This is a genomic window from Myxococcales bacterium (genome assembly GCA_016712525.1).
Classification (GTDB): domain Bacteria; phylum Myxococcota_A; class Polyangia; order Polyangiales; family Polyangiaceae; genus JAAFHV01.
Genome location: JADJQX010000001.1, coordinates 2,489,132 through 2,719,817 on the forward strand (window position 1 = coordinate 2,489,132; position 230,686 = coordinate 2,719,817).

At 69.9% G+C, this 230,686-nt stretch carries 192 protein-coding genes (2 of these 192 cut by a window edge); 102 read left to right on the forward strand and 90 right to left on the reverse strand.

The window, feature by feature from the left end; genetic code table 11:
- Window positions 1-926, reverse strand: partial view of an alpha/beta hydrolase gene (locus IPK71_10625; protein ID MBK8214189.1) — the 5' portion only. It extends 55 nt beyond the left edge of the window; the window shows 926 of its 981 coding nt (coding positions 1-926); its start codon is at window positions 924-926; its stop codon lies beyond the left edge, outside the window.
- Between IPK71_10625 and IPK71_10630 the strand changes: the two genes are divergently transcribed.
- The 3 genes from IPK71_10630 (at window position 925) to IPK71_10640 (ending at window position 3,908) form a co-directional block, all read left to right on the forward strand.
- The gene (locus tag IPK71_10630) at window positions 925-1,641 is read left to right on the forward strand and encodes a histidine phosphatase family protein (GenBank protein ID MBK8214190.1); all 717 of its coding nucleotides are present in this window, start codon (window positions 925-927) and stop codon (window positions 1,639-1,641) included. The two genes, IPK71_10625 and IPK71_10630, sit on opposite strands and share 2 nt — an antisense overlap.
- A 74-nt stretch (window positions 1,642-1,715) precedes the next feature.
- Complete coding sequence (locus tag IPK71_10635) at window positions 1,716-2,978, forward strand: MATE family efflux transporter (protein ID MBK8214191.1); 1,263 nt, start codon at window positions 1,716-1,718, stop codon at window positions 2,976-2,978.
- A gap of 48 nt (window positions 2,979-3,026) precedes the next feature.
- Window positions 3,027-3,908 carry a metallophosphoesterase family protein gene (locus IPK71_10640; protein ID MBK8214192.1) on the forward strand — a complete coding sequence of 294 codons (882 nt, stop codon included), beginning with the start codon at window positions 3,027-3,029 and terminating at the stop codon, window positions 3,906-3,908.
- 361 nt (window positions 3,909-4,269) lie between these two features.
- Here IPK71_10640 and IPK71_10645 read toward each other — a convergent pair whose 3' ends face one another.
- Window positions 4,270-5,040 carry a hypothetical protein gene (locus IPK71_10645; GenBank protein ID MBK8214193.1) on the reverse strand — a complete coding sequence of 257 codons (771 nt, stop codon included), beginning with the start codon at window positions 5,038-5,040 and terminating at the stop codon, window positions 4,270-4,272.
- Window positions 5,041-5,051: 11 nt separating this feature from the next.
- On the reverse strand, window positions 5,052-5,378 hold the full coding sequence (locus IPK71_10650) for a hypothetical protein (protein ID MBK8214194.1): 327 nt from the start codon (window positions 5,376-5,378) through the stop codon (window positions 5,052-5,054).
- Between the two features lie 62 nt (window positions 5,379-5,440).
- Between IPK71_10650 and IPK71_10655 the strand changes: the two genes are divergently transcribed.
- Window positions 5,441-5,722 carry a DUF2277 domain-containing protein gene (locus IPK71_10655; protein ID MBK8214195.1) on the forward strand — a complete coding sequence of 94 codons (282 nt, stop codon included), beginning with the start codon at window positions 5,441-5,443 and terminating at the stop codon, window positions 5,720-5,722.
- Window positions 5,723-5,736: 14 nt separating this feature from the next.
- Here the strand turns inward: IPK71_10655 and IPK71_10660 are convergent, their stop codons facing one another.
- The 8 genes from IPK71_10660 to IPK71_10695 all read right to left on the reverse strand — a co-directional run bounded on the left by IPK71_10660 (window position 5,737) and on the right by IPK71_10695 (window position 13,331).
- Window positions 5,737-7,608 (reverse strand): beta-lactamase family protein, encoded by a 1,872-nt coding sequence (locus IPK71_10660; GenBank protein MBK8214196.1) that lies wholly within the window; start codon window positions 7,606-7,608, stop codon window positions 5,737-5,739.
- The gene (locus IPK71_10665) at window positions 7,589-8,377 is read right to left on the reverse strand and encodes a 1-acyl-sn-glycerol-3-phosphate acyltransferase (protein ID MBK8214197.1); all 789 of its coding nucleotides are present in this window, start codon (window positions 8,375-8,377) and stop codon (window positions 7,589-7,591) included. Before IPK71_10665 ends, IPK71_10660 begins: the two co-directional genes overlap by 20 nt.
- A 40-nt stretch (window positions 8,378-8,417) precedes the next feature.
- Window positions 8,418-9,443, reverse strand: a complete 1,026-nt coding sequence (locus IPK71_10670; GenBank protein MBK8214198.1) for a zinc-binding dehydrogenase — start codon at window positions 9,441-9,443, stop codon at window positions 8,418-8,420.
- A gap of 91 nt (window positions 9,444-9,534) precedes the next feature.
- Window positions 9,535-10,323 (reverse strand): ferritin-like domain-containing protein, encoded by a 789-nt coding sequence (locus IPK71_10675; protein MBK8214199.1) that lies wholly within the window; start codon window positions 10,321-10,323, stop codon window positions 9,535-9,537.
- 70 nt (window positions 10,324-10,393) lie between these two features.
- Window positions 10,394-10,969: a TetR/AcrR family transcriptional regulator gene (locus tag IPK71_10680; GenBank protein ID MBK8214200.1), complete on the reverse strand. Its 576-nt coding sequence runs from the start codon at window positions 10,967-10,969 to the stop codon at window positions 10,394-10,396.
- Between the two features lie 246 nt (window positions 10,970-11,215).
- Window positions 11,216-12,583 carry a GTPase HflX gene (hflX, locus tag IPK71_10685; protein MBK8214201.1) on the reverse strand — a complete coding sequence of 456 codons (1,368 nt, stop codon included), beginning with the start codon at window positions 12,581-12,583 and terminating at the stop codon, window positions 11,216-11,218.
- Between the two features lie 61 nt (window positions 12,584-12,644).
- Window positions 12,645-12,983, reverse strand: coding sequence for a cytochrome c (locus tag IPK71_10690; protein ID MBK8214202.1), 339 nt, complete (start codon window positions 12,981-12,983; stop codon window positions 12,645-12,647).
- Between the two features lie 33 nt (window positions 12,984-13,016).
- Window positions 13,017-13,331: a hypothetical protein gene (locus IPK71_10695; protein ID MBK8214203.1), complete on the reverse strand. Its 315-nt coding sequence runs from the start codon at window positions 13,329-13,331 to the stop codon at window positions 13,017-13,019.
- Window positions 13,332-13,609: 278 nt separating this feature from the next.
- On the opposite strand from IPK71_10695, the gene IPK71_10700 reads away from it, so the two are divergent.
- Together IPK71_10700 and IPK71_10705 are read left to right on the forward strand one after the other, a co-directional pair.
- On the forward strand, window positions 13,610-15,997 hold the full coding sequence (locus IPK71_10700) for a DUF1588 domain-containing protein (GenBank protein ID MBK8214204.1): 2,388 nt from the start codon (window positions 13,610-13,612) through the stop codon (window positions 15,995-15,997).
- A gap of 14 nt (window positions 15,998-16,011) precedes the next feature.
- Window positions 16,012-17,403 (forward strand): DUF1501 domain-containing protein, encoded by a 1,392-nt coding sequence (locus IPK71_10705; protein ID MBK8214205.1) that lies wholly within the window; start codon window positions 16,012-16,014, stop codon window positions 17,401-17,403.
- A gap of 66 nt (window positions 17,404-17,469) precedes the next feature.
- Here the strand turns inward: IPK71_10705 and IPK71_10710 are convergent, their stop codons facing one another.
- Both IPK71_10710 and IPK71_10715 read right to left on the reverse strand, forming a co-directional pair.
- Entirely contained in the window at window positions 17,470-18,837 is a 1,368-nt protein-coding gene (locus IPK71_10710) for a 3-deoxy-7-phosphoheptulonate synthase (GenBank protein MBK8214206.1), read from the reverse strand.
- Between the two features lie 58 nt (window positions 18,838-18,895).
- Window positions 18,896-19,570, reverse strand: a complete 675-nt coding sequence (locus IPK71_10715) for a hypothetical protein (protein MBK8214207.1) — start codon at window positions 19,568-19,570, stop codon at window positions 18,896-18,898.
- Window positions 19,571-19,762: 192 nt separating this feature from the next.
- Here IPK71_10715 and IPK71_10720 point away from each other — a divergent pair, with 192 nt between their 5' ends.
- Both IPK71_10720 and cdd read left to right on the forward strand, forming a co-directional pair.
- Window positions 19,763-20,614, forward strand: a complete 852-nt coding sequence (locus IPK71_10720) for a purine-nucleoside phosphorylase (GenBank protein ID MBK8214208.1) — start codon at window positions 19,763-19,765, stop codon at window positions 20,612-20,614.
- Window positions 20,615-20,658: 44 nt separating this feature from the next.
- Window positions 20,659-21,123: a cytidine deaminase gene (cdd, locus tag IPK71_10725; protein MBK8214209.1), complete on the forward strand. Its 465-nt coding sequence runs from the start codon at window positions 20,659-20,661 to the stop codon at window positions 21,121-21,123.
- Here the strand turns inward: cdd and IPK71_10730 are convergent.
- Window positions 21,087-22,193: a PEGA domain-containing protein gene (locus IPK71_10730; GenBank protein MBK8214210.1), complete on the reverse strand. Its 1,107-nt coding sequence runs from the start codon at window positions 22,191-22,193 to the stop codon at window positions 21,087-21,089. The genes cdd and IPK71_10730 overlap by 37 nt on opposite strands.
- Before the next feature lie 104 nt (window positions 22,194-22,297).
- Window positions 22,298-23,725, reverse strand: coding sequence for a serine/threonine protein kinase (locus IPK71_10735; protein MBK8214211.1), 1,428 nt, complete (start codon window positions 23,723-23,725; stop codon window positions 22,298-22,300).
- Window positions 23,726-23,820: 95 nt separating this feature from the next.
- Between IPK71_10735 and IPK71_10740 the strand changes: the two genes are divergently transcribed.
- Window positions 23,821-24,831, forward strand: coding sequence for an alpha/beta hydrolase family protein (locus IPK71_10740; protein MBK8214212.1), 1,011 nt, complete (start codon window positions 23,821-23,823; stop codon window positions 24,829-24,831).
- Between the two features lie 15 nt (window positions 24,832-24,846).
- Here the strand turns inward: IPK71_10740 and IPK71_10745 are convergent, their stop codons facing one another.
- The gene (locus tag IPK71_10745; protein ID MBK8214213.1) at window positions 24,847-25,704 is read right to left on the reverse strand and encodes an OmpA family protein; all 858 of its coding nucleotides are present in this window, start codon (window positions 25,702-25,704) and stop codon (window positions 24,847-24,849) included.
- Window positions 25,701-26,063, reverse strand: coding sequence for a DUF4398 domain-containing protein (locus IPK71_10750; GenBank protein MBK8214214.1), 363 nt, complete (start codon window positions 26,061-26,063; stop codon window positions 25,701-25,703). Before IPK71_10750 ends, IPK71_10745 begins: the two co-directional genes overlap by 4 nt.
- A gap of 145 nt (window positions 26,064-26,208) precedes the next feature.
- Between IPK71_10750 and IPK71_10755 the strand changes: the two genes are divergently transcribed.
- From IPK71_10755 to IPK71_10785, 7 genes are all read left to right on the forward strand, one after another.
- Entirely contained in the window at window positions 26,209-28,659 is a 2,451-nt protein-coding gene (locus IPK71_10755) for a DEAD/DEAH box helicase (GenBank protein MBK8214215.1), read from the forward strand.
- A 321-nt stretch (window positions 28,660-28,980) separates the two neighbouring features.
- Complete coding sequence (locus tag IPK71_10760) at window positions 28,981-29,790, forward strand: sigma-70 family RNA polymerase sigma factor (protein ID MBK8214216.1); 810 nt, start codon at window positions 28,981-28,983, stop codon at window positions 29,788-29,790.
- Between the two features lie 86 nt (window positions 29,791-29,876).
- On the forward strand, window positions 29,877-30,719 hold the full coding sequence (locus IPK71_10765) for a hypothetical protein (GenBank protein MBK8214217.1): 843 nt from the start codon (window positions 29,877-29,879) through the stop codon (window positions 30,717-30,719).
- 125 nt (window positions 30,720-30,844) lie between these two features.
- Window positions 30,845-32,770, forward strand: a complete 1,926-nt coding sequence (locus tag IPK71_10770) for a hypothetical protein (protein ID MBK8214218.1) — start codon at window positions 30,845-30,847, stop codon at window positions 32,768-32,770.
- Window positions 32,771-32,926: 156 nt separating this feature from the next.
- Window positions 32,927-34,804: a radical SAM protein gene (locus tag IPK71_10775; GenBank protein ID MBK8214219.1), complete on the forward strand. Its 1,878-nt coding sequence runs from the start codon at window positions 32,927-32,929 to the stop codon at window positions 34,802-34,804.
- 116 nt (window positions 34,805-34,920) lie between these two features.
- Window positions 34,921-35,430 (forward strand): hypothetical protein, encoded by a 510-nt coding sequence (locus IPK71_10780; GenBank protein MBK8214220.1) that lies wholly within the window; start codon window positions 34,921-34,923, stop codon window positions 35,428-35,430.
- A gap of 283 nt (window positions 35,431-35,713) precedes the next feature.
- Window positions 35,714-36,379, forward strand: coding sequence for a hypothetical protein (locus IPK71_10785; GenBank protein MBK8214221.1), 666 nt, complete (start codon window positions 35,714-35,716; stop codon window positions 36,377-36,379).
- Window position 36,380: 1 nt separating this feature from the next.
- Here the strand turns inward: IPK71_10785 and IPK71_10790 are convergent, their stop codons facing one another.
- A complete protein-coding gene (locus tag IPK71_10790; protein ID MBK8214222.1) occupies window positions 36,381-36,599 on the reverse strand; it encodes a hypothetical protein in 219 nt (72 codons plus the stop codon).
- A 64-nt stretch (window positions 36,600-36,663) separates the two neighbouring features.
- Between IPK71_10790 and IPK71_10795 the strand changes: the two genes are divergently transcribed.
- Window positions 36,664-38,343: a neutral/alkaline non-lysosomal ceramidase N-terminal domain-containing protein gene (locus IPK71_10795; protein MBK8214223.1), complete on the forward strand. Its 1,680-nt coding sequence runs from the start codon at window positions 36,664-36,666 to the stop codon at window positions 38,341-38,343.
- Here IPK71_10795 and IPK71_10800 read toward each other — a convergent pair.
- Window positions 38,333-39,856 (reverse strand): serine/threonine protein kinase, encoded by a 1,524-nt coding sequence (locus IPK71_10800; protein MBK8214224.1) that lies wholly within the window; start codon window positions 39,854-39,856, stop codon window positions 38,333-38,335. The genes IPK71_10795 and IPK71_10800 overlap by 11 nt on opposite strands.
- 76 nt (window positions 39,857-39,932) lie before the next feature.
- The gene (locus IPK71_10805) at window positions 39,933-41,192 is read right to left on the reverse strand and encodes a DUF1298 domain-containing protein (protein MBK8214225.1); all 1,260 of its coding nucleotides are present in this window, start codon (window positions 41,190-41,192) and stop codon (window positions 39,933-39,935) included.
- A 418-nt stretch (window positions 41,193-41,610) separates the two neighbouring features.
- On the opposite strand from IPK71_10805, the gene IPK71_10810 reads away from it, so the two are divergent.
- From IPK71_10810 to IPK71_10825, 4 genes are read left to right on the forward strand one after another with little or no spacing between them, the layout of a single operon-like run.
- The gene (locus tag IPK71_10810) at window positions 41,611-42,621 is read left to right on the forward strand and encodes a DUF4388 domain-containing protein (protein ID MBK8214226.1); all 1,011 of its coding nucleotides are present in this window, start codon (window positions 41,611-41,613) and stop codon (window positions 42,619-42,621) included.
- A 25-nt stretch (window positions 42,622-42,646) separates the two neighbouring features.
- Window positions 42,647-43,027, forward strand: a complete 381-nt coding sequence (locus IPK71_10815) for a roadblock/LC7 domain-containing protein (GenBank protein MBK8214227.1) — start codon at window positions 42,647-42,649, stop codon at window positions 43,025-43,027.
- Window positions 43,024-43,476, forward strand: a complete 453-nt coding sequence (locus IPK71_10820) for a roadblock/LC7 domain-containing protein (protein MBK8214228.1) — start codon at window positions 43,024-43,026, stop codon at window positions 43,474-43,476. The genes IPK71_10815 and IPK71_10820 overlap by 4 nt, the downstream gene beginning before the upstream one ends.
- Window positions 43,473-44,180, forward strand: coding sequence for a PhnD/SsuA/transferrin family substrate-binding protein (locus IPK71_10825; GenBank protein MBK8214229.1), 708 nt, complete (start codon window positions 43,473-43,475; stop codon window positions 44,178-44,180). The genes IPK71_10820 and IPK71_10825 overlap by 4 nt, the downstream gene beginning before the upstream one ends.
- A 35-nt stretch (window positions 44,181-44,215) precedes the next feature.
- On the opposite strand, the gene hypB is transcribed toward IPK71_10825, so the two are convergent.
- The 10 genes from hypB to IPK71_10875 are packed head-to-tail and all read right to left on the reverse strand — an operon-like array spanning window position 44,216 to window position 54,986.
- Complete coding sequence (gene hypB, locus IPK71_10830) at window positions 44,216-44,950, reverse strand: hydrogenase nickel incorporation protein HypB (protein MBK8214230.1); 735 nt, start codon at window positions 44,948-44,950, stop codon at window positions 44,216-44,218.
- The gene (locus IPK71_10835) at window positions 44,950-45,291 is read right to left on the reverse strand and encodes a hydrogenase maturation nickel metallochaperone HypA (protein MBK8214231.1); all 342 of its coding nucleotides are present in this window, start codon (window positions 45,289-45,291) and stop codon (window positions 44,950-44,952) included. Before IPK71_10835 ends, hypB begins: the two co-directional genes overlap by 1 nt.
- 1 nt (window position 45,292) lies before the next feature.
- Window positions 45,293-46,309 carry a hydrogenase expression/formation protein HypE gene (gene hypE, locus IPK71_10840; GenBank protein ID MBK8214232.1) on the reverse strand — a complete coding sequence of 339 codons (1,017 nt, stop codon included), beginning with the start codon at window positions 46,307-46,309 and terminating at the stop codon, window positions 45,293-45,295.
- On the reverse strand, window positions 46,306-47,415 hold the full coding sequence (gene hypD, locus IPK71_10845; GenBank protein MBK8214233.1) for a hydrogenase formation protein HypD: 1,110 nt from the start codon (window positions 47,413-47,415) through the stop codon (window positions 46,306-46,308). The genes hypE and hypD overlap by 4 nt, the downstream gene beginning before the upstream one ends.
- Window positions 47,412-47,657, reverse strand: coding sequence for a HypC/HybG/HupF family hydrogenase formation chaperone (locus IPK71_10850; protein MBK8214234.1), 246 nt, complete (start codon window positions 47,655-47,657; stop codon window positions 47,412-47,414). Before IPK71_10850 ends, hypD begins: the two co-directional genes overlap by 4 nt.
- A 2-nt stretch (window positions 47,658-47,659) precedes the next feature.
- Window positions 47,660-50,452, reverse strand: coding sequence for a carbamoyltransferase HypF (gene hypF, locus IPK71_10855; protein ID MBK8214235.1), 2,793 nt, complete (start codon window positions 50,450-50,452; stop codon window positions 47,660-47,662).
- Between the two features lies 1 nt (window position 50,453).
- On the reverse strand, window positions 50,454-51,929 hold the full coding sequence (locus IPK71_10860; protein MBK8214236.1) for a Ni/Fe hydrogenase subunit alpha: 1,476 nt from the start codon (window positions 51,927-51,929) through the stop codon (window positions 50,454-50,456).
- Between the two features lie 11 nt (window positions 51,930-51,940).
- Window positions 51,941-52,483, reverse strand: a complete 543-nt coding sequence (locus IPK71_10865; GenBank protein MBK8214237.1) for an NADP oxidoreductase — start codon at window positions 52,481-52,483, stop codon at window positions 51,941-51,943.
- Window positions 52,484-52,485: 2 nt separating this feature from the next.
- Entirely contained in the window at window positions 52,486-53,205 is a 720-nt protein-coding gene (locus IPK71_10870) for a (2Fe-2S)-binding protein (protein ID MBK8214238.1), read from the reverse strand.
- On the reverse strand, window positions 53,202-54,986 hold the full coding sequence (locus IPK71_10875; GenBank protein ID MBK8214239.1) for an NAD(P)H-dependent oxidoreductase subunit E: 1,785 nt from the start codon (window positions 54,984-54,986) through the stop codon (window positions 53,202-53,204). Before IPK71_10875 ends, IPK71_10870 begins: the two co-directional genes overlap by 4 nt.
- Window positions 54,987-55,157: 171 nt before the next feature.
- Here IPK71_10875 and IPK71_10880 point away from each other — a divergent pair, with 171 nt between their 5' ends.
- The 8 genes from IPK71_10880 to IPK71_10915 all read left to right on the forward strand — a co-directional run bounded on the left by IPK71_10880 (window position 55,158) and on the right by IPK71_10915 (window position 60,280).
- Complete coding sequence (locus IPK71_10880; GenBank protein MBK8214240.1) at window positions 55,158-55,745, forward strand: hypothetical protein; 588 nt, start codon at window positions 55,158-55,160, stop codon at window positions 55,743-55,745.
- Window positions 55,745-56,467: an MBL fold metallo-hydrolase gene (locus tag IPK71_10885; protein MBK8214241.1), complete on the forward strand. Its 723-nt coding sequence runs from the start codon at window positions 55,745-55,747 to the stop codon at window positions 56,465-56,467. Before IPK71_10880 ends, IPK71_10885 begins: the two co-directional genes overlap by 1 nt.
- Window positions 56,468-56,519: 52 nt before the next feature.
- Window positions 56,520-57,098 (forward strand): GTP cyclohydrolase I, encoded by a 579-nt coding sequence (locus IPK71_10890; protein ID MBK8214242.1) that lies wholly within the window; start codon window positions 56,520-56,522, stop codon window positions 57,096-57,098.
- A 14-nt stretch (window positions 57,099-57,112) separates the two neighbouring features.
- Window positions 57,113-57,793 carry an SDR family oxidoreductase gene (locus tag IPK71_10895; GenBank protein ID MBK8214243.1) on the forward strand — a complete coding sequence of 227 codons (681 nt, stop codon included), beginning with the start codon at window positions 57,113-57,115 and terminating at the stop codon, window positions 57,791-57,793.
- 68 nt (window positions 57,794-57,861) lie between these two features.
- Window positions 57,862-58,494, forward strand: coding sequence for a hypothetical protein (locus IPK71_10900; protein ID MBK8214244.1), 633 nt, complete (start codon window positions 57,862-57,864; stop codon window positions 58,492-58,494).
- Between the two features lie 30 nt (window positions 58,495-58,524).
- Window positions 58,525-59,184 (forward strand): LON peptidase substrate-binding domain-containing protein, encoded by a 660-nt coding sequence (locus IPK71_10905; GenBank protein ID MBK8214245.1) that lies wholly within the window; start codon window positions 58,525-58,527, stop codon window positions 59,182-59,184.
- Between the two features lie 4 nt (window positions 59,185-59,188).
- Entirely contained in the window at window positions 59,189-59,530 is a 342-nt protein-coding gene (locus IPK71_10910; protein ID MBK8214246.1) for a Rieske (2Fe-2S) protein, read from the forward strand.
- A gap of 33 nt (window positions 59,531-59,563) precedes the next feature.
- Entirely contained in the window at window positions 59,564-60,280 is a 717-nt protein-coding gene (locus IPK71_10915; GenBank protein ID MBK8214247.1) for a DUF2071 domain-containing protein, read from the forward strand.
- A 25-nt stretch (window positions 60,281-60,305) separates the two neighbouring features.
- Here the strand turns inward: IPK71_10915 and IPK71_10920 are convergent, their stop codons facing one another.
- Entirely contained in the window at window positions 60,306-61,223 is a 918-nt protein-coding gene (locus tag IPK71_10920) for an acyl-CoA dehydrogenase family protein (GenBank protein MBK8214248.1), read from the reverse strand.
- 176 nt (window positions 61,224-61,399) lie between these two features.
- Between IPK71_10920 and IPK71_10925 the strand changes: the two genes are divergently transcribed.
- The 11 genes from IPK71_10925 to IPK71_10975 all read left to right on the forward strand — a co-directional run bounded on the left by IPK71_10925 (window position 61,400) and on the right by IPK71_10975 (window position 75,686).
- Complete coding sequence (locus tag IPK71_10925) at window positions 61,400-62,125, forward strand: outer membrane beta-barrel domain-containing protein (GenBank protein MBK8214249.1); 726 nt, start codon at window positions 61,400-61,402, stop codon at window positions 62,123-62,125.
- Between the two features lie 114 nt (window positions 62,126-62,239).
- Window positions 62,240-62,926 carry a hypothetical protein gene (locus IPK71_10930; protein MBK8214250.1) on the forward strand — a complete coding sequence of 229 codons (687 nt, stop codon included), beginning with the start codon at window positions 62,240-62,242 and terminating at the stop codon, window positions 62,924-62,926.
- A 69-nt stretch (window positions 62,927-62,995) separates the two neighbouring features.
- Window positions 62,996-63,769 carry a hypothetical protein gene (locus IPK71_10935; protein ID MBK8214251.1) on the forward strand — a complete coding sequence of 258 codons (774 nt, stop codon included), beginning with the start codon at window positions 62,996-62,998 and terminating at the stop codon, window positions 63,767-63,769.
- Window positions 63,766-65,814 carry a hypothetical protein gene (locus IPK71_10940; GenBank protein MBK8214252.1) on the forward strand — a complete coding sequence of 683 codons (2,049 nt, stop codon included), beginning with the start codon at window positions 63,766-63,768 and terminating at the stop codon, window positions 65,812-65,814. Before IPK71_10935 ends, IPK71_10940 begins: the two co-directional genes overlap by 4 nt.
- Entirely contained in the window at window positions 65,814-69,170 is a 3,357-nt protein-coding gene (locus tag IPK71_10945) for a tetratricopeptide repeat protein (GenBank protein ID MBK8214253.1), read from the forward strand. Before IPK71_10940 ends, IPK71_10945 begins: the two co-directional genes overlap by 1 nt.
- Window positions 69,170-70,339: a tetratricopeptide repeat protein gene (locus tag IPK71_10950; protein ID MBK8214254.1), complete on the forward strand. Its 1,170-nt coding sequence runs from the start codon at window positions 69,170-69,172 to the stop codon at window positions 70,337-70,339. The genes IPK71_10945 and IPK71_10950 overlap by 1 nt, the downstream gene beginning before the upstream one ends.
- A complete protein-coding gene (locus IPK71_10955) occupies window positions 70,336-70,767 on the forward strand; it encodes a hypothetical protein (protein MBK8214255.1) in 432 nt (143 codons plus the stop codon). The genes IPK71_10950 and IPK71_10955 overlap by 4 nt, the downstream gene beginning before the upstream one ends.
- Before the next feature lie 72 nt (window positions 70,768-70,839).
- A complete protein-coding gene (locus IPK71_10960; GenBank protein MBK8214256.1) occupies window positions 70,840-72,291 on the forward strand; it encodes a serine/threonine protein kinase in 1,452 nt (483 codons plus the stop codon).
- A gap of 22 nt (window positions 72,292-72,313) precedes the next feature.
- Window positions 72,314-73,585 carry a sigma 54-interacting transcriptional regulator gene (locus IPK71_10965; protein MBK8214257.1) on the forward strand — a complete coding sequence of 424 codons (1,272 nt, stop codon included), beginning with the start codon at window positions 72,314-72,316 and terminating at the stop codon, window positions 73,583-73,585.
- 95 nt (window positions 73,586-73,680) lie between these two features.
- Window positions 73,681-74,520 carry a hypothetical protein gene (locus tag IPK71_10970; GenBank protein MBK8214258.1) on the forward strand — a complete coding sequence of 280 codons (840 nt, stop codon included), beginning with the start codon at window positions 73,681-73,683 and terminating at the stop codon, window positions 74,518-74,520.
- Complete coding sequence (locus tag IPK71_10975; protein ID MBK8214259.1) at window positions 74,457-75,686, forward strand: hypothetical protein; 1,230 nt, start codon at window positions 74,457-74,459, stop codon at window positions 75,684-75,686. The genes IPK71_10970 and IPK71_10975 overlap by 64 nt, the downstream gene beginning before the upstream one ends.
- A gap of 10 nt (window positions 75,687-75,696) precedes the next feature.
- On the opposite strand, the gene IPK71_10980 is transcribed toward IPK71_10975, so the two are convergent.
- The 4 genes from IPK71_10980 to IPK71_10995 form a co-directional block, all read right to left on the reverse strand.
- Window positions 75,697-76,698: an HlyD family efflux transporter periplasmic adaptor subunit gene (locus tag IPK71_10980; GenBank protein ID MBK8214260.1), complete on the reverse strand. Its 1,002-nt coding sequence runs from the start codon at window positions 76,696-76,698 to the stop codon at window positions 75,697-75,699.
- Window positions 76,695-79,154, reverse strand: coding sequence for a peptidase domain-containing ABC transporter (locus tag IPK71_10985; protein ID MBK8214261.1), 2,460 nt, complete (start codon window positions 79,152-79,154; stop codon window positions 76,695-76,697). The genes IPK71_10980 and IPK71_10985 overlap by 4 nt, the downstream gene beginning before the upstream one ends.
- 147 nt (window positions 79,155-79,301) lie before the next feature.
- Complete coding sequence (locus IPK71_10990) at window positions 79,302-80,234, reverse strand: HlyD family efflux transporter periplasmic adaptor subunit (protein MBK8214262.1); 933 nt, start codon at window positions 80,232-80,234, stop codon at window positions 79,302-79,304.
- The gene (locus IPK71_10995; protein MBK8214263.1) at window positions 80,231-81,562 is read right to left on the reverse strand and encodes a TolC family protein; all 1,332 of its coding nucleotides are present in this window, start codon (window positions 81,560-81,562) and stop codon (window positions 80,231-80,233) included. The genes IPK71_10990 and IPK71_10995 overlap by 4 nt, the downstream gene beginning before the upstream one ends.
- A 223-nt stretch (window positions 81,563-81,785) precedes the next feature.
- Between IPK71_10995 and IPK71_11000 the strand changes: the two genes are divergently transcribed.
- The gene (locus tag IPK71_11000) at window positions 81,786-82,211 is read left to right on the forward strand and encodes a hypothetical protein (GenBank protein MBK8214264.1); all 426 of its coding nucleotides are present in this window, start codon (window positions 81,786-81,788) and stop codon (window positions 82,209-82,211) included.
- Window positions 82,212-82,394: 183 nt separating this feature from the next.
- Here the strand turns inward: IPK71_11000 and IPK71_11005 are convergent, their stop codons facing one another.
- Complete coding sequence (locus tag IPK71_11005) at window positions 82,395-83,078, reverse strand: hypothetical protein (GenBank protein ID MBK8214265.1); 684 nt, start codon at window positions 83,076-83,078, stop codon at window positions 82,395-82,397.
- Window positions 83,079-83,455: 377 nt separating this feature from the next.
- On the opposite strand from IPK71_11005, the gene IPK71_11010 reads away from it, so the two are divergent.
- The 3 genes from IPK71_11010 (at window position 83,456) to IPK71_11020 (ending at window position 89,405) form a co-directional block, all read left to right on the forward strand.
- Window positions 83,456-84,904, forward strand: coding sequence for an AgmX/PglI C-terminal domain-containing protein (locus IPK71_11010; GenBank protein MBK8214266.1), 1,449 nt, complete (start codon window positions 83,456-83,458; stop codon window positions 84,902-84,904).
- A gap of 147 nt (window positions 84,905-85,051) precedes the next feature.
- Entirely contained in the window at window positions 85,052-86,218 is a 1,167-nt protein-coding gene (locus tag IPK71_11015; protein ID MBK8214267.1) for an efflux RND transporter periplasmic adaptor subunit, read from the forward strand.
- Window positions 86,219-86,261: 43 nt separating this feature from the next.
- The gene (locus IPK71_11020) at window positions 86,262-89,405 is read left to right on the forward strand and encodes an efflux RND transporter permease subunit (GenBank protein MBK8214268.1); all 3,144 of its coding nucleotides are present in this window, start codon (window positions 86,262-86,264) and stop codon (window positions 89,403-89,405) included.
- A gap of 228 nt (window positions 89,406-89,633) precedes the next feature.
- Here the strand turns inward: IPK71_11020 and IPK71_11025 are convergent, their stop codons facing one another.
- Window positions 89,634-91,055, reverse strand: a complete 1,422-nt coding sequence (locus tag IPK71_11025; protein ID MBK8214269.1) for a C1 family peptidase — start codon at window positions 91,053-91,055, stop codon at window positions 89,634-89,636.
- Window positions 91,056-91,363: 308 nt separating this feature from the next.
- Here IPK71_11025 and ftsE point away from each other — a divergent pair, with 308 nt between their 5' ends.
- The 4 genes from ftsE to rsgA all read left to right on the forward strand — a co-directional run bounded on the left by ftsE (window position 91,364) and on the right by rsgA (window position 95,360).
- Window positions 91,364-92,068, forward strand: coding sequence for a cell division ATP-binding protein FtsE (ftsE, locus tag IPK71_11030; protein ID MBK8214270.1), 705 nt, complete (start codon window positions 91,364-91,366; stop codon window positions 92,066-92,068).
- 108 nt (window positions 92,069-92,176) lie between these two features.
- Window positions 92,177-93,052 carry an ABC transporter permease gene (locus tag IPK71_11035; GenBank protein MBK8214271.1) on the forward strand — a complete coding sequence of 292 codons (876 nt, stop codon included), beginning with the start codon at window positions 92,177-92,179 and terminating at the stop codon, window positions 93,050-93,052.
- Window positions 93,053-93,054: 2 nt separating this feature from the next.
- Complete coding sequence (locus tag IPK71_11040; protein ID MBK8214272.1) at window positions 93,055-94,092, forward strand: peptidoglycan DD-metalloendopeptidase family protein; 1,038 nt, start codon at window positions 93,055-93,057, stop codon at window positions 94,090-94,092.
- A 206-nt stretch (window positions 94,093-94,298) separates the two neighbouring features.
- A complete protein-coding gene (rsgA, locus tag IPK71_11045) occupies window positions 94,299-95,360 on the forward strand; it encodes a ribosome small subunit-dependent GTPase A (protein ID MBK8214273.1) in 1,062 nt (353 codons plus the stop codon).
- On the opposite strand, the gene IPK71_11050 is transcribed toward rsgA, so the two are convergent.
- The 3 genes from IPK71_11050 to grxC all read right to left on the reverse strand — a co-directional run bounded on the left by IPK71_11050 (window position 95,338) and on the right by grxC (window position 97,766).
- Window positions 95,338-96,312 (reverse strand): alpha/beta fold hydrolase, encoded by a 975-nt coding sequence (locus IPK71_11050; GenBank protein ID MBK8214274.1) that lies wholly within the window; start codon window positions 96,310-96,312, stop codon window positions 95,338-95,340. The two genes, rsgA and IPK71_11050, sit on opposite strands and share 23 nt — an antisense overlap.
- A complete protein-coding gene (locus IPK71_11055) occupies window positions 96,309-97,256 on the reverse strand; it encodes a hypothetical protein (protein ID MBK8214275.1) in 948 nt (315 codons plus the stop codon). Before IPK71_11055 ends, IPK71_11050 begins: the two co-directional genes overlap by 4 nt.
- A 246-nt stretch (window positions 97,257-97,502) precedes the next feature.
- Complete coding sequence (grxC, locus tag IPK71_11060) at window positions 97,503-97,766, reverse strand: glutaredoxin 3 (protein MBK8214276.1); 264 nt, start codon at window positions 97,764-97,766, stop codon at window positions 97,503-97,505.
- A gap of 124 nt (window positions 97,767-97,890) precedes the next feature.
- Between grxC and IPK71_11065 the strand changes: the two genes are divergently transcribed.
- From IPK71_11065 to IPK71_11075, 3 genes are read left to right on the forward strand one after another with little or no spacing between them, the layout of a single operon-like run.
- Complete coding sequence (locus IPK71_11065) at window positions 97,891-100,494, forward strand: AAA family ATPase (GenBank protein MBK8214277.1); 2,604 nt, start codon at window positions 97,891-97,893, stop codon at window positions 100,492-100,494.
- Window position 100,495: 1 nt separating this feature from the next.
- Entirely contained in the window at window positions 100,496-101,965 is a 1,470-nt protein-coding gene (locus IPK71_11070) for a UDP-N-acetylmuramate:L-alanyl-gamma-D-glutamyl-meso-diaminopimelate ligase (protein MBK8214278.1), read from the forward strand.
- 27 nt (window positions 101,966-101,992) lie between these two features.
- Window positions 101,993-102,820, forward strand: coding sequence for an inositol monophosphatase (locus IPK71_11075; protein MBK8214279.1), 828 nt, complete (start codon window positions 101,993-101,995; stop codon window positions 102,818-102,820).
- A gap of 7 nt (window positions 102,821-102,827) precedes the next feature.
- On the opposite strand, the gene IPK71_11080 is transcribed toward IPK71_11075, so the two are convergent.
- From IPK71_11080 to IPK71_11115, 8 genes are all read right to left on the reverse strand, one after another.
- Entirely contained in the window at window positions 102,828-104,018 is a 1,191-nt protein-coding gene (locus IPK71_11080) for a hypothetical protein (protein MBK8214280.1), read from the reverse strand.
- 58 nt (window positions 104,019-104,076) lie between these two features.
- The gene (locus tag IPK71_11085; protein MBK8214281.1) at window positions 104,077-105,492 is read right to left on the reverse strand and encodes a VWA domain-containing protein; all 1,416 of its coding nucleotides are present in this window, start codon (window positions 105,490-105,492) and stop codon (window positions 104,077-104,079) included.
- A 120-nt stretch (window positions 105,493-105,612) separates the two neighbouring features.
- The gene (locus IPK71_11090; GenBank protein ID MBK8214282.1) at window positions 105,613-109,575 is read right to left on the reverse strand and encodes a protein kinase; all 3,963 of its coding nucleotides are present in this window, start codon (window positions 109,573-109,575) and stop codon (window positions 105,613-105,615) included.
- Window positions 109,576-109,647: 72 nt separating this feature from the next.
- A complete protein-coding gene (locus tag IPK71_11095) occupies window positions 109,648-111,807 on the reverse strand; it encodes a PHP domain-containing protein (protein ID MBK8214283.1) in 2,160 nt (719 codons plus the stop codon).
- Window positions 111,804-112,376, reverse strand: coding sequence for a hypothetical protein (locus tag IPK71_11100; protein ID MBK8214284.1), 573 nt, complete (start codon window positions 112,374-112,376; stop codon window positions 111,804-111,806). The genes IPK71_11095 and IPK71_11100 overlap by 4 nt, the downstream gene beginning before the upstream one ends.
- Window positions 112,373-112,867 (reverse strand): tRNA (adenosine(37)-N6)-threonylcarbamoyltransferase complex ATPase subunit type 1 TsaE, encoded by a 495-nt coding sequence (gene tsaE, locus IPK71_11105; GenBank protein ID MBK8214285.1) that lies wholly within the window; start codon window positions 112,865-112,867, stop codon window positions 112,373-112,375. Before tsaE ends, IPK71_11100 begins: the two co-directional genes overlap by 4 nt.
- Before the next feature lie 291 nt (window positions 112,868-113,158).
- Window positions 113,159-114,394 carry a hypothetical protein gene (locus IPK71_11110; GenBank protein MBK8214286.1) on the reverse strand — a complete coding sequence of 412 codons (1,236 nt, stop codon included), beginning with the start codon at window positions 114,392-114,394 and terminating at the stop codon, window positions 113,159-113,161.
- 228 nt (window positions 114,395-114,622) lie between these two features.
- Window positions 114,623-115,513 carry a LysR family transcriptional regulator gene (locus IPK71_11115; GenBank protein ID MBK8214287.1) on the reverse strand — a complete coding sequence of 297 codons (891 nt, stop codon included), beginning with the start codon at window positions 115,511-115,513 and terminating at the stop codon, window positions 114,623-114,625.
- A gap of 140 nt (window positions 115,514-115,653) precedes the next feature.
- Between IPK71_11115 and IPK71_11120 the strand changes: the two genes are divergently transcribed.
- Genes IPK71_11120 through IPK71_11135 form a run of 4 tightly spaced genes read left to right on the forward strand, consistent with a single transcriptional unit; the run spans window position 115,654 to window position 118,184 of the window.
- The gene (locus tag IPK71_11120) at window positions 115,654-116,148 is read left to right on the forward strand and encodes a hypothetical protein (protein ID MBK8214288.1); all 495 of its coding nucleotides are present in this window, start codon (window positions 115,654-115,656) and stop codon (window positions 116,146-116,148) included.
- Window position 116,149: 1 nt separating this feature from the next.
- A complete protein-coding gene (locus IPK71_11125) occupies window positions 116,150-116,935 on the forward strand; it encodes a DUF692 domain-containing protein (protein ID MBK8214289.1) in 786 nt (261 codons plus the stop codon).
- Window positions 116,932-117,705: a putative DNA-binding domain-containing protein gene (locus IPK71_11130; GenBank protein MBK8214290.1), complete on the forward strand. Its 774-nt coding sequence runs from the start codon at window positions 116,932-116,934 to the stop codon at window positions 117,703-117,705. Before IPK71_11125 ends, IPK71_11130 begins: the two co-directional genes overlap by 4 nt.
- Entirely contained in the window at window positions 117,702-118,184 is a 483-nt protein-coding gene (locus IPK71_11135) for a hypothetical protein (protein ID MBK8214291.1), read from the forward strand. Before IPK71_11130 ends, IPK71_11135 begins: the two co-directional genes overlap by 4 nt.
- Before the next feature lie 173 nt (window positions 118,185-118,357).
- On the opposite strand, the gene IPK71_11140 is transcribed toward IPK71_11135, so the two are convergent.
- The 5 genes from IPK71_11140 to IPK71_11160 form a co-directional block, all read right to left on the reverse strand.
- Complete coding sequence (locus IPK71_11140; protein ID MBK8214292.1) at window positions 118,358-119,137, reverse strand: hypothetical protein; 780 nt, start codon at window positions 119,135-119,137, stop codon at window positions 118,358-118,360.
- Between the two features lie 975 nt (window positions 119,138-120,112).
- On the reverse strand, window positions 120,113-120,751 hold the full coding sequence (locus IPK71_11145) for a hypothetical protein (GenBank protein MBK8214293.1): 639 nt from the start codon (window positions 120,749-120,751) through the stop codon (window positions 120,113-120,115).
- A gap of 241 nt (window positions 120,752-120,992) precedes the next feature.
- On the reverse strand, window positions 120,993-123,515 hold the full coding sequence (locus IPK71_11150) for a S8 family peptidase (protein MBK8214294.1): 2,523 nt from the start codon (window positions 123,513-123,515) through the stop codon (window positions 120,993-120,995).
- Window positions 123,516-123,518: 3 nt separating this feature from the next.
- On the reverse strand, window positions 123,519-124,505 hold the full coding sequence (locus IPK71_11155; protein ID MBK8214295.1) for an ATP-binding protein: 987 nt from the start codon (window positions 124,503-124,505) through the stop codon (window positions 123,519-123,521).
- A 347-nt stretch (window positions 124,506-124,852) separates the two neighbouring features.
- Window positions 124,853-125,317, reverse strand: coding sequence for a hypothetical protein (locus IPK71_11160; protein ID MBK8214296.1), 465 nt, complete (start codon window positions 125,315-125,317; stop codon window positions 124,853-124,855).
- 18 nt (window positions 125,318-125,335) lie between these two features.
- On the opposite strand from IPK71_11160, the gene IPK71_11165 reads away from it, so the two are divergent.
- The 11 genes from IPK71_11165 to IPK71_11215 all read left to right on the forward strand — a co-directional run bounded on the left by IPK71_11165 (window position 125,336) and on the right by IPK71_11215 (window position 137,070).
- Window positions 125,336-131,251 (forward strand): carboxypeptidase regulatory-like domain-containing protein, encoded by a 5,916-nt coding sequence (locus IPK71_11165; protein MBK8214297.1) that lies wholly within the window; start codon window positions 125,336-125,338, stop codon window positions 131,249-131,251.
- Window positions 131,224-131,724, forward strand: a complete 501-nt coding sequence (locus tag IPK71_11170; protein ID MBK8214298.1) for a DUF4265 domain-containing protein — start codon at window positions 131,224-131,226, stop codon at window positions 131,722-131,724. The genes IPK71_11165 and IPK71_11170 overlap by 28 nt, the downstream gene beginning before the upstream one ends.
- A 685-nt stretch (window positions 131,725-132,409) precedes the next feature.
- A complete protein-coding gene (locus tag IPK71_11175; GenBank protein ID MBK8214299.1) occupies window positions 132,410-133,135 on the forward strand; it encodes a DUF4262 domain-containing protein in 726 nt (241 codons plus the stop codon).
- Window positions 133,136-133,341: 206 nt separating this feature from the next.
- Window positions 133,342-133,818 (forward strand): hypothetical protein, encoded by a 477-nt coding sequence (locus IPK71_11180; GenBank protein MBK8214300.1) that lies wholly within the window; start codon window positions 133,342-133,344, stop codon window positions 133,816-133,818.
- The gene (locus IPK71_11185; GenBank protein MBK8214301.1) at window positions 133,794-134,390 is read left to right on the forward strand and encodes a suppressor of fused domain protein; all 597 of its coding nucleotides are present in this window, start codon (window positions 133,794-133,796) and stop codon (window positions 134,388-134,390) included. Before IPK71_11180 ends, IPK71_11185 begins: the two co-directional genes overlap by 25 nt.
- Window positions 134,391-134,533: 143 nt before the next feature.
- A complete protein-coding gene (locus tag IPK71_11190) occupies window positions 134,534-134,830 on the forward strand; it encodes a hypothetical protein (protein MBK8214302.1) in 297 nt (98 codons plus the stop codon).
- Window positions 134,827-135,132 carry an immunity 53 family protein gene (locus IPK71_11195; protein MBK8214303.1) on the forward strand — a complete coding sequence of 102 codons (306 nt, stop codon included), beginning with the start codon at window positions 134,827-134,829 and terminating at the stop codon, window positions 135,130-135,132. The genes IPK71_11190 and IPK71_11195 overlap by 4 nt, the downstream gene beginning before the upstream one ends.
- 75 nt (window positions 135,133-135,207) lie before the next feature.
- Entirely contained in the window at window positions 135,208-135,324 is a 117-nt protein-coding gene (locus IPK71_11200; protein ID MBK8214304.1) for an HNH endonuclease, read from the forward strand.
- 6 nt (window positions 135,325-135,330) lie between these two features.
- The gene (locus IPK71_11205; protein ID MBK8214305.1) at window positions 135,331-136,053 is read left to right on the forward strand and encodes a DUF4262 domain-containing protein; all 723 of its coding nucleotides are present in this window, start codon (window positions 135,331-135,333) and stop codon (window positions 136,051-136,053) included.
- Between the two features lie 139 nt (window positions 136,054-136,192).
- Window positions 136,193-136,588: a hypothetical protein gene (locus IPK71_11210; protein MBK8214306.1), complete on the forward strand. Its 396-nt coding sequence runs from the start codon at window positions 136,193-136,195 to the stop codon at window positions 136,586-136,588.
- 44 nt (window positions 136,589-136,632) lie between these two features.
- Window positions 136,633-137,070 carry a DUF4265 domain-containing protein gene (locus IPK71_11215; GenBank protein ID MBK8214307.1) on the forward strand — a complete coding sequence of 146 codons (438 nt, stop codon included), beginning with the start codon at window positions 136,633-136,635 and terminating at the stop codon, window positions 137,068-137,070.
- Between the two features lie 259 nt (window positions 137,071-137,329).
- On the opposite strand, the gene IPK71_11220 is transcribed toward IPK71_11215, so the two are convergent.
- The 6 genes from IPK71_11220 to IPK71_11245 form a co-directional block, all read right to left on the reverse strand.
- The gene (locus IPK71_11220; protein MBK8214308.1) at window positions 137,330-138,316 is read right to left on the reverse strand and encodes an alpha/beta hydrolase; all 987 of its coding nucleotides are present in this window, start codon (window positions 138,314-138,316) and stop codon (window positions 137,330-137,332) included.
- A 153-nt stretch (window positions 138,317-138,469) separates the two neighbouring features.
- Entirely contained in the window at window positions 138,470-139,270 is an 801-nt protein-coding gene (locus tag IPK71_11225; protein ID MBK8214309.1) for a hypothetical protein, read from the reverse strand.
- An 865-nt stretch (window positions 139,271-140,135) separates the two neighbouring features.
- Complete coding sequence (locus IPK71_11230) at window positions 140,136-140,561, reverse strand: GNAT family N-acetyltransferase (protein ID MBK8214310.1); 426 nt, start codon at window positions 140,559-140,561, stop codon at window positions 140,136-140,138.
- Between the two features lie 236 nt (window positions 140,562-140,797).
- Window positions 140,798-142,714 (reverse strand): acyl-CoA dehydrogenase family protein, encoded by a 1,917-nt coding sequence (locus tag IPK71_11235; GenBank protein ID MBK8214311.1) that lies wholly within the window; start codon window positions 142,712-142,714, stop codon window positions 140,798-140,800.
- A 3-nt stretch (window positions 142,715-142,717) separates the two neighbouring features.
- Window positions 142,718-143,437 carry a TetR/AcrR family transcriptional regulator gene (locus IPK71_11240; GenBank protein ID MBK8214312.1) on the reverse strand — a complete coding sequence of 240 codons (720 nt, stop codon included), beginning with the start codon at window positions 143,435-143,437 and terminating at the stop codon, window positions 142,718-142,720.
- A 111-nt stretch (window positions 143,438-143,548) separates the two neighbouring features.
- The gene (locus tag IPK71_11245) at window positions 143,549-144,670 is read right to left on the reverse strand and encodes a hypothetical protein (GenBank protein ID MBK8214313.1); all 1,122 of its coding nucleotides are present in this window, start codon (window positions 144,668-144,670) and stop codon (window positions 143,549-143,551) included.
- On the opposite strand from IPK71_11245, the gene IPK71_11250 reads away from it, so the two are divergent.
- A complete protein-coding gene (locus IPK71_11250; protein MBK8214314.1) occupies window positions 144,669-146,837 on the forward strand; it encodes a S9 family peptidase in 2,169 nt (722 codons plus the stop codon). The two genes, IPK71_11245 and IPK71_11250, sit on opposite strands and share 2 nt — an antisense overlap.
- A 48-nt stretch (window positions 146,838-146,885) precedes the next feature.
- A complete protein-coding gene (locus tag IPK71_11255; GenBank protein ID MBK8214315.1) occupies window positions 146,886-148,316 on the forward strand; it encodes a hypothetical protein in 1,431 nt (476 codons plus the stop codon).
- A 50-nt stretch (window positions 148,317-148,366) separates the two neighbouring features.
- Here IPK71_11255 and IPK71_11260 read toward each other — a convergent pair whose 3' ends face one another.
- Window positions 148,367-149,371, reverse strand: a complete 1,005-nt coding sequence (locus IPK71_11260) for a hypothetical protein (GenBank protein MBK8214316.1) — start codon at window positions 149,369-149,371, stop codon at window positions 148,367-148,369.
- Between the two features lie 83 nt (window positions 149,372-149,454).
- On the opposite strand from IPK71_11260, the gene IPK71_11265 reads away from it, so the two are divergent.
- Window positions 149,455-150,357: a LysR family transcriptional regulator gene (locus IPK71_11265; protein MBK8214317.1), complete on the forward strand. Its 903-nt coding sequence runs from the start codon at window positions 149,455-149,457 to the stop codon at window positions 150,355-150,357.
- Window positions 150,358-150,442: 85 nt separating this feature from the next.
- On the opposite strand, the gene IPK71_11270 is transcribed toward IPK71_11265, so the two are convergent.
- Both IPK71_11270 and IPK71_11275 read right to left on the reverse strand, forming a co-directional pair.
- Window positions 150,443-151,636 carry a VWA domain-containing protein gene (locus tag IPK71_11270; GenBank protein MBK8214318.1) on the reverse strand — a complete coding sequence of 398 codons (1,194 nt, stop codon included), beginning with the start codon at window positions 151,634-151,636 and terminating at the stop codon, window positions 150,443-150,445.
- 5 nt (window positions 151,637-151,641) lie between these two features.
- Window positions 151,642-153,342, reverse strand: a complete 1,701-nt coding sequence (locus IPK71_11275; protein MBK8214319.1) for a transglutaminase family protein — start codon at window positions 153,340-153,342, stop codon at window positions 151,642-151,644.
- 227 nt (window positions 153,343-153,569) lie between these two features.
- Between IPK71_11275 and IPK71_11280 the strand changes: the two genes are divergently transcribed.
- Window positions 153,570-154,022 (forward strand): hemerythrin domain-containing protein, encoded by a 453-nt coding sequence (locus IPK71_11280; protein MBK8214320.1) that lies wholly within the window; start codon window positions 153,570-153,572, stop codon window positions 154,020-154,022.
- Between the two features lie 4 nt (window positions 154,023-154,026).
- On the opposite strand, the gene IPK71_11285 is transcribed toward IPK71_11280, so the two are convergent.
- From IPK71_11285 to IPK71_11300, 4 genes are all read right to left on the reverse strand, one after another.
- Window positions 154,027-154,392 (reverse strand): YXWGXW repeat-containing protein, encoded by a 366-nt coding sequence (locus IPK71_11285; protein ID MBK8214321.1) that lies wholly within the window; start codon window positions 154,390-154,392, stop codon window positions 154,027-154,029.
- 168 nt (window positions 154,393-154,560) lie between these two features.
- Window positions 154,561-155,094, reverse strand: a complete 534-nt coding sequence (locus IPK71_11290) for a hypothetical protein (GenBank protein MBK8214322.1) — start codon at window positions 155,092-155,094, stop codon at window positions 154,561-154,563.
- Between the two features lie 56 nt (window positions 155,095-155,150).
- Entirely contained in the window at window positions 155,151-156,449 is a 1,299-nt protein-coding gene (locus tag IPK71_11295; GenBank protein ID MBK8214323.1) for a patatin-like phospholipase family protein, read from the reverse strand.
- 29 nt (window positions 156,450-156,478) lie between these two features.
- Window positions 156,479-160,858: a protein kinase gene (locus tag IPK71_11300; GenBank protein MBK8214324.1), complete on the reverse strand. Its 4,380-nt coding sequence runs from the start codon at window positions 160,856-160,858 to the stop codon at window positions 156,479-156,481.
- A gap of 224 nt (window positions 160,859-161,082) precedes the next feature.
- Between IPK71_11300 and IPK71_11305 the strand changes: the two genes are divergently transcribed.
- The 5 genes from IPK71_11305 to IPK71_11325 all read left to right on the forward strand — a co-directional run bounded on the left by IPK71_11305 (window position 161,083) and on the right by IPK71_11325 (window position 166,378).
- Window positions 161,083-162,975, forward strand: a complete 1,893-nt coding sequence (locus tag IPK71_11305) for a DnaJ domain-containing protein (protein ID MBK8214325.1) — start codon at window positions 161,083-161,085, stop codon at window positions 162,973-162,975.
- Between the two features lie 16 nt (window positions 162,976-162,991).
- Entirely contained in the window at window positions 162,992-164,194 is a 1,203-nt protein-coding gene (locus IPK71_11310) for a hypothetical protein (protein ID MBK8214326.1), read from the forward strand.
- Between the two features lie 74 nt (window positions 164,195-164,268).
- Entirely contained in the window at window positions 164,269-165,186 is a 918-nt protein-coding gene (locus IPK71_11315) for a hypothetical protein (GenBank protein MBK8214327.1), read from the forward strand.
- Window positions 165,183-165,755, forward strand: a complete 573-nt coding sequence (locus IPK71_11320; protein ID MBK8214328.1) for a SurA N-terminal domain-containing protein — start codon at window positions 165,183-165,185, stop codon at window positions 165,753-165,755. Before IPK71_11315 ends, IPK71_11320 begins: the two co-directional genes overlap by 4 nt.
- Window positions 165,752-166,378, forward strand: coding sequence for a hypothetical protein (locus tag IPK71_11325; protein MBK8214329.1), 627 nt, complete (start codon window positions 165,752-165,754; stop codon window positions 166,376-166,378). Before IPK71_11320 ends, IPK71_11325 begins: the two co-directional genes overlap by 4 nt.
- Before the next feature lie 22 nt (window positions 166,379-166,400).
- On the opposite strand, the gene asnB is transcribed toward IPK71_11325, so the two are convergent.
- Genes asnB through IPK71_11340 form a run of 3 tightly spaced genes read right to left on the reverse strand, consistent with a single transcriptional unit; the run spans window position 166,401 to window position 171,162 of the window.
- Complete coding sequence (gene asnB / locus IPK71_11330; protein MBK8214330.1) at window positions 166,401-168,302, reverse strand: asparagine synthase (glutamine-hydrolyzing); 1,902 nt, start codon at window positions 168,300-168,302, stop codon at window positions 166,401-166,403.
- Window positions 168,302-169,810, reverse strand: a complete 1,509-nt coding sequence (locus tag IPK71_11335; protein ID MBK8214331.1) for a hypothetical protein — start codon at window positions 169,808-169,810, stop codon at window positions 168,302-168,304. The genes asnB and IPK71_11335 overlap by 1 nt, the downstream gene beginning before the upstream one ends.
- Before the next feature lie 44 nt (window positions 169,811-169,854).
- Window positions 169,855-171,162, reverse strand: a complete 1,308-nt coding sequence (locus IPK71_11340) for a 6-phosphofructokinase (GenBank protein ID MBK8214332.1) — start codon at window positions 171,160-171,162, stop codon at window positions 169,855-169,857.
- A 161-nt stretch (window positions 171,163-171,323) separates the two neighbouring features.
- Here IPK71_11340 and IPK71_11345 point away from each other — a divergent pair, with 161 nt between their 5' ends.
- The 3 genes from IPK71_11345 to IPK71_11355 all read left to right on the forward strand — a co-directional run bounded on the left by IPK71_11345 (window position 171,324) and on the right by IPK71_11355 (window position 175,935).
- Window positions 171,324-172,253 (forward strand): LysR family transcriptional regulator, encoded by a 930-nt coding sequence (locus IPK71_11345; GenBank protein MBK8214333.1) that lies wholly within the window; start codon window positions 171,324-171,326, stop codon window positions 172,251-172,253.
- 203 nt (window positions 172,254-172,456) lie between these two features.
- Window positions 172,457-173,611, forward strand: coding sequence for a tryptophan 2,3-dioxygenase (locus IPK71_11350; GenBank protein MBK8214334.1), 1,155 nt, complete (start codon window positions 172,457-172,459; stop codon window positions 173,609-173,611).
- 35 nt (window positions 173,612-173,646) lie between these two features.
- A complete protein-coding gene (locus IPK71_11355; GenBank protein ID MBK8214335.1) occupies window positions 173,647-175,935 on the forward strand; it encodes a bifunctional salicylyl-CoA 5-hydroxylase/oxidoreductase in 2,289 nt (762 codons plus the stop codon).
- A gap of 36 nt (window positions 175,936-175,971) precedes the next feature.
- Here the strand turns inward: IPK71_11355 and IPK71_11360 are convergent, their stop codons facing one another.
- Window positions 175,972-176,853 carry an alpha/beta hydrolase gene (locus tag IPK71_11360; GenBank protein ID MBK8214336.1) on the reverse strand — a complete coding sequence of 294 codons (882 nt, stop codon included), beginning with the start codon at window positions 176,851-176,853 and terminating at the stop codon, window positions 175,972-175,974.
- Window positions 176,854-176,930: 77 nt separating this feature from the next.
- Here IPK71_11360 and IPK71_11365 point away from each other — a divergent pair, with 77 nt between their 5' ends.
- Entirely contained in the window at window positions 176,931-177,227 is a 297-nt protein-coding gene (locus IPK71_11365; GenBank protein ID MBK8214337.1) for a hypothetical protein, read from the forward strand.
- 99 nt (window positions 177,228-177,326) lie between these two features.
- Window positions 177,327-177,911: a malonic semialdehyde reductase gene (locus IPK71_11370; GenBank protein ID MBK8214338.1), complete on the forward strand. Its 585-nt coding sequence runs from the start codon at window positions 177,327-177,329 to the stop codon at window positions 177,909-177,911.
- A 50-nt stretch (window positions 177,912-177,961) separates the two neighbouring features.
- On the opposite strand, the gene IPK71_11375 is transcribed toward IPK71_11370, so the two are convergent.
- Window positions 177,962-178,819, reverse strand: a complete 858-nt coding sequence (locus IPK71_11375; GenBank protein ID MBK8214339.1) for a phosphate ABC transporter substrate-binding protein — start codon at window positions 178,817-178,819, stop codon at window positions 177,962-177,964.
- 174 nt (window positions 178,820-178,993) lie between these two features.
- On the opposite strand from IPK71_11375, the gene IPK71_11380 reads away from it, so the two are divergent.
- A complete protein-coding gene (locus tag IPK71_11380; protein MBK8214340.1) occupies window positions 178,994-179,566 on the forward strand; it encodes a hypothetical protein in 573 nt (190 codons plus the stop codon).
- Window positions 179,567-179,578: 12 nt separating this feature from the next.
- Here the strand turns inward: IPK71_11380 and IPK71_11385 are convergent, their stop codons facing one another.
- Window positions 179,579-180,334 carry a hypothetical protein gene (locus IPK71_11385; protein MBK8214341.1) on the reverse strand — a complete coding sequence of 252 codons (756 nt, stop codon included), beginning with the start codon at window positions 180,332-180,334 and terminating at the stop codon, window positions 179,579-179,581.
- 98 nt (window positions 180,335-180,432) lie between these two features.
- On the opposite strand from IPK71_11385, the gene IPK71_11390 reads away from it, so the two are divergent.
- The 3 genes from IPK71_11390 (at window position 180,433) to IPK71_11400 (ending at window position 181,758) form a co-directional block, all read left to right on the forward strand.
- Entirely contained in the window at window positions 180,433-180,912 is a 480-nt protein-coding gene (locus tag IPK71_11390; protein MBK8214342.1) for a DUF1801 domain-containing protein, read from the forward strand.
- Window positions 180,913-180,982: 70 nt separating this feature from the next.
- Entirely contained in the window at window positions 180,983-181,537 is a 555-nt protein-coding gene (locus IPK71_11395; protein MBK8214343.1) for a heavy metal-responsive transcriptional regulator, read from the forward strand.
- Window positions 181,453-181,758 (forward strand): four-helix bundle copper-binding protein, encoded by a 306-nt coding sequence (locus IPK71_11400; GenBank protein ID MBK8214344.1) that lies wholly within the window; start codon window positions 181,453-181,455, stop codon window positions 181,756-181,758. Before IPK71_11395 ends, IPK71_11400 begins: the two co-directional genes overlap by 85 nt.
- 13 nt (window positions 181,759-181,771) lie before the next feature.
- On the opposite strand, the gene IPK71_11405 is transcribed toward IPK71_11400, so the two are convergent.
- The 6 genes from IPK71_11405 to IPK71_11430 all read right to left on the reverse strand — a co-directional run bounded on the left by IPK71_11405 (window position 181,772) and on the right by IPK71_11430 (window position 187,103).
- Window positions 181,772-182,362, reverse strand: a complete 591-nt coding sequence (locus IPK71_11405) for a hypothetical protein (GenBank protein ID MBK8214345.1) — start codon at window positions 182,360-182,362, stop codon at window positions 181,772-181,774.
- Between the two features lie 52 nt (window positions 182,363-182,414).
- Window positions 182,415-183,506 (reverse strand): hypothetical protein, encoded by a 1,092-nt coding sequence (locus IPK71_11410; protein ID MBK8214346.1) that lies wholly within the window; start codon window positions 183,504-183,506, stop codon window positions 182,415-182,417.
- A 210-nt stretch (window positions 183,507-183,716) separates the two neighbouring features.
- Window positions 183,717-184,256, reverse strand: a complete 540-nt coding sequence (locus tag IPK71_11415; GenBank protein MBK8214347.1) for a sigma-70 family RNA polymerase sigma factor — start codon at window positions 184,254-184,256, stop codon at window positions 183,717-183,719.
- Complete coding sequence (locus IPK71_11420; protein ID MBK8214348.1) at window positions 184,246-184,770, reverse strand: hypothetical protein; 525 nt, start codon at window positions 184,768-184,770, stop codon at window positions 184,246-184,248. The genes IPK71_11415 and IPK71_11420 overlap by 11 nt, the downstream gene beginning before the upstream one ends.
- A complete protein-coding gene (locus IPK71_11425) occupies window positions 184,767-185,003 on the reverse strand; it encodes a hypothetical protein (protein ID MBK8214349.1) in 237 nt (78 codons plus the stop codon). The genes IPK71_11420 and IPK71_11425 overlap by 4 nt, the downstream gene beginning before the upstream one ends.
- Before the next feature lie 69 nt (window positions 185,004-185,072).
- Window positions 185,073-187,103 carry a S9 family peptidase gene (locus IPK71_11430; GenBank protein ID MBK8214350.1) on the reverse strand — a complete coding sequence of 677 codons (2,031 nt, stop codon included), beginning with the start codon at window positions 187,101-187,103 and terminating at the stop codon, window positions 185,073-185,075.
- 269 nt (window positions 187,104-187,372) lie between these two features.
- On the opposite strand from IPK71_11430, the gene IPK71_11435 reads away from it, so the two are divergent.
- Entirely contained in the window at window positions 187,373-188,242 is an 870-nt protein-coding gene (locus IPK71_11435) for a hypothetical protein (GenBank protein MBK8214351.1), read from the forward strand.
- A 231-nt stretch (window positions 188,243-188,473) separates the two neighbouring features.
- On the forward strand, window positions 188,474-190,171 hold the full coding sequence (locus IPK71_11440; protein MBK8214352.1) for a hypothetical protein: 1,698 nt from the start codon (window positions 188,474-188,476) through the stop codon (window positions 190,169-190,171).
- A gap of 49 nt (window positions 190,172-190,220) precedes the next feature.
- Here the strand turns inward: IPK71_11440 and IPK71_11445 are convergent, their stop codons facing one another.
- From IPK71_11445 to IPK71_11455, 3 genes are all read right to left on the reverse strand, one after another.
- Window positions 190,221-190,952 (reverse strand): FHA domain-containing protein, encoded by a 732-nt coding sequence (locus IPK71_11445; protein ID MBK8214353.1) that lies wholly within the window; start codon window positions 190,950-190,952, stop codon window positions 190,221-190,223.
- Between the two features lie 294 nt (window positions 190,953-191,246).
- On the reverse strand, window positions 191,247-192,626 hold the full coding sequence (locus IPK71_11450; protein ID MBK8214354.1) for a chloride channel protein: 1,380 nt from the start codon (window positions 192,624-192,626) through the stop codon (window positions 191,247-191,249).
- Window positions 192,627-192,765: 139 nt separating this feature from the next.
- Window positions 192,766-194,007, reverse strand: a complete 1,242-nt coding sequence (locus tag IPK71_11455; GenBank protein MBK8214355.1) for a thrombospondin type 3 repeat-containing protein — start codon at window positions 194,005-194,007, stop codon at window positions 192,766-192,768.
- Between the two features lie 1,446 nt (window positions 194,008-195,453).
- Here IPK71_11455 and IPK71_11460 point away from each other — a divergent pair.
- The 7 genes from IPK71_11460 to IPK71_11490 all read left to right on the forward strand — a co-directional run bounded on the left by IPK71_11460 (window position 195,454) and on the right by IPK71_11490 (window position 209,256).
- Window positions 195,454-196,953, forward strand: a complete 1,500-nt coding sequence (locus tag IPK71_11460; GenBank protein ID MBK8214356.1) for a radical SAM protein — start codon at window positions 195,454-195,456, stop codon at window positions 196,951-196,953.
- 90 nt (window positions 196,954-197,043) lie between these two features.
- Window positions 197,044-197,661, forward strand: a complete 618-nt coding sequence (locus IPK71_11465; protein MBK8214357.1) for a hypothetical protein — start codon at window positions 197,044-197,046, stop codon at window positions 197,659-197,661.
- A gap of 682 nt (window positions 197,662-198,343) precedes the next feature.
- Window positions 198,344-198,946, forward strand: a complete 603-nt coding sequence (locus IPK71_11470) for a hypothetical protein (protein ID MBK8214358.1) — start codon at window positions 198,344-198,346, stop codon at window positions 198,944-198,946.
- A 49-nt stretch (window positions 198,947-198,995) separates the two neighbouring features.
- A complete protein-coding gene (locus IPK71_11475; protein MBK8214359.1) occupies window positions 198,996-199,259 on the forward strand; it encodes a hypothetical protein in 264 nt (87 codons plus the stop codon).
- A gap of 390 nt (window positions 199,260-199,649) precedes the next feature.
- Window positions 199,650-204,425 (forward strand): AgmX/PglI C-terminal domain-containing protein, encoded by a 4,776-nt coding sequence (locus tag IPK71_11480; protein ID MBK8214360.1) that lies wholly within the window; start codon window positions 199,650-199,652, stop codon window positions 204,423-204,425.
- Window positions 204,422-208,408: a VWA domain-containing protein gene (locus tag IPK71_11485; GenBank protein MBK8214361.1), complete on the forward strand. Its 3,987-nt coding sequence runs from the start codon at window positions 204,422-204,424 to the stop codon at window positions 208,406-208,408. The genes IPK71_11480 and IPK71_11485 overlap by 4 nt, the downstream gene beginning before the upstream one ends.
- Window positions 208,405-209,256 carry a hypothetical protein gene (locus tag IPK71_11490; protein MBK8214362.1) on the forward strand — a complete coding sequence of 284 codons (852 nt, stop codon included), beginning with the start codon at window positions 208,405-208,407 and terminating at the stop codon, window positions 209,254-209,256. The genes IPK71_11485 and IPK71_11490 overlap by 4 nt, the downstream gene beginning before the upstream one ends.
- Before the next feature lie 301 nt (window positions 209,257-209,557).
- On the opposite strand, the gene IPK71_11495 is transcribed toward IPK71_11490, so the two are convergent.
- The 4 genes from IPK71_11495 to IPK71_11510 form a co-directional block, all read right to left on the reverse strand.
- Window positions 209,558-209,740 (reverse strand): hypothetical protein, encoded by a 183-nt coding sequence (locus tag IPK71_11495; GenBank protein MBK8214363.1) that lies wholly within the window; start codon window positions 209,738-209,740, stop codon window positions 209,558-209,560.
- Between the two features lie 227 nt (window positions 209,741-209,967).
- Window positions 209,968-210,351, reverse strand: coding sequence for a hypothetical protein (locus IPK71_11500; protein ID MBK8214364.1), 384 nt, complete (start codon window positions 210,349-210,351; stop codon window positions 209,968-209,970).
- Window positions 210,348-210,725 (reverse strand): RNA-binding protein, encoded by a 378-nt coding sequence (locus IPK71_11505; protein MBK8214365.1) that lies wholly within the window; start codon window positions 210,723-210,725, stop codon window positions 210,348-210,350. The genes IPK71_11500 and IPK71_11505 overlap by 4 nt, the downstream gene beginning before the upstream one ends.
- Window positions 210,726-211,093: 368 nt before the next feature.
- Window positions 211,094-212,797 (reverse strand): hypothetical protein, encoded by a 1,704-nt coding sequence (locus tag IPK71_11510; protein MBK8214366.1) that lies wholly within the window; start codon window positions 212,795-212,797, stop codon window positions 211,094-211,096.
- Between the two features lie 312 nt (window positions 212,798-213,109).
- Here IPK71_11510 and IPK71_11515 point away from each other — a divergent pair, with 312 nt between their 5' ends.
- From IPK71_11515 to IPK71_11530, 4 genes are all read left to right on the forward strand, one after another.
- Window positions 213,110-215,854 (forward strand): CHAT domain-containing protein, encoded by a 2,745-nt coding sequence (locus IPK71_11515; GenBank protein MBK8214367.1) that lies wholly within the window; start codon window positions 213,110-213,112, stop codon window positions 215,852-215,854.
- Window positions 215,855-215,951: 97 nt separating this feature from the next.
- Window positions 215,952-216,716 carry a hypothetical protein gene (locus IPK71_11520; GenBank protein ID MBK8214368.1) on the forward strand — a complete coding sequence of 255 codons (765 nt, stop codon included), beginning with the start codon at window positions 215,952-215,954 and terminating at the stop codon, window positions 216,714-216,716.
- Window positions 216,716-217,378, forward strand: a complete 663-nt coding sequence (locus tag IPK71_11525) for a sigma-70 family RNA polymerase sigma factor (protein MBK8214369.1) — start codon at window positions 216,716-216,718, stop codon at window positions 217,376-217,378. The genes IPK71_11520 and IPK71_11525 overlap by 1 nt, the downstream gene beginning before the upstream one ends.
- Window positions 217,375-218,136 (forward strand): hypothetical protein, encoded by a 762-nt coding sequence (locus tag IPK71_11530; GenBank protein ID MBK8214370.1) that lies wholly within the window; start codon window positions 217,375-217,377, stop codon window positions 218,134-218,136. Before IPK71_11525 ends, IPK71_11530 begins: the two co-directional genes overlap by 4 nt.
- A gap of 63 nt (window positions 218,137-218,199) precedes the next feature.
- On the opposite strand, the gene IPK71_11535 is transcribed toward IPK71_11530, so the two are convergent.
- From IPK71_11535 to IPK71_11545, 3 genes are all read right to left on the reverse strand, one after another.
- The gene (locus IPK71_11535; GenBank protein MBK8214371.1) at window positions 218,200-220,254 is read right to left on the reverse strand and encodes a serine/threonine protein kinase; all 2,055 of its coding nucleotides are present in this window, start codon (window positions 220,252-220,254) and stop codon (window positions 218,200-218,202) included.
- A gap of 159 nt (window positions 220,255-220,413) precedes the next feature.
- On the reverse strand, window positions 220,414-221,256 hold the full coding sequence (locus IPK71_11540) for a lytic murein transglycosylase (protein ID MBK8214372.1): 843 nt from the start codon (window positions 221,254-221,256) through the stop codon (window positions 220,414-220,416).
- Between the two features lie 293 nt (window positions 221,257-221,549).
- Window positions 221,550-222,506, reverse strand: a complete 957-nt coding sequence (locus IPK71_11545) for an OmpA family protein (GenBank protein ID MBK8214373.1) — start codon at window positions 222,504-222,506, stop codon at window positions 221,550-221,552.
- Between the two features lie 114 nt (window positions 222,507-222,620).
- Between IPK71_11545 and IPK71_11550 the strand changes: the two genes are divergently transcribed.
- Window positions 222,621-223,340 carry a hypothetical protein gene (locus IPK71_11550; GenBank protein ID MBK8214374.1) on the forward strand — a complete coding sequence of 240 codons (720 nt, stop codon included), beginning with the start codon at window positions 222,621-222,623 and terminating at the stop codon, window positions 223,338-223,340.
- A gap of 96 nt (window positions 223,341-223,436) precedes the next feature.
- On the opposite strand, the gene IPK71_11555 is transcribed toward IPK71_11550, so the two are convergent.
- Together IPK71_11555 and IPK71_11560 are read right to left on the reverse strand one after the other, a co-directional pair.
- Window positions 223,437-225,527: a radical SAM protein gene (locus IPK71_11555; GenBank protein MBK8214375.1), complete on the reverse strand. Its 2,091-nt coding sequence runs from the start codon at window positions 225,525-225,527 to the stop codon at window positions 223,437-223,439.
- Between the two features lie 219 nt (window positions 225,528-225,746).
- On the reverse strand, window positions 225,747-226,565 hold the full coding sequence (locus tag IPK71_11560) for a hypothetical protein (protein MBK8214376.1): 819 nt from the start codon (window positions 226,563-226,565) through the stop codon (window positions 225,747-225,749).
- 200 nt (window positions 226,566-226,765) lie between these two features.
- Between IPK71_11560 and IPK71_11565 the strand changes: the two genes are divergently transcribed.
- The 4 genes from IPK71_11565 to IPK71_11580 all read left to right on the forward strand — a co-directional run.
- On the forward strand, window positions 226,766-227,656 hold the full coding sequence (locus IPK71_11565; GenBank protein ID MBK8214377.1) for a LysR family transcriptional regulator: 891 nt from the start codon (window positions 226,766-226,768) through the stop codon (window positions 227,654-227,656).
- Window positions 227,657-227,884: 228 nt separating this feature from the next.
- Complete coding sequence (locus IPK71_11570) at window positions 227,885-229,192, forward strand: TolC family protein (protein MBK8214378.1); 1,308 nt, start codon at window positions 227,885-227,887, stop codon at window positions 229,190-229,192.
- Window positions 229,189-230,310 (forward strand): efflux RND transporter periplasmic adaptor subunit, encoded by a 1,122-nt coding sequence (locus IPK71_11575; GenBank protein MBK8214379.1) that lies wholly within the window; start codon window positions 229,189-229,191, stop codon window positions 230,308-230,310. The genes IPK71_11570 and IPK71_11575 overlap by 4 nt, the downstream gene beginning before the upstream one ends.
- A 15-nt stretch (window positions 230,311-230,325) precedes the next feature.
- Window positions 230,326-230,686 carry the beginning of an efflux RND transporter permease subunit gene (locus tag IPK71_11580; GenBank protein ID MBK8214380.1) on the forward strand. 2,786 nt of this gene lie beyond the right edge of the window, so only the first 361 of its 3,147 coding nucleotides appear in the window; the start codon lies at window positions 230,326-230,328; the stop codon falls past the right edge of the window.

Below are 230,686 nucleotides of genomic sequence, written 5' to 3' on the forward strand. Positions count from 1 at the left end.
GTCGGCGTGTGGCCCACGTCGGGCACCGACACGACCGTGAGCTCCGGCGCGCGCTCTTTCATCTTCGTCGCGATGGGCTCGTCGACGAGGTCCGAGATGCCGCCCCGCACGAGCACCGTGGGCACGCGCGCCACCATGCGCGAGAAGGCGTCCCACGTGCTCCCCTCGGCGGCGCCGTCGCGGTTCTGCGTGGCGAACGCGCGGGCGATCGCCGGATCGTAGGCGAGCACGGGCCGGCCCTCGGGGCCCTCGTCGAAGATGCGCCGCGCGAAGGTGTCCCAGTCGGCGTCGGTGTAGCGCGGGTAGGCCACACCGCTCGTGCGCTTCGCGTACGCGCGCGCGTCGTCCCACGTGAGCACGGGGCTGCCTTTGCCCACGTAGCTGGCGATGCGCCCGAGGCCCACCGGAGACAGCTCGGGCCCGACGTCGTTCACGAGCGCCCCCAGGACGAGCTCGGGGCTCATCGTGGCCACGACGAACGTGACGATGCCGCCCATGCTCGTGCCCACGAACCCGGCCGCGCGCTCCCCGGCGGCCTCGAGCAAGGCGCGCACGTCGTCGGCGTAGGTGAACGGGTGGTACCTCTCGGGGCTCGCATCCCACGCCGACCGGCCACGCCCACGGGTGTCGGGCACGAGCACGCGGTGCCCGAGCGCGGCCGCCTTGGGGGCGAAATCCTCGAAATCACGGGAGTTTCGAGTGAGACCATGGAGCGCCACGAGGGGAGCGCGCCGGTCCTCGCCCGAGGGGGCGTAGTCCCGGGCGTAGAGGTCGAGGCCGTCGCGGGAGCGAAAGAAGAGGTCGCGGAACACGGGCGCACCGTAGCCGAATCGCGCACGCCGTGGCGGCCTGGTCGCGCTCTCTCCGGAGAACGGGCCCGTTCCTTGCCCGGCGCGCGGTTCGTATGGCAAAACCCGTGGGTTCATGCCGACCCGAGGGACAACGACGCGCCTCTTTCTCGTGCGCCACGGCGAGACCGACGACAACCACGCCGGCGTCTTCCAGGGCCAAGCGGGCAAAGGTCTCAACGCGCGCGGCGTGTCGCAGGCGCAGAAGCTCGCGCTCCGCATCGGTGACCTCGAGCCCCACGTCGACATCCACGCGCTCTACACGTCCGATCTCGAGCGCGCGGTCGCCACGGCCGATCTGCTCTCGCAGGTGCTCGGGCTCGCCGTCATCGTCGACGAGGGCCTGCGCGAGGTGTTCGTGGGCGAGTGGCAAGGCAAGACGATGAAGGACGTCGAGGCGCTCTACCCCGAAGAGGTCGCGGCGTGGCGCGCCGGGCTCGACGTCGCGCGCGGCGGAGGGGAGACGTACGCCGAGCTCGCCGCCCGTGTCGGAGAGGCCCTCGCGCGGATCGCCCACGCCCACGCGGGAAAAAACGTGGTCGTCGTGTCGCACGGGGCGGCCATCAAGGCCTACGTGGCGAGCCTCTTCGGCAACGTGATGAACGGCATGCGCGCGCTCGGCACGCTCTCGAACACGGGGGTCACCCTGCTCGAGCGGGATCGCGATCACGTCACGCGCCTCGTCGTCTGGAACGACGTTTCCCACCTTCGGGATCCCGTGCTCACGGCCGCCAAGGTCGCCGTCGAGCCGCCGCCACCGCCGGCACGCTCGTCGAAGAAAGCCCTCTCGTGACCTCGGGCACGCGCTCCGAGCTCTCGCTCCTCCTCAAGCTCGCGTGGCCCATCGCGGTGGCCCAGTTCGGCCTCATGACGCTCGGCCTGGTCGACGTCGCGTTCCTCGGCCGCGTGTCGGTCGCCGACCTCGGGGGCGCGTCGATCGGGCGCTCGGTGAGCTTCGCCGCGAGCTCGGTCGGCTTCGGCATCGCGTCGGCCCTCGAGCCGCTCGCGTCGCAGGCCGTAGGCGCCCACGAGAACGGCCGCGCCTGGGGGGCGCTCCTCCGCACGCTCCGCGCCCTCGCGTGGGTGTGGCTGCCCACCGTGCTCGTCGCCGTGGGCATCACGTACCTCCTGCCCGCGCTCGGCGTCGCCGCGAATCTCGTGCACCCTGCACGCACGTACCTCGTGGCGCAGGCGCCGAGCCTGTTCTTGTTCCCGGCGTTTTTGGCCATCAAATCGTTCCTCCAGGCCCACCACGAGACGCGTCCGGCCCTCGTGGCGGCGGTCGTGGCGAACGTGGTGAACGTGGTCGTGTGCGCGGTGCTCGTCCTCGGGGACGCCGCGCTCCTCCGCGTGGGGCTCCCGGCCGTGGGCCTTCGTCCGCTCGGCGCGCTCGGCGCAGGCATCGCGAACGCCGTGGCGAACCTCGTGCTCGTGGTGGTGGTGGCCCTGGCGGCCTACAAGCGCCGCGAGGCAGACGTCGAGGGCGCGCCCACGCTGCGCCGCATCTTCTCGCTCGGCCTGCCCATGGGCCTCCAGCTCGCCGCCGAGATCGGGGTCTTCGCCGCGGTGGGTGTGCTCGCGGGCCTCCTCGGCGAGCACGCCGTGTCGGCGCATCAGATCGTGATCGGGCTCTCGAGCTTCACGTTCATGGGCGCGCAAGGCATCTCGTCGGCCACGTCGGTGCGGGTGGGGTACGCCGTGGGCGAGGGGAGGAGCGCGCGCCGCCCGGGCCTGCTCGGCCTCGCCGTGGGTGCAGTCTACATGTGCATGACGAGCCTGGTCTTTTTCCTGGCTCCGGGCTTCCTCGTCGGCCTCTTCACGAAGGACGCCGAGGTGCTCGCCGTGGCGCTCGGCCTCATGAAGGTGGCGATGCTCTTCCAGGTGTTCGACGGCGTGCAGAGCGTGGCGGCGGGCGCCCTCCGCGGCGCAGGAGACGTGAGGTTCCCCTTCTGGGCGAACGTCGGCGCGCACTGGGTCGTGGGGGCCCCGCTCGCGCTCGTGCTCTGTTTTCGCTTCGGCATGGGCGCGGCGGGCCTGTGGTGGGGGCTCTTCGCGGGGCTCGTCGTGATCTCGGTGCTGCTCGCGCGGAGGTTCGTCGTGGTGTCACGCGGCCTCATCGCGCGCGTGTGAGGGGCCAGGTTCCGTGAGCCGAAATGCTCGCGCCGCGTCCGTACGCGTGTGAGCTCTCTTCGTCTCCTCTCGGGCGGCCGTGGCAAAGGGTACAGCCCATTTCGGGGCGCGCTCGAGTCGGCGCTGGGGCTCGTGTACACGCGGGATTGGCCGGCGCGGCTCTGGGGGCTCGTGCCGGGCGCCTGCCGCGTCGAGACACGCACCGTGCGCGCGGCCCTCTTGCCTCGCGGGTCGGCGCCGATGCGCATCGGGTTCGTGTCCGATCTGCACCTCGGCCCCACCACGCCCATGCCTCTGCTCGAAGCGGCCTTCGACGAGCTCGCGCGCGCCCAGCTCGACGCGCTCCTCCTCGGGGGAGACTACGTCTTCCTCGACGCGACGCCCGAGAAGGCCCACGCGCTGCAAAGGCTCGTCTCTCGTGTGCCCGCGCGCCACAAAATCGCCGTGCTCGGGAACCACGATCTCTGGACCGATCACGGGCTCGTCGAAGAGGCCCTCGCCGCGGCCGGGGCCACCGTGCTCGTCAACGACGCCGCGTGGCTCGGCGGAGACACGATCGGCGTAGTCGGGCTCGACGATCCGTGGACCGGCACACTCGACGCCGAGCGAGCCTTTCGCATCGCGCTCGGCCCCGCCCCCGAGGCGCTCGTGGTGCTCTGCCACTCACCGGATGGTCTCCCCGCGGCGCGCGAGGCCCACGCCGAGCTCGCGCCCGATCTGCCGTGCCTCTACTTGTGCGGGCACACCCACGGGGGCCAAGTGAGCACGCCGCTAGGCCCGCTCATCGTGCCCGGAAGATACGGAAAGCGTTACCCTTTTGGCCACCACGAGCACGAGGGCTTGCCCCTCTTCGTCTCGCGCGGCGTGGGCGCCACCGAGCTACCCGTGCGCACCTACGCGCCCCCCGAGGTGGTGATGGTGGAGCTCTGACGAGCCCCGCCTCTCGTCTCCCCTCTCGCCCGTGCCCGTGCCCGTGCCCGTGCCCGGCGATGGCCGTCTCCCGTTTCCCGTCTGCCGTTTCCCCTCTCGCCCGTGCCCGTGCCCGTGCCCGTGCCCGTGCCCGGCGTCCGTGTGACGATCCGCGCCGAGTCTAAGCTCCCGTGCACCCTGCACGCTCTTTCCACGACGCTTCGTTCGAAGGCGAACGAACGCGCGCATCGGGCACGTGAAGAGGGAGAAGGAGATCGAGCACGGGCACGGGCACGGGCACGGGCACGTGGAGAAGGAGAACGGCGATCGGGCACGGGCACGGGCACGGGCACGTGAAGAGCCGAACCGCGCGCGAGAACCCCTACTTACAACTCTTGCTTGCGTCCCGCGTGCACTCGTGCGGGCCGAGGCTCATGCACTTCTTGAACGCCTCTTGGCTCGGGCACACGTAAAACGCGCCGTTGATGCAGCACGTGATCGTCTGGCTGCCCTGCGTCGACGAGTGATTCAGGTTGATGCCCCCGGCCGGGAGCTGCGGCAGCGGGATCGGGATCACCGGCTGGATCACGATGGGCGGCTGGCCAGGCGCGGGCTGCGGTTGACCGGGAGCGGGCGCCTGCGGCTGCTGCGCGGCCTGCGCGTTCGCTTGGGCCTGCGCCGTTTTGTGCTGCTCGAGGAGGAGCTGGTACTCGCGCTCGCGTTTCGCCGTCTCGGCGGCCTCTTTGGCGGGCACGAGCAGCTCTTCGCCGATGCGGGCACGGAGGCCCTTCACCCAGCCGGCCCAGTGATCGTCGACGAGCACCTCGCCGGCGGGGCCGGGCTTCGTCTTGAGGCCCGAGCTCTTCACGTAACGCACGACGTACTGCGTGCCCGAGTACTCGATGTCGACGTCGAGGGTGATGTCGCCCTTGTCGAGGCGCGCCGAGATCTTGCCGGGCTCCTCGCCGAGGGCCGAAAATCGCCGGCTCTGCATGGCCCGCACGATGGCCGCGCGCACCTCGGCGGGCGACTCGGACTTGGCGATGAGCACGGGCTCGGCCGCCTTGGTCGACGTGAACGTCGCCCCTCCACAGGCCACGAAGGCGAGGGCGACGGCGAGGGGGCCAGCGAACCGCGAAGCGCGAAAGCTCATGGGCAACCGATCTACCAGAAGGCGCCCGCGATGGGCACCTTCGGAGAGCGGCGGCTAGGTCGGGTGACGGGCAGCGTCGGGGCGAACGGCAGGGCGAGGCTCCGCAAATAGCCCTCGTGGCGCTCGACGAAGTCGACGTATGCCTCTTCGGCAGCTCTCTCTTCGGCGGTGGGCCGTCGTTGGCTCTCGCCGAGGGGAGAGCAGAAGAGCACTCGCGTCGATGGCCGGTGTTTGACGAAGAGGTGAAGCTCGCCGTGCTCGCGATCGAGGAACGCCCCCGTGAAGGCCAACGTCGCGGCCGAGAGCACGGCCAGACCCGCGGCGATCCAACCGCCCATGCCCTACGGAACGCGCGGCCGCCACGCGCGATTCCGCGCGCCCCTGAGGTACGCTTCGCGGCATGTGCAGGAACATCCGCGTGCTCCATCACTTCCAGCCGCCCACGACCGAAGCAGAGATCCGCGCGGCCGCGCTCCAGTACGTGCGCAAGGTGAGCGGCCAGGCCAAGGCCCCGGCCGGGCACGACGCCGCGTTCGAGGCCGCGGTGGTCGCCGTCGCGCGCGCCACGAGTGAGCTGCTCGCCGTGCTCCCGTCACGTGGGGCCCCGCGCACCCGCGAGGGCGAGATCGAGAAGGCCCGCGAGAAGTGGAAGAAGCGCGAGGCGAGGATCGTGGCGAAATAGGCCGGATCGCGCGCTCAGTCCCACGTGCGCACGAAGAGCGCGCCGTGCACGGCGAGGTGCACCGACACCGCCGAGAGCGCCGCGATCACGGCCACACGGGAAGCGAGCTCGCGTCGCGTGAGCCTCCTGCGAGAAGACACGGTCGAAAGCGCGGTGACAGCGGTCGCGACGGGCACGAGCGTCGTCCCGAGGAGAATCGCGAACGCGTGCGGGCCCAGCACCCCGAGGCGTGAGGCGTCGGCGAGAGCGAGCGCGCCGAGGGCCCCCCCGAGAGAGCCCGTGGCCAAGACCGGGGCGAGCCGCGTGAGCTCGGGGAAAACGAGCTTGCGCGCACGAGCCGTGAAGACGAGCGCGCGCACGACCGAAGCGAGCGCGTCGAGCACGAGCACCCCGAGGGCGAGCATGACGAGCCCCCGCGCGACGAGGCTCGGCCAGCCGACCTTCACCATCGCCACCTCGGCGCTCTCGAGGGCCCCGTCGTCCCTCGCGACGAGCGTGACCGCGTGCCCACCGTCGCGCACGAACGTGCCTCGCTCTCGTCCCGGGTGAAAGGCCCCCTCGGCCGGAGCCCGCGCGACGAGACCACGCAACGTGAGCGTGCGACCTTCCCACGACGCACGCACGAGACCGCGCAGTGAAGCGAGCGCCCGGAGCCGCTCGAAGCGAAGGCTCTTGGGCTCGTAAATGCCCGAAAGGGATTGGAAATCGCCGGGGTTCGCGGGCGCCTCCGGGGCCGCCTTCGAAGGCACGGCGAGGGCCGCGCGGACGAGCTTCGTGGCTTCGTCGAGGGTGTCGTCGTCGTCGTTCGAGAGCGCGACGAAGTACCCGACGCCGTTCGCGCGCGACACGAAGAGCTCCGCGGCGACACCGGGCAAGCCTCCACGATGGCCGCGGTAGACGACCCCGTCGACGACCTTGGCCTGCGACGCGAGCCCGTACGCCGTGACGAGGCCCGCACGTGCACCCGGAGTGGTCTCGCCGCGCTCCATGCGCTCGAGCGACGCCTCGCCGAGGAGCGGCGCGCCGTCCCGAGCGTGGCCGGTCAGCAGGAACCCGGCGAGGCGCGCCATGTCGTCGGCGGAAGCGGCGAGTCCTGCCGAAGGGCGGTACGCGACGTCGCCGAGGGGGAGGGGAGCGCCGCGCATCGAGAAGGCCTGCGCGGCGGTGCGCGAGGGCGTGAACGTGGCCGTGTGCATGCCGAGCGGGACGAAGAAGCGCGACGCGACGAAGTCCTCGTACCGTGTGTGCGACGTGGCCTCGACGAGCGCCGCCGCGACCGTCGCACCGCTATTTTCATAGGCCGCGAAGCTCCCCGGGGCCCACCGCGAGACACGCGCGCGAGTGTCCCTCGCGAGGAGCGAGAGGAGCGGCTCGTCCGGGTCGCCCTTCGCGACGAACCACGGGGGCCGGAGATCGTCCCAGCCCGTCGTGCCCTCGAGCAGGTGCACGACACGCACGGGCGCAGAGGCCTCCCAAGGGTTCTCGAAGCGGAGGCCCGGGAGGCGAGACGCGACCGTGTCCGAGAGGGAGAGCTCCCCTCGCTCCGAGAGCGTGAGCACCGACAGCGCGACGAGCACCTTGGAGATCGAGGCGACCCGAAACGGGGTGTCGCGTGTCGCCGCCTTCGACCGCGTGGCGTCGGCGTGACCGAACGCGGTGACGAGGCGCGGGCCATGGCGATCGACGAGCGCGACCGACGCGGCGGGGACGTGACGCGAGGCGAAGAGGGCATCGAGCTCGTGCACGAGCGTGTCGAGCGCGTCGCTCGAGCCTGGGGCCACGCTCACGACGTCGGCCCGCGACGTGCGAGGCGCGAGGGCGAGCGCCACGAACGCCGCCGCGGCCCCGAAGCGCAAAAGCCCGTAACTACGAGGACGTTTGCCCATCGAGGCGCACCCTTGCCTCGCGCACGAGAGCGGCGACACTGGCGCGTGTCCGCTCGCGGAACGCGTCGATCGACTCGCCTTCCGTCGGCACGAGGGGCTCTCCAATCCCCACACCGACCCGCGTGCGTTTCGTGTCGGCGAGGCGCGCCATGTGAGCGAGGAACGACTCGTCGCCGAAGCCCTCGCCTTCGCCCGGGTACACGAGGCCCACGGGCACGACGGGCACCTCGGCGCGCATGGCCGCGGCGAACGCTCCGGCCTTGAACGGGCGCACCTCGTCGTCGACGAACGTCGTGCCCTCGGGGAACACGGAGATCGTGTCGCGGGCCTCGAGGCGCTCGACCATGGCGCGCACGGCCTGCTCGCCGCTCGCGCGATCCCCTCGCTCGACGAAGATGGTGCCGGCGGCGCGCGCCCCTGGGCCAATGACGGGCCACGTGGCCAGGTCGGCGCGGCTCAAGACGGCGCCCCCGAAGAGCGAGAGCAGCACGGCGATGTCGATGACCGACCTATGGTTCGCGACGACCACGCGGCCACGCGCGCCCACGCCTCGATGGCCCACCTCTCCGCCGTGCACATCGAGTCTCACGCCGAAGAGGTCGAGCAGCCCCGAGGCCCACGCGTGGGTGATGCGATCGCGCGTCTCGTACCGGTTTTTCTCGGGCGCGAGGGCCATCGCGGCGGCGAGGCTCCCCCCGCACGCCGCCGTGAGGGCCAAGAGCGCCGCCCCACGAACGGCGCGCCGCGGGATCGCACGAGGGTCCACCATGAGCGGAGCGTAGCGTGATTTCCTCACGCCGCGGAGCGGGTCAGTCCCCTCGGACGACGAGCACGACCTTGCCGATGTTCTTGCGGTCGTGGATGTACTGGTGCGCGGCCGGGCCCTCTTCGAGAGGGAACGTCTTGCCCACGACGGGCTTCACGACGCCGTCGGCCATGAGCTTCGTGATGGGCTTCGCCACACGCTCGAGGTGCCCTTGGTCGTCCCAGAGCTTGAGCAGGTTCACGCCGCACACGCTCTTCGACTCTTGCATGAGCGGGAGCGCGCCGTAGCTCGGCGTCGTCACCCACATCTTGGCCGCCGCGAAGAGGTCGCGTGTGTTGCCCGTCGACACCGAGCTCGCCCCGTAGACGACGAGCCTCCCCCCGGCGCGGAGCAGCGCGTAGCTCTCACGGAAGCCCGCGCCCGCGCGCGAGTCGAGCACCACATCGACGCCGTGGCCCTTCGAGAAGTCACGAATTTTCCGGGCAAGATCCGGGTCTTGCCCGTCGAGCGGCAGGTCGACGCCGTGCTCGCGGAGGGCCGCGTGTTTGCCGGGCGAAGCCGTGCCCACGACCTTCGCGCCGCGGGCTTTGGCGATCTGCACGGCGGCGAGGCCGACGCCTCCTGCGGCCCCGTGGATGACGCAGATCTCGCCCTCTTCGATGCTGCCCTGCTTCACCACGGCCTCGTACGCGGTGCCCGCGACGACGGGGATCGCCGCACCTTCGGCGTAGCTCATGGTCTCGGGGAGCGGGATGAGGTCGCGGGCCTTGGCGAGGGCGAGCTCCGCGTACCCGCCGAAGCGCGTCGGGGCCATCACGCGTGTGCCGACGAGCTTCGTGTCGCCGCCGGGGCCCACCGAGTCGACGATGCCCGCGACCTCGTAGCCCACCACGCACGGCGGCTTGGGAGCGTCGGGGTAGAGCCCGAGCCTCGCCTGGAGATCGGCGAAGTTCACGCCGGCCGCGTGCACGCGGATGACGACCTCTCCGGCGGAGGCCTTCGGCTCGGGGCGATCCTCGATGCGGAGGACGTCGGGGGCACCGTGGCGTGTGAGGACGAGAGCGCGCATGAAAAATAGACCTTTCGTAGAGCCTGAATCGACGAACAGAAAAGCTTCGGTCGTCTTGGGCCGGGACCCAAAACCAGGAGGTGGGGCCCGCTTAGCCCGTGGGGCGGAGGACGGAGTCCTCCGGTGACGAGCGTGCGTCGCGCGCGGCGAAGGGGGTGGGGCGCCTCGCGTCGACGACCTTGCCGACACGGAGCAGAGAACGAAACCCGAGCGCCTCGAGCGGCGAGAGGTCGGCATAGCCACGGTCGAGCACCCACGCGAGGCCCGCGCGGCTGTTCTCGGCGAAACACTCGGACTCGACGGCGCGCATCTCGGCGAGCGTCGACCTTCGCACGGCTTCGGAGGGCGCGTACCGCCGCGAGATCGCGTGGCAGTACTTGAGGTGGCGCTCCTCGTCGCGCTGCACGCGGTCGAAGAGGGCGGCCGTCTCGGGCTCGACGTCACGGAAGACGCGGGAAAATAGCGGGAACTGCGTGCACGCGCGCTCCTCGACGACCTGGAGCACGAGGTAGGCGTCCATCACGTCGCGCCTCGTGTGCACGCCCCTCGCGAAGAACCCCCCGAGCTTGCGATCGATGCGATCGACCACGCGGAGGTGCGTGGGGGCAGGCCCGATGTCGACGCCCTGCGCGTCCCGCCGCTCCGTGAAGGCACGCGCGTGCTCCACCTCGTCGGCCGCGTGCCTCGCGATGAACCTGCGGAGCTCCGGATCGTCGACGAGCGCGAGGGCCGAGTCGAAGATCGTCGACTCTCCGTTCGACTCCGCGTCGGCCACCTGGTTCAAGAGGTGTGCGCGGCCGCGAGGCGTGGCGACGAGGCGAGCGAGGAACGTGCGTTGGAGTGTCTCGACGAGCATGGGCACCTCCGGAAGCGTGAACATGTGACTGGTTTGGTTTTCTGGTCATCGAAGGGCGCGAGAGAACGCGCGGCGACCGTCGCCGGCGTCGCTCTCACGGTGCGGTGGGGAGCGGGCCCTTCGTGTCGGGGTTGCGGAGGCCGTTCAGCACGAGGTCGAGCCCCGCGCGGATGCGCCGCGACAGGTCGAAGCTCGTGCGGTACTGGCGGAAGACGAGGGTCGACAGGTTCAAGTCTTGGAGGAGGATGGCCGTCTCGTGCACGTCGATGTCGCGGCGGAAGCGCCCCTGCGCGATGCCGAGCTCGATGATCTCTTCGACGTTCTTTCGGCCGAGGGCGCGGAGCTCTTCGAACTCCTTCATCCATCGGGGCAAGAGCTCGGCGTACTTGCCCTCGAACAGCTCGAGCACGAGCGGGCGTTTGCCGACCTCTTCGATGTTCTCGAGGGCGACCTGAAGGAGGAGCTCGTCGGCCGGTTTGCGAGGGTCGATGAGGCGCGCGCACTTGGCCGTCCACTCGCGGATCTCTCGGTGGACCGCCTGGTAGAAGAGGTCTTCTTTGCTCTCGCAGGCGAGGTACACGGTGCCCTTCGCCACGCCGGCGCTCTTGGCGATCTCGTCCACCGAGGCCTTTCGAAAGCCCCGCTGCGCGAACGCCTTCGCCGCCGCCACGAGTATGCAGTCCCGCTTCGCCTGCTCCAAAGTGACCAGAACTCTGGATCCGGTCAGTCGCCGGGTCAAGCCCGCTGACAAAAATCGCGCCCCGCCCTCCGCTCTTCCCCGTGCCCGTGCCCGTGCCCGCCCCCGCGCCCGCCCGCGCCCTCCGCTCTCCCCCGTGCCCGTGCCCGTGCCCGTGCCCGTGCCCGTGCCCCCCGTCGTGCCCGTGCCCGCCCCCGCTCTCCCCCGTGCCCGCACCCCCTAGTGCGCGCGCTTGTGCTTCTCCAGCCGGTTCAGCGTGTCGGCGTCGCCACGGACGCGCACGTGCACGCCGTCCTCGAGGTAGTCCTGCGAGAGCACCCGCGCGTTCTCATGCAGCTCGGCCACGCGGGACTGCTCCGAGTACGGCACCACGTACGCGCGCTCCTCGTAGCGATCCTCGAAGAACTGCACGATGGCCTTTCGCACCGTGTCGACGCCCTCGGGCGAGTGGGCCGACACGAGCAGCGCGCCCGGAAATTCTCGTAGCAGAGCCTTCTTCGCGTCGTCGTCGAGGCGGTCGGCCTTGTTGAGCACGAGGCGGCTCGGGACCTCGGTGGCGCCGATCTCGGCGAGCACCTCGCGCGTGACCTCGTACTGGCTGCGGAACGTGGGATCCGAGCCGTCGACCACGTGGAGGAGGAGCGAGGCCTCGAGCGCCTCGTCGAGCGTCGACTTGAACGACGCGACGAGATCGTGCGGGAGCTTCTTGATGAAGCCCACCGTGTCGGACACCAAAATGCGCGGCTTGGCCTCGGGGTGGAGCGCGCGGATCGTGGTGTCGAGCGTGGCGAAGAGCTTGTCCTCGACGTACACCTCGGAGCCCGTGAGGGCCCGCATCAAGGACGATTTCCCGGCGTTCGTGTACCCGACGAGGGCCACGCGGCGCGCGTCGCGGCGGTGGGCGCGGCGGTTGTCTTGGTCCTTCTGGACGCGCTCGAGCTCTTCGCGGAGCTCGGCGATGCGATCGCGGATCTTGCGGCGATCGAGCTCGAGGGCCGCCTCACCCGCGCCTCGGCCGGCCTGACGCTCCTTCCCCGAGGGGGACTCGCGGAGCCGCGGCGCCGTGTACGAGAGGCGCGCGATCTCGACCTGGAGCTTGGCCTCGCGGCTCTTCGCGTGGCGATGAAAAATCTCGACGATGACACCGGTGCGATCGAGGACCTGCACGCCGGTCGCGCGCTCGAGGTTCCGTGCCTGGCTCGGCGTGATGTCGTGGTCCACCGCCACGAGCTCGACCTTGGGCTCGGGGGTCTCGCCGTCGTCGTCGTCCTCGTCGTCGTGCTCGGAGCCTTCGCCGTCCTCGGTCTCCCGTCGGAGGCGCGCCTTGTCCTTATTGCGGGGCACGGTCGTGCCGGTGTGGCCCGAGCCGCCCGTGAGCTCGGCGAGCTCGTGGAGCTTTCCTTCGCCGAGCACCGCGGCGGGCGACAGGTTCTCACGCCGCTGCGTGACCCGCGCCACGGTGTCGTAGCCGAGGGTTCGGACGAGCCGGCCGAGCTCGTCGAGGCTCGCCTCGTGGTCGACGTCGGTCACGTCGGGGAGGTGCACGGAGACGAGGATCGCTCGCCCGAGCGAAGATTTTACGGTCACGCGGAGGTCTCTCGATCAGGGGAAGCGCGGCCCCACGAGCCGCGCCGTTCCCCAGGGAAAATCAGCGCTTGGTCGTGAGCCAGAGGTAGTCGGCCTTGAGGTCCGCGTCCGAGATTTGCGACGCGCTGTAGGCCGTCATGGTGCCTCGGGGGCTGCCCGCGCGCACGAACGCGATGAACGCCGCCTCGTCCTTCGAGCCGGGGATCTTCGGGAACTGGCCGGAGCCGAGGCCCGTGGCGCCGTGGCAGCGCGCGCAGTTGTTCTGGTAGGCCTGCGAGAGGCCGCTCGTCGTGCTGCCGGCGTCTCCCGTGGTGTCGTCGGAGCTGCAGCCCGAGAGAGCGAACATGAGGGCGGCGCCAGCGCCGGCCACGAGCGCGGCGATCGTGCGTGATTGGAACATTGGGTCTACCTCGTAAGCCCCCCGAGAAGATGGTCAGCCGCCGGTGGCGGCGTCGGCCGGTGCCGAGTCGGGCACGCTAGCATCGACGGGCGGGCTCGTGTCACGCCCGGCGTCCATGGGCGGGGGAGGTGTGGGCGGGATCCCCGAGTCCCGAGGGCCACCGGCCCCAGGCGGGAGCGGGGCCTGAGCCGCCGCTTCGACGGGCTCGTAGGCCGGAGGGAGCGGGACGCCGTTCGCGTTCGCGTCTTCGTCGTCGGAGCTGCAGGCAAGGAAAAGAAGCGAGAGCGGGACCAAGGTGACGCTCGCGAAGGCCGCGAGCCGCCCCCACCGCGGAGTGCCGGTCGACATGCGACGACCATAACAGCATCACGCGAAGCGGTCGACCAACCGACCGAAAACGCGTGGTCCAAGGTAGGCGCGCCATCGCCTCGGACCGAAGGCCGACAAGGTGGGAGCGGTCGCACCCGGGGCGAGACACTCGCACCGAAATTCGCCCATCCTTCCGAAGGTTTCTTGACCGAACGGCACCTACCCCGTTCCATGAACGTCCCGGAGGCCGAATGGTCCACTTGAAGAATTTTGGTAGTCGCGCACGCGCTCGTGCCCTGTCCGTCGGAGGTATCGCCTTGGCGGCGCTCACGATGGGCCCCACCACCACGGGCTGCGGCAGCGACGAAGAAGGCAGCGGCTCGGCGTGCGTGAGCACCCGCGAGTACTTCACGACGCAGGTCTACGGAAAGGCCATGCAGTCGTGCGCGGGGTGCCACTCGGCCGGCGGCGTCGCCGAGCAGCAGGGCGCCAAATTCAAGATGTACCGCGAGACGTATCCCGACTTCGTGTCGGCGAACATCAACGCCATTCGCGAGTACGCCGACATCCAGGTGCGCGACCAGCCGCTCATCTTGGTGAAGCCGCTCGGCGAGCGCTCGCACGGCGGCGGCGCGGTCTTCGCGAAGGACTCGGAGGAGTACAAGATCCTCGAGAAGTTCGTGACGGACATGCGCGAGGGCAACGTCACCGAGTGCGAATCGACCGACAAGCTCCAGGTCGAGCTGCTCCCCCTCCGCGAGACGGCCCGCAAGGCCGCGATCACGCTCGCCGGCCGCTTCCCCACGGACGAAGAGCTCGGCAACGCCTCGAGCGAGCTCGGGTTCGACACGTTCGTCATCGGCCTCACCCGTGAAGAGGCGTTCTACGACCGCCTGCGCGAGATCTGGAACGACGCGCTCCTCACCGAGCGTGGCATCGACGCGGGCCAGGGCTCCATCTACGACAACGGCCCCGAGCTCTACGACGACCGCCACCCGGCCTACACCACCACGAACCGCCAGTGGGCTTCGGCGTCGATCACCGAAGAGCCCATGCGGTTCATCGAGTACGTGGTCCGCAACGACCTCCCGTTCTCGGACGTGGTCGCCGGAAACTACATCGTCGCCAACCCCTACACGGCGAAGCTCTACGGCGTCCCCCACGACAAACCCATCGCGCCCGAGAGCTTCCTCGACTGGAAGCGCATCGACTTCTCGCCGGTCCAGAACTCGACGAGCCGCGAGGGCGCCCAGAAGACCACGGGCGTGCCCGCCGCCGGCGTGCTCACGACGCCCGCGTTCTTGAACCGCTGGGAGACCACCCCCACGAACAAGGGCCGCAAGCGCGCCCGCATCGTGCTCAAGAACTTCCTCGCGACGGACATCTTCAAGTTCGCGCAGCGCCCGGTCGACTCGACGGCCCTCACGTCGGTCCAGAACCCCACGAGCAACTCGGCGATGTGCAGCGTCTGCCACAAGGTGATCGACCCGATCGCCGGCGGCTTCCGCGGCTTCAACGAGCAGACGCTCACGCGCTTCGACCCGGCCGACAAGTGGCACGACGACATGCTGCCGCCCGGGTTCAACACGACGCAGATGCCGCCCGAGAACTACGGCAACGCGGCCATGTGGCTCGGCGCGCAGATCCCGCGTGATCCGCGCTTCGGCGTCTCGATCGCGCAGGTCATGTACCAGGGCATCATCGGCGACGAGCCGCTCGCGTTCCCCCAAGACAAGGGCGCGCCCGACTACGACGACCGCGTGAAGGCCTTCAACGAGCAGAACGACTGGTTCGTGAAGGTCGGCGCGCAGTTCGTCGCGAACAAGTTCGACCTCCGCAAGCTCGTCGTGTCGATCGTGCGGAGCGCGTACTTCCGCGCCAAGTCGGGCGACACCACGAAAGACGGCCTCCACGCCGGCCTCGGCCAGGGTCGCCTCCTCACCCCCGAGATGCTCGGGCGTAAATACAAGGCCACGACGGGCCTCTACTTCTTCCAGAACGAAGCGGCCCGCAAGGACGAGTCCCGCGCGCGCGACGGTTACCTCCGGAGCGACTTCGTCGAGGACGCCGAGTGGCGCCTCGTGTACGGCGGCATCGACTCGGGCGACGTGACCAAGCGCACCGACACCATGAGCCCCATCATGGTGGCGACCTCGCAGTACTCGGGCGCGCTCGTCGCGTGTCGCGCCACGAGCTACGACTTCACGAAGCCGCAGGGCGCGCGCCGCCTCTTCCGCAACGTGGAGATGAACACCGTGCCCTTCACGCCCCGCGCGAACGCCGACGCCCCGCTCGTCGCCGTGCCCGAGGCCGAGGGCAAGATCCGGCAGAACATCGCGTACCTCTTCTTCCGCCTGCTCGGCGAGACGGTCGACCCGAACGGCCCCGAGGCGTCGCGCGCGTACTCGCTCTTCGTCGACGTCTGGAAGGACCTCGAAGAGTCCGACCTGAAGGGCGGCGGGAACAACAAGGGCATCGGCTCCGGCCGCTGCATCGCCGAGAACGACTGGGACAAGGGCACGAAGTTCGAGCCCGACCAGAACGGGAACGTACGCGCCGTGTTCGAGAAGCTCCGCCCTCGCCCCGACGCGAAGACGCCCTACGAGCCCGGGATGCGCCTCGACCGCGACGACAACTTCACGGTTCGTTCGTGGCAGGCCGTCGTCACGTACCTCTTGACCGACTACCGCTTTACCCACGAGTGAAGAAAGTACCCACTATGGAACGCCGCAATTTTCTCAAGTTGGTGGGCCTCACGGGCATCTCTCTCCTCGCACCGTGGGGGTCGTCGTCGCAGGCCACGGCCGCCGAGACCACGTGGGGAGGCCCGTACTTTCTCCACATGCACGCGGGCGGAGGGTGGGACCCGACGCTCCTCTGCGACGCCAAGCTCACCGCCGAGGGCACGGCCCCGGCGTACGAGAACCGCCTCGTCACCGCCGTCGGCGACGTGAACGGGATCCCGGTGCCCACGGCCACGGCGCAGGGAAAATTCCTGCTCACCGCCAACGGCAACCCCATCGAGGATCCGCAGCACTTCTTCCAGACCGTGGGCCGTGACGTGCTCGTCGTGAACGGCGTCGACACGCAGACGAACAACCACGACACCGGCGTGCAAGCGCTCGCGTGTGGCCACAACGACGTCGAGCTCCCGGCCCTGGCCGCGCTCTTCGCCGGGCACATCGCGAAGGACCGTCAGGTCCCCATGGCGTTCCTCGCGAGTGGCTATTACAACCGCACCGGGGACGTGGTCGGTATCTCCCGTTTCCCGGGAAATAAGGTCGATCTCCTCGCCGATCCCTTCAAGGGCGGCGAAGAGCGCGGCCTCCTCACCGAGGTGGGTCAGAAGCGCATCTTGGCCCTCCGGAACGAGCGTATGGCCGCCCTCGAGGCCCAAGCCACGCTCCCGCGCGAGAAGCGCACGCTCCTCGCCATGAAAGACGCGACCCGCAGCGGCGACGCGATCAACCTCTTGAAGAGCGTCTCGCAAGGTCCGCCCCCTCCGATCGACGGCCTCGCCAACGATCTCCCGCCCGACGCACGCGCGTACCTCACGGGCGTGCAGAACGGCGTCGCGCGCTTCGTCGACATCGGCCGCCCCCTCGAGACGATCCTCCGCTGCTTCCAGGCGGGCATCTCGATCTCGGCCACGTGGGCCCAGGGCGGCTTCGACACCCACGCCCAGCACGACACCTCGCAGACGGCCGCGATGGCCACGTTCCTCGCGCGCTACCGCTACGTGCTCCTCCGCGCCGCCCAGCTCGGCATCAAGGACAAGCTCTACGTCGTCGTCACGAGCGATTTCGGCCGCACGCCGAAGTACAACACGGGCGCCGGCAAGGACCACTGGAACGTCACGTCGGTGCTGCTCTCGGGCCCCGGCATCCGCGGCGGTCGCGCGATCGGCAAGACCGACGAGGGCCACAAGGCCATGCGCGTCGCCAAGAACGACGTGAACCAAGCGCTCCCCGACACCGACATGAAGGGCTCGCGCATCCACCCGTCGCAGATCCACCGTGAGCTCCGCCGCGTGCTCGGGGTCGACAAGGCGTCGTTCGCGGGCCAGTTCCCGCTCCCGGCCACGCACGAGCCGCTCCCGATCCTCGGCTGAGCCCTCGTCGCTCGTTGCACCTCTCGAAGCCCGCGCTCCTCTCACGAAGGGCGCGGGTTTCGCGTCTCATGGGGCGAGGAACGACGGCCTTGCGCGCTTCGCGAGCTTGCGGGCGATGAGGAACGCCATCTCGAGGGCCTGACGGTAGTTGAGCCTCGGGTCGCACACGCTCGCGTAGTTCTGGTCGAGGTCCTCTTCGCGCAGGCCGCCGCCGATGCACTCGGTCACGTCTTCTCCCGTGAGCTCGAAGTGCACCCCGCCGAGGTGCGTGCCTTGGCCCTCGAGCACGTCGAAGGTGAGCTCGACCTCGCGCTTGATGTCGCCAAAATCCCGAGTCTTTACGCCGCTCGAGGTGGTGATCGTGTTGCCGTGCATGGGGTCGCACACGAAGAGCACGTGCCGCCCCTCGCGCCCCACGGCCGCGGCGAGCTTGGGGAGCTTCTTCTCGACCTCGGCCGCGCCCATGCGTGTGATGGCGACGAGCTTGCCCTTGGAGTTGTACGGGTCGAGGCGATCGAAGAGGCGGAGGGCGTCGTCCGGGTCGACCTTGGGCCCGAGCTTGACGCCCACGGTGTTGGAGATGCCGCGGAAGAACTCGACGTGAGCGCCCCCGAGCGCGCGTGTGCGCTCGCCGATCCACGGCATGTGGGTCGTCAGATCGTAGTGGCCGTTGCGGCGAGGCACCTTGCGGGTCTGCGCGGACTCGTAGCGGAGGTTCAGCCCCTCGTGGCTCGTGAAGAACTCGACCCGGGTGAGCTCGTCGACCGTGCGCTCCCCGAGCGCCTCCATGAAGCGAATGGCCTCGGCGAGCTGGCGCGACATACGCAAATAGTCGTTCCGAAGGTCGTCCGAGAGGTCGGCCCGCGAGAGGAACCTCATGTCCCACTGCTCGGGGTGGTGCAGATCGGCGAACCCGCCCGCCGAGAGCGACCGGATGAAGTTCAGCGTCATCGCCGAGTGCGTGTACCCTGCAAGCATGGCCTGCGGATCGGCGCGCCGCGCCTCGGGCGTGAAGGCCGAGCGGTTCACGAGGTCGCCGAAGTAGCTCGTGAGCGTCTGACCGTCGCGCACCTCTTCGGGGGAGCTTCGTGGCTTCGCGTACTGGCCGGCGAACCGCCCGACGCGAATCACGGGCTTTTTCGCCCCGTGCACGAGCACGAGGGACATTTGGAGCAAGATCTTCAGCTTGTTCGTGATGATCCCGGGGCGGCAGTCGTCGAGCGTCTCGGCGCAGTCGCCCCCTTGGAGCAAGAAGCGGCGGTCGTCCTGCGCCTCGGCCACGAGCGATTTCAAGCGCTCCACCTCCCACGACGTGACGAGCGGGGGCAGCTCACGGAGGCGCTTCTCGACCTCGTCGAGGGCGGCCGGATCTTCGTAGGGGACGTCTTGTTCGAGCGGGAAGTTCCTCCAGCTCTCGGGGCTCCATGCGCTCACGGCGAAGTCCCATAGCCCGAACGCGTGGTTCGGATCGACAACTACCTCGTGCCCACGCTCACGTGGCGCGCGCGCGTTTGCGCTCGAGGAGCTGCGCGAGGTGCGGCGGGAGCGGACGCTCGGCGACCTCGTCGGGCGACGCCTCGGCGTGGAGCTCGCCGATGCGGAGCGCGGCCTTCGCGAGCAGCGCGGCCTGCGCGAGCGACGCGACCGCGTAAGCCCCCGTGAAGAGCGCGAGCTTCACGAAGCCTTCGTCCTTGGAGAGGACCGCCGCGGCGGTGGCGAGACCAAGGATGAGGACGTTGAGCGCGGCCGAGGCCTTGGCAGCGCGGAGCCCCTCGAAATAGGCCGCACGATCCCCGCGGAGCACCGCGATGCCCGCGCTCCAAAGGAGCGCCGCGATGACGAGCCCCGGGATGGAGGTGACCCCGACGCCGCCCGCGAAGAGCCCCACGACGGCCCACGCCGCGCCGGGCAGAAACATCGCCCCGAAGACGAAACACGAGGCCGCCGCCCACCGCACCACGGCAGGCGCCCTCTCGAGGTGAGCCGTGACGACCGCCCCGCCCGAGCGATACGCCGAGCTCTCGACGGGCTGCGCGGGGAGGGCGATCGCCTGCCAGTGGCCGCGGAGCTCGCGCTCACGCTTGAAATAGAGGGGGATCGCCGCGGCCGGCGCGAGGTGGAGGCCCGCGAACGCCGTGAGGAGCATCGTGCCGACGAGGTCGTACATGGGGAGACCTGAGACGCCCTTTCTTCCACCAGGTTCCCACCGACGCGCCATCTTCACGAGGAGCGGGTCGGGGGAGGACCCACCCTCGAGTCTTAGGGGTGAACGCCCTCTTCGCAAGCTCCCTACGCCCCGAGCCGGGGAGCTATTCCGGCGATTCCCGACTCGCGCGTCGCGTGTATGCTCGTCTCTTCCATGAGCGAACCTTCCCTCCTCGCCCGCATCGACGAAACCGCCTCGAAAGCCCGTGAAATCGCGTCGCGCGGGGGCTCCTTCACGCCTCCCGCCGTGGGCCTCGTGCTCGGCTCGGGCCTCGGTGGCTTCGCCGACACGCTCGACGGGTTGGTCAAGGTTCCTTACCATGAGCTCCCGCACCTCCCGGTGTCGAAGGTCGTCGGGCACTCGGGCAACCTCTGCTTCGGCTCCGTCGGCGGCGTCCCTGTCGTGTGCATGCAGGGCCGCGTGCACCTCTACGAGGGGCACGGGGTCGCGTCGGTGGTGCATGGCGCACGCACCATGGCTCGCCTCGGCGTCGGCGCGGTGCTCGTCACCAACGCGGCTGGCGGCATCGGCGACGGGTACGCCCCCGGCGACCTCATGGTGATCTCCGATCACTTGAACCTCACCGGGCAGAACCCGCTCGTCGGCCCGAACGACGACGCGCTCGGCGTGCGCTTCCCCGACATGTCCACGGCCTACGATCCCGGGCTCCGCGCGGCCGCGCACGAGGTGGCCAAGGCCGCCGGGTTCACGCTCCAAGAGGGCGTGTACGCGGGCCTGCTCGGCCCCACCTACGAGACCCCCGCCGAGATCCGCATGCTCCGCACGATGGGCGCGCACGCCGTGGGCATGAGCACCGTGGTCGAGACGATCGCGCTCCGCCACATGAAGGTGAAGGTGGGCGCGCTCTCGTGCATCACGAACCTCGCCGCGGGCATCTCGAAGACCGAGCTCGATCACGCCGAGGTCGAAGAGACGGCGAGGGCCGCACGCGACAAGCTCGTCGCGCTCCTCCGCGGCTGGATCGTCGCGGCGGGGCGCCCGTGAAGCGAGTGGCCACGAAGGCGAAGCGTGCGACCCCGGCCGACCCGATGGACGCGCTCGTGCGCGAGGCTCTGGTCGCGCAGGGGCGTGCGTACGCGCCGTACTCCAAGTTCCACGTGGGCGCCGCGCTCCTCACGAAGAGCGGCAAGGTCTTTCTCGGCTGCAACGTCGAGAACGCGTCGTACCCCGTGGGCATCTGCGCCGAGCGTACGGCGATCGTCGCCATGGTGGCTGCGGGAGAGCGCGAGCCCGTCGCCCTCGCGATCGTCACCCCTGGAAAACGTGGCGGCTCGCCGTGTGGGCTCTGCCGGCAAACGCTGGGCGAGTTCGCTCGTGATCTTCCCATCGCGCTCGTCGGAGTCGAGGGAGGCAAGCTCGCCCGGCGCGACACGAACATCTCGGCGCTCCTCCCGGACGCGTTCGACTTCGAGGCCGCGCACGACCCGAGGCTCGCCGCGAAGGCCCCACGATCGCCTCAAAAAAAGCGCAAACCGAAGCCGATCGGTGCATAGAGCACGCGATTTTCGTTCGTCGGGTTCGCGAAGTAGTACCCGATGCTCGCCGTGATCATCCACTGGCCGTAGGGCTGCGTGGCCACGGCGAAGCCGAGGTCGAACGTGGGCGAGAAGACCACGTTGGTCGCGAGCTTCTTGTCGTTCGTGCACGCCTGCGCCTGCCCGCCGAGGAGCCCCAAGCCCGCCCACGCCCAGTCGAGCACGCGGAAGTTGATGGCGGGCCCCATCGACAAGAAGTTCGAGCCCGCGAAGCTCCCGCACTCGGAGCCGATCGCGCCGAGCGCGCGCACGACGATCTCGGCGCGCCGTGTGAACGCGTACCCGCCCTCGACCGAGAACCCGATCGACGCGCCCGAGGCCGACGCGTTCTGCGGGCCCGTGTCGGCCTTGAAGAACGCGTAGGGCACGGCCACGAAGTGCGCGCCGAACACGAAGCCCTCGGGGTGCGGCCCCTCTTGGGGCTTCGGCGGGAGCTCGGGCTCGGGCACCTTGGGCGGGGGTGGGCGCACCTCCCCCGGCTTCGTCGGGGGCCTCACGAAGCCGACCACCTCGAGCTTGCCCGCGGCCGCACGCACGTCGCGCTCGTCCCGAAAGCCGTCGCCCTCGACCACCACGTGGTGCGCGCCGGTCGTCACGAGCAGCGTCGTGGGGGTGCGCTCTTCGAGGGCCGTGCCGTCGACGTACACGCGCATCCCCGGCGGATCACTCTCGACCTTGAGCTTACCGGACCGCGATTTCAGCTGCGCGGCGGCCACGGCGGCGGCGGTCGAGAGCTCTCCGCGCTCGCCCTCTTCGGCGATGTAGCGCTCGTACCCGTCGACCGCGGCCTGCACGTGCCCGAGCTTCTCGTCGCAGAGGGCGAGGTTGTAGACGATGACGGGGGCATGGTGCGCGCGCTCGGCCTCGGCGAACTTCTCGCGCGCGGCGACGTAGTCGGCCTCTTGATAGAGCTTCACGCCGGCCTGAAAGAGCGCTCGAGCCTCGCCCACGTCGCCCGCCCGGGCTGGGCCGGAGAAGGCCAACAGCGCGACCGAGATCACGAAACCCCCGAGCGAGAGACGTCTCACTGCTCACCACGCTACCAGCCCGGCCGGCGCGCCTCCCAGAAAATCCGCCGCCCTGCCGGGGCGCGGATGGTCGAAAAACGCAATGGCTACGGACGTTTAGGCGCCTAAAAATCGGTCGCGAGGGGCCGCTCGCAGCGCCCTCCCTGCCACACGAGGCCCTTCGCGCAGCAGTGCCCGAGGGACTCGACCTGCCCCGCCTCGCATTTCACCTTGGCCGAGGCCGCGCCGCTGGCCGAGGCGGGAGGTTGAGGCGCGACCTTGGGCGGGGCCGACGGAGGCGCGGACGCCGAAGGTTTGGGCTCGAGCTCGACCGATGGCTCGGGCTTCGGCGGCGGACGGTACACGTCGGGCGCGGTGGGGAGGGGAGGCACCGTGCCCGGCGGAGGGACCGCGGGAGGGGGAGACGCGCGGAGGACCACGACCACCGTGACGAGCGCCCCGAGCGCGCCGCTCCCGAGCCCGATGAGCGCGTGACGACCGAACGCGGAGGGAGCGCGCTCGTCGCCGCTTCGCGAGGTGGGGCTCGAGGGCAATGTCTCGCGGCTCGAGGGGCTCGACGAAGGGTTCGAAATGCGTCCCTGTGGGCTCGACTCGCGTCCCGGGCTCGACACACGGGAGCCCGACCTGCGGGACGACGCGTTCGGCGGGGTCGAGGGGGCGCCCGGGAGCGTGACCTCGACGCCCATGCGGTGCCGATCGAGCGCCTCCATCATCTCGCGCGCCGAGGCGAAGCGGTCGTCTTTCTTGATCTCGAGGGCCCGGGCGACGATGGCGTCGAGGTCCTCCGGGATCTCTTCTCGCAGGGATTTTACCCTGGGAGCGCGCTCGCTCACGACCTTGGCCGCGGCGGCCGTGGCGCTCGTCGTGAGGTGCACGGGCCGGTCGGTGAGCATCTGGAAGAGCGTGGCGCCCACGGCCCACACGTCGGCGCGCCCGTCGACCTCTTTCTCGGCGAGGAACTGCTCGGGCGCCATGTAGAGCGGCGTGCCCACGATCGCGCCCGACTGGGTGAGGCTCGCCTCGTCGGTCTCGGCGAATTTGGCCACGCCGAAGTCGAGCACCTTGACGTGGTTCGTGCCGTCGGCCGCCTTGGTGAGGAAGACGTTGGCCGGCTTGATGTCCCGATGAACGATGCCGGCCTTGTGGGCGCAGTCGAGGGCCGAGAGCATCTCGATGGCGACGTCGACCGCCTGCTCCGGGGCCATTCTGCCGGCCTCGAGCGCCTCGAAGAGCGACTGCCCGCGGAGCAGCTCCATCACCATGAACGGCGCCGCGTCGTCGGTCTCGCCCACGTCGAACACGGCCACCACGTTCGGGTGCTCGATCTTCGCCGCGGCCTGCGCCTCTTTGCGGAAGCGGGCGCGCGTGGGCTCGTCGTGGAAGGCCTCGGAGCGGAGCACCTTGATGGCGAAGCGCTTGCCGACGCCCTCGTGGAGACCTTCGTAGACCGTGCCCATCCCTCCCGTCCCGAGCAGGCTCTCGAGCCGGTACTTTCCGGCGAGCAGGGATCCTACGCGGTCTTTCGGGTCCATCGGCGAGCCCCAAGCATAGAGGTGCGCGCCGGTTCCGCGAAGGCTTTCTGGCCCGGGCTCGACCGCCGCCCGCGGTGTGGTAGGTCCGGTGGCCGATGCCGACGTCGTTCGCCCACTCCCTGCTCGACCGCCTCGTCGCGCGTCTCGCGCGGAAGGGCAAGCTCTTCGCCGAGGGCTTCGGGGACGTCGAGGCGCTCCGGCGGGTCTCGGCCGAGATCCGCGACTACACACCCGAGCGCGACGTGGGCACGCCTACGGTGCGATGGGAGCCGAACGACAAGCGATTTCTCGGGGTGCGCGTGCGTCGTGGCTCGTTCGAGTCGCCCCTCGCACGCCTCCTGCCGCCCGAGGCGCGTCGCGCGGTCGTCGAGCTGGTGCTCCCGGAGAGGCCGCGGGGCGTGTGCCTCCTCTTGGCCGCCACGGCCGAGGAAGGGTTCGCGCGGCGGCGCCTCTTCGCCCGCCACCTCGTGTCCGCCGGCATCGGCACGCTCGCCCTCGAGAGCCCTCTTTACGGCGCGCGAAGGCCCGCGGGGCAGGTCGGCCCGCGCATTCGCACGGTGCTCGAGCACGTGTCGTTGAACCTCGCCACGGTCGACGAGGGCCGCGCCCTGCTCCGTTACCTGCGCGCCGAGGTGACCCCGAACGTGGGCGTGAGCGGCTTCAGCCAAGGTGGGTTCATGGGCGGCTTCGTCGCGGCGCTCTCGCGCTTCCCGCTCGCCGCCGTGCTCCGCGGCGCGGGAGACTCGGCCGTGCCCGTGTTCACACGCGACGCCCTCACGCGCGTGGTCGACTGGCCCGCCCTCGTGCGCGAGGCCGGGAGCCTGCACGCCGCGAAGAGCCTCTTCGAAGAGGCCCTCGCGCCCGTCCGCATCAGCCGGCACCCGATCCCCGTGCTGCCCGAGGCGGCCATCCTCGTGTACGGCCGGCATGACGCGTTCGTCGTGCGCCACGAGACCGAGGCCCTGTCGCGCTATTGGAAGGGCTCCGAGCTCCGCGAGCGCGAGGCCGGCCACGTGAGCCAGGCGCTCTTCCACAGATCGTCCCACGCGCGGGCGGTGCTCGACGCCTTCGAACGGCTCGAACGTGCCGCCGCACGCGGGGCGTAAGTTCTCTAAACTGTTCTACTTTTCGACCACGATCTCCACGCGGCGGTTGGTCGCGCGGCCGTCGTTTTGGGCATTCGAGGCGATGGGCCGGGTCTCTCCGACGCCCTCGGTGCGGACGCGGTCCTTGGCCACGCCCTTCTTCACGAGGTAGGCGGCCACGGCGTCGGCGCGCGCCTTCGAGAGCGTCGCGTTGTGCGCGTGCGTGCCGGTGTTGTCGGTGTGGCCTTCGACGAGCAGGGTCGCCTTCGGGCTCTTCTGCTGGAGCACATCGACGAGCTCGTCCAGCTTCGTCTTGGCGGCGGGCGTGAGCGCCGCGCCGTTCGTCGCGAAGAGCACCGCGCCCGAGAACGTGATGACGAGACCACGAGGCTCGGCCCGCACGCTCGACGAGAGCTTCCGTAGAGCATTGAGCGCCGAGGCCTCTCGCTCTTCGGCCTCCTTTCGCGCGCGCTGGGCCTCTTCGGCCTCCTTCTTTCGCTTCTCGGCCTCGAGCCTCGCGGCCTCCGCGTCGGCGAGCGCGCGCGCCTCGCGATCCTTCACGCGCTTCTGGAGGTCCTCCTCGAGACCACGGAGCTCGCGCTCGAGCCGCGCCTTTCTGGCCATGGCCATGGCGCGTTGGGCCTTGCGGTCGGCCACGAAGCCGAGGCCGGCCACCTCGGGCTCGGCGCCGATCTCCTCGAACCGGTGCTCGGCCAAGAGCAGCGCGCGGTGGGCCTCTTCGAGCTCGAGGGGAGCGTCGTCCTTGGCTTCTCGTTTGGCCGTCACGTAGGTGCTGCGGGCGGTGGAGAGCTCCTTCGGAGGCGCGATCGGGGCGCACCCCGTGACGAGCGTGAGCCCGGCGAGCACGAGCCACGGCAAAGCTGCGCGGTTCATTTTCCGGTCTCCTTGGCGCCGTCCTTCGACGTCTCTTCGGCGAGCTTCTTCTTCACCTTCTCGACCGTGTCGGCCACGGCGCCCTCTTTGCCGAGCGCGTCGGCGAGATCGGCGTCGGCGTCGGCCCGGAGCAAGAGCTCACCGGCCTCGGCGTGCCGCCCCTTCTGGATGGCGACCTTGGCCCGCGCCACCGCCTCCTTCGAGCGCGAGAGCACCTCGGTGGCGGCGCGTGTGTCGCCCGCGCCGTCCTTTTCGGCAGCTTGGATTTTGGCCTCGGTGGCCTTCAAACGCTCGGTCGGGGGGGGCAGGGCGCCCGCGCAGCCTCCCGTGCAAGGAATGGACCAAAGAACGGCGACCACGGCGCCTAAGGCCGCCCATGGACGAGGAATGGAGCAATTTCGCGGAGATGGAAAACGGAGCATCAAGGGGGAGAGTACACGCATTTTGGAATCTCGTTTCTCGATGCATTCTACATTCGACATGGAAGGTGCGGATGTGATCTAAGTGCCGATTGTGACTGCCTACGACTCCGAGGCCCATCGCGCCTCCGAGCACTCCAAGCCCATCTCCTCCCCCCCTCCGGTGAGCGAGCTTCGCGTCCGAGCCCACGGCCAAGGTGCCCTCGCGTACGACACGCGGACGGCCACGAACGCCGTGCCCGTGCCTTGCCTGCACGTGTTCACGGACGACGTCGTCACGCACCGGACGAGCGGCCTCGTGTCTCGCTTCGAGACCACGAAGATGCCGCTCCTCGCCCTCTCGTTCGACTACGCGGGCACGATCGTCCCTGCGCTCGGGAACGACGAGGACGAAGAAGACGACACGAGCGGCGTGACGCGCGACGTCCGCGCCGAGATGCGCGCGCGCAGGCTCATCGAGGGCTTCGGGGCGCTCGATCTCTCGTGCCTCGAGGACATGGCCGCCGCCCCGGGTGTGCAGGCCGACTACCTCGTCGCCTGCGAGGGGACCGCCTCCGACTACTGCACCTTCCAAAGCGCCGTCGTCCCCCAGCTCCGAAAGCTCGGCTTCCGCGTGACGGTGGACGCCGCGCACGAGTGGAAGACCATCGAGCCCGAGCCCCGGTGGTACGCCGACATCGAGGAGATGGAGAAGAAGGAGCGCGATCCGAACCGCGAGGACTGGTTCGGCGTCGAGCTCGGCATCGAGCTGTCGGGTCAGCGGGTCTCGCTCTTGCCGGCCCTGCTCGATTTGCTCGAGAAATCCGCCAACGGCGACGGCCTCTTCGACCTCGCGCGGCGCGCAGGAAAGTGCGTGGCCGTGCCCGTCAAGGAGCACGTCTACCTCTCTTTGCCCACGGAGCGCCTCCGCTCGATCCTGCGTGTGCTCGCCGAGCTCTACGACGGAAAGCCCATTCAGAAGGGCGCGCTGCCCGTCCCCTCGGCCAAGCTCGGCGCGATGGAGCGCCTCGACGAGGTCTTCAAGAACGAAGAGCAGCTCGAGCTCCGCTTCACGGGCGGCGCACGCGACGCCTGGCGCGAGGCCGGTGCCATCGGTGAGCCCACGCCCGTCGAGCAGCCCGAGGGCCTCCGCGCCACGCTCCGCCCCTACCAGGTCTACGGCCTCTCGTGGCTCCAGCACCTCGTCGATCGCGGCGTCGGCGGTGTGCTCGCCGACGACATGGGCCTCGGCAAGACCCTCCAGACGATCAGCCATCTCGCGCTCCTCAAGCAGCGCGGCTTGCTCACGAAGCCGGCCATCATCGTGGCCCCCACGAGCCTCGTGAACAACTGGGCCCGCGAGGCCGCCAAGTTCGCCCCGCGCCTGCGTGTGCTCGCGATCCACGGCCCCGACCGCGCGCCCCTCTACGAGAAGCTCGACTCGACCGACGTCGTGGTCACAAGCTACCCGGTCGTCATCCGCGACGAAGAGAAGCTCGCCGAGACCGAGTTCTTCATCCTCGTGCTCGACGAGGCGCAGACCATCAAGAACGACAAGGGCCGCGCCCACGGCGCCGTGCGCGCCATCCGCACGGAGCACAGGCTCTGCCTCTCGGGCACGCCCGTCGAGAACCACCTCGGCGAGCTCTGGGCCCTCTCGGACTTCTTGAACCCGGGCCTCCTCGGGGACGAGCTCCACTTCGCGCGTTTCTATCGGTTTCCCATCGAGAAACAGCGAAACGCCGAGCGCCTCGAGACCCTGCGCGAAATTCTTTCACCCTACATCCTTCGGCGCACCAAGGCCGAGGTGGCCAAAGAGCTCCCCCCGAAGACCGAGCTCCACCGCCCCATCGAGCTCCGCGGCGATCAGCGCGAGCTCTACGAGAGCATCCGCGTCGCCGCGCACGCCGAGGTGCGGAAGCTCATCAAAAAGAAGGGCCTCTCGGCCTCGACCATCCCGATCCTCGGCGCGCTCACCAAGCTCCGCCAGCTCTGCTGCGATCCGCGCCTCGTCAACGTGAGCGGCTCGATCGCCAAAGAGTCGGCCAAGCTGCGCGTCTTCGACGACCTCACCACGCAGCTTCTCAAAGACGGCCATCGCGTCCTCGTGTTCTCGCAGTTCACGACGATGATCAGCATCCTCGAGGAGTCGCTCCGGGCCCGGAAAATCCCCTACACGACGCTCACCGGGAACACGGCCGATCGCCCCTTCGCGATCGGCAAGTTCGAGAAGGGCGAGGTCGACGTCTTCCTCATCAGCCTGCGCGCCGGCGGCACGGGCCTCACGCTCACGGGCGCCGACCAGGTCATCCACTACGATCCGTGGTGGAACCCCGCGGTCCAAGCCCAAGCGACCGACCGCGCCTACCGCATCGGCCAGTCGCGCCCGGTGTTCGTGCACCACCTCTACGTCGCGGGCAGCGTCGAGGAGCGCATGCTCCGGCTCCAGAGGAAGAAGCGCATCGTGGCCGACGCGATCCTGGGCGAAGGCGAGGGGAGCGCCGCCCTCACCGAAGACGACGTCGAGCTCCTGTTCGCCCCCCTCGGCGCGCGCTGAGGGCTTCGGTCGCGAAGACGCCCGTCCGCGACGGCGGCTCGCGGTCGCCCGTCGCGGCCGATTTTTCGGAGATTTGTCGCACCTTGCCCCACGTGCCCGCGGCAAGACACGAAGCGTAGAGCTCGTGTTCGCGAAACCGTTGCGTGGGCCGGATCGGGTTTCGAACGCGGTTGCGCAGCTCACGCGCCCCGTGTGACGTCGGTGCGCCGATCCTGCGGAATTTGCAGTGTGGCACCTCCCCTGCATTGCACGCGTCGACGCTCCGGCCCTCCGCGACGGCACTCTCGTCGCCCTGTTCGGCTCGGAACGCCGGAGGTTCCCATGGGCTCGGCTCACGAGGCGAACGGCCTCTCCCTCTACCGGCGTGGACTCGGTACGGCACAACCGCTCTCGCGCGAAGCAGAGCACGACCTCGCCGTGCGTTACCGGGCAGGCGACAAACGCGCGGGCGACAAGCTCGTCGTCGCGTGTTTGCCCTTCGTGGTCTCCATCGCGCTCGAGTACCGGCGCTGGGGTGTGCCCCTCGAAGACATCGTCCAGCAAGGGAACATTGGGCTCCTCCGCGCCGCCGAGAAGTTCGACCCCTCGAAAGACTGCCGCCTCGCCACCTACGCCGCGTACTGGATCCGCGCGGAGATCCGCGAGTTCGTGGTGCGCGCGTTCCGCGTCGTTCGGGTGGGCACCACCAAGGGAGAGCGCCGCGCCCTCCGCGCGTTCCGCACTGGAAAAGACACCTCGCCGAAGCACCTCGCCGAGATCTCGGGCCTGTCCGAAGAGCGGGTCGCGCGGCTCCTTCCGCTCCTCGCCGGCCGCGAGACGAGCCTCGACGCGCAGGTGGACGAACAGGCTGCCATGGTCGAGCGGCTCTCGTCGGACGAGCCCTCCCCCGAGGAGAACGCGACCGCGAGCGAACGCCGCGAGAAGGCGAAGGGGCTCGTGAAGGCGGCCCTCCGCAGCCTCTCGGAACGCGAAAAAATGATCGTGTGCGCGCGCATCATGAACGACGACCCTCCCACCCTCCAGGCGCTGGGCGACCAGCTCGGAGTCTCGAAGGAGCGCGTCCGTCAGCTCGAGGAGCGCGCCTGCGTGAAGCTCCGCCGCGAGATCGGCCAGCTCGCCGCGGGGTTCTGAGCGGCATCGGCCCCGGCGCGAGTGTTTGGGGCCCTCGCGAAACCTTGGTACGGTCTTCGGGCAAACCTTAGCTCGGAGGCTCGTTCGTGAAATTCCCTCGTCGCTCGCTCTCTCTTCCGATCGCCCTCGCGGCCGCCGCGACCCTCCTCGGTTGCCCTCCGAGCTCGCAGCAACAACAGCCGCCGCAGACCGCGCAGGGGTACCCGCCCCAGCAGTACCCGCAGCAGGGCTACCCTCAGCAGTACCCGCCGCAGCAGGGTTACCCGCAGCAGTACCCGCAGCAGTACCCGCAGCAGCCGGGTCAGCCAGCGCCGCAGTACCCGCCGCAGCCCGGTCAGCCCGCGCCGCAGTACCCTCAGCCCGGTCAGCCCGCGCCGCAGCCCGGTCAGCCTGCGCCTCAGCCCGGTCAACCTGCGCCGCAGCCCGGTCAGCCCGCGCCGGCTCCCGGTCTTCCGTTCCCGATCCCGGGCTTCCCGGCTCCCGCGCCCGCGGGCGGTGGTGGCGGTGGCACCGGCGGCTCGGCCACGCTGATCGATCCGAACCTCGCCGCGGCCGCGACCGTGCCCCTCATGGCGTTCGCCAACAGCGAAGCCCCCGGCATGCAGAAGGAGGGCGGGATGGTGGCCGCCAACTTCCAGCAAGGCCAGACGCTCGAGCACGAGATGACCATCCAGCCGGGCAAGTGTTACACGGTGGTCGCGGTCGGCGCGGGCATCCAAGAGGTCGACATCACCATGGTGGCCGTCACGCCGATCCCGGGCCAGAGCCCGCAGCTCGGCAAGGACACCTCGACGGGCGCGCAAGCCTCGCTCGGCGGCAAGGGCAACTGCATCAAGCTCGCCTTGAGCCCGTTCCCGATCCAGGCCAAGTACATCATCACGGCCACGCGTGGCGCCGGTGTCGCGGCCGCCCAGCTCTACGTGAAGTAGGGTCCGCGCAACGGTTTCGGGGCGGCGTTCTTCGGGGCGCCGCCTCGCGGCTTTTTGTCCGCGGGGACGTTTCGGAGACGGCGGGTTCGCGTGCGGGCCTCGGGGCGCGTGGTACCCGAACCGCCATGAAGCTCGCCGCTCGGATCGCCTCGTCGCTCGTCGTGATTTCTCTGCTCGGCGCGTGCGGCGCGAGCACCGAGGCTCCCGTCGAAGGCGAAGCGGCGTGCGACAACCTCGACGAGTCGGCGTGCCTGTTCCCGTTCCCCTCGGACCACTTCCGCAAGCCCGGGGGCCCGTACGGCCACGCGTTCCAGCTCGACTTCGGCGACAAGCTCCCCGTGAACGAAGCGACCGACGTGATGCTCGATCGTGAGCCTTTCCGCGTGCACGACGGCTTCCCGGTCTATCCGCAGATCGCGTTCCACGTCGAAGGGGCCAGCCTCGAGGGCGCACCGACGTTGGCCAACATCGCGTCTTCGCTGGAGAAAACGAGCAAGACCCTCGTCGTCGACGCGGAGACCCTCGAGCTCCAGCCTCACTTCGCCGAGCTCGACTACTTGGCCGAGGATCAGGGCAAACAGGTGGTCGAGCTCCGCCTCGCGAACGCGCTCCGCCACGGGCGCAGGTACGTCGTGCTCGTGCGTGGGCTCACGGGTGCGCGGCCGAGCCGAGGATTTCTCGCGCTCCGAGACGGTGGGAAGAGCCCCGTCGCGGGGGTGGAGACGCGCCGCGAGCACTTCGAGCGCGACGTGTTCTCCGTGGCCGAAAAGCTCGGCGTGCCGCGCTCCGAGCTCGACCTCGCGTGGGACTTCACGACGGCGAGCGAAGAGAACGCGACCACGACCTTGCGCAGCATGCGCGACGAGCTCTACCGCCGCGTCGGCGACGACGGACCCGAGTACAAGATCACCGAGGTCGTGAACGATCCGGACGGGCCCGCGGGGCTCGTGGCGCGGATCGTCAAAGGGGTGGCGAAGGTGCCGAGCTTCCTCGCGCCGCCGGAGCCGAACCAGCTCCGCAAGCTCCGCCTCTCGGACAAGGGGTTGCCCGTGGCCGAGGGCTTCGAGGACGTGCCGTTTCGTGTGCAGATTCCACGTACCGTGGCGACCGGGATGGCCAAGGCGAGCGTCGTTCAGTACGGCCACGGCTTCTTGGGGAGCGACAAAGAGGCCGACAACGAGTGGCTCCGCAAGTTCGCGAGCGAGCGAGGCTTCCTCATCCTCTCGTCGGACATGCAGGGCATGAACACCCCCGCCGGCGTGATGTGGTTCCTCTTCTTGCCGAAGGACATCACGAACCTCGCGTACCTGGGGGACGAGCCTCTCCAGGGCAACATGAACCACCTCGCGCTCGTGCGCATGATGAAGGGCCGCTTCGCGAAGGACCCCGAGATGCAGCGGGCGGGCGCGCCGCTCTACGATCCCGCGGCCATCTACTACCACGGCAACTCGCAGGGCGGCACGCAGGGGGCGCTCGTCATGGCCATGTCGAAGGACCTCACGCGCGGGACGCTCGGCGTGCCCGGGGTGTCCGTCGGGTGGATCTTGGCGCGCGCGAGCCAGTGGAAAGAGCTCGCCGGCGCGATCTCGCGGAACTACACGAACCCGTACGATTTCTCGTCGATCATGTCGCTCGTGGGGGTCGGCTGGGATCGCGGCGACGGCTCGAACTTCGCGCCCTACCTCTCCGCCACTCCGCCCCCCGACGGCACGCCGAAGAACGTGCTCCTCCACGTGGGCCTCGAAGACTCGCAGGTGAACAACGACGTGTCGCGTGTGCTCGCGCGCATGGTGAAGGCGAAGGCCCTCGCGCAGGCCGTCGAGGAGGTGTACGGCGTGCCCACCGTTCAAGGGCCGCTCGTCCGAGAGAACGGGTACGTCGACTTCGACTACGGCGTGGCGAAGCGCGCGCGCACGAACCGGCCCGCCGACACCGCGACCGACACCCACGGCTTCCCGCGGAAGAACCCGAAGGCCCAAGAGCAGACCTGGCGGTTTTTCACGACCGGCGAGATCGTCCACGTCTGCGACGGCAAGTGCGACCCCGAATGAGGCCTGCCAACGGTCGAGCTTGCCGAGGCGCTCGTCCGTGCGCGCGCCTTGGTTGAAATGTCGTTCGATTTCATGAGTTTGTGGCCTTGGTCCGGCGCACGCTGGCTCGCACCCGGGCGTGCCATGTGGCTTGGTTTCGGCTAGGCTCGGGGCGCCATGCAGCTTCGCCTCGGACGCGGTGTCGAGACCGCCCTCTCCAAGACTGCCTCTTTGCTCTGGCCGCTCGTGCAGCGGCTCAACGAGAAGGTCGAGGGCCCGTCGGCCCACCCCAAATGGGCGCCGGCGCCTCTCCTCAAACGCAAGGAGCGCACCTTCCCGACGCTCGGGTTCCCCCGCGAGACCGACTCGCTCTGCCCCGCCTGCGTGAAAGAGGCGCGCGCCGCCGTGCTCTCCGGTGAGCGGGACCTGTCGGCCCTCGTCACGGACAAACCCGGTGAGATCCGCGCCAAGATCGTCGAAGAGGGCGGCCAGGTGTGGATGAAGAAGACGTGCCCCAAGCACGGCGCCATCGAAGACCTCATGGCGGTCGACGCGGCCTTCTTGAAGCGCATCGAGCGGCTCTACCCCGGGCGCGACTACCTCGCGCCGCTCACGGCCCTCCGCGATCACGGCACCTCGAGCATCCAGTACGGCCGCGGGAGCGTGCTCGTCGTCGACCTCACGAACCGCTGCAACATGATGTGCGATCCGTGTTTCATGGACGCGAACCAGGTCGGCTTCGTGCACGAGCTGTCGTGGGAGGACGTGACCCAGATCCTCGACGACTCGATCGAGGTGAAGCCTCGCCGTCAGATGAGCATCCAGTTCTCCGGCGGGGAGCCCACGCTCTCTCCCCATTTTCTGCCGGCCATCCGCTACGCGCGCGAAAAAGGCTACTTCGCCGTACAAGTGGCCACGAACGGAATTCGTTTCGCCCAAGATCCGGAGTTCGCGAAGCAGGCCAAAGAGGCCGGGCTCCGCATGGCGTACCTCCAGTTCGACGGCATCGGCAACGAGGCGAACTCGCACCGCAAGGTCGGCAACCTCTACGACGTGAAGCTCCGCGCGATCGAGAACCTGCACGCCGCGGGGATCGACGTGATCTTGGTCGTGACGGTGGTGAACGGCGTGAACAACGAGCAGGTCGGCAAGATCGTCGAGTTCGCGATCGACAACGCCGACAAGGTCACCGTGGTGAGCTTCCAGCCCGTGAGCTTCACCGGCCGCGACGAGGACGTGGACGACGCGACCCGCACGAAGCAGCGGTACACCCTGAGCCACTTGGCGCGGGACATCAAAGACCAGTGTGGCTTCTCGGAGCCGCTCCGCGACTGGTTCCCGCTCTCGGCCATGGGGCCCTTCTCGGACTTGACCGACACCCTCATGGGCGACAAGGCCGACTGGGGCTCGATGAAGTGCGGGTGCCACCCGAACTGCGGAGTCGGCACCATTTTCTTCGTGAACAAACGCACGAAGCAGTGCGTGCCGCTCACCCAGTTCTTGAACTTGGAGCAGCTCCTCCTCGACATCCAAGAGATCACCGACGCCGCGCAGGGCCGCGCGCTCACGGTGGCCGAGCTCGTGGTCGCGCTCCTCAAGAACTACGACCCGAAGAGCGCGCCGGAGGGCTTCGATTTCCCCACGCTCGTGAAGCAGTTCATGAGCCAGACGGGCGCGCGCGGGAAAAAGATCGGCGAGTTCGAGAGCGACGCCGCCGAGTTCGAGTGGCGCGTGCTCTTCGTCGCCGGCATGTGGTTCCAAGACCTCTTCAACTACGACTTTCGCCGCACGGAGATGTGCATCATCCCGTATGGCACGCAGATGGGGGAGATCTCGTTCTGCGCGTACAACACGGGCGTCGGATTCCGCAATATCGTCGAGAAGATGAAGGCGAACGCGACGGTGGCCGAGTGGTACAAGGAGCACGGCCGTCACCCGGTGTATGCCAAGAACCAGAAGCTGCCGCTGCCGCCCGCGCTCGGCACCATCGTGAACGCCGAGGGCAGACCCGACGGCAAACGCCGCGTCTCGCTGCGCATCCTCGAGGCGAGGTAGCGCGAGCCCTGATGTCACGCGTCCGTGACCGAAGCGTTGCCGCGCCGGCGCGCCTCGCCCGAACGTGCGTGTCAGGCTGACGACGTGCCTTCGAGATCGTGGAGAGGAGCTCTGCCGTGAATAGGGCCGAAGGTCCGCGGTCGTTCGCGCCGTCCACGCAAAGAGAGGCGCGCCTCGCCCTCGCGCCGATGCGTCACGAGCACGAACGGGCGTTCGTCGAGTTCGCCTCCTCCGGTGGTCGCCCGGCGCTGCTCGGGACCGACGCGGAGGGGGAGCTGCGCGACCTCTTCTACTCGCTCCTCCACCACGGGACCGACTCGTTCTCGGCGCGCACCGAGGTGGTGCTCGGGCCGTCGGGGGCCGTGCTCGGCTTCAGCGTCGAGAGCCCCGCCGGAGAGGGCCGTGTCGTGTGGGACATGCTCGTCGACGTCGACCGTGTGTCGTTCCAGGCCGAGGCGAGCCTCGCCGAGCGGATCGTCGCGCGCGCCGAGGCCGCCGGGGTCGAGCAGATCGAGCGCGCGCTTCGGCCCGGGATGCACAGGTCGCGGCTCGTGCTCGCCGGCCTCGGCTTCCTCGTCGACGAAGCGGGGCACGCGTCGAAGCCCATGTCGCACAAGGTGCGTTAACAGCCCGTTGATTTTCTCCCGTCCCTCTTCAGGGACTTCCAAGGGTCGTCGGCCGCTCGCCGCCGCATCCCGACCGCCTTCGTTGCGATCCTGCGGTGCGTCCCCCGTCGGGGACTTCCAAGGGTCGTCCTCACCTACAGAAGTACAGAAGTAGGCTCCGGGCGCTCCTCGGATCGCGCCTCGGCGGGTCGGGCGCGGACGTCGAGCGGCCTCGGTCCGAAAATCAACGGGCTGTTAAACGCGCCGTCTTCTCGGGGGCTTCCCGTTCTCGTAACGTCGAAGCATGAAGAACTTCGTCCGTGCGGGCCTCGTCGCCCTCGCCTTGCCTACCTTCGTCCTCGCGTACGTGGCCTGCTCGTCCGACGAGCCCTCGGGGGGGACGAGCCCGAGCTCCACCACGACCAGCACGAGCCCCACGGGCACGACCACGAGCACCGGCACACCCGACGGCACCGCGCCCGACTCGGCGGTCCCCGACGCCTCGGCGTGCACGTACCCGAAGCCCGAGGTCGACGGTGGGCAAGCCTGCGGCGCGCACCCGTTCGGCCAGGCCACGGTGGTGCTCGCCGACGCCGGCGCGGCGTTCGAGCTCGACGGCAGCGTGGGCATCCCGCCGGGCATCTACGACCTCACGTCGGGCGAGCGGGCGACGGGCATCCCGTACGGGTGGCGAGAGACGCTCGTGCTCGACGGCGCGAAATACTCGCAGATCCGGCAGCTCGAGCCGCGTCAGGGCAACCCGAGCGCCGCGACCACCCGCTCGGGCGCGTACACGGTCGCGAACGGCAAGCTCACGCTCGACGCGGATTGCGCGCGCAGCGAGGACGGCGGCGTGATCGACGCGGGCGGCGCCGGCACTCCGTTCTCGTACGAGGTCGTGAACGACGGCTGCAAGGTGAAGCTCCGCCTCATCGCCGCGGGCGCGCTCCTCACCTACACGCGGCGGTAGGCTAGTCGGCGCTCTCGCGTTCGATGCGGAACGCGGCATGATCGCGGATCGACGCGCGCCCCGCGTCGACGTCGACCGCGACGTTCCCGCAGCGGCATCGGCACGCCTCGTCGTGCGACGGCATCGAGGGGATCTCTCCGTCGCACGCGAGGCACACGTACACGAGGCTCGGGCCGGCCGGATAACCCGACTTCGGGTCGAATGGGACAGGGACGCGCACGAGGACGAGGCTACCTCCGTTCGGGGTGCGCTCCCGCGAGTTCCGTGCGAAAACGGCCGCCGTGATGCGCGCTGGCTTCGGAAAAGCAGACATCTCGGTGTTCGAGCCGGGCATGTGCATGTTCGGGTGGGGCCACCCGGGCAACGTCTCGCGTCGGGTCGGAAAACCCCTATTTTCCAGGGCGTTCGCGCTCGAGCACCCCGCGTCGGGCACCAAGCTCGTCTACGTGTGCTGCGACCTCGGCATGATCTCCGAGGCGCTGCGGCTCGAGGTGGGGGCGCGGCTCGCGCGGGAGGGGCTCGGCCTCCGCGACGAGGAGCTCGTGGTGACGGCCACGCACACGCACTCGGCACCGACGGGGTACTCGACCTACCTCATGTACGCCCTGTCGGCCCCCGGGTTCTCGCGGCGCGTGCTCGACGGGCTCGCGGCGGGCATCGTCGCGTCAGTGAAGGCGGCGCTCGCGTCGCTCACGTCGGCCGAGGTCTTCGTGCACCGCGGCGAGGTTCCGCGCTCCGAGCCCGTGCTCTTCAACCGCGCGCTGGCGGCGTACGCGCAGAACCCCGAGGTCACTCCGGTCCCGTTCGAGCGCCGCGACGAGGCCGTGTCGCGCACGATGACCGTCGTCAGCGCCGTGAGCGAGTCGGGGGTGCCGCTCGGCGTGGTCACCTGGCTCGGCTGCCACCCGACGACCATCCACCGCGAGGCCGACTACCTCCACCCCGACCACAAAGGGGAGTCGGCCGAGGTGCTCGAACATGGGTCGCAAAATCCGGATTTTGTTGCGCTTTTTGCTCAAGGCCCCGCGGGCGACGTGACCGCCAACTTTCGGCTCGACGCGCGACGCGGTCAGCGCATCGGACTCGACGACGACGATCGCGAGAGCGCGCGTGAGGTGGGCGAGCGTGTGGCCGCCGTCGCCGAGAGGATCGCCCGCGAAGCGCCGACCCTCGGGGTGCGTGTCGACGGGCCTGTCGACGTGCGTGCGTCCTACACGGATTTCTTCTCCGCCCCGGTCGACCCTCGGTTCTGTGGCGGAGCGGCCGGCGTCACGACGAGCCCTCCCCGCGTGGGCCTCCCGTTCGCGTTGGGCGCCGAAGAGGGACCTGGGCCCCTCGGCTCGGTGCCGAGGCTACCGCGCGGCCTCACGGCGGCGAGGCGTGTGCTCGGGAGGCTCGGGGTCGTGCCCACCGGGGGGGACGAGAAGGTCCCGCTGTGGGAGCTCGGTCGTGGGTCGGAGGGGCGTGTGCTCGGGGTGCTCCGCCCTGCGCGCCTCGCGCGGCACGTGCCCGACAGGTTCGCGCGGTTCCTCGCCCGTGCGGCCGAGCGGCCCGAGATGATCGAGCGACCATGGGTGCCGAGGTTCTTGCCGACTCACCTCCTCCGCGTAGGCCCGCTCGTCGTCGCGAGCTTGCCGACCGAGCCGACCACGATCGCCGGGGCGCGCCTCGCGCGGGTCGTATCGCGCGCGCTCGGGGATCCCGGGCTCTTCGTCGTCGTGTGCGGCTACACCGACGCGTACTGCGGTTACCTCACCACGCCCGAGGAGTACGCGCTCCAGCACTACGAAGGTGGCGCGACGCTGTATGGAAAAAACGCGCTAGGTGCATTCTGCACGGTCTTCGACGGGCTCGCGCGCGCGATGCACGAGGGCTCCCCCGTAGACCGAGGGCCAGCGCCACCGAACGTCGCTCCCGAGGCGTGTGTCCCGGCCTTCGACCCGCGAGAGCTGCTCACGGTTTAGAGAGCGAGCCGGTCCCCCCGAGGAGCCCGTCCCCGTCGATGAGGCTCGGGAGCTCGGCGAGCTGCGCCTCGAGGTGCGTCGAGTCGGCGGGGCGGGTCGTCCCGTCGAGGGCGGCGAGCAGGTCGGCGCCCGTACGCGGGCGGTTCTTCGGGTCCTTCTCGAGGCACGCGAGCACGATCGCGTCGACCTCGGGCGAGATCCCGGAGACCACCTTGCTCGGGGGCACGACCGGGTCCTTCACGTGCGCGGCGAGCACGTCGGGCACCGTCTCGCCGACGAACGGCGGCGCGCCCGTGAGCAGGAAATAGAGCAGGCAACCGAGCGAGTACACGTCCGCCGCGGGGGTCGCGTTGCCTCCAGCCGAAGCCTCGGGCGCGAGGTAGCTGGGCGTCCCGACGACGGTGCCGGGGCGGGTGAAGCGCTCGCCGGTTGCGCCCGCTTTCCCTCGGTACACGAGGCCGAAGTCGATGACCTTCACGAAGTCCGGATCGTACTCGGAGCCCTGGAGGAGCACGTTGTCCGGCTTCACGTCGCGGTGGACGAGCCCAAGCTCGTGGGCCTCGTGGAGCGCGCTCGCGATCTGCCGCGCCATGCGGATGGCGCGCGCCGGGGGTAGCGGCCCCTCGTTCTCGACGAGCTGCTTCAGGCTCGTCCCGGGCACGTACTCCATGACGTAGTACGCGAGGCCGTCGCCCACGATGCCGTAGTCGAAGATACGAACCGTGTTCGGGTGCGAGAGGCGCGCCGTCGCTCGGGCTTCGACCTCGAACCGGCCTCGCGCCACGCGGCTCTGGATCCGGAGGAGCTTCACCGCGACGCTCACCTTGAGCGCGGGGTGCTGCGCCTCCCAGACCTCTCCCATGCCCCCCGCCCCGAGCCGGCGCTTCAGTTGGTACCCGCCGAGGGCGCCACCTTCGAGCTCGGCGGCGGTGTCACGGTGGGGCGATCGAGAGGTGTAACCTAGCAAAAAGACTGCGAAAAATAGGGCTATGCCCGGCGCGATCCCGAAGAGCACGGCCCGCGTGAAGGTCGCCGGCGCGCCGCGCGTGGCGAAGCTCACGAGGAGCGCCGTCACGACCCACGCCGCGCCCCCGACGAGCCACCGAGGCACGGTCATCTTGCGCATGCCCGCAGGCAAGAACGCCATGGCGATCGCGACGAGCGTGAACGAGACGGGCACCCTCGCGGCCATGCCAGTGGTGACGGCGGAGAGGATCGCGAGCGACCAGAGCGCCGCGCGACCCCGCCCATCGACCCGCGCGACCGTCGAGTCCGGCGCGAAATGCACCGTCGCCGCGAACGCCGAGACCAGCATCATCGAGATGGCGCGGGGCAGCGCATACGCGACGAGGGTCGACGGATCTCCGACGACCGTGGCCAGATCGATCGCGGCGCCTCCGAGCACGGCGATCGTCAGCGCGCGCAGCAGGTGGTGCGACCAGCGCGAGCCCTCGTCCATCCTATGCCGGTCGAGCAGGCTCGGCCTGTCGGTCTTTGGCGCAGGGGAAGGCACGATCCGAGGATAGGGCCTTCGGGGCTCGCGGCTCTAGTTTTCGAGGGTCGCCGGCGATCTCGGATTTGCCGGATCGTCAGAGCGCGCCGGTCACTCCCGGTCGGGCGGAGGGTAGGAGGTCGTGCACCTCGCGCTCGATGGCGCGGGCGAGCTCTGCCGGGTCGTCGATGACGCGGGCGTCGCTCATGACGCCTACCGTCACGGCTCCTGCATAGCTGAACACACTCACCCCGAGCCCCATGCGACCCGACTGCGGCACCCAGAAGAGGATCCGGTCGACCGTCGCTCCGAGGAACGCGACGCGCTCCTTCGGGCCGGGGACGTTCGTGAGCACGAGGGACGATTTGGTCGCGAAAAAAGCCACCCCGAGGCCCTCGAGGGCGCGAGGCAAGAACCCCATCGCGCGGAGGATCACGTGGGCCACCACGGCCTCGCGCGTGGCCTTGCGCACGTCCATGGATGCCTTGACGGCCGCGAGCCGGGCGTGAGCGTCCCCCACGGAGACCGGGAGATCGAGCACGACGAGGCCGAAGCGATTGCCCTCGTCGGGAGCAGGCGAGCCCTCTCGGAGGTTCACCGGGACCATCGCGCGAACGTCACGGCATCGCTCCCGCCGGCGGACGAGCGTTTGGCGGAGCGCTCCCGCGATCGCGGCGACGAGCAGGTCGTTGACCGTGGCCCCGTGGGCGTGCGCGGCGCTCTTCACGAGGTCGAGGGAGATGGGGCGGGTCCACGCAATGCGCTTGTCGGTGCCGAGCGGCGCCTTGAGCGTCGAGCGTGGATCGGGCGGCAACACGAGCAAACGCAGCGCCGCACGCGCATACCCGAGGAGCGAGCCTCGGGCTCGACCGCGATCCACGACCTTCCCGTGCGGGCCGGCATCGCGCGAAGCGTCACACAGCGAGAGGAGGACCGAGAGGAGCGAGAACCCGTCGGCGACGGCGTGATGCACACGAAAGAGCAGGGTCGTGCCCCCGGGCTCCCGCTGAATGACGTGCACGCGCCAGAGCGGCCGCGAAAGCTCGAGCAACGTACCGACCTCGCTCCCGACGAACGCGAAGAGCTCGGCCTCGCTGCCCACCGTACGCTCCGGCACGTGCCACTCGAGGTCGACGTCGCACGGCTCGAAGGTCGGCGCCCCACCGAGGCCGCGATCCCGCACACGCGACGAGAAGCGCATCATCGGGACGAGCCGCTCTCGGAGCCGCGCGCGCACGGAGTCGACCGTGACGCGCGCGTCGAGCTCGAGCACCCCGCTCACCACCATAGGGTTTTCGGGCTCCTCCATGTGAAGCCAAGCTGCGTCCTCGCCACCGAGGCTCGTGCGGGTGCTCATGCATGGCCCTCGTGCAACCTCCGGGCCCTCGAGCGCGCGCGAAAAATGGCTTGTCTGCGAGAGGACGCGCGCCGTTTGCGCGACCACGAGCGTTCTTTGCGCAGCGATTCGAGCGAGCCCTTTCGAGGTCGAGCGCGCCCGCGACGCCGCGCTCGGCGGATGTTGCAACGACTCGAAACGACGAGGAATTTCGGGGACCAAGGTCCGCTGAGGTCGGGCCACCTCGGTCGCTGCGGTCTCGACGCTGCACGTCGCGTCGTGCGCCTCTCGAAACTGCACCACGCGAGTCGTGTGTGGCTTGCACGAATGCAATCCAGGGTCGGGGGGACACTCTCCAAACGTGCGTGAGCGCGACTGAATAGAAGTGCGTCGTGTCGACGCTCGCGATTGGTCTGGAAGATGCTCTCTCGACGTCGTGATGAACGCGCCGCTCCCCGCCACCGACCCACACCCGAACGTCCTCCAGGGCGTGCTCGGCGCGTTCGGTAGCATCGAGCTGCTTCAGTTCGTTTCACAGGCCTTGCCGGTCGCGCAAGTCACCTTCGTGAGCCCTTCGGGGTCCGAGGCCTCGATCCTCTTGGCTCGCGGCGGTTGCCTCGACGCACGCTTCGGCAAGCTGCGTGGGCGAGAGGCCGCCGTCGCGGCGCTGTCGCACCCCATGTCGAAGTTCTCCGTCCGTGAGGCCGACCTCCCTTCGGGGATCGGTGCCCCTGCGACGCTCACCGAGCTCGTGCTCGAAGTGGCTCGCCTCGAGGACGAGCTCGAGCGACGAAAGGACGATCTGCCCGAGCCGTCGAGGAAGCTCACGCTCACGGGCCAGCTCGACGCGTCCGACCCTCTCGACTGCGGGCTCCCGTTCGTCGCGCGTGCGCTCGCCGGGCAACCACGGAGCCTCGAGACGCTGGAAGCCGACCTGCCTCTCGCCCCCGTTCGAGTGCGCCTATCCGTGGCACTTCTCCGCGAACAAGGTCGGCTCACGCTTCGCGCGAGCACCATCATGCCACGCGTCCTTCCGCCCGAGCCTGCGGGCCCCATCGATCGTGAGCTCGAGAAGCGTCGTGGCGCCCTGCGTGTGCTCGTGGCGTGCCCCGCCGAGATGGTCGATTGCGTCGAGGGGGCCGTACGCCACTTCGCGGCGGCCGTTACCGCGCCCGCACCGGCCGTATCCAGGGTGACCTCCGGACCGACGTTCGTCCGAATCCGCCCTGCTCGCGGGGGGGTCATCTCGTTCACCTTCTTGCCGACGACGCGACAAAACCGCGTCTTCTTCGACAGCTTCGTTCGTTCGACCGACGCCGTGATCCTCGGCGACGACGACGAGGCCGTCCGATGGGGGGCGACTCTCCCGAGCGATCTGCCCACCGCCGCCGTCGCCAATGGCGCGACCGACCACTGCCTCTACGACGCGCTCGTGCGAGCGCTGACCTGAACCCGAATCCCGCGGGGGGAGACGGATGAACGACATCGTGAACCGAGCCGACAAGATCCAAGCGACCCTCAAGAACCTCGTGACCAACACGCCCGACGTCGAGGGCGCCGCGCTCGTGAGCGTGGACGGCCTCATCGTGGCCTCGGCGCTCGCCGTCGGCACCGACGAGGATCGCGTCTCGGCCATGGCGGCAGCGCTCCTCTCGCTAGGCTCACGCACGTCCGAGGAGCTCGGCCGCGGGACGCTCCAGCAGGCGTACATCAAGGGCGACAGCGGCTACGTCATCATCATGCACGCCGGAGAAGAGAGCGTGCTCGAGGTGATCACGGGCGGCAACGCCAAGCTCGGCATGGTGCTCCTCGACATGAAACGAGCGGCCGCGGAGCTCGCGAGGGCAAGCGGATGAGCGTCTTAGCGTCGCTCGCGCGCCCCATCTCCGACATTCTCGTCGATGCCGTGGCGCACTCTCGCGACGTTCGCTGCCTCCTCGTCGCCGACAAGAGCGGGCTCCCGCTCGTTTCGACCCTGTCGACCGGCGCCTTCGAAGAGGGCCTCGCGGCGTACGCCGGGCTCATCCTGTCGAGCTCGAAGTTCGCCGACCAAGAGCTCGGACTCGGCGGATTTCATGCGCAGTACGTCGTCGGTCGCAAGCGCCACGTGTACGTGAGCTTCCTCACGTCCGAGGAGGTGCTCGTCGCCGTGACCGACGCGACGGCGACCCCGACCAACGTGCTGATGCTGCTCTCGGGCCTCGCCGTTCAGATCATGAACGCCGTGGCCGACGCGGCATACCTCGAGCCCGAATCCGGCTCGTTCTCGATTGTTCCCTATCCCGAAATGCGGGAGTCCTCATGAACGCAGACAACGGACTTTTTGCCGTGTGCCCTCACGATACCGCGCGCGGGATCGACAAGTGGGCGATGTTCAACACCCGCGTGAACAAGCGCCTCGGGCTCGGCTCGCGTTTCCACGCATACCTCGATTTCGCCGAGTTCGGGAGGGATCTCCTGGGCGGCCGGTTCGCGTGGGCATATCTCAATCCGGCCGACTTCGTGAAGGCCAAGAAGAAGCTCGGGTACGCGCCGGTCGTGAGGCCCGTGGCCCGGTTCGACGTCGCGCGGATCGTCGCGCGCGAAGGCATGGGAGAGGTCCGCGCCGGCGCTCGTGTGGCCGCGGTTCCCGGCTACCTGAAGGCCGTCGTGGAGCACACCCTTCGCGAGGAGGGGACGGCCCTCGCCGCCGTCGACGCGAAGAGCTACGGCGAGGTCGTGACGATGGTGAGAGACGGGCGCGCCGAATTCGGGATCACCTACAACGAGCACTTCGACGTGCTCTCCGCGACGTCACGGCAAGGGATCGTGGCCATTCGGAGCTTCGACTTCGGGCTCTCCCACGTGCTCGCGGTGCGCCCCGACTTGGGCGTGTCGGGCATCGAGCTCGGGCGTTGGCTCCTGTCGGACCCCGAGGGACAGAAAGCCGGCGATGTGATCGGAGTCTCGGGGTGGGAGACCGTCGACGAGAGCCCGTTCGAGTCGCTCGCGACGATCCTCGGGGTCTGACCGTCCGCCGACTTTCTCCCCCTGCGGGCTGCTGCTCAAGGGTGCTCGTGTCTCGCCGCCGCGGACCTCGGTGCGAGCGCGGCCCTTTGGGCTTCGAGCCACGCGAGGAGCTCGCCCACCCCCTCCCCCGACACGGCCGAGCACGGGATCACCTCGGCCGACGGGGCGACGCGCGCGATGTTCTCGCGCAGCGTGGTGAGCGACGTGCCCGGCAGATAGGGCACGAGGTCGACCTTGGACACGACGACGAGATCGGCCACCCGGAACATGACCGGGTATTTGAGCGGCTTGTCGACGCCCTCGGTGACCGAGAGCACGACGACGTTCTTGGCTTGGCCGAGGTCATAGATCGCCGGGCAAACGAGGTTTCCCACGTTTTCGACGAAGAAGACGTCGCTCTCGTGCACGGCGCGCGCGATCCGCTCGTCGTGGAGCGCGTGGTGCACCATGGCCGCGTCGAGGTGGCAGGCGGAGCCCGTGGTGATCGAGGCCGACGGCACTCCGGCGCTCGCGAGGCGCTCGGCGTCGAGCGACGTGGCCAAGTCTCCGCTCACGGCCGCGAGCTTGAGGTCCCGCCCCGAGCGCGCCACCGCCTCGATCAACGCGGTCTTGCCCGAGCCAGGAGACCCCATGACGTTGAGGGCGAGCACGCCGTCCTCGGCGAAGTGGGCGCGGAGGTGCGCGGCGTCGCGGTCGTTCTTGGCGAGCAGCGACGTGTGCACGTCGATCGTGACCTTGTGGGGATCTCCGCAACCGCATACATCGCACATCAGCGCACCTCCAGCTCCACGCGAGTCAGAACGATGCCCGCACCGGTCGCGAGCTTCAAAGGCCCTTCGCAGCGCTCGCAGGCCGATGGCTCGGTCGATGGCGCCGCCGCGCCGCACAGCGAGCACACCCACGAGGCGGGCTCGTTCTCGACCGTGAGGCGAGCGTGCGGGTACCCTCGCTCTGGTGCCACGCCGACGAACGCCGTCTCGAAGAGGAAAACCTCGACGCCCGCGAGCTCGCCGATACGCACCGTGACCGCGCGCGCGGCGTCGCGCGGGTGTGCGCCGATCGCGTCGTCGATCGCGTCGAAGAGGGACTCGACGAGCGAGACCTCGTGCATGTCAGCAGATCCTCGGGACGGGCTCGGCGTCCCGCTCGACGAGCCGACGGTGACCGAACCCCGTGTCGAGCAACACCTCGCCCGGCGTGCCCCGCACCACGCGGCCGATGACCGCCGCGCGCCTTCCGTACGGGTGCGTATGGAGGGCCTCGAGCGCGCGCCCCTCGGCGTGAGGCGCGACGATCACGAGCGCTTTGCCTTCGTTCGCCATGGCGAGCACGTCGATCCCGAGCAGCTCGGCGGCCGCCCGCGAGGCCTCGCTCACGGGGATGCGTGCCTCGTCGAGCTCGATCGACACTCCTGCTTTGGTGGCCATCTCGACGAGCGTCGAGGTCACTCCGCCGCGTGTAGGGTCCTTCATGGCGTGCAAATCGTCGCCCAGAGCAGCGACGAGCGCGCGCACCATGCCGTTCAGCGGCGCCACGTCCGACACGAGCTCTCCCTCGAGGCCGAGCCCGTGCCGCGCACCCAAGATGGCCAGACCGTGATCGCCTATCGTCCCGGTGACGATCACGAGGTCTCCCTCCTTCAGCCCGGAGTCCCGGATCACACGCGGGGCGCGACCGAGCCCGCTCGTCGTGATGACGACCCCGTCGAGCTCCCCTCTCCGCATGACCTTGGTATCGCCCGCGACGATGCGCGTCTCGGCCTCCCGGCAGGCCTCCGCCATGGAGGCGTGTATCCGCTCGAGGGACGCCAGGGGATACCCCTCTTCGACGATGACGGCGCTCGTGAGGGCGATGGCGTCCCACGCGCCCATCATGGCGAGGTCGTTCACGGTGCCCGACACGGCGAGGCGGCCGATGTCACCCCCGGGGAAGAAGGCGGGCGAGACGACGTGTGCGTCGGTCGTGACGACGAGGTGCTCGGCGCCGAACGGGATGACCGCGCCGTCGTCGGTCGCGAGCGCCTCGGGGTCGTCCACGCCGCGCAGGAAGACCGAGCTCACGAGGTCCCTCATGGCCTTTCCGCCGGCGCCGTGCGAGAGCCTCACCTTGGGCGGGGTGTCGTCCGTCATCGGGGCCCCTTCGCGAGCCCGCTCTCGTGCCATATGCGGCAGATGCCCTCGGTGCTCACCATGCAGGCCCCGACGGGGGACTCGGGGGTGCAATCGCGGCCGTAACGTGGGCAGTCGCCCGGAGTGGCTCTTCCCGTCATGATGGGCCCACAAAGGCAGGCTTCGGCCGCGGCGAGCCCTCGCTCCCCTTGGTCGATGGTGCCTGCGAAGACGGCCCTCGCGTCATGCGCTCGGAACCTCTCACGGAGCGAGAGCTCGCCGCCGGGGACGTTCGCGATGCCTCGCCACTCGCCCCCCGCGGGCTCGAAGACCTCCCACAGCGCCGTGAGGGCCCGGGTGTTCCCTTCGCGGCTCACGCACCGCGGGAACGCGTTCACGACGGCCGCGTCGCCGTGGGCGACGTGCTCGACGAGGAGCACGAGACCCGCCAAAATGTCGAGTGGCTCGAAGCCCGCGACCACGACGGGGACCCGGTATTTCTCGACGAACGGCTCGAAAATGCCATATCCCGTGATCGTCGCCGCGTGCCCGGCTGCGAGGTATCCCTCGATGGTGGAGCCCTCGGAGCCGGCGACCACGGACATGGCCGCAGGGACCCACTTGTGGGCCGACAAAACGAAGAGGTTCGGCGGTGGATTCGCGAGCAAGATCGCGGCCGTGGCGACTGCCGTGGTCTCGAACCCGGTGGCGAAGAAGACGACGGGCTCGTGGGTCTCGCGCGCGATCTCGACCGCCTGCGTCGCCGCGTAGACGATCTCGACCCGTGCCCCTTCGCCGCGTGCGTCGTCGAGCGACTGCCGCGAGCCGGGCACACGCAGCATGTCGCCGTACGTGAGCACGCGGACACCGCTCTTCGCGATGGCAATGGCGGAGTCGACGTCGGCCGTGTCGGTCACGCAGACCGGGCAGCCGGGGCCCATGCGGACGTCGAGCGCCTCGGGGAACGTCGCGCGCAGGCCGAATCGTGCGATCGCTTGCTCGTGGCTCCCGCACACGTGCATGACCGTCACGCGACGGCCGGCGGATTTCACGGCCGCGTCGAGCCTGGCGCGCAGGGCGAACCCGCGCTTCGGATCACGGAAGGCGAGGGCGCTCGGCGCCGTCACGGGGCACCGGGGAGAGAAGGGTCGGAGCCTTCGGCCATCTCCGCGAAGAAGGCCAGGGTCTCGTCGAGATCGTCGGGGTGGATGCGGCGGATCGCGAAGCCGACGTGCACGAGCACGTAGTCGCCCACGGCGACCTCCTCGTCGACGATGTCCAGGGCGACGCGCCGACGGACACCGAAGAAATCGACGAGCGCGGTCGTCCCTTCGATCTCGACGACTTTTCCGGGGGCTCCGAGGCACATGGTCAGCTCTCCCCATACGCGGGATTCGTAACGAGCGCGAGGACCGCGGCGTGGGCCTGGCCGAGGGCGATCCCTCCGTCGTTCGTGGGCACCGAGACGGCGGACGAGACGAGGCCTTCGCCGAGACGATGGCGAATCCCGTCCTCCAAGAGTCGATTCATGAACGCTCCGCCGGAGAGCACCACGCGTCGGATCCCGAAGGTCGCGCGCGCGAGCTCGGCGATCGTGGACGCCGCGTAGGCGATCGTCGCGTGGAAGCGCGCTGAGACGGTGCTCGGGGAGGCTCCGTCGAGGAGGTCGGCCACGACGGCGCGCACCGTGGGGCGGGGATCGATCTCGTCGGCAGTCGCGGAGAGCTCGTTCTCGGTGAGCGTCGACGGGAGCGTGATGGGATAGGGGAGATGGGCTCCCGGGGCGGCGACGTCCTCGAGGCGCGCGGCCACGTGCCCGTCGAACGACGCGACGGAGAGCCCCGTCACGAGCGCACCCACGGCGTCGAAGAGCCGCCCGAGCCCGCGAGCCCGGGGCGTGGCGTCGAGCCCGAGGAGGATCGAGAGCCGCGCCAAGGTGTCGTCGGAGAGCCGATAAAACGCGGGGAATCGCCTCGAAAGTGCCTTCGCCTCGGCGTCGCCGAAGGCATCGACGAGGGCCGCGTAGGCGACCTTCGCGACGTCCCGAATCGCGCGCTCCCCACCGGGGAGGCCGAGTGGCCGGAACGTCGCGACCCGACGCTCGCGCAGGCCGTCGAGGGTGAGGATCTCGCCCCCCCACAGCGTCCCGTCCGGCCCGAAGCCCGTGCCGTCGAACGCGACGCCGACGACCGGCTCGTCGAGCCCGTGCTCGGCCATGACCGCGCGCACGTGCGCGACGTGGTGTTGAACCCCGACGTGAAGGCGCGCGCCTCGTCGAAGTGCCAATCGTGTGGTGGTGTAGTCCGGGTGGAGGTCGTGTGCGACGACCGCGGGGCGGACCCCGAGGAGGTCCTCGAACCCCGCCAAATCGTGCTCGAACGCGCGCTCCCCTTCGACGTAGCTCGTGTCGCCGAGGTGCGGGGTGCAATAGGCTCGATCGCCGACGACCACGCAGGCGCACGCCCGGTCGTGGGCGCCATAGGCCACGATGGGCTCCGGCGCGGCGACACGAAGCCGGATGGCGTGAGGGGCATATCCCCTCGAGCGGCGGACGACGCGGAGGCCACGGGGAGTGCTCGCCACGACCGAGTCTTCGACCCGGCGCGCGATGGGCCGGTCATGAACGAGCAGCGCGTCGACCTTGGGACCCAGCCTCCGAAGGGCCTCGTCGACGTCGACGATCGCCGGGCCCCCGGTGGGATTTCCCGAGGTCATGACGAGCGGCCTCCCGACCCCGCGGACGAGCAGGTGGTGGAGCGGCGTGCTCGGGAGCATGAGGCCGATCTTCTCGGAGGGGCCGAACACCTCGGGGACGATGGCGGAGGGCCGTCGCGGTACGAGCACGACGGGCCGAGCGGGAGACTCCAGGGCGCCGGCCGCGACCGCGTCGACCTCACCGAGCCGTGAGGCCCACGCGAGGGACTCGACGAGCACGGCAAAGGGCTTCTCTTCGCGGGCCTTCGCCGCGCGCACGGAGGCCACGGCGCGCGAGTCGGTCGCGTCGGCCACGAGGTGGAAGGCCCCAATCCCCATCACGGCGAGCGTGTGCCCCTCGCGGAGCATGCGAGTCGCCGTTTCGAGGGGGGAGCCGCTGACGGCAGCGCCGTCTCCATGGACGAGGGAGAGGCGAGGCCCGCACGCGGGGCACGCGATGGTCTGCGCGTGAAAGCGCCTATCCTCGGGCGACTCGTACTCGGCGCGACAAGCGACGCAAAGTGGGAAATCGCACATCGTCGTGCGCGCGCGGTCGAAGGGGAGCCCCCGCGCGACCGCGAGCCGAGGTCCGCACGCGGCGCAGGAGGTGAACGGGTAGCAGTACCGCCGGTCTCTCGGATCGTCCACCTCGGCGAGGCACGCGTCGCAGGTGGCCACGTCGGGTGGAATGGCCACGCGCGTCGCACCCTCGACGCCGCCCGTCGGCGCTTCGCACGTGCTCGGGGCGATACGGAATCCCGGGCTCGGCGAGATCGACGTGGTGGCCTCCACCACCAAGGACTCCACGCTGGCGCCCGCGGGCGGCGCTTCGGTGACGAGCCTCCCGAGCTCGGTGATCCCTGCCTCACTGCCCCACGCTTCGAGGACGACCCCGTCAAGTGTATTATGCACAGTTCCGGAGAGACCGAGACGGGTCGCCTGAGCGACGACCCAAGGGCGGAAGCCGACGCCCTGGACCGTCCCCCGAACGGTGAGGCGAGCGCCGCGATCTCCCGTCGCTCGAACCTCGGCGACGATCGCGCGCGCGGCCGGCTCGACGTGCGCCAGGGCTTCGTCCCCGATCGGGGCGCCGAGCTCGAAGGTGCGCCCGCGCACGGCGACGGCCCAGACCGGAGGGGCCGGACCGAAGGTGCGCTCGTAGACTCCGAGGAGCTCGGCCGGGGACATCGCGTGCGAGAAAGGCGAGGGGGCGTCGTTCGCCGCGACTCGCCCGATCGCGAACGGGCCCGCGGCGCTCACGCTCGCGTCGACGATGAAGACCTTGTCGCGCCCGGAGATGTCGAGGGTGTGCTCGATCTGGAGCTGGAAATCGACGAGCGTCTCGACCTGCCCTCCCGCGAGCTCCGCCCGGAGCAGCTCCTCGAGCCGCGCGACCACCGCCGGGCCGAGGGCATCGTCTCCCCGCGAGGGGTTCCCGATGCCGATGACGAGCACCGGAGCCCGAGTCACGTCAGGCCCCGCTCGCGTCTCGCCGCGCCCGCCCGACGACCACGCCGCTCGCGTCGACCACCTCGACCAAGAGTGGCATTTGGCCGAGCGCGTGGGTCGCGCAGGACAGGCACGGATCGAACGCCCGAATGGCCACTTCGATGTGGTTCAAGAGGGCGTTCGTGGGCTCGTGCCCGTCGAGGTGCACGCGGGCCACCTCGCGGATGGCCTCGTTCATGGCTTGGTTGTTGTGCGTGGTCGACACGACGAGGTTGCATTTCTTCACGAGGTCGTCGTCGCCGATCTCGTAGTGATGAATCAACGTCCCGCGAGGCGCCTCGAGGATGCCGATGCCCGTGCCTTGCCGCGGGCCGCTCGCGGTGAGCTCGTCGCCGAGGAGCTCGGGGTCGGCGAGCAGGCCCTCGATGACCTCGGCCGCGTGGAGCAGCTCGATGAGCCGCGCCCAGTGGAACGCGAGCGGCGCGTGCACCACGGAGGGGCCGAGCTTCGCCAAGAAGGCCTGCCGCGCTTCTTCCGCGAGCTTCGTGGGAATGACGTCGCAGTTCTGGATGCGTGCGAGAGGTCCTACCTTGTACCACCCGTCGTCCGGGCCGAGGTCCGCGAAGTAAGGGAACTTCATGTAGCTCCACGAGCGGACCGTCTCGCGGAGCTTCTCGCCGTAGCTCTCCTGGGGGACTCCGTCGAAGCGAACCGTGCCGTCGGCATTTCGTGCGCGCAAGACTCCGTCGTAGAGGTCGAGCTCTCCACGGCGGCCCACGAGAGAGAGCAGCGCGGAGGGTACGGTCCCGAAAGGGGCATAGAGGTCGCGGTTCCCTTCGAAGAGGGACGAGACCATCGCCACGCCTGCCCGCGCCCACGCGAGCACGTCAGGGAGGGGGCGCGCGAGCTCGTCGCGGTCGTGGGAGGTGAGGCCGCGGTTCATTCCCCCGGGGATGGACCCCGTGCCGTGGATGCGCTTTCCCGCGGTCTTCGCGATGATCTCTTGCCCGTACTTGCGGAGCAAAATGCCTTGTTTGGCCGCGTCCGGGTAGGCCCCGAGCACACTCACGACGTTGCGCTTCCGAGGGTCGGCGTCGAACCCGAAGAGCAAATCGGGGGAGGCCAGGTGGTAGAAGTGCAGGGCGTGCGACTGAAGAATCTGCCCGTAGTGCATGAGCCGGCGCAGGAGCTCGGCCGTACGCGGCACGGGGCGCGCCCCCACGACGGCGTCGAGCGCCTTCGACGCGGCCAGATGGTGGCTCACGGGGCATATCCCGCAGAGCCTCTGCACCATCACGGGGACTTCCCAATAGGGCCTCCCCTCGATGAAGCGCTCGAAGCCTCGAAACTCGACGATGTGGAGGCGCACCTGGTGCACCTTGTGATCGGCGTCGAGGAGGAGCGTGACCTTCCCGTGCCCCTCGACGCGTGTCAGAGGCTCGATGACCACCCGGCGAAGGGGCTCGGGATCGTTCGCGGTTTCGAGGGGAGAGGGCATGTTCGTTCGTTTCAGTCGTAGCGAATGAGGCCGTGGGCGAGGCGCGGGGCCCTGCCAGCGGCGATGTCTTCGAAGAATGCCCAGAACGCTTCGGCGGAGGGGGGGCAACCCGGGAGCGAATAGTCCACTTTCACGACGTCGTGGATGGGGTGGACCTTCTCGAGGAGGAGCGGCAGCTCGGGGTCCCTCGGGATGGTCCCGCCCTCGAGGCCTACGCCCGTCAGGTAGACCGACTCGAGGCAGTCGCGTACGTCGAGCGCGTTTCGCTGGGCGGGGAGGCCACCCGTGATGGCGCACGCACCCACGGCGACGAGCACCTTGCACTCTCTTCGGAAGAGCCGAAGCGTGCGCACGTTCTCGGCGTTGCAGAGGCCCCCTTCGACGAGGCCGACGTCGCACGCGACGGGGTGTTTGAGGTCCGTGAGCGGCGAGGCGTCGAATTCGACGAGCTCGAGCAAGGTCGCGAGGCGTTCGTCGATGTCGAGCAGCGACATATGGCAGCCGAAACACCCTGCGAGCGAGGTCGTGGCGACGCGCAGCTTGGGGGAGGGCATGGTTACTCGTCTCCGGCGGGCCGAGTGGCGACGACCCGGAGCGGCTCCGCGTCGAACGTGCGCTCACCGAGGGGAGTACGGAAGCCTCTCCCACGAGGGAGGAACACCCCGACCGGGCAGACGTGGGCGGCGGCGTCCTTGGCGGAGAACGACGTGTCCCCGAGCTTGCCCGACTCGGCGCTCACGACGAGGTGCTTCGTCGGCCCCCGCCCCGAGAGCGCAAATACGCCCTTTTTGTCGACGTTCGCGCTCGCTCGCACGCAGAGCTCGCACAAGATGCAGCGGTTGAGATCGAGGATCGTCTCGGGGTGCGAGGCGTCGAGGGGGCGCGTGGGTGAAAAGGGGGGATAGTGCGGTGTCGTGACGCCGAGCTCGTAGCCCACGGCCTGGAGGGTGCAGCTCCCGCTCGCCTCGCACGAGGGGCAGAAGTGATTCCCCTCCGTAAAGAGGAACTGGACGAGCTCGCGCCGCATGGCCACGAGGTCCTCCGCGGTCGACTCGACCTCGAGCCCCTCCGCGGCCGGCACGGTGCAGCTCGTCTGCCACTTGCCGGCGACGCGGACCGTGCACACGCGGCAGCTCCCGTGGGCCTCGTAGCCCGGTTTGTGGCACAAAAACGGGATGAAATGCCCCGCGGCAAGCGCCGCGTCGAGCACCGATTGCCCCTCCTCGTAGGGGACGTCGTGGCCGTCGAGCGTGAAGGTCCGGCGGTCGGTCGTCATGGTGTGCTCTCTTCGGCGAGGTGGGCGTCGTCGTCGTCGCGGCCGGTGACGTCACGCGCCTTTTCGAGCGAGGCGTCGAGGTCGAACGTGGGGAGGGCCTCTACGGGTCGGAGCCGGGCGTCGAACGCGGGGCGAAACTTCTCGATGCCCTGGAGCACCGGGTTTCCGGCCATCGCCCCGAGGCCGCAGTGGCTCGTCTTCGCCATGACCCTCGCCACGCGTTCGACGTCGACGAGGTCCCGTCGTGCGGCGTGGCCCGACGTGATGCGACCCATCGTGCGCGCGACGAGCGTCGTCCCCACGCGGCAGGGGGTGCAGAACCCGCAGCTCTCGTGCGCGAAGAAACGCGCGTGATTCTCGAGGATGGCGAGGATGTCTCGCCGGTCGTCGAACACCGTGAACGCCCCCGCGGAGGGGACGTCCTCGAAGGAGATCGTGCGGTCGAGCTCGCGGGCGGAGAGCAGCGTCCCGGCGGGCCCGCTCACCTGCACGGCCTGAACACGGGAGGCCCCCGCGTCCTCGAGGACCTTCCGCACCGTCACTCCGAACGGATACTCGTACACGCCGGGCCGTTCGACGTCGCCCGCGACCGAGAGGATCTTCGTGCCCGCGGAGGTGCGTGTACCGAGGTCGCGGAGCACCGACGCTCCGTCCCGCGCGACGAGCGCGGCCGCCATGAAGGTCTCGACGTTGTTCACGATCGTGGGGCACTGGTCGTAGCCGTGAGTCACCGGGAAGGGCGGGCGGTTCCTCGGGATTCCGCGCTTGCCCTCGAGCGACTCGAGCAGCGCGGACTCTTCCCCACATACGTACGCGCCCGCGCCGCGGCGGAGCTCGATGTCGAACGAAAATCCGTGTATACCGCATGCATTCGCGCCGAGCATGCCCGCGGCCCTCCGCGCGGCGAGCGCCTCCTCGATGGGCGCGAAGAGGAAGCGGTACTCGGCCCGCACGTAGAGAAACCCATGGCTGGCGCCGACCGCGTAGGCCGCGACGGTCATGCCCTCGAGCACGAGGTCGAGGTGGTGGGCGAGGAGCCCTCGGTCCTTGAAGGTGCCGGGCTCGCCCTCGTCGGCGTTGCACACGACGTAGCGCGGCTCGCGTGGCGCCTTCGCGCAGGCCGCCCACTTCGCGCCGGTGGGGAACCCGGCGCCTCCTCGCCCACGGAGGCCGCTTCGAGAGATCTCGGCGAGCGTGTCGTCTCGGCCTCGTCGCGCGGCCGCCGCGACGGCCTCTCCCGGGGTGAGCTTCGCCGAGAGCAGGAGGTCCCTTCGATGGACGTTGGAGCGCACGGCGAAGAGCTCGCGCGGCCAGGTCGCGAGCGCGGCCCCCGCCCGAACGAGGGCCATCACGTCCCCGAGGCGTGCGCCGTCGAGGCTGCCGATGGCGTGCCCGTTGACGAGCATCGCAGGACCTTGATCGCACAGCCCCGTGCAGCTCGTCGTGCCCACCGAGATCCGCCCGTCGCGCGAGATCTCGTCGTCTCGGAGGCCGAACGACGCGCGCATACGCTCGAGGAGCGCCAGGCTCCCCGCCATACGATCGGTCGTCCCGTCGCTGAAGAGCACGCGGTACGCGCCGCGCGGCTCGTCGGAGAAAAACGTGTAGAATCCCACCACTCCTTCGACCTGCCCGCGGGGGACACCCAGCATCGAGGCGAGCTCCGTGATGGCGCCCTTCGAGACGTAGCCTTGGGCCTCGGTGACGTCGTGGAGGATCTCGACGAGCCACTTCGGGTCGTGCCCGTGTCGTTGGACGATCGTCGCGAGGTCTTCGGTCATGAGCGCGGCTTCGAGGATACGTGCCGGCGGTCGTAGGCTCAACGCTCGAAACCGGAACGTGGCTCGTGCAGACGATGCGCGCATGCCGAACGTTTTGCGTTCGCGCGGAGGTCCTCGGTCGAGAGCCGTGGACGAGCTCGTCGCGGCGCGCCGCGTGCTATCCGATCGAGCATGAACGTCGGCGCGAGGGTGGTCGTGGGGATGGTGCTCGGCTCGGCGGTCGGATGTGGCCCCGTCTACGAGGCCCCACCGCCGCTCCCCCCGCCGCCCGTGCCAGCCGTCTACCGGACGCCCGCCGAAGAGTGGTCGACGTGGGAGGCGTCGACGGGGCAAACGGAGCCCCCCGAGCCGTCGTCGAGCGCGCCTCCCCCACCGCCCGCGTCTCCACGAGCTCCCGGCGAGGGGCCTCTGCCTCCGCTGCCGAAACAAGGGCCGAAGTACGCCGAGGCGCCGCCTCCCGAGCCGACGTGGGTGCGCCCGAGCCAAGGTGGCCAGTGGGTCTACACCCGCGACTACGGCTGGCTCTGGGTGCCCGCGGGCGCAGGCTCCACCGACTACGATGGTGTACCCTACACCTATCTCTACACCCCGCGCTTCGGGTGGACCTGGTACGTCTCCCCTTGGGGGCCGGGGTACTACTCGTACGGAGGCTGGGTCGTGCGGCCTTACCGTCCGGTAGGCTGGGTCTCGCGGCCGTGGGTCGCGCACCCGCACGTGGTCGTGCGCCTCGGTGGGCACGCGCCTCGTGGGCGGCGCTGATGCGCACCGCGATCGCGCCGTTTCGTCGGTTCTCGTCGTTGACCGTGTCGAACGTGTACCTCGTCGACGGAGGGCCGGGCTCTCGCTGGCTCGTCGACTGCGGGCACCCGCTCGAGCGGTGGCTGCTCTTGGCCGAGCTCCGAGCGTCGGGGCTGCGGCCGAGCGAGCTTTCGGGGGTGCTCCTCACGCATCACCACTCGGACCACGCCGGCAACGCCCGTTACCTGCGGGAGCGGTTCGGCCTCAAGGTCTACGCCCACCGAGAAGACGCACGGACCCTCGAGGGAAAGGGTCCTCCTCCGCTCGTCGATCCACCCGGGAGCAGCCTCCTCGAGCGCGCTTTTTTGGCGGTCGAGGCGCGTTTTCCCGCGCGCACGCGCGTCGACGGGTGGCTCGACGAGGGCGAGTCGGTCGCCGGGCTCGAGGTGCACGCCGTACCCGGTCACACGGAGGGCTCGGTGCTCTACCGTCACGAAGCGACGCGCACCCTCCTCACGGGCGACACCGTGCTCACGGCGCTCCCGCCGCTCACCCTCCGCGCCGGGCTCACCCTCGCGCACCCGGCGTACGCGGTCGACCTCGCCCGCTCGTACGCTTCGCTCAAGGCGTTCCACGACGCAGGCCACGCCTACGACAACCTGCTCGCCGGCCACGGGAGGCCGCTCATGGGGAGCGCGAGCGACAAGGTGCGCGAGCTGCTCGACGTGGCCCTCGGCGCGTGACCTGCGAGAAGGCATGAACGAGCCGCGAGAAACCGTGCGAACATGCCCCGTCATGGGAGTCGATCGCGACGCCGCTGCCGCACACCTCGAGGCCTTCCTCCGCGCCATCGGGCGCGACCCCGACGCCGACGAAGAGCTCGTCGACACGGGGCGCCGCGTGACGGATGCCTTCGTCGACGAGCTGTGCCGCGGGTATACGATCGACGCGCGGCTCCTCCTCCGCGAGGCAGTCATCACCGGTGACGCCGAGCTCGTGTGCGTCCGCGACGTCTTCGTCAGCACGACCTGCCCGCACCACCTCATGGCGGCCACCGGCAAGGCCACGATCGCCTTCGCTCCTGCGGGCCGCATCGTCGGCATCGGCACGGTCGTGTCCGTGGTCGAGGCCTACGCGCGGAGGCTCGTCCTCCAAGAGGGGCTCGGCGAGGAGATCGTCGAAGCCATCGACGCCGAGCTCCGCCCTCGTTGGGTCGGTTGCCGGCTCGTGCTGACCCACGGCTGCATGGTGTCTCGCGGCGAGCGCGCGCACGGATCCCGCGTCGAGACGCTCGCCCTCCGCGGTTTCGCCGAAGGGGACGTGTCGGGGCGCTTGATGGCGCACCAGGTGCTCGGTGTAGGGAGGAGTGAGTGAGCAAGAAACACGCGATCGCCCTCGTCACGGGCGCGGGCAGCGGCATCGGGAGGGCGACGGCGCTCGCGTTCGCCGCGCGAGGGCTCGACGTGGTCCTCGTCGGGCGCACCGAGGCCACCCTCTTCGAGACAGCGGGCGAGGTCATGGCCGCGGCTCCGGGCGTGCGCACGCTGGTCGTCCCGTGCGACGTCGCCAAGAGCGCCGAGGTCGCCGCCATGCACGATCGTGTGCTCGCGGATCTGGGGACCCCGGAGGTCGTCGTGAACAACGCGGGGTGCGTCGTGCGCGCGTCCATCGAGCACACCACGGACGCCGACTGGGCAGAGGTGCTCGGGGCGAACCTCGACGGCACCTTCTACGTGACCCGCGCGTTTTTGCCCGCGCTCCGAGCCCGCGAACGAGGACGCTTCGTGGCCGTCGCGAGCATCTCCTCGACCCTCGGCACACCCAAGCTCTCGGCCTACTGCGCTGCCAAGTGGGGTGTCGTGGGGTTCACCAAGTCGCTCGCCGAGGAGCTCCGTGGCTCTCCGCTCGCGGCGCTCGCCGTGCTCCCCGGCTCGGTCGACACGGCGATGCTGAAGGGCAGCGGCTTCGAGCCACGCATGAGCGCATCCGACGTCGCGTCCACGATCGTGTATGCCGGCCTCGACGCGCCCGCGGCCATGAACGGGAGCGCCATCGAGGTCTTCGGCTGAACGGGAGCTCGTGTGTCGGCCTCGCGGCGTGCTTGTGGTCGCTGCGCCGTGCGCTACCGTGCTCGCTCATGGGGAGCAAACTCGCAGGTCCGTTCGTGCTCGTGGTCTCGTGCATCGTCGCGTGCAGCAAGCCCGAAGGCGTCGTCGCCGAGACGCTCGTGCCTCCTCCTCCGCGCGGCCCGTCGAAGCTCGAGGTCCAAGAGCCTCCGCCGCACGCGCCCCAAGCTCCCGTGCGCGACGACGCGCCGTTGCCACCTCCCGCGCCGATCCCTATCGCGCCGAACGCGTCGGCGGCCCCGGCCCTCGGGAGCGCGTGTGGGGCCGAGGCCGCTCTCTGCGGAGCACGGGGGCGCGTCTCCGTGCGGGCGTACCGTACCCACGGCTTCAACCCTTCGGCCGACCTCCCGTGCAAGCCGGTGTCCACGTCCGACGGCAAGATTGGAGCTTCTCCGGAGATGCCGAGCGCGTGCGCCACGGACGACAAGGTCGTGGTCGATACGTCGTGCATCGTCTGCCGCATGCCGCAGGGCACCGTGGTCGAGGCCGTGATCTCCGAGCTTACGCCGCAACAGGTGTCGAGCTTGGTCAAGGTCGCGGGCCTCGCGCCCGGGGCTGCCCCTCGCGCCGCGGCCGACTGGAAAGCCGCGATCGCCGAGGCGCACAAACGCTCACCTTTCGTCCCGCAACCCGGAGCGCCCTGACCGGCGACTTCGGTGTAGTCTCTTCGATCGGTGTCTTCGTCGCCTCCTCCCTTCGATGGCGCGCTCGACGCGCTCCCGCTGTTTCCGCTCCCGGACGTCGTGCTCTTCCCGGGGGTGCGGATACCGCTCCATGTGTTCGAGCCGCGGTACCGGGCCATGCTCGCCGACGTGCTCGAGACGCACAGGTCGCTCGCGATCGTGCGCCTCCTCCCCGGCGAGGACGAACGAGGCCTCCCGCGGATCGCCGGCGTGGCCGGCGGAGGGGTGATCCTCGAGCATCAAACGCTCCCCGACGGGCGCTCCAACATCCTCGTCGAGGGCATCGCGCGCCTCTCGCTCGACGAGCTCCCGTTCGAGCCTCCCTACCGTCGCGCGCGGGCGCGTGTGCTCGAAGACACGGCGGGCGAGGTCCCGGCGTCGGAGCACGCCGCCCTCGTGAGCGCAGCTACGTCCTTCGCGCGTGCGGTGCGGAGGCACGATCCATCGTTCTCGCTGCGCGTCCCCGACGACCCCGATTCGGCCACACTCGCCGACATGTGTGCGTTCCAGCTCCTCGTCGACGCGGACGTCCGTCAGCGGGTCCTCGAAGACCTCCGACCGGCCTCGCGCGTGCGCCGCGTCGTGGAGGAGCTCATGGTGCAGGCGGCGGCGCTCACGCGCCCGGATCCGGACGCGAGCCGCGCGAACTGACGCCGTGAAGCTCGTCGCCACACTTCCGAAAGCGAGCCTCGCGTCCGGCGCCCACGTGCGTGTCCCTTACCCTCCGTACGACGTGCTCGTCGCGCTCGTCGACGGCGTGCCCTTCGCGATCGAGGATGCCTGCAACCACGCCGGCGCGAGCCTCGCCCCCGGCCCCCGCACGAAAGACGGCAAGTGCGTCGTCTGCCCCGTGCACGGCTACGTGTTCGAGCTCACCACGGGCAAGCTCCGGAGCCCGCGTGGTCTCTGCGGAGATCAGCGGCCCTTCGTGATCGAGGACGACGGTGAAGGTACGCTCACCATTTGGGACCCTTTCGAGGTCGTCGTCGTTCCCTGATCCTCGCGCACGTCTTCTGCGTATCGTAGGGGCATGGACCGCATCGCGCCGACCCGAAGGCCCTCGGCCCGCCCCTCGGGCAGCCAGACCTGGGAGAAGCTCCTCTTCGTTCACTACACCTTCCCGGTGTCGCTCGTGCGCCCGCTCGTCCCGAAGGAGCTCGAGCTCGATCCGTGGGAGGACGGTCTCATGTGGGTGGGCATCGTGCCCTTCGAAATGAAGGACATTCGGCCCAATTTCGTCCCCTTCGGGATCGATTTCCTCGAGACGAACCTTCGCACGTACGTGTCCCGCAAGGGCGAGCCGGGCGTGTTCTTCTTCTCGCTCGAGGCAAGCTCGCTCTTGGCCGTCGAGGCCGCGCGCTTCGGGTGGGGGCTCCCGTACTTCCACGCCGACATGAGCCTGCACGAGCACGAGGGCGTCGTGCGCTACGAGACGGCGCGCCGAAACACGAACGTGCGCTCGTCCTTCGAGTACCGCGTGGGCAAGGAGCTCGGCGCGTCGAAGCCAGGAACACTCGAGCACTTCCTCCTCGAGCGTTACCTGCTCTTCACGGTGCGCGACGGCGTCGTGTCGAAGGGGCACGTGCACCACGTCCCGTACCCGGCGTTCGAGGCCGAGCTCCTCTCCGTCGACGATGGCCTCGTGCGCGCGGCCGGGCTCCCCGCTCCCGAGGGGCGTCCCGCGTCGGTGCACTATTCGCCCGGCGTCGAGGTCGAGGTGTTCGGCCCGTGGGAGGAGCGCGAGTAGCTCGCGACGCCGAGGCGCCCAAGGCTCAAGGTGTGGGGCTCGTGCGCCTCGCGATGGCCTCGAGCGCCGCGGTGAGCCTCAGCGCCCGCGCCCGCTCGGCCACGAGGAGCAAGGGCAGGTCGCGGCGTAGCCTTCCGCGTTCGTCCTCGGGCATGGTCTCGATCGCCGCGGTCATGGTGTCCGCCCCCAAGAGGCGCGAGAGCCCCGCGAACACACCGGCGAGCGCGACGTGCGTCTCCGGCGCTTTCGGGTCGCACGAGGCGAGCGCGCGCGCGGCGAGGAGCAGCGGCAGGAGGTCGACGAGCACGGCGCTCGGAAACGCGTGGCGCCGGGCCGTCGCGACGAGGAACGCGAGCACCGCCGCGCCCACGTGGATGTCCTCTATCGTTCGGAAAGGTTTGACATATTCGGCGTAGCCGTCGCCGGGAAAGAGCTCGTCTTCGCCGACGCGGACACCCGTGAAGGTGGCCGTCGCGTGCACGATCTCGGGAGCGAACGGGGTCGGGGGCCTTGGCGTGAGCGTGACGCCTTCGCGGCCCGTGGGCACACGCGCGACGCGGAGCAGGGTCTTCCCCTCGTGCTCTCCCACGGTCGCGACGACCAAGAGCTCCTCGACCTCGGTGGCCAAGGTGACCCAGGTCTTCGCCCCGTCGAGCACGTACCCCTCGCCGGACGGCGTGAGCCTCGTGCGAATGTTCTTCGGGTGCGCGCCGCCCTCTTCGCTCGCCGCGAGGCACCCGGGCCGCGCGCTCCCCCCGAGCCGCGCGATCGCCGCGAGATATCCCGCGCGAAACGCCTCGCCCACGTCTCGCGCGGCGTACCCTCCGAGGATCGCGCGCTCCACGGTCGACGCCGGATCGCCGAGACCGGCGCGCGGCGAAGGTCTCCCGAAGAGCGCTTGGAGCAGCTCGTCCGTGTCGGTCGTCGAAGGGGCAGGGGGCATCGTCTCGCCTCGTCTCGTGGGTGGAATACCCGTTGAAAAAGAGGGGATCGCCCTCGGCCGCGCGCAGGCCGCGACGCCGCGGATTTCCGCCCGTGAGCCCCAAGGTACCACCGCTCGTGGCGTGACGAGCGTTGACACGAGGTCGCCGAACAAGGTTCACTGACCGAGGTTTCGCCTTGCCTCGTCTCCACCCCCTCCTCCAGACGCGTCCTCTCGGGCGGCTCGGGCGCACCGAGCGCTTCGCGGCGGCGTCGGTCGTGGCGCTCGGGGCCATCCTGGCGAGCGAGTCCCGGGCCTCGGCCCAGTGTGTCGACGAGGAGCTCAAACAAGACCTCGTCGGTGGCCGGCACTACCGCGGCGTGCAGGATCGCCTCTTCCAGAAGGCCTTTCGCCACGAGTTCTCGGTCATGGGCGGCCTCTACGCGGCCGACCTGTACTCCTCGAGCTGGACGCTCGGCGGCGCCTACACCTTCCACTTCTCCGAAGATCTCGGCCTCGAGGCGAGCGTCGCGTTCAGCCGGTTCCGCACCGCGGTGACCGACACGTACGAGCGCCGCTACCCGCAGGTGCAGGTCGAAGAGAGCACCGATCGCCCGGGCCGGCTCTACTTCGGTCACCTCGTGTGGTCGTTCGCGTACGGCAAGCTCCGGTGGCTCGGCGGCGGCATCTCGCGCTTCGATTTCAACGCGGCCCTCGGCGCCGGCATCACCGACGACTCCACCGCGCAAGGTGTCACGGGCAGCTTCGGCCTCGGCACCAAGTGGTACTTCGGCAAGTGGTTCGCGCTCCGCATGGACGCCCGCGACCGCGTGCTCCGCGAGACGCTCATCGGCGAGGACCACCTCGTGAACGACCTCGTGCTCACCTTCGGGATGAGCATCTTCGCCCCGTTCGGCGGCTGATTCGCGCGAAAAACCGGCCGAGGTTGTCCCCCGGGGGCTTCGCGGCTATGGTCGGCGGGTTTCGGAGGCCTCGTCGGGGGGAGGCCATCCCCTCACCTCGGAGCTTGGACACTCGTGGACCGCTCGTCATGCGTCGTGCTCGTGCCGTACACCGGGCACATCGAGATCGAATGCGAGCGGAGCCTCGGGCGCCTCGAGGACGAGGGCTACATCGTGCGCCGCGTGCCTTCGGGCGCGGGCATCGATCTCCAGCGCAGCCAGATGGCGAGCGACGCCCTCGAGGACGGCTTCGAGGAGCTCTTCTGGATCGACTCCGACATCGCCTTCGACCCGGCCGACGTCGACAAGCTGCGCTCGTACGACAGGCCGCTAACGTGCGGAATTTACTCTAAAAAGGGCGCTCGTGAGCTCGCGTGTTTCGTGCACCCGGGCACCGAGGAGATCGTGTTCGGCAAGCCCGGTGGGCTCCTGCCCGTGAGGTACGCCGGCATGGGCTTCGTGCACTCGCGCCGCGAGGTGTACGAGGCCATCCGCGAGGTGTGCCAGCTCCCTCTCTGCAACCGCCGCTTCAAGCGCCCGGTCGTGCCCTACTTCTTGCCCACGCTCCTCGAAGAAGAAGACGGCGAGCCCTGGTACCTCACCGAGGACTACGCGTTCTTCGAGCGCGCGCGCCTCTCGGGGTTCGGGCTCTTCGCCGACACGTCGGTGCGGCTCTGGCACGTCGGGCGCTACAAATACGGCTGGGAAGACGCCGGCAGCACCATGCCCCGCTACGGCACCTACAAGTTTCAGGTGAAGTAGGTTCCCTACATCTCCGTACGCGTGATTTTCCGGGTGTTCGTCGCGGCACGCGACCGATAAGCTCGTCGCGTGCTGACTCCCAGGCGGCTCCTCTTCGCGACCGGGCTCGCGGCCTTCACGTTCGCGCTCCCCTTCGCGTTCGCCCAGCCGAAACGTGGCGGTGGCGCGGCCAAACCGAAGCCCGCCGCCAGCGCGACGGCCAAACCCGCGAAGGACGGCGAGGCGCCCACGCCCACGGCCGAGAGCGACGCGGGCCCGAGCGACGACGGCGGCGACCTCCCCGTGGCCAAGCCGGAAACGTGGGAGGGGGGCATCAAGCCGTCGCCCCTCACCCCCCAGCCGAACGAGTACCCCGGCGCCGTCGATGGGGGCGCACCGCTCGACTACGACCGCATCCTCGCGGACATCGCGGCTCTCCGCGCACGTGTCGCGGCCGCGAGCCAAAACTTGTATCTTTCACGCATCGCGATCTCGGTCCAGTCCGAGGGGAGCGACTCGCGCATCGCGCGCCTCACGGTGTCCCTCGACGACGGCGTCGTGTTCACCGCGCCCCAAGGCTTCCGCGCGGACGACGCGAAGGCCGTGTACGACCACGCCGTCTCGCCGGGGCGTCACGCCGTGACGGTCGAGGCCGAGCGAAAAGATGCCAAAGACGAGTCGTTCCGCTCGGCGCAGCGCTCGCGGTTCATCGTCGACGTCCCGAAGGATCAGGTGCTCAAGGTGGAGCTCCGCGTCTCGGACGACTCGACCATGGGCGCCGATTTCCCGGGTGACAAGTCGGGACGCTACGACCTCCGCGTGCGCCTCCGCGCCAAGGCGAGCCCCGTGGGGAAGGCCCCGTGACGCGGGGCTCGCGGCGTCGTGGTCTCGGCGTGCTCGTGCCGCTCGTGGCCGTGCTCCTCCCGTGGGCCGAGGCGTTCGCGCAGTCTCCGGCCGCGCCGCCCGCGTCGGCTCCTTCGGGCGCGCCCGCCACGACGACACCCGCCGCGCCGCCTCCGCCGTCGCCCGCCCCTCCGAAGCCCGAGGGCGATCTCACACGAGGCGAGGGGATGCGCGCCTACCAAGCGGCGATGGCCGCCCGCAGGCTCGGGCCCCAGCGCGCGCCCACGGTCGAAGAGTTTCGTGAGCGTGTCGCCGACGCCGAGGCCCTCGTGCGCGCGAACCGCACCGACGAGGCCATCTCGCGCCTCACCGAGATCGTGGAGAGCCGTGATTTCGCCGTTCAAGCCGAGACCGACGAGGGCCGCGCCGCGGTGCTCGCGCTCGGCGAAGCGTACGCGGCGGCGGGCATTCGGCAGCCTGCGCGAGGCTACCTTCGCCGAGTCCTCACCACGAAGGGGGCGTGGGAGTCTCGCGGGGCGTACGCGCGCCGCGCGGTGAAGAAGCTCGTCGAGATCGGCCTCGAGACCCGCGCCTTCGCGGACGCCGAGGCCGACCTGAAGGACGTGCCCGAGTCGGCCCCCGAAGAGACCAAGGCCGAGATCGCCTACCTCCGAGGCCGCGCGCGCGAGGCCGCGAACGACCCCGACGGGGCGCTCGGGTTCTACGCCAAGGTGCCCGAGACCTCCCGCTTCTGGTCGCAGGCGACGTACCTGTCGGGCCTCATCCACGTGGAGCACGGCCGCGCCAAAGAGGGAGAGAACCTGTTCTGCAAGGTGGCCGACCCGAAGCGCCAAGACAAGACGGCCCCCGTGCTCGCCGACGAGAAGTTCTTCGCCGTGCGCGATCTCGCCCGGTTGGCGCTCGGGCGCGTCGCGCACGATCAGTTCCGCCACGACGACGCGCGCTACTACTACTACCTCGTCCCTCGGGACTCGGACCGCCTCTCCGAGGCGCTCTACGAGGCGGCGACCACGCGCTACGAGAAGAAGGACTACCAAGGCGCGCGCGAGCTGCTCGACGAGCTCAAGAAGCTCGACAAACACCACCGCTACGAGGACGAGGCCGGCATCCTCGACGCGTACATCGACCTCGCGCTGTGCCGCTTCGCCGAGAGCGACAAGAAGCTCCGCGCCTTCCTCACGCGGTACGAGCCCATTCGAAACGCCGCGCGCACGCTCGGAGGGTCGGATCGTGGGGTGTCCGCGCTGCTCGCCGCCGCGTCGAACAAAGCCGACGCCGGCGCGGTCGAGGCCACGTCCCTCGCGATCTCGCCCGACGCGCTCCGCACCGTGGCGGCCCTCGTCCGCATCGACCCGACCTACGCTCAAATCGCCAAAAAATCCGCGATCTTGGAGCGCGAGGTCTCGGGGCTTCGGCTCGCGAAGCGCACCTTGGGCGACATGCAGGCGAGCCTCGCCACGAACGGCGGAGTGCGCCCCGCGACCGACGACAAACCCGATCTCGCCGAGCGTGACAGCGAGGCCCGCGCGTCGCTCGACGGCGTGCGCCGCGACCTCGACGATCTCGCCGCCACCAAGAACGACGCGACCGTGGCGGAGCTCCGCAAAGAGCTCGCGTCGCTCGAGGGCAAGCTCAAGGTCGCGGGGGCCCAAGCGCGCGCGGCGGAAGGCGCCGAGTCTCCCACGGACCTCGGTGGCCTCTGGAAGCACGACGAACAGCGCGCCACCTCCCTCTCCGCGGACGTCGAGAACGTACGCCGCGAGCTCTCGGGCACCGAGCAAGCCCTCGCAAAAGACGCGCTCCGCAGGCTCGATCTCAGGCTCTCGCGCTTGCTCCGGCGCGCGCGGCTCGGGCGCATCGAGTCGGTCCTCGGCAAGAAGCGGGCGCTCGAGGTCGAGATCGAGGCCATCGCCGACGGCTTCCTCCCCCGCGACGCGGTCGACTCGCTCGACGCCGCCCGCTACCTGAAAGACTCGGAAGAGTACTGGCCCTTCGAGGGCGACGACTGGCCCGACGAGTACGTGGGCGGCGAGGGGCTCCGCTGATGCGAACGCTCCATCTCCTCTCGGCCGTCTCGGTGCTCGTGATCGCGAGCTCGGCGAGCGCCGCACCCGACAAAAAGCCTCCCGTGACGCCGCCGCCCGCGACCGCTCAAGGGGCCGGCACGCTCGTCACGACGCCGACCACGGCCGCGCCGACCACGAGCGTGAAGGCCGCCGACGAGCGCACCGTGTCGGCCGGTCCCTCGGCTCGGCCGGTGGGGCGTGTGGCTGGACGCGAGGGCGTAAAACGGCCCGAGATGCGCGGACCGCGCCTGCCCGAAGAGGTCCGCAAGAAGCTCCGCGCGCAGCTCGATGCGCGCGTCGAGCGTGATCTCCAGGCTATTCGTGAGCTCCGCAAAGAGGCCATCGGCCTTTTGACCACCTTCGTCGACGAGACCCCGAAAGAGGCGCGTGAGATGCCCGAGGCCCTCATGCGGCTCGGCGAGCTCACCTGGGAGACCGAGCGCGAGGCCGTGGTCGATCGCTTCCGCGCGTGGGAGAAGCTTCCCGAGGCCACACGAGGGCCCGCGCCCGATCCCAACTACGGCCCGGCCCGCGCCCTCTTCGCGCGTGTGCTCCGCGACTACCCGTGGTTCTCGCAGTACGACCTCGCCCTCTACGTCGACGGGTTCCTCGCCACCGAGCAGGGCAAGCTCGACGAGGCCCAAGCGCGCTTCGATCGCATCCTGCGGGATCACCCTCGCTCGCGCTTCGTGCCCGACGCCCACATGTCGCGCGCGGAGCTCCTCTTCTCGCAGAAGAGCGACTACGTGGGCGCGCTCGCCGAGTACGAAGAGGTGCTCAAATTCAAGGACAGCGAGCTCTACGGGCTCGCGCTCTTCAAGAGCGCCTGGTGCCTCTGGCGCCTCGGCCGCTCCGAAGAGGCCGCGAAGCGCTTCGTCGGCGTGTTCGAGGTGACCGACTCGAACAAGGTCCAAGGCGAGAGCAAGAAGAAGCAGCTCGACGAGCTCCAGGCCGAGGCCTTGAAGTACCTCGTCGAGGTCTTCACCGAGGACGAGAAGAACACCGCGTCCGACGTGTACGGGTTCCTCACCAAGATCGGCGGCGACAGGTTCGCGGGCAAGGTGGTGCGCGCGCTCGCGACCCAGTTCTACGATCAAGCGCACTACGAACGAGGCATCGAGGCCTACGAGCTGCTCCTGAAGCTCGAGCCCACGAGCCCCGACGCGGGCCGCTGGGTGCTGCAGATCGCCGACGGTCAGGCCACCCTCGAAGACTGGCCCAAGCTCCGGAACACGTACGCGCGCGCGCTCGCCGGCTACACCACGGGCAGCTCGTGGTCGAAGGCGCAGGGCGATCCGCAGAACGTGGCCGACACGCAGAAGCAGATCGAGACCCACCTTCGTGAGCACGCGCTCCAGCTCCACGCGAAGGGCCAGAAGGACAAGAGCCGCACCGAGCTCGAAGGGGCCGCCGGCCTCTACGAAGTGTATCTCTCGAAATTCGCTCAGGAAAAGAACGCCTATCAGATCGAGTTCTACGTCGGCGAGATCCAGTTCCACAGGCTCGGGAAGAACACCGAGGCGGCCACGCACTACATGGCCGCCGCGAGGGGCATCCCCCAGAGCGAGGCGAACGTCGAGCCTCAGAAGACGCTCCGCCACGACGCCCTCTACAACGCGATCGCCGCGCTCGAGCGTGTGCGCGTGACCGAGCTCGAGGCGCGCAAGGGCAAGCCCCAGGGCGCCTACCAAGAGACCGAGGCCGACAAAAAGTTCGCCGAGGCTCTCGAGCTCTACGCGCAGCTCTACCCGCAAGATCCGGCGCTGCCCGAGCTCCTCTTCCGACAGGGCCGGCTCTATTACGACTACGGCGTCTACGATCCGGCGGTGAAGATCCTGGGCTCGCTCGTCGAGAAATTTCCGAATAGCCAGTTCTCGCAAGGCGCCGGCGAGCTCATCTTGGACTCGTTCAACAAGTCCAAGAACTACGAGAACATCGAGGTGTGGGCGCGGCGCCTCAAGGCGACCCCGAGCTTCGCGTCGGCCGCGCAGCAGGCCCGCCTCGACACGCTCATCGTGCAGGCCGTCTTCAAGCAGGGCGAGCAGAAGTCGGCCGCGAACGATCACGCGGGCGCGGCGCAGGCGTACCTCCGCGCGGCGCGTGAGTTCCCGAAGGACCCTCGCGCGGCGCAGGCCTGCGTGAACGCCGAGCTCTCGGCGCAGAAGGCCGGAGACGTGACCACGCTCAAAGAGGCGGCGAAGCTCGTCACGAGCCGCGAGTACGCGACCCGCCCCGAGGCCCCTCAGGGCGCGTGGATCGCGGCGTCCACGCTCCAGGCCATGGGCCTCTTCGGCGACGCGGCCGACCTCCACGAGGCCATCGCCCAGAACGCCGACAAGGACCACCCGAACTACCAGAAGTTCGAGCACACGAAAGATGCAGGATACAACGCGGTCGTCCTGCGCGTGGCGACGGGCGAGCACGACAAGGCCATCGCCGCGGGCAACAAATACCTCGCCGTGTGGGGCTCGAGCGCCGAGGCCGACGAGGTCGTCTTCGAGATGGGCCGCGCGCACCAGAACGCCGGCCGTAACAAAGAGGCCGTCGATCTCTACCGCCGGTACGTAGGTCGCACGAAGAACCTCGACCACCGCGTGCAAGGCCTCGTGCTGCTCGCCATGGCGCAGCAAAAGACCGACGACGAGAAGGGCTCCGATCTCTCGCTGAAAGAGGCCGTCTCGCTCGGCCGACAGCGCGGGCGCGAGCTCGGCGCCGACGGCAAGTTTTACGCGGCCAAGGCGCGTTACATGGAGGGCGAGAAGATCCTCCGCAGGTTCGATCAGATCCAGATCCAGGGGGACGTGAAGCAGCTCTCGGCGCGCCTCAAGCAGAAGGCCGAGCTCTTGAAGGCCGCGTCCACCGTGTTCCTCGACACGGTCTCCCTCGGCGTGGCCGAGTGGACCACGGCGGCGCTCTACCAGATCGGTCGCACGTACGAGTCGTTCGCCAAGGCGCTCCGCGACGCTCCTCCTCCGTCGAACCTCTCCGACGCCGACAAAGAGGCCTACCAGACGCAGATCGACGAGTTCGTCGTGCCCATCGAGGAGCGCAGCCTCGACGCCTACGAGAACGGCTGGAAGAAGGCGATCGAGCTCGGCATCTACAACCAGTGGACCGCCAAGATGCGCGAGGCCCTCGGGCGCCTCAACGCGGAGCTCTACCCGCCGTTCGTGGAGACGGGCTTCGACGTGCGCTCCAAGGGGCCCGCAGCGTTGCCCGCGTTCATCGATGCCCCGCGACGCGGTGGCGCGCCCGCGAAGCCTCCGGCCGCGGCCTCCCCGGCGCCTGCGCCTGCCCCCGCGCCTGCCCCGGTCCCGGCGAAAGGGGCCAAGTGATGGATACTAAACGATTTTGTGTAGCCCTCTCCATGGCGGCGCTCGTCGCCTGTGGGGGCAAAGCGGTCAACGGTCCGGCCTCCGGTCCGAAGGCGCTCCCTCCGGCGAACCCCGCCGCCGTGGGCAAGATGGTGCAAGGCATCACGTTCGCGAAGGAGCCGCGTGGTCGTGCGCAGGGCATCGCGCTGCTCCGCGAGGCGGTGGCGATCGACCCGAACCTTTGGGAGGCCCACTTCGACCTCGGGCTCGTGCTCGCGATGGACTCCGATCTCTCGGGGGCCGAGGGCGCGCTCAAGACGGCGAGCTCGCTCGCGCCCGATCAAGAAGACGTGGCCGTCGCGCTCGCCGAGGTGCGTCGCCGTCGTGGGCTCACGAAAGAGGCGGCCGAGGGGCTCGAGTCGTTCGTCGCGCAAAACCCGCAGGCCACCGAGGCGCGCTCGCTCCTCGCCACGGCGCTCCGTGACTCGGGGCAGTACGAGAAGGCCATCAAAGAGGCCCGCGAGGTGCTCGTCCGCAAGTCGGGAGACGCCTCGGCGCTCTCGGAGCTCGCGCTCTGTCACCTCGCCAAACAAGAGCGTGAGAGCGCGAAGCTGCTGGCGCGCCAAGCCATCGACGCGAACCCGAAGAGCGCCGCGGCCCACCGCGTGATGGGCCTCGTGCACCTCGGCGACGGCGACGACGCCGCGGCGTTCGCGTCGTTCCAAAAGGCCGCCCAAGAAGACCCACGCGACACGACCGCGCGCCTCAACATGGGCACGGTGCTCCTCCGCGCGGGCGCGTACGCGAAGGCGGAAGAGCAGTACCGCGCCGCCCTCCAAGTGGCCCCGGACGACCTCGACGCGCAGGTCGGCCTCGCCGCGGCGCTCCGCGGGCAAGCCGAGGGAAAGGCTCAAAACAAGCTCGACGAGGCCAAGTCCCTCCTCGACAAGGTGCTCGACAAGAACCCGAAACACGCGAGCGCGCTCTTCAACCTCGGCGTCTTGCTGAGCGATTTCCAGAAGAAGCCCGACCAGGCCAAGCCGCTCTTCGAGCGCTTCCTCGACGTGGCCCCGAAGGCTCATCCTGCGCGCGCCGAGGCCGAAAAACGCCTCGCGCAGGCCCCCAAGGCTGCGCCGCCGCCGCCCGCACCCGCGGCTCCCGCGCCCGCGAAACCCGGAGGGAAGTCGTGAATCGTCGAACGAGCCGCCTCGCCCGCATGTCCTTCGCGGTCCTCCTGTGCGGGGCGTTCACGGCTTCGGTGATCGACGGGGCCGCGCTCGCCAAGCCCCCACGACCTCAGCCCGCGCGGCCCCAGCCTGCGCGCCCCGCACCTGCCCCGAAGCGCCCGCCCGTCCGCGACGGTGGTGCTCCGACCGACGCTGGTGCACCCACGCGCGAGGACACCCGCACCTCGAGCGACGCGGCGGTCGTCGAGACGAAGACGGGCGACGGTGGCAAGTCGTTCCGCTTCGAGGCGCTCGAGGTCGAGGGGCGGCTGAAGAGCCCGCAGATCGTCTACTTCTTGCGGCGTGTGCGCGCCGAGTTCGCGGCCGGTGATCTCGGGCACAGGTCGTTTTCGCACGAGCTCTCCGAGACGCGCGACGAGCCGAGCTTCTGAGCCCGGACGTCCCGGCGAAGCGAAAGGTCGCCGGTTTGCTCCGCGCGAGGCTAGCTCGATATACTGCCTCGGTTGGACGACTCTTCGCGCCCAGGTACCGCAAAAGACCGCTACGAGGTCGTGAGCGAGCTCGCGACCGGCGGTATGGCGACCGTGTACCTGGGGCGGCTCGTGGGCGCGCGCGGGTTCTCTCGCACCGTGGCCGTCAAGGTGATGCACCCGCAGTACGCGAAGGACCGCGCCTTCTGCGACATGTTCGTCGACGAGGCGCGCCTCTCGGCGCGGATTCGGCACCCGAACGTCGTGCCCACGCTCGACGTGATCGACGATGTGGATCGTCTCGATATCGTTATGGAATACGTCGAGGGAGAGTCCCTCTCGGCGCTCCTCAAGACGTGCCGCGCCGAGGGGCGCCTGCTCCCGCGGGACATCGCGTGTGTCATCGTGCACGACCTCCTCTCCGGCTTGCATGCCGCACACGAGGCTCGCGGCGAGGACGGCGAGCCGCTCTCGATCGTGCACCGCGACGTGTCGCCGCAGAACGTGCTCGTCGGGGTCGATGGCCTCTCGCGCGTCATCGATTTCGGCGTCGCGAAGGCGCGCGGAAGGCTGCATTCTACACATAACGGGGAGATCAAGGGCAAGATCCCCTACATGCCGCCCGAGCAGCTCTACGGTGAGGAGCTCGATCGTCGCGTCGACGTGTACTCGGCCGGGGTGGTCCTTTGGGAGGCCCTCGCGGGCAAGCGCCTCTACGACCAGCCGAACGAGGCCGCCGTCGTGCTCGCGATCACCGAGGGCCGCGTGGTCCCCCCGAGCACGTTCGCCGAGGGGATCCCGCCCGCGCTCGACGCGGTGGTGATGCGCGCCCTCGAGAAGAGCCCGGGCGACAGGTTCGCCACCGCGCACGACATGGCCGCGGCGCTCGAGGACGCGGCGCCGCTCGCTTCACGCCGCAAGGTGGTGGAGCTCGTCCGCGAGGTGGCGCGCGAGAAGCTCGAGGAGCGCTCGCGCATCGTGCGCGCCCTCGAGAGCGGCAAGTCGTCGGCGGCGAGAGCCCGTCCGGCCGATGTGGCCACGGTCGTCGAGGGGCTGCCGGCGTCGTCCCCCTCGGGGAGCGCCCGTGGTCCCGCGCTCGCGATGTCCTCGTCCCCGTCGACGTCCCTCCCGTCGGGCGACAGGCCGCTCCGCGTCACGGTGCTCTTGGCGGCGGCGATGGTCGCCCTCGCGGCCATCCTGCTCATTTCGTCGCTCGTTCCCCGCGCGGAGGTGCCGCGAGCGAGCGCCGATGCCTCTCCCGCACCCCCGGAGGCCGCCGCGTCGCCGTCGGCCGTCGTGTCGGCCGCGCCGCCTCCGGGCGCGCCCTCGGTCGCGGCGAGCGTGCCCGCGGCCCCGTCGATCGACGCCGCGGCGAAGAGCGCTCCTCCGCGCCCGCCCACGACGAAGAAGAAGCCCGACGACTGCAACCCTCCCTACACGGTCGACGCCGAAGGGCACCGTCACTACAAGGTCGAGTGTTTGTGACGCTCGCACGAACGAGGACGAAATGAGCGGAAAAGGCCCGGATCTTCGAACGCAGCGCCGACCGAAGCTCGACGCGCCTCCCGGCAGCCCGACGCCCTTCGTGCTCACGGTGGTCGAGGGGCCCAACGTCGGCGTCGAGCACGTGATCGATCCGGCGAACCCTACGCGTGTGCTCGTGGGCAAGAGCCCCGCTTGTGTGTTTCACCTCGACGACCCCGAGGTGTCTCGCCGGCACGCCAGCGTGTTCGTTCGTGGCAGTCAGCTCGAGCTCATCGACCTCGGGTCCACGAACGGCACCACGGTGAACGGCGTGCTGATCAAGGAGGCGTACCTCGTCGGTGGAGAGGCCGTCCGCATGGGGGCGACGGTGATCTCGGTGAAGCGCGACGTCCCGAAGCGGCTCGTCCTGGGGAGCGCCACGCGCTTCGGGCGTGTGCTCGGGCAGAGCACGGCGATGCGCCGCATTTTCCCGAGCCTCGAGCGCCTCGCGAAGACGTCGCACGCCGTGCTGCTCGAGGGTGAGCCAGGCACGGGAAAGGAGCTCGTGGCCGAAGAGCTCCACCGCGCCGGCGTACGCGCCGAGGGCCCGTTCGTGGTGCTGTCGACGAGCACGCTCCCCCCCGAAGAGATCGTCGCGAGCCTCCGGCCCGGGAGCGACATCGTCGAGCAAGCCCGCCAGGGGACGCTCTTCGTCGACGAGCTCGGCTCCGTGCCCGTCGAAGGGCAGAGGCTGCTCGCGAAGCTCGTGGCCGAGGGGGCAAGCGACACTGGCGTGAGGATCATGTGCGCGACGAGCGAGCTCCTCGACTCGGACGCGTACCAAACGAAGTTCGACCAGGATCTCTTCGTCGCGCTCCTCCCGGGCCGGCTCGAGATCCCTCGCCTGCGCGAGCGCGAGGGAGACGTGGCCCTCCTCGCGCGGCACTTCTGGGCCGAGCTCGTCGCCCCCGACGAGACGCCGCTGCCCGAGGACTTTCTCGCGCGGTTCGAGCACTACGCGTTCCCCGGCAACGTGGCCGAGCTCGCCGCGGCCGTCGCCGCGAGGCACCTCCAAGGGGAGCTCGTCTCGGCGTTCAAGCACGAGCCTAAGCCGCAGAAGAACGTCGACTTCATCACCGACGTGACGTCCCGTGATCTGCCGTTCCCTCGCGCGAGGGAGCTCGTCGTGCACGAGTTCGAGAAGCGCTACGTCGAGCGCGTGCTCGAGCGTCATGGCGGGAGCGTCGCGAAGGCCTCGGCGGCGAGCGGGGTCGCCCACCGGTACTTCCAGCTCATCAAGGCGCGCGTAAAGTAGCGAAATCACGAGCGATTGCGCGGGTGCTCTTTCGGCAAGCGTGCGCCCGGTGCGCCGCACCTTCCGGCGTCGTCGAGCTGCTACGCTCGAAGGACGTGATGCGTTTTCGGCGTGTCGTTCCGCGTGGGCTGCCTGTCATCGGGCTCACCTTCGCGCTCTTCGTTTGGCCCGAGGTCGCCCTCGCCGGCAAGAAGGAGTGCGTGCGCGCCTTCGACGACGGCCAGCGCGCGCAGTCGGATCATGCCCTCCGCAAGGCTCGCGACGCGTTCCTCGCCTGCGCCTCGGCCGAGTGCCCCGCGGTGCTTCGGGCCGATTGTGGGAAGGCCCTCGACGAGGTCCGCGCGGCGATCCCCACGGTCGTGCTCTCGGCCAACGACGGGGAAGGCCGCGACGTCGTCGCCCGGGTCACGATCGACGGCGTGCCTGTCACCGACGCCCTCGACGGCATCGCCAAGGAGATCGAGCCCGGGCCGCACAAAATCCGGTTCGAGCCCGCGCCGCCGTTCGTCGTCGTCGAGCTCGATGTCGTGGTGAAAGAGGGGGAGAAGAACCGTCGCATCGCGGCGACCCTCGCGCCCCCGAAGAAGGTCGAGCCGAAGGTCGGCGAAGCCCGCGACGTCCCCGAGGCTCCTCCTCCGACACGGAGCGCCCTCGGGTACGCGGTGCCGGCCGGGCTCGGGGCGATCGGAGTGACGGGCCTCGTCGTCGCCGTGGCGAGCAAGGTCGCGCTCGACGGGAGGGTCGACGATCTTCGGGCGACGTGCGCCCCGACCTGCTCCCAAGACGAACGCGCCGACGCCTCGGGCATGCTCGTGCGCACGAACGTCGCGCTCGTGGTGGGGCTCTCGGCCCTGGGGCTCGCGGTCGCCTCGTGGGTGCTCTTCTCTCCGTCGTCCACACGATCGCAGCGGCCGCTGGCGGTGCTCACGTGGTGAAGGTGCGGCTCTCCGCCATCGTTCCTTTGGTGCTCGCGTGCGCCGCGGGGTGGGTGGGCGCGTGTGGGCCAGGCCTCTTCGATGGGCTCACCGGCGGCTCGAAGGACGCAGCGACCGAGCCCTCCGACGCGCTCCCTCCTCCTCCTCCCGTCGACGCCGGTTGCGCGCACGCGTACGCCCCCGAGCGCCCGACGGTGGCCGACGGCCCCGACACGGCCGAGCGCGTCTTCGCGATGGAGAGGCTCCGCCTCGACACGGGAAATCAAGCCTCGTCGCTGCCGAAGCCGGCTGGCCTCGACCTCGATCGAAGGTGCACCTGTCCGGAGGAGAGCGCGTGTGCTCGGCCCGACGGGGGCGCGGTGTGCGACGATCCGAACGGCCGCGACAACCAGGGGGCGAACTTCATCGCGCAGATCCTGCCCGGCGTGCCGGGGCTCCGGCCGACCGCCATCGAGGACGAGCTCCGGAACGGCGTGTACTCGGTGATCTTGCGGGTGTCGGCGTGGAATGGCACGGCCGACGACCCTCAGGTCAACGTTTCGTTGCTCCTATCTCCCGGGCTCGAGGGGCGGCTCACCGACGCGGGGCCACGCGCTCCGAAGTTCGACGGCACCGACGTGTGGGCCGTGCACCCTCGGTCCCTCCAGGACGGAAACGCCCTCGTGGGGCAGTCGTGCTCGACGCCGGGGGTGTTCTGCCTGCCGATCTACACGACGTCGTCTGCCTACGTTCGCGGCGACGTCCTGGTCGCTCCGTTCCCCGTGGTCCCCATCGCCGTAGGCCTCGAGAGCGGCTCGTTCGAGCTCGAGATCCGGTCGGGGACGCTCGTCGCTGCGCTGGAGCGGAGCGGTGGCAAGCTCGCCCTCGTCGGTGAGATCTCCGGGCGCGTGTCGAGCGAGAGCCTGCTCGCGAGCGTCACGTCGTTCATCAACCCGATCACGAAGCTCCCGATCTGCCCGGGCGATCCTTCCTACGAGACGCTCAAGCAGACCATCTGCGCCCTCCCCGACATTCCCCTCGATCCCACCAAGGACGGGACGAACCAGCGCTGCGACGCCATTAGCAACGCGCTCGGCTTTCGTGCGCCCGAGGCCAAGGTCGGCGCCGTGATCCCGCCTCCGTCCGGCACGCCAGCGTGCGACGGTGGCACGCCGAAGTGCGACTGAGGACCGTGGGTCAGCGCGGCCCGAGCGCCACGTGCACGACGCGCCCGGCGAGGGCGACGCACGTGTCGCCGCAGGCCGCTCTCGTGTCGACCGTGCCTTCGGCCACGTAGGTGCGCGAGGCCGCGTCGACTTCGGGGGCGATGTCGTCCAAGGTGGCATGAAGCTCCTTGCCGTCGACGCTGAACGTCACGCGGCCCTTCGCGGTGAGCTCGGCGCGCCGCTCCTCGGGCACGGCGAGGCGGATGCGCAAGCCCGTGCCGCCGACGACGCGCACGGCGACCTCCCCCGGGTGCACCACGGTCGAGGGGTCGGCGTAGAGGCCCGTGACCACGCCGTCGAACGGGGCGACGACGCGGCAGTCCTCGACGGCCTGCTCGAGCTGCGCCACCCGGACCTTGTGCTCTTCCGCCATGGCCGACGCTGCGGCCGCGCGTGCGCCGGCGCCCCGCGCGTCGAAGGCCGATTGGGTGGCCTCTTCGCCCGAGACGAGCGCGATCGTGCGCCCGTCGACCTCGACCGTCGCGTTCCGCCGCGTCTGCCTGTGCGCCGCGGCGCTGGCTTCGGCCCCGAGGGCACCGGCGGTGGCGAGCTGGGCTTTGTGCGCCGCCTTCGCCGCGGCGAGCGCGTGCCGCCGTTCGCGTGCATCATACACCAAGAGGACGTCGCCCTTCTTGACGTGAGCGCCGAGCTTCGCCGGGACGTCGACGACGGTCAGCTCCGACTTCGGGGCGAGGTTGGCCGTGCTCGGCATGAGGAGCACGCCGACCACGGTGGGGGAGAGGGCCTCGTGCGGCGCGGGCGCCATGCTCGCCGACGTGACGGGCGTCGGGCTCGGGGCGGTGCTCGCGAGCTTGGCCCCGACGAACGGCGCCGCGAGGACGAGGGTCGCGCCCACGATGGCGGGCAGGGCGCGGCGGACGAGCCTCGCGTGGCCTCGCGTCTCCGTGGGCTCGGGGGGCTTGGTGCCGGGCAGCGCGACCGGGGCCGCCGACGTGCGGTACGGGGTGGTCATGGCATCCTCCGAGGGAACCCCGCGGGCCATCCGGGGTAGGTGGGGAGCTCGTCGAGCGGGCTCGAAGGGGGCGCCTCGAGCGACGGGGCGAAGCCTCCTCGGACGGCAGGGAGCCACTCGCCGTGCGCGTCGGTGCGGGCGGGCCTGGGCCTCGCGGGCGCGTGCCGTCGGGTCGGGGGCTCGCCGTCGTCGTGGCGGTGCCGAGGGCGTCCCGTGCTCGCGCGCGTCGGGTTCGGTGCGCTCCCCATTTGCGCCTCGACGAGCCGCGCGTAGTGGCCTCCGCGAGCGAGCAGCTCGGCGTGGGTGCCCGCCTCGACGAGCTCCCCCTCGTGCATCACCAAAATGCGATCCGCGCCCACCACCGTGCTGAGCCGGTGCGCGATGAGGATCCGTGTGCACCGGAGACCGTCGAGGGAGCGCTGCACCGCGGCCTCCGTGATCGCATCGAGCGCGCTCGTGGCCTCGTCGAGGAGGAGCACGGACGGTGCGGAGAGGAGCGCTCGCGCGAGGGCGATGCGCTGACGCTGGCCACCCGAGAGAGAGGCTCCACCGGCGACCACCGGGGTGTCGTACCCCATGGGCATCTTGCGGACGTCGCCGTCGATGCACGCGAGCTCGGCGGCAGCGACGACCCGCTCGAGCGAGGCCTGCGGCTCCGAGAGCGCGATGTTCGCCCGGATCGTCGAGCCGAACACGTGCGGGCGCTGCACGACCACGCCGAGCCGCCGCCGGAGGGACCGGAGCTCGAACGAGTCGAGCCTCTCGCCGTCGACGAGCACACGCCCCTCCGAGGGCTCGTAGAGGCCGAGCAAGAGGCGCCCGAGCGTGGTCTTCCCGGAGCCGGAGCGGCCGACGATCGCGATGCACTCGCCCGCTCGCACGTGCACCGACACACCTTTGACCACCAAGGGAGACTTGTCGCCGTAGCGGAAGCTCACGTTCTCGAGGGTGAGATCTCCTCGGAATTTCGGCGCCGCGCGGAGGGGCTTCTTCGGATCTTGCTCGGGCGCCGTGCGCAAGACGTCTTCGATGCGCTCGAGCTGCACCTTGACCGTCTGGAGGCGCTGGAGCGTAGCGACGAGGTTGATGGCCGGGTGCACGAACCCGACGGCGAACGCCTCGGCCGACAGCATGGTCCCGAGGCCGATGCGGTGCTCCATGACCTCGTGGACGCCGGACACGAGCAGCACCATCGGGCCGACGAGCCCGAGCGTGCCGAGCACGGCCTCCGAGAGGCTCGAGGTACCGCCTCGGCGGAGACCGACGTTGAGCACGTCGACGTAGAGCGACGCCCACTTTTGGGACGCGGCGTGCTCGGCGCCGCTCGCCTTGAGCGACTCCATCCCGGCCAATAGCTCCGAGAGCGCGTTCTGCGCCTCGGTCTGCTTCGCGATCGAGCTCGACGAGGCCTCGCGCAGCTTCTTTCGTGACACCACGTACACGAGGGCCTGGACGGCCACGATGGCGAGCGCCGTCGCGGCCATGGGGAGGCTCATGGCCGCCAAGAGCGCGAGGTGCACGACGACCAAGAGCCCGTCGATCGCCCCGGAGAGCACGGCCCCCGAGACCACCTCGCGGATCTGCTGGACGCTCCCGATGCGGAGCTGGAGATCGGCGGCCTGGCGGCGCTCGAAGAACGCGTACGGGAGGCGCATCATGTGATCGACGAAGCCGAGCGTGAGCTTGGCGTCGAAGCGCGTGCGGAGGTGCAAGAGGAGCTGAGCGCGTGTGAGGGTCGCGACGAAGTGGAAGGCGACGGCCACGACGAGGCCCACGACGAGCACCGTGAGCAGGTGCCGATCGTCCCGGGGGACCACGCGATCGACGAGGCGCCCGTTCACGAGCGGGAGGAGCAGCGCGATGCCTTGGAGGAAGAGCGAGAGCCCCGCGATGCGCACCCAGTCGCGGTCCCCGGCGAGCAGGCCGGCGAGGCGCTTCGCCGTCTCGCTGTCTTCCTTCTTCGACGTGACGAAGAGGTCGTCTTTCTCGAAGAGCAGCGCGATGCCCGAGAACGAGCGCCGGGCTTCGTCGAGCGTCACCTTGCGCCGGCCGAACGCCGGATCCACGAGGCGTACCTGGCCGTCCTCGACGCCCTCGAGCACGAGGAAGTGGCACATGTCCCAGTGGAGGATCGACGCGGAGGGGAGATCGGCGAGATCCTCGACCTCGACGCGCACCGCGCGACCACGGAGGCCGTACACGGAGGCCGTCTCGACGATCGCCCTCGCCGTGACGCCGTCGCGGCCGATCGCCATGGCGTCGCGGAGCGCGTGCAGCGGCACGTTGCGCCCGAAGGAGCCGAGCACCATCGCGAGCGACGCGGCGCCGCAGTCGGTCGCGGCGGTCTGGCGAACCTCCGGGATGCGTGCGGGGGTGAGCGCGCGCCCGAGCTTCGCGAGGACGGGGAAACGCTCGCGCAGGTCGCTTGTGTCGATCTCGAGCCCTTGAGCGGACATGAGAGCCTCTTTTGCAACCGAAGGGCCAACCGAGGGGACGCCGGTGCGGTCAAAAAGTGACGTGATTTCGGAGTGTTGAGGGCATGAGCCCGAACGTCACCCCGGGTCGAACGCGGACCGTGATCGAAAGCTTCACCCCGCCTCGGGCTAAGGGAGCACGGCCCGGAGCGCGGGGAGGAGCGTCACGAGCAGAGGCTCGCGACGGACGCGGATCTCGGCGGTCCCGGTGAGGCCGTCGAAGTATCCGTAGGGGTGGCCGTTCGATTGGAACGACGAGGCGGGCAGCTTCGCGCGAACGAGCACCTTGGCGCCCGGCTGGAGGGAGACCGCTCCCTCGCGCTCTTGCCCGAGCACACGCTGAGCCTCGAGCGGGCCGACGGCCTCCGAGGAGACGTCGGACACGACCATGTCTTGGTACTCGTAGCGAAAGCCGTCGAGCTCGAAGCGCACCTTCTGCCCCTCGCGGAGCATGGGGAGGTACTCGGCGGAGACGAGCATGACGAGCGAGGCCTTCGCGCCTTCACTCGGGGTCACCGTGGCGATCACGTCGCCGGGGCCCACGTGGTGGCCCACCTGGGCGCGTACGTCGCTCACGATCCCCGCGATCGTCGCGCGCACGTAGCGGCTCTCGACCGCATTTTTTGCCTGATCGCGGCGCGCGCGCAGCGCCACGACGGCCTGCTTCGTGCTCGCGTCGTTGGGGTCACGCAGCATTTTGGCGAGCAGGAGCTCGAGCTCCGACTCGGCGCGGTGGAGCTCGGCGCGCTCGTCCGTGTCGCTCATGTGGGCGAGCACGGCACCCGCGAGGACCGACTGCCCGGGGGTGACGCTCACTGCGTCGATCGTGCCCTGCCCGAGCGCCGTCACGACCCGTCGACCGTCGATGCGGACGACGGCCGCGCCCTTCGCGTACTCGTCGACCCCGAAGAGGCTCGCGAAGAGGAAGCCGACCACGGCCGCGATCGCCACGACCTTGACGGCCACGGTCTCCCAGCGGCGCTCGAAGCGGAGGATGTCGCCGCGCTCCTTCGTACCCTCGTGGGCTTGCACGGCTTCTTGGCGAAAGAGCCCCATCGTCATGATTTGTCGGTCTCCGTGAGGATTTTGGCGCGGCCGGTGGCGACGAGGAGGCGCGCCTTGGCGAGGGTCTCGGTGAGCTCGGCGCGGAGCTTCTCGGTGCGCGCGGCGATGTCGGCGCTCTCCGCGTCGTAGAGCTCGACGGGGGTCGACAGCCCTTGGACGTAGCGTGCCTGCACGACGGCGTAGACCGAGGCGGCGAGGTCCGCGGCCTTCTTCGCGTGGGTGAGCTGCTCGCCGACCGTGCGCACCGCGCTCGCGGCCACCGAGGCCTCGCGCTTCGCGTCCAAGACGGCCTTTTCGGCGAGGGCGTCGGCGTGTTTGGCCTCGGCGCGCGCGGCCCCCGTCGCGCTCGGGATGGCCATGTCGAAGATCGGGACCGAGATCACGAGCGAGCCGTGGGCCGTGCGTGCGGTGAGCACGGCGTCGTTCCGGTCGACGTACGCGAACCTGTACGTGGCGTCGCCGTGGAGGGCGATCGTGGGAAAATACCGGGACGACGTGGCCTCGGCCTCGGCGGCCCTCGCGTCTGCGACCGCACGCGCGGCGGAGGGGAGGGGGCCCTTTGCGGCGTCGACTTCGGCGCGCGCCGCGTTCGCGTCGACCTCGAGCGAGGGGACCTTGCCCTCTCCGATCGTGCTCGCGTCGACCCCGAGCAGCACCGCGAGCTCGGCGCGGCTGTCGGCGGCGGACACCTCGGCGACGGCCGCGTCACGCCGAGACGACTCGAGCCGCTGGAGCGCGCGGAGCTCCTCGATCGGCGGCTGAAGCCCCGATTTGGCGAGGGCCTTCGCGATCGTGGCGAGGCGCTCGCGGTTCGCGACCGTGGCTTTGGTGAGATCGACGAAGCGCCGCCGATACACGTAGTTGAGGTACGTCGTGGTGACGTCGGCGATCGTCGCGGCCATCGAAGCGGCCTCGTGCGCCTCGGCGGCGCGAAGGCCCTCGTCGGCGGCGCGTGCGGCGTTCGACGTACGGCCGAAATCCCAGAGCGTCCATCGCAAGGACACCCCGCCCGACGCCGAGAGCTGGCTGTTCTGGTACACGAAGACCTGGTCGCTCGGAGGCGGCGCGGCCTGCGTGTCTCGCACGGTCGACGCGTTGCCCGCGAGCTGCGCGGTGAGCGTCGGGTAGTAGGCCGCGCGGGAGAGCGAGGTCTTCTCGTCGGCGGTCGCGCGAGCAGCCTTCGCCGCCATGATCGCCGGCGCGCGTGACATCGCCCGCGAGAGCGCTTCTCCGAGAGTCCACGGCTTACCCTCGGCGCGCGCGTCGTGGGCGACGAGCGCGAAGGCGCAAGTGAGCGCGACCGAGGCGAGGCGTGTGGTGTTCACGTCGACGATCTCAGCAACCCGTGTGCCACGAGGGGCGAGCGTGATGCGTAGACCTCCGTGTCTATCCTCATGGTCCGGCATCCCCTTCGGATCCATCCCGAGCCCCCACCGGTGATCACTTCGATCACGAAGAAATGCGGGGAACTCTTCATGATTTCGCAGGTCTTTGGCTGCCGATGCTGGCACGCGCGCTGCACTTCGTCGGTGCAAAGGAGCTCCGACCATGCGCCAACCCAAGACGTTTCCCTCCCTCGACCCGCAGGCGCTCGACCGCGTCACCGGGGGCCTCAAGCTCGATGGAATTCCGGAGAGCACGAACATCGAAGACCGACGCCCCCAGTGGGCAGGCGGCCCCGTCCCGAACGACGTTTGGCAGAAGGAGCAAGACGATATCGCGCGCGAACGCGACGAGCGCGAACGGACCTGCGACGAGAACGACCCCTACGGCGACGAGGACGCCTCCATGGACGACGACGGTGCGGGCGAGCGTGACGGCGATCTCGGAGGAGGCCGCACCGACCAGGGGAACGACGAGGGCGGCGGCAACGAAGGCGACTACGGCAGCGAAGGCGAGGGCGGCGACTACGGCGGCGACGGAGGTGGGGACTACGGCGGCGACGGAGGTGGGGACTACGGCGGCGAGTGGTAGCCCCACCGAGGTGGAGTCGATCTGGGCGATCGTGCGATGGCACGGTCGCCCTTTTTTCTTCGGGCGGTGCTCGTGCGGAAGGAGGGGCTATTCCTGCGGTCGCGTCTTCGATGGAACCAACGGCAAAAGCCCACCCGTTTCCGGATGGGCCTTGCTCGTACTCTCGTCGGGGCTCGCGCTCTCTTACGCCTCGTAGACGTCGCCGCCGCCATCCCCGCCGAAGTCGCCTTCGTTGCCGTAGCCGCCGTCGCCTGCGTTGCCGTAGCCGCCGTCGCCTTCGTTGCCGTAGCCGCCGTCGCCTTCGTTGCCGTAGCCGCCGTTGCCCTCGTTGCCGTAGCCGCCGTCGCCCTCGTTGCCGTAGCCGTCGTCGCCCTCGTTGCCGTAGCCGCCGTCGCCCTCGTTGCCGTAGCCGCCGTCGCCCTCGTTGCCGTAGCCGCCGTCGCCCTCGTTGCCGTAGCCGCCGTCGCCCTCGTTGCCGTAGCCGCCGTCGCCCTCGTTGCCGTAGCCGCCGTCGCCCTCGTTGCCGTAGCCGCCGTCGCCGGAGCTCGCGTCCGCGCCATCTTCGGTCGATGAGCTCGCATTCGCAGGGGCCTCACCGGCTTCGCCACGTTGCTGCCCGCCCATGTCGCCCGGCGCGCCGAAGCCGCCGGGGTCGCCGAGCGGCTCGAGCGGAGGGCCCTTGTACTCCCAGTTCAGCGCGCCTCGCACGGCCTCGAATGCTCCCATGGCGCCTCGCACGGCGGCAGCAGGGTTCATCGCGGCCGCTCCGACCGCTCCTGCCAGCGGTGGGATGAACTGCACGAATCCACCCGAGACCTGGTCGAGTGCGGCGTCGTCGATGGGGCGAAACTTCGAGTGCATGCTCATGGTCGTGACCTCCGAGACGACGGAAGTGCAGCGCGCGTGCCAGCGCGAAAACCCGAGAAAACGCGATCGTCGCGCGGGGTGATCTGGGTTTGCGTCCGTTCGCTCGGAGGATCCACGCGTGCCGTGCGCTCGCCGGGGCCTCGCCGCGGTCGGCCGACCGACGCGATTTCCTCGAGGATTCGAGGCGTGTGAGCCCGCGGATCATGGGGCGGCGCGCGCGCCCGGGGTCGGCGACGATGCGTGCGGTCCGTCCAGACGCGCCGTGGCCGAGTGCGACATGTCGTACCGCTTCCGCGCGGGGCCGTGGGCTTCGGGCGAACATTTCTTGTACGCTCGTCGTGGGCGGCGCGTCGAACGTGGCCTCCCGAGGAGGCTCCGTGACCGCTGTCCCGTCTGCCCTGGCCCCCGCGGCCATCACGCCCCAAGTGCTCCGTGTCGCCGCCGTGTGGGGCACCACCGTCGTCGCGCTCCGCACCCTCGACCGCGGCCAGTCCTTCCGCCTCGGCGACGACAAGCTCTCCGAGCTCCCCATCCCCGACGGTGTCGAGATGAGCGCGCTCCCTCTGCAAGCGTCGCAGGGCGGATGGCTGCTCGACGCGCAGGGCGCTCGTTCCGGCCTCCTCATGCTGCGCGGGCGAAGCGAGGACCCGGCGCAAGTGGGGCGCACCGGCATGCCCGTGCCCGTGATGCCCGGCGACTACGGCCTCATCCAGTACGGCCAGTTCGCGATCTTCTTTCAGTACACGTCGCAGCCCATCGCGATATCGCAGATGCGGTGGCCCGAGCTCATGGTGATGCTCGCGATCGTGTCGAGCGCCACGTTCCACGGCGGCATCGTCGGCCTGTTGAAGACGCTCATGACCCCGGGGCCTCTCACGAAGCCCGTCGAGCTCTCGAGCCCCGAAGAGAACGCCGCTCGCTTCGCGCTCCAGCGCGCCGACCTCGAGGTCCCCCCGCCGCCGGCACCGGGCGTGGACCCGAACCCCGGCGGGAGCGGCGTGAAGGACCCGGGCGCCAAAGACAAAAAAGAGCAGGGCGGCGGCCAAAAGATGAAGGGCGCCGAGGGCAAGCTCGGCATGAACGGCCACGAAAAAGACACGAAGGTGCCCGGCGATCCCAAACCGAGCACGCACCTCGGCGGCCTCAGCGAGGTGCTCGACGGCGACACGGGCAAAGAGATCCAACACACCCTCAAGTCGATCAACACCGTGGCCGACGCGCTCGGCGGGTTGAAGAGCGAGAACATCGTGCTCGGCTCCGGGCCCGGTACGTCGCTCAAGGGAGGCGGCCCCGGTGGCGGCGGCACGGGCGCGGGCGTCGCGTTCGGCGCGGGCACGCTCCAGACGGGGTGGGGCCAAGGCAAAGGCGGTGGCTTCGGCAGCGGCTCGGGTGGCCCCGGTGGCAAGGGTACGGGCGGCAACGGCGCGGGCGGCTCGGGTGGTGGCACGGGCTCGGGCAACGGCACGGGCTCGGGCAACGGTGGACCCGGCGAGGCGAAGGTCGCCGTCGCTCCGGGAGCGGGCACGTCGAAGGGCGGGCTCTCCGCCGAGCAGATCCGTCGTGTGGTCGTCGCGCACACGGGCGCCCTCCGCGCTTGCTACGAGAGCGAGGCGCAGAAGAACCCCGGCCTCAAGGGCGGCGTCACCGTGGCGTGGAGCATCGACGCCTCGGGCTCGGTCGGCGGCGCGAGCGTCGCGAGCTCGTCGCTCGGTAACCCACGCGTCGAAGGGTGCGTCGTGCGCCAGGTGAAGTCGTGGCGCTTCCCCGCGGCCGACTCGCCCACGCAGGTCGCGGGCTACCCGTTCAAGTTCGGCATCGGCGGCTAGTCAAGGATGAGCTGTCGTAAAGCTCTGATTTGAAACGACAATTTGGAGGTTTGGAAAAAAGATTACTTGGGTGTAAGCTTGGCGCGCTCCGGATGGGCTGGTTCGGCATCGAACCGTAGACTCCCCCCTCCAGCCGTGCTCCACCCCATGCCCCGCACCCGCTTCTCGAGCCTCTCCTCGTCCCTCGCCTTGGCCTGGACCATGGCGGCTGCGGTCGTGCTTCCCACGGCTGGCTGCAAGGAGAAGGCGTCGGCCGCGGAGCCCGCTCCTCCCACCGGTCCGAAGACGGTCAAGTTCGATCCCAAGGCGCTCGCTCGCCTCGGCGTGAAGGTCGACGTGGCCGGCGCGAAGACGGCCGAGAACGACATCGAGGTGGCCGGCTCGCTCGAGTACAACCTCGAGCGTTACGCCGAGGTGGGCGTCATCCTCGACGGGCGCGTCTCGTCCATCCACGTGAAGGTGGGCGACGCCGTCAAGCGTGGCCAGCTCCTCGCCACGGTGGTCGTGCCTTCGATCGCGGCCGCGCAGGCCGATTTCGTGTCGGCCGAGGCCGCGGCGCGCATCGCCAAAGAGAACTCGGCGCGCGAAGAGGCCTTGCTCCAACGTGAGCTCACCACCGCCCGCGAGGCCGAGGTCGCCCGCGGCGAGGCCATCAAGACCCAAGCCGAGCTCGCCGCCGCCACGGCGAAGCTCCAGGCTTTCGGCGTCGCGCGGCCCTCCGGCACGGGCACCATCTCGGGCGCGGGGACGCTCACCCTCGCGTCCCCGATCGAGGGTGTCGTCGTGCGACGCGAGGCGGTGCTCGGCAAGTTCCTCCAACCCCAAGAGACGGCCTTCGTGATCGCCGACCCGCACTCGCTGCGAGCGTCGCTCAACGTGTACGAGCAAGACCTCGGCTACTTCAAGATCGGCTCCGAGACGACCATCACGTTCGATGCGCTCCCCGGCAAGGTCGTGAAGGGCACGGTGCTCGTGGTCGAGCCGCAGGTCGGCAAGTCGAGCCGCACCGCGCGTGCCCTCATCGAGGTGCCGAACCACGACGGCGCGCTCCGGCCCGGTCTCTTCGTGCGCGCTTCCATCCCGCTCCCGCAAGAGGCGGGCGAGCACCTGCTCGTTCCTGCTTCTGCCGTGCAGCCCCTCGCCGATGACGACGTCGTCTTCGTGGAGCGCTCCGAGGGCGTGTTCGAGGTGAGGCGCGTCGAGGTGGCGCGGCGGACGCCGCAGGTCGTGACCCTCCGCGCGGGGGTGTCGAAGGGCGAGCGTATCGTGGTCGCGGGCGGCTTCGTGCTGCGCGGCGAGGTCACGAAACAATGAATCTTCCCGGGTACTTCCGGGGTAGCACCGAGGGTCTTCGGGCATGAAAGCACTCGTGCTCTGGGCGGCGCGAAACCCGCTCTTCTCGATCTTGATCGGGCTCATGTTCGTTGGCTTCGGAGTGGCCGCAGCGCGCTCGCTCCCGATCGACGCCGTGCCCGACGTGACCAACGTGCAGGTGCAGGTGGTCACGCGAGCGTCGTCGCTCTCGGCGACCGAGGTCGAGGCGCAGATCACGCAGCCCATCGAGCGCGCCATGGCAGGCACTCCCGGCCTCGTCTCGTCGCGTAGCATCTCGAAGCTCGGCATCTCGATCGTGACCCTCGTCTTCACCGACGACGTCGACGTGTATTTCGCACGCGCCCAGGTGAGCGAGCGCCTCACGGGCGTCCGCGACGACATTCCGCCGGAGCTCGGGCGGCCCGAGCTCGGCCCGGTCACCACGGCCCTCGGCGAGATCTACATGTTCGAGCTCCGGTCCGACTCGGGCCGCTCGAGCGAAGAGCTGCGCACCATGGTCGAGTGGCAGATCGCGCCGCGCCTGCGCCAGGTGCCGGGCGTGGTCGAGGTCGTCGGGTTCGGCGGCGCGCTCAAGCAGTACCGCGTCACGGTCGATCCGCCGCGGCTCGCCGCGCACGGCCTCTCGGTCGACGACGTACGCGACGCGCTCCTCCGCGACAACCGCATCGCCGGGGGTGGCTTCGTCGAGCGCCACGGGGAGCAGGTCGTGCTCCGAGGAGACGGTCGTTTCCGCGGCCTCGAGGACATCGCCGAGACCATCGTCCATATCGACGACAAGGGCATCCCGGTGCGCATCGGCCAGCTCGGCGAGGTCGACACGGGCCCCGCGCTCCGCCAGGGAGCCATGACGCGCGACGGCCGGGGCGAGGTCGTCGGGGCCAGCGTGTACATGCTGAAGGGAAAAAATAGCCGTGAGGTGGTCTCGGCCACCAAGGAGGCGATCGACCAGATTCGCCCGAGGCTGCCCGCCGGCGTGCGCATCGAGACGTATTACGATCGCTCCGAGTTCATCAACGACGTCATCCACACGATCGGCAAGAACCTCACCGAGGGCGCCATCATCGTCATCGTGTGCCTCTTGCTCACGCTCGGCAGCATCCGCGCCGGCTTCCTCGTGGCGGGCGCGATCCCGTTCGCCATGCTCGTGGGCTTCATCGGCCTCTCGCTCGTCGGCTACAGCGGCAACGTCATGTCCCTCGGCGCGATCGACTTCGGCATCGTCGTCGAGGGTGCGGTCGTCGCCGTGGAGCACGCCATGGCCCACGGCGCGAGCGAGCCCGAGCGCGCCATTCGTCGCCGGCGCATCACCCAGGCCGTGGCCGAGGTCGCGAAGCCGGCCGTGTTCGGCGTGGTCATCACGGTGCTCACGTTCTTGCCCTTGCTCAGCCTCGAGGACGTCGAGGGCAAGATGTTCCGCCCCGTCGTCGTCTCGCTGTGCTTCATGCTGCTCGGGGCGCTCATCTACGCGCTCGTCATCATCCCGGCCATCGCGCCTCGCTTCCTCAAGATCAAGTCGGCCGAGGATCCGTGGCTCATTCGCCAGGCGCGCCGCGCCTACGTGCCCGCGGTCGACTTCGCCATGGCGCGCCCGAAGACGGTGATCGCCGGCTCGTTCGCGCTCACGGCGCTCATGCTCGGCTCGGGCGCCACCATGGGCGCCGAGTTCCTCCCGCGCATCTTCGAAGGCGCCTTCGCGATCGACGCGACGCGCCCGCCGTCGACCTCGCTCGAGCAGGCCGTGGCCCTCGCCAAAGAGACGGAGCTCGCCTTGAAGGAGTCTCCCGAGGTCGTCACCGTCGTGAACCGCATCGGTCGGCCCGAGGGCGCCGTCGACATGGCCGGCCCCGAGTCGAGCGACGTGTTCGTCATCTTGAAGCCGCGCAAAGAGTGGCGAAAGGGCCTCATGCCCGACGCGCTCGCCCAAGAGCTCTCCGATCGCGTCGACGCGCGTGTGCCCGCTACGCTCTCGGCGTTCTCGCAGCCCATCGAGATGCGCGTGAACGATCTCATCGCCGGCGTGAAGAGCGACGTCGCCATCAAGGTCTTCGGTGACGACCTCGCGACCATGGTCGAGACGGCCGACGCCATCCGCCGCACGATCTCGACCGTGCCCGGCGCGGCCGACGTGAAGATGGAAGCCATCAACGGCCTGCCCTCGCTGCGCGTCGAGGTCGACCGCATGCGCGCGGGCCGGCTGGGTGTACCCACGTCCTCGGTGCTCGACGTGCTCGCCATGGCCCGCGCCGGATTGCCCGTCGGGCGTGTCCGCGAGGGGGAGCGTGTGTTCGACCTCGTGTTGCGGGTCGGCGGCGAAAAGACCGAGGACGAAGGTGACCTTCGCCACCTCCCCATCACCACATCGTCGCACACCATCGTACCGCTCGAGAGCGTCGCCAAGGTCTCGGAAGAAAAGACGATCGTGCAGGTCGGGCGTGAGCAGATGCGCCGGCGCGTGGTGGTCCAAGCGAACGTGCGCGGGCGCGACGTGGTCGGCTTCGTGAAAGAGGCCCAAGAGAAGTGCGCCGCCCTGAAGACCCAGAAGTCGGTCGAGGTCGTGTGGGGTGGCCAGTTCCAGAACTTCAACCGCGCGAAGACGCGGCTCTCGCTCGTCGTCCCGATCTCGCTCGCGATCATCGCGCTCATGCTCGTCGTCATGTTCGGGAGCGCGCGGTACACGGCCGTGACGGTGCTGAATCTGCCGTTCGCCATCGCCGGCGGGGTGTTCGCGCTCGTCATCCGCGGGCTCCCGTTCAGCATCCCCGCGGGCGTCGGGTTCATCGCGCTCGCCGGCGTGTCGGTCATGACGGGCATCGTCATGACGACCAACCTGCTCCAAATCAAAGACGTGCACGACGTGACCGAGCGCGTCCGCAAGGCGGCCCTCTTGTCGCTGCGCGCGCCTTTGTCCACGGCCCTCGTCGCGGCCATCGGCTTCATCCCGGCCGCCATCTCGTCCGGCACGGGCTCCGAGGTCCAGAAGCCGCTCGCCACCGTCGTCATCGGTGGCCTCATCATCGCCATGCTCGTCTCGATGGTGGCCCTCCCGGCTATGCTCCTCCTCGTCGCCCGACAGCAGCAGGCCTCGGGCGCCGATCGCCGCGAGAACGACGACGACGAGCACGATGGCGAGCGCCACGCCGACGACCACGGCCACCACGGTCACTGAGACGGGCGGCTGCCACGAGCGCGTGGGCTAGACGATTCGTCGTCGGCCACGGAGCTCGAGCGGCTGCCACGAGCGTAGGAAGGAGTTCGACGACAGCCTCCTGCGCCGAGGGTCGAAGGTTCGCGCAGAGCTCCTGATCTCCTCGCGGAGACGAGCGCGAGCGCCAAAAAGACGGAGGGCCCGCCCTCTCGGACGAGCCCTCACGGAGCGTCACGGTTCGTGGGGTCGTCAGCCGCCGGTGCGGGTCCGCGCGCCGGCCGCCGTGGAGCAGCCGTTGTTCGGGCGGGTGTCGTCGGGGCAGATGACCGCGCACTTCATCGTGCCGAGGTCGACGAGCTCGTCCCAGTCGCAGTCGTCGTCGGTGATGGCGGTGGGCGCGGCCTGACCGCCGAGCTTCACGCGGAAGGCGTAGTGCATCATGGTCTTGACCATGCTCTCGTTCACCCACGCGTAGCCGCCGTCGCCCCAGGTGGTGCCCCACGAGTTGTGGATCAGGTACTCGCGCTTGCCCTGGGCGTTCTCGCGGTAGCCGCTCATGGTCACCGCGTGGCCACCCGAGATCTCGGACTGGGTCCAGTCTTGGATGACGAAGTTCTTCATCTTGCTGTTCGACCACTTGGAGCCGTCGATCTTCATCGCGATCCAGAGGTCGGCGCCCGAGGCGAGCGCGGCCTGGAGCTCTTCCACGTCCGGCGGGAGCGTCTTGAGCTGCTCGATCGCCTCGATCTTGAAGAGGCCGTTCTGCGTCGCCTTGTTCAGGTTCGCGACGTAGGTCGAGTCTTGGCGGGCGGTGCCCTCCTTCACGCCGTACGTCGAGCCGCAGTCCTCGTACTGCGGAGACGCCATTTTGCAGGCCTCTTTTCCGCTGTAGGGCCAGTTGGTCCACGACGTGATCGACTGCCCGAGGTTCGAGTCGCCGGCGGCCGACATCTTCGGGATCGCGTAGAACGACCAGATGTGCGACGGGGAGCTCGACTCTTGCTGCTGGCCGGAGCGCTTGATGCCGTTGTCGAGGGTGGACGAGAGCGCGAACGCCGTGCACGAGCCGACGTAGCCCTGGTTCTTGATGGGGCCCTCGAGGTTCTCGGTGCGGTGGTCGACGAGCTTGGGGAAGCTCCCGCCGACCGTGCCCGAAGCCGCGGCCTCGTTGCCAGACGGGCGAGCGGCGCGCTCACCGCCAGGGGCGGGCTGCGCGGGCACCTCGTTCATCTTGAGGCGCGGGGCGATGGCGCCGCCCGCTCCGAGCTTGGCCTGGAAGGGCTTGGTCGCGAGCTTGCCCTGCTTGGCGAGGCGCAGCTTGGCGGCGCCGAAGTGCTTCTTGGCGCGGAGGAGCGGGCTCGTGTCGAGGTGGCAGTCGATCCGCACCCACACGCCGGGCGAGATCTCGGTGGGGCCACAGGCCTTGGGCTGTCGGCTGCGGATGTCTTGCAGCTTCTGCATGTTCATCGGGTCGGCCACCCCGGAGAACGGCACGATCGGCGCGGAGTGCACCGCGCGCCCGCCGAAGGGGTTCCCCGAAGCGGGAGCGGGAGCCGCGGGAGCCGGCGTGCTGGGCTGCCCGCCCTTCATTTTCGTCACCATCTGGGCCTGAGCCCCGCCGGCGATGAGGAGGGAAAGCGTTGCCGCCATACCGAAGACCACGTTTCTCATGCGACCTCTCTGTTTGGCCCTTCAGGCTAACCTGGTTTCGGGGGTGCCGGGGGGGCAAGGACGGACGACACAGCAAAAGACTGCCCTTTTCGGGCCTTATTCACCGCCGGGCGAGCCCATCTCCCAACGTGTTGAAATCGTGGGGTAAAATCTTTTGGTACGGGCGGCGTTCGGCCGAAAACTTGGTCCCCCCGGGCGGACCCTGGTACCGCCGAAGCATGGCCCGAATGGACGAAGATCGGTCGTTCAAACCCATGCTCCGAGCCGGGACACGCTTCGCGCGTGACGCGGCTCAGCGCCCGGTCTTGATGTTCGAGGACGTGTTCAAGTCGTACCGGCCGGGCGCGCCCGTGCTCCGCGGCATGAACCTCATCATCGAGCGCGGGGAGTTCGTGTTCATCACCGGGCCGAGCGGCTCGGGCAAGAGCACGCTCCTGCGCCTGCTCTACCGCGCCGAGCGCGTCGACGACGGGCGCATCCTGTTCATGGGGCGCGACGTGGCTCGCCTCCGCGAGGACTCGGTGCCGTTCCTCCGCCGCAACATCGGCGTCGTGTTCCAAGACTTCAAGCTCGTCTCGTCGTGGACGGTCTTCGAGAACGTGGCCATCACGCTCGAGGTCATCGGCGTCGCGCCTCGCCTCATCAAGACCCGCGTCGGCGAGGCCCTCGAGCGCGTCGGCCTCACGGGCCGCGGCGGCGACCTCGCCGGGGTCCTCTCGGGCGGCGAGCAGCAGCGCGTGGCCGTGGCGCGCGCCATCGTCGGGGAGCCCGCGCTCATCTTGGCCGACGAGCCCACCGGCAACCTCGACCCCCAGCTCGCGATCGACATCTTGGGCCTCTTCGAGGAGGTCCACGAGCAGGGCACCACGGTGCTCTTCGCCACGCACGACCGCACGCTCCTCGATCAGCGCCCGCGCCGCATCATCGTGCTCGACGAGGGCAAGGCGATCGACGTGCCCTCGGGCGTCGCTACGCCCGACGAGCCCATGTACGACAACGAGCTCCCGCTCTGATCTTCGCCTCTCGCCCTTCGTGACCGCCACGCATTGACCCGACGCCGGCCGAACCGCACCTCGCGGACCCTCGGCCGAGGAGAGCCTCCGTCCATGATCGACGCTTCCATCAGCACGACGCGCCGCGCCCGCCGCGGGATGCTCCGCGAGTGGCGCCTTCACGCCCTGAGCGTGTTCTCGCTCGCCGTCGCCTTCGTGTGCCTCGGCGCGGCTCTCTTGGTGGTCACGAACCTCCGCGCGATCGAGGAGCGCTGGGCCCACGCCGGGCGAGCCTCGGTCTACTTGAAGGACGGCGCCACCCAAGAGGACATCGACGACCTCAAGAAGGCGCTCGAGAAGGTCCCCGGGATCATCGCCGTGAAGTACGTCTCGTCGGGCCAGGCCCGCGGCGACTTCGGCAAGGTCGAGGCCGCGCAGAAGGGCGAGCTCGCGGCCCTCCCGGTCGAGGCGTTCCCCTCGTCGCTCGAGGTCGAGGTCCGCCCCGACATGGGCGACGCCGAGCTCGAGGCCACGGTGAACAAGCTCCGTCAGATCCCCGCGGTCGAGGACGTCGAGACGTACCAGGTGTGGACGGCGCGGCTCTCCAAGCTCGTTCGTGGTGGCGTCACCGCCGCCGTGCTGCTCGCCGTGGTCGTGTTCACGTCGGTGCTCGCGGTCGTCGGCTCGACGATCCGCCTCGCCCTCCAGCGCCGCAAGACCGAGGTCGAGGTGCTGAAGCTCGTCGGCGCGACCGACCGCTTCGTGAAGGGGCCCTTCTTGCTCGAGGGGAGCGCACAAGGTGCGATGGGCGCGCTCGGGGCGATCGTGCTGCTCGCGGTGCTCTTCTTCGTCGTCCGCGGCCGGCTCGACGGAGAGCTCGCGCTGCTCGTCGGCGTGGAGCCCTCGTTCCTCCCCTGGCACGTCGCGCTCGGCATGGTGCTCACCGGGGGCCTGCTCGGCATGACCGCCGCGTCGCTCGGCCTCCGCAAGCTCGTCACGGTGTGAGCATGAAATCGAAGGCCCTCTTCGCGACCCTCCTCGCGCTCCCGCTCACGTTCGGCGCGATCGTGCACGCCGCCCCCGGCGAGAAGCTCGGCAAACCCGAGGCGCCGGCCGACGCCGTGACCATGCCGCCTCACCCGGCCATGGTCGCGCAAGGCACCGAGACCGGAGGGCAGGCCCTCGCCCTCGCCGCGCTCGATCGCAAGATCGCCGACCTCGACGCGGAGGAGGCCTCCTCGAAGAAGGAGCTCTCGGAGCTCGGCCCGAAGCTCGCGGAGACCCACGCCAGAGCCCTCGCGCGTGGGCGTGCATTCTACAAGCTCTCGCGGGCAGGCATGCTCCCCGTGGGTGGCGGCTTCGAGGCGCTCGTGTCGCACGCGATGCGCGTCGAGCGGGCCCGCCGCGTGCTCACGAACGACCTCGAAGAGGAGAAGCGCCTGCGCTCTCGTGGCGGGGATCTCGCCCGTGGGCTCGAGCGCGTCGCGCGGGACCGAGTGTCGCTCGCGAGCCAGCGAAACGCGATGGACGCCGCCCGCCTCGCCATGGCCGACGAGAAGCGCCGCCAGATGGCGTTCGACTCGGCCTTCACGCAGAGCTCCTCGGGGGGCGGATACGTGGCCGTCTACGGCGGAAACGGCGCCTCGGCCGAGCCCGTCGCGGGTGGGTTTGCGTCGGCGCGGGGGCGGTTGCTCTTCCCCGTGGCGGGGCGCGCCGAGACACGCCAAGCCCACCGCGAGGGCACCGATGGTCCGGGCCTCGAGGTCCGCGCCGCGCTCGGCACCGCGGTGCGCGCGGTCTTCGCGGGCCGTGTGGCGTTCGCCGATCGCTACGGCGCGTACGGCAAGCTCGTCATCTTGGACCACGGCGAGCACTACTACTCGGTGAGCGGGAACCTCGGCGCCGTCGACGTGAAGGTCGGCGACGAGGTCGGCGCGGGCGAGCGCATCGGCACCGTGGGCGACGAAGGCCACGGCGCGATGCTGTACTTCGAGGTTCGCCGCGGCACCGAGACGATCCCGGCCGCTCCTTGGCTCGGCCTCTGACAGGGCCAAGCGCCGCTCGCGGCCTTCTCCTCGTGCCTCGTGTCGCTGCGCTTTGCGCGGCGGGATGACGCGCGCTACCTTTCTTCTCGTGACGACCGTTGCCTGAGCCACCGAGGGGCCTCGTGCCCTTCGGAGAGACCCTGGGTCAGCCCTGCGCACCACGTGCGTAAGGGCCCGGTTTCGTTTGGTTTTCTTGCGAGGTAGTCATGGTTCTCGAGTCGCTCGGGTTTCGCCCCGAGGTAGGTCGCGCGCTGTCGGCGCTCGGTGACCCACGTCTGCGGTGTGCGCGTGTGATGCGCGCCGAGCGCGGAGTCGTGTGGGCGCTCCGTGAGGCGCAAGGAGAGGAGGGGCCCGAGCTCTCCGAAGCGCGGCTCGTCTTGCCTCGTCGGCTCCACGCGGGCGATGGGGCGCCGGTCGCAGGAGACTGGGTGGCGTATCGCGAGGACACGGGCGCCGTCGTGCGCGTGCTCCCGCGCCTCTCCGCGTTCGTGAGGAGGAAGGTCGGTCGCGCCGAGGCGGTCCAGGTGCTCGCGGCGAACGTCGACGAGGTCGTCGTGGTGATGGCGCTCGACACCGACTTCAGCGTACGGAGGCTCTCGCGGTACCTCGCGCTCGCGCGTGGGAGCGGGATCGTAGTGCGCGTGCTCTTGACCAAGGCGGCCGCGTGCTCGGACGTGGCGGCGCGCGTGGACGAGGTCGTCGTGGCGGCGGGAGGGGCCCCCGTGGCGGCCGTCGACGTGATCGCCGGCCTCGGGCTCGAGGTGGTGGACGCGCTCGCGACGCCGGGGAAGACCCTCGTCTTCGTGGGCTCGTCCGGGGTCGGCAAATCGACGCTCGTGAACCACCTCGTCGGGCCGGGGGCGGCCGCCGTGCGCCCCGTGCGCGCGAGCGACGGGACGGGGAAGCACACGACCACGCGCCGTGAGATGCACCTCCTCGCCGGAGGTGGGCTCGTGCTCGACACCCCGGGGCTGCGTGAGGTCGCGCTCGTCGGGGACGCCTCGGGGCTCGACGAAGTGTTCGCGGACGTGGCCTCGCACGCGCGCGCATGCCGGTTCCGCGACTGCACGCACTCGGGGGAGCCGGGGTGCGCGGTGGCTGCAGCGATCGACATGGGCGAGCTCGACGGTCGGCGTGTCGACGAGTCCCGTGCGCTGCGCGACGAGCTGTCGCGGACCGAGCGGCGACGAGCCGAGAAGGCCCGTGGAAAGCGCATGGCGGGCGCGCTCCGCGAGGTGCTACGGGTCAAGGGGAGGTGGGACCCGTGAGCCGTGGCTCGAGCAGGTGGGTGGACGCGAGGCGGGCGATCGCGCGCGCGCACGCGTCCACCATCTTCGGTCCACCGTGGCCCTCGTCCTCCACGACCTGGAGCTCGCAGCGCGGCCCCCAACGCCGCGCGACCTCGAAGGGGACGCCGACGGGCGAGCTCACGTCGAGCCTCCCGTGGACGAGCACCGTGGGCAGGTGAGAGACCCTCGCGAGGTCTCCCATGGGGAACGCCTCGCCGAGCTCTGCGAAGACGTGGCACACGAGCGTCGCGAACGTCGCGCGAAAGCGTGGGTCGGCGAAGCGCGGGTCGCCCCCCTTCCCACCCAGGCTCACGTGGGCCTCCTCCCAGGCGACCCAGGAGCGCGCGGCGCGCTCGCGGACGTTCGGGTCAGGCGAGGCGAGGAGCGCACGGTACGCCTCGACGAGCCGTGTCCCGGGGGGCCTCGGGGCCGCCTCGGAGAGCTCGGCCCATGCCTCGGGGAAGAGCTTGCCCACGCCTTCGGTCATCCAATCGACGTCGGAGGCGCGGGTCGTCGAGAGAGCCATTCCGACGACGCCGAGCACGCGGTGGGGGTGCGACGTCGCGTAGGCCAGCGCGAGCGAGGCACCGAACGAGACGCCATGAAGCAGCCACGCGTCCACGCCGAGGTGGACGCGGAGCGCCTCGATGTCACGCACGAACGTCCGGAAGTCGCAGGTCGCGAGGAGCTCCGCGCTCTCGTCCGCGCGGGGCAGGGAGCGCCCTGCACCCCGTTGATCGAACGCCACGATGCGGAACGTCTCCGGGCAAAAGCGACGCCGATGCCCGGAGAGGAGGCCTGCGCCGGGGCCGCCATGGAGGTAGAGCGCCGGAATCCCCCGCGGGTTGCCCGACGTCTCCCAGAAGAGCTCGGCACCCGGGACGCCGAGCATCCCCGTCGCGTGGGGCTCGATCGGCGGGAAGAGGCTCATTCGAGCGTCGAGCGGGTGACCTGGGGGTCGCCCTTCGCGAGCACGAAGATGCCCGGGAAGCCCTTCGTCTCGAAGCCGTCGCTCGGGTTCCTCTTGAGCGTCGAGTCGGTGATTTTCAGGGTGCCCGAGCGATCGTTCGAAACGAAGAAGATCGCGCCGCCGCCCTCGTTCGCGTGGTTGTCCTCGATGACCGTGCCGCAGAGGTCGAGCGTGAAGGTGTTGCCGTCGTTGTAGATCGCGCCGCCGCTGCCGCCACCCGGGGTGCCCGCCTTCGCCGGGTTGGCGCCGCGGCCCGTGGCCGTGTTGTGCGTGAAGCGCGAGTCGATGACCGTGTAAGATACACCGATGCTCGAGAGGGCCCCGCCGTTGGCGCCCGTGTTCCCGAGCCCGGCCTCGCCGCCGAACGTGGAGCCCACGACGTAGAGCGGCAGGTCCTTCGATTGGTCGAACGCGCGCACGGCCCCGCCGCCCACGTCTTGGCCTTCGGCGTCGCAGGCGTTGCGGAAGAAGCGGCTCTTCACGATCTTGAGGCGCCCGCCGCGATCGAAGATGGCGCCGCCTCCGCCGAGCGCCTCGCCCTTCGCGTTCCCGTCGACGAACGTGAGGTTTTGCACCGTGAGCTTGGGCGTCTCCTGGTCTTGGCAGTGGGGCGTCGTGAACTTCTGCTTCTCGTCGCAGGTGTTTTGGTAAAGGATTCGCACCTTTCCGCCGCCGGAGAGCGTGATCTTGCCACCCCCGTCGACAACGACGATCGGGCTCGTGTTCACGACCTTGGCCGTCTCCTCGAGGACGATGGTCTTGGGGGCGGCGCCGCACGCGAACGTGATGACGCCGCCTTTGGCGACCGCGTCGACGAACGCGCGGCTCGTGCAGCTCTCGGGCGTTCCATCGCCCACGACGGTGGTGGGGCTCGAGACGTCCTCGGCCTTCGCGTCGTCCGGGATGGGGCAGCCGGAGGCGGGCGTGCCCGCGGGGGGACCTTCACCCGGGAGGGGCGCGGGTGACGTCGGAGTGGTGGGCGTGCTGCCCGCGGGGAGGCCGTCGGGCGATGGCGCTGGTTCGGTCGAGCTGCACGCCGCCCCGAAGTGCACCATGGACGCACACACGACGAGCGCGGGGAACGCGGGGAGCCAGGGACGCTTCATACGAGGGAGCGTACCTCATGCGCGCGCGCCGCGCCGGCGACGGTCCTACGGGGTGCGGGCCATCATCTCGGCGAGCTTGCCGCTACGGTCGAGGTCGTGGAGGTCGTCCGAGCCGCCGATGGGGGTGCCGTCGATGAAGATTTGCGGCACGGTGCGGCGCTTCGTCGTGGAGACGAGCCAGGCGCGTTTGTCGGCGTCGTTCGAGACGTCGACCTCGTCGTAGGCGATGCCGCGACGCTCGAGGAGGGACTTCGCGCGGGTGCAGTAGGGGCAGTAGTCGGTCACGTAGACGACGACACGTTGGCTCATGGCCGGCGCAACCTAAACACGCCGGGACGGCGCGTGAAGGGGAATCGCAAGGAATTCTCGGGCTTCGGGGCGGCCGCCGATCGGGGCTCGTGCACGAAATCTTGGTGGTAGCATCCGGGGACCCATGGGAGCCGAACAGACCATCCACCTCGAGAAGTACGCCGCTGACGCCAAGGCCCTCGTGGCCGGGGCCCAAGCCCTCGCCGACGAGCGCAAACACGGTCAGGTGGAGCCGCTGCACCTGCTCTCGCGCGCCATCGAACGCGACCGAGGAGTGCAAGAGGTCTTCAAGAAGGCTGGGGTGTCGGCGACCGACATCGCGGTCGAGACCGAGACGCAGCTCGGCCGCCTCCCGAAGACCCAAGGCGGGCTTGCGTACCTGTCGACCGCCACGCTCCAGCTCCTCGGCCGCGCCGAGAAAGAGGCCGACAAGAGCGCCGTGGGCGTCGATCACCTGCTGAACGCGCTCTCGCAGGAGATTCGCGGGCCCGCGGCCGTGGTGCTCCAGGCGTTCGGTCTCGGGCCGGGCTCGCTCCGGCCCCACATGGAGGCCTTGAAGAGCGTGCCTCGTGAGATCCCGGTGGCCTCGAACGGCGGAGGCGGGGCGAGCTCCGACGGCGGCGCCCCGAAGTTCACGAACGACCTCACGGCCCGCGCGCGCGAGGGCCTCATCGACCCCGTGATCGGCCGCGACCTCGAGGTGCGTCGGCTCCTCCAGATCCTCGAGCGCCGGCAGAAGAACCACCCGCTCCTCGTGGGCGAGGCGGGCGTCGGCAAGACGGCCATCATCGGCGCGTTGGCGATGCGCATCGCCCAAGGGGACGTGCCCCACAACCTCTCCGGGTTCGTGCTGCACGAGCTCGAGGTCGGCTCGCTCATGGCGGGGGCGAAGCTCCGCGGCGAGGTCGAAGAGCGCTTGAAGCAGGTGCTCACCCTCGTCAAACAGAAGGACACCGTGCTCGTGATCGACGGGATCGAGTCCCTCCTCGGTCAGGGCGCGGCGGGCAGCAGCGTGGGCGACTTGCTCAAGCCGCTCCTCGCGCGCGGCGAGGTGCGCCTCCTCGCGACCACGACGCCCGAAGGGGTGCGCAAGCTCCAAGAGAAGGACCCGAACCTGCTCCGGCGCTTCACCGTGCTCGGCATCGATCCGCCCACGCCCGAGAAGGCGATCGAGATCCTGCGCGGCATCGCGACGCGGTTCGAGACCTACCACAACGTACAAATCGGCGATCCGGCCGTGGTCGCGGCGGTGAGGCTCGCCAAGCGCTACGTCCAAGACCGCGAGCTCCCCGACAACGCCATCGACCTCCTCGACGAGGCCGCGGCCCGCAAGCGCGTCGAGCTCGACGGCGTGCCCGCGCACATGGACGACGCCATCCGCAGGCTCGCGTCCCTCAAGGCCCAGCTCGCCGGCCTCATGGACGACGAGGACACCATGAGCAAAAAGTCGAAGGAGCGCATCGACAAGGAGATCAAGGAGCTCGAGCCCACGGTCTCGGAGATGCGCGTGAAGCTCGACTCGAAGCGCGGCGCCGCGGCCGCCGCCCAGGCGCTCCGTGAAGAATACACGAAGCTCCAGGCCCAGCTCGAAGAGGCCCGAAAGACCCACAACTTCGCCAAGCTCGGCGAGCTCGAGCACGTGCAAATCCCCGACGTGAAGCGCCGCCTCGACGCCGCCGAGGCCGCCGTGGCGCGCGACACCTCCGGCTCGTCGACCTCGCGCGTGGTCGGCGAAGAGGACGTGGCCGTCGTGCTCGGCGACTGGACCGGCATCCCCATCGCGCGCATGCTCGAGGCCGAGAGCGAGAAGCTCCTCAAGATGGAGGACCGCCTCACGAAGCGCGTCGTCGGCCAAGAAGAGGCCGTGCGCGCCGTCTCCAAGGCCGTCCGTCGCGGGCGCGTGGGCCTGCGTGATCCGGGCAAGCCCATCGGAAGCTTCCTCTTCCTCGGGCCGAGCGGCGTGGGCAAGACCGAGCTCGCGAAAGCGCTCGCCGAGTTCCTCTTCGACGACGAGCAGTCCATGACCCGCCTCGACATGAGCGAGTTCATGGAGAAGCACATGGCCCAGCGCCTCGTGGGCGCGCCCCCCGGCTACGTGGACAGCGAGGAGGGCGGCTTCCTCACCGAGGCCGTGCGCCGCAAGCCCTACAGCGTGCTCCTCTTCGACGAGGTCGAGAAGGCCCACGCCGACGTCTTCAACCTGCTCCTCCAGGTGCTCGACGACGGGCGCCTCACCGACGGCCGTGGACGCACGGCAGATTTCTCGAACACGGTCGTCATCATGACGAGCAACATCGGCTCGCAGCGCATCCTCGAGACCGACCCGAAGCTCTTCGAGTCGGCCGAGGGGCGCGAGGCCCTGCGCGACGTGCTCCGCGAGGAGCTCAAGAACTTCCTCCGGCCCGAGTTCTTGAACCGCATCGACGACGTCATCATCTTCCGCCCGCTCTCGAAGGACGACCTCACCGGCATCGTCGACATCCAGCTCGTGCGCCTCGAGAAGCTGCTCGTGGATCGCGAGCTCAAGCTCGAGCTGCTCCCCGCCGCGAGGACGCGCCTCGTCGACCTCGGCTACGAGCCGGCGTTCGGCGCGCGCCCGCTGAAGCGCGCCATCTTGAAGAACGTGCAGGACCCGCTCGCCGAAGAGATCCTCGCGGGTGGGTATCCACCCGGGGCCGTCGTGCGCGTCGACGTGAAAGACGACATCTTCACCTTCTCGAAGGGCTGAGATGCGCGTCCATTTCGTAGGTGTATGTGGGACGGGCATGGGCGCGCTCGCGACGTTGTTTCGCGAGGCGGGCCACGAGGTGAGCGGGGCCGACATGGCGTTCGATCCGCCCATCGGCCCCGCCCTCGAGGCCGCGGGCGTCCTGTGCATGCGCGGCTACGAGGCGAGCCACGTGTGCGACGCGAAGCCCGATCTCGTCGTCGTGGGGAACGCCATTCGACGAGGGAACGCCGAGGCGGACGAGGCCGAGCGCCTCGGCATCGAGCGCACGAGCATGAGCCTCGCGCTGCGGACGCACTTCCTCACCGGGCGCCGGCCGTTCGTGGTGTGCGGCACCCATGGCAAGACCACGACCTCGTCGATGGCCGCGTGGCTGCTCGAGAAGGCCGGCACCGAGCCCGGCTACTTCATCGGGGGCATCCCCAAGAACTTCGGCAAGGGCGCCAAGATCGGGCAAGCGAAGCGCAAGCTCGGCGGGAGCGCGTCGGCGTTCGCGGGCAAATCGCCCTTCGTCGTCGAGGGGGACGAGTACGACGCCGTCTACTGGCACAAGGAGCCCAAGTTCCTCGACTACGTCGGCGCCTCGACGGACGACGTGGTCGTGCTCACGAGCATCGAGCACGATCACATCGACATCTACCCGGACGAGGCGCGCTACGTGGCCGAGTTCGATCGGCTCGTGGCGAAGATCCCGGAGGGGGGCCTCCTCGTGATCGACGCGCACGACCCGCGTGTGCGCGAGGTGGCCGCGAAGGCGAAATGCCGCGTCGTGACCACGGCGCTCGACGGCGACGACACCGGGGGAGAGCCGCCCGTATGGCTCGCCGCGCCCGTCCCGATCGACGACGCGGGCGTGCAGGCGTTCGACGTGTTCGTCGGGGGCTCGTCGGCGGGCCGCTTCGCGATGAAGAGCCCCGGGCACCACAACGTGCGCAACGCGCTCATGGTGATCGCGGCGTGCGCCGAAGGGTTCGGCGTGGGCTTCGCCGAGCTCCGCGCCGGCCTCGGCTCGTTCGAGGGCGTGAAGCGTCGGCAGGATCTCGTGGCCGAGGTCTCCGGGGTGCGGGTCTACGACGACTTCGCGCACCACCCCACAGCGGTCCTCGAGACCTTGCGGGCGCTCCGGGCCAAGCACCCCGCGGGCAAGCTCTTCGCCGTGTTCGAGCCGCGCTCGGCCACGGCGTGCCGCTCGCTCCATCAGGCCGACTACCCGGGCGCGTTCGCGGTCGCCGACGAGGTCATCTTCGCCCCGCTCGGGCGCACCAACGTGCCCGAGGCCGAGCGCCTCGACGTGGGCAAGCTCGTGTCCGACATCGGCCTCCGCGCCTCGAACGCCGAGAGCGTCGACGCCATCGTCACCGCGCTCGCGGGCCGCGCGACCCACGGCGACACGATCGCCCTCCTCTCGAACGGCGCCTTCGGGGGCATCCACCAGAAGCTCGCCGACGCGCTCCGTGCTCGCGGCGCATGACCGTGCATGATGCATGAAAAGGAACGCATGACCCTCTCGAACTCACGCCTCGTGGAGCTGCTCGGCGTCGCCACCGAGGCCGCGAACGAGGCGGCCGCGCACCTCCTCTCGGGCTTTCGCGCGCCGCTCGAGGTCGAGCACAAGGGCCGCCGCACCGACCTGGTCACGCGCTTCGATCGCGAGAGCGAGGCCATGCTGCTCCGCCGCCTCGAGAAGACCGGGCTCCACGTCGTGGGCGAAGAGTCGGGCGGATCGTCGGTGCGTGGCGAGCCTACGTTCTTCGTGGACCCGCTCGACGGGACCACGAACTTCGTCCACGGTCACCCGTTCTTCGCCGTGTCGATCGGGCTCGTCGCGCCGGGGCCGGACGGCGTCGAGGTCCCTGTCGTGGGGGTCGTGGCGGCGCCGGCGCTGGGCGTCGTGTTCGCGGGGGCGTGCTCGGCCGAGGGGGAGATCGTGGCGCCGTCGACGCGCGCGGGCGTCCCTTGCAAGGTGAGCCTCACCGAGGTGATCGACGACGGCCTCTTCGCGACGGGCTTCCCGTACGATCGCGCCACCAACCCGGACAACAACTTCGCCCAGTTCGTCGCCGTGAAGCGCCGCGCGCGGGGCGTGCGGAGGTGCGGTTCGGCGGCCCTCGACCTCTCGCTCGTGGCCGACGGTACGTACGACGGTTACTGGGAAAAACGCCTGAACCCGTGGGATCTCGCGGGCGGCGCGGCGCTCGTGCGCGCTTCGGGTGGGCGTGTCACGGCGCTCCCACGAGGCGTGCTCGACGTCCGCGAGGGCCACGTGCTCGCTACGAACGGGCGCGTCCACGACGCCCTCGCCACGTTGCTCGACGTCCGCGCCTGAGGCGGGCTCACTCGAGCGGGTCGAGCTCCTCGAGCTTGCCTCGGAGGACCGTGCCGTCGGGCTTCTTCTCGAGAACGATTCGGAAGGTCGACTCTTTCTCGTCGGCGTCGAGATCGCCGTGCGCCTCGAGCGTGGCCTTGGCGCCATCGTCCGAGATCTCGAAGCGGTAGCGGAACGCCGTGCGCTCGTTCTTCCACGAAACGCCGACGAGCTGCCAGCTCCGGTCGTCGGCGCTGTCGCTCACCACGGGCACCTTGGCGCCGCGCGGCGTGACGCCGGGCGTCCACCGGGTCGAAGGCGGGAATTTCCCGTTCTCTTTCGCGTACTTCTCGAGGGCGTCGGCCATGCCGGCGAGCTTCTGCCGCACCTCGGGGAGGCTCGCCTGCCCGAGCTCGCTCACGCCCTTCGACGAGATGCCCCGCGCGACCTCGGTCGCCGTCGCGGCCTGATCTCCCGGGCTCCCGAGGAATCGCACCGAGAGCGTGATGCTCGTGCCCTTCATGACGTGCGCCTCTTCGAACGCCCCGCGCGCCCGCGCCTTCGCCACGTCGCCCCCGAAGAGCCCATCGAGCGCCAGGGCGAGCTCCCTCGCGCGCACCTCGGTCGGCGCCGTGAGGGTGGCGGCGAGGGTCGTGCTCGACGTGTCGGAGTCGAGGCGCGCGTCGATCGTCGCGCCGGCCCCGGGGAGCTGGCCCTTGGCGCGGGCGATCTGAGGGCCCTCGAGCCGGAGCTCGGCCTGCGCCGCGGCGGCCTTCGGATCGAGCTCGAGGCCCGGCGGCGACACGACGAGGTCTCCGCGCCGATCGGCGCTGGCCGAGAGGGCGTAGGCGCACGCGCTCTTTTTGCTCTCGGAGATGCCCTTCGCGAAGTGAGCGCCGACGTGCACGTTCGCGCCCCGGAACGACACGACGACGTCGTCGAACGCGTCGAGGGTGGACGTCTCCCCGCAGCTCGGCACGTACTTGAGGCCCGCGAGCTTCGCGATCTCGGCGTAGAGCGCGCCGCTCGCCGCCGGGCCGAACGACGAGCGCCGGAGCGCGGCGGTGTCGACGTGGAGCACGAAGGTGGCGTCGGCGTGGACGGCCGCGAGGGCTTCGGACGGCCGAGGTCCGAGCGCCGACGGAGGGGCCTGCGGCTCCCCGCACGCGGCGAGCGAGGCGAGGGCGACGATCGAGAGCGCACATCGAAGACGAGCCATGAAGTGACTATGCCAGCATTTCGCCGCGACGCGCGGCGATCCCGTCGTTTGGTAGGGGCTAGTTCGTGGCGACCAAGATGGCCTTCAAGAGGTCGGCTTGCTCGGCCACGGAGGGATCGTGGAGGTCGCGGGCGAGCAACGTCATCGATTGGGCGTGGAGCTCCGCGAGCTTGCGGAGGCCGCCCGGGATCGCCATGACCTTGTCGCCGGTGAACGCGGCGTCGAGGCGCTTCAAGGTGGCCATGGCCGAGGCGTAGGCGATGACGTCCCCGTGGCGCGACTTCGCGATGCGCTCGATGTCGTCGTCGTACACACATGGGACGTTGACGGCGAACGAGCGCCTCGACGTGCCCTCGGTCAGGGTGGCCGTGACCGTGAAATAGAAGCGCTCGCCGGGCACCCACTGGGGAACCGTGACCCGCAACAGCTCGGTGCGTGCTTCGCCCGCGCGCACGTCGCCGAGCGCGAGCTCCCCCGCGTCGAGCCGCCATCGCACCTCGCCGCCCGTGGCCTCGAGCACATGCGAGGGCGCCGGGGTCCCCTCGAAGGTGAGGCGCACGTCGCGGAAGGAGGTCTCGCCCGACACGGGGACGGCCTCGCGCACGGCCTCGATGCGTGAGTCGAGGTCGGCCGCGGCAGAAGCGACACCCCCGCTCAGCGCCGTGAGCGCCGAGATGCGCCCGTAGTCCGTGACGCGCGTCGTGCCTACGGCGGAGAGGCGCGTCTTTCCGAGGCCGTCGAGCGCTTTCGCCACCGCCTTGTCGTACGGATCGGACGCGCCACTCGTGAGCACGAGCACGCGGGAGACGGCCGGGGTCTTGGGCACCGACGCGACCGCGCGTTCGAGCGTCGTCCCGAGGTCGACCGGCGCCGAGACCGGCTTCTTCAGGGTCTTCTCGAGCGCGGCGAGCACCATCGAGCGGTTGCTCGCGGGCAAAAAAGGCAAGAGCGACCGCGCGCCTGCCGTGTCCCACACGGCCACGCGGTCGCGCCCCGCGAGCTGCTCGAGGGCGGCCTGCGCGAGGGCGAGGGTGTCACCGCCGCGCCCGTCCACCACGAGGAGGACGTTCTCGCCCCATCGCGCCGCGCCTTCACGAGCCGGCGCGAGCACGTCGACGCGCACGAGCACCTCGCCGCCCCACGCGGGCACGCGCGTGTCGCTCGCGCGGAGCACGATGCCGAGGCCCGGGGTGCCGAGCACCGTGGGCTTGCTCGTCTCGACGAAGCGCCCGTCCCTCGGGAGGATGAAGCCGATCGGCGCGCGCCAGGGCTCGTTCGGATCGCGGGCGATGACGGGCTTCGGTTTGTCGGCCTTGTCTTGGTACTCGACGCCGTTGGCCGTGAGCACCGACGCGCCGCCTCCGCCGTTCTCGGGGAAGATCACCGTGCCGTCGCGCGCGAGCCTCGGCCCGTCGCACGCGGCCAAGCCGAGCACGAGCGCCGCGGCCGCCACACGAGGGAGGAGCGCACTCATCTCGTCCGAGCATAGCGCGGGCGCCGCCCTCCCGCGAGGCTCGGGGCTTGCCCTGCCGGCGACCTCGAGACGCCACGTAAGTACCCGAGAGGGCTCGTGATTCGGGAGCCTGCGCCGAGCTCAGGTGCGGGGGATCAGGGCGAGGGCCTCGTCGCAGTCGCCCTCGACGAGGCGATTGCCGACGCCGCGGGCGAGGCTCCGGAGCTTCTCGTACTCGGCTCGCGCCGCCACGCGCTCGTCTTTGCGGAGGTGGACCTTGGCGAGGAGCCAGCGCCCGGTGAGCACGTCCCAGGTGAAGTCGTGGGCTTCGGCGTACGCGATGCCGAGGTGGAGCTGCACGAGCCCCTTCTCGTCGCCGTTCACCGCGTCGAGGAAGGCGAGGAACATGCGGTTGTGGCTCGCGAGGCGCTCGAACGAGGCCTCGTCGCAGTACGAGAGCGACTGCTTGAAGGCGCCGTACGCGCGAGGGTAGTCCTCGAGCCGCACGAGCGTGTCGCCTAGGTTGTGGAGGTTGAGCGCGACCTCGTACACGAGGCCGAGCTCTCGGGCCGCGTCGACGGCGCGCTCGCACGCGGCGGCCGAGCCGCGAAAATCGCGGGAGAAGTAGTCGACCAGGGCGAGGCACTTGGTGCGCTCGCAGGCGGCGGCGGCGTCACCCGGGAGGAGCTGCTCGGCGCGCCCCAAATAGCGCAGCGCCTCGGGCCTGCGGCCGAGCGCGGCGTTCGCTTGCGACAAGAAGATGAAGATGCGGTGGTCCTCGGCCTTGTCGTCGTCGTGGCGAGGCACGCCCTCGAGCCGCTCGAGGAGCGAGGCCGAGCGCTTGAAATCACCCTGACGCGCGGCGAGCTCGGCCGACGTGGTGAGCACACGGCGGAGGAGGGCGTCCTCGCTCTGGGCCACGATCTCGGCCTGCGAGAGCTGCGCGCGCGCGGCGTCGAAGGCGTGGAGGGCCGCGAGCATGCGCCCCGCGGCGATGCGGGCCGTGACCCGATCGTGGAGGGTGCCGGCGGCGTCGACGCGCGCGATGACCTTCTCGCAGAGCTCGAACGGCTCGGGCGCGGCACGCACGAGGCGCACGGCGTCGGCGAGGTCGGAGAGCCACTCGGTGAGCTCGCCCGGGGGCCGCTCTTCGGCGTTCGCGAGCTCGATGGCGCGGGAGAGGTCGCGGGCGGCGGCGTCGAGCTGGCGCGCGAGGAGGCGCTTTTTGCCCGACATCGCGAAGTACGTGGCCACCTTCTCGCGCTCCCCGGCCTCGTAGAGGTGGGTCGCGATCCGGACGGCGTGCTCGGCGATATCGTTCGCGAAGACGACCTCGAGCGCGCTCCCGGCGGCGGCGTGGAGGGAGATAGCGGCCTTCGGCGTGAGCGCATCGACCACGACCTCGCGCACGACGGGCGAAGAGAAGCGCAGGGACGCGGGGCCGGCGTCGACGAGGAACCCGCCCGATTTCAGGTTCGCGAGGGCCTTGGCGAGCTCCGGGATCGCGCGCCCCGTCATGGTGGCGAGCACGGTGAGCTCGATCGTGTCGCCGACGATCGCGGCCGCCTGGAGGACTCCACGATCCTGATCCGAGAGGCGAGACACGCGGCTCGCGACGAGGCCTCGCAGCGTCTTCGGGAGGGCGAGCTCTTGGCCGACGAGCTTCATGGCCACGACGCCCCGCTCGGCGACGGTGACGGCGCGCGCGTCGACGAGGCCCTTCAGCACCTCTTCGACGAAGAGCGGGTGACCGCCGGCGCGCTCACGAACGAACGCGAGGAGGGGCGGAGGCACTCGCCCGATGCCCAGCCGCAGCATGACGAGGTGCTCGACGTCCTCGGGGGAGAGATCCTTGAGCTCGATCGACGAGTGCCCGGGGAGGGCCTCGAGGGGGTGCGAGAAGCCCGCGCGGCCCGCCAAGACGAAGACGACACGCGCCGCCGGGAGCCGCTTGTGCACCTCTTCGAGCACCTCGAAGCTCGCCGAGTCCATCGCGTGCGCCGCGTCCCACGCGAAGACGTGCGGGCGATCGTCGGCGAGGCTGCCCACCATGCGCGCGAACCCGGCGTGGAGGGCGCTTCGCGCGTTCGCGATCTGCGGCGTCTTCGAGGTGGCGCCGAGCACCGAGAGGACGGCGAAGATCTCGTCCTCTTGCATGCCGAGGGCGCGGAGGCGAGGCTTCACCTCGGCGATTTGGGCCTGGGACGCGCCCTCGCGTACGCCGCAGAGCACCTGCAACATGCACCGAATGCCCGACAGCGGGAACTCGGCGCCGCGCGGCGGGCAGGTGGCGAGGTACGTGGCGAAGTCGTAGCCGCCCTTCTTGAGGCGCCGCTCCATCTCGACGAGCAGGCGCGTCTTCCCGATGCCGCTCTCTCCTCGCACCGTGATGAGGCGGGGCTTCTTGCGGGTGGAGAGGGCCAAGATTTCGCCGATGGCCTTGAGCTCCTCTTTTCGGCCCACGAACCGCGCGATGGCGTCCGAGATGCCGAGGACGTCCTTCACGACGAGGGTGGACGAGCGCGCGCCGAGCACGTTCGTGACCGTGACGGTGTCGATCTCGAAGGCGTCGCGCACGAGCCTGTAGGCGGCGGGGCTCAACGCGAGCATCCCGTCCCCCGAGCGCGAGAGATCCCGCGCGACGGTCACGAGCGAGTCGAGGCGCTCGTCGCGGGTGGGCTCTCCCTCACGAGAGACGTGGATGCGCGCGGTGTGCACACCGGCGCTCGGCCGCGCGGACCCGATGGCGCGCAAGACCACGAGGCCGCAGCGCACGGCCGTCTCGGTGTCGTGGGCGTCGGGGTCGCCGGCGCCGAAGAGGGCCACGAGCTGCTCGGGCTCGCGGAGCACCAGCGCGCCGCCGTAGCGCTCGATGGTGAGCGCGGCCTCGTTCGTGGCTGCGTCGGGCTCGCCCTCGGTGGAGCGGCCGCGATCGCCCAGGGTGACGACGAGGCAGGTGACCTCGCGCCGCTCCCCGAGCTCGGCCGCGCGGTCGACGTCGAAGAAGCCCGAGTCGGCCTCTCCGCGCACGGCCGGAGGCGGCGCCGAGCCTTGCTCGAGGTGGGTGACGTGCGCGGGGAGCTCGGTGTCGAGCGTGGGCTCGAGGACCGACTCTTGGGCCTTGCGTGGGCCGCGGAAGGCCACGAGGAAATCGGCCAGGTCGTGCGGCCCGAAGCGCTTCCCTTGGGAGTAGAGGAACGCGAGCAGGGCCTCGTACATGCGGCCCGCGTCTTGGTAGCGATCGTCGCGCGAGCGGCTCATGGCCTGGCGCACGATCGCCGCGAGCTCGGGCGGGATGTCCGGCCGGAGGAGCTCGATGGGCGGGTACTCGCACATCTGGACGCGGCGGAGCGTCTCGAACGTCGTGGGGCCGCTGAAGGGGTTCACCCCGGTGATGCACTCGTAGAGGAGGCTGCCGAGCGAGAAGAGATCGCTCCGCGCGTCGACCTCTTCTCCTGCCGCCTGCTCGGGGCTCATGTACGCGAATTTGCCTTGGAGCTTCCGCGCGCGGGTGTCCTCGATGCCGGAGGGCTCGAGCGCGCCACGGGCCTTGGCGATGCCGAAGTCGGTGACCTTGACCTCGCCCTCGTAGGAGAGGAGCACGTTCTGGGGCGACACGTCGCGGTGCACGACGCCCAAGGGGACGTTGTCCTCGTCGCGGCGGCGGTGCGCGTGGTCGAGCCCCTTCGCCACCTCGCCCGCGATGTACACGCACGTCTCGAGCGGGAGGGGGAGGGCGAGCCTGCGCGTGCGCGTGAGGAGCGTGGCCACGTCGAACCCGTGCACGAGCTCCATCGCCATGAAGTACGAGCCCGCGTCGCCGGGGCCGGTCTGCGCGATGCCGAGGTCGAACACCTGGACGATGTTCGCGTGCGAGAGGCGCACGGCGAGCTTCGCCTCGTGGATGAACATGTCGACGAAGAGCGGGCTCTCGGCGAGCTCGGGCAAGATGCGCTTGATGACGACGATCTTCTCGAAGCCCTCGACGCCGAAGCTCTTCGCCTTGAAGACCTCGGCCATGCCGCCCTTGCCGAGCCGCTCGAGCAGGCGGTAGCGCCCGAACGGAGCTCCCTCGGGGGTTTCGTTGTGGGGGCGCGCGCTCATGGAAGAGGCTCGAAAGGTACCACTCTCCCGCGGACCTTGGCCCGCGAACGACCATAAGAAATAGCAAAACGATTACGGACCGTTGCGGACCGGGCGAGTGACCCACACCGGATTCGTGAAGCCCATGGGCTGGAAGGGCATGAAGGGGAGCACGTCGTCGGCCTTGCGGGCCCCGCGCGCCGCCGCGACGACGAAGTGCGTGCCCGGGGTGAGCGCGAGGGTGATGTCGCTCTCGAAGCGCACCGCGCGCTTCTCGGCCTCGGCGAGCGTGCCGGGCTCGCGGCCTACGCCGGTGGGGCGCGACTCGATGGCTTTGCGGAAGAAGGTGCGCCCGTCCACGACGAGCTCGATGTCGGTGACGTCGACCCAGGGCGCCGCGCGGACGACGACGTGCGCGGTGGTCGACTCGCGCTCGGCGGGCATGGTGACCTCGTCGCCGGGTTTGCCGTTCTCGACCGTGAGCTCGATCACAGGGCCGCTCGTGACGATCGAGCGCCCCGCCTTGATCGCGGCGACCACGGCCTTCGGGTCGGGGGGGTGCCCGGGGGCGCCGCCGGCCGGATCTTCGGTGCGGGCGAGGGTGCGCGGGTACCCGGCCCAGTTGTACTGCACGGTGTGCGAGTCGGAGCTGCCGGTGGCCGCGTACCTGTGCCCGTGCGCGAGGAGCGAGAGCCAGTCTTTGAGGACCGTCTCGACCTGCGCCGGGTTCTGGATCTCGTAGCCGTTGTAGACCTCGATGGTGTCGAAGTCGGAGCGCATGCGCGTGGGGATGACACCCGACTTCGGGTCGAAGCCGACGATGGTGAAGTAGCCAATGCCCTTCGGGAGGCGCGGGTGGTTCACCTGCACGACGCGGGTCGGATCGCCCTTCCGCGCGGCCTCGAACATCTGGCCCGCGCGCACCTGTTTGTAGGGCGGCACCTTCTGGTCGACGGGGTAGGGGAACACGCCGAAGTGGCCGTACCTCGGCCCGAACGTGGTGACCTCGACTCCCGTCACGCTCGTGAAGCGCTTGCCGAGCGAGAGCGCCTGGATGGTCGGCCCGTAGTCTCCGACGAGGTTGTGCTCGGTGGGCACGGCGAACTCGACGCCCGCCGTCACCAAGGTGGTGACGCGGTCCTCGACCGAGACGAGGGAGTCGAAGCTCGGGCGCGCGTGAACGTGCAGATCGCAGCCGATCAAGTGCGGCGTCGGGACGACGTGGCGGAGGGCGAGGTCGACGGTGGTGCGCTTGCCGCTGGTCACGTCGATGGTCTTCGCGTCGATCGTCCACTCGAGCCCGTGGGTCGCCTGGACGCGGTAGCGCCCCTTGGGTACCGGCGTCGTGAGGTCTCCCCCGAGCACGTCGACCAGCGGGCCCGCGCCGGACGCACGAAAGTCGGGCCCGAACGACGGGTCGAGCGTTCCCTCGATGCCGTGGACCCAGAGGCGCGCGGGCACACGCTCTTTCGTGTCCTCGTCGATGACGTGGACCTCGAGCTCGCCGCCGGGGGACATGTCGAGCACGAGCGGCCAGCCCGTGCCGGGGGGGAAGCGCGTGGGGGCGCTCGCCGACGGGCCCTCGCGGGCGTACCACTTGTCGACTGCGGTGGGGGCGAGCACGTCGAACGTGCCCTCGGGGCCGAGCTCCGCTCGCACCTGAGCGCGGCCCGTGTCGTCGACGCCGTAGAGCACCGCGCCCCCGCGTGAGCCGGTGACACGCCCATTCACGCGCGCCACGCGCTGCCCGAGCAGGCGAAAGAGCTGGCCGTAGGTGGCCTCGGGGGTCGCGCCCAGGAACACGACGAGCTCGGTGCGCGCCTTCTTTTTCCCTGTCGCCGCGAGCACGGGCGCCGAGACCTGACCTGCGTCGCCCTCGAGCCCTTCGCCCTCGTCGCGGCGGCTCTCGTCGTCGGGATCGCCGGCGTCGGGGTCGTCGGGGGTGTCGTTGCCGGAGTCGGGGCTCGCGTCGAGGCTCGCGTCGCTGCTCGCGTCTTTGGCCGAGGCGTCCGGCGCGCGGGTCTTGGCGGCCGACGCGTCGAGCTTCGCGCCAGCGTCCTCGGGGGTGGACGCGGGGGTGAGCGCGAGAGGCGCCGCGTTGCGATCGGTCGTCACGACGAGGCGCGCGCGCGCCGCATGAGGGTCGCTGGGCTCGTCGTCGCCGCCGTCGTCGCCGCCGTCGGAGGTGGGGCCCGCGTCGGGGAAGGGGCCCGCGTCGTCGTCGAGGGCGAGGGAGGCGTCCTCGGCGGTCACGGGAGAGGGGGTGGGCTCGAGGGTGATGCGCGCCCCGAACGGCGCCGCGAGGACGAGCGGGTGCGAGGGCCCTCGAAGATGGCCGCGTTCGCGGTCACCGCGTCTCCCGAGACGAGCTCGCCCGAGCCGGGCACCCACACGCTGGAGGCGGGCGTGGTCGCGAGGCGGAGCTCCACCACGTGAGGCGCGAGGCGGTCCGTGTCGAGCACGCGTGCGCGCAAGAGGCCGCGCTCGAGGCGCACCGAGACCTTCACCTTCACGGCGCCTGCGCTCACCTCGACCACGCGCGCCGTCTCGGTGCCCGACGTGGGCCCGGCGAGCGGCCGCACGGTGCCGTCGACGAGCACGGTGGCCTCGAGGGACACCTCGCCGCCGCGCTTCGCGTCGGACACGAGGATGCGCCCGTCGCGGAAATCGAGCTTGTATTTGGCGTCCCCCACGACGACCGCCTCGAGCTCGTGGGGCTCGTCGCTCTTCTTGGGGCGGAGCACGAGCGCGGCGAAGAGCGTGGCGAGCACGACGCCCGCGAGCACCACCTTGTCGACCCCGTCGGCGCGGCGCACCCTCACGGGGCCCCCCCGAGCTCGGCGGCGAGCGGCCCTCCGACGAAGGCCCTTCGTGCGTTCGTGCCCTCGACCCTCAGCGTGACGGTCAGCTCGGGCTCACCCCCGAGGGCCGCCTCGGCGCCTTCGCCCCACTCGACGACGAGCACGGCGCCCTCGTCGCGACGCTCACGGAGCCCGAGCCCCTCGACCTCGGCGAGGAAGCCTTGGGACCTCGGCCCGCCCTCGCGGAGGCGGTAGAGATCGGCGTGCAGCACGAGGCCCACCTTGCACGGGTACTCGGTGACGAGCACGAACGTGGGGCTCGTGACGGCCGTCTCTTCGCCCACGCCGAGCGCGCGGAGGAGGGCGCGTGTGAAGAAGGTCTTCCCGGCGCCGAGGTCGCCGTCGAGGCGCACGAGGTCCCCGGGCCGCAGGCGAGGCGCGACCTTCTCGGCGAGCGCCTTGGTGGCTCGGCGGTTGGGGAGGGCGATCTCGACGGGGGGCTTCGGGGTCACGGGTGTCGGTGGCGAGGGATCGTGGGGCGCGGGCCTACCACGACCTGCCCTCTCGAGCAGCCCGTTGATTTACTCCCGTTAGCCCGTCGCCGCCGCATCCCGACCGCCTTCGTTGCGATCCTGCGGTGCCTGCTCACCTACGAAAGTAGGCTCCGCGGGCTCCTCGGATCGCGCCTTGGCGGGTCGGGCGCGGACAACGACGGGCTTCGGTCCCTAAATCAACGTGCTGCTCCTACTCCGATTCTCGCACGAAGCCGGCCCGGAGGGGGCGCGTTCGAGTGGCTTTTGGACCTACTCCGCGCGCATGGTGGCCATCCTGTTCGGCCGGAACGTGAGGGCCTGGAGGACGACGGGCGGAGCCCCCGGTGGGCGCGTGGTGGCCGCGCGCGCACCTTCCCGGTCCTCGTATTCGAGGCATACCTTCTCGTCCAGGAGGGCGCTCACGCCGGGCGGGTCTCGGATGGTCACGAACACGCCATCGTCGACCGGGCGGACGCGGCGCTCACGAAGCGAGAGCGTATCGAGATCTCGGATCCGTGCGCGGACGGCGACCCCTTCGAAGGAGCCACCGAACCTTTCGAGCCCCGCGGCGCTGCACGCGTCGAACGTGAGCTGCGGCCGAAAGAGCTGCGCCACGCGGACGACGACGGCGCGGCTGCCTGCCCCGTAGCGCGACTCGACGACCGCCGCCTCGGCCTCCGCGAGAGGGAGCTTCTGCGGCAGCACGAAGGCCCCCACGGCGCGGAGCCCGTCGAGCTCCGCGGGGAGCATGGCCGTGTGGAAGGTGCGCCCGTCGAGCTCCATGGTCTCGCGCATGAGCGCGATGAGGAGGGTCTCGTGGGAGCCGCCCTTGGCCTCGGTGACGAGGGGGAGCTCCGCGAGGCCCGAGGTGCGATACCGAATCATGGCGCCGCCGAGGTTCTGGAATACCCAGTACGAGGCGCCCTTCTCGGGGACGAAGGCGGTGGGCAGCTCCCCACCGCGCGAGCGCACGTCGGCGTCGAGCGTGGCATCGGTCGATTCGACGAAGGCGAGGGGGAGCGGGCGCCGCGCGTCGCACGCGAGATCTTCGTAGATCGCGATCCCGCAGGTCGTCACCGGGGGGTTGCGTTCGTCACGCTGGTTCGCCCATTCGCGGGGGCTGAGGGGACGTTCGGGGAAGGCCAGGACGGTGCTCGGGCCGGGGCCATGGGCGCAGGCCATCCCCGTGGGCTTGGGAACGGTCGCGTGGAGGTGGGCCATGGCCGTCTCGCGATCGAGCCGAGTCATGCCGCCGCTCGCGAGGACTTGAAGCGAGCCAGGGACGACCCCCTTCGGCTTCGGCAGGACGTAGACCTTCCCGGCGCGCTTGGGCCACACGCTGACGACCGCCTCCCCACGCGCGGACGTCACGACGACCTGTTCGAGAGGTGCGGTGGGGACGCGAGGGTCCGCCGAGAGCCCCGCGGCGAGCGCGAGCTTCGGGGAGGACAAGGGGAGCGCGAGCGCGACGAGGAGCGCACCGAGGAAGTGGGGAGAGCGTGACATGGGGGATTTCCAAAGAAGGGGCTTCCGCTGTGCACCACGCACGGACGAGGAGGTCGGACACCCGAGACCGACCCGAGCTTGGTGCTCACGGAGCTGCCTTTCGTGGTGGATGTCGGCGCTCAGCCCAGGAGCGTTGCGTGGAATTTTCTCTCGTTCGAGCGTTTTCCGCTTGGCGATGGTGCCGAGACTGCCCGCGCGATCGGGGCTGGCCCCCTCTTCGCTTGTGGGTCAGGCGCTCTTGGCGAGCGCGCGCTCGAGCGCGGTCCGCAGGGCGACGTGATGCCTCCCCAAGAGCCCCCGCTTGACGGCGAGCACGATCGGGTGGCGCCCCTCCTGGCGAGCGAGCTCCCCGATCTCGACGACGCAGAGCTCGCGAGCGAGGTCCTTCGCGACCCTCGAGGGGAGGACCCCGGGGAGGTCTCCCTCGAGGCAGACCCTGGCGGCGACTTCGAACGAGTCGCACGAGAACCGCGGCCGACCGGCGCCGATCGCCGCGAGGAGCCGCGCGTAGTATCCGCGACGCGAGAGGCTCGCGCGTGTGAGACCGACCCACCGCCCCTCGGCCACGGCGGCGCGCGCGACGGCCTCGTCCACACGCCGTGGCCTCACGAGCACGAGCTCTTCGGTGCCCACCTGGAACGCCTCGACGCGTTCGTCCTCGAGGGGGCCGGCCACGGCGACCACGTCGAGCTCCCCGGCCACGAGCGCCCTCACCAGGGTCACCGCGCGGCCTGACACGAGCTCGAGCGTGCCCGGGAGCGCCGCTCGGTCGGCGAAGAGCGCCTGCGTGAGCGAGCGGAGCGCGAGGCTCTCGTACGCCCCGACGCGGAGGACACGAGGGGCCCTCCGCTCCCCCGCGGCTTCGGGGAGGAGACCTTCCAGCACTGCGAGCGCGGGCTCCGCTGCCTCGACGAGCTCGCGCGCGAAGGGCGTGAGGGTGGGCCGGCCCCGCCCGCGCTCGACGAGCGGCCGCCGAAAGAGCCGCTCGAGGGTGTCGATCCGCTCCGAGAGCGTGGACGGCGCGATGCCGAGGAGCTTCGCCGCGTCGCGAAAGCCCTCGGAGGTGGCGAGGGCCCGCAGAGACTCGAGCTTCTCGACGTGCTTCAGGAGCGTCGACACCCCCGCCAATTACCTCACGGCCGCGCCGTCGTCACGTTCGGAGCCGCCGAACGACCCGTTCGCCGAACCCGCGCGTTACCCGCCCGCTCGCTCGCCGTAGAGGTCGGGGCCGCGAAGGGCGGCAAGGAGAACGAAATACGATGATCGACGGCAAACAGACCTCGGGTGCGGCGCTCGTCGCTGCGGTGGCGGCTCTCTTCGCGGTGGCGTGCTCGAGCACGCCCGAGACCACGGCGCAGACCACCCAGGCGCAGAGCGTCAAGTGTGTGGGCATCAACTCCTGCAAAGGCACGAGCGAGTGCCAGAGCGCCGACGGCAAGAGCCAGTGCCAGGGCCAGAACGAGTGCAAGGGCCAAGGGTACGTCACCGTCCCCTCCGAGAAGGAGTGCCGTGACAAGGGCGGCTCCCTCTACTCCGAAGCTGCCGCCCAGAAGGACGGCGGCGCAGGCGCGGACGCGACGCCGAAGACCACGGCCTCGCTCAAGTGCGAGGGCATCAACGGCTGCAAGGGCCAGGGCGGCTGCGCCGGGAACGGCCACGCGTGCCAGGGCAAGAACGAGTGCAAGGGGCAAGGCTGGGTCGCGGTGCCGAGCGAGGCGGACTGCACGGGCAAGGGCGGAAAGATCATCTCCTGACATGGGTACGGTGGGTGTCGGGCTCCGCACGAGCCACTACGATTCATGGCTCTCGGGGCCCGCACGGCCGCCGCCCTACCTCGAGATGATCACGGAGAACGTGCTCGGCCGGGGCGGGAGGCCGCGCGCGGTGCTCGAGGCCGTGCGCGCGCGCTCGGACGTGTTCCTCCACGGCGTCTCGCTCTCGATCGGCGGCCCCGATCCGCTCGACGAGGCGTACCTGCACGACCTCCGGGTCTTGGCGAACGCCATCGACGCGAGGCACGTCTCCGACCACGTGTGTTTCGGCCGGGTAGGGGGCGTGCACGGGCACGACCTCTGGCCGATGCCGCTCACGGAAGAGTCCCTCGAGCACCTCTCGGCCCGGGTCGCGCACGCGCAAGAGAGGCTCGGTCGCCCGCTCGTGCTCGAGAACGTCTCGAGCTACTTGAGGCTCCGCGAGGACGAGATGGGCGAGGCCGAGCTCCTCGCGCGCCTCGCCGAACGAACCGGCGCGAAGCTCTTGCTCGACGTGAACAACGTCGTCGTCTCGGCGAAAAACCATGGCTTCTCGGCCGAGGCGTACGTGAGCACGCTCGCGCCCTCGAGCGTCGCGTACATGCACGTCGCGGGGCACTCGAGGCGAGAGGGCTATCGCTTCGACGACCACGCCAGCATCCCGTGTGACGAGGTCCGCGCGTTGCTCGCGTTCGCGAGGGCGCACGTCGGTGACGTGCCGTGCATCTTCGAGTGGGACGAGAACCTCCCCGATCTCCAGGGCTACTTGGCCGAGGCCGACGCGCTATGAAGCTCGCCGACTACCAGCGGGCCCTCGCGCGCGCCGTGCGTTTCCGCGAGACCCCCGAGGAGCTGTCGCGGGGCGTCCTCGGGGCTGGCTCGCTCTCTCCGGACAGCGCCATCGACGTGTACCGGACCATGTATTGGTATCGGCTCGTCGATGCCCTCTTCGACCTCTTGCCGCGCACGGCCTACCTCCTCGGGAAGCGGAGGTTCACCGAGCTCGTGTGCTCCGCCCTCGCCGACTCTCCCTCGACGTTCTTCGCGCTCGAGCGGCTGGCGGCGCCCGTGTCTCGCTTCCTCGCCGCGCACCCCAAAACGCCACCCCTCACGGCCGACGTGACACGCATCGAGGCCGCGTTCGTCGAGGCCTTGCTCTCGCCGAACGCCGAGGCCCCGCTGCTGTCCCGGGCGCACGTCTCCGACCCGAGCTTCGCCGCGCGCGTAGCGAGGGTGCACCCGAGCGTTCGTCACGTGACCGTGGCGCCGGAGGCGCTCGCGATCTTCGTGGCCGACCCCGCCGAGCCCGAGGTCGACGGCGCCGACAAGGGTGAGCCGCCGTCCCGCGCGGTGCACGTCGTGCTCTCGCGGCCTTCGATGCGCGTGCTCTCTCTCGTGATCGACGACGCCGAGCGCGAGCTCCTCCAGCGGGACGACGTACCGATCGTCTCTTTGATCCAGACCCTCGCCGGGCCCGACGGGGTGCCCGAGCGAGCCTTTTCGCGATTGGCCACGTGGATGAGCCACGGCCTCCTCACCCTCACCGAGATCCCTTCATGAGCCTCCGAGTTTGCATGACTCTCTTCGCCCTCTTCGCCGCGACCTTCGGTGTCGCTGCAGCAGGCTGCGCCGCCGAGACCGAGGACACGACACCCAAGGACCGCACCGCCCCTGGCCCGACGATGCGGCCGGGCGAGCAGTGCCTCTCGTGCCACCGCGCCGGTGGGCAGGCCTCGCGCATCCCGTGGACGGCGGCCGGCACCGTGTTCCGCTCCGCCACCTCGAACGCTGAGGACGGGGTCGAGGGGGCCATCGTCGAGATCGTGGACTCGACGGGCAAGACCGAGCGGCTCACGACGAACGCCGTCGGCAACTTCTACACGGGGACGCCGCTCACGAAGCCGCTCACCATGAGCGTGACCTTCGAGGGGAAGACGGCGAAGATGCCTATCCCGTTGAACGCGGACGGCGCCTGCAACGCCTGCCATTCCCACCCCGACCCGATCGGCGGGGCCATCGGTCGCATTCGAATTCCGTAGTCTCGGCCGAGCCGATCTCCCGGTTGCGGTCGGCCGAGAGCGCGACCCAGGTCCCTTATGGCTGCCCGCCCGCGAGGGGCTCGTCGTGGGGTGCCATTCGAAAAACAAGAGGCCCACGCGGGGGACGCGTGGGCCTCGGGGTGCTGCGGGGTGGGAAGGTCAGGACGCTTCGATCACGCGGCGCGCGACGGGGGCGCCTCGTCGATCCTGTCGCCCTCGGTGGGCTCGGGCGTGATGCCCTTCGGGGCGCGCTGCCGGGCGATGCGCTTGTGGGCGAGCGGGGCGAGGAGCACGCGGTCGAGCGAGGCGCCCTCGAGCAGGGCGTGGGCCTCGACGAGGCGGGCATACTCGCGCAGGGCGTCGATGGCGTCGTTGTAGACCGCGACGTTGTCGTTCGAGGAGCTCTCGACGTGGGCGTCGACGGAGGCCTCACGCGCCATGACGAAGGCGCCGTATGCGGTCTTGGCGGCCTTCATGTGGGGGTTGCAGCCGAGCGTCTGGAGGGCTTTCGCGACCTTCGGGTGAGCGGTGCGCTCGAGCACGCGGCCGCAGGCGACGTCGAGCTCGCTGGCGTCCGAGGTGAGGAAGCCCGTGCCCTCGGGGAAGAGCGCCGCGAGCACGGCGCGGGCGGTGTCACCGACCGAGTCGCCCTCGGGGAGCTGGGCGTGGACCTTGAGGAGGTCGCGGACGGCGGCGAAGGCCTTTCGCAGGGCGACGAGCGGCAGGAAGAGCCCCTCTTGGGCGGGCGCCTCGCTGCCGCCGAGGACAAGTGGATCGTCCTCCTTGGGGATCGAGCGACTGGCCGCGTCGAGGGCTTCGTTGGTGCGCTTCACGCGGACGAGGGCAGCGGCCAAGGTGCGGTGGAGCTTCTTGCCTTTGGCGATGCGGAGGAGGTCGCGGCCAGCGACGAGGGCGTCGTTCACGGTGAAGGCGTGGATGGCGTACGTGCTCATGGTGGTCTCTCTTTCGGAGTGCGCGGGATGGCGGCGTGATTGCCGCGTATCTCGTTCACGCCGGGACAGACCACGCCCGATCGGATTCGTTCCGAAGCACCTTGTCACCCGATCGGCGTACACGGGACATCGAGGCCCGTCTGGCGGCTCCCGTGCCAGCGAGAATGGGCGAATTTCTCGAGGTTTTTGCCATGCCTACCTCGGTGCCAGGTGCCGCACCTTGGTGGGTGAGGTGCGGTGGAAAAAGGGGATTTGGGGTGAAAAAAGCTCCCGGGCGGGCGCGCGTGGATCGGGAGGAGACCCCAAAAATCCCGATCTTTCCCATCTATGGGATGGGACGGGGGGGTATTTGGGTACCCCGCCCTCCCATGGTGGGGATGGGCGAGGGGGGTATTTGGGTACCCCGCCCTCCCATGGTGGGGATGGGCGAGGGGGTGATTTTGGTCTCCTTTTCGCCGGGCGGGGCATGGGACGGGATGCGGACTTCGTGAGCCGGCGCGGGTCGGTGTGGGTGCTCCGGCCGCTCCGACCGCTCTCGCGAGGACGACCGCGAGCTCGCGAGGGCTCCACATGGGGTGCCGGGTTAGCTCCGTCAGCTCCGTCCGCACGTCGAGCACGATGTCTCCCGCTGCTGCCAACGGAGCGCTCGCGGGGCTGTGGATGTGCTCGTGCATCGTCGCGTAGCCGTGCTCCCGAGGCGCTTGGGCCAGTTGTGCCCTGTCTGGGCGGTTCACGTCGCGCGAGCCGTGAGGGGCGAGAGCGCGTCGCATTTGGTTGCTTGCTGCGCGAAGACTCGTCGTTGCCGGAGCGTGTGCTGGTCCTTGCGGGGTGCGAGGATGTGTCAGCGATGTCGTGGCGTAGATGTGTCAGCGATGTCCTGGCACTGGACCGAAATGGACGCCTGCCCGGGCGAAGTACCATAGGCGACGGGTAGTCGGATCCCTTCTCTGGAACCGTCGCTCGCGATGACGTGCTTCACGCTTGACGGTGCTTTCCTCCAATGATCTGCTGTTGGGTATGCCGTTGGTGGAGGTGCCGAATCCCGAAAAGCTCGACACGCTTCGGAAGAAGCCTGCCATCAAAGAAGGGCTCTACGCCTTGTGCTATCGGAACTGCTCTCCAGCCATGATATGCGACAACAATCGTAAGACACCGACGAAGCCCCTGGTTCTGCCGTGGGGAGCGTCGATCAAGTTTGGAAAGTTTCAAGTCGGTTTCGGAAGTCGAATGACGGCCAACGATCATCACTTTCATCGATGTCATGAGAGGCACGAGAGTCGCGATGAATGCTTCCTGGCGTACAATCGTGCGACGCCGCTTCATGTCGACTCGTTCGTACGAGGTTGGGTACTCGACCTTACGGAACAGCCAGGCAAAGCGCGGCGCCAGGAAACGAACGCTTGGATCCATCCGCTGGCGCAGCACCTCGTCGAAAAGAAGGTGCTCGCGCAGTTCGTCCTCCCAGCGAACGCGCCGGAAGGGTATCGACGGCGTGTCGGAAAGACCCGTGCTGGCGAAGCCTACTTCTTGCAGCCGACTGCGCTGACCCCAGCGTTCTGGGAAGAATTCGGCAGAGTCGTACGAGAGACCTCTGAAGCGATACTTCAATAACATCTTGAACACTCTACAGACGCCCCGGAACAGTCGAAAGCGGCGGCGCGTAGCTCGAGCCGGCTGGATCCGCGCTTCTGGCAGACCTACTTGGTATTGATGGTCGTGAGCCCCCCACGTCAGGATAGTCGTCGTCTCGCTCGAAACGTCACCGGCGGCATCGAGGCAGCGAGATGGAACAGCAGCGAGCGTACGCGACTGCTTTCGGAGACGGGGGTGGCCCGGTTGAGCGGCCCACGGTCCTTTACACATCAATCGTGATGCCCGGCTCGATCTCGACCCTCGGCTTGATGGCGGCGTAGACGCCAGGGCCGAACACGGAGACCACGAGGGAGAACTTCATCTCGGCGGTCTTGAGCGCTTTGCGCTGATCCCACCAGCCGAGCACGGGGTAGATCGCGACGAGCTTGTCGCCGACGAGCTCCGACATCTTGCCGCGCCAGCGATCGCTCTGGACGGTTCCTCGGCTTCTCCGCTCGATCCCGACGTCCCAGTTGAACGATTTGGTCTTCTCGATCTTCAGGCGTTTCCCCTCGTCATCGGTTGGGCGGAGCAGCGCGTTGATGCGCTGTTTGAACGCTTCCTGGGACTCCTGCGGTCCCTGCATGTCCCACTTGAGGTCGAGGCCGTGGTACGTGCGCCGCCCGAGCCTGCTCGGCTCGGCGAAGTACGAGAGCGTCACACGCAGCTCGACATCGGGGTCCGCATCGTTGAGCAGGCTCTCGGGAAGCGGGAGCTGGTACAGCTTCACCTTGCGGCGATACTTCGTCTCCGTCGGCTTCGTGGTCGGCCGCTTTGGTGGGGTCTTCTTCGGCTCCTCTTCGGCGATCGCGTTCGGCATCGAGTCCTCGACGACGATCGTGGCGATACCTTGTGCGCACTCCGAGGCGAGGCGCTCGTTGGGCACGCCGTAGCCGCATGCCTGAAGCCGATCGTTCAGGCCGGGGAAGTCCTCGACGATGGCCTTCGTCCAGCTCGCCGACTGGACGATGAGGCCGCGCACCGTCTCGGGGCGCAGGTTCGGTTCGAGCGACCAGATGTGCGCGGAAAGGTGGGCGACGCGCGCGCTCGCCTCGCTCGTCATCGACATCAACCCCACCGGCCTGCCGTACGTGTGGCGGTGGCTCGTCGTGAGCGCCGACAGCGTGGGGACGGCCGAGTCGGTCAGCGATCCAGAGATCGCGAGGTTGCCGCCCTCGAATACCACGTCGGGCTTGATCGGCCACTCGTTTCCGACGAGCCCAGTGCTCGTGTAGGGAGAAATCCCGCCGGGCTTGGTCGCGACGACGCGCGCTTCGGCGTAGACCTCGTCGTTCGGAAGCTCCACGCGCGCCGTGAACGCGCCCACGGTCAGCGCGTTGGACGCCTGCGCGGGCTGGTGGATCTTCTCGGAGAGCTGGAGCTGAGGGTACAGCTCGGCGAGCTTCAACCATTCGGTGTCGCGGGCGTTGCCGGCCGAGACGATCATGAGGCGTCCGAGCCCCTCACGAAACGCGAGCTGGTCGACGGCCTGGCTCCACAGCGTCGGCGCGATGCCATCGAGTGGCGGGTCCTGCATGGACCGCGTCACGGCGAGCACGAAGGCGCGATTGCGAGGGCGTGCGTCCGCATCTTCGGCAGAGCGCACCGCGCGCTCCGTCAGAACTGGCCACTTCTCGCAGTTGTCGTCGTCGGCCGTGCCGTAGCCGGGCGCGATGAGAAGGCGGCTGCTCTGCAGCCAGTGTGAAGCATCGGCGTGTCCACGCTCGATGACCGCCCCCAAGTCGCGATGCAACGCGAGCCCGGCCATCTTCGTGCCATGCCCGTAGGTATCCTCCGGCGAGGGGATCTCGGGGCCCGCTGTCGTCGCGCTCAAGATCGCGGACTTCAGGAGCGGGTGCCCCGTCGCGATGCCCGTGTCGAGCACCACGACGGCGGGTGCGTCCTCGTGCGGCTGACGAAGTGCGAAGCCGGCGATGTCCTTCGTGACGAGATCGTCGAGCAGCTTGAGGTCGCGGAGGGGCTGCGGTGCGAGATCGACCTCGTAGATGCAATCGGTGGCCACACGCAGCTCGTCGAGCTGTCTGCCCGTGAGCCGGATGAAGAAGTAGACCAGCTCGGGACCTTGAAACTCGTCGAGCTTCTGCGGCGCGCCGAGGCGATGGAGCTGACGTGCGATCTGCGCGCGGCTGTTGGCCGTATCTTCGGGGTTGCGGTAGCCGCCTCGGCATCCGACCTCGAGCCAGCAGGCGCGGTCCGCAGGCGGCGCCGCGGCCCGGAGCTGCACGCCGCTCAGGTCGCCGATCTCAGCGAGCCCGATGCTGCCCATCGGGCCGATCGCCTTCTCGCTGCCGCGATGGGTGCTGACCGTACCGTCCTTCTCGGTCTTGGTCGTGACCTTCGAGTCGTCGGCGAAGGCAGCAAGCTTCTTGCGCAGGTATTCGAGGTCCGCGCTCGCCACGTCGAGAACGACGGTGCCCGTGTCCGGCATGACGCCCACGAGGCGCGCGTCGGATCGGGCATCGTCCAGTTGGTCTGGAACGAGCTGGGCGTTCGCCGCCGGCCGAACGGCGACAATCTCGCGCTTCGCGAGCTCGTCACGGGCGTTCTCCGCGCGAGCCTTCACCTGCTGCGCGATGGCGTCGAGTTGCTGGGTCAGCGCGGTGGTGTGCGCGCGCGGATCGAGCGACGGCATCTTCGGTGGATTGCCCCCACCACCTTGAGGCGCTTCATAGGTGTGCACCGAGGTGATCTTCCCTCGAAGGAGAGGGAGCCGCGCGTCGGCCACGGGTCAGCTCCTGGCCGGCACGTTTCGTCGCTTCAGCTCCTCGAGCGCGCGGACGACATCGCGCACCGAGACACCTTCACGATCATCCAACGCCATCGTGCGGACCGCATCGTCGCACGCGCGCGCGACGTCCGCGAAGCTCCAGCCCTCGGCGTGTGCCGCGAGCGTCGCCGCCGCCGCATCGTCGAGGCCTACCGTGGAGAGCCTCAACTTCATCAGCTCGGCGATCTGTTCGCGCGTGGGGATGTCGAACGGCACGATCACGTCGAACCGTCGGAACACGGCCCGGTCGAGCAGCTCGACGTGGTTGGTCGCCGCCACGAGGATGCTGCCGCTCATGTCGGCGTCGACGAGCTGCAGGAACGCGGTGACCACGCGGTTCATCTCGCCTACGTCCTGCGAGTCGCCGCGCGCCTTCGCCACCGAGTCGAACTCGTCGAAGAGGTACACTCCGGGACGGCGCGGCATCTCGGCGAAGATCGCCCGGAGCTGCACGGCAGTCGCTCCGAGGAAGCGGGAGAACAGCGCGTCGAAGCGCACCGTCATCAGCGGCAGACCCATCTCGCCGGCGAGCACAGCCGCGGCGAGCGTCTTTCCGCAGCCTGGGGCGCCGTGGAACAGGAGGCGCCGGCGCGGCTGGACGCCGAAGCGTTCGAGACGCGCGCGCGATCGATTTTCGGAGAGGACGCGCTTGAGCGTCTCCTCGGTCTCCGGGAGCAGGACGATGTCGCGGAGGCGCTCGTCACGGTGGCCGCCCTCGAGGATGTCGGCGAGGTCGCCACGAGGCGCGGCGATGTCTACGACGGGGCCCTGGTGCTTGCGGGACGCCGTCGCGGGCATCTTGGCGACGATCGCGCGGATCTCCTCTGCGACGCGCACGTGCCCGGCGTTGCTCTCGGCCGCCGCAAGTTGCAGCGCAGCCTTGCGGAACGACGATTCGTCGCCCTCCGCGTGGGACTGCAGCAGCAGCTTGAGGATGTCGGCCTTCATGACGCTTTCTGGCTTCTCGAGAGAATCTGGCTCCGTGGCTTCACAACTTCGCGGCGAGGGTACCGCCGGTACCCGCATCGTCGACTTCACCAGAGGCCACCCCCGCTAGCAAAGCCTAGTCAAGCTTGATCAAGGGAACAAGCGACAAGCATGGGCTGGCGTTGGCCCCGGACCTTGCGTCCGGCGCTCGAGCCCGAGCAACGGTCGCCCCGAGCCCGTTGCCTGCAGAACCGCCCCCCCAACCTTCACCAAATCAACTCCGGGCCCAGCCCCCGCAACCTCGCGCGCCCCGTTCGCACAGCTCCCCCAGCGCTTCGCTTGGTTCGTCACGCGGACCTCGCGGTACGTCACGCCGAGGCAGTCGGAACCGGAGCCGCCGGAGGTGCGCGACCGACCGGTTCTTGGAGGGCTCTCTTCTTTCCAGCCTCGACCTCTTTCGAGAAGAGCGGCCCGTCTGCCGTACGGTACGCCTGTGCCGGGTGGGCCGGGTCCGGAGGGCGGCGCTTGAGTCGCGCCTCGCGCACCACCGGCCCGAGATGGTCCTCGACCAATGACGCGGGGTCGCGGCCGAGCACGCTCGCGAGCTCTAGGGGGGCCACGCGCGCCGAGAGGAGCCTGACGATCGCCTCCCTGAGCCTGTTGCTCCTGTGCTTTTTCCCGAGCCCAGCGACAAGGGAACGCTCCAGCTCCGAGAGCTCCCCCCATCCGAGACCGAGCTCCCCCCATTCCGGCTGCCTGAACGGAATGCACGAAAGCCTCGCAACATGCCTCGGATTATTCACCACGACGACCCGATTGACCAGGTGACTCACTCGTGATCCTCTGCCGGGATGCCTCGGCGCGCGCATCCCTCGTTCTCGCTGCCCTTCCTGCTGCTCATGGCCCTCTCCGTCGCGCTCTCGGCGTGCGGTGGGTGCAGCGACGAGACGTCACCTCCAGGCGCCGACCCCGACGGGGGCGTGAACGTGCCGCCGCCGCCCGGGGAAGGCGGGCCGTGGGTCGATCCGTGCGCGGCGCCTCCCATCGACGGCACGGCCGGGGTGTCGTTCGCGGACGCTATCCGATTCTTGACCGAGGGCGCGTGCTCGCAGCAGCTCGGGGTCGACAAGGCGTACCTCGACGCGACGCGCGTCTCCGTCGTGCGAGGGCGCGTGCTCGACGAGGCGGGCGCGCCCGTCGTGGGCGCGAAGGTACGGGCTCCGAGCGAGGCCAAGCTCGGCGAAAGCAAGACGGACGGCGAGGGGCGGTTCAGCTTCGTGGTGCTCGGGGCGGGCTCGACGCGGCTTCGCTTCGATGCGCCCGGGAAGCTGCTCGCGCACAGAACCGCGTCGCCGCGCCCGAACCGGTTCGCCGTGCTCGAAGACGTGGTGCTCGTCGCGCCCTCGGCCAAAGGCACCCCGGTCGCGTTCGGCTCCGCGGAGTGGCAGGTCGCCTCGGGGGAGACGTCGCGGGACGAGAGCGATCCGCGCACGGCCGTGGTGCTCGTGCCACCGGGTACGCGGGCCGAGGTCGTGAAGGCGAGCGGCGACAAAACGCCCCTCGAACGGGGCACGTTGCGCGTCACCGAATACACACGTGGCAGCCGAGGCCCTTCGGCGATGCCTGGCGAGCTGCCTCCGGCGAGCGCGTACACCTACGCGTCCGCGTTTGCGATCGACGAGGCGGGCGTCGACACACGCGTCGCCTTCAGCGCGCCCGTGGTCACCTACGTCGACAACTTCCTCCACATGAAGGTCGGAGCCCCGGTGCCCGCGGGGGTGCTGGAGGATGGTGACTCCGGTTGGAAGGCCGAGGCCTCGGGCCGCATCGTCGCCGTGCTCCCTGGGCCTTCTCTCGACACCGACGGTGACGGCCAGGCCGACGGCGCCGACGCGCTCGCCGCCGCTGGCATCACGCCCGGGGAGATCGCGGCCCTCGCGAAGGCGGGAGTCGTCCCCGGCAAGAGCTACTTGCGTGTCCCTATGGCCCACTTCTCCGCGTGGGACCTCAACTGGGCCTTTGGCCCGCCCCTCGACTCCATCTTCCCCCCGGATGGTGACGGCAAGGGGGGCCCGGGCATTCCGTGCATCGGCTCGGGTGGCTCGTGGTTCGAGTGCGAGAAGCGCACCCTCGCCGAGGACTTGCCGCTCGTCGGCACGAACGTGTTCCTCCACTACCACTCGGACCGCATGCCGGGCCGCAAGGACGCACGTACGCTCACCGTGCCGGTGACGGGCGCGACCGTGCCGCCCACGGCGAAGCGCGCCGAGGTGAGCGTGACGGTGCTCGGCGTGACCGAGACGAAGACGTTCGCGCCGCTGACCCCGAACCTCACCCACACCTTCACCTGGAACGGCAAAGACGCCTACGGGCGCGATTGGCCCGGGCAGACGGTCGCCGAGGTGCGGGTGGGCCTCGTGTACGACGGTGTCTACCAGAACGTGCGCACCTTCGGCGCCTACGGCGACGGAGAGGCCGTCACCGGCGACAAGACGCGCCAAGAGGTCGGCCTCCGTCGCGGATACGAGGTCCCGATCGGCGCGCGTGATCAGACCGCGCTCGGGCTGGGGGGCTGGTCGCTCTCGGCGCACCACGTCTACGATCCCGCGGGGCGCGTGCTCTACCGCGGGGACGGGACGACGCGCTACGCCGCGGACATCGGCGCCACGTTGCGCATCCTCGCCGGGAGCGGGCGCTTCGGTGGCGCTGGCGATGGCGGACCGCCGCTCGCCGCCGACCTCGCCTCGCCGGACGGCGTGGCCGTGGACGCGAAGGGGACGGTGTACGTCTCCGAGAGCATCGGGTACCGAATCCGCAAGATCGAGGGCGGCGTCATCTCCACCTTCGCGGGGACGGGGACACAAGGCCACACGGGGGACGGCGGGCCCGCGACGATGGCAACGATCGACACGCCGCGTGGCGTGATCGTGCGCCGGGACGGGCGCGTGTGTTTCGCCGAGCAGTACGGCGACAGCGTGCGTTGTGTCGGCCGCGACGGCGTGATCCGGACGATCCTGGGCGGTGGGGCCAAGCCGATCACGATCGATCCTCAGCTCGCGACCGAGGTCACGGTCTCGCGACCGACCGCGCTCGCCGAGGGCCCGGACGGGAGCCTCTACGTCACGGCCGAGGGCACGAGCACCGTGGTGCGGCTCGACCCGGGCGGACGTGTCGAGCTCGCCGTCGGCGGTGGCATGGAGATCGGCGAGGCCGTGCCGGCGCGGAGGACCTCTCTGCTCTTGCCGCGTGGCCTCGCCGTGGGCCCCGACGGGACGCTCTTCATCGCCGAGCAGGGGAGAAATCGCGTGAGGCGCGTCGACCCGTCGGGTCTCGTGTCGACGCTCGCGGGAGCAGGGGACGCGGGCAGCACGGGCGACGGTGGGCCCGCCGAGAGCGCGACGTTTCGCGGTCCGACCGCGCTCGCGGTCGACGCCGAGGGCGCGGTGTTCGTCTCCGACCAGGGCAACCTGCGCATCCGACGTGTGGAGCGTGGGAGGGTTCAGGCGTACGCGGGGGGCGGCGATCGACCTGGTCTCGAGGGCTCGGCCGGGCGCCTGACGTCCCTCTCGACGCGCACGCTCGCGCTGGGCCCCGACGGCACGCTCTACGCGACGGAGGAGTCGCAGAACCGCGTCGTCACGCTCAAGTCGCCGTTCCCCGGCACGAGCCCTGGCGAGACGCTCATCCCCGACGAATCGGGCGCCACGGTGGACGTGTTCGACGTGAAGGGGCGCCACCTTCGCACGCTCGACGCGCTCACCGGCACGCCGATCGTGACGTTCTCGTACGACGCCGCGGGCCGCCTCGTGAAGGTGGAAGACCGACACCAGAACGCGCTCACCGTCACGCGGGACGGGAGCGGGCGCGCGACGACGATCACGGCGCCCTTCGGGCAGGTCACTACCCTCGGGTACGACGCGGCGGGCCTCCTCGCGACGGTGACCGACGCCATCGGGCGCAAAGAGCAGCTCGAGTACGCGCCGGGCGGGCTGCTCACGAAGCGTGTCGACATGGGCGGTGGTGTTCACACGATGTCGTACGACGCCGAGGGCAGGCTGCTCACGGACGCCGACGCCGAGAACCGCCGCTTCGCATTCTCTCAAGAGGCGGCCTCGGGTGGCACGAAGGTCGACGTGACGACGGGGCTCATGCGGCGTGAGTCGCACGTGTTTCGTGCGGGCCCCGGCGTCGACGAGGTGCGGAGCCTCGTCGATCGCGACGGGACGACCGTGGCGTGGACGATCGCCAAGTCGGGGCGCACGAAGGCCACGCTGCCCGACGGGACCGAGGTCGAGATCGTGCCGGAGGCCGACCCTCGCCTCGGAATGCTCGCGCCGTACGCGGCGCGGCACGTCGTGAGGTTCCCGAGCGGTCTCACGCGCACGGTGGAGAGCACGTGGAGCGCGAACGTCGACGCGGCGGGCGCGGTGATCGGGCTCTCCGGCGAGCGGCGCACACCCGATGGCGTGACGCGCATGGTGTACGACGGCGCGAGCCGCACCTGGACGACGACGACGCCCGCGGGCCGCACGCTGACGGCCACACTCGACGCCGAGGGGCGCCTCGTCAGGTCGCAGCTCCCCGGCTTCGTCGCGACGGATCGTGTGTACGACACCCGCAGTCGGCTCGCCTCGGCGACCACGGGAGCGCGCCGCACGACGCTCGGGTACGGTGCCGCCGGAGCGGTCGCGAGTGTCGAGGACCCGCTCGGGCGGCGGCTCGGGATCGAGCGCGACGGGGCCCTGCGCGCGACGGGGCTCGTGCACACCGATGGCGCGAAGAGCGCCTACGCGTACAGCCCCATGGACGACCTCACGCAGGTGACGCCGCCTGGCAAGGGCGCCCACGTGCTCACGTACGGGAAGGACGGCCAGCTCGCGTCGTACGTGGCCCCAGGGGCGAGCCCCATCGTGGTGGGGTACGACGGCGACCGCGACCTCGGGAAGGTGACGTACGAGGACGGCACCGCGACCGACGTGGTGCGCGACGCCGCGGGCAGGCCGTCACGGCTCGTGTACGCCGGTGGAGAGGTCGCGTTCGCGTACGACGCCGCGAGCGGGAAGCTGCGCACGTTGACGACGACCTCGGGGCAAGGCCTCGCGTTCGGGTGGGACGGGGCGCTCCTGCGCGACGTGACGGCGACCGGTGTCGCGCCGGGGACGATGGCGAGCACGTACGACACGATGCTCCGGCAGGCGACGGAGAGCGCCTCGGGCAACGTGGTCTCGTTCGCGTACGACGTGGACGGCCTCCTGACGCGCGCGGGCCCGGTGTTCCTCACGCGAGAGCCGGCGAGCGGGCGCCTCGCGAGCTTGAGCGTCGGCCTCGCCGGGGAGACGTTCGGCTACACGGGCTACGGAGAGCTCTCGAGCTACCAGGCGCGGAGCGCGAGTGGCGTGCTGCTCGACATGGCGCTCGCCTACGACGCGCTCGGCCGCCTCACGGAGAAGCGCGAGAACGGCGTGACGACCACCTACGCGTACGACGCGCGTGGCCGCCTCGCGCGTGTGTCGAAGAACGGCACGGCGACGCACGTGTACACGTACGACGGGAACGGGAACCGTACGGACAGCGGCATCACGGCGGACGGCCGTGACCGCGTGACGTCGAAGGCGGGTGCAAGCTACACGTACACGGGGAAGGGCGAGCGCGCGACGAAGACGGAGGGGGCGAGCGTCACCCGGTACGGGTACGACGGGCGTGGGCACCTCGCGAGCGCGGAGCTCCCGAGCGGGATCCGCGTGGAGTACGAGCTCGACGCGTACGGGCGCCGCGTGGCGAAGCGTCGCAGCGGGACGGTAGAGAACCGGTATTTGTACAGGAGCGCGCTGCAGCCTGCGGCGGAGGTGGACGCGGCGGGCAACGTGCTGACGCGGTACGTGTACGCGCGAGGGGAGCTCGGGCCGGACCTGATGGAGCGCGGGGGCGCGACGTACGCGCTATTGAAGGACGAGCGCGGCAGCGTGCGGTTCGTGGTGGACGTGTTCAGCGGGGTCGTCGCGCAGGCGCTCGAGTACGACCCGTTCGGGAAGGTGGTGACGGACACGAACCCTGGCTTCCAGCCGTTCGGGTTCGTGGGTGCGATACACGACCCGGACACGGGCCTCGTGCACCTGGGGGCGCGCGAGTACGACCCGGAGACCGGAGCGTTCACGCGACGCGACCCGAGCGGCCTCGAGGGAGGCGAGAACCAGTACGCGTACGCCGGGGGAGATCCGGTCAACTACTGGGACCCGGACGGGAACTTCGTCGCGGCGGTGGTGGTGGGAGCGGCTGCGGGAGCCGCGGTCGGAGGCGCGGAGGGCGCGGTCTTCGGCGCAGCCGACGAGGTGATGGATCAGGCGTTCGACCCCGGGAGGACGGGGTTCGATTGCGGGGCGATTCGGTCGGCCGCGGGCCGCGGGGCTGCGGCGGGGGCTGCGGCCGGGGCCGTTGCGGGGGCGGTGGGGGCGGCGGCCGCACGGAGCGGCCCGCCGATCAAGCCGGGCACCTCGGGAGGCCCAACCGCGGGAAACCGCTTCTCCCAGGGGGTTCGAGAACGAGCGTTCGCCGAGAATCCGACCAAGACATGCGTGTTCTGTCTGCGAGAGGGCACCGGCACCCAGGTCGATCACGCGACCGCTCGTGCGAACGGAGGAAATGCGACACTAGACAACGCTCAGGTTGCGTGTCCACACTGCAACGCTTCCAAGGGGGCCGGTCAGTACCCGAAGACGCCTCCGCCTGGATACGAGGGGCCATGGCCGCCTTCCCACTGGAAGCCGTAGTGATGACCATGGCATCCGAGATCGCTACACACGACGCCCCCATCTGGCAGGATAGGGCCAACTTCATCATCTTCGCGGACCTGTCGTCCGCCGGAATGCCAGGCCGGTGGGAGCAGCTCTGGGCACGCCAACTAGGCGAGGCAGAGTTCGAGCTCTGCTGCATCCCATACTTCACGTACTCCCTAGCCCTAGGCGATAGGGTTCGCACCCAGCCCTCGGGTGGAAGGCGCTACGTGGTCGCGGAGGTCCACGCCAGAAGCGGTCGGCGTGTGGTACGGCTCTGGTTGAAGGAGGCGCAGGCGCGAGGGAGAGAATGCATCCTCCGACATCTGGAGTCCTCGTCTCCTCTGCACGAGTGGAGCTCCGACAACCTGCTCGCGATCGACGTGCCTTCAGGTGGCCCTGACCCCGTGCTCTCAGCGCTTCTGGCGGAGCTGCCGAACCTTGGTGTCGACGTGGAGTGGGCCGACTGATCCTCGGTGGCTAGCCGTTCGGTTTCGTGGGGGCGACACACGACGCGGAACCGGCCTCGTGCACCTGGGCCGGGGGAGTGCGCCCCGGAGACGCGGGCGTTCACGCGACGAGACCCGAGCGGCCTCGAGGGAGGCGAGGAGAGCGTACGCCGGGGGAGCCCCGTCAACTACTAGACCCGTCGTCGGCATGCTACGCTGACAAGAGGGCGGCATGGAGTCGGACAGGCGATGAAGGCACCGGATGGAAGAGACCCCTGAGTTTAGAGGCCGAATCATAGAAGTGCTCGAGCTCATTTCCGACCCGGAGGCTCAGCTGGAGTACGAGAATCGGGCTCCATTCGTAGATGTTGCTGCCGAGTTGTTCAATCAGTGGGACGAGTCCTATCACCCAACGGACCGTTGTTTTCTTGGTCAGTTTGGTCCCGGTGAGCTCGCGGCCCTTGAGGTGTTTGCAGGGGTCGTCGATGAAGTTGCCGCTGCTACCCCCGCACAGTTGCCCCCGTTGGGTGAATTCATCAAGACGAAGCACTGGGAGCGTCTTGTGTCTGGTGCACGAGTCGCACTGGGCATGGTCGCGCCCCATGGTGCCCGGAGGGTCGAACGCGTCGCCGAGCGGGTGGCGGCAAGACGGATCCCTCCAGCCTAGGTGCAAGGACTACCATAGGCCGCTCCACCGAAAGTAGTCATGTCGGACGACCGAGAAACACGCCGCGAGAGAGCTCTCGCGCTCATCCGTCGAAACATAGAAACACACGGCTTCCACGTGTACTTGGTGAAGGGCGGTCTCTCGCCTCGATTTGCGTACACCATTGGGCTTTCGGAGCGTTTTGGCGCGGAGCTCGTCTTCGCAGGGGACGCGCTCTGCGACGCCTCGGACGTGCATCGGGCGATTGCGGCTTGCGCGGAGCGCGCCTTCGTCCTCGGTGACCGCATCGACGTTCCTCACCTGGGGTCCGTCTCGGCGGGGCCCGTTCTTCCGGAATGGAGCACCGAGCTCGTCCTCGGCGCCATGGACTACCTCCAGCGGAGCACGGTCGCCTGCGTCCAGATTGTGCCGGACTCCACCAGGACGATAGACGTACCCTCACTGGGCCTTCCGAGGGACCGATCGCCATGCTGGAAGTGGCTCTCGAGCCCTTGCCCGTACCGTCTCTCGGACGGCGACGTGGCCGTCACGAACCGCCGCGCGCTCCTCGGCGATGCCGTCACCGAAGCCGTACGTTGGGAGACCGATCAGTGGGAAGCGTTCTCTTGCTCGGCGGAAGACGTGCAGAAGGAAGACATGCGCGTCGTGCCCCTGGCGACGCTCGTCGCGGCCGACGAAAGCCTGGCGCCTGCGGTCGAGTTGGAGATCGGAAAGGGAATGCGACGCACGGGATTGACGTCCAGGTGGGAAGCCTGGGGTAACTAACGCTCCCCCTGACGTTCGCTGTCGTGCCGGCATGGATCCTGAGGGCGTGGGCCTCGTGGCCTGCCCCTGGGCGCTCGGAGGCGCGGGGCCAAGGGGCCCTCGTCGCTCTCGGCCGGCCTATCTGCGATCGCGGGTGAGCGCGAAGCCTTGCAGCAGAGGAGCCCGAGAACAGCCGTTGTGGGGTACCGTAAAGCGCTCCCGATCCCATGAGACAGCTCCTCACGATTCCAAAGGTCACTTTGGCCACCGTGCTTCGGGAGTACGACGCCGAGGACGACGACATTCGAAGCGTCCTCGTGGATCTCACGGACCACTGGGAGAGTCAGGGCGCGCGCATGGCCGTGCACGTCCCCGGCCGCGATCTTTGCACGGCGACGGACTTCGCCATCCTTCTCGAGCAGGCGCCTCGGGCGCTCGCCACGCTTTCACGCGGGCAGGTGTTCACGATCTCGATGTACGAACAGACGGCGATGCTCGACCTCGACCTGACCCCTCGTGGAGCGCAGGTGCGCCTCACGGCGCGCGCGTGGGGCGCGGCCGAGCCCCTGCATGCGGCGTTGCCATCGTCGGTGGTGGTCGAAGACTTGAAGAACGCTATCGCGACCGTGGACCGAGCCGCGGCGCCGGTCGCACCGATGGTTCGCGGTTGGATCCGAGCATGGCAGGCGGGGCACGTCGTCTAATGCCCGTGGAAGGCGATGAGATCCTCGAGCACCTGGAAGGCTACCTCGGACCGCTCTCGTCCGGGGTAGAACCCCCAGACGACCTGACGGGCGTGGAGGGCGTACAGGTGCTCGTGTTTCGCGAGGTCCCAGAGCTGCCCGACGTGGCGGCCTACGTGACGCTCGGCTTCTCACGGAATCACGACGTGCGCCAAGAGCTGCTCCTCGTCACTGATGCGAGCCAAAGGTCGCCCTGGGCGGCCATCCTGTTCGACCTCGTCGCCGAGCGTCGAGCGCGGAACGCGTTCTTCGAGCGCGGTGAAGCTGTAGGTCCGCGTGGATCGGTTGTCGGAAGCGCAACGGCGCAAGGGTTCATCGCGTTCGACCCGCTGTTCCTGCCCGATGCTTTCGCCACACTCCGGTTGCATTCCGGCGCGGACCTTCGTTTCGTGTGGCTCGTCCCCTCTACAGAGCGCGAGCTCGCGTTCGTTCGCGCAAACGGCGTGGAGCGGTGGGTCGACGCGATGGACGCCGTCGCGGACGAGGTCGACCTCTTCGACATGTTTCGAGCTGACATCCCGCTCCCCTCGTGATCCGGGCGTGCCACGGCATTGGGTGCCGAGCGCTCATCGCGGTGCGGCGCCGCGTGCGCAGATGCGCCTCCCCCTGGCCGCTCGGAGGGTGCGCGGAGTGAAGGCCTGCCGCGGGGGCCGCGGCGGGTGCGGTCGGCGGAGCCATCGCGGGCGGAATTGGGGCAGGCAAGGGCGGCGGGCGTGGAAAGAACCGGCTGACACCGGACCCTGCCGCCCAAGGACCTCACTCGACGTTCAAACGCGGCCCCAACGGGCAAATCTCGAATTATGCTACGTACGAGTCGAACCCGAAGAATCCATCGGGTTTTGACCTCGGCAAGCGCGTCGATGTGACAGGCTCGCCCCACCGGAATCCGAATGGTACTCAAGTCCCTACTCCCCACGTTCACGAGAGCGGCACCAACGGAGCTCGGCCGGCCCGTCCCGACGAGCTGCCATGAATGAGCTCGTCCTGCTCCAGGAGTGGTTCGCCGCTCAGTGCGACGGTGACTGGGAGCACGGTGACGGCGTTCGTATCGAGTCGCTCGACAACCCCGGCTGGCTCGTCACGATCGATCTGGGGCGGTCCGCTGCTCTTGAAGAAGACACCGTCCTCGTGCGAGCACGGAGGAGTGAGCACGACTGGGTCGATGCCGAAGTGCGCGGGGGCGCCTTCGTCGGCGCGGGCGGGCCGGGAAACCTGACGGAGATTCTGCGGGTCTTCCTTGCGCATGTGGGTTCGCTCGCGCACGCTTCGTCCTGACCTCGCAAGCCAGCGCTCGACCCTGCGGTCGGCAATCCCATCGAGGGCGGGCCGTGCGCAAACTGCGGCCAGCCCGTGGACATCGGCAATTCACGCGGGCATCATGTCGTTCGCCCTTCGGATGGTGGAAGAACGGTGCCCTCCAACCACGCCGAGGTGTGCGTAGAGTGCCACGTCGAAGTGCATAGGTGACTCACCATGAAGGACGAGACGAGGCTCAGCATCGCGGCGAACATCGAGCGGTACGGCTACCATGCGGTCGTCGTGGCCGGTGGCGCTACGCCTCGGTGGGTCTATACGATTGGCCTATGCGAGACGGTGGGGGTCGAGCTGCTGTTCGCGGGCGGAGTCTACTACCTGAAAGACGAAGTGCTCGAGCTCATGGAGCAGGTGTCGAAGTCCTCGTTCGATGATGCAGAGTGCAGCCAGGCCCAACGCATAGCCTCCCTGGGCGTCGAGGTCGTCAAGGTCGACGCGGGGTGGTCCGAGCGACTTCTGCTCGGAGTGCAGGGGTACTACGGAACCATGAAGCCTGCGCTTCAGATCGTTCCCTTGAACTATCGCACGATCGACACGCCCAGGGCGGACCTGCCGTTCAGCCGGGAGACCGCCGGAGGGTTTCGTTGGCTGGACGAGCCATGGCCGTACGATATCCCGTCGAAGTCCGAGGCGATGGTCGATATCGGAATCGCCTTCGGTCACCCTGCGACCTATGCGGCGCGCTGGGAGGAAGACTACTGGGAGATCTTCTCGGTGCCGCAGAGCGAGATCGATCGAGAGCAGGCCAGGCTGATGCCGCTGGGGGTCCTGCTCACTTCCGATCCGACGCTGGAGGAAGTGGTGACGCTCTCCGTGGAGGGGACGTCGGCTCGAGCGCCGGGGCACGGGTGGATAGCCGGAGGGCGCGAGAGCTCTTCATGAGAGTGCACGCCGCCGCAGGAGCTTCGGTCCGGCGAAGAGAGTGGACACGCATCATGGTAGCCCTCACTCTCACCGGACGGGTCGATGCCGTGCCCACGAAGGGGCCGGAGTCGATCCCCGAACCTGACGGTCTACCGCCATGAGCAGACATCATCGCGTCGTTGTGGTCTTCGACGAGGACGCTGCGCGCGACCTCCCTAGGCTTGCCGACGAGCATCATGTCTGGATAGTGGCGTCCGAGAGGAACGTGGACGCGGCACGGAGCTATGGGGCTCGGGGTAACGCCGCCGGTGATGCTTTGGCCTCTGGGGTCTCGGTCTTTACCCGCGTCGAAACGGACCCGGGAAGGGCTCTCGAGGCGGTGCTCGAGTTGGTCGAGGATCACCACGGTGAGTTTGCGCATGAGCCCCCGGTCGACGAGGTCGTGGTCGTTGGTCTCGAACGCAGTCCTCCCGTGACGGCCGTTCTCGAGGAGTGGGGGTACAGTGAGCTCGAGCCCCTGGGGGAGGCGTTCCTTGCGAGGCGATGCGGGTAGACTCCCGGAGTGGTAGAGGCCAAGCACCGACACCGAGGCGCGCCATGTCGACCGAGTACCTGAGCTTCCTGCTCGATGTCGTGGACGGGTGGCCGCCCGTCGGCGTCGAGTGCTTGCCCGTGCGAGAGACGCCACGTGGGCACGAAGTCCTTGCTGCGCCCCTGTTCGTTCGTGACGTGTCGGTCGGAGATGTGCTGCTGGTCGAGCGTGATGACCAAGAGCGCGTGACCTCCTTCACGCACGCCTTCCGCTCGAGCCATTCGACGATTTGGCTTCTGCGCACCGGACCGGGCGTGGACGTCGAGCAAGTACTCGAGGAGGTGCGTAACGTGGGGTGCAGCACGACGGCGCTGGACCGTCTCGGAGCGTACAGCATCTGCGTTCCGTCGAACGTCGCCATGTTCGACGTCGACAGCGTGCTGGACCGCCTTTCAGAGGATGATCTTGCGGTAGCGTTCCCGTCGTCTCGTCACCCGGAGTAACTCGTAACGTCACTCGGGCGACCTTGGTCTCTGCGCCTCCCCCTGGCCGCTCGGAGGCTTCGCGAAGGGGGTGAGCGCGGCGTGACGCGGTAGAGCGAAGCCGAGAACGGCCATTGGGGGAGGCCGCGGGGGCGGATGCCGAAGGCCGAGCACCCGCGGGTGGGGGCACCCCTGCTCGCGCGCTCTCCCGACCCACGCGTGTGTAGCGAGATGGCGCGCCGACGCCCGTCCACGCCGGTGGCTCGCCCCGCGCCGACCTTCACCCTCGAGCGCCCACGCTCGTCTTCGTTCGCTCGGTGACGAAGCGTGCGCAGCGTTCGAAGGCGCGGGCGGCTTCGGGCGTCGCCGAGGCGAGGGTCATCCAGCCGTGCACCATGTCGGGGTAGCGCTCGGACTCGATGGGCAGCCCCGCCGCGCGCACGCGCTCGATGAGCTCCTCGACCTGATCGCGCAGCATCTCGCATTCGCCGTAGAGCACGAGCAACGGCGAGGTCCCGCCGAAGTCGCCATACATCGGCGAGACGCGAGGATCGTCGAGCGAGCCCGTGGGCAGGTACGTGCGTGCCCAGCTCTGGAAGGCGCTCGGCACACCCCAGTCGAAGGCTTGGTTCGTCTCGAGCGTGCCGCCCTGGCGCGCGAGGTCGACCCACGGCGAGAGCGCGATGACCCCCGCTGGCATCGGCCGGCCCTCGTCGCGCAATCGCAGGAGCGCCGCCAGGACCAAGTTTCCGCCCGCCGAGTCCCCTGCGAGCAGCACCTTCGAGGGCGCCGTGCCGGCGTCGAGCAGCGCGGTGTAGGCGGCTATCACGTCGTCGAGGGCTGCGGGGTAGCGGTGCTCCGGTGCGAGGCGGTAGTCGACCGCGAGCACGCGCGCGCCGCTCGTCACGGCGAGGTGGGCGATGAGCTCGCCGTGCGACTCGAACGACCCGTAGATGAACGAGCCGCCGTGCACGTACACGATCGTGGCCTCCGAGCGCACGTCGCGCGGCTCGAACCACCTCGCGCGGACCCCGCCGAGCGTGTCGTCGCGCTGCGTGACGCTCCCGAAGACCTTGGCCGGCGGCGCCTTCATGGTCGCCCACAGCGCACGCTCGCCGAGCGGGTCGAGCGATGCCGCGCGCTGCGAGGTGCGGCGCAGGAGGCAGATGCTCGTCTCGAAGAGCAAGGACCAGCTCGGCCTGAGCGGGCCGTGGCGGAGTCGCCTCCCGAGTGTCGACACGAGCGCGCCCATGGCTTGGAGCATCATGGTGCGGAGCCTACCCGCCGGCGAGAGAGGGTCAATGAGCGTCCCGCGGGCACCTCCGCGCGCGTGGCTCGATGCCGCGAGATGGTTTGATGGGGGAGCAGGGCGCGGTCTTCGGCGCCTTTGGCCGAGGCGCACCTTCGCACCCCTACCCCTCTACGGAGCCTTCGGCTTGCGCTTCCGTCGCGTGGATGCGCGCCACTCTGCGTAGCTCGTCAACCAGAGCTGCGCGGTCTTCGAGAGCGGCTCGGGCCACGGAATGTCGGTGACCTCGATCTCCTCCATGCCGTCGTGGCCGAACTCGTCGAAGGTGTAGCCCGGGCGCTTTTCCGGCCCGCAGAAGGCGAACCCGATGCAGTTCTCGTAGGTGCGCGCTCCAATCTCGAAGGACTCGGGCACCTCGGGGAGCGCGGCGTCGAGGCACGTCATCCAGCCTGCCTCGATCCCGTACGCGCCCCCTCGGGCCTTGGCCTTCGCGACACAATCGTCGTACGTCTTCACTCCGCGCGCTTTCTTGGCCTTCGTCGCGGGCGTGACGATCTCCTCGCGAAACGGGCGGCCATCACGCAAGCCGGTCCGGACGCGCGCGCCGCCGTAGTCGATCTCTTCGGTGATCTCGATCGCGCAGTCGACCGGCTGGACGGTCGCCAGGAGGTCCTCGAACGCGCGTACCGACGCTCCGATCGGCTCCCGGTCCGACGCGGGGTCCGCGCCGTAGCTCGGCCCGGAGGGCCCCGAGTACGCAGTGAAGCGCAGCCCGGACGCCGAGTCGTCGATGGCGTACGCGAACCCGCCGTCGATGATCGCGGTCGGCGGTCCGTACAGCGCCGTGAGCTTGCCGAGAAAGAGGAGCGGGTCCGACGCCTCGGGAGATCCCAAAAGCTCCGTGCGCGAGAAGACCTTGGAGCCGGGGAAGTACGACCGTCCTGCGAGGGCAAATCGGAGCCGGAGAGACATGGCCCTAGGTCTTACGGCGCACCGAACCACTTCTTCCCGAAGGACGTGGGGCGACGGCCTTGGTGCTCCTCGGTCGTGCTCGAGGGGCAGACGAAGGCCGAAGCTCTACGGACGTGCGCCGATCCGAGACCACTTGGTCTGCCGTATGCCGCGTTGGTCGCGGCGACGTTCGTTCGGGCCAAAGGAAACGACGGGCGGCGTGCCGAGATGCCGCTCCGGCAGACCTGGCCCACACGCCGGCCACTGTGCTTGACATGGCCACCGCGGGAACCTAGTGCCCGCGGCCCCATGACGCTCCGACCTATCCCCGTAGTTGCTGCTCTTTGCGTGTTTACCTTCTTCGTTGGGTGTGGCACGTCGACCACGGCGCCGAGCACCTCCGACGCTGGGACCCCTGAGACGGATGCCGCGGCGGATTCCCTGTCGCCTACGGTCGACGCGGGGGCGGATGGCTCGTCCGGCGACGGCGCCGTGGCCGACGCGTCGGTGGACGGAGACGCGTCGACGGGGGCGGGCCTGGGCGCCACGTGCACGGCCGACGCGGACTGCGACTCTCGACTTTGCCTGGATATCTCCACGGTCGACGACGGGCTTCAGGGGAAGTACTGCACGAAGGCGTGCACTTCCACCGCGGAGTGCTCGCCTCTCGAGCAGGCTGACTGTGACCCCTCCCCGCGCGGGATGGTCTGCCTCAGCGGCAAGTGGGGAAAGAACGGCAAGATGTAGCTGGGGGCGGCGCGGACCACTCCCTCGTGCCGCGCCAGTCACTCCGTCGCCCCGTGGGACGTCCCCGTCTTTCGGTCCCGGCTCCGCGGTTCCCGCGAGCCCGCGAGAAGCGCACACGCGCGCACCCCATTCGGGCGAATCACCCTAACGTGATTCGATAATACCGCTTGAGGGGCCGGTTCGGCGCGAGGGCCTTGGTCGTGACGAGCACGCCTCCGTTCCCTTCGATGACACGAATCGAGGCGGCGTTCGTGTCGTTGCACGTGAGGAGGACCTCGGCGAGCCCGAGCCTCCGCGCGATCGGCAAGGCTCTCCGGAGCATCTCGGTGGCGATGCCGCGCCCTCGAAACGAGGGGACGGTGTCGTAGCCGATATTTCCGCCCTCCACGCGAAGGGCCGGAGTCAGCTCGCGGCGGATCGAGATGCGGCCCGCGAAGCGCCCTTCGACGATGGCCCAGAGGTGGAGCGCCGGCACGAGCCCGTCCGCGCGTCTCCGCGAGTCCTCTCGTTTCTTCTTCACGAACGCGCCGAAGTCCTGCCCAATCGAAGCGAGGTCGTCGCCCATCCACCACGGGAGACCCTCGGCTCGAAGCTCGCCGAGCCCGTCGAGGAACGTCTCTCGGTAGCGCTCCGACGGTCGAACCAAACGAAGCTCGAGGGTCAGCACGGGATTAGAGGTCGACGACGCATCGTCGACCTCTTTCCTACTCAAGGCGTTCGCGGCAGCCGCTCGCGCTCCGCGCCATCTCGGCCCTCCAAATGAGCTCGCGAGGTGCGTGCGGCATCCCTCGGACGCTTCCCTTATTCGGCCGCCGCGGCGCTCGGGGCCGCCGGCTCGGCGAGCTTCTTCAAGAGCCTCTCGCCCGTGTGGGCGATCTCGTACTGCAGCGCGCGCGACCGCACCTCGGCGCGCTCGAGCCACCGCTCGGCGTACCCACGGCGCTCGGGGAACGCCCTCGCCTGCTCGACGAGCACCTCGGCGATCGCCTCGTCGGCCAGGAGGCGCGTGTAGCGCTCGGCGTGCAGCATCGCGAAGGCGAAGTCCTTCTTCGGGTTCCAGTCTTTCGCGAACGCCTTGGGCCACGAGGCGAGGGGCAGGTTCGCGAGGGAGCGGAGCTTGCCCTCGGCCGTCTTCCTCAGAAGGAGCTGCGTCACGGCGAGCGCCCCTCCTTGGAGCCGCGCCAGCGCGCGGTCGAGCGGGTCCCTCGCGGAGAGCGCACGCACACGCGCGTCGGCCGTCTTTCGGAGGAGATCCTGCGGGCGCGCGACGGCGGCCATGAGCGTGTCCTTCATGGCCATGAGCGACTGGATCTGGCTCGTGCCCTCGTAGATCGGCAACACGAGCGCGTCGCGGAGGAGCTTCTCGACGGGGTAGTCGCGTGTGTAGCCGGCGCCGCCGTGGATCTGGATCGCGCGCCTCGCGATCTCGACCGACTTCTCGGTGGCGAGGTACTTGAGGAGCGGGGTGTAGCGGCGCGAAATACGCTGGTGACGGGCGAGGTCGCGCTCGGCCTTCTTCTGCGCCTCGGGCCCCTTCTTGGCGCCGAACGCGCCGAAGATGGCGAGCTTCTGCGCGAGCTCCTCGTGCACCGCCGAGCTCACGGCGAGCGCGCGCAGGGCCACGAGGTCGAGCTCCATCTCGTCGAGCATGTCGGCGATCATCTCGTGCTTGGCGATGGGCTTGCCCATCGACGTGCGCACCTCGGCGTACTCCTTCGCGGCGCGGTAGGCCGCCTCGGCGAGGCCGATGCTCTCGAACGACACGCCGACGCGCGCGTTGTTCATGAGCACGAGCATGTAGCGGAACCCCTCGCCCCGTTTTCCGATGAGCTCGGCGGGCACACGGTCGAACGAGAGCGCCGCCGTGACCGAGCCGTGGTGGCCGAGCTTCTCCTCGAAGCGGTCGAGCGTGACGTAGCGCTTCTTCTCGCCGTTCGGGAGGTCGTCGTACGCCTTCACGAGGAACATGCTGAGGCCCGCGAGGCCCGCGTACGGGTCGCTCGGGTCGGCCGCGTCCTCGGTACGGGCGATGACGAAGTGCCACTTCCCGTGGCCCGACGTGATGAAGATCTTCTGGCCCGAGATCCGCCAGGTCCCGTCGGCGTCGAGCTCGGCGCGGGTGCGGAGCTTGGCCATGTCGCTCCCGGCGTTGGGCTCGGTGATGTCCATGCAGCCCCACGCCTCGCCGCGCGCGATCTCCTCGATCATCTGCGAAAAGCGGGTCTTCTCGATGGTGCCCTTCGCGACGTCGAACGTCGTCGAGCCCTCGCGCGCCGAGAAGACGAGCGCCGCGAGCGCCATGCCCCCGTGGAACGAGAAGTGCGTCATGATCGACACGTCGGCGCGGGCGAGCGCCTCGGCCCCGAGCATGTAGAGCGTGAGCGGCGCGTTGAGGCCGCCGAGCTCGCGCGGGATGCACAGCTTGTGGAGCTCCGCGTCGCGCATGGCCTGCGAGATCTCGCGGAGGGCGGGGGACTCGACGGCCTCCCCGTCGACGATCCGCGAGTGCTCGGTGTCGAGCCGGGCCGCGCGGGGCGCCACGACCTCGGCGGCGATCTGACCGAACGACTCGGCCACGGCGCGGTAGAGCTCCTTGGCCTCGTCGATCGAGCCGAACGCCTCGTCCCCGTGCTCCGACGCCGCGACGAGCTCGGCCCAGGGGATGCCGCGATCGAGGTAGAAGCCGAGGTCGTCGTTGTCGGTGAAGAAGTTCGCCATGGTCTACCTCGTCGTCGTCTTCTTGGGTTTGGCCGGGGTCTTGGGGGCGCCGTTCGTGCGGCGGGGCGCGGCCTTCGTGTCGTCACCGCGGGGCTTCGGCTCGGTGAAGATGGCTGTGCGCGCGATCCGAAAGAGCTCTTTGTCGAAGGCCTCGCGACCTCGCTCGCGCTCGGGCAGCGCCTCGCGCATCGTGTCCCACGAGGCGGCCGCCACGATGATGAGCTCGAGCACGAGCAGCACGTACGCGTCGGGGGCGACGTCCTCGGGGTGGAGCCCCTTCTCGGAGCCCTGCCGGATGTACGTGGCGATCGCGCCGACCCACAGGCGCACCTTGTCGCGGAGGAGGGCGCGGGCCTCCTTCGGTCGATCGAGGGCGTGCCGCAGGACCACGCGGGTCCGCTCGGGATCTTCGGCGAAGAACCGGTAGACGGCGCCGAGCACGGTGTCGAAGCGGCTCTCCCCGGCCGTCGCCGCGAGCAAGAGCCTCGGGAGCGTCGCCTCCCAGTGGGCCACGATCTCGCCGAGCACCGCGCGGAGCACGTGCTCTTTGGACGGGAAGTGGTGCAAGACGGCGGGCTTCGTGACCTTCACGGCCGCGGCGATGTCTTGCAGGGTGGTGCCGTCGAAGCCGCGCTCCGAGAAGAGGCGCGTGGACTCGCGCACGATGCGCTCCCGCATGGCGGGCTCGGAGGGCGCGGCGCGTTTGGCCTTGCTGGTGACCATTTGGACGCCGTTCCCTTACCAAACGGTAAGCGCTTGTCAAACGTGCACGCCCCCCACCACGGGCGGGAGGCCGCGTGGGTGCTTACGGCCCGCGTGCGCCTACGCTCGCGCTCAGAAGCGCGCGAGGGCGTGCAGCGCGCCGCCGAAGAGCACCACGGTGCCGGAGCCACCCGGTGTGAGACCGAGCTCCGGTCCGAGCTCCAGCGCGACGCGCTCGCCGAGGCCGAGCGACGCGTACGCGGCGAGGCGCGTGAAGAAACGCGCGTCCTTGGCGGCGCCGAGCGTCACGAAGGTGCCGAGGCCCACGTCCGGCACGACGAAGACCCGCGCGGTCGGGACCACGGGCAACGCGTACCGCGCGCCCACGTCGAGCACGAGGGCCTTCGGGCCCGCGACGGTGCCCTGCACGTTCGCGCGGAGCTCGAGCCCGCGGACCGCCTCGACGTGGTACCCGAGCACGCCGCCCAGGTAGAACGACGTCGCCGAGCCCGTCGCGTTGCCGGGTCGCGACACCGCCGAGAGCACCGCCATGCTCGCGCCCACCGCGAGCGGGTGCCCCTCGGCGTACGGGTGCGCGACCTTGGGCACGGGGAGCTCCTCGGGCTTCTTGGGCTCCTCGGGCTTCTTGGGCTCTTCGGGTTTCTTGGGCTCTTGAGGCTTCTTCGGGCCCGCGTGCGTCCACGGGAGGTCGGCGTTGGCGACCCCCTCGGGGCGGAGGAGCAGCACGAGCATCTCGGTGATCTGCGGCACCTCTTCGGTCTCCGAGATCTCGCGCGCGAGCAGCTCGACGCGCCCTGTCTTGACCTGGCACGCCTCGAGCTCGAGCCGGTAACCGTCGGCCCGGTGGATGGCGGTCCCGCGGAGCGTCCAGTCGACGCCCGCGGCCGCCCCGTACGCGCGGTACTCTTCGCTCGTGTCGGCTTGGCCGTCTTTCACGGCGGCCTTGCCCGTCGCGGCCTCTCCGGCCGAAGGCAGAGCATGTTTCGCCGCCGTGACCGCGGCCGACGTCGCCGACTCGGCGCGGGTGTCGCCCGGAGGGAAGGGGAGCACGGCGACCCTGTCGGCGAGCGCGGGCGTGGCCACGAGGACGATGGCCGAGGCCGAGAGCAGGGCACCGAAAGTTCCGCGAAGGCGCATGGGCGCCCGCGAGTAAAGCACACCCTCGGCGACCGACGAATCGCCGCGATTCGCGGGTGCCCCGTGGGGCATGCCCGGGGTATGACGTTGGGTCATGCGCGCGCTCTCCTCGTGCCGGCCCCTCCCGCTCCTCGTCGCGTTCGCTTCGCTCTCGTTGGGCGCTTCGGCGTGCGAGGCGGTCCCCCCGCCTTCACCGGCCGCGCCCCCCGCCGCGCCCGTCGCCCCGAAGGCGCCTCCCCAGGCCGCTCCGAGCCCGAGCCCCGTCCGAGCGGCGATCCTCGACCCGAAGCTGACCCCGCGGAGAGCGTTCTTCGTGCCGCCGGAGCGCACCCTCGTGAAGATGAGCCCCGACGGAAAACGCGTCGCGTACGTGACCGCGCGCGACGGCGTGCCGAACGTCGTCGTCGCGAAGATCGACACGCCGGACGTGGCCGAGGCGAGCACGCACGACACCCTCCGCGGCGTGCGCTCCTACACGTGGGCCATGACCGGCAAACACGTCGTCTACCGCAAAGACGAGGACGGGACCGAGAACTACCACCTCCACGCGCTCGACGTGACCACCGGGGCCGACCGTGACCTCACGCCGATCCCGCGGGTCCAGGCGCGCCTCGAGGCGCGGAGCCGCAAGCACCCGCGCGAGGTGGCCGTCGCCCTGAACGAGCGCGACGCGCGGGCCCACGACGTGTTCGTGGTCGACGTCGTCACGGGCAAGCGGCGCCTTCAGCGCAAGAACGACGAGGGCATCGCGGCCTTCGTCTACGACGACGAGCTCGTGCCGCGCGTAGGCCTCCGCGTCGACTCCGACGGAGGCACGTCGTACCTCGTGGAGGACGGGACGAAGCGCCTCGCCACGCTCCTCGCCAAGGTGCCCTTACAAGACACGCAGGCCACGTCTCCGCTCGGGATCGACGCGGCCAAGCGCGAGCTCTACCTCGTCGACTCGCGCGGGCGAGACACGGCGGCGCTCGTCGCGATCGATCTTCGCACGCGTGCGTCGCGGGTCGTGGTGGACGACGGCCAGGCCGACATCGAGGGGGCCACGTTCGATCCGACCACGCTCCGGCCCGACGCCGCCCAGGCGACCTACGCCGAGCCACGATGGCACCTCGCGAGCGACGCGCTCGCCCGCGATTTCGAGGCGCTCCGTGAGCTCGCCCGGGGCGACTCGTTCGACGTCGTCACCCGCTCGCTCGACGATACGCGGTGGCTCGTCGCCGTGAGCTCGCCCGTCCACCCGACCCGCTATTTTTCCTACGACAGGGCCAAGGACCCGAAGGCGACGCCGGTCGCGAGGGTCCTCTTCTCGGCGTCGAAGGAGCTCGAGGCGCTCGAGCCCTCGCCCGTGTTCTCGCGCGTGATCCGAGCGCGTGACGGCCTCTCGCTCGTCTCGTACCTGACGCTCCCGCGCGGCGCCGACGCCGACCACGACGGTCGCCCCGACGCTCCGCTCCCGATGGTGCTGCTCGTGCACGGCGGCCCGTGGGCGCGGGACGGGTTCGGGCTCTCGCCGAAGGCGCAGTTCCTCGCGAGCCGCGGGTACGCCGTGCTCTCGGTCAATTTCCGAGGCTCCACGGGCTTCGGGAAGGCCTTCGTCGACGCCGGGGATCGCGAGTGGTCGAAGAAGATGAACGACGATCTCGTCGACGCCGTGGCGTGGGCCCAAAACGAGCACATCGCCGAGCCGGGCAGGGTGGCGTTCGTGGGCTCGAGCTACGGCGGGTACGCGGCGCTCGCGGGGCTCGGGGGCGCGCCGGACAAGGTCGCGTGCGCGGTCGACGTGGCCGGGCCCGTGAACGTGCCGCGGTTCCTCGGCGCGAGCACACCCGCGTTCCCCGCCGAGGCCGAAGAGCTGGAGAGGCGGGTCGGCTCCGGGAAGACCGCGGAGGGGCGCGCCGAGCTCACGAAGATCTCGCCGCTCACGTTCGCGTCGCGCATCACGAAGCCTCTGCTCGTCGTGCACGGCGAGAAGGACCCGCGAGTGCGCCTCGACGACGTCAAAGAGCTCACGGCCCTCGCGGGCAAGAACGGTCAGCCGGTGACCCTCGTGGTCTTCCCGAACGAGGGCCACGGTGTCGCGCGCCCCGACAATCGCCTCGCCGTCGACGTGCTCACCGAGGCCTTCCTGGCGCGCTGCTTGGGCGGCCGCTACGCCCCGGTCGGGGCCGACCTCGACGGGGTGCAAATGACCGTACCCATTGGAAAATCCGAGCTTCCGGGGCCCCTCGAGCCCACCCCTCGCCCGAAGCCCTCGGCGCCGTAGCGTGGGGCGTGCCGTCTAGGGTAGCCTCGTTGCCTCAAAGGTACATCGATGACCCAACCTGCCGGCGGCGACGCCCAATCGTTTCCTTGCTCCAACTGCGGCGCGAAGCTGAACTACGACGCAGGCACCCAGGCCATGAAGTGCCCCTACTGCGGGCACCAGCAGGCCGTCCAGACGCGCCCCGCCGTGGTCCAGCAGGCGGGCTACGTGCAGCAGGAGCAGGTCCGCGAGATCCCGATCGAGCAGGGCATGGCGATGGCCGCGAAGGGCCTCGGCGTGCAGGTCACGACGATCAACTGCAAGGATTGCGGCGCCACCGTGAACATCGGCGAGGGCGAGCGCACGACGGCGTGTGCGTTCTGCGGCTCGCACCAGGTGCTCCAGGCCCACACGAACGACCAGGCCATTCGCCCCGAGAGCCTCGTCCCGTTCAAGATCAACAAACAGTCCGCGAACGACCTCTTCGGCAAGTGGCTCGCGAGCCTCTGGTTCCGCCCGAACGACCTCACCAAGATCGCCAAGGTGCAGGAGATGGGCGGCGTCTACGTCCCCTTCTGGACGTTCGACTCCATGGTCTACTCGAACTGGACCGCCGAACGCGGCTGGTACTACTACGAGACCGAGACCTACACCGCGTACGAGAACGGGCAGTCGGTCACGCGCACGCGCCAAGTGCAGCGCACGCGGTGGGAGTCGGCCTGGGGTAGCCGCAACGACTTCTTCGACGACACCCTCGTGTGCGCCGGCAAGGGCCTCCCCGGGGACCTCGTCGAGAAGTTCTCGACGTTCAACACGCGCGAGCTCATTCCCTACGCGCCCCACTACCTCGCCGGGTGGCGCGCCGAGGCCTACGCGATCGACCTCATGCCGGCCTGGTCGATCGGCCAACAGAAGATGGCGCGCGTGCAAGAGGGCAGGTGCGCGGGCGACATCGGCGGCGACACGCACCGCGGCCTCAACGTGTCGAACAACTTCACTCAGGTCACGTTCAAGCACGTGCTCCTGCCCATCTGGATCGCGGCCTACCGCTACAACGACAAGGTCTACCGCTTCCTCGTGAACGGCCAGACGGGCGAGGTCGTCGGTAAAGCCCCGTACTCGTTCTGGAAGATCTTCTTCCTCGTGCTCGGCATCCTCACCGTGATCGGCATCGGCGTGGGCATCTACTACGCGACCCACGAAGAGGAGCCCGAGCCCCCGCAGAAGCCCGTGCCCACGGCCACGGCCAAGCCTACCGCGAAGCCCACCGCGAAGGACGACGACGACGACGTGCCCGTTCCGTCGGCTACGGCCACCGGCTCGGCCAAGAAGCCCGCCGCGCTCCCCTCGGGCACGAAGCCCGCGACCGCCCCCTCGGGCAGCGCGAAGCCGGCCGCGTCGGGCAGCGCCAAGCCCGCGGCCTCGGGCAGCGCGAAGCCTCCCGCACCGGCCCCGTCCGGAGCGAAGCCCGCGCCCTCGGCACCCGCGAAGCCGAAGTGAGATCCGCGGGGCGCACGTCATGAGGACGAGCGCCCCGCAGCATCGCCCCCTCACGGTAGGCGAATCGACGCGAGCGACGGGCGCGCCCCTCCGGCGGGCGACGCGCTGCTGAAGAAGGCGGCGCTCGTCACGAGGAGGCGCTTCTCGCCGCCGAACACCCCTAGCTCGAGGCTCGCGGGCCCATCGAGGGGCGCGCCGTCGACCACGGGGCGAACGCCGAGCCCCTCGGACCAAGAGAGCACGCGGCCCGGGAGCCCGTTCTGCGCGACGTAGAGGGTGCCGTCGGCCGCGTCGCGCGCGAGCCCGTCGAGCCCGACGTAACCGCAGTCCTCGAAGACGGCGGAGGGCTCACCGGCGCGCCCGTCCGGGAGCACGGGGATCTTCACGAGCGAGCCCTTCGAGGTGTTGAGGACGTACGCCGCGCCGCGCGCGAACACGATGCCGTTCGCGCCCATCGGGAAGGGCAGGTCGGAGCGGCACGCGACCGAGCCCTCGAGCGCCGCGCCCCTCGCCCACTCTTCGGCGGCGCCGTCGGCGGCGATACGGAACACGATCCCGGCGGCCGAGTCGGTGACGTAGAGGAGGCCCTTGTCGTCGAAGGCGAGGCCGTTCGGGAACGTCATCTTTGGGGAGCTCGCGAAGGGCTTCGTGACCGCCCCGCCGCCCGCCGGGATTTTGTAGATCCCGGGCGTCGTCGCGCTCGCGTCCGGGCGGTTCCGCGTGGACGCTGCGTAGAGGTTTCCTGCGGCGTCGAAGGCGAGGCCCGTGAGATAGCCGTCGCGTCCCCCGGGCGGGACGGTCGCGTAGGTCCGCGTGGACCCGTCGCTGCCCGTCTCGAGGATCGTCCCAAGGGGCGCGAGGCCGACGTAGGCCTTCCCCTCGCGGACGACGAGGCCCTCGGGGAGCTGGAAAGACGCGGCGTCGAAGGCGTGGACGATCGTCGCCGTCGCGGGCTTGGGGCCACCCTCGGGCGGCTGGGGCTCGACGGTGGCCGTAGCGCACGCGGCGATGGTGACGGAGAGAGCGAGGAGGACGGAGGAGGTGTGCATGTTCATGCCGTGGAGAGTGCGGTGGGGGAGGCCGCAGCGGCAGTGGCGACCGGCTGGACGTAGTGTCCCGAAGTTGGGACAATCGGAGCGTGATCGAGCCAACCCTGGACCCTCAAGAGATGCTCGTCTTCGCGGCGGTCGCGCGCGCCCGTGGCATTCGTGGAGCCTCGGCGCTGCTCGGCATCCCGCGGTCGACGATCGGTCGTCGGCTCGAGGCGCTCGAGCGCGCCGTCGGGGAGCGGCTCGTCCACCGCACGACCCGCGCCTTCACCCTGACGCGGACGGGCGCGCTGCTCGCGGAGCGCTGCGAGGAGCTCCGCGAGGTCGTCGAGCGGGCGAGCTCGCTCGTACGGGACGCGGCCACGGAGGTCTCGGGGGTCGTCCGTATCTCGGTCGCTCCTGGCCTCGAGCCTTTGCTCCCCGACGTGCTCGGGCGGCTCGCGCTCACGTACCCGCGCCTCGTCCTCGAGGTCTCGGTCACCATCGAGCTCGAGGAGCCTCGCCGCGGCGGCATCGACGTCGCCCTCCGCGTCGGTGCGCCCGCGGACAGCTCGGAGCACGTGGCGATGAAGCTCGGTGCCGCCCCCACCGGCACGTTCGCGTCGCCTGGCTACCTCGCGTCGCGAGGAGCGCCGCGTCGCCCGGCGGATCTCGTCGACCACGAGTGCGTGCTCGTCGGCCGCAAGCCGCGCACCACCTGGTCCTTCCGTGGCTCCGAACGGGACGAGGTGGTCGTCGTGCGAGGCCGGACGCGTGTCGACTCGCCCGCGCTAGCCCGGGAGCTTGCGGCGCGCGGGGTAGGGATCGTCCGAACGCCGCGGCACCTCGCGTCGCCGTTCGTCGAGGCGCGTCGCCTGACCCCTGTGCTCGAGGCCTACTGGCCCACGAGCTCCGCGTACGTCGTCTACGCCGGCGGGAAGGTGCCGCGTCGTGTGCGTGTGGTCGTCGACGCGCTCCGCGAGGGGGCGCGCGGAGCCCTCGGCGCTCCGTGAATCGGCTTCCTCGGGTCGCCGCAGAAGGCCCGTCGAGCCACGTACCGATGCTTACCGAGGACGGCCGCGCGCCTTCGCCGCCCGTTCAACGCCCCTTCGTGTCGCCCCTCGAGAGGTGCGTCACGGCCTCGCCGAGGCCGTCGAGGGTGAGCTGGAACATGCTGAAGACCTTGGAGATCGCCTCGGCGGTGCCGCCCTTCCAGTAGGCCGGAGGGTCGGGGTTCAGCCAGGCCGCGCGGCGGAAGTGATCGGAGAGGCGCATGAGCCAGCGGATGCCGGGCATCATCTCGCCGCCCCCGCGTGTGTAGTACTCCCAGTCGCCCGCACCGAGGAGCTCGGTCGGGTGCATGGCCGCGTCGCCGACGAGCACGAGCTTCCACTCGGGGCCGCACTGCTCGAGCACGTCCTTCAAGAGCACCGGATCCGAGAAGCGCTCGGTCTCGTAGAGCCGCCCGTAGACGCAGTTGTGGAAGTAGTACGTCTTGAGCGACCGAATGTTCGACGCGCGTTTCGCCGCAGAAAATAGCCTCGAGACCACCTCGGCGTGGGGATCCATCGAGCCGCCCACGTCCATCAAGAGGAGCACGCGTGTGTTCGATTTGCGCGGCGGGCGAAGCACGATCTCGAGCTCGCCGGCGTTCTTGGCCGTCTCGCGCACCGTCTCTTCGATGTCGAGCTCGTCGATCTGACCTTCGCGTTGGAACACCCGCAGCTTGCGGAGCGCCACCTCGATCTGGCGCACGTCGAGCACGAGGTCGGAGCGGTACGGTTTGTACCTGCGCGCGTCGGCCACGCCCATGGCGCTCTTCCCCCCGCCGGCGGGCCCCACGCGGAGCCCCGAGGGGTGAGCGCCTTGCGCGCCGAAGGGGCTCGTGCCGCCCGTGCCCACCCAACGGTTGCCGCCGTCGTGCCGGCTGCGCTGCTCCTTGAGCCGCTCCTCGAAGCGCTTTCGCAGCTCCTCCATGTCGAGCGTCTCGAGGGCCGCGAGCTCCTCCGCCGACAGCTCCTTGCGCGTGCGTGGGTCCTTGAGCCAATCGTCGAGCTCGGCCACGATCTCGAGGCTCTGCGCCGCGATGCCCTTGAAATGCGCGAGGTAGGCCTCGTCGAACGGGTCGAGGTCGGTCTCGCGGTGCACGCAGATGGCGCGCGCCACGTGGTAAAAACCGTCGAGCGAGCTCTCGTGGAGACCCTTCACGAGAGCCCTCGCGAGGGCCACCGCCTCTTGCGGACCGACCTTCACCTTCTTCTGCCGAAGCTCGTACAAAAACGGCACGAACACGGCGCTCATTTGGAGGCTCCTTGGCCGCAGCGGGCGTCGCCCGGGGTGCGTGCGACGAGGTCGTAGTCGCCCACGGGGAGCGCTCTCGGCAAGGTCAAGCTGCCTCCGTACTTCCCGTGATCGTCGGTGGCGAGGTGGCCGACGATGGTCTCGTGCCCTTGTTTCTCGCGGAGCACGATCTCGACCGTGACCCGAGGGCACGGCTCGCCGTCGGCCTTGACGACGCCCTCGGCGACGAGCTTCCCCCCACGCGACGCGCTCTTTTGCGGCAGCGAGAGATCGACCGTGGCCTTAGGGCGCGCGTCGTCGAGGTTCGGGGCTCTGGTCGAGCCACCTTCTTTCGACATGCCACCCTGGGACGAAGAGGACGACGGATCGCCGCCGGACGAGCTCTTCGACGAAGACCCTTGGGGGGCGGGGGAGTCTCCCGAGGCGCCCTTCGGGTCGGCGCTCGCCGGGGCTTTCGGGCCACCTTGGGACGGCCCATTCGGCGACGGGTTCCGAGGATCCGACGGGGGAGGTCGCGAGGCGAGGTCGTCGCCGCGGGTGGCACCCACGGGCCACGAGAACGGGTCGGGCGGCGCCTCGAAGGGCACGTTCGAGGATTGGGGGTCTCGGAGCATGTTCCCCGCGCCGCCGAGGTCGATCCGCACGAAGCGTGTCCCGTCGTGCACCTCGACCCAGGCGTGCGCCTCGTTCGCGATCATGCGCGTGGGGATCCCCATCCCGAGCGCCGTGATCAGGAAAGCGAACGCACGATGGCGGCACACACCCTTCTTCGAGAGCGCGAGATCCGTGTAAATATCATGCACCGGCGGCGGGCTCTCGTCCCAGTCTTGGAAGCTGCGGAAGTAGGCCACGAGGCGCGTCACGTTGTCGTGGGGGGAGAGCTGCCGGCCGACGCCGAGCGCCTTCGCGACGTTCGCCTGCGCGCGAGCCACGTTGGGCGGCAGCGGCGGCACGTACGGGAGCCTGTCCCACGACGGATCTCCGAAGGTCCCGCCGAAGGCCGCGCGCGCGATCGCGAGCTGCATGACGAGGCGCACGCGCGACATGGTCGTCCCCTCGACGAACCAGTTCTCGGCGCTGTCCTTCGAGATGCGCACCGGCACGTCCTCCGTGCCGACGCCGGCCCTCGATTTGACGATGCGCGTGCCGGGGCCCACGCTCGGGATGCGGGAGGGGTGCCCCGGTACGATGTCGACCACGAGGTCGGCGAAGAACGTCTCTTCGGTGGCCGGCACGACCGGGCCCGTGTCCCGCGAGAGCTGCGTGAGCTTGGGCCCTCGAACGTAGAGCACGAAGCTCTCGTCGACCGCGTCGTAGGCCGACAAACGCTTGAACGGGGCCGTCGACGGGCGAAAGGGTTCGTCGTACGGGAGGGCGTCGGGCTTCTTCGTGTTGCGGTCGGGCGAGAAGGTGCTGTCGGGCGCGCCACCCGGGCCGCTCGGCCCCGGGGCGTACGGGGCGCGCTTCGTGTCGTCGAGCTTCGTGGGATCGGGCGCGGTGACGAGCCCCGAGCGTGTGTCGAGCGCGGCGGGCAGCTCGCCGTCGAGGCTCACCGAGAGCGCCACGTCCTCGCGTGGATCTTCGCCGATGGGCTCGTGGAGCGTGGGGCCGCGATCGGCGAACGACGTGAGGGTGGTCGTCGTCACGAGCACGGCCGCGAAGGCCGCGACGAAGGCTCTGCGTCGCGCGGGGTCCAAGCCACGAAACGATACCGCTGTCGGCCTCCGGAACGAAGGCCTCGTCGACGCAAACTTCGCGCGGGCGGACCTGGTACCGTGCAAACGGTATCCAACTGAGCGAAACACATAGAAGAAAAGTCAGGACATTGGCATCACGGCATTCCGTCGCTAAAAGGCCCGAGGATGGGCGGTGGTAGCGGTCGGCTCGTCCGCACCCACGGCCGGTGCGAAGGAGAGACGAGATGATGGACGTGTTCGAAGCCCTACGCGCGAGCCATGACCGCCAGCGGAGCCTCGCGCGGTCGCTCGTCGGCGCGAACCGAACGGCAGAGGAGCGCGAGGCCTTGTTCCAGGAGCTCAAGGTCGAGCTCGCCGCCCACGCCGCGGCGGAGGAGCGCTTTTTGTACGTCCCGATCCTCATGACGGATCGAGGCCTCTCGGTCGCTAGGCACGCGATGGCCGAGCACCACGAGATCGACGAGCTCGTCGATCAGCTCTCGGTCCAGAACAAGAAGGCGCCCACCTGGCTCTTGAAGGCGAAGAAGCTCTCGAAGGCCATCCACCACCACCTCAAGGAGGAGGAGAAGGCCTTCTTCCAGGTGGCCGGGAAGGTGCTCGACGATCGCGAGAAGACCTCCTTCGCCAAGAAGGTCCTCCGTGAGCACGCTCGCATGAAGGAGGCGCTCGCGAGCGCCTGAGGGGTCAGCGGAGCGCGTTGCGGCGCGTCCAGCTGCCCGGCTCGTAGCGGTACTGCCCACCCTGCTGGAAGTAACGGGGGCCTACCCACTGACCTCCGCCCGCGCTCGCGTCCCAGTGGCCCGGGATCCATGCATACTGCATCCCCGTCCAGTGCCAGTACCCGGGGACCCACGCGGCGTGCGGCTGGGGGGGCGTGGTGCGCGATTCGGCGATGGGGGCCGGCGGGGGGCCGCTCACCACGACGCCGCGCGAAGGCCCCGTCTCGGCCGTAGCAACGCAGCCCGCGAGGGGGCCGAGCGCGAGGGCGAAGAGGCCGAGCACGACGGCACGTTGGAGGTGGAGGGAGGGAGTGGAGGTCGCGAGCTTCATGGCGTGCACCGCTTGCCTTCGGGCGTCGACGGAGTCGTACGGTCACCGTGCAGGCGGGATTCCCATCACCCCGCCGATTTTCATTCCATACCTCGCCCGCGGGTCGCGCAAGCTCGGTCGGGCGCCTCGCCGAAAAGAGTGGTCAGGTGTGGTACACGCGCCGACGCTCTACTTGGCGCTCGGGAGCGGCACTTTGACCGTCGAGCGGACCGACGCCTTCTCGTGGGCCACGAGGAAGGGCATCGTCACCTTGCGCTTGACCGGCACGCAGACCGCGTGAGTCTCGGAGTCGCACACGACGATGTCGACCTCACCGACGAGGCTCGCCTCCGGGGTGCCCTTCGTCGCGACGACTCGCACGTCGAACCCCGAGGCCACGTCGCGCCCCTTCGCGCGCATCTCGGGGGGCACCTCGGCGAGGCCTTCGCTCGTGGTCCAGCGGAGGCGAAAGGGCGCGTCGTCGTTCACGGCGGTGCCCTTCGGTGTGTCCCACGTGACGTGCACGGTGGTGTCGGCGCGATCCGAGATCGTCACGACCGGGACCTCGACCGGCTCGTGATGCGTGGGGATCGGCGCGGTCGGAGCTTGTGCGGTCGCAGCCTGTGCGGTCGCGGGCGCGCTCGTCGATGGGGCGGCCTTCTCGCGGGAGCAGGCCGAGAGGAGCGCGGCAAAGGCCACCGCGGCGATAGAAAGAGAGCGCATTCGGGCGAGTCCTAGGGCGAGAACGCGCGGCGGTCGTGATCCTTCCCGCGCGTTCGTCACGTGCCGAAGGGAATGCCTAGGGCACGCTTGTCCCATAGTCCACTCTCGCCTTCGTTCGTCGGGTTCCCCGGGGCGTCGTCCGCGGCGCGCCCGAAGAAGTCGAGCAGCTCGTCGCGCCGGGCTTGGGCATCGGCCCGGCCCATCTCGATGAGGCGTCGGCAGAACGGGCCGTCGAAGAGGAGGTAGCTCGCGAGGTCGGACTCGTCGCCCGCGCCGACGTCGAGGAGGGAGAAGAGGCGCTTCGTGAGGAGCGGATTCCCCTGGAATTTCCCCTTCCGCACGTGCTCCGCGGCCATACGACCGATGTCCTCGCTCGGGCGCACGGTGACGGCGTGCACGTGCCGGTACGGCCTCCCTCCGCGCTTCATCGCGTGCGCGCTGACGCTGTCGGCGAAGCCCGGGCCGTACGCCTTCGTTCCGTCTTCGATCACGTGGTTCAGGCGCGTGAGCAGCTCGATGTCGACGTCGACGTGATCGAGGAGGAACGCGTTCAGCACCTTCCCGAGGAGGAACGCCGCCCCGGGGGCGTGGGGGCCGTCGCCGGAGCCCTCGGGGGCCACCATGCCGCGCACCTCGCGCGAGCTGCCGATCGCGAACACGTGGGTCGCGCCGAGCGCGAGCGCGGGGGCGATGGGGGTGTTCTGCCGGAGCCCGCCGTCGAGGTAGAGGTGATCGTCGATCCGGACGGGCGGGAAGAGCAGGGGGATCGCGGCGCTCGCGAGCGCGTGGACGGGCCCGATGTGCGCTTGGCGGTAGAGCGTCCGCGGCGGGGGCAGCTCGGGCATCGCGACGTGCGGCGCGGTCTGCATGAAGACCACGGTGCGGCCCGTGGCGACCTCGGTCGTCGAGATGGCGAGCGCGCGCAGCCGCTGCTTTCGGATGGAACGCGCGACCGCCCGCCACGAGATCTCGCGACCGACGAGATCGGCCATGGGGCGCACGTCGAAGAGGCCGGTGCCGTCGCTCCCGCCGCCCATGACGAGCTTGGGCAGGCCCACGAACTGCCGCATGCCGAAGCCGAGCACCCGCGTGAGCTCGAGCTCCGTCCACAGGTGCACGAGGCGCCGCAGGCCGAGCACCGGATCGGCGAGGTGCGCCGCCAAGTAACACGCGTTGATCGCGCCCACGCTCGTCCCGCACAAAATGTCGATGCGCGGAGGGCCGCCGCGAAGGCGCGCGAGCTCCTCGAAGACGTACGAGAGCACGCCCACCTCGTACGCCCCGCGCGCGCCACCACCCGAGAAAATCATGGCGACACGTTTCGGGGAGGTTTCGGGGCTTCGAGGCTCGATCATTGTCGTCTTTCGTAAGGAAGTACGGGTATTTACGGCATCGAAGGGGCCGACGGCCGCTTGACCGTGGTGCCCGTCTCGGCGAGCGGCGAGGGGGTGGCGTCGAACAGCGCCGCGACCATCGGACGCTCGGAGAAGCATCTGCGCAGGCGGGCGTCGCGGATGGTCTCCATGAGGGCCGTGGCGTAGTCGACCGTGCGCTGCCTCGTGGTGGCCGCTTGGGGAGAGCCCGCGCGCTTCAGGGCGTCGGCGCACAGGGTTCGGATCTCGAGGCCGTACTCGGTGCCTTGGAGCGTCTCGACCGCGCCGAGGGCCGTGGTGGCGAGGAGCGTGGCCGAGTGCACCTCGCCCGCGTCGACGCGCGCCGACGCCTCGATGGCGAACGCGTAGAAATGGTACGCGACGAGGGCCTGGTTCTCGGCCATGCGGCGGGCCTCGACCGCGAGCGTGATGGCCTTCTGGGGCTCACGCTGGGCGCGCGAGATCGCCGCACCGACGACCAGCGCGTGGGCCTTGTCGTAGGCGTTCGCCGTGGCCTCGCAGAGGTCGAGGCCCTCTTTGTGGAACGCCACGGCCTCGTCGAGCGCGCCCGTGTCGAGCGCGACCTCGGCGCTCACGAGCAGGGTGTCGGCGCGCCCGTCCTTGTCGCCGTAGCGTTCGTGGGCGTCCCGCGCGCGTTTCAGGTACGCGGCCGCGCGAGGCATGTCGCCGAGGCGCGAGTAGCTCTGACCGATGTTGGCGAGGGTCTTCGCGAGCTGGAACCTGCCCCCGACGGAGAGGTCGATCTGGATCGACTCGAGCGCGAGCGCGATGGAGTCTTCGTAGCGGCCTTGAACGAACATCGCGAAGGCGAGGGCGTTCTTCGCGCGGGCCTCTTGGCGGTGCGCGCCGTGCCGGCGGTAGATGGCGATCGCCTCCACGTAGTCGACCATGGCCTCGCGCACGCGCCCCACGCGACGGAGGAGGACGCCACGCGACCGGAGCGCGTCGGCGCGGAGGCGAGGGGGCACGTTGGGGTTCACGTTCGGATCGCACGCCGCGAGCGCACGGTCGGCGGCCGCGAGGGCACCTTGCACGTCGCCGAGCTCGCGCGACAGCTCGCTCACGAGGGACTCGGCCTCGATCTCGAGCGTCAAGAACCCCGCTCCACGGGCGATTTGTGCGGCCTTTCGCGCGATCGGGAGCCCGTGGGGGAGCTTGCCCTCGTCGAGGTCGAAGCGGGCCGTGCGGAGGAACGCGAGGCACACCGAGCGGGGCGAGGCGACCTGGCGTGCACACGCGCGCATGCCCTCGAGCTGCGCGACGCGGTCTCGCTTGCGACCGAGCATGCGGAAGATGCCCTCGAGCGCGTCGTGGGCGAGCAGGCGGCGCGGGTCGTCGATGGTGAGCTGGAGGAGGGCGCGTTTGTAGTACCGGACGGCGAGGTTGGTCTGGTACGTGGTGCGCGCGGCCGTGGCGGCCTCGAGGTAGAAGTGCGACGCGCGCTCGCCGTCGTCGCCGCGGGCGAAGTGGCTCGCGACGATCGCCGCCGACACGCCCCTCGCGACCTGGGTCTGCGCGAGGTGCTCCCCGAGGGCGCGGTGCATTCGCGTGCGGGCCTCCGGGCGGAGGGCGGCGTACGCGACGTCGCGCGTGAGCGGGTGGCGGAAGTCGACGTCGGTGCCTTTTTTGTCGCACAATCCGCGCTCGCAGAGGCGCCCCAACGGCTCGTGGACGGGGTTTCGAGCGGACGTCTCGATGGCGAAGAGGCGCTCGAGATCGGCGACGCCGAGGGGGCCTCCGGCGATGGCGAGCCAGTCGACGATGAGTCGCTCTCGCGGCGCGAGCTCCTCGATGCGGTCGGCGAGGAGCTGCTCGAGCGTCTGCGGCAGGAAGAACTCGCGGTCGCCGTCCTCCGAGCGTACGAGGGCGTCCTCGCGGATCTCGAGCAGGCCGCGCTCCAGCAGGGCGTCGACGAGCTCGAGCAGGAAGAACGGGTTGCCGCCGACGCGTGGCAGGAGCTCGGCGCACACCGCGCGCACGCCCTCTTTGACGCCGAGCCGCGCCTCGACGAGCCTCACCTGCTCCTCGGCCGACAGCCCGTGCAGCTCGATGCGCACCTTGCCCTCGAGGAGCGCGGAGATGCGCTCGTCGGGCCGGGTGACGAGGAGCGCGAGAATCGGCAATGATTCCGATGATTTGAGGAGATCGGTGAGGAGGTCGAGGCTGGGTTTGTCGGCCCAGTGCAGGCTCTCGGCGACGATGACGAGCGGGTTCTCTTGGGCGAACGCGCCCACGAGGGTGCGCACGCTCGCGAGGAGGAGGCGCTTCTGGTACGCGGCGTCGTCGGCGTCGCCGTGGCCCGCGATGCGGCTCGTGACGAGCTCGGCGAGGCGGGTGACGAGCGGGTTCTGGGCCTCGACGCTCGCGTCGACGGCCATGGCCTTGCACACGAGCCCCACGACCTCGTCGAACGACTCGTCGCCTTTGATGCTCAGCGCCTGCCGCACGAGCTCGGCGATGGAGGCGTAGGGCACCTCCATGCGGACCGGTGAGCACTCGACGCGTACGACACGCGCGTTCGGAGGGAGGTCGTGGGTGAAGGCCGCGACGAGGGCCGACTTTCCGATCCCGAGCTCCCCGAGCACGACGCGTGTGCCGAGTCGCCCACCGCCCGGCGCGTTCACCGCGGAATGGAACGCCGCGAAGAGCTCGGCCTTCTCGGCGTCGCGACCGACCAGCGCGCTCTCGAGCCCCTCGGCCTCGGACTCCTTCTCTTCGCGGGAGAGGCTGCGCTCGAGCGTGTAGATGCGCATCGTCGGCGGCAGGTTCGCCACCTTCGTGTCCTCGGGGAAATCGAGGCTCGGCGCGTCTCCCCAGCGAAAATCGCCGCGGACGAGGCGATAGAGCCCGCCCGCGACCCACGTCTTCGCCTTGGGCGTGCGGGTCCCGAGGAGGTCGGCGAGGTAGGTGACCGGGTCGTGCAGCGTGTACCGCACGAGGTTTCCGTCGCGGTCGCGGAGCCCCGACGCGATGCCTCGCACGATGGCCATGGACGCCGACACGGGGAACGGGAGATCGTCCTTGATGGCGGCGATGGCCTCGTGCGTCTCGAGGGCGAGCCAGGCCGAGTCGCCCGGCGCGCGCGCGTGGCGGGACGTGAGGCCGAGCACGGCGCGGGCCTGCGTGTCGCGCGTCCACTGCCAGCGCGCGCCGCGTTTGTACGCCATGTCCTCGAGGGTGGGGCGCAGCTTGGCGATCGAGCGCGTGAGCGTCGCGAGGGTGGCCTCGTCGGCCTCGCCCTCGGGGGTGAAGTCGAGCGTGACGAGGGCGATGTGGCGCACCTCGCGGTGCTCGCCGTTCTTGCGGGGCAGGCGCGCGCCGTTCATCGACGCCGGCGTGGGCTCGTTCGCCTCTCCCTTGGCCGAAGGCGCCGCGGGGTTCGTCAGCTCGGGGCTCGGGGAGGCCGCGACCTTGGGCTCGGGGCGCTCCCGAAGCGGGCGCTTCTTGGGCAAAAACGCCGTGATCGTGGCCTCGAGCGCCGCGGCGTCGACGAGCTCTTGGCGGGCCAAGAAGGCGCGACCGATGGCCGACACGAGCTCTCGACCCGTAGCGTAGCGATCGTCGGGGCGCGGCGAGAGCGCCTTCATGACGATGTCCTCGAGCTCGCTCGGCACGTCCATCACGAAGGTGCTCGGCGGCTCGACACGACCCGTGCGGACGACGTCGAGGAGGGCTTGGCCCGTCGCGCTGCCATGGAGCGGGCGGCCGGCGAGGCACTCCCACAAAATGACCCCGAGGGCGTAGAGATCGCTCCTCCGGTCGACCTTCTCGCCGCGGGCCTGCTCGGGCGACATGTACCCGTACTTGCCCTTGATGACCCCCTCTTCTTGCTGGAGGAAGCGGGCGCTCGCGATGCCGAAGTCGGCGATTTTGACGCTGCCGTCGTACGACAGGAGGATGTTCTGAGGAGAGACGTCGCGGTGGACGATCTCGAGCGAGGCGCCGCCGTCGTCCTTCTTCTCGTGCGCGTAGTGGAGGCCCTTGGCCGCCTCGGCGATGACGTAAGCGCACACCCACGGCGGGAGCCTCACGCCCTTCGTGCGGGCGGCGCCGACGAGCATGCCGAAGTCGGGCCCCTCGACGTACTCCATCGCGAGGATGTGCCCTTCGGCGCCCTCGTTCGAGAAGTCGTACACCTGCACCACGTTCGGGTGGTTGAGGCGGGTCGCGAGCTGGGCCTCGTCGATGAACATCGACTGGAAGCGCCTCGAGGCCCCGAAGGTCGGGAGGATGCGCTTGACGACGACCACCTTGTAGGTGCCTTCGGCGCCACGCTTCTTCGCGACGAACACCTCCGCCATCCCGCCTTCGCCCAAGCGGCGGAGGACCTCGTACTGCGCCAGATGCGTGGGGATAGGGGGATCGGTCAAGGCGGCACGCGAAGGAACACACTGTAGGGGAAAGGCTCCTCCCCCGAGGAGCCGAAGCGCGGCACACGGGCCTTCGCTCATGATAGCTCGGGTTTCGCCCGTTGCGCACGCGTTCGGCTCCGTCTCGTGGCGGTCTCGCCCTCGCGTAGTGCGCCGTGGGGGCGGGCTCGGGCGAATGGGTCTCGCGCGACGGGGGAAGGCGAGGTAGTTCTAAACGCTGTCCCATGGATGCCTTGCCTCCGCCGACTGCCGAGGGTCTGCTGGCCAAGACGCCGCTCGCGCACGTGCTCGTGTACGTGATGGAGCGTCGCATGACCGGGTCGCTCGAGCTGCGCCGCCCCGATGGGGGCGCCGGTACGGTCGTGTTCGTCGAGGGCATCCCCCAAAAGGCGCGTACCTCCGACGGAGTCGCCACGCTCGGCGCGATCCTCGTGGAGCACCGGGTGATCACGCCCGAGCAGGCCGCGCAGTCGATCGAGCAGCGCTTTTCGACCGGCGTACTGCAGGGGCAGATCCTCGTGACGATGGGGGTCATCGGCCACGACACCCTGCTCGGCGGGCTCACCGCCCAGCTCGAGGCCAAGCTCCTCCACCTCTTCGAGTTCCCGTTCGACTCGCATTTTGCCTTCTACGAGGGCCACGACACGCTCTCCGGCTTCGGCGGGAGCGAGATCGTCCAGGTCGATCCGCTCCGCGTGCTGTGGGGCGGCGTGTGCCGAAATCCCTCGTGGGACCACGTCAACGTGACGGTGGCTCGCGTTCAGGCGATGGGCATGCGCCTCGCCGCGCACGCCGCGCCCGAGCGCTGTGGGTTCGCGCAGGGCGAGCTCTCGGCCGCCGAGCAGATGCGTCACCGGCCGGTGCGGATGGCCGAGCTCGCGACCATGGGCCTCACCGTCCCGCACATGGCCCAGCTCCTCGCGTATTTCCTGCTGATCACGAAGCAGCTCGAGCTCGTCGACGCGCCCGAGCCTTCGCGGATGGCGCCGATGCCTCCGCCGGCGAGCCAGCAGGTCGCGCGTGTGCAGCTCCAAGCGCGCCAGGTGACCCGTGGCCCGGCCATCGTCGAGGAGCACGTCCCGGTGCGCCCGGACTCGCGCATGAGCCCCATGCCCCGCGCCTACGATCTCCCGAACGACCTGAGGCCGGTCGTACCCCCCGCCGCGCCCATTCCGGCCGAAGCGGCCGCCGTACCCATGCCGCTCGGTGCGCCGCGCTCGCCCATTCCCCCGCCTCCGGCGTCGGGGCCTCCGTCGTCGTCGAGGCTCTCGGCCGCGCCCCCCTCGGTGCGCATGTCCGCCGCGCCGCCCGCCTCGGTGAGGCCCGGTGAGGGCCCACGATCGAGCCCGCCGGGCCGCGTGGCCGAGGACGGCCTTCGATCCAAGATCCTCACCAAGGCCGATACGATCGACCAACAGAACCACTACGAAGCCCTCGGTGTGGCGAGCACGGCCCCGCGCGAGGACATCCAAAAGGCGTTCATCGCGCTCGCGAAGGTGTGGCACCCCGACAAGCTCCCATCGGCCATGTCCGACGTCCGCGACGCGTGCTCCAAGGTCTTCGCGCGGCTCAGCGAAGCGAACGCGGTCCTCACCGATCCGGCGCGCCGCGCCGACTACGACAAGGCGCTGAAGGATGGCCTCGGCTCGGCCGACGAGCAGCAGAAGGTGCAAGAGCTCCTCGAGGCGTCGAACAACTTCCAGAAGGCCCTCATCTTCCTCAAGAGGAACGACACGGCGCAGGGCGAGGAGCTCGCGCGGAAGGCCCTCGCGGCCGACCCGGAGCAGGCCGACTACCTCGCGCTCGTCACCTGGCTCGACTCGCAGAAGCCCACGAACCAGAACCGCGACAAGACCCTCGCGCTCATCACCAAGCTCGACGAAGCCATCAAGCTGAACGCCAACTGCGAGCGCGCGTACTTCTACCGCGGCATGTTGCACAAGCGCGTCGACAACATGAAGGCCGCCATCAAAGACCTCAAGAAGGCCGTCGAGATCAACCCGCACAACCTCGACGCGGCTCGCGAGATTCGCCTGCACGGCATGCGCGCCACCGCCGCCCAAGCGCCCAAGGCCGACTCGATCGGCGGGCTCTTCGGCAAACTTTTCAAGAAGTAACGCGAGGTCGACGGAGGTGGGTAGAGGTGCGACGGCGGGGCTCTTCGGCCTCGCGTGGGGCTCGCTCGCCGTGGTGGTCATGGCGTCGTGCGTCGCCCCGAAGGCCGTCCCCTCGTGGCCGAGCGGCATCGAGGCGGGGCCGGCCAAGCTCGAAGAGCCGCGCGCGGCCGAAGGCGGAGCCGATGGGTCGAGCGACGTGACGACGGACGCGGGAGGGGACGTTCACGCCGCGAGCGTGGACCCCTTCGGGCTCGAGCCTGGCCTTCGTGGGGAGCGTGTGCGTGTGCGGACCACCGCGTGGGGGCGCTCGGCGGTGAACGTCGGGCCCGGGTTCGACCTCGAGCGGCCGACGCTCGCCATCGTGTATGCTACACCTAACGGCAACACCCTCGAAGAGACGCTGGGGCGCCGGCGGGCCGACGGAGAGGCGTTCCGGTACGACATCCAGCACGTGTTGGCTCAGACGAGGCTCCTCCGCGCCGCGATGCCCGACACGAACGTGGTGCTCGCGGTCGTCGAAGAGAAGGGCCTCTCGTGGCCCACGTGGGTCAAACACGAAGGTCGCCCGACCGCACGATCGGTGCTCGCGGAGCCCATCGCGTTCGTGCCGCGCGCATCGGTCGTGTGGGCATCGCACAGCGGAGGTGGGTCGCTCGTGCTCGCCGCCATCCAAGAGGCCCCGATCCCGAGCGAGGTCACGACCGTGGCGTTCCTCGACTCGCACTACGCGTTCGAAGAGGGCAGCGGCCACGGAAGGCGCCTCGCTGTGTGGCTGCGAGCGAACGAGGCTCACCGGCTCGTCGCGATCGCCTACGACGACCGGCGAATTCGGCTCCACGGTCGGCCCGTGGTCTCGAAGAAGGGTGGCTCGTTCCGCGCCACGGACCGCCTGCGCGACGCGCTCCGCCACGAGGGGTTTCCGCTTTCGCACGACCACGTCGGGCCCTTCGACAGGTACCTCGCCCTCGGCGGGCGCGTCGACCTGCGTGTGCACCCGAACCGCGAGAACCGCATCTTGCATTCGGCCCTCGTGAGCGACGAGAACGGCTTCGCGTTCGCCGTGGCCCTGGGGCGTGGCCCGCGCGTGGAGGCCGCCGCGCGTTTCGGGAGACCGCGGCTCTTTGCGGCCTACGAGGATGACGCTCCTCCCGCGAGCGCGCCGAGCGGCGACGGGGGAGCCCTCGCGGGTGAGAGCGCGTCGGTGGGCCCAGCCCCGTAGGCGTCACACCACGCTTTCGGTCTCGTGTCGCGCGAGCGCTCGCGCCCCCGCGGAATTCGTGGTCTACCGTACGTATGCCGCGAACGTCCTCCCTCCGCGCGATCCTCGTCGTGTCGTGGGTGGGCGTGGCCTGCGGCGGCACGAACGCGGGCACGTCGCGGGGCCTCGAGCCTCGTACGACCGCGCAGCCACCGGCGACCGTCAGCGCTCCTCCCGTGGCCCTCGCGAGCCCAGAGCCTCGCGTCCATCGAGCGCCGCGCGCTCTCCGCGTGCTCTTCGAGGGCAACGACAAGGTGCCCTCGAAGGACCTCCTCGCCGCCATGCTCATCGACAAGGACACTCCGGATACCCGCGGTATCGCGAATGCCCAGGTCCTCGAGCGCGACGTGCTCTTCCTGACGGCCCTCTACTACGACCGGGGCTACCTCCAGGTCGCCATCGAGCCACCGCGGCTCGAGCACACCGACACGTCCCTCGATGTCCACGTCAAGGTGGCGGAAGGTCCGCAGTTCCGCCTGGGGAAGCTCGTGATCGAGGAGCGCCTCGACGGCAAGGTCGTCGCTCCGCTCGGGGGAAAAGCGGGGCTCCGATCGAAGATCTCCCTACGCGAGGGCGACGTCTTCGCGCGGGACGTCTTCGTGCGAGAGTTGCAGGAGGTTCGGCGGATTTACCGTGACGCAGGTTACGCCAACGTGCAGGCCGATCCCGAGACCTCGCTCGACCTCGCGCGGTCCGTCGTGAACGTGACCGTGCCGATTCGCCGCATGGGGCACACCACCATCGCGCGGATCCGAATCGTCGCGCCCGACGCCACGCACGCGGCGATCCGGCAGGCCCTCCACGTGACCGAGGGGCAGGCGTTCAACGAGACCGCGCTCGAGCGCGCGAAGGTGCAGCTGCTCGCGCTCGGCCTCTTCCGGCGCGTCGATCTCTCCCTCCAGGCCGTGCCGAGTGACACCTTCATTACCGTCACGATCGAGGCCGAACCATGACTCGCCGCGCGCGATGGGGGAGCTCCGTGGTGCTCGTCGTGGCGCTCGGCGCGCTCCCGGCCGAGGCGCGTGCCGACGTGCTCGTCGACCGCATCGTGGCCGTCGTCGGAGCTCGCGCCATCACCCTGTCCGAGCTCCGGCTGCGCCTCGTCCCGTTCCAGAAGCAGGTCGACGCCCAGAAGCGATCGGCCGGCGAGCGCGCGGCCGCCTACGCGGCCCTCAACCGAGAGCTGCTCGATCGCATGATCGACGAGGTCCTCCTCGCAGAGGCCGCGAAGGCCGCGAACGTCGTGGTCGAGCGCGAGGAGATCGATCGGGCGATCGCCATGATCGCGGCGCAAGGCAACGTATCGCCGGCGGAGCTCCTGTCGGAGGCCGAGCGCCAAGGTATGCCTCAGGCCGCCTACCGCGCCGAGCTCGGGAGGCAAATCCTCGAGATGAAGCTCTTGCAGCGTCGATTCCCTCGCCAGGCCGCCGCGAGCACGAAAGAGCCTGCGGCGCTCCAGCGTGAGCGGGTGGCGTGGCTGCGAGCGCTCCGCGAAGCGACCTACGTGGACGTGAGGCTATGACGCGGATCGAGCACGTCGCCGTGGCGCTCTTGCTCGCGCTCCCCGGGTGCAGGCCGAGCTCGCCCGCGGCCGCCTCGTTCGTGCCTCCCGTGGCTCGCCCTCCCGTGGCGAAGACCGTCGATCCGTGCCCGTTGCCGGCGGACGAGAAGAAGAGCGCGACACGCGACGACATGATCGGCGCGAAGGTCGCCGGTGTGTGTTTTCGTGGGAGAGAGCGGCTCTCCGAAGCCACGCTTGCAGGCACCCTCGACTCCAAGGTCGGCGGCACCTTCCATCCCGACATCGTTCGCAGAGACATCCAGAGCCTCTTCGCTCGAGGTGGCGTCGACGACGTGGAGGTGCACGCCTCGCTGACGCCTCGAGGGGTGGTCTTGGTGTACACGGTTCGTGAACGTCGGCCCGTCGTCGTAGAGATCGTGGGCGGAGAGTCGCTCACTCCTGACGAACGAAGGGCAGCGACCGACGTGGGGGCTGGCTTGGACCTCGCGCGCGTCCGCGCGACCGCCGACGTGCTCGCCGAGGCGTGCCAAAAACACGGGAAACGCGCCACGCGAGTCACCTACGAGATCACCCCGTCGGGCCAAGGCTCGAAGGTCACCTTCGTCGTCGAAGAAGGTCCGTAGGGCCCGTACCTGCGAGGCGCCCTCACGAGAGGGACAGCGTGTCGGCGAGGACCGCCATGCCCGAGACGAAGAAGTAGAGCGGATCGAAGCGGGCGCGCACCTCGGCGCTCGAGCCATCGAGCTCGTCGAGGAGCTTCAGGATGGCGTCGGCGCGGAAGAACGGAAGATCTCGGAACCTGCGGCTCGTGACGAGGTCGCGCGTGAGCTCGGCGATGGCGCTGCCGGGGCCCGTGACCCCGGGTGGCGCATGGAAGGGCTGCTTTCGTGCGTCGCGGATCTCGCGCGTGACGACGTCGGCTACGGCGAGCCTGAGGAGGGCCTTCTCGCGCCCCTCGCGGAAGAGGAGCTCGCGCGGAAGATCGCGCACCGCCTCGAACAGGCGATGATCGAGGAACGGGAGCCGTTGCTCGACGCCGTGGGCCATGTCGAGGCGCTCCGCGGCGAGCACGTAGCCGACGAAGTGGGTCTTCATCCAGAGGTAGGTGAGGGCTCGGAACGGCTCGGCGCGCGCGAGGCGACCCAGGGGCATCGTGCCGAGGAGGTCCCGGTACGGGTCGATGCGCGTGTGGCGCGAGACGAAGTCGGGCGCGAGCAGGCCCCTCACGGTGTCGACCTTCTCGCCGAGGTACGCGAGCGTCTCCCCCGAAAAGCCCACCGCGCGGAGCACCAGCGCGAGGAGCGGGGAGAACTCGCCGATGCTCGAAAATGCGCGTGAATTCATGGGGTTGAAGGCGCTCTTGACCCTCTCGCCGAGGGTACGCGGCGGGCCGCTTCGTTCGCCGAGCGCGGCGCGTAGGAAGGCGTACCCCGCGAAGAGCTCGTCGGCACCTTCGCCTCCGAGCACGACCTTGAGCCCGGCGTCGCGGACCGCGCGGCTCAAGAAGTATCGCGCCGGGGCGTGCCCGTTGTACGGCGGGATCTCGGCGACCTCGACGCCGGCGCGGAAGTCGTCGGCGAACGCGCTGCGCGGGACGTGGACCACGTCGAGGGGCACACCGGCGTGGGCGGCCATGCGTGCCGCGGGCCCCTTCTCGTCGAACGCGTCGTCGTCGAAGGAGACCGTGAACGCGCGCAGCCCGCGTGCGCCGAGCCTCTGCGCGAGCCCGAGCACGGACGACGAGTCGACCCCGCCCGAGAGGTAGCACCCGATAGGGACGTCGGCGCGGAGCCGCGTGCGCACGGCGTCCTCGAGGGCGAGCCCGACCTCGTGCACGGCCTCGGGCAGGCTCGTCTTGCGCGTGCGTCCGCGTGCGGGGAACTCGGCGTCCCAGTACGATCGGAGCGAGACCTTCCCGCCCTCGACGACGAGCGTGTGACCCGGGGGAACCTGGCGGACCTTGTGGAAGAGCGTGCGGTCGTTCGGGAGGGCGAGGTGCATCGCGCGGTAGACGCCGTCGTCGTCCCAGACCGCCGGGAGCCCCGCGGCGAAGAGGGCCTTCGCCTCCGAGGCGACCAGCACGGCGCCCTCGTGCTCGGCGTAGAAGAGGGGCTTGATGCCGAAGCGGTCGCGCGCGCAAAAGAGCCTGCCCCGGGCCTCGTCCCAGATGGCCATCGCGAGCTCGCCGCGGAAGAGCCGCGTGCAGTCGTCGCCGAGCTCGCGGTAGGCGTGGAGCGCGATCTCGCTGTCGGAGCGGGTCCGCACGTCGTGGCCACGCGCGCGGAGATCACCGAGCAGGCGCACGGAGTCGTAGATTTCGCCGTTCACGACCGCCGCCGTCGCCCCGTCGGTCGACACGAAGGGCTGCGCGCCATGGGCGAGGTCGACGATGGCGAGCCGCACGTGCCCGAGCGCCGCGCGCCGGGAGGGGGCGAGGTAGACGCCGCGCCCGTCGGGGCCACGATGCGCGATGCGGTCGAGCGCGCGCGTGATGCGATCCGGCTCGACGGGGACACGCGGGGACACGATCGCGACGATGCCGCACATCAGCGAGCCTCCTCGGTGCAGGCGTGCGCGGCGAGCACGACGTGCCGCGTGGGGGCGACGTCGGGGAGCCCGGTACGGCGGAAATTCGCCTCGATCGTGAGCTCGGTGGCCCCCGGCAGGGCGCGGCAGGCACGCGCCCCCAGACGCTCCGCGATGGCCTCGCGCACCTTGGGCGCGTGCTCTTCGGCGATGGGCATCCAGGTGACACCGCCGAGGTAGCCGAGCAGGATGGAGGAGCGCATGTCGCGCGGGGCGACGCGCGCGAAGGGGACGATCTCCGGGTGGGCTCCGCTCGTGTGGACCGTGACCTCGACGGCGAAGTTGCGATCGTCGATCCAGTCGAGGAGGCGGTACTGCTGCACGAGGCCCACCGCGAAGAGCGCCCCGAAGAGCGCGGTCTGCGTGGCCCCGCCGGTCTCGGCCGTCGCGCCGCGGACGAGCGCTGCCTTGCCTCTCGGCCCGTCGAGCTCCGGCGCGCGCCACGGCGGCGTGACGAAGGCAGAGGCCATCGCGGCCGCGAGCGTCCCCACGACGGCCGACGCGAAGATCTCCGAGGGGCGCATCCGAACGGCGCGGGTGGACTTTGGTGCTCTCTTAACGTGCCGAAAGTACAGGGGAATCGCGGCGAGGCAGAGGAGGTTCGCGAAGGGCACGTCGACCGTCGCGACGATGCTCAGGTGGAGCACGACCACGCTCACGACGAGCGCACGACGGACACGCGCGTCGGACGAGAGCGCGATGCCGAGCGGCAAGAGCGGCTCGACGAAGAGCGTCGCGTAGGTGCCGGCTCGGAGCCATGGGGCCAAAGTCGGACGCATCGCCTCCGCGACGTGGCTCATGGGGAGCGAGAGCACCGCGAAGAGCGCCTCCCCCGAGCGCCACATCGGGCTCGTCCACTTGCTCGCTCCCGCGACGAAGTAGAGGAGCCCGAGGTTCGCGAGGAAGAGCCTCACCATCGTGCCGCGCACCCGCGCGCCGCGCCATCGTTCGAGGGTCGTGCGGAGGCCTCCCGCGCGCTCTTCGAGGGTGAGGGTCGCCCCCGTCGGGAGGAGCGTGAGCCAGAAGAGCGCGAGGTGAACGAGGACGTCGTCGACGCCCATCACGAGGAAATCGTGCCGGTACGTCGCGACGGCGACGAGGTAGAGCGCGAACGCCACGAGCCTCGGCCGAACGCCGAGCACCAGCAACACGGAGAGCGCACACGCGCCCGCATAGACCGCTCGGACCGCGAGGGCGCTCCGGCCGACGAGCGCGAAGAGCGGCTCGACCGTGAACGGAAAAACCTCGCGCGAGACCTCGTGCGGAACGAGCCCGTCCGGGCCATGGTAGAGGCCCACCTCGGCGAGGTGCCTCGCGAAGTACGCGAGCACCACGAGCCCCGCGGCCACACGGAACCCGTCGACCGACAGGGCCGGGACGTCACGCACGAGGGCGAGCTTCACCGCCACGAGCCACGTGCTCGGCGCGCGAAAGACCCCGCTCGGCGCGATCGCCGCCTCCTCGGACATGCCCGGAGCTTACCCCACGAGCGGGCGCGGGCCGTGCCTCGTGCTCACGACGTCGCGTTCAGCGTGGTGTAGAGCGGGAGGATGCGGGGCTCGCGCTCGGTGACCGGGTAAAATCGCTCTCGGAACGCCTCGGGGGACATCTTGGCCGTCATCGCGAGCTCGCGGAGCACGTCCTCGTCCTCGAAATCCTCACGCTTCAGGCGCACCATGTATCCCCAGGCGATGCGGTACCGATCGGACCCGAGGTCGACCATGCGGACGCGCGTGCGCCCCTCGGGGGTGAGCATGTCCGAGAAGGGGATCGCCCGGAATTTGTCGGCGTGCATGGTGACCACCGCGCCCGAGCCGCCCTCGATCACGAACCTCGCGGCCGAGTGCCCGAGGTCGCGCGCGTACTCCATGTCGAACGGGATCGGATCGGCGCAGCGGAGCTCGTAGCCGAGGTTCTTCGTGACCACGGTGAGCGGGATGCCCATCTCCTTGAGCTTGGTGCGCACGCGGTCACGCACGAGCGTCCCGATGTCGATGTCGGAGATGGCCGCGTGACCTTGTTCGTCGCGGAAGATGCCGCCGCTCTCTTCGAGGTCCTTCTCGTCGAGCACGTCGACGAGGCCCTCGGCGAGCACCGCGATGCCGTGCGGCTTGCCGCTCGCGAGCCGCTTCACCATGGCGCCGACGAGGGTGTCGGCGACGCGATCGAGCTTCACCTTCTTGCCCTTCTCGGCGAACTCTTCGCCGATGAGGGTGAGCGTGGCCCCGGCGGCCTTGCCGATGCCGAGCGCTAGGTGCCCCGCCTTGTGGCCCATGGCGACCGCGAAATACCAGCGCCCCGTGGTCTTCGCGTCCACCATGAGGTTCTCGACGATCGACACGCCGACGTGCCTCGCCGTCTGAAAGCCGAAGGTGAACTCCTCGCGGGGCAGGTCGATGTCGTTGTCGATCGTCTTCGGCACGTGCACGACGCGGAGCTCCCCGCTCGAGACCCGCGCGAGCTCGGTCGCGAGGAAACAGGTGCCGTCGCCGCCGATGCTGACGACCATGGTGACGCCGAGGTCGCGGAGCGCCTTCACGGCGTTCTCGACGCCGTTCGGGACGCGCGTGGGGTTCGCGCGCGAGATGCCGAGGTGCGACCCGCCGCGGAAGTGGATGCGGCTCACGTTCTGGATCCCGAGCGGGATGACCTTGCTCGTGTCGCCCTTCATGAGGTGCTTGTAGCCGTCGAGCACACCGAGCACCGGGACGCCCGAGAGGCACGCCCGAATCGTGGCCGCGCCGATCACGCTGTTGATGCCGGGGGCGGGGCCTCCGCCGACGACGATGGCGAGCTTGCCAGGAGGAGCTTTGATCGACATGATCGGCTCTTTAGCTCAAAACGTAACTCTGAAAAGAGGTGAGAGTGTTCTCCCTGCGTTTTGGGCAAAATTCGGGCGCTTGGGTCGGTCCGTGAACGGGCTCGGCCCGTTCGTGCCGCGGCGCGGGACGTGGCGATGGGGCTCGCGGTAGAACGATGGGCATGGCCGTGAACCTCGAGCACCTCCGCGTCCTCGTCCGAATCGCGCGTGAGCCCACGTTCGCGGCCGCGGCCGAGCGCCTGCACGTGACGCCCTCCGCGGTGAGCCAGCACGTGAAGATGCTCGAGGCCGAGCTCGGGACGATCCTCTTCGAGAAGGCGGGCCGAGGCGTCCGCATGACGCGCGACGCGGAGGCGCTCGTCGAGGGGCTCGGGCCGCTCATCGCGCAGATCGACGAGCGCATCGAGGTGTTCACGGGCGAGTCGGACGTGGTGCGCGGCGCCGTCACGATCGGGGGGCCCGACGTCTTCTGCCGCATGTGGCTTTTGCCTCGCATCGCGGCCGCGGCCAAGGCCTACGGAGAGCTCTCGCTCGACGTGCGCTTCGCCAAGAACGATCAGGTCGAGAAGACCCTCGTGTCGGGCGAGATCGACTTCGCCATCTTGGTGGCCGCGCCCGAGTCGCCCGCCGTCGAGGCCGTCCCCATCTACCGCGAGGAGCTCGTCGCCGTCGCCTCGCCGGCGTACCTCTCGCGTTACGGCGAGCCCGAGACGCCGTCGGAGCTCGAGGCTCACAGGTTCGTGCTGTTCGATCCGACCGCGCGCATGCAAGACGTCTGGCTCCGGGCGGTCGTCGGACCGAAGGCGACGTTCCGCGGCAAGGTGGTGTGCACCGTGCGGGATCTCGACCAGATCCTCGATCTCGCCAAGGCCGACGTGGGCATCGGCATCGTGCCGAACCACATGGCCGACCCCTCGGTGGAGAAGGGCGAGCTCGTGGTCCTCACGATGGGCAAGGCGCAGCCCAAAGGCCGCAGGCGCGCGACGAACGTCATCTACCTCGCGTGGCGAAAGAGCCACCGAGAGGCGGCGCGCCTCCGCGCGGTCCGAGAGCTCCTCCTCGAAGGCACCGAGTCGGCTAAGAAACCCTGAGGTCTCGCTTCGACGTCTTCGCCGAGGGCTTCGGGCCGGCACGAACGGCGCGCCGAATCGCGACGAAAAGTAGATTAATTTCAGGCGTTTGAGTGGCGGTGCAGGCCTTGCCGAGGGGGCCCCGCCGCGTGCGCAACCGGTGCAGCGGTCGGGGCGCCGGGCGCGCTTGTCGGCGTCGTGGTTTTCGCCCAAGACTCCGCCCCATGACGACCAAGAAGCCGACGACGTACTGGGACTACATCAAAGTCGAGGAGCTGCTCTCGCTCCAGGGTGGCCTCGTGGGTGATGCCTCGAAGCTCTCGAACGACGAGGTGATGTTCATCACCATCCACCAGGTCGAGGAGCTGTGGCTTCGGCTCGTCCTGCGCGAGCTCCAGGGCGCGCGCGATCTCTTCCGTGCCGAGCACGTGCCCGAGCAGTCCCTCGCCACGGCCGTGCGGAGCATCGACCGCATGACGGTGGTGATGCAGCACGCGGCGCACCACCTCGGGCTCATGGAGACGATGACCACGCGGGACTACCTCACGTTCCGGGACAAGCTCCACCCCGCGAGCGGGTTCCAGTCCGCGCAGCTCCGCGAGATCGAGATCTTGGCCGGGCTCTCCGAGGCGGAGCGCATCCCGCTCGGGCACGAGAAGAGCTACATGAAGATGCTGAAGAACGCGGACGGCTCGGACTCCCCCGCGTCGAAGCGCGTCGAGGCTCGCCTCGCGGACGCGCCCACCCTGCTCTCGGCGGTCTCCGATTGGCTGTATCGTACACCTATTCAGGGCTCGATGCCCGACGCCCCCGGGGATGCGGCGCGTGTGCGCGCGTTCCTCGAGGCGTACTGCGCGTCGCACGCGAAGAGCGCGCGCGAGACCCTCGCCGTCGCGCGAGAGACCTCGGTGACCGCCGAGGACGCGGCGCGCCTCGAGGCCCGCTACGAGGGCGAGATCGCGTCGGCGCGTGCCTTCCTCTTCGCCGAGGACGTCCCAGAGGCCGACAGGGCGCGTGCGTCCCGCATCCGCGCCGCGCTCGTGTTCATCGAGAGCTACCGCGAGGCGCCCTTGCTCTCGTGGCCGCGCGCCGTCATCGAGGCGCTCGTCGCCTTCGAGCAGTCGTTCGTCATGTTCCGCCAGCGCCACGCGCGGATGGTGGAGCGCGTCATCGGCAGGCGGACCGGCACGGGCGGCTCGGCGGGCGTCGACTACCTCGACGGTACCGCGCTGAAGTACCGCATTTTCCGGGACGTTTGGGCCGTGCGCACGCTGCTCGTGAAGACCGAAGCCCTCCCGCCCCTCGAGGCATCCGAGCAGTACGGTTTCTTCGCTAAGAATGCGGCGGTTTCGGGCGCTCCCGGCCCGGCTTTCCTGTAGACAGAGGTCCTCTCTCGAACGTTCGCGGAGTACTCATGCGCATCGTGTGCCTCGGTGGAGGGCCTGCGGGCCTCTACTTCTCGATCCTGATGAAGAAGGCGGACCCCTCGTGCCACGTGAAGGTGGTCGAGCGGAACCGCCCGGACGACACGTTCGGCTGGGGGGTCGTCTTCTCGGACAAGACCATGGACGGCTTCCGCGAGGCCGATCCTCAGGTCGTCGAGGAGATCGAGCGCGCGTTCCGCCACTGGGACGACATCGATGTGCACTACAAGGGAACGCTGACGCGCTCGTCGGGGCACGGCTTCTGCGGCATCTCGCGCATGAAGCTGCTCCAGATCCTCCAGGCGCGCGCCACGGAGCTCGGGGTCGAGCTCGCGTTCGAAGAGAACGTCGACGACCCCGACACCTACGCCAAAGAGTACGACCTCGTCGTCGGCTCGGACGGGGTGCACTCGGTCACGCGGCAGAAGCACGAGGCGCACTACAACCCGCGCATCGACGTCCGGAAGTGCCGCTTCATCTGGCTCGGCACCAAGAAGAAGCTCGACGCCTTCACCTTCGCCTTCGAAGAGACCGAGCACGGCTGGTTCAACCTGCACGCGTACCGCTTCGACGACGACTGGTCGACGTTCATCGTCGAGACCCCGGAGGAGACCTGGAAGAAGGCCGGCCTCGACGCCATGGAGGCGAGCGAGTCCGTCGCGTACTGCGAGAAGCTCTTCGGGAAGCTGCTCGACGGCGAGCGGCTCGTGTCGAACGCGAAGCACCTCCGCGGCTCGGCCGTCTGGCTCAAGTTCAACCGCGTGCTCTGCGAGCGTTGGTTCAAAGACAACGTCGTGCTCATCGGGGACGCCGCGCACACCGCGCACTTTGCGATCGGCTCCGGCACGAAGCTCGCCATGGAGGACGCGATCGCCCTCTCTCGTGTGCTCACGCGCGAGTCGGGCACCATCCCCGAGCGGCTCGCGCGCTACCAAGCCGAGCGCGAGGTCGAGGCGCTCAAGCTCCAGAGCGCGGCGCGGAACCGCATGACCTGGTTCGAGGACATCGAGCGCTACACCGGCCTCGAGCCCGAGCAGTTCGTGTTCTCCTTGCTGACGGGGAGCCAGCGCATCGGCCACGAGAACCTGAAGGTCCGCGATCCGGCCTACGTCCAAGGGGTCGACCGCTACTTCGCGAAGAAGGCCGGCCTCTCGGGCGACAAGCCCGTGCCGCCCATGTTCACGCCGTACACCTTGCGCAACGTGACGCTCGAGAACCGCGTCGTCATGTCGCCCATGTGCATGTACTCTGCAAAAGACGGAGTGCCGGACGACTTCCACCTCGTCCACTACGGGAGCCGCGCGCTCGGCGGGGTGGGGCTCATCGTCACGGAGATGACCGGCGTCGCCCCCGAAGGGCGCATCACGCCGGGCTGCACGGGCCTGTGGAACGACGAGCAGGTCGCCGCCTGGAAGCGCATCGTCGCGTTCGTCCACGCCCAGGGGAAGACCAAGATCGCCATCCAGCTCGGTCACGCCGGGCCCAAGGGCTCGACGAAGGTCCCCTGGGAGGGCGTCGACGTGCCGGTCACGGAGGGGGGCTGGGAGCTCCTCGCGCCGTCGGCCATCCCGTACTGGAAGGGCGTCTCTCACGCGCCCCGCGCGATGACCCGCGCCGACATGGACGCCGTGAAGGCCCAGTTCGTCGCCGCCACGAAGCGCGCGATCGTGTGCGGCTTCGACGTCTTGGAGCTCCACTGCGCGCACGGGTACCTGCTCTCGGCGTTCATCTCGCCGCTCACGAACGTCCGCGAGGACGAGTACGGCGGCTCGCTCGAGAACCGCTGCCGCTTCCCACTCGAGGTGTTCCGCGCGATGCGCGAGGCGTGGGGTGACAGGCCGATGTCGGTGCGCCTCTCCGCCCACGATTGGGTCCCCGGAGGCATCGACCCGGGCGCCGCGGCGGACGTGGCCCGCCTCTTCAAAGAGGCCTCGGCCGACATCGTGCACGTCTCTTCGGGGCAGGTGAGCAAAGAGGAGCAGCCCGTGTACGGGCGCATGTTCCAGGTGCCGTTCTCGGACAAAATTCGCAATGAAATCAACGTTCCAACGATCGCCGTCGGCAACATCACCGAGCTCGACCACGTGAACACGATCGTGGCCGCGGGGCGCGCCGATCTCTGCGCCCTCGCGCGCCCGCACCTCGCCGATCCGTTCTTCACGGTGCACGCGGCGGCCGAGCAGGGGCACGGCGTCCCCTGGCCCAAGCCCTACGAGGCGGGCAGGCTCCAGCTCGAGCGCTCGATCAAGAAGGCCCAGACCCCGATCGGCGAGGCCTGAGCCGGGTGCGGGAGGCGCCGCTCCCGGGGGACTCGATCATCCTTCGGAGAAGAAGGCGACGAGCTCGTCGTTCACTTTGGCCGGGGCCTCGTGCTGGATCCAGTGCGTGGCCTCGGGCACGAAGACGACCTTGGCGTTCGGCACGAGGTCGGCCTTCGGGGTGGCGAGCTCACGTCCGAGGTGCGGATCCTGCTCCCCCCAGAGGACGAGCACAGGGGCCTCGACCTTCGTGATCGGCACGGCGGTGCCCGGTCGGAACATCGCGCGGTACCACGCGACGCCTCCCTCGACGGCCCGTGGCTGCCTCCACGCGGTGACGTAGCGGGCGATGTCGTCTCGTGTGAAGGCCTCGGCGTTGGCGGCGCCCTCGAACGACTTTCGCATGATCGCGTAGTCGTCGAGCCGGAGCACGGCCTCGGGGAGGAGCGGCACCTGAAAGAAGAACATGTACCAGCTCTTCGCGAGCTGCTCGAAGCTGCGGAGCCCCGAGATCATGCGCTCCGGGTGTGGCCCGTTCAGGATCGCGAGCTTCCGGAGCATGCCGGGGTGTCGCATCGCGAAGGCCCACGCGACCCCGGCGCCCCAGTCGTGCCCGACGACGAACGCGCGCTCCTCACCGCGATCACGGACGAGCGCCGCGATGTCGTCGACGAGGCGCTTCATGCCGTACGCGCGCACGTCCTCGGGTTTGTCGGACAGGTTGTAGCCGCGCTGGTCGGGCACGACGACACGAAATCCCGCGGCGACGAGCGCGCCGATCTGCTTCCGCCACGCGTACCAGAGCTCGGGGAAGCCATGCAGGAGCACGACGAGCGGCCCGTGCCCGGCCTCGACGTAGTGGAGCTTCACGCCGGGCTCGACCTCGGCGTAGGCGTGGGTGAGGGAGCTCTCGTCGAGGGCGAAGGAGGCGGGGCTCATGCGTCGGGCACGGTAGGGCTGCCCGCGCGCGACGTAAAGGTGCTCCTCGCGCGAGCGAACTGGTCTATTTCCACCGCATGTACGCGATCGCGATCCTCCGCTACCGAAAGCCGCTCGACGAAGTTTTGAAGGTGGTCGACGAGCACCGCGCCTACCTCGCGACTCTCAAGGAGAAGGGTATCTTGCTCGCGTCGGGCCCGCTCGATCCGCGGAGCGGTGGGGCGCTCTTGCTGCGCACCCCCGAGGGGGCCGACGTGCACGCCGTGCTCGACGCCGTCCGCGACGACGATCCGTTCACCAAGAAGGGCGTCGCGCAGTACGAGCTCTTGCCGTGGGCGCCGGTGCTCGGTGTCGAGGGCCTCGATCGGCTCTGAGCCGAGCTCTTCCTTTTGGCTTCGTTCTCCCTGCGGCATCGGTCCGTTTCGTGGGGCGTAGCCTCGCGCGCTCGGGGAGAGGTGGCTAAGGTGCCCGCCATGGCAACCGCGACGTTCCCCGAGATCTTCACCGAAGCCCGTACCTACCCGCGGTTTCGCGCCGAGCCCGTCTCCGACGAGCTGCTTCGTGCGGTGTGGGACGCGTCCCGCTTCGGGCCCACCGCGATGAACTCGGGGCCCTTGCGGGTCGCGTTCGTGAGGAGCCCCGACGCCAAAGAGAGGCTCGTCGCCTGCGCCGCTGCGGGCAACGTCGACAAGATCAAGAGCGCGCCCGTGACGGCCATCTTGGCCTTCGACACCGACTTCCACGAGAAGCTTCCGAAGCTCTATCCGCACGCGGGGGCCGCGCTCGAGCGGTTCCGCGCGCAGACCGTCGAGGAGCGCTCGGGCGTCGCGAAATCGAACGCGTGGCTCGGCGCGGCGTACTTCATCGTCGCCGCGCGGGGGTACGGGCTCGACTGCGGGCCGATGGGAGGCTTCGACGCGACCAAGGTCGACGCGGCCTTCTTCGCGGGCAAGACGCTTCGTTCGTTCCTCTTGGTCAACCTCGGGTACGGCGATCCTGCGAGCCTCCACCCGCGCAACGAGCGCCTCTCGTTCGACGAGGCGTGCGAGCTCGTGTGACGTTCGACGTTCCGCCGAAGTGACCCGACAGGTAAGAGCGTGTGCGCTCCTTACGAGGACGGCGCAGCACCCAGGAGGTCGAAGAACCCGGCGCTCGCCGTGAGAGAGCGCGCGCGGGCCGAGCCGAGCCAAGCGACGAACGCCGCGGCCTCGTCGGGCGCGTCGAGCGTCCCGTAGACGAAGAGCGGGCGGGCGAGCGGATACCTCCCGGAGATGGCGTCCTCGGCGGTCGGTGTGACAACTTCGCCGCGCGCGTTCACGAGCGGGAGCACACGCGCTCGTTTGGCGCGCGCCACGCCCGCGAACCCGATGCCGGCCCGGTCGCGTGAGACGGCGTGCACCACCGCCGACGTCCCCGGGAGGCTCTGGACCTCGGCGGCGAAGTCGGCCTTCGCGAGCACGCGCTCCCTGAAGTAGGCGTACGTCCCCGAGCCATTTTCCCTGGAGTAGAGCACGATCGGGAGGTCTTCTCCGCCGACGCTCGACCAGCGCGTGACCTTCTTCCGGTACATGCGCCCGAGGGTGCTCACGTCGAGCGGGGGGCACGGGTTCTCCGGGTGGACGTAGAGCGTGATCGCGTCGAGGCCCACGCGGGTCTCGGTGACCGCGCTGCCGCGCGCCGCCTCGATGCGCGCACGTTCGGCTCGGGTCATGGGGCGGCTCGCCGTCGCGAGGTCGGCGGTCCCGTTCTCGAGCGCGGCGATCCCGGTGCCCGTGCCTCCGCCCGAGACCTCGAGGCGCACGTCGGAGCGCTGAGTTGCGTAGGCCTCGGCCCAGGCTTGTGCGAGCACGACCATCGTGTCGGAGCCGCACACGACCACGCTCTTCGTGGCTGCGCGCGACGCACGCGAGCTGCCGCAGGCGCCGAGGGCGACGGAGGCGACGAGGAGGGAGCGGCGGGTTATCACGAGTTGACCGTGGTCCGTGAAGGTCACGGTCGCGTGACGACGAGGGCACGCCTTCTCGAACGCGACACGCAGCTTTGGCGCGAACGGCAGCCTCGCGCGCGCACGGGGCTCGTGGGTCAGGTTCGGAGCGGATTTCGTGCCTTTTTCGTCGAGTTGGGCGAAAAGGCGAAAATCATGAGGTTCGGGTCGTTCGCGCGTGGGGCTTGGGTCGTCTTGGGGATCGGGGCAGCGCAGCTCATGGTCGTGGCGTGCGCCAAGAGCGCCGTGCCCGCGGTGCCCGAGGCGAAGCTCCCGGAGCCGCGCACGGTCGACGCGGACGTACCCGAGCCGCCGGACGCCGCGCTCCCGATCGACGACGACGCCGCGCCCACGGCGCCCCGCCCCGACGCCGCGCGTGTATCTGTGCAAGATGCAAGTACCGACGCGACCGTCGACGCGCCTCCGCCCCCGGTCACGGGCCCCCTCCGTGACGAGGCCGACGCGGTAGCTCGCGCTGCACGGGCCGCCGACGTCGCGCTCGACAAGGCGTACGCCGCCTTCGTGAAACGCGCTCAGGTCGCGCCATCGCACACGGGCTCGTGGGCTGCGAACGCGCGTCGCGACGTGAAGGGCTCGGTCACCGCGGGGTACGTGGTGACGTTCGACGCCCACCCTCCTGCCGGGTTCGAGTACACCGCCGTGGTGCAGGTCGGCCCCCGCGGTGAGATCGCCGTGAAGAAGGCAGAGGCGAGCTTCTCCCCGGACTGACGAGGGCGGAGCCTAGAAGAGCTCGTGGCTCACGACGCGGAGGCCGCTCGAGACCCACACGGGCAAGAGCGCATCGCCGAAGAGGCCCCCTCCCATGGTGGCGTCGAGCTGGAGGTGCTCGTTGAAGATGACCCGGAGCCCTGCCTGGCAGGCGCCGCTCGCGCCCTGCACGTAAGGATCGCCGGAGAAGAGCTCGCCGATGAGGTGAATGTCGTACACCGTCTCGACCTGAGTCCCTATCCCCCAGGTGAGCTTCGCCGGGGCATAGCCGGCCGCGGCCAAGGTCGAGACGCCGACGTTCGCGTGGATCAAGAAGTCGTCTTCTTTGATGAATGCCTGGGTGACCGCCAAGTAGGAAAATCCGCTGAACCCAGGGGACTCGAAGCCCCCGCGCCCGGCGGGCGTGATGCCTCCGACGACGATCGCGAACACGGGGGGCTTATTGGGCACCGACTCGTGAAGCAGGAACTTCCCTTGGGCGACGGGCCCGCCGAAGGCGAACGATGGTGCTCCGCTGTCGCCCAGCCCCGACAGCCCATAGACCCCGCCGAGCGTCACCTCGAGCCAGTCGGTCGGGCCTACTGCGGGCAAAATCCAGTGTTGGAGGCTCTTCGCGTCGCGCCGCCACCAGGTCTCGAGCTGCACGTGCCCTTTGCCGACCACGTGCGCGTCGTCGGTGATGAAGGGCCGGATCGCGTGGGCCGTGCCGGGCAACGCGACACCAGCAGCCGTGAGCCCGGCGACGATCATGGCGGTGCGGAGACGCATCGAGCTACGCACCGTATTCGACCTCCCGAGCCCTCGAGAAGGCGAAATACACGGGCGACGGCTTGCGAGATCGAAAGGTGCCGGTAGCCTGGGTCGCCATGGCCAAGACCGACTTCGCCTCGATCGACGCGTACCTCGCCACGCTCCCCGAGGCCGCCCGCGCCGTGCTCGAGGAGGTGCGCGCCGTGCTCACGAAGGCCATCCCCGGGGCCGAAGAGGCGATCTCGTACCAAATCCCGACGCTGCGGCTCGGCGGCAAGAACGTGCTGCATTTTGCCGCGTGGAAAGCCCACTACGCGCTCTACCCGGCGTCGGCCCGCGTGGTGGCCGAGCTCGGCGAAGCGCTCGCCCCGTACGACGTCTCGAAAGGGACGATAAAGCTCCCGTACACGTTGGTCCCTCGGGCCCTCTTGGCCAAGGTCGCCAAGGTCCGCGCCGCCGAGCATAGGGAGAGCGTGGCGTCGGCGGGCAAGGTGCGGGGTGTGGCCAAAGCGACTGACGCGGGCAAGGCCGAGGGCCCCAAGAAGCCCACGACCGCGAAGAAGCCCGTCACCAAGCAGCGCGCGCGTCGCGGCTGAGGGGCTTTGGGCCTCGAACGCGCTCGCGAGGCTTGACCCTGGAGTGGGCTCCAGGGTGCATACTCGAGGCATGGTCGAGCCCGCAGGATCGATGAGCATCGGAGAGCTCGCGCGGAGAGCGGGCGTCGCCGTCGATACGCTGCGCTACTACGAGCGTCTGGGGCTGCTCGAGCCCGCGGGCCGCACGAAGACCGGATACCGGCGCTTCGGCCCCGAGGCCGAGGAGCGCCTCGGGTTCATCGGTCGCGCGAAATCGCTCGGGTTCACGCTGGCCGACGTGGCCGAGCTCTTGAGGCTCCGCGCGCGGCCCGGGGCGCCGTGCGCGGCCGTGCGCGAGAAGGCTCGGGAGCAGCTCGCGGTGGTCGACCAGAAGCTCGCGGAGCTCTCGCGCCTGCGCGCCGCGGTCGCGGCCCTCGTGGGGGCCTGCCAAGGCGACCGGGCCGTCGAGCGATGCTCGATCCTCGAGGCCCTCGCCCGCCCGACCCTCGAGCCACGCGGGGCCGAACCCGCAGGGACCATCGTTCACGAAGGAGAATCATCATGGGAGACTGTACGAGCACCGGTGAAATCAACGGCCACCTCGCGTGTGTCGCGGCGTGCGAGGCGTGCATCGAAGAGTGTCTGAACGAGGCGACGCCGGCCCACGTCGCGTGCATTCGCGCGTGCCGTGACTGCATCGACGCGTGCCTCCTCGCCGCTCGCTACGAGGCGCGCAAGAGCCCGCTCGCCGACGAGGCCCGTGCACTCTGCAAAAAAGCCTGCGAGGCCTGCGCGAAGGCCTGCGAGGCGGCCGGCTGCGGCGACTGCGCGAAGACCTGCCGCACATGTGCGTCCGGGTGCGCCTGAACGCTCACCCGGCTCACGAGCGTTCGGTGTGGTGCACGCCGGCCGCGCGCGCGAAGCCTTCGTCGGGGACGCGGAGCGCTTGAGAAAAGCGCGACCAATAGTGCACGCTCGCGAGCGTGGCGGCCAGGACGACCACGTCGTGGTCGTCGAGCTCGTTCTTCACGCGTCGGACGACGTCGTTCGTGAGGTGGCCTCCGGGGCGCGACGCGTCTCGGACGTAGGTCGCCACGGCGGCACCTCGCGGCCCGAGCACGGCGGCGAAGGCGCCCTCGTCGAGGGAGAGGAGCGCCTCGAGCTCGCGGTCCGAGAGCCCTACACGCGGCGCCACCGCGACGTTCATGTCGACGCAGAACGGGCACCCCGCCGAGCGCGCGGCCACGATGCGCGTGATGGCGAGGAGGCGCTCCCCGTCGGCCGCGTGCAGGTCGCGTTTTCCGGGGGCGAACGCCTCGAGGATGGCCGCGGCGAACGCGCTCTTCGAGGCGTGCGCGAGGAGGCGCGCGGGCAACGGCACGTGCCCGACGATGCGCGCGATGAGGCGAAAAATAGGCACGAACGCGAGGGGTGTGCGCGCCGGGGGCTCGACGATCGGGCCTTCGTTCATGCCGGCCTCGTAGCAGGGCGCGGCACGAGGCTTCAACCCTCGTGGTCGCCGGCTACGGTGGTGCGAGGTCGGAGACGAGCGCGTCGAGGTCGGCGTCGAGGCGCGCGTCGAGCTGATGGTTGGCCCCCGGGTAGGCGTGGAGTCGCAGATCGAGGGCGGCCTCACCTCGGGCGCGGGCCTTCGTGTTCCGATCGACGAGGCTCCTCACCGCGTCGATCGGCGCGTTGCGATCGCGCTCTCCATGAAAGAGCTCGATACGTTCACCCGGGCTTCGCGCGGCGAGCCTGTCGAGCACGTCGGTCGTGGGCTCGTGCGCCATGGGGTGCTCGAGGTACCGCCACGGCATGCCGAGCAGCACGAGGTAGTCGTCGTCGTGCGACGCGAGCGCCTTGCGAAACGCCTCGATCTCGAAGGGCAGAAAGACCCCGAGCTGCCGCTCCGCCCCGGTCGCGACGGCCTCGAGGGGGAGGCCCGACAGCACGCTCGCGGAGAGGCGCCTTGGCCACGAGGCCTCGCTGGAGCGGGCCGACGCGAGCGCCCTCACCCACACCTGCGCACCTTCACTGTGCCCATGCGCGAAGACGCGTGCCCTCGGCGCGACGTGCGGTCGCTCGAAGACGGCCTCGAGCGCGCGGCTCGTGCACGTCACCAGATCGCCCAGGGTGTGGCGATCGAACGCGCCTCGATCGACCGTCGTGAGCCCCTCGGAGGTCGTCCCGACGCCGGGTTTGTCGAGGCTCAGGATCGCGAAGCGGCCGTCGTGCGCGGCGGCGCGTGCGAGGCCGTCGAGGTCGCCGTGGGCCGTGGTGTAGATGCCCGTGCCGTTCTCGAAGAGCGCGATCCGTTCGTCGTCGGCGCCCGTGCGCTTGGACCAAGCCGAGCGCCGGAGGTACACGCAGCACGAGAGCCCAGGCGTGTCGGCGCTCACCGCGAACGCGTCGACCTCGAGGCCCTCCGAAGCGCCGCGCTGGGGCGGGACGACGCACGTCGCAGTGGCGCGGTGCGCGGTCTCCTGCGTGTGCGCGGCGCGAATGCCAGGTCCCTCGCCGGGCTGTCTCGACGAGGCCTTGGCGCTCGAGCCCGGCGGCACGGCGCGGTCAGGCACGCCTGGCCCCGCGCAGGCCGCGACGATCGTGAGGGCCACGGCAAACAGACCACTCCTCTTCGAAAATTCCCAGGGATTCAACGGGGGAGCGCTCCTTGGCGCTCGGTTCGACCGCTCACCTGGGGCGCACCTTGGGTGGTCGTCCGCGCCCCGAGGTCGCTACGCGGTCCCTTCTTTCGAGGCCTCCGCATCGGACCGAAGCGTAGCATGGGCAAGCGACGCGGCCCGTGGCCCGCACCGACCGTTCGTTCAGAGCTTGGGGGCGAAGTCGACGATGCGGCCACGCGCGTCGAGCGCGATCTCGCAGCATGCCTCGAAGAGCTCGCGCAGCATGCGGCGGCCTCGGAGCGCGCGCGACTTCATGGCGGCCTCGCTGACCCCCTCGCGCGCCGCGGCTTCGCGCATCGTGAGCCCCTCGAGCTCGGTCGCTACGAGCGCCTCGCGGTAGGGTGACGGGAGCATCGAAACGAACGCCGCGACGAACTGGGAGAACGTCGCCTGGGCGTCTCGGTCCGCGGCCGTGTCGTCGGGACGAGGCTCGAGGCCGAGCTGCTCGTGACGGCGCTCGCGGCGGCCGCGACGCCGGTGGTGGTCGACGATGACGTTGCTCGTGACACGGTGGAGCCAGCGCCCGAAGGGCTCGTCCTCGGAGGGGGCCTCGGCGCGCGTGTGCACCTTGACGAGCACCTCTTGGAGCACGTCGTCGACATCCCCCGGGGGGACACGGCTCGCGACGAACGGCCGCATTTTCTCGGCGATCGCGCGGAGATCGCAGGCCTCACCCGGCATGGAGACCTCGCACACGCCCGAGGAGCGCGCGACCGAACGGCAGCGCGAGCGCGACGTGCACGGCGGCGATGGCGACCGCACCTGGCGCGAGCAACCCGGCGAGCGCGTCGAGCGGCGCCGTGTCGTCGTGGGCTCGGTCGATGGCGAACGTGAAGGCGAGCGCGGCCGAGCGGAGCGCTACGAGCCACCCGTGCACGAGGTACTCCGAAGAAGGGAGCCCGCCGGTGTGGGCGCGCGAACGACGCTCGACCGCCATGTCCCAGACCTCGAATGCCTGGTCGAGCACCACGAGCGCGAGCGCGACCGAGCGCGGGCCATGCCATCCGAAGACGAACCACAGCAGGAAGGGGAAGAGCACCGCACGCGCCGTGTGCAGGCGATGCTCGACGAACGCCGCTTCGCGGAGCGGGAGGCGCTCGCGGACCAAGTGGACCACGACCCCATCGTAGAACGACAGCGTCGCGAACGCGCCGAGGGAGAAGGCTGCCGCGAGCGGGAGGGAGAGCGAGCTCATCGCCCGAGCTCCTGCGCCGAGAAGCGCGGCGTCGTGTCGTCGAGGTAGGGCCGCAAGAGGTGGCGCTTCGTGCCCGACGTCTCGTGGGCGGCGAGCCGCTGGAGGTCGCGCCGTACGGGTGGCTCGAGCTCGACGACGTAGCGCTCGGGCGTGAGGTCCGCGCCGCCGAAGTCACCGGGCAGCGCGAGGTGGGGAGGGGGAAGGCTCGTGGGCGTCATGGTCTCGTGGATCACGACGCCACCCGATGCCGGCGGATGCAAAGAATCTTCACCCGAGCCAAAAAGCTCATTGTTTGCGTATGTTTATGGTGCGCCTGGGCCTGGCAGCGCGGGGCCGCTCGTGTCCTCGAAGAGGTACCTGTCGAGGAAGCGATCGGTGAGATCGAGGGCCTTGAGGTTGTTCTCGGTCTTGGTGAAGCCGTGGCCTTCGTTCTCGAGCACGAGGTAGTGCACGGGCACCTTCTGCGCCGCGAGCCCGGCGACGATGCGGTCCGACTGGTCCTTCTTCACGCGGGCGTCCTTGTCGCCCTGGACGACGAGCAGCGGCTTCTTCATGCGCGACACGAAGTGGATGGGGGAGCGATCGTGCTGGTAGCGCGCGTGGGCGGGGTTCTTCGGATCGCCGAACTTCTGGAAGATGAACGACGACATGCTCGCCCAGTACGGGGGGAAGCTCTCGACGAGGGTCCGAAGGTCCGACACGCCGAAGAAGTCCACGTTGGCCGCGAACTCGTCGGGTGTGAACGCCTCGGCCGCGAGCGCCATGTACCCGCCGTAGCTCCCCCCGAAGACCACGACGCGGTTCGTGTCGACGCCCGCGTTCGCGACCATCCAGCGCTTGCAGGCGACCACGTCCTCGAGCGGGCCGCCGCCGAGGTCGAGGTTGTCGAGCTTCGTGTAGCTCTTTCCGTAGCCCGTCGACCCACGCACGTTCGGGACGAGCACGGCGTACCCCTTCGAGACCAAGTACTGCCGGAACGCCGAGAACGTCTTTCGTGACTGCGAGGTGGGTCCGCCGTGCACGTCGATGAGGGCGGGGACCGGGCCCTTCGCGCCCTCGGGCCGATAGAGGAACGCCGGCACGAGCTTGCCGTCGAACGAGGGGATCTTCACGGACTCTCCCGCGATCATGCGCCGGTCACGGAGCGACGGGGGCCACGGATCGACGAGCTGCGTGAGCGCGCCCGTCCCGAGGTCGAGGACGTAGGACGTCGCGGGGCTCGTGTCGCTCGTGAGGGAGAGGCCGACGAGCTTGTCCGATGGAGAGAAGCCGAGCACGACGAAAGCTCCCTCGCCCCCCGGAGGGGGCGGCAGTGGCACGGGAGTTCGTTTGCCTTCGAGGGTGAGCTCGAGCTTCGGCACGCCGTCGGCGTTGACCTCGGTATACCTATATTTTCCCGTTCGGGAGAGGCCCGCGCCGTCGACGTCCCACGCCGCCGAGAGCTCTTTGGTCTTCGCCTTCGTCGCAAGATCGAGCGACACGAGCGAGGCATGCTCGCCCTCTTCGTCGGTCTGGAGGAAGAGCCGCTTCCCGTCGTGGGAGAACATCGCGGGCTCGTAGCGCACGTCGCCCTCGTGCTTCGTGAGGAGCTCCGCCTTGCCCTTGCGGCCCATGACCCACACGTCGGTGTTGGTGTCGGAGTGGGTCTCGCTCAAGGCGAAGGTGGTGTGGGCCGGGTTCGTGGCGGCGAACGAGAAGCTGCCCGAGGCCTTCCACAGCACGGTGCTCTTCTTGCTCGCGACGTCGTACTCGACGAGATCCATGGCCTTCTCGTCGCGCCCGTTCGACAGGTACAAAAACGTACGGCCGTCGCTCGCCCACTCCACGAGCTCGGTCCTCCGCCCCTGAGGTAGCTCGGGGACGAGCTCGCGCGCTGCGGAGCCTGCTGCGTCGGTCGCGTAGAGGCGCGGCAGCTCGTCGCCCCCGCGGTCGGCCTCGAACACGAGCACGTCGGCCTTGGGCGAGAACGCGAACGAGTGCACGAAACCCTCGACGTGCGTGACCTGCACCGGCGCGCCGCCCGCGATGGGGCGCACCCACACGTCGATGCGGCCCGTGAGGTCGGCCGCGAACGCCACCTTGGTCTCGTCGTGGGAGAAGGAGAGAAGCCGGTTCCCGCTGCGCGACACGGGCGGGACACGCCGCACCTTGAAGTACTCCTCGAGGGCGACCGGGGCCTTGGGCGCGCGTTTTGGCGGAGCGGCGGGCGCGCGCGCCGGGGCCGAGGCCAAGGGCCCCGACGAGCTCGCGGTGGGGCGAGGCGCGAGGGCCTCGCCAGGAGCACAGGCGGTGAGGGAGAGGGCGAGGAGGACGAGCGTCGTTCGGTGGGGCATCGGTGTCTTTCGAGGGGGACCTGTGGAGAGTGGGCCTAGGTCGTCTCGGCGGGGCGAAAAATTTCGTCATCGGTGCTCCTGACCGCACGAACGGCCCTTTTGCTCTCCCCGTGATACGTCGAACGGGTGAATTGTTCGAAATGCCTAGACTGTGTTCTTTAGGCTGGCATAACGTCTCTCGCGCCGGGAGAGGGCCGAACGGTTCTCTCTCGGCGACCGAGGCGAGGTTTCGAGGGGGGCGCCGAGCGCGCCGCCCGCGGGAGAGGCTCATGCACAGCGCGATTGACCGAGTTTTCGACGCCGCGACGCTCGCGGCCTATGGCGAGTACCTCGCCGCGACGCCGGCCCCGGCCCACGCCGAGCACGTCCGGCACCGCCATGACGTGCTGTCCGCCCACGGTCGAGGCGCCGGTGAGGCCGCGCACGTCCGCCGTCAGCGGCGCCTCCGGTCTCAGCGCGCCGTGCTCGACGCGTACATCGAGGCCGCGTACGTGTGCGGCGTCCTCGACGGGCACCTCACCGAGCGCCTCCGCGCCATCGACCCGGGCGCCCACGCCAGCGCCGTGGCCACCTGCCTCGCGTGCTGGGTGTTCGGGGGCATGCTGGCCTGTCGGGTGTCGTCGCGCGGGGGCGAAGGGGCGCTCGGGGTCTCGAGCCTCTCCGACACGTACGCGGTCGAGGTGCGGGTGCCCGAGGCCTCGGTCGATGGCGTCCCCGAGATCGCCAGCGCGCTCGAGCTGGCGCCCCGCCCCCTCGCCCCTCAGCCCAAGAACCTGCTCGTGCTCGTCCCGCGTGCTCGCACCCATCGCATCGATCGTGCCGAGGTCGAGCGGGCCCTCGTGGGCGACCTCACCTTGGACGCGAGGGGGGGCACGGGATGGCTCGCGCAGCGGCCCGACGTGAGCGCGGTGGTCATCTTCGAGGTGCTCGAGGCCCACGCGACCGACGAGCCCTCCGAACCTGGCGATCTCGCGGAGTGGTCTCCTCGGCGCACCACGCCCGACAGCGACCTCTGGCCCGAGCACGGTGGTTTGGTCGTGCACAACCCGTTCGCGGCCTACCCGACGAGCGACACGACGTTCGCGCGGTTCCCCGAGCTCGTGAAGCGCGGCACCTCCCTCGTGTGGACCGACGTCTGACTGGAAGCGGCTGCCGGCGGTCGCGCCCCTCCCCGAGGGCACGGGCACGACCGTTCGCCGCGTACGTCGCGGAGGCGGCGACCGAATCGGTCGGGCGATAGGGCTTCGGGTCTACGTCGCGCTGCGTCGTGCCGAGAAGGCGAAAGGTGCCGCTTTCTGAGGGGAGGTCCGGTTGCTGCCCGCGTACTCTCGTGGCAAAGCTGCTCGACCAAGCCTCTCGGAGGAGTGCACATGCGTGTTTCGGCTCTACGTGTCTTCGGGGCGCTCGCCGCGTCCGTCGTCTCTCTCGTCGCCTGCGATGCCACGGTCCCCGAGGACGCCGGCGAGGGTGAAGATCTCACCGCCGAGGACGCGGTCAAAGTAGGAGCCTCCCCCGATCTTTGCGTGGGCGTGCGAGGAAACGGGCACTACATCGTGACGCACTTCGCGTCGATGGCGCGCATCGTCGAGACCTACGGCATCCCGAACGGCATGGCGGGCGGCAGCTCCGGCTCGATCACCCAGTTCGTGTACGAGTCGGTGCTGATGAACCCCGGGGTGCGCACCTGCGGCACACGTGCGTGCAACAAGGGGCAGGCCTCGGCGCGGGTCGCGCTCACGTTGAAGTCCCTCGAGGGATACGGCGAGGCGGTCGCGGGCTCGGACGAGGTGGTGGCCATCACCGAGCTCGTCGGGCTCGTCTCCAAGCTCAAGGCCGAGACCGAGAAGCGCAACATCGAGGCGCTCCTCAAGACCGACGTCGCCGCCGCGACACGGCAGCTCCAAGAGGTGCTCGCGATCCCCGAATTTTCGGCCATCGTGAACCCCGAGATCAAAGAGCTGCTCGCGTCTCCGCAGCGCGCCTCGTTCGCCGCGAAGGACGTCCAGAAGTCCATCACGACGCTCGGTGCCTTCTCGGTCGACGACAACCGCCTCTTCTTCCGCCCCGGCCTCCTCAACTGGAACGCTCTCGCGGACCTCTTCGGCCGCGTGGCGAGCTTCTACGCGGGGTATGCCCCGGCCGATAACCCCGGCATGAAGGCCTGGCTCGACGACTGCGCCGAGGGAAGTGTCGGCAAGCCGTGGACCGAGGCGGCCGCCGTGTCGACCCCCAAAGGCACGTGCGGCGAGCGATTCGTCGGGCTCGTGAACGCGTACCGAAAAGAGGTTCGCGCGAAGCCCCCCACGAAGAGCCGTATCGACGACCGAGTCGATCTGGCCACTCCGCTCATGAAGCTCATCTCGACGAGCGTCCTCGAGGGGGAGGCCGCGAAGGCCTACAAAACGGCCCGTTCCGAATATCTCTCGGGCAAGTATCCCGATGGGAACATCGCGTTTGCTCCGCCCTTTGCCGATATCAAATTCGGGTATTGGGGGCGCGCCGCCGACCTCGAGAAGGTCCGCGGAAACCCCCGCGGGCTCGACGACCTCAAGACGGCGAAGTTCTCGTCGCTCGGTGGCGGCTCTTGGCGCGAGGTGCTCACCGCGTCGCCGGCCGAGCCCGGGCTCTCGCGCCTCGTGGAGCTCCCCGACGGGCGTGTGTCCGCCGGAGGGTGGTCCGACCTCGCGCCCGTGCTCGTCCTGAAGAACGCCGGCTGCCAGAAGGTCGTCTACGTGACGCGCGAGGGCGACGAGTCGGGCTTCGCGGTGAAGATCGCGAAGAACCTCGGGATGGACAAAGCCTCGTGGCAGAAGCTCTACGACCTCTCGGGCCAGAGCGCCTACACCCGCTCGGTCGCCGAGGCGGACGGTGTATGGTGCACGAATTGGAACGGGTTCACGGATCTCCAGCAGCGTGAGATGTCGCTCGATTCGTTCCGGGCGCCGCTCGAGGTGCGCGCGGGCCTTCGCTCGACCCGAGCGCTCCGTCGCTACGCGAACGTGACCGACAAGACCGGCAAGGTCGGCTGCACGCCGCTCGTCTCGGGGGGCGCGACCTTCCCCGAGTGAGCGTGCGTGTGCCCTAGCCCGCGCCGCTCGACTCGGGCGGCGCGAGCTTTCAGGCCGCGCCGTCGAGGCGGAAGCGGAAAAAGCCGGCCAAGATGAGCTCGTCGCCGCGGATGAGGGGGGTGGGGGAGCCGGGGGCGACCTGGCTCACCTGGCCGGCGCGGTGGATCCACGTGCCATTCGCCGAGTGGAGATCGATGACGAACGCACGGCGGTCGGGGCGCTCGATGCGCACGTGCTGGCGGGCGATGGCGCGCGCCACGAGATCGACGTTCGCCTGCGGTCCGCGGCCGAGCATGATGCCTCCCTCGGTCGGGAGCTGAATGACCGAGCCGATGCGCGGGCCGTCTCCGACGGAGCTGTCGGCGCCCGATCTCCCGAGGTACGTGAGGCGGAGAGGCCCTTGCGCGCGCGCCTGACGAGGCTCGTTGATGACGTGGTAGAGCGCCTCGTTGAGCTTCTCTTCGCGCCAGGTGTAGGCGTCGGCGCGGCAGAAGAGGGCGCGCTGTTGGGTGGACTCGTCCCACGTGGCGCCGAGGGAGCCGCCGAGGTTCATGACGCTCGACGCGAGCACCGCGGGGATGCCCGCTTGCCACGCCTTTCGGATGCCGTCGAGCGGGTCGTACACGAGGACGTGCACGACGCACGCGGAGGCCTGGTTGGGCGACAGCGGTTGCCCCTCGCGAATGGGCACACACGCGAGGTTGCATGCGGCGATCGCGCGCTGGAGGGCGATGAGATCCTCGCCGGGAGGCGCGAGCAGGTAGACGGGCCGTTGCCGCATGGTGGGACGAGGAGAATACGGAGGCGCCGCGAGCAAGGGAAGGGGCTCGCCCGTCTCTCGACCGTTCGGTCGGAAAAAGCTTACGCGGGCGTGAGGTGCGGCGCCACGTGCGGGTCGGTGTGGTCGAGGGAGATCGCGAACGATCGAAAATTGTTGAGTGATGACAGCGTCTTACGAGCACGATGGGGCAGCCTTGTGCCGCCGACGAAGGAGCATCCCGCTTCGGCCTCTCGGGGTCGCGAGCCGCCTCCTTGCATCGGCGTCGACGGTACGAATCGTCGACGTCGGGGCGGCTCAGCCCGTCTCGTCACCGAGTGGATCGGGTGAGACTCGCTGTTCGGTGTACAGCTTGAGCCGAAGGGTGATGAGATAGGTGATGCCACACGCGAGGATCGCTGGAGGTCCGAAGGCCTTCCCGAACACCTCGAGGACCAGCGCGATCGCCGCGAGCGGGACCCCGACGACGGCCACGAGCGACGAGCTTATCCCGACGACCACGAAGAGGGCGGGATCGAGCGACGTGCCGAGGATACGGTTCACGAGCATCGCGACGAGCGCTCCCGAAACACCGCCGAGGAACATGCTCGGGATCAGCATGCCGACCGAGTGACGCGCGCTCACGGCGAGCCCCGTGGTCAGGACCTTCGCGAAGAGGATCGCCGCGACGATCCCGACGTGCGAGAACGCCTCGTCGCCCTTGAGGAGACCCGCGAGCACGCCTTCCCCCATCCCCAGGACGCTGGACGGCGCGATGCCGAGGCCCGCCTTGAGCCCGAGCGCGAGGAGCCCGGCGAGCAAGCTCGCGACGATGGGCGCGAAGCGACCAAGCTTGCCCGAAGCGACGCGGAGCACCTTGACGACACGTGAGAAGCCGACGGCGAGCGGTACGGATACCGTCAGAGCGACCACCGTCACGGCGACATACTCGTGCAGCGAGTAGACCGGAGAGTGTGCCTTCGTCACGAAGAGGGGGATATATCCCCGGAGGCGGTTGTTCAGCGCGTAGGCGATGACCCCGGCCCACATCGCGTACGCGAGCTTCCGATAGATGATGCGATCGCCGTAGACGACCTCCGTCGCGAAGATCGCGGCGGAGAGGGGCGCGCCGAGCAGAGTCGCCACGGCAGCCGAGATGCCGGCGAGCTGGTAGGTGCGGAGCTCGTACTCGGACCGCACCCGCATGACCCGAGCGAAGCCCGATGACAAGCCCTCGGCGACGAGGACGCTCGGTGCCTCGAGCCCGCCGCTCGAGCCTGACCCGAGCGACACCAGCGTGAGGAGCGCCTTGCGAAACGCGAGCAAGAACGCCGGGCGTTCGTACCGGGGGCGAGGGTCGTCCCCGTCTTCTTCGTACGTCACGTGGTAGTTCTTGAGCGTGATCTCCATGCCGTCGCCGGACGCGTCGGCCCACGCCTCGTGCCTGGACAGCACCCCCGCGATCGCGCCGCCCAACCCGAGGGCCACGAGCAACACGACGCCTCCTTCGAGGTCGTGGTCGGCGCGATGGAAGAGCGCGTGCGCCATGGCGTGAACCGCCCACCGGAGCCCCGAGATGCACGCCCAGACGAGGGTGGAGAGCAGGGTGACGAGCAACATGATGCGCACCACGTGGTCCCACCGGTCGTGGAGCGCCTTGCCCTCGTCGTCGAGCTTGTCGAAGTGCTTTCCACCCACACTCCCCGCATATCAGCTTCTCCTCGCGGCGGCAGCTCAGGTTCCACGAAAACACGAAGGCCGAAGCCCGCGTGTGCGAGCCTCGGCCTCGGTGCGTCACGGGCTCCGGGGTTCGCCCGGAGCCGCGTAGGTCAGCGTGTCACGGCGTGACGATGTCGGTCGCGCCGCGGGGCATGACCTTCGGATTGTTGAACGAATACCCGCAGATACCCACGATCTTGGTGAACGTGGTGCCCACGGCGTACGTGTTGTCGAGCGCCGCGTAGCAGGCGTCGTCCACGCGGAGCACGCCGTCGATCTGGAACTCGTCGAAGTCCTGAGCGCCGTCGGCGTTCATGAGCGACACGGTCGACGAGTCGATCTGGCAGAGCATGCCCTCGTAGGGCTCGCCCTGCGCGTTGTCGGCGTACACCGCCGAGGCGATGACGTACGGGTTGAAGGGCAGCGTCGTCGTGGCGGCGACGACGGTGATGCGCGGGTTCGTGATGGTGGTCACGTTGAAGCGCTCGGCGTACTTGCCCGCGATCTTGACCTGGTTGCCCACGGCCACGGTGGGCGTGGCGGAGCCGGTGCTCACGAAGAAGCCCGAGAACGGGTCGGTCGAGTTGATCTGGACGAAGAAGCCCTTGTCGCTGTCCGTGCGGATGGCCGTCACGTAGAGGTTCTCGAGGCGGACCTCCTCACCGGCCTTGGGGTGGTTCGGGTTCGCCGGGTCGCGGAGCTCTTGCACGGTGACGAGCTTGGCGCAGTCGTCCTGAGCCGGGTTCGGCACCTCGGGGCAGTTGTCGACGCCGTTCAAGACGCCGTCGCCGTCGATGTCGTCGGCCGAGGGGGGCGTGCAGGCCTCGCCGGCCTCGAGCGGGCACTTGTCGCACGCGTCACCGATGCCGTCGTTGTCGGCGTCGGCCTGGTTCGGGCCGGTCATGGGGCGCGGCGGGTTGAACGTGGTCGGGCAGTTGTCCGTCGCGTTGGGCACGCCGTCGCCGTCGCTGTCGGCCGCGGTGATGCCCGCGGTGTACGTGGAGCGGTAGGGCACGCACGAGGGCTCGTCCGTCGGCTTCTGGTTCTTGCAGAAGAAGAGCGGGTACTTGCCGCCCGCCGCGTCGGTCTCGCCGGCGGTGCGGATGGCCGCGAGCGTGGCCGCGTTGTTCGTGTCCTTCGCGACGCAGGCCTTCTTGGCGACGCCGCAGACGTCGAGGTCCTCGCAGGTGGCGCCGTCGATCGCGGGCAGCTTGAGCACGTTGGTGTCGCCGTAGAGGGCCTTGCCGCCGCGGAGCACGAGCACCGTGTCCTCGACGCCGGCGTCGATCACGGCGCGGTAGCTCTTGCTGGTCTTCGCGTCGAAGAGGGCGATGTCGGCCGCGTAGCCGGCCTTGAGCATGCCGGTGACCTTATGGAAACCGGTGGCGAACGCCGCGTTCTGCGTGACCATCTTCCAGAGGGCTTTGTCCGAGAAATGCTTGTTGAAGTATTTCTGGTTGAGCTCGTCGGCGCAGCGGAGCTCACGGGCCATGTTCATCGAGCCCGAGGCCACCCAGTCGGTGCCGAGCGAGATCTGCACGCCCATGCGGTCGTACATGGCGACCGAGGCCGTGTCGCCGTAAAGGTCGACGTTCGAGCGAGGCGACCACACGAGGGCGGTCATGTCGGCGCGGTACTTGGCCACGTCGGCCGGGGTGACCGCGATGCCGTGGACGACGCCGGTCTGCTTCTGGATGAGGTCGTGCGTGTCGCCGTCTTGGCTCTGGCAGGTGAACTCGGCGTGGGCCGAGTCGTCGATGCCCTCGGAGATGTGCGGGAGGTAGCCGTCGAGCGAGGCGATGCTGGCCGCGGTGGTGCGCGTGCCCGTCCAACCGCTGCACGTCGTGGGGAAGGTCGTGAGGTTGCTGTCCCCGAGCGGGAACGTGTCCGAGTCGGCGACTTGGCCGTCGAGGCCCTCGAGCTGTGCGGCTCCGTTGTCGAGGTTGCGGAGGAGGCCCGCGACGCCGCCCGCGCCCGCCGTGGCCGTGGCGCCGCTCATGACGAAGCGGAGCTCGGCGTGGCGAACGACGTTGGCCGGAGCGCTGCCGCGCGTCGAGATCGCGCGGTGACCGCGCACGCCCTTGCGCCAGTCGTGGCGGTGCTCGAAGCGCTCGGTCCCGTGCGTCTTCGGGGGGTTGTTCGCGAAGGCGATGTGGTCGTGCGGGTTGATGAGGCCCGGCGAGATGACGACGTCCGTGCAGGTGACGACCGAAGCCGCGGCGTACCCCGGCGCCGTGGAACAGTCCGCCCCCGCGCACACGATGGTGGCGCCGTCGTAGAAGACCTCGCCCGCGTCGGCCACCGTCTCGGGCAGGAGCACCGTGCCCTTGAGGACCACGCCCTTCGTACCCGTCTTGGTCTGCTTGCAGAGATCCCTCGCCACGGGGCCGCCGTCGGGGGTCGAGCCGTCGGGCCGCGAGCCGTCGGGGGTCGAGCCGTCGGTCGAGCCGTCCTTCTTGATGCCCGTGTCGGGCGTGCCGCTGTCGTCGACGGGGGTGGAGGCGTCGTCCTGGGGGACGATGTCGGTGTCGCCACAGGCGGCGCCCAGGTACGTGACGCCGAAGGCGAAGGGCAGGAGGAAGAACGGCAGTCGTTTCATGGGGTTCTCTCGGTTGGGGTCGGGCTCACGGGGGCCGTGAAAGCCGTGCACCATACTCCGCCGTAAAGAATGTGCACGTGCCCATGGCGTGACGGCCGTGCGAAGGGCTCGCGGCGTAGCTCACCCCTGCGTGACGTGAGGCCTCAGGGGCCGGAAATTCCCGCATGACCTTGCAGGAACCAGGAATTTCCGTAGAAGAGCGCCCACATGACCGCACCCGACGTGCTCCGAGAGCGCATCCGTCAGAGGCTCGCCGCCGAGGTGGGGCGCATCGAGAAGGAGGCGCCCTTCACCGTGGCCCTCTCGTACCCCTCGCCGTACGCGGCGGGCATGAGCTCGCTCGGCTACCAGCGCATCTACCGCGCGATCATGGAGGCCCCCGGGCTCGGCTGCGAGCGCGTCTTCTTGGACGACGAGGCCGAGGGCACGGCGAGCGAGCAGGGCCGCCCGGTGAGCTACGAGAGCCGCCGCTTCTTGGGTGACTTCCCGGTCATCGCGTTCAGCGTCGCGTACGAGCTCGAGATCGCTGGCGTGGTGGCGCTCATGGACGCGGCCAAGATCCCCGTGCTCCGCGCCGAGCGGGACGACACTCACCCGTTCGTGCTCATGGGCGGCCCGCTCACGTTCTCGAACCCGCTGCCGCTCGCGGGCCTGGCCGACGCCATCGTGATCGGCGAGGCCGAGGAGCTCGTGCCCGAGGTGCTGCGTGTGCTCGAGGCGACGCCCAAGCGCGCCGACCGCCTGGCCGCGCTCGCCAAGATCCCTCACGTGTTCGTGCCCGAGGAGCACGGGGCCATTTTGCCGACGGTGGCCAAGGTGGACGACGCGCTCATCCCCGCGTGGGCGCCCATTCGCACGCCGCACGCGGTGCTGTCGGACATGTTCTTGCTCGAGACGGAGCGCGGCTGCTCCCGCATGTGCACCTATTGTGTCATGCGGAGGAGCACGAACGGCGGAATGCGCATGGCCCCGATGGAGCGCATTTTGGAGCTCATTCCGGCCGACGCGAAGCGTGTGGGGCTCGTCGGCGCGGCGGTGAGCGATCACCCGCGTATCGTGAATATCGTGAATACGCTGGCCGACCAGGGCCGCGAGGTGGGGCTCTCGTCGCTCCGGCCCGATAGGCTATCGGACGACTTCGTGGCCGCGTTGAAGCGCGCCGGGTACAAGACGCTCACGACGGCCATGGACGGCCCGAGCGAGCGTATGCGCGCCCTGCTCGAGCGCAAAGCCAAAGAGAAGAACCTTATCTTGGCGGCCGAGCGCGCCAAGAAACACGGCATGGACCGCCTCAAGCTCTATTTGATGATCGGCCTCCCCGGCGAGGACGAGAGCGACATCGATGAGTGCGTGAGGTTCACCACCGAGCTCTCCAAGATCGTGCCCGTGAGCTTGGGTATCGCGCCCTTCTGCGCCAAACGGAATACACCTTTGGACGGCGAGCCCTTCGCGGGGGTCGACGTCGTGAAGAAGCGCCTCGACCGGCTGACGCGCGGCCTCCGTGGCCGTGCCGACGTACGCAGCACGAGCGCAAAATGGGCGTGGGTCGAGTACGTGCTCGCCCAGGGCGGCGAGGCCGAGGGCATCGCGGTGGTCGACGCGGTCCGCAAGGGTGGGGGCTTCGGAGAGTACAAGCGGGCCTTCTCGGAGCTCGAGAAGCGCGTCGGCAAGGGGAGGCGAAGGAGCCTCGCCGTCGCCGTGGTGTGAGGGGGAGAGAGCTTGTGTAGCTTGTGTGGGGGACCGGGGCTCGGGGCTACCCCACTTGTGCCTGGAGCGGCGCCCATCTAGCGTAGCAACATGTACGATGAGCTCGTGATCGCCCCGGGCGACGTAGTGGCGGATCGCTACAGGGTCCTCAGCGTGATCGCCACGGGGACGCGGTCGGTCGTCCTCTGGGCCGAGCAGCGCCTAGGGCAGGCCGAGCGGCAGGTCGTGTTGCAGCTCTTTCTGGACGCCAGCCACGAGACGCAACGGGCCGCAAACGACCTGGCGGGGGCGCGTATGCGCGAGCGATCCATGGCACCTTGGCTCGCCCCGATCGACTTTGGAATGACGACATCGGGTCGAGTGTTCTTGGTATTTGCCTACGTCGACGGCTTCGACCCGAGGCACTTGTTCTCGCCGCCCCTGTCCCCGGCTCCCGGCGATTTCGTGCAGGAGAGATACCGTATCGAACGGGTAGTAGAGGTGGACGACTTGGCCGTGACGTATGAGGGGGTGCATGAGGGGCTCGGGCAGAGTGTTCAGTTGTACGTCCTTCGAAGCGAGCTCGCGGGATCCGAGAGCCACCACCGGCAGATCGTCGATCTCGCCCTCACTTCGGCGAGGGACCCCGACAGCCCCCGACGGGTCGTCGACGTTGGGACGCTGGATGACGGCCGACCCTTCATGGTGATCGTCCCCCCACGGCAGTGATAGCGTGATGCTCCCGAGAAGAGCCGACCGACGTTGGCGCCAAGTCCGCGAAAGTAGGAGAAGAGCCGACCGCCGTCGCGAAAGCAGGAGAAGGGCCGACCGACGTTGGCGCCGAGAGAAGAGCCGACCGAAGAAGAGCCGACCGAAAGAAGAGCCGACCGAAAGAAGAGCCGACAAGAAGAGCCGACCGACGTTGGCGCCAAGTCCGCGAAAGAAGAGCCGACCGACGTAAGAAGAGCCGACCGACGTTGGCGCCAAGTCCGAAGAAGAGCCGACCGACGTTGGCGCCAAGTCCGCGAAAGTAGGCGAGAACAGGAGCTGATCAGAAGATCCCAGCAGATCAGAAGATCCCTGCCTGAAGAACCGACCGACGTAGGATCCCTGCCTGAAGAACCGACCGACGTTGCCTGCGAAAGCGCCAGAAGATCCGACCGACCTTCGCCAGAAGATCCGACCGACCTTGGCGCCAAGTGCGCGAAATCACTAGGGCGATCGCGAGCGGAACCGAGAAGGTCCGACCGACGACCGGGGAAGAACCGACCGACGTTGGCGCCAAGTAGGCCAGGCACTCGAGGGCCTGGCCAGGCCACCCCCAAGACGTGGCCGGGCCACCCAGAAGATCCCATCTTGCCCGGCATTTTTCGCAATTTCGCGTTGGCCCGCGACGTGCCTAGTGGGCGGTATGTCCAACCCTCGTCGCATCGTTCCGGGCACCACCTACCTCGTCACGCGCAGGACCACGCGCCGCTACTTCCTCTTGAACCCGGACAAGCGGCGCATGCTGCTCGCGTTCTACTGGTACGCGACCGCCGTGCTCGCCGCAGAGTTTGGCATCGAGATCCATGCGGTGCAGATGCTCTCGAACCACCTTCACGAGGTGCTGACCGACACGCGCGGTGAGCTGCCAAAATTCCTTTCGCAGAGAAATCGCCTGCTCGCGAACGCCATCAAGGTGCTGCGTGGGTGGCCGGAGGAGGTCTTTTCGCGCGAGGGTGCGAGCGTGGTGGCGCTCTATGGCGAGGATGCGGTGCTGCAGAAGATCGGCTACACGCTCGCGAACGTGGTCGAAGCGGGCCTCGTCTCGAGCCCCGAGGATTGGCCGGGTGTGACGCTCGCGGCGACCGACATCGGCACGCGCACGTTCCGTGTGGCGCGGCCCGAGGTGTACTTCGACGCGGAGAACACGCGTTGGCCTGCCATGGCCGAGATCGCGATCACGGTGCCGCGCTCGCTCGAGGCGAGCTCCGGTCACGAAGGGGCGCGGAGCGCATCGTCTCCGCGGTGAACGCGGCGGTCGAGAAGGCGCGCATCGTGGCGCGGAAGGCGGGAAGTTCGTGCGCTCGCTCGAGTGGATTTTCGCGGTGCCGCATACGACGCGTGCGTCGTCGTTCGAGAAGGAAGGGGCGCGGAACCCGAGCTTCGCGGCGGGCGGGAACGTCGAGATGGCTGTGCGCGCGATGAAGGAGCGGGCGGCGTTTTTGGGGGCGTATAGGGAGGCGTTCACGAAGATGAGGAACGCGGTGCGGGATGTGCTGTTTCCAGCGGGGACGTGGCGCCTCTTTCGCGAGCTCGGCGTCAACGTGGTTTCAACCACTTAGCGCCAACGTCGGTCGGATCTCCCCCCTGGTCGCGTCGGTCGGATCTCCCCCCCTGGTCGCTTAGCGCCAACGTCGGTCGGATCTCCCTCCCCCCGCTCTCGAAGCTACGAACCAAGCCCACCCCTTGGCGCGCCCTCTTGGCGCGCCCGCCTCGCGAGCTTCACGATGCCAAGACCCCCCCGAGGCCCCCGAGGATGCCGATTGAGCTCCGAGGGAACCTTTCGCGGACCAAGGTGACCAACCCCCGATGGGCGCCGCTCGTGCGCTTGTTGCCCGTGGCGTCATCCCCGACGTAGCATCGTTTTTTGTGGCCACAGGCCGCGTGGGGAGAACGAAACGCGGCGTCGTGCGTACGACGCTTCCCGCTCCCTTTCGGAGAGAAACCTGCCGATGCGTTCGCCGTCCTCCGTTTCGCGCCTCCTCGTCTCGTCCCTCCTCGTCGCGTCGCTCGCGGCCATCTCTTCGGTGCTCGTGGCCGGATGCAGACCCTCGTCGGGCCCGGGCCTCGTCGCGCACGGCGACACCTTCGGGGAGATGCGCACCATCAAGGGGGAGGTCACCATCACCGAGACCGGCGCCGAGAAGCGCGTGCCGTACCCGCGGGAGCGCATCGCCGAGGGCGCGAAGATCTCGCTCGCCCAGGGGGCCCTCGCGTGGATACGTCGTGACACGGGCGCGGTGTGGCTCGTCGCAGGGCCCGCCGAGCTCACGATGCACGAGGACTCGGTCAAGCTCGACTCGGGGCGCGCCTTCGTCGACGGGGAGGACGGCCCGCCGATCCGCATCGACTCGGCCCGCGGCGCGATCGAGCTCTCCGACGCGCGCGCGAGCGTCGAGATCGCGGCAGATGGCTCGGAGGAGGTGTACGTGCTGCGGGGGGCAGCGCGCGCCGTTTCGAAACAAGATCGCGCGATCGCGGGAGAGCGCCTCACCCTGAGCGGCGACACGGTGACACGCTCCGCGGCCGTCGCGTGGGACGACTGGACCGGGGGCCTCGCGACGGCGGATCCGGGCGCGCAGCCCGCGCCCTTCGGCCTCGGCACGGTGGGCGCACGCCCCGCCGGAGACAAGGGAAAACCCAGGTTTTCGCTGGTGATCGAGCGGCTCGACGTGAAGGTCACCGTCGACCACGACTTCGCCGTGACCGAGGTCGACCAGACGTTCGTGAACCCGAGCAACGCGGACGTCGAGGGCATCTTCTCGTTCCGAACGCCGCCCGGCGCCGTCCTCCAGAAGTTCGGCGTCGATCGTGACGGCGAGATCGTGTGGGGCAAAGTGAAGGAGAGCGCCGCCGCGCAGGCGCAGTACGAGAGCAACGTCTACCAAGGCTCCACGGAGGACCCGGCCCTCCTCGCGTGGACGGCCCCGGGAGAGTACGCGGCGCGCCTCTACCCGATCCACGGCGGCACGAAGCGCCGCGTCGTGACCCGCTACGGAGAGTGGCTCTCGCGCCAAGGGGCCAAGGGCGATCGCAGGCTCTACGTGTACCCGATGGCGGCCGAGGGCGCGCGTGGCTCGCTCCCTCGCATCGAGGAGCTGCGTGTCACGCTCGACCTCGCGAAGGCCGGCACCACCCGCGTGCGCGCGGGCATGAACGGCCACACCGAAGGGAAGAACGTGGTCATCCAGGCGTTCGACTTCGTGCCGAGGGCGGACCTCGCCGTCGAGCTCTTCGACGCCGGCGCATCGCAACCGACGGCGTACCGGGCGCCGCACAAGCTCACCCCGGAGGACATCCCCATGAACGCGGACGCGAAGTTCGCGGCCAAGGTGTCGAGCGAGGAGCCCGACTACCTCATGATCCCGCTCCGTAGCCCGCCCGCCGAGGCGCAGGCGAAGGGCATCGATCTGGCGATCGTGGTCGACACGTCGGCGGCCACCGAGCCTGGCGCGCTCGCGATCGCGCGGAACCTCACGTCGGCGCTGCTCGCGCACCTCGGGCCGGACGACCGCGCCGCGCTCTGGGCCGGTGACGCGAGCCTGCGCCCCGTCGCCGACGGCAGCGGCGAGCTCGGCCCCGTCGACGCCGCCAAACGAAGGACGTGGCTCTCCGGGCTCGCTGCGATCGATCGCGGCGGCGCGACCGACATCGGCGCCCTGATGACCGAAGCGGCTGCCAAGCTCGATGGCAAACGACGCGGGGCGGTGCTCTACATCGGGGACGGCGCGCCCTCCGTGGGAGAGCTCTCCGCGAAGGCGCTGCACGCGCGTATGGCCCGGCTCCCTGCCGCCACGCGCATCTTCGCGGCCGGCCTCGGCACGCACGCGAACCTCGCCCTCCTCGACTCGATCACGCGCGGCGCGCCCGTCGAGCCCGTGGGCGACGCGTACGGTGCCGCGAGGTCTGCGCTCCGCTTGCTCGAGGCCGCCCAGCGCCCCGCGTGGGTCGGCGCGACGCTGGAGGTCGCGGGCGTCGAGCGTGTGTATCCTCATGATCTGCCTCCTATTTTGGCGAACGAGAGCGTGCTCGTCGTGGGCCGCTTGACCGCCAAGGCGCCGGCCGCGATCGATCTCAAGAGCGGAGACGCGACGAGCCACGCCGCGCTCGACGTCGTCACCCTCGACGACGCAGGCGACCTTCGGAGGCGCTGGGGTCACGGGCGCATCCAAGAGCTGCTCGCCGAGGGCGCGGGGCGCGCGTCTCTCGTGGACGTCGCGCGGCGGTACGGGCTCGTGTCTCCGTACACCTCGCTCTACGTACCGACGGCCCGCGAGGCGGCGCAAGCGAACCTCGCCGAGAACGACTCGGTCGCCGACGAGCGCGCCGACGCCATCGCGCGTCGCCGGTATTGGCGGCCCTGGTCGAGGACGTGGAAGAACGACGAAGCTCCGACCGAGCAGATCGCCGAGAGCTCCGCCGACAACAAAGAGGGCGGCACCGGCACGCGCGCGAAGGGCGAAGAAGGCTCGATGGGGAACCCCAACCTGAAGGGGAGCGGGAAGAAATACGCCGTCGCCGGGCCGCACGCCGATCGCCCCGCCGACGAGCCCGCCCCACCGCCTGCCGCTGCAGCCGCGTCCATGGCCTTCGCACCGATGACCGTCACGCCGATGCCGACGGCTGCAGAGCCGCGCGCGCCTCGGGCGGCGGCTCCGGCCAAGGCCCTCGACGCTGCCGAGTCCGCCCCGGCTCCCGCCGTCGGCAACATGTGGGGGACGGACTCGTTCGGGGCGGGAGGCCTCGGGCTCTCGGGAGTCGGCGAGGGAGGGGGAGGCAAGGGCGAGGGGATCGGCCTCGGCAACATCGGCACGATCGGCCACGGCGCGGGCACCGGGACGGGGCAGGGCTTCGGAAACGGTCACGGACGCCTCGGCGGCGCGAGCGCGACGAGCGCGCCCACGCTGCGGCAGGGGCCGGTCACGGTCACGGGGAGGCTCCCGCCCGAGGTCGTCCAGCGCATCGTGCGGCAGAATTTTGGCCGCTTCCGCCTCTGCTACGAGAACGGCCTCCGCGGAAACCCGGTGCTCGCCGGCCGTGTCGCCGTGAGGTTCGTGATCGACCGGTCCGGTTCGGTCGCGTCCACCCAAGACGGCGGCTCGGACATGCCCGACAAGAACGTCGTCGCGTGCGTCGTGCGGGGCTTCGGCAACCTGAGCTTCCCGCAGCCCGAAGGGGGCCAGGTGACGGTCGTCTACCCCATCCAGTTCAACCCCGGGGACGGCTCTTCGTCTTCGAGCCCACCTCAGGCAACCGAGGCGAAGCCCACGGTCGGACAGGTCGGCGCGTCGCGTTCACTCGGGGTCATCGGGCACGCGGCGAGGCCTTGTGGGGCGGCCGCGGAGCTCCCGCTCGCCGAACGTCGGACGCTGTGGGTGGAGCGCCTCGCGCAGCAAGGTGGGACGGCCGATGGAGCGCTCCGCGTGTACCGGAAGGCGCTCGAGGACTGCGAGGCTCCGTCGTGGCGCGAGCGAACGACCCTGCTCCTCGCGATGGTCGACGCCCTGCCCGCGGTGACGTCGCGCGTGGCGCTCTGGAAGTCTCTCCTGCTCACGCCTGCGGCCGACGTCGTCTACCGCGCGATCGTCGTGCGGGTTCAGACGGTGGCCGACCTCCACGCGCTCCACAAGGCGCTCGGCCTCGCGTCGGTCGATCCGGACTTGCTCGCCGGCATGGTCGCGAAGGCGAAGACCCCGGCCGACAAGCTCTCCGTGCTCCGCGCTGCGGCGGTCAAATGGCCCGACGATTTCGAGCTCGCGCTGCGTGTGCTCGACGCGTTCGAGGACGTCGGTGACGACGCGGGTGGCCGCGCGTGGGCTCGTCGTATGCGGAGGCGGGCCGACGCGACCGCGCACGTGTGGACGAGCGTGGGCGAGTACTACCTCCGCCTCGCCGCGCGCGGCAAAGGCGCCGATGCCGAGCACGACAAAATCGAGGCGCGCCGCACGTTCGGCGAGCTCGTCGAGTTCGCGCCGGAAGATCCGGCCGCGCGCCGGCGCCTCGGAGACTTGCTCCGCGCCCATGGCTGGTACGAAGAGGCGCTTCGTCAGTACATGACCCTTCAAACCCTCACACCCGACGACCCCGGAGTGTCTCTCCTCGTGGCGTCGGCGGCCCAAGGCCTCGGCAGGGTCGAAGAGGCCGTGGGCTGGGCCGAGAAGGCGGCGACCGCGGGCTCCCCCGATGGCGCGAGCCCGCTCTCGCGAGCCTCGCGTGCGACGGCGCTCTCGTTCGTCTCGTGGGCGCGCGACGAAGCTCTCCGCGCCGGACGAAAAGAAGACGCCGAGAAGCTGCTCGCCCGCGCCCGCCGCCTTGGCGCGGCAGGGACCAACACCAAGCCGAGCCAGGCCGACGAACAGAGCGTGCGCTTCCTCGTCACGTGGGCTCACCCGGAGCTCCACCCGTCGCTGTGGACGAACGCCCTCGGCGCGCCCATGCCCTCGCCCGACAATTTCCCGGCGTTCGGCGTCGCCGAGGCGAAGATGACGAACGGAGCCCTGAACGCGGAGCTGAGGCTCGAGCCCGAAGACGCGGCGCGCGCGGCGAGGCTCGGGCTCTCGGCGATCGTCACGGTCATCTCCGGCTCCGGCACCCCGGCCGAGAAGGTCGTTCGCCAAGAGGTGCGCTTCGGGACGGTGGGCGCGCCCGTCGCGCGTACGCTGCTCGCCTTCCAGAACGGTGCCCTCACCGTGACTGCTGCCGCCCCCGAGAAGGGAGGTGCACGATGAAGCGCGCCGTGCGGTTCGTTCGCCCGCTCCTCACGACGGCTCTCCGCCTCGAGGTCGTGCTCGGCGCGCTCGTCGTGGGCGCCGCGTGGAGCGGTGGGCTCGGCATGTTCTCTCGGGGACCGCAGAAGGTCGACATCGGCGCGATGTCCACCACCGTGGGAGACATCAAGGCGCTCCACGCCGAGATCACCGTCCACGGACGGGAGGTGCGGGGGGACGCTCGCCTCCACGACGGCGACGACGTCAAGACCGGCCCCGATGGCCGCGCGCGCCTCCGCCTCGACGACGGCACCGTGCTCGTCGTCGATGGAAACACCGAGATCTCGCTCAAGAAAGAACGCGTCGTCGTCGCCCGGGGCCGCGTCTTCGTGCAAGCGGGCGCCGCGGCCCGAACCGAGGTCGCCCTGCGAGATTCGGTGACCCGCGTCGTCTCTGCCGCCGCCGCCTTCGAGGCGAGCGAGACCGTCGGAAAGGTGTATTGTGCACGCGGTGAGCTCGTCGCCACGATCGGCGGCAAGTCGGCCCACGTTCAGAGCGGCGAGACGGCGACCTTGATGGGGGCCGAAGCGAAGGTCGCGCCGGAGACCGCCTTCGACGACTGGACGGGCGGGCTGGCGGTGCCCTGGTCGGGCGAGAAATCACCGGCGAGCGCCATCGCGGAGCTCTGGGGAGGCATGGGAGACGACCCTGGCGCGCCGCTCGTCGTGCGCTCGGCGAAGGTCGAGACCACCATCGACGGCGAGGTGGCGCTCACCCGGATGCGCACCTCGTACTTCAACGGCTCCGACCGGGACGTCTCGGCCGACGTGCGCATGGCGCTCCCGGAGGGCGCGATCGTGACGCAGGTCGCGCGCACGAACGAGGGGAGCGACGAGCGCAAGGCCGTCGTCGGTGTCGGGATCCGCGGCGGCGCGCTCGGCGATCGCCTCGAGTGGGCGGGCGGAGGCTGGCTACGAGGGACGCTCACGAACGTCGGTGCGGGGACGTCGGTCGAGCTCTCGGTCGACTACGTGGAATGGCTCCCTCAGAAAGACGGGCACGCGACCTACCGCTTCCCGATGGCGAGCGACATCGAGGCGCCGATGGTGGGCGGTCTCGACGTGCGCGTCACGTCCGTTTCGCCGGCAAAATGGCTCTCGGTGAGCTCGGGGGCGAAGGTCGTCTCGGGGGCCATCGAGCTCCACCGCGCCGACGTCCGCCCTACGGGCGATCTCGTCGTCGAGCTCGAGCCCGCGGTCGTCCGATCGAAGGCCGCGCGCGCCTACGTCGAGCGCCGAGACGCTTCGGAGGACCCGTACGTGCTCGTGCGCACCGAGCTCCCCGAGTCTGCGGCCACCGGCGTGAGCCTCGCGCTGGTCGTCGACACGTCGTCGAGCGTGGGGCCCGCGCTCCTCGAGACCGAACGCGCCGCCGTCGACGCCATCCTCGATTCGCTCGGACCGAAGGACTCGGTCGTCGTGCTCGCCGCCGATCACGCGGTGTCCACGCTCGGTTCGGACAAAGCCTCGGCGGTCACCCCCGAGCTCCGCGCGAGCATTCGAAAGGCCCTCGGAGAGGTGCACGCCGGCGGCGCGTCGAACCTCGGCCTCGCGCTCGAGCGGGGCGCCGATCTCCTCGACGCACAAGGCGAAAAGGCGGGCGCGGGCATGGTCGTCTACCTCGGGGACGGGCGCCCCACGGTCGGCGAAGTGACGGCGCGCGAGCTTCGAAAGCGGCTCGCTCGTCGCGCGACGGGCGTCCCTCGGCTCGGGGCGCTCGCCGTCGGTCAGGGGGCGGACCGTTGGATGCTCGCCGAGCTCGTCGCCGGCGCGGGCCCCGTGCTCGAGGTGCTCGACCGCCCCGACGCCGCGCGCGCGAGCTCCGTGCTCGTCGCCGACGCGCTCGCCCCGACGTTCCGTGACGTGTCGCTCGATCTCGGGACCACGGTCGATCGGGTGTACCCGCGCGATCCGCAGGCGAAGCTCTCGGGTTCCACGGTCACCGTCTCCGGCCGCCTCCGTGGGGAGCTCCCGAAAGAGATCGTGCTCCGTTATCGCCGCGGGACGACCCTCGTCGAAGAGGTGCGGCCGCTCACCAAGGTCGTCGCCCCGATGTTCGCCGACGTGCCGAAGCGTTGGGCGGCGCAGCGCATCGAAGAGAACGTCGTGCGCGCGGACGGCGTCGAGCCTTCGATCGCGCTGGCGAGCAAGGTCGGTCTCCTCACCCCGTGGACGAGCTGGTTTTTTGGCGGCGGGAGCGCGAGCGCCCCATGGGACGCGCGCCTCATCGGCCTCTCTCCGGCCGACGCCGCGTACGCGAGCCACGTCGAGCCGGCGCCTCCTCCTCCGTCGCTCCTTCTCGAGCCGCCGACCACGTTCGACGGCGAGGCCACGATCGAAGAGGCCGCCGAGATCGCCGCGCGCCGCGCCCTCCGCGACGCGATGGGGCCGATGGTGGCGTGCCGCGACGCGCGCGCTTCGATCAAACCCGGGGTCGGGAGCTCGCTCGACGTGTCCGTCTCGGTCGACAAGGACGGGCACGCGACCAACGTCGTCGTCCGGGCGAGCGACGCGCGGGAAGACGATCCGGTCCTCGATCGCTGCATCCGCGTCGTCGTCTCGGCCGTCCCGTTCCACGGCGCGGGGGTCACGGTCAAGGTCTCTCACACCGTCACGCTCCCGCCCGGGCAGGGAGGCAAGCGCACCCAGTGCTCTGTGGCGTCCAAGCTCCCCCTCCCGGTGCGGCGCGGAATCTGGCGCGCGCGCAAGGCCAAGGGGCAGCTCGATTTCTCCGTAGCCTCGAGGGCTTGCGAGACCCCGACGTGGTCCGAGCGGCGCGCGCTGCTCGCGATCCTGACGACGGATCTGGCGCCGCAGACGGGCATGGCGCTCGCGTCCAGGCTCGAGAACGAGGGCGCAACGGACGCCTCGAGGTTCGTTCGGCAAGAGCTCCTGCGAAACGCGAGCCTGAGCGCCCTCGGGTACGAACAGCTCCGTCAGCTCATGATCGAAGACGAGCCGAAGATCGACCGCGCGCTCGACAAGGCGTATCGCGCCGCCAAGACGGACGCCGACAAGCTCGTGGTCCTTCGCCGGTTCCTTCGGCTCGCGCCGCACAGCCCGCTCGGTCGACGGCTCCACGTCGCGCTCCTCGAGGCGATGAAGGACAAACCCGCGCTGCTCGAGGCGATCGAGCACATTCGGTACGACGCGTTCGCCGACGCAGGGCTCCTCGCCGAGTGCGCGTCGACCCTGCGCCGGATCGGGCTCGACGAGGAGGGCAGGCGCGCGTTCGGCGAGCTCGTCGAGCGTGCGCCGCGCGACCCGTGGACGCTCGGGTACGTGGGCGATCGCCTGCGGGCGGAGGGGCTCCACGAAGACGCCCTCGCCGCGTACCTCCGCCTCGACGCGGCGATGCCGGATGACCCCGCCGTCACCCTCCGCATCGCGCTCGCTCATGCGGGCGCCGGGCGGCTCGACGTGGCGACGCGTCTCCTCGACAAGGTGGCGCAAACCGGGGGGCGCGGAGACGACGGTCGTCTCGGCGAGCTTGCCTCCATCGTGTCGGCGTCGCTCCTCACGAACGCGCGGCAGAGCCAAAAACAAGCCAGCGCGGAGATCGACGCCCTCCTCGTTCGCAGGCTCGCGCAGACGCCGCTCCCCGACGTGGCGAGCGTCGTCCTCGTGCGTTCTGCCGTGAACGACTCGACGATCGAGGTGTCGGTCGCGCGCCAAGAGAAAGACAAAGACGAGCTCCCGGCCGACCTCGACGCGTCGGCGATGGGGCTCGCGGCGGTGAGGATCGAGCGTGGCGGAGGGGTGGCGCGGCTCAGGCTTCGGCAGGCGGCGGGCTTCGTGAGCGGTCGTCCCTCGCGCGCGCTCGTCACCGCGCTCGTGCTCGACAGCCAGGATCGGAGCCGGTCGCGTCTGGTTACGCGCGAGGTGGACATCGCTCCGGGAGAAAAGGGCACGGAGCTTCGCTGGACCGGAGAGGCCTTTCAATGACCGTCGAACGGGACGAATCGGACGCGACCACACGAGCCCCTGAGGCCTCCACCGAGCCTACCTCCGGCGCCGCCTCCGAGGGCGAAGCGCCTGCGGGCCACGTCGAGATCGCCGATACAGCGCACGCGCCCGCAGCCGCCGAGGCTTCCGCGCAAGTCTCCGATGGAGCGACCGCGGCCGCCGACGAGCCGCCCCCGGCCCCGCGGGAGGAGGTCGTGGCCCCTTCGCCTCCTCGGGTGGCGGTCCCCGCGACGAACGAGGGCGCGCCGACCGCGGTCGAGGCGCCCGTGCCCTCCGGCCCCTACAGGACACCTCCGTACGAAGCTCCAAGGCCGTTGCCCTACGGCGGCCGTGTGATGAGGCCCTTGCTCGGGCCGTCGCTCGGCACGTTCGGGGTCCTCTTGTGGGCGTACGTCGTCGCAGGTCAGCTCACGACCTCGTGGCTCACCGGGCGCCCCCTCGGAAACGGGGTCGCGCTTGCGGCCGTCGTGCTCGCGACGTTCGTCGCGTGGGCGCTCGGGATGCGTCGGAGCCTCGCGGTCGCGCCGGCGAGCCCGGCGGGCGTCGTAGGTCGCGCGGTCGGGGTCTTGGCGCTCTGCCTCGCGATGTACCTCGTGACGCTCGTCTTCGCCGTCTTCGTCGGTACGACCGCCGCGCCCGGGCACGACTTCGGCATCGCGTTCGCGCTCGTGACGGTGGCGTTCGTGGCGGTCGTGCTCGGCCGTCGACTCGTCACGCCGGAGGTCCACGAGCGCACGCACGGGGAGCGCGTGGTCACCGTCGCGGTGTGGGTGACGTGCCTCCTGCTCACGTTCGTGGCAGGCGTGGATCTCGCCGCCAACGGGTGACGCACGATCGTGCGGGACCGCCACGGGCGAGAAGAACCGACCGAGAAGAATCGACCGACGTTCGCGCCAACCCATCGAAAGGATTCAGTTTTGCCCCTTTTCGCAACGTAGGCGAGAGGTGCGACTTTGCGCGGCCGAAGTGGGTCTCGCACGAACGCGCGCGCCCCGCCACCCGGAAGGGGACGAGGCGAAATGGCGCCCCGAGGCGAACCTCCGAAGAGGTTCGTCCAGGTGGCGTTGGCGGTGGGGGCCGAGGTCGTACCGAGCGCGTCGGCGCCGTTCCCCCGGACCCGGTCGTGGCCTACTCGAGAATGGGCTGCGGACCTGGGACGATCCCGGCGATATCGGGATCTTCGCCCGGCGCACCAGCGGGGCGGTCGATCTTGTCGCGCTTGCGCGCCTCTTTTTCGGTGCGTTTGTCGCGCGCCTTGTCAGCGCGGGCGCGCTCTTTCTGGCGCTTCATGAAGCTTTGTTGTCCGGCCATCGTATTCCTCTCGCGCCCATCTCCGGGCGCGTTCTCGCGCCCTCCCGCGGGTGCGGGGCGTCAGCGCGTGCAGGGGGTGGGGGTCTTCGACATGTCCGCGGTCGTGGTTCGACCGCGGATTCGAAGCCGGCGCGTCACCGCGCGCCCGGCGCGCAGCCCATCGGTCGCGAGCCGAGAGCCCCCGACCCGACCCCGGCGTGCCTTGGTCGGTCGGGAGCTACGCGAATTCACGGGCTTCGATAGGCCGCTTTGGCGACGAACGTGAGCACACGTCCGCAAGGCGCCGAGCCCACGCTTCCGTGGCACTCGTCGCGCCCGTCGAACGAGGCCGCGCCCGATCGAAGCGAGTACATGACCGAGCTCGTGATGTCGTGGCCGCCGTCGGCGCACGACGGGTCGGCGCACGGCAGCACGAAGAGGGCCGGGGCCTGGTCGACGACGACTCGACGCACGTACGTCGAGCCCGGGTCCAGCTCTCCCCGGCTATCCGTGATTTCGAGATCGAGCTTCTCGAGCCCCGGCACTTCCTGCTTCAGGCGGGGCGCGTCGTCCTCACGGCGACGCCGCTCCACGAGCCGCGCCGCCCCTTCGGACTTCCGAAACGATCTCACCAGCCGCGGTGACCGCCGCCGCCTCCGCCACCGCCGCGGCGCGAACCGCCGCCGCCACCGTAGCCGCCGCCGCCGCCGCCGCCGCCGCCGTAACCACCACCACCACCACCACCGCCGCCGCGAGCCTGACGCTCCTCGGCCTCGTTGACGCGGAGGGGGCGGCCGTCGACGACAGCGCCGTTCATGGCCGAAATGGCCTTCTGGGCGCCTTCCGACGAGCCCATCGTGACGAACGCGAAGCCGCGCGGGCGACCCGTCTCACGGTCCATCAGGAGGTGAACGTCGGACACCTCGTCGAACTCCGCGAACGTGGAGCGGAGGGTCTCCTGGGTGGTGTTGAACGAGAGGTTTCCGACATAAAGACGCTGACCCATGTTGTTTCTATTCTTTCTGAGCGGCAGTCGAGCAGAGCTGAGATCGGACGAGCCGTTGCGTGCGATCGCGCGTGTCCGCGAGACGTTCGCGTACACACACGCGGCGTGACCATGAGCTGCAACGCGTCGCGATCGGCCGCAGAGAAAGCGGGAAGGCGTCGAGTCTAGGAACCGGAAACGTCAACGTGACGCCCTCTGGATAGTACATCCCTGGGAAAAAGCGAGGCCCGTTCTCACCTCCTCCGGAGACGCACGACGATTCGGCGCCGGCTGACGGGCTGTCGCGTGCGGTTCGCGTGCGCCGAACGCAGCATCGCCGCGCCCCTGTAACGAGGGCGCGGCGAGCGGAGCGCTTCACGAGCGAAAGCTCACTCGACGACGATCGGGCGCCACGACGTAGGCATCTCCTGGGTGTACAGGAAGACCTTCACCGGGCCGCGGTTGTTCGCGCCGTTCGAGATGTCGATCACCGTGGGGCCGACCGATTGTGTGCCCCATCGCCCCTCGGAGCTCGTGAGGTTGTAGGTGGCGGTCCCCAGGGTGTCGTCCTCGTTCGAGGGGATGGCCTCGGCGATGCCGGCGAACCCCGCCGCGAGCCCCTCGGCGATGGCGCCGGCGTCCGGGCGGATGGGCAGCAGCGCCGCGCCCGCGGCGGCGGCGATCTGGCCCGCGGTGCTGAAGATGCCCTTCCAGGACGAGTCGTCGTCGGCGTCGTGGGCCCACATCTTGATTTGGAGGAGCTCGTCGATGGGCTCTGCGCGCGAGAAGAGCACTTGGCCGTACCCGAGGTTGCGGCTGCCGCTCACCGGGTCGCTCGTGAAGAGCTTCATTCCGCCGTAGCTCCCCGACTCCGGGATGCGCTTGGTCTCGTTCTGCGACGCGGACGCCACCGCGGTGGTCACGTAGATGTCGCAGTAGTTGGTGCCGAACCAGTCGTTGTCGCACGTCTCGTCGCCGCCGTAGTGGTTCTCGAGGCGGGTCGCGAGCACCTGGATGCCTGGGCGCACGGTCTCGAACTCGAGGACCTTGTTCCCCATGAAATTCCCCTCCTTCGACCACGCATTGAGCTCGATTTTGAACCACGCGTCGCCCAGCAGGTTGCCCGGCGTCTCGAACACGAGCCGGTTCGTGTCCTCCTCGCAGCGGAGGGTGCCGCGGAAGAGCCCCTCGCTCGCGGGGGCGTCGTACATGCTCTGCTCCATGCGACCGTCGGTCGTCGTGTACATGTGGAAGGCCTCCTTCCCTCGGCCCGTCCGCGCGCAGTCGATCGTGCCACCTTCGAGCTCGATCACCACGCGGTCGACGTCGCGCCGCACGCCGCGCTGAAGGTTCGCGGGCGTCATGCTCTTCACGCGGAAGGTGCCTTGCGTGGGCGCGGCGGGCTCGTCGAGCACGAGCTGGGTCACGGTGGCGAGTGGCGCGGGGCTCGCCGTGCCGATCGCTGACGGGGCGGATTTGCTCGCTGTTCCGAGTACTTGGAGGTCTGCGCCGGCGATGGGGAGCACCTCGGCGAACGGGGTCGTCCGCCGGCTCTGCACGAGCACCTGGCCGAAGCGGGCGGGGCGCACACGGCAGCGCGCGCCCAAGATCGAGCCCGAGCACGGCTTCCACGTCCCACGAGGGTGGTAGATCTCTCCCGCCTTCACGGGCTCCGACAAGGAGACGACGACGCTCTTCTTATCGGCCGAGAGCGCCGCCGACCGAGCGAGGTTCTTGCGGACGATCTGCCCGTTCTCCTTGCGGACGACGATGACCTTCATCTGGGCGAGCGCGACCTCGTCGGCGGCCAGGGCGCGATCGAGCCCGAGGGTGAGCGTGGCGCCTGCGGCCGTGCGCGACACGACCCGCGGCGTCGGTCGCGGCGTCAGGCCGGCGAGGTCGAACCCTCCGAGCCCCGACGCCGTGGTCGTGGTCGCCGTCGTCGTCGTGTCCCCCTCCGGCGTCGCGCGGGCGAGCGCTCCCTCCGTCTCGCCGACCTCGGTCTCGGCGAGCTCGGGGTCGACGGTTTCGGTGGCACATGCGGCGGCGAAGAAAAGGAGCGGGGCGAGAGCGACGATCGAGCGAGTTTTCATGACGATTCTCCATGGTTGGCGCAGTCGCGCCGGGGCGAGGCGAGCGGGGAGCGCGCACGACGAGGGGACGCCCTAGGCGTGCCCCTCGAGGACGGCATCTCGGCGCACCACCACGGCGCGCCGGACACCGCCCGGTCTTTCGACCGGTGTCCCGGTCTCGAGGGGAGGTACGCCTCGGCGCGCGGAGACCTGACACGTCCCCGACGATTTTTTTTCTCTCTCTCTCTCTCTCTCTCTCTCTCTCTCTCTCTCTCTCTGCTGCCCTGGAGCGAAGGCTTCGCGCGGAGGTGCGTTCTGCGGTATGGGCCGACCATGCGGCGGGTGCTGGGGACCTTGGGGATGGTGGTGCTCGTCGTCGGCGGGGCGTGCCGCAGGCCCGCTCCCCCTGCTTTGGAGGATGCGCCGAGGCTCGAGGTCTCGGGATGCGCCGAGGTCGTGCGGCCCTCCAAGACCGATGTGCCTGCGTGTGTCCCACATGCCACGGAGCCGATTCGTGTGGTGGTCCCCGCCGGAAATGGGGCGGTCTCCTTCGCGCTCGACGACGGTGCGCTCGACGCGGGCACGGGGCGTGCGGTGGAGCGAGGTGATGTCTACACGGTGACGGTGCCCCACCCCGGACGGCAGATCTCCGTCCGGAGCGCCGACGGGGCCGTGATCGGCGTCGTGCCGCTCCACGCACCCACCCGGCCCGCCTTCTTCGCTGCGGCGGCCTCTCTTCGTCAGAGCGGCGATCTGGCTGGAGCGCTCGCGCTGGTCGAGCCTCACCTCTCCGCGAAGGACCCGTCCGAGCGTGCCGCGGCCCTCGGGCTCGTGGCGCGCATCGCACTTCGGCGAGGCCAAATCGACGAGGCGGTCGCGCGCCTCCGAGAGGCCATCGTGCTCGACGACGAGGCGGGGCACGTGTCCGATCGGGTCGACGACGCGCTCGCGCTCGCGTTCGTCTTGCACCAACGCTCCCGCCGCTATTCCGAGGCGCGCGCCGTGCTCGAGGAGGTCGCTCCTCTCGTGACCGACTACCCCGACGGGCACGCCCGCCTGCCCCTCTACCGAGCGCAGCTCGCGTGGCAAACGGGCGACTCTCGGGGAGCCCTGCGCGAAGCCCGCGAGGCGGTGTCTCGCGCGGACCGTCTGGGCGCGGGCTCGATCGCGCGGCCCGCCCGGAGCCTCGTGGGGATGATCGCGTGCGGCGCCGGCAGCTCACGCGCGTGCCTCGAGACGTTGCGGGCCGCCGCCGAACGGGCCACGGCCGACCCGAGCACGCCCGCGTGCGAACGTGCGGAGGTGTGGGTGTCGCTCGGCATCGCCGAGATCGAGGCCGCCGAGGTCGAAGCGCGGGCCGCCGAGGAGCTCGGAGAGGCCGACCGCCGTGCGCTCGCGCTGCTCGAGAAGGCGTGCCCCGACACGTACCTGCGTGGTCTCGCGCACCAGCACCTCGCGATCGTGGCGGTGCTACGGAAAGATGCAGCCACCGCGCGGCGGGAGCTCGCGAGCGCGCGGAGCGTCGCGGTCGAGCCTCGCCTGAGCGACGCGGTGGCGCGCCTCGAGGTCGAGGGGAACGCATCGCGCCTCGAGGGGCACGTCGCCGAGGCGCTCGAGGAGCTCTCTGCCGCGGTGACCCTGGCGAAGGGGGCCGCGCTCCACACCAAGGCGGCGCACGCGCTCGTCGCGCGAGGTCGGGCACAGCTCGCCGCGCACCGCGAGCGCGACGCGCTCGCCTCGTTCCTGGAGGCCGAAGCGGAGGTCGATCATGTCGTGGCCGCGATCCCGCTCGGAGAGGGGCGGGCCGCCGCGGCGCGGGAGGGGACGGAGAGCGTCAGGCTCGCCGCGGCGCTCTTGGTGAAGGCGGGCCGCGCGCCCGAGGCGCTCGCGCTCGTCACGCACGCCAAGGGGCGGTTCCTCGCGAGCCTCCTCACGCGTGCGCCCTCGCGCACACCCGAGGAGGCGCGCGCGCACGAGTCTCGCATCGCGGAGTACCACGCGGCGAGAGCGCGCCTCGACGTCGAGGCGGCGGAAGACTGGAAGCTCCCGGCGGACGAGCTCGCGCGGAGAGCGAGGGCTCGCGCGGACGAGCTCGCGCGGCTGTCGGCCCTTTTCGACGACGCCTCGGCGGGGAGGGGCGCGTCGCTCGCTTCTTCGCCCGTGCTGCGGCCCCACGAGCTACGGATCGTGCTCGCGCGGATCGGCGACACGCGGCTCCCCGTGGCCTTCTCGGAGCTCGACGGGGTGGTCCGGACGTTCGCCGTGCGGGACGTTTCTCGCGGCACGAGCGCGGAGGATCTTGGCGACGCGGTCCTTCGCCCGCTTCGAGGGGAGCTCGCGCGCGCGACGCGGGTGCGCTTCGAGACGGACGCGAGCCTCGTGGGCGTCGACCTGGCTCAAGCCTCGATCGACGGTGTTCCCCTGGGCGCGTCCCTCCCGACGGTGAGCGGCGTCGTGCTGCCTCCTCGCGTGGGGGGAGCGCCACCGGCCGGAGCACCGACCCTCGTCGTCGGCAACCCGACCGGCGACCTGCCCTCCGCGCGTGAAGAGGGAAGGCTCGTCACCGCGGCGCTCGGCGAGGGGCGCGGAGCGTCGTTCCTCGAGGGGCGCGCGGCTACGGCTTCGGCCGTGCGTGACGCGCTGGGCGGGGCCGGCCTCTTCCACTACGCGGGCCACGGGATCTTCCGGGGCGTCGAGGGGGCGGAGAGCCGACTCCCGCTGGCCGAAGGGAGCGCGCTCACCCTCACGGACGTGCTCGCGCTCCCCCGCGCTCCCCGGACGGTGGTGCTCTCGGGCTGCGAAGCGGGGCGTGAGGTCGGCGTCGGGGACGACGCCGTCGCAGGTCTGGCCCATGCGTTCCTGGTCGCGGGCGCCGACGAGGTCCTCGCGCCGACCGAGGTGGTCGACGACGTGGCTGCGGCGTCACTCTCTCGAGCGCTCTACGAAGGCGGGAACAAGGCTACGAGGACCGATTCGGTCCTCGGGATTGACCTCGGGGAGGGGCTCTTTCGCGCCCGCCGCGACGCGCTCGCGCAGGGCAAACCCCTTTGGAGGGCCTTTCGGGTATTCGTCAGATGAACGTAACTCCGCGAATCTGCGTCGAGCCGGGCTAAGAAGTGCCATGCTCGCAACACTTACCTTGTGCGATGCGCACCGCAGTGGCAGTGTCCCGCGCATGAGCTCGAATCGAGTTGCGTGGTTGTCCGTCGTCGCCATGGGGGCCCTCTCGCTCGCGGCGGCCTCCTGTTCTTCGGGCTCCGAGGGGGGGCTCCTCGAGACCGAGACGTCTGCGCTGAAGCGCCGCGAGGTAGAGGGGGAGTTGCCCGATCGGGTGCAGGTCCCGGACGCGGGCACCCCCGACGCCGCTCCGCCTCCGAAGGGGGCCACGGTGGTGATGATTCCTGGCGTCGTCCTCGCCAATCCGACGCCGCCGCCCTCGTATTGCAGCCCGCGCCGCTACGTCTTGCGCCGGCTCATGACCTCGCCCACGTGCCTGGGGCTCCCGGGGATCGTGACCGAGACCGATGGCACCAAATCGCTCTACGGCACGGGTGGGCGATTCCGCATCTCGACGTTGCCTGTCGCGGCATCGGCGCCCGCCGAGCTGAAGGAGCGATCTTGCGGTATCGTGTGGGAGCGCACTTGCACGGGCGGCGCCAATCCCGATCTTGCGAAGCTCGCCCTCGCACCGAGAGAGAGCCTTGTCCAGTCCGACTGGGCTCTCTTCGGTGGTAGTGGTCATTGCGATGTTTGCGGCTACGCCACTCAGACGCACATGTGGGCCATCCTTCCGGGCTGGCGTTCGTTCTCCTACAACGTCGCGGGCCATCACTATTACCAAGTGCTCCCCGAGGTCAGCACGGTCGCCGACATGCCCCTCGAGGAGGCGATCTCCGGCACCGAGGACGTGACGCTCTACTACGGAGATACCGCCCCCTGATGACGGATGACGGCACGGGCGAGCTCGTTCGGCGGGCCGTGGGCAGGGAGCCCGCGGCCGTGCACGCGCTCGTCTGCGCCATAGGTCCGGTCGTGCAGGGGCGCGTCGCCAAGGCCCTCTACCGCCGGCGCGGGCCGAGCGCGCGCGGCCGAGACGTCACACAGGAGATCGACGATCTCGCCCAAGAGGTCTTCCTCGCCCTCTTCGAGAACGACGCGCGGGCGCTCCGCGCGTGGGACCCGACCCGAGGCCCCCTCGGAGGGTACGTGGCCCTGCTCGCCGATCACCTCGTGGCTTCCGTCTTTCGTTCGGGACGCCGACGCCCCTGGTCCGACGAGCTCGACGTGCTCCCCGAGCCCGACGCCGTCGACGAGGCCCACGGCCCCGAGAGGCTCTTCGGCTCGATCGAGATGCTCGACGTGCTGCTCGAGAGGCTCCGCGCGGAGCTCTCGCCCAAGGGCTTCGACGTGTTCGTTCGCCTCTACGTCGAGGAGCAGAGCGTCGAGTCGGTGGCCGCGGCGCTCGCGATGACCCCTGACGCGCTCTATGCGTGGCGGAGCCGTCTCTCGAAGCTCGTGCGCAGCCTCGCCGCCGAAGTCGGCGGCGAATCGATGTCGAATTCGGGGCCCGAGCGTCGTATCTCCCATCGAGAAGCCTCATGACCGACGATCCCACGCGCCCCGACGACGCGCTCCTCCGGGCCCTCGGGGCTCGCCTCCGCGCGCACCGCGACGAGCCCTTGGCGGCATCCGAGGTCCCCGTGTTCGACGAGGCTCGCTCGCGAACGATCACGGACGCGATCCTCTCCGGAGCTCCTGCTCCATCGCCCGAGGTCGCGGCACCTCCCCGTACCGACACGACGACCGCCGAGCCACCGCGACAAGCCGAAGTCGTGCCGCTCCGCCCTCGCGTGTCCTCGCCGCTCCGCCGCCTCGGGGTGGTGCTCGCCCCGCTCGCCGCAGCCGCGGCGCTCGTCTTCTGGTTCCTCGGCCGGCCCGCCTCGGCGCCGCTCCCCACGTACGACATGTCGGTGGTGGGCGTCCGCGCGACGCGCTCCGATCCTGCCACGGCGGCGCCCTCGGTCGTGCTCGATCCCTCCGGCGCGCTCGATGTCGTGGCGCGTCCGTCGAGCTCCGTGGGGGTGGTGTCGGCGCGTGGGTACGTGGTCTCGTCGGGGAGCGCCTCGCCGATCGAGCCGGCCTCGGTTTCGGTCTCTCCCGAAGGGGCCGTGCGGATTCACGGGGAAAATACACGGATCTTTCCGCGCGGCGCGGGCTCGTACGTGCTGGTCGTAGTGCTCACGCGCGCCTCGTCGCCTCTCTCGGCCGACGAGGGCACCCGGCTCGCGGAGGGAAAGGTGCCTCCGGGACCAGGCGTCGCCGTGCTACGCGCCGACGTGACCGTGCGCCGCGCCGACTGAGTCTCGGTTGCCGGCTTGAGATGGAGCCGCGGAGGGGGCCCAGAGCGCCCGCGTGAGGAAGGGTCAGCGGTTCTTTCGCTTCGCCTTGCTCTCGGCCTTTCGTTTCGCCTTCTTCGCGCGGTGGGCTGCGGTGGCGGTGGCGACCTTCGCCTTGGCCTCGAGCCTCACGGTCGATCGCGCGGCGGCGCTCTCTCGCAGCGCCTTCTCGGTGTCCTCGACGGTCCTGTCGTCGAGCACCCGGATCATGGCGCGGGCACGCTCGTAGCCATGAGCGCGCTCGAGAAAGGTGTAGAATGCACGGAGCTCCTCGACGAAGGCCCGGGTGTTCTCGGGGTGGGCTCGCATCGCCACCGAGGCGGGGCCCCCATGCTCGGGCAGGATCCCGATGACGACCTCGCGTAGGTGGGCCGGCCGGAGCCTCGAGAGAGGACGCTCCAGCAGCTCACGGCTCATCGCGAGGAGGTACGGGACGGCCATGAGCGGGGCGCCCAAGGCGGTGCCCTCGGGCGAGGCGGCGGCTTCGGCGACCAGGGTGCGCACCGCTTCGGCGTAGGCGTCCCCGCCGGCAGCGAACTCCGCCTCGAGAGCGCCGAGCAGCCCCTCGCGAGGCACGTTCACGGGGGCCGTGACCGTGGCGCGACGCGGCCCGTTCGGCGTCTCGAGCGTCATCTCTCGAAAGAACGGGCCGTCCCCGTCCCAGGGGTCTTGGATCGACTCTTCGTCGGACACCACGAGCAGCGCGCGCGCGACGAGCTCGAGCACCTCGTGATCGGCAGGGGAGGGGGGCACCTTCTCTCCGCCGACGGTGACGCGAGAGGCCTCGGGCGGCCCGGGCGGGGGCGCCATCTTCCCCTGCGGACCGTTCTTTCGCTCGCCGAGGTACAGAAGGAGGTGCGAGGGGGACTCGACCTCCACGCCGTCCACGTCACGTGCGTCGCACGCGTCGTCGAACGCGTCGAAGTCGCTCGCCGACGCGAAGACGCGCACGGTGACGGATGCGTAGGCGTCGTCGTCGACCGACACCACGTAGGTCGCGCCGCCTTCGAGGGCGAGCGCGATCGTATCCCGAGGATCGGGGAAGGTGGAGAAGAGCGCGCGCGCCGCGAGCTGCGACGCGAGATCGACGAGAGCTCCTGTGAGCGCGAGGTCGGGCGACGTTCGAGACATGTCCCGTGTGTAAACGGCTTTCGGCCCACGCGATAGGTCTCGGTTTCGCGCGCGGTCTGCCGTCGTGGCCGGGCGTTCAGCCCGAGCGCCGCACCCGGGAGAGCGTCCACGCCTCGATGAGCGCTCGCCGGAGGCCCCGGCCGAGTCGAACGGGGAGTCGGGCGACGCTTCGAGCGCCTGCTCGACCACCTCGCAGAACGTCGCTGGCAGATCGGGGCGCGCCTCGCCGAGGGCGGGAGCGGCGCGCGTGACCCGGCCCTCCGCGTCGACCACGCACGGCGCCTCCCCCGTCAGGCTTCGGTAGAGAATGGCGGCCGCAGCCCAGAGATCCTTCGTGAGGTCGGTCGGGGCGCGCTCTCTCTCCCCTGCTCCTCCCGCGAGGGGGGGAGCGTACGAGTCCCGTTTCGCCGAGGCGGGCACGAGGGACAGGCGCGCCCGTGTGTATCCGTCGACGCCTCGAGCTCCGTCGAAGTCGATGAGCCGCAGCGTGCCACGCCGCTCCATGAGGATCTCGCGCGGCGCGAGCCTGCGGTGGAAGAGCCCCTCGGAGTGGAGGGCGTCGAGCGCCTCGAGCAGACTGCACGCGATGTCCAGCGCCTGGGTGGTGGGGAGCCGACGATGGCGGGCGAGGCGCGCGTCCAGGGCCTCTCCGTAGACGCGCTCCATGACCAGGTAAGGGCCCTCCGGTCCCTCCCCGTCGTCGAGCACGCGGACCAGCGCCGGATGGGACACGTGGTTCGTCAGGTATCCCTGCGCGACGAACCTGCGTCGGAGCTCTTCGTCCTCGGCGAGGTGGGGATGGAGCACCTTGAGCGCCGCTTCGAGCCCGTAGTCGTGCCGTGCGGCGACCACGTGGGAGGTCTCGCCCGAGCCGAGGTGGGCCAAGATCTCCCAGCGTGTGTCGAACCGCGATCCCGGGATGGGTGGCGACTTCGGACCTCTACCTCCCATGATACCCATCTCCGTGGTCGCCGAGGCGTGGCTTCCTCCGAGGTACGGTGGCACGGGAGACGTGGATATGCTGCTTGTGCCGCTTGCCGCCCTGCAAACGCGCGCGACATTTGTGATGCACGGGCCCCTCACGCGCGCCCGCGACGGCAAGGGCGCGACTCAACGCTTCGCTGGGCGGTCCTCGAGGCGCTCGGCGTAGTGCACGATCACACGACGGTACATGTCCGACGCGTTCCACGAGCCGAGCACGTCGTAGTTCGGAGTGCCGGGGCGATAAGGCCTCCCGGCCGCGTACCCGTGCCCACGCAAGTAGCTCGCCGTCGACGCGAGGGCGTCTGCGCTCGACCGCACGAGGTCGGCCTTGCCGTCGCCGTCGAAATCGACCGCGTGCGCTTCGTACGAAGTCGGTAGAAACTGGGTTTGCCCGATCTCTCCCGCCCACGCGCCTACCATGTCGTCTGCCGCCATGTCTCCGCGCTCTACGATGCGCAGCGCCGCGAGCAGCTCTCCGCGGAATCGCTCGGCACGTCGGCAATCGTAGGCGAGCGTGGCGAGCGCGCGGAACGTGGGATACGTGCCGACGTTCTGGCCAAAGTCGGTCTCGAGGCCCCACAGGGCGACGAGCAGGCTCGGGGCTACGCCGAACGTCGCCTCGATGCGCGCGAGCAGGGCGGCGTGGGTGTGCATCATGGCCCGGCCTCGTGTCACACGCGCAGGTGGAACACGCTTTTGCACGAGCTCTTCGAACGTATGGGAAAAGGCCCTCTGGCCACGGTCCTGGGCGATGACCTCGGGGGCATACGAGAGATCTCCCAGCGCGAGCGTGAGGGTGCGCCGCGAGATCCCCCCGGCGGCGGCCTGGGCCTCGAAGGCCGCGAGCCACGTCTCGAATCCCTCGGCCGTGTCGGAGCAAGCGAGGCCACCCGCGCGAGGCGAAGCCCCCTCGTGTGGGCTGCTGGCCTTCGGGCGACCTGGGGCCTCGCGCGGAGCGAGCCGAGGCATGCGGAGGGGCTCTTCGGCCGCACATCCGGCCACGAACACGAAGGCCACGGCGAGCGAGAGTCTGTGCGGCACGAGGTGACGGAGCATGTCGCAGAGCGGCCGAAGAGCACAAAAAAAGTGCATCGAGCGCCCGCGCCTTCGAGGCGGTGAGCCTCCCCTCGGGCGTGGTGGTGCTCTCCCCACCATCGCCGGCGATGCCTCGAAGCATCGCCGGCGATGCCCGAGCCTTCCGACCGAACCGGCCTACCGAGGGCGGGCCACGTCACGTAGCGGCGTGACCGAGGCCCGGCACGTCAGCCCGGTTTCCCGTGTTTTCCTGGCTTCTTCTCGCCCTTCGCGGGCTTCTTCTCGCCCCCTTTGTGCCCGTGCGGGGGGTGCCCCGGTGGCGGAGGCGGTGGTGGCGTGCCCGGCTTGGCGCCGGGGGGCGGAGCGGTGGGTTTGTCGGGCGGGGGCGGCGGGCGCGGGTGAGAGATCGGCTTCACCTCGGGCAAGGCGATGAGCTCCTCGACGTTGGGTTGGAGCGCGATCTCGATGCGCCGGTTCGCCTGTCGCCCCTCGGGGGAGCCGTTCGGAGCGACCGGATCGAACTCGGCGTGACCGGCCGCGGTGACGTCGGCCGCGGACACCCCTTTGGCCACGAGGAGCTTGGTCACGGCCACGCCACGTGCGGTCGAGAGCTCCCAGTTCGAGGGGAACTCCTTGGTTTGAATGGGGTAGGTGTCTGTGTGACCAATGACCACGAACCTGCGGCCTTGAACCGTACGGAGGGCTTGTGCGACGTCGGTGAGGGCCTGCACGCCGTCGGGCTTGATCTCGGTCTTTCCCACGTCGAAGAGGACGTCGGTCTCGAGGAGGAGCACGATTTGCCCGTGCCGCGCGGCGATGGCGACCTTCCCCGTGTCGGTCATCTTCTTGAGCTTCGACACGAGGTCGTCGAAGAGCTTCGCGCGCGCCTCGGCCGCGGCCTTTTGCTTCTTGAGCTCGTCGAGCTGCGCGCGGGTGTCGGCGTCGTTGGCCTTGGCCTCGACCTCTTTCAGGCGGGCCTCGAGCTCGGCGCGCGCCTTCTGCTGGGCCTGACCTTCGGTCTCGAGGGCCTTCGCGTGGGCCTTCTCCTTGTCGCGGTCCGCGACCGCAGCGTCGTACTCGGACTTGGGGATTCCGCAGCCCGTCGCGAGGACGGACGCGAGGGCGAGGGCGACGAGAGCGCCGGCTTGAGCGGGACCACGGGAGCCATGACGTCGGAGCGGCATGGCGCGCAGTCTACCTCGAATGGTGCGCGAGGCGTCGCCCGGATCCACCGTCCGAGGCTCGTTCCGTCACGGAATCCCGCGTGCGCGCGCGCCCGAACGTGCGACCATGGCCGAATGCGCCATCGCCGAGCGTTCTTCGTCGTATCCTTTGCCCTCATGGCCGTCGGAGGCGCGTGCACGTCGTTCGGGTCCGACACCGAGCCTGTCGTGGGTGACGCCTCCGCGAGCGATGGCGCGACGACGGCGACGGCGACCGTCCCCACGACGCCACCGGGCGGCCAGGACAGCGGCCGGGTGCTACCAGGTGTCGACTCCGGCGCTCTCTCCCCTGGCTGGGGCGCGGCCTTCGTGTCCGCCGCGACGACCACGGGCAACCTCGGCCAGGGGCAGGTTCAAGCCGACACGATCTGCACCAATGAGGGGCAGCGGATCAAGGCCGGGGCCAAGTTCAAGGCCCTCCTCTTCCTCAAAGACTCGGACACCCTGTTCTCTCGGGCTCAGAGCTCCGGGCCGAGGTACATGCCGAACGGCGACGGATCCCAGGGGCGCCTCGCGATCACCAATGTCGGCGCGGTCGGAGGGGCGTTCCTCGTGCGCGGGCACGCCGACGGGGGAGAAGTCGGGCGGGATAGGCGCGTCTGGACCGGGGCCCCCAACGACGCGGGATCTTCGCTCCACTGTGGGACCGGCGACGGCCCGTGGACCTCGGAGAACGGCGGCTTGACGGGGGCAACGGGCTCACCGTGGGCGGAGGCGGGAGTGGAGGGATATGCCCTCGCGAGCTGCAATCAAACCGAGAGCTTCTTCTGCGTCGAGGTCGGCGACTTCCGGTGACGCGGCTCGGCCTTGCAGTCGCGGCGCGCCTCGCCCCGCCCCGACAACATGCAGAGTACACGTCGAACCTCGAGGCGCCGGACGCGCCGTCCAGGGTCAGCCCCGCGTGGAGCTCGAGGCGTGCGAGGGGCGCCGTCCTTTGGCCTTTTTGGCCTTCGCCGGCATCGCCTCGGAGGGCTCCGAGCCGGCCGCGAACCTGAAAGTGACCGTTGTGGGTTTGAGCGACGGCGCGCGCCTCGCGAGCTCCTCGTAGGGGCCGCGGCCCACCTTGCGGTGCTCGTGCACGAGCGTCGCCCAAATGCCTCCCTCACGCTCTTCGGCGCGCGCGGCCTTTCGTGGATCGAAGCGCAGCTCGCGCACGAACGTGGAGCGCTCGGGCGAGGCCCCCAAGATGCGCTCGCGGAGCCCGCGCGCCGCGAGGTCGCGGAAGACTCCCGGACCACGGCGATCGTAATAGAGGATCGTGTGGGCGGTGGAGACGGCGCCGGCCCAGGGGTACGTGCGGAGGGCCCAGCCCTCGCTCAGGGCGTCCAGCGTCTCGTTCACCTCGGCGCGATCGTCGTCGGTCTTCCACGGGCTCGTCGGCTCGAAGAAGATGCCGAGCCCTAGCTCGTCGCCCTCGAGCTCCCACGTCTCGCGAATGCCGAATTTCTCGGGCGACTGGGCCACGAGGCTGCCGTGGGTGAGGCCGAACTCTCCCACGATGTAGACAGCGAGCTTTTCTTCGCGCTCCCCGATGAAGTCGAGCGTGGCGAGGGCCTCGTCCTTCGTCTCGGTGGGGAAGTCGGTAAAACACATGGCCTCGGCGGCGATGCCGGCGGAGGACAAGCGGTCGACCACGGTGGAGACGACCTCGACGGGCGCGCCCTTGTCGATGAGCTTGAGCACGCGGTCCGAGCCCGACTCGACGCCCAACGCGCACGCGACGGCGCCGGCCTTCTTCAGGAGATCGGCGCGCTCTTGGGTGAGGTACTTCTCGGGTTTGAGGTCGGTCGCCCAGCGCACGTCCAGTCCGGAGTCGACGATGGCCTGGGAGATCTTCACGAGGGTCTTCGGGGCGACCGAGTCTTGGCTGAGGTAGAAATGGCGAGTGCCGTATTTCTCGGAGAGGCCGCGCAGGTGTGCGACGATGCCCGCGACCTCGCGCTCCCGGTACGCCGCCGTGCCGACCTCGGCCAACCCGTAGTGGCAGAACGTGCACTTTCCCCAGTAGCAGCCGCGCGTCGGATCGTAGGGGAGCACCAACTTGGGTGCAAAGTACAAGGAGAGCGGGAGGCCGTCGAAGTCCGGCGGGGGGAGGGCCTTCAGGTCCTCCATGCCGTGTCCGGACATGAAGCGCGCCCCCATGAGCTTGTCTCTCACGACGACGTTCTTGCATTGGCGGAGCGGAGTGCCCTCTTCGAGCGCCCGCACGAGCGCGAGGAGGGTATTTTCTCCCTCGAAGACACACGCGCTGTCGAACGGGCCGAGGGCCTTCGCGAGCCTCTTCCCGGCGAGGCGAATGAGCATTTGGGTGATGCCGGGGCCTCCGCACGTGACGTGCACGTGGGGCAGCGCCCGCTTGATCTTGGCCGCGAACGCGTACGCGGGCTGGAGCTGCCCCGGGAAACACACGGAGAGCCCGACGACCTTCACGTCGGCCTCCCGCAACCGAGGCACGAGCGTCTTCGTGACGTAGTCGTCGAATGGGTCGGCCCCCGGGCGCCCGGCGCGCTCCACTTCTTCGAAGGACGTGAGCCCGAGCGGCGTGCGGTAGGCCGTGAAGTCGAGGTGGAGGGGGAAGTGGGTGGCCGAGACCACGCGGAGGGCCGCCTCGACCGTGGCGACCGCGGAGGCGTACGCGTCCGGGTCGTGGAAGCGCGCTTCGTCGCGGAAGATGCGTTTGGCCTCGGCGATGCCCTCGGGCACGGCGTGCGCGTCGGCGCGGCACCGCACGAGGCCCGCGTACTCGAGCTGCTCTTCGTGGGCGAGCGCCGGCCTCGTGTCGAGCTCCGCGAGGCGCCCCTCGAGCTTGTCACGCAAGGCGCCCAGCGCGCCCGGGTCGAGCACGGCGTCGAACCCCTCGACATTGGCGTCGATCTGGAGCACCTCCACGCCGTTCTGCCGCAGGAACGCGGTCAGCGTGGGGAGGGCCAGGTACGGAGCCGTGGGATCGCAGGTGGGCGGGTATACGAGCGCGACGCGCATGCGCGGCGGCTTAGCATAGGGGGGCGAAAGCGCCCGCGAATTAGCGGCTCGAGGGCGCGGGCCGCCTCTGGCGTGGTGGGCCCCAGAGGAGGGCGGTCACGAGGCGGGTGACCTCCGCGGCGACGGCCGCCTCGTCGCGCGAAGAGAGGGCGGAGGTCGGTGTCCCGTGCGGCGCGCCGCGCTCGGAGCGGCCTCGGTCCGTGCGCTTCGTCGTGCCCCTCATGGCAACACCGCCCCCAGCGTGAGCATCGCTCCGCCGCTCGGGACGGGCGTGAGCGCCGGCACGACGAGGGTCGCCCGCCGTGGCTCGCGGGCTCGGCCCGCGTGGTACGCCGCCCAGGAGGTCTCGAGGGGCGTCGGGGAGAACAAGATCTCGGCCCCGCACGCCGTGACCCACGCGCCGGCGAGCACGAGCGCCGCGGACACGCCGTCTTGTTCCTTGCGGCTGAACGTCGAGGAGGTCAGATCGGCCCCCGCGAAGACCGCGCCCACGCCGAGCGCGGCAGCCCCAAGCCCGAGCCCGACGGCGCCACCTACCATCCGCCCGGTCCGTGCTTCGCGCGCGGCTCCCTCGAGCACGGCCTCTCCGGCGGCGAGCGCCTCGGCCGAGGCGCGACCCCGTGAGAGCTCGAGGGCCGCGGCCGCGTCGGCGCGCGCGTAGGGGCTCGCCGGCGCGAAGACCAGGTCCAAGAGGCCGCCCACGCCGAAGCCGATGCCCGTACCGAGGACGACGCCGGACCCCACGTTCGCCTCTCTCCCGTAGAGCACCGCGCCGACGGGGGTCACGACGGCCGACACGCCGAGCCCCGCGAGGGCGCCGACGTAGCGGCGGATCCGCGACGGGGTGTCGGCGTGCGCGACGAACGACCGGAACCTCGCGAGGTCCTCGTCGCTGCCGGGGTGGGTGACCGACGGCGTGCGAGGCCCCTTCGGGGTCCCGTCCCATCCTTCGCACGACGGGTCGTCGCTCGCGAGGGCCGGGCGAGCGCCGAGCAGGAGGAGCGCGGCGAGCGTGAACATCGGAGTGCGGGCGTGCATGAGCGGGCGTCCTTTCGACGTGAGCGTGCCGCCCGAGGCGTGTGCGAGCGCAGAACCTCGTGCGCCCTCTCGCTCGGTGCGGCCCTTGAGTGAGCCGAGCCTCGGCGCGCCGTGCGCACCGGGCAAGAGGAACCTTGCGCCCGCGAGGCCTCCAAGACAACGATCGACTCGGCTCGTCACGTGTGCAAATTTGCACACCCATGGAGTGGGACGATCTTCGGTTCGTGCTCGCGATTCACCGGCACGGGAGCCTGAGCCTCGCGGCGGCGGCGCTCGACGTGAGCCACACCACGGTGGGGCGGCGCGTCCGAGCGCTCGAAGAGAAGCTCGGCGTTCGGCTCTTCGATCGCACGCCCGACGCCTACGTGCCCACGGCGGCGGGGCTCGACGTGGCCGAGGTGGCCGAGCGCATGGAGGGCGACGTGCTGCGCCTCGAGGGGCGCGTGCTCGGGCGCGACTCCCAGCTTCGCGGCGCCATTCGAATGACCACGATGGATATCCTCGTGCGCCGCTACCGTGACGTGATCGCCTCATTTTCGGAGCGGTACCCGAGCGTCGAGCTCACCGTGATCTCGAGCGACACGAAGGCCTCGCTCCACCGCCGCGAAGCCGACGTCGCCTTGCGATTGAGCTCTTCGCCGCCGGAGAGCCTCGTGGGTCGAAAGCTAGGTCGCGTCGAGTTCGCGGTGTACGCGAGCCTCTCGCTCGCCGATCGCGTGGGCGCCGGCGCGACGTACTCCGACTTCCCTTGGATCGGGTGGGACTCGCGGCTCGAAGTGGGAAAGTGGCACGACGGGTGGCTCGCACGACACGCTCCGGGCGCGCGCGTCGTGCTCCGCGTCGACATGACGTCGTTCGTCCTCCGCGAGCTGCTCGCCGCGGGGACGGGCGTCCACTTCCTCGCCACCTTCGAGGGCGACGCCGACCCGCGGCTCCGACGTGTCGGTCCTATCGAGACGGAGCACGGGCGTGACGTGTGGATCCTCACGCTGCCCGAGCTCCGGCGCACGAACCGCATCCGCGCGTTGCTCGATCACTTCGACGATCTCGTTCGGGCCGAGAAGCTCGGCTCGCGACCTCGCCGCCGCTGAGGGCGCCCGCCCGGCACATCGAGCGACATGTCGTCGCCACGAGAACCGCCTCCAGCCATGGCGTTTACGTACCTTTGCGCATTCGGCTTCGAGGGCCGATCGGCGCCAAATTGCAGCAATTGGTGTCCAATTCTGGCCGTGAGGATGCCGGCGAGGGCGGCTGAATAGCAACGGATCGTTGCGTTTGGGGAGGGTGTGTGGCATCTAATATCGCAACAAGGAGTTGCGATGTATCGCCCCGCACTTGCCACGGTCGCTGCAGCCGTGGCCACCTTCGTCTTGCCGTCGACGGCCCGGGCCCTCCAGCCGATCGACACGTTCCTCGCCGGCGCTCGCACCAACCACCCCGACGCGGTCGCTGCCGACGCCACCTACCGTCAGCGCGAGGCCGAGGTCGGTCAGGCGCGCGGACGCTTGCTCCCGTCGCTCACGGCGCGCGGGACGTACACGCACAACCAGTTCGAGGTGAAGGCCACGCTGCCTGGCGCCGGCGAGCTCGTCATCACGCCGCAGAACCAGGTCGACGCGCTCTTCTTGCTCGACGTGCCCATCGTCGACTTGGCGAGCTTCGCGCGGTACGGAGCCCAGAAGAAGCAGGCCGAGCTCGCCGACGCGGTACGCGCCCAGACGCGGCGCGCCCTCGAGGAGCGCGTGGTGCGTGCCTACTACCTCTACGCCGCGACCGCCGGCCTCGGCCAGACGGCCGAGCGGACCCTCGAGCTCGCCGAGAAGAACAAGAAGAACGTCTCCGACAAGCTCGAGGCGGGGCTCGCTTCTCCGCTCGATCTGGAGCGCGCCATCGCCAACGTCGAGCGCGCCAAACAAGACGTGGCCGACGCCGTCCTCTCGAAGACGCTCTCCGCGCGCGCGCTGGAGACGCTCTCCCGCATCGCCCCCGAGGCGGTCACGGCGCTCCCGGAGGACGACCTCCACGACGAAGGAACCCTGGATGCATGGGTCGCGGCCATCGACCCGAACCTGCCCCAGCGTCGTGTCGCCGAGTCGGAGCGCAAGCTCGCCGAGGCCTCGCGTGACGCCGCCAAGCTCACCTTCGTGCCGGCCCTCTCGGCGCAGGCGCAAGAGCGCCTCACGAACGCCACGGGGTTCACGGGGCGTGTGGGCACCTACGCGCTCTCGGCCACGCTCTCGTTCCGGTTCGACTTCGGCCAGGTCGCCCAGCTCGACGCCGCGAAGGCCGCGCAAGAAGCCTCGCTCGCGCGCGCGGAGGGGGCGCGCCGGAGCACCGAGGACGCCGTCGTCGAGGCCTACCACCGGATCGCCGCGAGCCTCGCCAAGGCCCGCGCCGCTCGTGCCCAAGCCCGCGCCGCCGACAAGGCCGCGAGCATCGCCGAGGACCGCTACGCCGCCGGCACGAGCACCCAGCTCGACGTGACCCAGGCGCAGCGCGACGCCTTCTCGGCCAACGTCGGTCGCATCCAAGCGGATCTCGATCTCGCGCAGTCGCGCGCGGTGCTCCGCCTCGCCACTGGAAAACCACTCTCGTTCCGCACCTCCGGAGACAGGCCTTCGCCATGACCACGCTCGATCCTCGTTTCTCCAGCATCCACCCGAGGACGGCCCGCGCGCCCTTCGCCCTCGCAGCTCTGGTCGCTGCCTCGTTCCTCTCGCTCGGCGCCTGCAAGTCGACCTCCACGGAGGCTCCGAAGGCCCCGGTCACTCGGGTCAAGGTCTCGGCGGCCGTGGTGGCCGAGGGCCTCGCTCCGCGCATCTTGCCGCTCACGGGTAGCCTGCGAGGCGAACAGCAGAGCGACCTGGCCGCGGGCGCAGGCGGGCGCCTCCTCAAGGTGTCGGTCGAGCGAGGGTCGGAGGTCAAGAAGGGCGACGTGCTCGCGCTCATCGACACCCACCTCGCCCAGATCTCCGCGGCGGAGGCGAACGCGAGCGCCTCTCTCGCGAAGGCTCAGGTCGCCTCGGCCGAGCGGGAGTGCGCCCGGTACAAAGCGCTCTTCGACAAGGGCGGGGTCTCCGCGGCCGAGTACGACAAGCTCACCGACCAGTGCCGCACGACGTCGCTCAGCGCGAAGGCGGCCGAGCTCCGCGCGGCGCAGGCCGGGGCGAACGTGGCCGACGGCGCGATTCGCGCTCCCTTCGCGGGGGTCGTCGCGGACCGCTGGGTCGACGTCGGCGAGTTCGTTCGGGCCGATTCGCGCGTGGTGACGCTCGTCACGATGAACCCGCTGAGGCTCGAGTTCTCCGTGCCCGAGGTGCACATGCGGCTCGTCAAGAAGGGCGGAAAGGTCGTCTTCTCCGTACCTTCGCAGCCGGGGCGCACGTTCCAGGGCGAGGTGCGCTACCTCGGCGCCGCCGTCCGCGAGACGACCCGCGATCTTGCCGTCGAGGCCGCCGTCGACAACCCCGAGCGCGCGCTCGCGCCGGGCATGTTCGCCGAGGTGAGCCTCGCGCTCGGAGAGACGAGCACGCCGTTCGTGCCGAAGACCGCGGTCGTGGAGCGCGACGGCCGCGCGTTCTTGTACGTCGTCGAGGACGGTCGCGCCGTGGAGCGCATCGTGTCGCTCGGCGTGCGCGAAGAGGCCCGCACCGCCGTCACGGCGGGCGTCAAGAAGGGCGAGAAGGTCGTCGCCGCACCTCCCGCCGAGCTCTCCAACGGCGCCTACCTCGATCTCGAACCCTGACCGGAAGGCACGCTCATGCAGTGGCTCGCCAACATCTCCATTCGCCGGCCGGTCTTCGCGTCGGTGCTCATGCTCGTGGTCATCGTGTTCGGGCTCTTGAGCTACAGCAAGCTCGGCGTCGACCAGTTCCCGAACGTCGACATCCCCGTCGCCGTCATCACGACCCGCCTCGAGGGCGCCGCCCCCGAAGAGGTCGAGACCGACGTCACCGACAAAATCGAGAGCGCCGTGAACACGATCTCGGGCATCGACGAGCTCCGCTCGATCTCGAGCGAAGGGATCTCGACCGTCATCGTCTCGTTCAAGCTCGAGAAGAGCTCCGACGTCGGCGTGCAAGAGGTCCGCGACAAGGTCGATCAGGCCATGAAGAACCTCC

Bases quoted from the DNA above. Each gene is read 5' to 3' on its own strand.
- IPK71_10630 (MBK8214190.1), top strand. From the start codon at position 925: ATGCCGACCCGAGGGACAACGACGCGCCTCTTTCTCGTGCGCCACGGC.
- IPK71_10635 (MBK8214191.1), top strand. From the start codon at position 1,716: ATGACGCTCGGCCTGGTCGACGTCGCGTTCCTCGGCCGCGTGTCGGTC.
- IPK71_10645 (MBK8214193.1), bottom strand. From the start codon at position 5,040: ATGAGCTTTCGCGCTTCGCGGTTCGCTGGCCCCCTCGCCGTCGCCCTC.
- IPK71_10650 (MBK8214194.1), bottom strand. From the start codon at position 5,378: ATGGGCGGTTGGATCGCCGCGGGTCTGGCCGTGCTCTCGGCCGCGACG.
- IPK71_10655 (MBK8214195.1), top strand. From the start codon at position 5,441: ATGTGCAGGAACATCCGCGTGCTCCATCACTTCCAGCCGCCCACGACC.
- IPK71_10660 (MBK8214196.1), bottom strand. From the start codon at position 7,608: ATGGGCAAACGTCCTCGTAGTTACGGGCTTTTGCGCTTCGGGGCCGCG.
- IPK71_10665 (MBK8214197.1), bottom strand. From the start codon at position 8,377: ATGGTGGACCCTCGTGCGATCCCGCGGCGCGCCGTTCGTGGGGCGGCG.
- IPK71_10670 (MBK8214198.1), bottom strand. From the start codon at position 9,443: ATGCGCGCTCTCGTCCTCACACGCCACGGTGCCCCCGACGTCCTCCGC.
- IPK71_10675 (MBK8214199.1), bottom strand. From the start codon at position 10,323: ATGTTCACGCTTCCGGAGGTGCCCATGCTCGTCGAGACACTCCAACGC.
- IPK71_10690 (MBK8214202.1), bottom strand. From the start codon at position 12,983: ATGTTCCAATCACGCACGATCGCCGCGCTCGTGGCCGGCGCTGGCGCC.
- IPK71_10695 (MBK8214203.1), bottom strand. From the start codon at position 13,331: ATGTCGACCGGCACTCCGCGGTGGGGGCGGCTCGCGGCCTTCGCGAGC.
- IPK71_10705 (MBK8214205.1), top strand. From the start codon at position 16,012: ATGGAACGCCGCAATTTTCTCAAGTTGGTGGGCCTCACGGGCATCTCT.
- IPK71_10715 (MBK8214207.1), bottom strand. From the start codon at position 19,570: ATGTACGACCTCGTCGGCACGATGCTCCTCACGGCGTTCGCGGGCCTC.
- IPK71_10720 (MBK8214208.1), top strand. From the start codon at position 19,763: ATGAGCGAACCTTCCCTCCTCGCCCGCATCGACGAAACCGCCTCGAAA.
- cdd (MBK8214209.1), top strand. From the start codon at position 20,659: ATGGACGCGCTCGTGCGCGAGGCTCTGGTCGCGCAGGGGCGTGCGTAC.
- IPK71_10735 (MBK8214211.1), bottom strand. From the start codon at position 23,725: ATGGACCCGAAAGACCGCGTAGGATCCCTGCTCGCCGGAAAGTACCGG.
- IPK71_10740 (MBK8214212.1), top strand. From the start codon at position 23,821: ATGCCGACGTCGTTCGCCCACTCCCTGCTCGACCGCCTCGTCGCGCGT.
- IPK71_10745 (MBK8214213.1), bottom strand. From the start codon at position 25,704: ATGAACCGCGCAGCTTTGCCGTGGCTCGTGCTCGCCGGGCTCACGCTC.
- IPK71_10760 (MBK8214216.1), top strand. From the start codon at position 28,981: ATGGGCTCGGCTCACGAGGCGAACGGCCTCTCCCTCTACCGGCGTGGA.
- IPK71_10770 (MBK8214218.1), top strand. From the start codon at position 30,845: ATGAAGCTCGCCGCTCGGATCGCCTCGTCGCTCGTCGTGATTTCTCTG.
- IPK71_10775 (MBK8214219.1), top strand. From the start codon at position 32,927: ATGCAGCTTCGCCTCGGACGCGGTGTCGAGACCGCCCTCTCCAAGACT.
- IPK71_10785 (MBK8214221.1), top strand. From the start codon at position 35,714: ATGAAGAACTTCGTCCGTGCGGGCCTCGTCGCCCTCGCCTTGCCTACC.
- IPK71_10795 (MBK8214223.1), top strand. From the start codon at position 36,664: ATGCGCGCTGGCTTCGGAAAAGCAGACATCTCGGTGTTCGAGCCGGGC.
- IPK71_10805 (MBK8214225.1), bottom strand. From the start codon at position 41,192: ATGAGCACCCGCACGAGCCTCGGTGGCGAGGACGCAGCTTGGCTTCAC.
- IPK71_10810 (MBK8214226.1), top strand. From the start codon at position 41,611: ATGAACGCGCCGCTCCCCGCCACCGACCCACACCCGAACGTCCTCCAG.
- IPK71_10815 (MBK8214227.1), top strand. From the start codon at position 42,647: ATGAACGACATCGTGAACCGAGCCGACAAGATCCAAGCGACCCTCAAG.
- IPK71_10820 (MBK8214228.1), top strand. From the start codon at position 43,024: ATGAGCGTCTTAGCGTCGCTCGCGCGCCCCATCTCCGACATTCTCGTC.
- IPK71_10825 (MBK8214229.1), top strand. From the start codon at position 43,473: ATGAACGCAGACAACGGACTTTTTGCCGTGTGCCCTCACGATACCGCG.
- hypB (MBK8214230.1), bottom strand. From the start codon at position 44,950: ATGTGCGATGTATGCGGTTGCGGAGATCCCCACAAGGTCACGATCGAC.
- IPK71_10835 (MBK8214231.1), bottom strand. From the start codon at position 45,291: ATGCACGAGGTCTCGCTCGTCGAGTCCCTCTTCGACGCGATCGACGAC.
- hypE (MBK8214232.1), bottom strand. From the start codon at position 46,309: ATGACGGACGACACCCCGCCCAAGGTGAGGCTCTCGCACGGCGCCGGC.
- IPK71_10850 (MBK8214234.1), bottom strand. From the start codon at position 47,657: ATGTGCCTCGGAGCCCCCGGAAAAGTCGTCGAGATCGAAGGGACGACC.
- IPK71_10860 (MBK8214236.1), bottom strand. From the start codon at position 51,929: ATGCCCTCTCCCCTCGAAACCGCGAACGATCCCGAGCCCCTTCGCCGG.
- IPK71_10865 (MBK8214237.1), bottom strand. From the start codon at position 52,483: ATGCCCTCCCCCAAGCTGCGCGTCGCCACGACCTCGCTCGCAGGGTGT.
- IPK71_10870 (MBK8214238.1), bottom strand. From the start codon at position 53,205: ATGACGACCGACCGCCGGACCTTCACGCTCGACGGCCACGACGTCCCC.
- IPK71_10875 (MBK8214239.1), bottom strand. From the start codon at position 54,986: ATGACCGAAGACCTCGCGACGATCGTCCAACGACACGGGCACGACCCG.
- IPK71_10880 (MBK8214240.1), top strand. From the start codon at position 55,158: ATGAACGTCGGCGCGAGGGTGGTCGTGGGGATGGTGCTCGGCTCGGCG.
- IPK71_10885 (MBK8214241.1), top strand. From the start codon at position 55,745: ATGCGCACCGCGATCGCGCCGTTTCGTCGGTTCTCGTCGTTGACCGTG.
- IPK71_10890 (MBK8214242.1), top strand. From the start codon at position 56,520: ATGGGAGTCGATCGCGACGCCGCTGCCGCACACCTCGAGGCCTTCCTC.
- IPK71_10900 (MBK8214244.1), top strand. From the start codon at position 57,862: ATGGGGAGCAAACTCGCAGGTCCGTTCGTGCTCGTGGTCTCGTGCATC.
- IPK71_10915 (MBK8214247.1), top strand. From the start codon at position 59,564: ATGGACCGCATCGCGCCGACCCGAAGGCCCTCGGCCCGCCCCTCGGGC.
- IPK71_10920 (MBK8214248.1), bottom strand. From the start codon at position 61,223: ATGCCCCCTGCCCCTTCGACGACCGACACGGACGAGCTGCTCCAAGCG.
- IPK71_10945 (MBK8214253.1), top strand. From the start codon at position 65,814: ATGCGAACGCTCCATCTCCTCTCGGCCGTCTCGGTGCTCGTGATCGCG.
- IPK71_10950 (MBK8214254.1), top strand. From the start codon at position 69,170: ATGGATACTAAACGATTTTGTGTAGCCCTCTCCATGGCGGCGCTCGTC.
- IPK71_10965 (MBK8214257.1), top strand. From the start codon at position 72,314: ATGAGCGGAAAAGGCCCGGATCTTCGAACGCAGCGCCGACCGAAGCTC.
- IPK71_10980 (MBK8214260.1), bottom strand. From the start codon at position 76,698: ATGACCACCCCGTACCGCACGTCGGCGGCCCCGGTCGCGCTGCCCGGC.
- IPK71_10985 (MBK8214261.1), bottom strand. From the start codon at position 79,154: ATGTCCGCTCAAGGGCTCGAGATCGACACAAGCGACCTGCGCGAGCGT.
- IPK71_10990 (MBK8214262.1), bottom strand. From the start codon at position 80,234: ATGACGATGGGGCTCTTTCGCCAAGAAGCCGTGCAAGCCCACGAGGGT.
- IPK71_11000 (MBK8214264.1), top strand. From the start codon at position 81,786: ATGCGCCAACCCAAGACGTTTCCCTCCCTCGACCCGCAGGCGCTCGAC.
- IPK71_11005 (MBK8214265.1), bottom strand. From the start codon at position 83,078: ATGAGCATGCACTCGAAGTTTCGCCCCATCGACGACGCCGCACTCGAC.
- IPK71_11015 (MBK8214267.1), top strand. From the start codon at position 85,052: ATGCCCCGCACCCGCTTCTCGAGCCTCTCCTCGTCCCTCGCCTTGGCC.
- IPK71_11020 (MBK8214268.1), top strand. From the start codon at position 86,262: ATGAAAGCACTCGTGCTCTGGGCGGCGCGAAACCCGCTCTTCTCGATC.
- IPK71_11025 (MBK8214269.1), bottom strand. From the start codon at position 91,055: ATGAGAAACGTGGTCTTCGGTATGGCGGCAACGCTTTCCCTCCTCATC.
- ftsE (MBK8214270.1), top strand. From the start codon at position 91,364: ATGTTCGAGGACGTGTTCAAGTCGTACCGGCCGGGCGCGCCCGTGCTC.
- IPK71_11040 (MBK8214272.1), top strand. From the start codon at position 93,055: ATGAAATCGAAGGCCCTCTTCGCGACCCTCCTCGCGCTCCCGCTCACG.
- rsgA (MBK8214273.1), top strand. From the start codon at position 94,299: ATGGTTCTCGAGTCGCTCGGGTTTCGCCCCGAGGTAGGTCGCGCGCTG.
- IPK71_11050 (MBK8214274.1), bottom strand. From the start codon at position 96,312: ATGAGCCTCTTCCCGCCGATCGAGCCCCACGCGACGGGGATGCTCGGC.
- grxC (MBK8214276.1), bottom strand. From the start codon at position 97,766: ATGAGCCAACGTGTCGTCGTCTACGTGACCGACTACTGCCCCTACTGC.
- IPK71_11065 (MBK8214277.1), top strand. From the start codon at position 97,891: ATGGGAGCCGAACAGACCATCCACCTCGAGAAGTACGCCGCTGACGCC.
- IPK71_11070 (MBK8214278.1), top strand. From the start codon at position 100,496: ATGCGCGTCCATTTCGTAGGTGTATGTGGGACGGGCATGGGCGCGCTC.
- IPK71_11075 (MBK8214279.1), top strand. From the start codon at position 101,993: ATGACCCTCTCGAACTCACGCCTCGTGGAGCTGCTCGGCGTCGCCACC.
- IPK71_11080 (MBK8214280.1), bottom strand. From the start codon at position 104,018: ATGGCTCGTCTTCGATGTGCGCTCTCGATCGTCGCCCTCGCCTCGCTC.
- IPK71_11085 (MBK8214281.1), bottom strand. From the start codon at position 105,492: ATGAGTGCGCTCCTCCCTCGTGTGGCGGCCGCGGCGCTCGTGCTCGGC.
- IPK71_11090 (MBK8214282.1), bottom strand. From the start codon at position 109,575: ATGAGCGCGCGCCCCCACAACGAAACCCCCGAGGGAGCTCCGTTCGGG.
- IPK71_11110 (MBK8214286.1), bottom strand. From the start codon at position 114,394: ATGTCACGCTCTCCCCACTTCCTCGGTGCGCTCCTCGTCGCGCTCGCG.
- IPK71_11120 (MBK8214288.1), top strand. From the start codon at position 115,654: ATGATCGACGGCAAACAGACCTCGGGTGCGGCGCTCGTCGCTGCGGTG.
- IPK71_11125 (MBK8214289.1), top strand. From the start codon at position 116,150: ATGGGTACGGTGGGTGTCGGGCTCCGCACGAGCCACTACGATTCATGG.
- IPK71_11130 (MBK8214290.1), top strand. From the start codon at position 116,932: ATGAAGCTCGCCGACTACCAGCGGGCCCTCGCGCGCGCCGTGCGTTTC.
- IPK71_11135 (MBK8214291.1), top strand. From the start codon at position 117,702: ATGAGCCTCCGAGTTTGCATGACTCTCTTCGCCCTCTTCGCCGCGACC.
- IPK71_11140 (MBK8214292.1), bottom strand. From the start codon at position 119,137: ATGAGCACGTACGCCATCCACGCCTTCACCGTGAACGACGCCCTCGTC.
- IPK71_11145 (MBK8214293.1), bottom strand. From the start codon at position 120,751: ATGTTATTGAAGTATCGCTTCAGAGGTCTCTCGTACGACTCTGCCGAA.
- IPK71_11155 (MBK8214295.1), bottom strand. From the start codon at position 124,505: ATGAAGGCCGACATCCTCAAGCTGCTGCTGCAGTCCCACGCGGAGGGC.
- IPK71_11165 (MBK8214297.1), top strand. From the start codon at position 125,336: ATGCCTCGGCGCGCGCATCCCTCGTTCTCGCTGCCCTTCCTGCTGCTC.
- IPK71_11170 (MBK8214298.1), top strand. From the start codon at position 131,224: ATGGCCGCCTTCCCACTGGAAGCCGTAGTGATGACCATGGCATCCGAG.
- IPK71_11175 (MBK8214299.1), top strand. From the start codon at position 132,410: ATGTCGGACGACCGAGAAACACGCCGCGAGAGAGCTCTCGCGCTCATC.
- IPK71_11180 (MBK8214300.1), top strand. From the start codon at position 133,342: ATGAGACAGCTCCTCACGATTCCAAAGGTCACTTTGGCCACCGTGCTT.
- IPK71_11185 (MBK8214301.1), top strand. From the start codon at position 133,794: ATGGCAGGCGGGGCACGTCGTCTAATGCCCGTGGAAGGCGATGAGATC.
- IPK71_11195 (MBK8214303.1), top strand. From the start codon at position 134,827: ATGAATGAGCTCGTCCTGCTCCAGGAGTGGTTCGCCGCTCAGTGCGAC.
- IPK71_11205 (MBK8214305.1), top strand. From the start codon at position 135,331: ATGAAGGACGAGACGAGGCTCAGCATCGCGGCGAACATCGAGCGGTAC.
- IPK71_11210 (MBK8214306.1), top strand. From the start codon at position 136,193: ATGAGCAGACATCATCGCGTCGTTGTGGTCTTCGACGAGGACGCTGCG.
- IPK71_11215 (MBK8214307.1), top strand. From the start codon at position 136,633: ATGTCGACCGAGTACCTGAGCTTCCTGCTCGATGTCGTGGACGGGTGG.
- IPK71_11220 (MBK8214308.1), bottom strand. From the start codon at position 138,316: ATGATGCTCCAAGCCATGGGCGCGCTCGTGTCGACACTCGGGAGGCGA.
- IPK71_11225 (MBK8214309.1), bottom strand. From the start codon at position 139,270: ATGTCTCTCCGGCTCCGATTTGCCCTCGCAGGACGGTCGTACTTCCCC.
- IPK71_11230 (MBK8214310.1), bottom strand. From the start codon at position 140,561: ATGGGCGACGACCTCGCTTCGATTGGGCAGGACTTCGGCGCGTTCGTG.
- IPK71_11235 (MBK8214311.1), bottom strand. From the start codon at position 142,714: ATGGCGAACTTCTTCACCGACAACGACGACCTCGGCTTCTACCTCGAT.
- IPK71_11240 (MBK8214312.1), bottom strand. From the start codon at position 143,437: ATGGTCACCAGCAAGGCCAAACGCGCCGCGCCCTCCGAGCCCGCCATG.
- IPK71_11250 (MBK8214314.1), top strand. From the start codon at position 144,669: ATGCGCGCGCTCTCCTCGTGCCGGCCCCTCCCGCTCCTCGTCGCGTTC.
- IPK71_11245 (MBK8214313.1), bottom strand. From the start codon at position 144,670: ATGACCCAACGTCATACCCCGGGCATGCCCCACGGGGCACCCGCGAAT.
- IPK71_11255 (MBK8214315.1), top strand. From the start codon at position 146,886: ATGACCCAACCTGCCGGCGGCGACGCCCAATCGTTTCCTTGCTCCAAC.
- IPK71_11260 (MBK8214316.1), bottom strand. From the start codon at position 149,371: ATGAACATGCACACCTCCTCCGTCCTCCTCGCTCTCTCCGTCACCATC.
- IPK71_11280 (MBK8214320.1), top strand. From the start codon at position 153,570: ATGGACGTGTTCGAAGCCCTACGCGCGAGCCATGACCGCCAGCGGAGC.
- IPK71_11285 (MBK8214321.1), bottom strand. From the start codon at position 154,392: ATGAAGCTCGCGACCTCCACTCCCTCCCTCCACCTCCAACGTGCCGTC.
- IPK71_11290 (MBK8214322.1), bottom strand. From the start codon at position 155,094: ATGCGCTCTCTTTCTATCGCCGCGGTGGCCTTTGCCGCGCTCCTCTCG.
- IPK71_11295 (MBK8214323.1), bottom strand. From the start codon at position 156,449: ATGATCGAGCCTCGAAGCCCCGAAACCTCCCCGAAACGTGTCGCCATG.
- IPK71_11305 (MBK8214325.1), top strand. From the start codon at position 161,083: ATGGATGCCTTGCCTCCGCCGACTGCCGAGGGTCTGCTGGCCAAGACG.
- IPK71_11315 (MBK8214327.1), top strand. From the start codon at position 164,269: ATGCCGCGAACGTCCTCCCTCCGCGCGATCCTCGTCGTGTCGTGGGTG.
- IPK71_11320 (MBK8214328.1), top strand. From the start codon at position 165,183: ATGACTCGCCGCGCGCGATGGGGGAGCTCCGTGGTGCTCGTCGTGGCG.
- IPK71_11325 (MBK8214329.1), top strand. From the start codon at position 165,752: ATGACGCGGATCGAGCACGTCGCCGTGGCGCTCTTGCTCGCGCTCCCC.
- asnB (MBK8214330.1), bottom strand. From the start codon at position 168,302: ATGTGCGGCATCGTCGCGATCGTGTCCCCGCGTGTCCCCGTCGAGCCG.
- IPK71_11335 (MBK8214331.1), bottom strand. From the start codon at position 169,810: ATGTCCGAGGAGGCGGCGATCGCGCCGAGCGGGGTCTTTCGCGCGCCG.
- IPK71_11340 (MBK8214332.1), bottom strand. From the start codon at position 171,162: ATGTCGATCAAAGCTCCTCCTGGCAAGCTCGCCATCGTCGTCGGCGGA.
- IPK71_11345 (MBK8214333.1), top strand. From the start codon at position 171,324: ATGGCCGTGAACCTCGAGCACCTCCGCGTCCTCGTCCGAATCGCGCGT.
- IPK71_11350 (MBK8214334.1), top strand. From the start codon at position 172,457: ATGACGACCAAGAAGCCGACGACGTACTGGGACTACATCAAAGTCGAG.
- IPK71_11355 (MBK8214335.1), top strand. From the start codon at position 173,647: ATGCGCATCGTGTGCCTCGGTGGAGGGCCTGCGGGCCTCTACTTCTCG.
- IPK71_11360 (MBK8214336.1), bottom strand. From the start codon at position 176,853: ATGAGCCCCGCCTCCTTCGCCCTCGACGAGAGCTCCCTCACCCACGCC.
- IPK71_11365 (MBK8214337.1), top strand. From the start codon at position 176,931: ATGTACGCGATCGCGATCCTCCGCTACCGAAAGCCGCTCGACGAAGTT.
- IPK71_11370 (MBK8214338.1), top strand. From the start codon at position 177,327: ATGGCAACCGCGACGTTCCCCGAGATCTTCACCGAAGCCCGTACCTAC.
- IPK71_11380 (MBK8214340.1), top strand. From the start codon at position 178,994: ATGAGGTTCGGGTCGTTCGCGCGTGGGGCTTGGGTCGTCTTGGGGATC.
- IPK71_11385 (MBK8214341.1), bottom strand. From the start codon at position 180,334: ATGCGTCTCCGCACCGCCATGATCGTCGCCGGGCTCACGGCTGCTGGT.
- IPK71_11390 (MBK8214342.1), top strand. From the start codon at position 180,433: ATGGCCAAGACCGACTTCGCCTCGATCGACGCGTACCTCGCCACGCTC.
- IPK71_11395 (MBK8214343.1), top strand. From the start codon at position 180,983: ATGGTCGAGCCCGCAGGATCGATGAGCATCGGAGAGCTCGCGCGGAGA.
- IPK71_11400 (MBK8214344.1), top strand. From the start codon at position 181,453: ATGGGAGACTGTACGAGCACCGGTGAAATCAACGGCCACCTCGCGTGT.
- IPK71_11405 (MBK8214345.1), bottom strand. From the start codon at position 182,362: ATGAACGAAGGCCCGATCGTCGAGCCCCCGGCGCGCACACCCCTCGCG.
- IPK71_11415 (MBK8214347.1), bottom strand. From the start codon at position 184,256: ATGCCGGGTGAGGCCTGCGATCTCCGCGCGATCGCCGAGAAAATGCGG.
- IPK71_11420 (MBK8214348.1), bottom strand. From the start codon at position 184,770: ATGAGCTCGCTCTCCCTCCCGCTCGCGGCAGCCTTCTCCCTCGGCGCG.
- IPK71_11430 (MBK8214350.1), bottom strand. From the start codon at position 187,103: ATGCCCCACCGAACGACGCTCGTCCTCCTCGCCCTCTCCCTCACCGCC.
- IPK71_11435 (MBK8214351.1), top strand. From the start codon at position 187,373: ATGCACAGCGCGATTGACCGAGTTTTCGACGCCGCGACGCTCGCGGCC.
- IPK71_11440 (MBK8214352.1), top strand. From the start codon at position 188,474: ATGCGTGTTTCGGCTCTACGTGTCTTCGGGGCGCTCGCCGCGTCCGTC.
- IPK71_11445 (MBK8214353.1), bottom strand. From the start codon at position 190,952: ATGCGGCAACGGCCCGTCTACCTGCTCGCGCCTCCCGGCGAGGATCTC.
- IPK71_11455 (MBK8214355.1), bottom strand. From the start codon at position 194,007: ATGCTCAAGGCCGGCTACGCGGCCGACATCGCCCTCTTCGACGCGAAG.
- IPK71_11460 (MBK8214356.1), top strand. From the start codon at position 195,454: ATGACCGCACCCGACGTGCTCCGAGAGCGCATCCGTCAGAGGCTCGCC.
- IPK71_11465 (MBK8214357.1), top strand. From the start codon at position 197,044: ATGTACGATGAGCTCGTGATCGCCCCGGGCGACGTAGTGGCGGATCGC.
- IPK71_11470 (MBK8214358.1), top strand. From the start codon at position 198,344: ATGTCCAACCCTCGTCGCATCGTTCCGGGCACCACCTACCTCGTCACG.
- IPK71_11480 (MBK8214360.1), top strand. From the start codon at position 199,650: ATGCGTTCGCCGTCCTCCGTTTCGCGCCTCCTCGTCTCGTCCCTCCTC.
- IPK71_11485 (MBK8214361.1), top strand. From the start codon at position 204,422: ATGAAGCGCGCCGTGCGGTTCGTTCGCCCGCTCCTCACGACGGCTCTC.
- IPK71_11490 (MBK8214362.1), top strand. From the start codon at position 208,405: ATGACCGTCGAACGGGACGAATCGGACGCGACCACACGAGCCCCTGAG.
- IPK71_11495 (MBK8214363.1), bottom strand. From the start codon at position 209,740: ATGGCCGGACAACAAAGCTTCATGAAGCGCCAGAAAGAGCGCGCCCGC.
- IPK71_11505 (MBK8214365.1), bottom strand. From the start codon at position 210,725: ATGGGTCAGCGTCTTTATGTCGGAAACCTCTCGTTCAACACCACCCAG.
- IPK71_11510 (MBK8214366.1), bottom strand. From the start codon at position 212,797: ATGAAAACTCGCTCGATCGTCGCTCTCGCCCCGCTCCTTTTCTTCGCC.
- IPK71_11515 (MBK8214367.1), top strand. From the start codon at position 213,110: ATGCGGCGGGTGCTGGGGACCTTGGGGATGGTGGTGCTCGTCGTCGGC.
- IPK71_11520 (MBK8214368.1), top strand. From the start codon at position 215,952: ATGAGCTCGAATCGAGTTGCGTGGTTGTCCGTCGTCGCCATGGGGGCC.
- IPK71_11525 (MBK8214369.1), top strand. From the start codon at position 216,716: ATGACGGATGACGGCACGGGCGAGCTCGTTCGGCGGGCCGTGGGCAGG.
- IPK71_11530 (MBK8214370.1), top strand. From the start codon at position 217,375: ATGACCGACGATCCCACGCGCCCCGACGACGCGCTCCTCCGGGCCCTC.
- IPK71_11535 (MBK8214371.1), bottom strand. From the start codon at position 220,254: ATGGGAGGTAGAGGTCCGAAGTCGCCACCCATCCCGGGATCGCGGTTC.
- IPK71_11540 (MBK8214372.1), bottom strand. From the start codon at position 221,256: ATGCCTCGGCTCGCTCCGCGCGAGGCCCCAGGTCGCCCGAAGGCCAGC.
- IPK71_11545 (MBK8214373.1), bottom strand. From the start codon at position 222,506: ATGCCGCTCCGACGTCATGGCTCCCGTGGTCCCGCTCAAGCCGGCGCT.
- IPK71_11550 (MBK8214374.1), top strand. From the start codon at position 222,621: ATGCGCCATCGCCGAGCGTTCTTCGTCGTATCCTTTGCCCTCATGGCC.
- IPK71_11555 (MBK8214375.1), bottom strand. From the start codon at position 225,527: ATGCGCGTCGCGCTCGTATACCCGCCCACCTGCGATCCCACGGCTCCG.
- IPK71_11560 (MBK8214376.1), bottom strand. From the start codon at position 226,565: ATGCACGCCCGCACTCCGATGTTCACGCTCGCCGCGCTCCTCCTGCTC.
- IPK71_11565 (MBK8214377.1), top strand. From the start codon at position 226,766: ATGGAGTGGGACGATCTTCGGTTCGTGCTCGCGATTCACCGGCACGGG.
- IPK71_11570 (MBK8214378.1), top strand. From the start codon at position 227,885: ATGTATCGCCCCGCACTTGCCACGGTCGCTGCAGCCGTGGCCACCTTC.
- IPK71_11575 (MBK8214379.1), top strand. From the start codon at position 229,189: ATGACCACGCTCGATCCTCGTTTCTCCAGCATCCACCCGAGGACGGCC.